Source organism: Streptomyces odontotermitis (assembly GCF_050510915.1).
In the GTDB taxonomy this organism is placed as follows: Bacteria; Actinomycetota; Actinomycetes; order Streptomycetales; family Streptomycetaceae; genus Streptomyces.
Window position 1 is genome coordinate 446929 of sequence record NZ_JBNJLS010000003.1, and the last position, 176021, is coordinate 622949.

Below are 176021 nucleotides of genomic sequence, written 5' to 3' on the forward strand. Positions count from 1 at the left end.
TCGAGGAGGGGCTCGCGAAGGCGGCCGCGGTCGGGGTGACCACGGTCGTCCAGGTCGGCTGCGACGTGAACGGCTCGCGCTGGGCGGCCGAGACGGCGGCCGCGCACGACAGCGTGCACGCGGCGGTGGCCCTGCATCCCAACGAGGCGCCGCGGATCGTCCTCGGCGATCCCGACGGCTGGTCCCGGCAAGGCGCCCGGGAACCCCTCGGCGAGGCGGGCCTGGACGAGGCGCTCGCCGAGATCGACCGGCTCGCCGCGCTGCCCGAGGTCAGGGGCGTCGGCGAGACCGGGCTCGACTACTTCCGTACGGGCCCCGAGGGCAAGGCCGCCCAGGAGCGGTCCTTCCGCGCCCACATCGAGATCGCCAAGCGGCACGGCAAGGCCCTCGTCATCCACGATCGCGAGGCGCACGAGGATGTGCTGCGGGTCCTGAAGGAGGAGGGCGCCCCCGAGCGCACCGTCTTCCACTGCTACTCGGGCGACGCGGCGATGGCCCAAGTCTGCGCGGAACACGGCTACTTCATGTCCTTCGCGGGCAACGTGACCTTCAAGAACGCACAGCCCCTGCGCGACGCCCTCGCCGTGGCCCCCCTCGAACTGGTCCTCGTGGAGACCGACGCGCCCTTCCTGACCCCCGCCCCGTACCGCGGACGGCCTAACGCCCCCTATCTCATTCCGGTCACGCTCCGGGCGATGGCCGCGGTGCGGGGCATCGGAGAGGACGCCATGGCCGCGGCGATTTCGGCGAATACCGCCCGAGCCTTTGATTACTGACGGATAACGCCACACATCACGCAGCCCAGGGCAACGCCGCGACACAGAGTAGTCGTGCTGCTTTGGAGAGTGACGCTCGCTCCGCTAGGTTCGCTCCGCCCGTCTTCAGCGGATTCCCTGGGAGCGTCGTCGTGAGCAGTTCGCGGTACGAGACGTACGAGCCGCCGTATCAGGCGTATCCGACGCCTGCGGTGCCTCCGGCGTCTCCGGCGTCGTACGAGCAGCCGCCGTACGGTGACACCTATCAACCCGCGTACGAGGCGCGGGAGTTCTCGGACGTGCAGGACTTCCCGCGGCAGTCGGCCGCGTCGGCCGCGTGGCACGCGGCGGGCCCGGATCCCGTGGCGGGCCCCGGTTCCGTCGCGGGCCCGGCACCCGTGGTCGGCCCGCCCTCAGGGGGCCGGGCCGAGGCGCGCAAGGCCGCCCGCCGCAAGAGGACCAGGACCGCCAAGGCGGCCCCCGAGCGGCCCGAGGCCCTGCGTCGGCTGCTGCCCCAGGCCCTCGTGGTGGCCTTCCTCGCGGGCGGCACCTCCGCGTTCGTCGCCACCGACAAGGCCGTCCAGCTCAGCGTCGACGGCAAGCCGCGCACCCTGCACACCTTCGCGGACGACGTGGGCGAGCTTCTCGCCGACGAGGGCGTCGACGTCGGCGCGCACGACATCGTGGCGCCCACCGCCGCCACCGATCTGACCAGCGGCGACGAGATCGCCGTCCGCTACGGGCGGCCCGTCGAGCTCACCCTGGACGGCCAGCGGCGCAAGGTGTGGACGACGGCGCACACGGTGGACGGCGCGCTCCGGCAGCTCGGGGTGCGCGCGGAGGGCGCGTATCTCTCGGCCTCGCGCTCCAAACGCATCGAGCGCGGGGGGCTCGACCTCGACGTCCGCACCGAACGCACCGTGACGATCATGGCGGACGGCCGCGAGCGGACCATCCGTACGAACGCGGCGACGGTGCGCGAGGCCGTCGAGGAGTCCGGGGTCACCCTGCACGGCCAGGACACCACGTCGGTGGCGCCCGCCAGCTTCCCGCGCGACGGCCAGACGGTCACCGTCATGCGCGTCACCGGCACCAAGGAGGTCCGCGAGGAGGCGATCCCCTACGACGTGCAGAAGACCCACGACGCCTCCCTGTTCACGGGCACACAGGTGGTGGAGCGCCAGGGCCACCAGGGCACGCGCCGGGTCACGTACGCGCTGCGCACCGTCAACGGCGTCAAGCAGAAGCCGAAGCGGATGCGGGCCGAGGTGGTGCGGGAGCCGCAGACCCAGGTCGTACGGATCGGCACGAAGCCCATGCCCACATCGGTCGCGGGGGCGGACGGGCTCAACTGGAGCGGGCTCGCCCACTGCGAGTCGGGCGGGCGCCCGAGCGCGACGGACGCCTCCGGCACGTACGGGGGGCTCTACCAGTTCGACACCCGCACCTGGCAGAGCCTCGGCGGCTCGGGGCGCCCCCAGGACGCCCCGGCGTCCGAACAGACCTTCCGCGCGAAGAAGCTGTATGTGTCGCGGGGGGCGAGCCCTTGGCCGCACTGCGGGAGGCGGCTGCACGGGTAGGGGGTCGCCGCTGCCCACAGCGGTACCGGCGCCCCCGTACCCTTACCAGGTGAGCACGACAGAGCCCGACCCCCTCCTGGGCCCCGCAGACATCAGGGAACTGGCCGCTGCCCTGGGCGTTCGCCCGACCAAGCAGCGCGGCCAGAACTTCGTCATCGACGCCAACACGGTCCGCCGCATCGTCCGCACCGCGCAGGTCCGCCCCGACGACGTCGTCGTCGAGGTCGGCCCCGGCCTCGGCTCGCTGACCCTCGCCCTCCTGGAGGCCGCGGACCGCGTCACCGCCGTGGAGATCGACGACGTGCTCGCCGCCGCGCTGCCCGCGACCGTCGAGGCCCGCATCCCTGCCAAGAAGGACCGCTTCGCGCTGGTCCACTCGGACGCGATGCTGGTGCGCGAGCTGCCGGGCCCCGCCCCGACCGCCCTGGTCGCGAACCTCCCGTACAACGTCGCGGTCCCGGTCCTGCTGCACATGCTCGACCAGTTCCCGACCATCGAGCGCACCCTCGTCATGGTCCAGGCGGAGGTCGCCGACCGGCTCGCGGCCGCGCCGGGCTCGAAGGTGTACGGGGTGCCCTCGGTGAAGGCCAACTGGTACGCGGAGGTGAAGCGCGCCGGATCGATCGGGCGCAACGTCTTCTGGCCCGCGCCGAACGTCGACTCCGGCCTCGTCTCGCTCGTGCGCCGCACCGAGCCGGTCAAGACCACGGCCTCCAAGCGCGAGGTCTTCGCGGTCGTCGACGCCGCCTTCGCCCAGCGCCGCAAGACGCTGCGCGCCGCCCTCTCCGGGTGGGCGGGCAGCGCGGCCGCCGCCGAGGCCGCCCTGGTCGCGGCGGGCGTCTCGCCGCAGGCGCGCGGGGAGGCCCTGACGGTGGAGGAGTTCGCGCGCATCGCGGAGCACAAGGAGGCGGGCGAGTGAGCGAGGTGGCGAGCGTCACCGTACGCGTCCCGGCCAAGGTCAACGTCCAGCTCGCCGTGGGCCCCGCCCGCCCCGACGGCTTCCACGACCTCGCCAACGTCTTCCTCGCCGTCGGCCTCTACGACGAGGTCACGGTGACGGAGGCGGCGGAGCTCACCGTCACCTGCGAGGGCCCGGGAGCGGGCGATCTTTCCGGCGTACCCCTGGACCGCACCAACTTGGCCGCCCGCGCGGCCGAGCTGCTCGCCGCCCGCCACGGCCGCGAGGCGAACGTCCACCTCCACATCGCCAAGGACATCCCCGTCGCGGGCGGCATGGCGGGCGGCAGCGCGGACGGCGCGGGCGCGCTCCTGGCCTGCGACGCCCTCTGGGGTACGGGTGCCTCGCGCGCCGAACTCCTCGACATCTGCGCCGAGCTGGGCAGCGACGTGCCGTTCAGCCTGGTCGGCGGCGCCGCCCTCGGCACCGGTCGCGGCGAGAAGCTGCGCGAGCTGGCGGTGGGCGGCGACTTCCACTGGGTCTTCGCCCCGGCCGACGGCGGGCTCTCCACGCCCGCGGTCTACCGCGAGTTCGACCGGCTCACCCCCGACGCGCCCGCCCCCGAGGCGTCCCCCGCGCTCCTGGACGCCCTGCGTACGGGCGACGCGAAGGCCCTCGCGGACACGATGACCAACGACCTGCAGCCCGCCGCGCTCTCCCTCTTCCCGTCCCTCACCGAGACGCTCGCCGCCGGGACGGACGCGGGCGCCCTGGCCGCGCTCGTCTCCGGCTCCGGCCCGACGACGGCGTTCCTCGCGCAGGACGCGGCGTCGGCGCGCCGGATCGCGGACGCGCTCCTGCGCTCGGGCACGTGCCGGACGGCGCGGGTGGCGACGGCACCGGCGCCGGGCGCGACCGTGCTGTAGAGGTACTCAGACGCGGATCTGAGTACGCGCGCGCTGACACCCCGTACGGTCCGCGCGCGACCGTACGGGCATGAGTGCAAGCGTTCGTGAACTGGCCGACAGGACACCCACCGGCCGGGACCGGTACATCGACTTCCTGCGGGTCGCCTCGCTCGGCACGGTCGTCGCCGGGCACTGGCTGATGGCGGCGGTGACCGTGGGTGACGACGGGAAGGCGGCGGTCGGCAACCTCCTGGCCGTCGTCCCGGCGCTCCAACTCCTCACCTGGGCCCTGCAGATCATGCCGGTGTTCTTCTTCGTCGGCGGCTTCGCGCACGCGCTCTCGTACCGCTCGCTGGAGAGGAAGTCGGAGGGCGGGTCCGGCTCTGTCTACTCGGCGTTCCTGCGCGCCCGCCTCCAACGGCTGCTGCGCCCCACGATGGTGTTCATCGGGGTGTGGGGCGCGGCCGCTCTCGGGCTTCAACTCCTCGGCGGGCACGGGGCGTTGCTGGACGTCTCGCTGCGTCTGGTCGCCCAGCCGCTCTGGTTCATCGGCATCTACCTGGCGATGGTGGCGTTCACACCGCCGCTGCTGAGGCTGCACGAGCGGTACGGCTGGGGCGCGTTCGCCGGACTCGTCGCGGCGGCGGGCGCGGTGGACGTGGCGCGCTTCGCGTTCGGCGTCCCGTTCGTGGAGTTCCTCAACTTCGCCTTCGTGTGGCTGGCGGTGCACCAGCTCGGATTCCTGGGCGCGGACGGCAAGTCGGGGGTGCGGTGGGTTCCGTGGGCGCTGGCGGGGGCGGGGCTCGCGGGTGCGGCGGCGCTGGTGGCCTTCGGCCCGTATCCCCTCTCCATGGTCGGCATGCCCGGCGAGAAGGTCTCCAACATGGCCCCGCCCACCTTCGCCCTGCTCTGCCACGGCCTGTGGCTGGTCGGCGCGGTGCAGTTGGCACGCGGGCCGGTGTCGCGGTGGCTGGCGCGCCCCCGGGTGTGGCGGGGTGTGGTGGCGGCGAACGGCGTCTCCATGACGGCGTTCCTGTGGCACCTCACGGCGATGCTCGGGGTGTACGGGGTGCTGCTCGCCCTCGACGTACCGCTGCCGGAGCCCGCGAGCGGGGCGTGGTGGGGGCAGGTGCCGCTGCGGTTCGTGGCGGCGGGTGCGCTGACGGCGGGGCTGGTGGCGGTGTTCCGTCGCTTCGAACGGCCGGGAGCGGTGCGGGAGTTGGCCGCGGTGGGCGCTCGTATGTCCGGCCCGGCGGCCGCGCTCGGCGTCACCCTCTGCCTCTTCGGGATCCTCGGCCTGTCGATGGTCGGCTTCGGCGGGCTGCTGGAGGGGCGCACGGCCTTGCTGGTCGCCGTGCATGTGACGGCACCGGTGGCGGTGGGGATGGCTGTGGTGGGGTGGGGGCTGGTGGAGGGGGCGGGGGTTACAGGGCGTCGATGGCGGTGAGGTCGATGTTGATGGGGTAGGGGACGTTGACCTTGATCTGGTCGCGGTGCGTGCCCACGTGGACGTAGGTGTTGGTGGCCGGGTCGAGCTCGTGGACGTGGACGACTGGCCGCCACTGCCCATCGTGCTCGACGAGCCAGAAGTGCGGGATGCCCGCAGCGGCGTATTTGGGTGGCTTGGTGTGCCGGTCACGCGACGCGGATTCCGGCCCGGTGACCTCTACGGCCAAGAGGACGTCCTCGCCGATGAAGGCCAGCTGGTCCAGGCTCGTGAGGGCGCTCGCCCTGATGACGGAGACGTCCGGCTCAGGGGCGTTGCGACGGTCAAGGATCACGGTCATCTGCCGGGTGACCTTCAGGTGCCGGGGCACGGTGGCATGCAGACCGCTCCGCAACAGGTCTACTGCCACGGAGTGGAAGTCGGTCTGTGGGCTCGCAAAGAACAGGTGCCCGTCGAGCAGGTCGACATGGCACGAAAGCTCGGGCAGCGTCAGCAGGTCGTCTACGGTGTACCGCCCCATCGGCGGACCCGGTGCGTCGTGTCCCATGGGCAGCACCCTGCTGCCCACCCGTATCCGTGATCGTCTGTTCCCGATCACGTCACTACAAAGAGTGACCAACCCCAAGCGCACCGCCCCCCACCCCGCACCGCCTACTCTTGAAGGCTGATCCATCCCTTCGTACAGGAGTGAAATGGCCGTCAACCTGGTCAATGTCGAGAACGTCAGCAAGGTGTACGGCACCCGTGCCCTGCTCGACGGCGTCTCTCTCGGCGTCTCCGAGGGGGACCGGATCGGCGTCGTCGGGCGCAACGGCGACGGGAAGACGACGCTCATCCGCATGCTCGCCAAGCTGGAGGAGGCCGACACCGGCCGCGTCACGCACAGCGGCGGCCTGCGGCTCGGCGTGCTCACCCAGCACGACTCGCTCGACCCGGCCGCCACCGTCCGGCACGAGGTCATCGGCGACCTCGCCGACCACGAGTGGGCGGGCAGCGCCCGGATCCGCGACGTGCTCACAGGGCTGTTCGGCGGCCTCGACATGCCGGGCTTCCCGCAGGGGCTCGACACTGTCATCGGCCCGCTCTCCGGCGGTGAGCGCCGCCGCATCGCGCTCGCCAAGCTGCTCATCGCCGACCCGGACCTGATCGTCCTGGACGAGCCCACCAACCACCTTGACGTGGAAGGCATTTCGTGGCTGGCCGGGCATCTGCGGGCCCGGCGCTCCGCGCTCGTCTGCGTCACCCACGACCGGTGGTTCCTCGACCAGGTCTGCACGCGCATGTGGGACGTGCAGAAGGGGGCCGTCTACGAGTACGAGGGCGGGTACTCCGACTACGTCTTCGCGCGGGCCGAGCGGGAGCGCATCGCCGCGACCGAGGAGGTCAAGCGGCAGAACCTGGTCCGCAAGGAGCTGGCCTGGCTGCGGCGCGGCGCCCCCGCCCGTACGTCCAAGCCGCGCTTCCGCGTCGAGGCCGCCAACGAGCTGATCAAGGACGTGCCGCCGCCCCGCGACACCAGCGAGCTGATGAAGTTCGCGACGACGCGGCTCGGCAAGACCGTCTTCGACCTGGAGGACGTGACCGTACAGGCGGGTCCGAAGCTGCTGCTCAAGCACCTGACGTGGCAGCTCGGGCCCGGCGACCGCATCGGCCTCGTCGGGGTGAACGGAGCGGGCAAGACCTCGCTCCTGCGGGCCATGGCCGAGGCGGCGCGCTCCGAGGGCGACGTCCAGCCCGCCGCCGGCAAGGTCGCGGTCGGCAAGACCGTGAAGCTCGCCTACCTCTCCCAGGAGGTCGCCGAACTCGCCCCGACGCTCCGGGTGCTGGAGGCCGTGCAGCAGGTCCGCGAGCGGGTCGACCTCGGCAAGGGCCGGGAGATGACCGCGGGCCAGCTCTGCGAGACGTTCGGCTTCAACAAGGAGAAGCAGTGGACGCCGGTGGGGGACCTGTCGGGTGGTGAGCGGCGCCGTCTGCAGCTGCTGCGCCTGCTCATGGACGAGCCCAACGTCCTCTTCCTCGACGAGCCGACCAACGACCTGGACATCGAGACCCTGACCCAGCTGGAGGACCTGCTCGACGGCTGGCCGGGCTCGATGATCGTGATCTCCCACGACCGGTTCTTCGTCGAGCGCACCACCGACCGCGTCTTCGCGCTGCTCGGGGACGCCACGATGCGGATGCTGCCGCGCGGCATCGACGAGTACCTGGAGCGGCGCCAGCGGATGGCGGAGGCAGCCGTTCCGAAGGCGCAGGGCCAGGGGCAGAGCCCGGCCGCAGCGCAGTCCCCTGCGGCCGACGCCGCCAGGACCGTCTCCGCCGCCGACGCCCGCGCCGCGAAGAAGGAGCTCCAGAAGATCGAGCGGCAGCTCGACAAGATTTCGGAGAAGGAATCCAAGCTCCACACCCAAATCGCTGATAACGCAACAGACTTCGAAAAGGTGGCCAAATTGGACGCCGAGTTGCGTGAACTGGTGGGGGAGCGCGAGGAGTTGGAAATGCGCTGGCTGGAGCTTGCGGAGGACGCGTAAAGCTCCAATAACAGACGCGTCACGGGCCGGTCCTCCCTTGGGTACAAGGCGAGGACCGGCCAGTTGTGGCAAGGGTTCAGGGTGATAGAAAGGGCGACCTGAGCACCACTTGGCGTGCCGAAAATCAGTGAAGGGGGAAGCGCTGATGACTCAGCCGCCCAACCAGCCGCCGCAGGGCGGTTTCGGAGCTCCGCAGGATCCACAGCAGCCGCAGGACGGGGCGCCGGGCCAGCCGCCGCAGACCCCGCCGCCGCCGGCGGGCCAGCCCGGCTACGGCTACCCGCAGACTCCGCCCGCCCCGCAGCCCGGGTACGGCTACCCGCAGAACGCCCCTGGTCAGCCGGGTCCCTACGGCACACCGCCGCCGACCCAGCCCGGCCAGGCGGGCCCGTACGGCACACCGCCGCCGACCCAGCCCGGCCAGGCGGGCCCGTACGGCACACCGCCGCCCACCCAGCCGGGCCAGCCCGGCCCGTACGGAGCGCAGCAGGGCCCGTACAACACCCAGCCCCAGTACGGCTATCAGCAGCCGACCGTCCCCGGCGGCCCGGGTGTCCCCGGCACCCCGCCTCCCGGTGGCGGCGGTGGCCGGAACTTCTTCAAGGGCAAACCGGCCATGATCATCGCGGCGGCCCTCGCCGCGGTCGTCGTCATCGGCGGCACCGTCTGGGCGGTCACCAGCGGCGGCGATGACGACGACAAGCCCGCCGCGAAGAAGAAGGACCCCAAGCCCACCGCCTCCGCCTCGGTCAACCCGGGCGACGGCAGCGGCGACGGCGGCGAGGAGCAGGAAGACCTCAACGCGGGCCGCCAGGCGGGCGAGTCGAAGGTGCTCTGGTACAAGGAGGCGCCCAAGGCGCCCACCAACGGAGCCGACGCCCCCGGCATGTGGGTCCAGGACGGCGTCGTCGTCAAGGCCGCCTACAAGCAGCTCTTCTCGTACGACCCGGAGACGGGCAAGGACAAGTGGGGCAAGACCGTCGACCTGCCCTACAAGATCTGCGGCGCCTCCCGGCAGCCCAGCAGCGACGGCAAGATCGTGGTCGCGTACATGAGCGGCACCAGCGACAAGGCCAAGTGCAACACCATCAAGGTGATCGACCTCGCGACCGGCAACTCGGACTGGACGAAGCCGGTTCCCAAAGAGGGCCTGTTCGACATCATGACGCAGCTGAACCTGTCGATCAGCGGCAACACCGTCACCGCGACGCGCATGGGCACATCCAGCGCCTTCAGCCTCACCGACGGCAAGAAGCTTTTTGCGAAGCTGGACGGCTCCTGCCAGCCCGACGCGTACGCGGGCGGCGCCAAGCTCATCGCGGTCGAGACCTGCGGCTCCGACCTGGAGAAGGAGCAGGTCCAGGAGATCGACCCGGCCAAGGGCAAGGCGAAGTGGACGCTGCCGGTCAACAAGGGCTGGAAGGTCAAGCGGGTCTACTCCACCAGCCCGGTCGTTCTCTACATGGAGAACGAGAAGAAGAAGCAGTGGAACATCAGCACCCTGACCGACAAGGGCAAGGTCCGCTCGCAGGTGAAGGTCAACGAGACCTTCGCGCCCGAGTGCGGCTGGGCCGTGTTCGACCGTGATCTGCAGGGCTGCACCGGCGCAGTGGTCGCCGACGACACCCTCTACCTGCCCACCGAGGCGAAGAGCGGCGCCAACGAGATCGTCGCGATCGGCCTCGCCAACGGCAAGGAGAAGTGGCGCAAGAAGTCGCCCTCGGACGTCTCGATGCTGCCGCTGAAGGTGGAGGACGGCGCCGTGGTCGCGTACGTCGCCGCGAAGTACGGCGAGGGCGGCCAGGTCGTCTCGATCTCCACGTCCGGCTCGCACGCCACGAAGACCCTCCTGAAGAACCCGCAGGGGACGGCGGAGATCGAGAGCAGCTTCTACTCGAAGGCGATCGACTACGCGGACGGCCGCTTCTACATCTCCAGCACCCGGATCGGGGGCTCCTCCGTGAAGGAGGGCAAGGAGAAGCTGATGATCGCCTACGGCAGCGGCAAGTAGCCTCCGCCCCCTCCACCCGCACCCCTTCCGTCCCCAAGGTCCCCAAGGGAAAGACGTCATGACGCAGCCGCCCCAGCCGCCCAACGAGCCCCAGCAGGGAGGGTTCGGCGCTCCGCAGAACCCTCCCCCCGGTGGTTTCGGCGCGCCGCAGGCGCCCCAGACCCCGCCGCCCGCGCAGCCCCCCACGCCTCCGGCGGGCCCGCCCCCGCAGGCGCCCCAGGCTCCGCAGACCCCGCCGCCCCCGCCGCCGGGCCAGCCCGCGACGCCGCCTCCGGCCCCGCAGGACGCCCAGCCCGGCTACGGCTACCCGCAGACCGCTCCCGGCCAGCCCCCGGGCTACGGCTACCCGCAGACGGCCCCCGGCCAGCCGGGCCCGTACCCGGGTCAGCCGGGTCCCTACCCGGGCCAGCCCGGGCAGCCCGCGCAGTACGGCGGGTACCCGCAGCCGGGGCAGCACGGCCAGGCGACCATGCCGATGACGCCGCAGGCCACGGCCCCGGCCACGGGTGGCAAGAAGGTCAACTCCCAGATGGCGATCATCATCGCGGCGGTCGTGGCCATCGCGCTGATCGTCGGCGGCGGCGTCTTCTACGCGTCCACGAAGGACGGCGACTCCAAGAAGGACACCGCTCAGGGCGAGGAGAGCAAGAGCGGCGGCAAGGACGGCAAGGACGGCGGCGGGGGCGACGACGCCCCGCCCGCCCAGGGCCCCGCCAAGGAGAAGGCCCCGTCGAACCCGGCGGCCCAGGTCTCCCTGCAGCTGCCCCAGCCGACGGTGCCGGACAAGGCGACGTGGAGCACCAAGGGCTCCTGGCTGACCGACGACATGTACGCCAAGTCGGGCGTCAACGAGATCATCGGCTACACCGCGGACGACGGCAAGGAGAAGTGGACCCTGCCGCTGACCGGCCAGACCTGCGCGGGCTCCCGTGAGGTCACCAAGGACGGGCTCGCCGCCGTGGTCCACGAGGAGGCCAAGCGGAAGAAGGACGGCGACTACCAGCCCTGCACCAAGGTCACGCTGTTCAACGTGAACACCGGCCAGAAGCTCTGGACCAAGAGCGCCGAGACCAGCGGCCGCGCGTCGACCTTCCAGGAGGTCACGATCTCCGGCACCACGGTCGCGGTCGGCGGGCTCCAGGGCGGCGCCGCCTGGAACACCGCGGGCAAGGAGCTGTGGGGCCCCTCCGTCGGCAAATGCGAGGACAAGGGCTACGCGGGCGGCGACCAGCTGGTGGCGCTGCGCAAGTGCGGGACCTACGGCGACGAGCAGCTGAAGGTCGAGCTGCTCGACCCGAAGACGGGCAAGGCCAAGTGGAGCTACCCGCTGACCCGCGGCATCAAGTGGGCCAGCATCATCTCGACCAACCCGGTCGTCTTCGGACAGGCGACGGGTGAGGACGCGACGGACGCCACCGACATCTTCGCCCTGGACAACAAGGGCGCGATGCGCGGCAAGGTCACGCTGGACGAGAAGAAGTACGACCACGACTGCGAGATCACGCGGGTGTACTCCTGCAAGGGCATCGCCGTCGGCAACGACAAGCTGTACGTCCCGACCCGCCAGCACGAGAGCGGCGGCGACTCGTACGGCATGACCAACGAGATCGTGTCCTTCTCGCTGGCCACCGGAAAGTCGACGGGTGACCGCATCGACGCGGGCAAGGACGGCGAGATCCGCCCGATCCGCATGGACGGCCCCAACCTCCTCGTGTACAAGGACTCCGGCTACCAGCAGGGCGCCCAGGTCACCTCGATCGACGGCAAGTCCCTGAAGGAGACCAAGCTCCTGGAGACCCCGTCGAGCGAGCAGGTCGTGGACACGATCAGCGGCATGACCCCGACCCAGGGCGAGCTGCTGTACACCAACGGCCACCTGTACCTGGGCAAGGAGCTCATCAGCAAGCCGTACTCGAAGGACGAGAAGGAGTACGTGGCGCTGGGCTTCCGGGCTCAGTAGCACCAACCGGCCTGTACGGAAGGCCAGTTGGCCTGTCCCATCGGGCAACTCGCGGTCACTGCGGCCCCGCTCCTCACCGGAGCGGGGCCGCTTCCGTACAGCCCTGCCCTCCCGTACCTCGCATCACCCCCCAATGGCCGGGATTTCGGCATTCCGGGCCGCATCTGGGCGGTAGGGGGCGCGCAACGTCGAACAAGCGTGTAGCTTCCGGGGGATGGAGGGCCGGGGGGCTCCCGATCCGTGGGGGATCAGTGGGGGAAAGTGGGGGGTTGCTCTATGGGTGTGCGGCTCATGGTGGTCGACGACCACCGACTGCTCGCCGAGGCACTCGCCTCGGCGCTGAAACTGCGCGGCCACCGCGTGCTCGCCGCGGCCGCGCCCGCGGCCGGCGCGGCCGACCTGGTCATCAGCAGGGCCCCCGAGGTCTGCCTGCTCGGCACGGCGACCCCCGCCGAGCCCGGCATGTTCGACCCGGTCGTGCGGATCAAGAGGGAGCGGCCGCAGGTCGCCGTGGTGGTGCTCGGCCCGGTGCCGAGCCCGCGCGGGATAGCCGCCGCGTTCGCCGCCGGGGCCTCCGGTTACGTACGTCATGACGAGCGCATCGAAGGCGTGGAGCGGGCCATCATGAAGGCGAGAGCCGGTGAGGCCGCGGTGGCGCCCCAGTTGCTCCAGGGGGCGTTCAGCGAGCTCCTCAACCCGGCGGTGCAGCCCGACGACGAGGGCCAGCGGCTGCTCCAGATGCTCACGCCGAGGGAGGTGGAGGTGCTCGTACGGGTCGCGGACGGGGAGGACACCCGGCTGATCGCGGCCGGCATGGGCATCGCCCCGAGCACGGCGCGCACGCATGTGCAGCGGGTGCTGATGAAGCTCGGCGTCGGCTCCCGCCTCGAAGCGGCCGCGCTCGCCGCCCGCACCGGCCTCCTCGACCGCGCCGAACGCCCCCCGGCGCCCGGCCGGTTCACGGACGGCACGCAGAACGGCAACCACGTGAACAACACCGACAACGGCGGCGGTACGCCGACGGGGCCGGAGCCACCTCAGCGGTGAACTCCGGCCCCGGGCCGTGCGGTTACCTGTGTACCTGTCGTGACGCTCGCCCGCCTACTGCTTACTCGGACGTCTCGTCCTGCGGCGCGGGCGGCGCGGGCGGCGCGATCGGGCGCAGCTTCAGCCAGACCAGGAAGAAGAGGCCGAGGGCCAGCATGGCCAGGCCCGTCCACAGGTTGATGTTGATGTCCTCGGCCTTCTTCAGGTCGGCGTCGGACGCGGTGATCCCGGCGATGGTCACGATCACGCCGTAGACCACGAACAGGCCGCCGATGATGCGCCGGATGTCGAAGAGCCGGGCCGCGGTCGCGGACTTGGCCTCCAGCTCGGAGACTTCTTGCTGCAGATCAGACATGGGGACTCTCGCCTCCGATCAGAAGGAGTAGGGGACGTAGCAGGCGGCGGCGAGCACGATCGCGCCCCAGCCGAGCAGCGCGGGCCTGCGGTACCAGGCGTTGTCGCCCTCGGCGGGCGGCTCCTCCATGCCCGGCGAGGCCGTCCCGTAGACCAGACCGGCCAGCTCCGCCTCCGGCTTGGGTGCCGTGAAGAGCGTGACGGCGACCATCACGACCGCACCGGCGACGAAGCCGACGATCGCGGAGACGAAGTTGGCGCCCTGGTCGGTGGGGATGTCGATGACGCCCTGCTTGTAGATCCAGAAGTAGTTGACCATCGCGGCCGTGGTGCCCGCGAGCAGGCCCCAGACGCCGGACTTCATGGAGGCCCGCTTCCAGAACATGCCGATGATGAAGACCACGAACATCGGGACGTTGAAGAAGGAGAACAGGGTCTGCAGGTAGCCCATGATGTTCGAGAACGACGAGGCGATGAACGCCGTGCCGATCGAGGCAAGGACGCCGATCGCGGTGATGAGGCGGCCGAACTTCAGGTAGTAGCCGTCGGGCTTGTCGGTCTTCACGTACTTGGCCCAGATGTCGTACGTGAACACGGTGTTGAAGGACGACACGTTGGCCGCCATGCCCGCCATGAAGGCGGCGAGCAGACCGGTGACCGCGATGCCGAGCACACCGTTCGGCAGCAACTCCTGCATCAGATAAGGAATCGCGTCGTTGTAGGTGAGCCCCGAGCCCGCCGTGCCGATCTTCGGGACGAGGACGGCGGCGACCAGGCCGGGGATCATCACCAGGAAGACGATGAAGATCTTCGGGAAGGCGGCGATCAGCGGCGTGCGCTGGGCGGCGCTCAGGTTCTTCGCGGACAGGGCCCGCTGCACCTCGGCGAAGTTGGTCGTCCAGTAGCCGAAGGAGAGCACGAAGCCCAGGCCGAGGATGATCGTGAGCCAGTTCGCGCCGAGCGGGTTGCCGTCCCCGATGCCCGTACCGCCCCATGCGGTGAGGAAGTTGTCGCCGTGCTGCTTCTCCAGGGAGCCGGTGAGGCCGTCCCAGCCGCCGACCTTCTTCATGCCGATGACGCAGATCGGGATGAGCGCGGCGAGGATCACGAAGAACTGCAGGACCTCGTTGTAGATCGCGGACGACAGACCACCGATGGTGATGTACGCGAGCACGAAGAGACCGGCGACGACGATCGCCACCCACTGCGGCCAGCCGAGCAGCGCCTCGACGACGATGGCCAGGGCGTAGAGGTTCACGCCCGCGATGAGCACGGCCGCGAAGGCGAAGAGTGCGGAGCTCAGCAGGTGCGCGGACTTGTCGAACCGCTGGAGCAGGAACTCGGGGACCGAGCGGACCTTGCTGCGGTAGTAGAAGGGCATCATCACGAGGCCCAGGAAGACCATCGCAGGGATGGCGCCGATCCAGTACCAGTGGACGACCGCGACGCCGTACTGGGCGCCGGTGGCCGCCATGCCCAGGATCTCCGTGGCGCCGAGGTTGGCGGCGACGAAGGCGAGGCCGGTGACCCAGGCGGGCAGGGAGCGGCCCGAGAGGAAGAAGTCGAGGCTCGTCTTCACGGAGCGCCTGGCGGCGAAGCCGATGCCGAGGACGACCACGAAGTAGATCGCGAGGATCGCGTAGTCGAGGCCGTTGGTGGGCAGCCGGAGCCCCTCGGCCAGGGTTTGAGTGGGGGACTGCATGCGTGAACTCGCTTCGTTGCGCGAACTGATCAGTCGGGAACCTACGCCGCACTTTTCAATAAGTGAACAGTTCGCGTGATGTTCTTTGTTTGATTGTGACCGGAACCTCGTCGCAGTCGCCCACAGTGAGCGCACAGTCTCTTGACTGACCTGGTGGGTCGTGGTTTGTTATGTGCGGTTCTGTTTAGTGGGTAGTGGGTGTTGGTGAGGAGCCCTGAACGTGAAGAAGACCTCGACCCGTCTCGCCGACGGTCGTGAGCTCATCTACTACGACGCGCGCGACGACTCGGTGCGCGCGGCGGTCGACCGGCGCCCCCTCGATCCCATCTCCACGGCATCCCAGATCCGCGAGGACGCCCTCCTCGGCGACGCGGTGGCCATCGCCTCGCACCGCCAGGGCCGCACCTACCACCCCCCGGCCGACGAGTGCCCCCTCTGCCCGTCGGCCGGGGGGCGCATGAGCGAGATCCCCGACTCCTCGTACGACGTCGTGGTCTTCGAGAACCGCTTCCCCTCGCTCGCGGGCGACAGCGGCCGCTGCGAGGTCGTCTGCTTCACCTCCGACCACGACGCGTCCTTCGCGGACCTCACCGAGGAACAGGCCCGCCTGGTCCTCGACGCCTGGACGGACCGCACCGCCGAGCTGTCCCATCTCCCGTCCGTGGAGCAGGTGTTCTGCTTCGAGAACCGCGGCGCCGAGATCGGCGTGACCCTCGGCCACCCGCACGGCCAGATCTACGGCTACCCCTTCACCACCCCGCGCACGGCCCTCATGCTGCGCTCGCTCGCCGCCCACAAGGAGAGGACCGGCGGCGCCAACCTCTTCGACGACGTCGTGGCCCGCGAGCGCGCGGGGGAGCGGGTCGTCCTGGAGGGCGAGCACTGGGTGGCCTTCGTGCCGTACGCGGCGCACTGGCCCTACGAGGTGCACCTCTACCCCAAGCGCCGGGTGCCGGACCTGCTCGCCCTCGACGAGGCGGCGCGCACGGAGTTCCCCCAGCTCTATCTGGAACTGTTGCGGCGCTTCGACCGGATCTTCGGAGAGGGGGAGCCCGCGGTGCCGTACATCGCCGCCTGGCACCAGGCGCCCTTCACCAGCGACCTCGGCGCGGGCGTCAACCGGGACGACTTCGCACTCCACCTCGAACTTTTCACGATCCGCCGCACTTCGGGCAAGCTGAAGTTCCTCGCGGGTTCCGAATCCGGCATGAGTGTGTTCATCAACGACGTGCCGCCGGAAGCCGCGGCCCAGCGACTGCGAGAGGTAGCGAGTTCATGAGCGGGAAGTACCTGGTCACGGGTGGTGCGGGCTATGTCGGCAGCGTGGTCGCCCAGCATCTCCTGGAGGCCACCGGGTGACCGTCCTCGACAACCTCTCGACCGGGTTCCGCGAGGGCGTCCCGGCGGGCGCGGAGTTCATCGAGGGCGACATCCGGGATGCCGCCAAGTGGCTGGACTCCTCATACGACGCGGTGCTGCACTTCGCCGCGTTCTCGCAGGTCGGCGAGTCCGTGATCAAGCCCGAGAAGTACTGGGACAACAACGTCGGCGGCACGATGGCGCTGCTCGCGGCGATGCGCGACGCGGAGGTCCGCACCCTCGTCTTCTCGTCCACGGCCGCGACCTACGGCGAGCCGGTGAACACCCCCATCACCGAGACCGACCCGACCGCCCCCACGTCCCCCTACGGCGCCTCGAAGCTCGCCGTCGACCACATGATCACCGGTGAGGCGGCCGCCCACGGCCTGGCCGCGGTCTCGCTGCGCTACTTCAACGTGGCGGGCGCGTACGGGGAGTGCGGCGAGCGCCACGACCCCGAGTCGCACCTGATCCCGCTGGTCCTCCAGGTCGCCCAGGGCAGGCGCGAGGCGATCTCGGTCTTCGGCGACGACTACCCGACGCCGGACGGCACCTGCATCCGCGACTACATCCACGTCGCGGACCTGGCCGAGGCCCACCTCCTCGCCGTCACGGCCGCCCGCTCCGGCGAACACCTGATCTGCAACCTCGGCAACGGCAACGGCTTCTCCGTACGGGAGGTCATCGAGACCGTCCGCACGGTCACCGGCCACCCGATCCCCGAGGTGACCGCGGGGCGCCGCGGCGGCGACCCGGCGGTCCTGGTCGCGTCCGCGGACACCGCGCGCACGCGGCTCGGCTGGAACCCGTCCCGCGCGGACCTCGCGGGCATCGTCGCGGACGCGTGGGCGTTCGCTCAGCGGACTCAGTGACTCAGTGACTCAGTGAAGGGGATGTGACCGGTGGACGTGGCCGTGGCTGGGGAGTTCAAGGACCTGTACGGGTACGCGCCCGAGGGCGTGTGGGCGGCACCCGGCCGCGTCAACCTCATCGGTGAGTACACCGACTTCAACGAGGGCTTCGTGATGCCCCTCGCCCTGCCCCACACGGCGGTGGCGGCGGTGGCCCGCCGTACGGACGGCGTGCTGCGCCTCCACTCGGCGGACATCGACGAGCCGGTGGCCGAGCTCGCGGTGGACTCCCTGACCCCGCTCGCGGGCGGCGGCTGGGCGGCGTACCCGGCGGGCGTGGTGTGGGCACTGCGGGACGCGGGCCACGCGGTGGACGGCGGCGCGGACGTCCACCTGTCCTCGACGGTCCCGACGGGCGCGGGCCTCTCGTCGTCGGCGGCGCTGGAGGTGGTGACGGCGCTCGCCCTCAACGACCTGTACGAACTCGGCCTCTCCCGCCCCGAGTTGGCCCTGCTCGCCCAGCGCGCCGAGAACGCTTTCGTGGGCGTCCCCTGCGGCGTGATGGACCAGACGGCTTCGGCCTGCTGCGAGGACGGCCACGTACTGCACCTGGACTGCCGCGACCTGTCGATACGTCAGGTCCCGTTCGACCTGGCGGCGCAGGGGCTGCGGCTCCTGGTGGTGGACACCCGGGTGAAGCACGCGCTGGGAGACGGGGCGTACGCGGAGCGGCGGGAGGGGTGCGAGACAGGGGCACGGCAGCTCGGGGTCTCCCATCTGCGGGACGTCGACTACGCCGAACTCTCCTCTGCGCTGGACCGGTTGAGCGACGAGCGGGTACGTCGCTACGTCCGCCACGTCGTCTCGGACGACCAGCGGGTGGCCCGGGTGATGGCGCTGCTCGACGCGGGTGACGTGCGCGGGATCGGGCCCGTCCTGACGGAGGGGCACGCCTCGCTCCGCGACGATCTGCGGATCTCCTGCCCGGAGTTGGACCTCGTCGTTTCGAGTGCGAAGGGCGCGGGGGCGCTGGGGGCTCGGATGACGGGGGGCGGGTTCGGGGGGTCCGCGGTGGTGCTGGTGGAGGAGGGGGATGCGGAGGCTGTCGCCAAGTCGGTGGTCGAGGCGTTCGCCGAGGCGGGGTTCACGGCGCCGCGCGTCTTCCCTGCGGTGGCGTCGCCGGGTGCGCGCCGTCTGCGGTGACGGTTCCTTTCCCCCACCCCGCCCCTTCCCGAATCCGCCGACTCCGTCGGCCCTGGGGCACCCTGTATCGCCTGAAGGGCTCGTCCTCGAACGCCGGACGGGCTGCGTGACGTGCCCGAGCGGGATCGGGGAAAGGGAAACCGCTACCCCAGCAAGCGCTTCGTCAGCGTGAACTCCTTCACGCCCTCCGGATAGTCAGGGATCACGCACACCAGCTCATACCCCTGCCCCCGATAGAAGCCGGGCGCCTGGAAGTCCCACGTCTCCACACGGGAGTTGAGGCACCCCCGCTCCACCCGCGCGACCCGCTCCGCCTCCCCGAGGAGGCGAGAGCCCAGCCCCGCCCCCCGCACCCGCTCGTCCACCCACAGAAAGTCCACGTGCAGCCACCGCGCCCACGTGTGCGCCGCAAGGCCACCGGCCAGCTCCCCCTCCTCCGTCAACGCCCAGAGACCCAGCGGGACTTCGTCGTCGTGCGGCGTCCCGCGCAGCGCACGGAGCGCAGCGGACGCCGCCACGTTCGTCTCGCGCAGCCGGGACCGAAGAAGGGCAAGCCGCTCTTTGTCGACTCCTGTCTCCATACGAAACATACGGCTCACCATAAACGCGCCGGGCAATCAGTTCTGCAAATCACCTTCCGCTCCTGGCGTCCGGCTCTACTCTGAAGGGCAGTGCCGGTGGGGGCCGGCATGGATCAGGGGGCGAGACAGTCGGGTACGACGCCCGGCGTGGGGGTGGCAAGCGGTGCACGGCGGCGGCCGTGTGGCTGTGGCGATCCTCGTTCCGGGCGCCGTACCTGCGCAGTTCGTACCCCGGCCATCGACGATGGGGTGTCCCCCCGCTCCGTTCAGGAGCTGGGGAAGGGGGTTTCCGTGGTTCGTATCCGAGTTCTGGTCGTCGACGACCATCGCATCTTCGCCGAGTCGCTGGCCGCCGCACTCGCGGCCGAGCCCGACGTCGACGTGTCCGCGGCGGGCAGCGGCCCCGCCGCGCTGCGCTGCCTGGAACGTGCCATCAGCGAGGGCCGCCGCTACGACGTGCTCCTGGTCGACGCCGACCTGGGCAGCACGGCCAGTGCGCTGCAGAGCGGCCGGGCCGCCGTCTCCGTCCAGGAGGGCAACGCGGACGGGCTCGTGGACGGCATCTCCCTTGTCGCGGGCGTGCGTTCGGGCCAGCCGAGCGTGCGTACCGTGGTGCTCGCCGAGAAGGACGATCCGCGCCGTGCCGCCCTCGCGCTGCAGGCCGGGGCCTCCGGCTGGGTCGCCAAGGACTGCTCCCTCTCGCGGCTCCTCACCGTGATCCGCGGTGTCCTGCGGGACGAGACGCATCTGCCGCCCGCCCTGCTCACGGGCGTGCTGCGGGAGTTGACCGCGGCCCGCAAGCACCGCACCGAGAGCGAGCGCCTCGTCGAGTCGCTCACCCCGCGCGAGCGGGAGGTGCTGCGGTGCATGGTGGCGGGGTTAGGGCGCAAGGCCGTCGCCGAGCGGCTCTTCCTGTCGCCCCACACCGTCCGCACACACATGCAGAACGTGCTGGGGAAGCTGGGCGTCCACTCCACGCTCGCCGCCGTGGCGCTCGCCCGGCGTGCCGGTGTCGGGCCCGTCGACCTAGCCGGGGATGTTGTCGAACGGGGCGGTCAACTGGCGTAGCAGCCCTGCCAGTTCACCCCGCTGGGCGCGGGACAGCTCCGCGAGGATCGCCCGCTCCTGGTCGAGCAGGCCCGCAAGCGCCTGGTCCGCGCGGTCCCGGCCCTCGTCCGTGAGGCGGACCAGGACGCCGCGGCGGTCGCTCGGGTCGGGCAGCCGCTCGACGAGGCCCTTCTTCGCGAGCCGGTCGATGCGGTTCGTCATCGTGCCGGACGTGACCAGGGTCTGGGTCAGGAGCTGGCCGGGGGAGAGCTGATAGGGGGCGCCCGCGCGCCGCAGCGACGTCAGGACGTCGAACTCCCAGGGCTCCAGCTGATGCTCGGAGAAGGCGAGCCGGCGGGCCCGGTCCAGATGGCGCGCCAGCCTGCTGACGCGGCTCAGCACCTCGAGTGGCTCCACGTCGAGGTCGGGGCGCTCGCGGCGCCATGCAGCGACCAGACGGTCGACCTCGTCCTCCATGGCGATCAGTGTAGGGGGTCTGTCGACCTCAAGTCTCTTGACGTCAAGATACTTGGGGTGTGAGGGTGGAGACATCCAGGAGACATCCACGAGATGTCCGGAGACATCTGGAGTCACGACACCCCGTCGCCGTGATGTTGAGGAGCCCCGCCATGCCCGCTGCCACCGCCCCCACCTGGGACCCCGGCCAGTACCTGCGCCACGCCGACCACCGCGCCCGCCCCTTCGGCGAGCTCCTGGCCCGCATCCCCGAACCCCCGGCCGCCGCCCCCCGCATCGCCGACCTCGGCTGCGGCCCCGGCAACGTCACCGCCCTGCTCGCCGAGCGCTGGCCCACCGCGCACATCACCGGCTACGACAACTCCCCGGAGATGCTCGCCCGCGCCGAGGCCCGCACCGGGCCAACCCCCGGCGGCGGCCGCCTCGACTTCGCGCACGCGGACGTGGGGCGCTGGGTGCCCGAGGAGACGTACGACGTGATCGTCTCGAACGCGACGCTGCAGTGGGTGCCCGGCCACGTGAACTCCTTCGCCGCCTGGGTGGACCGCCTCGCCCCCGGCGGCACCTTCGCCTTCCAGGTGCCCGGCAACTTCGACGCCCCCAGCCACGTACTGATGCGGGAGCTCAGCGAGTCCGCGCGGTGGCGGGAGCCGCTCGGCGGGGTGCTGCGGCACGCGGACGCGGTCCTCACCCCCGCCGACTACCTGGAGCGGCTCGCGGCCCTCGGCTGCACCGCCGACGTCTGGGAGACCACCTACCTGCACCTGCTCCAGGGCCCCGACCCGGACCCGGTCCTGGACTGGGTCAAGGGGACGGGCCTGCGGCCGGTCCTCACCGCACTGGAGGGCGACCCCGAGGCCCGTATGGAGTTCCTCGACGCGTACCGCGCGCTGCTGCGCGAGGCGTACCCGGCGACCGGGCACGGCACGGTGTTTCCTTTCCGCAGGGTCTTCGCGGTGGCCCGGAAGGAGAACTGACCAGATGCTCGTGACCGTCGACCACGTCCAGCTCGCCGCCCCGCCCGGCAGCGAACCCGCCCTGCGCACGTACTACGGAGAAGTGCTCGGCATGACCGAGCTGCCCAAGCCGCCGGTGCTCGCCGCCCGCGGGGGCTGCTGGTTCCGGGCCGGGCCCGACGGGGGAGTCCAGCTGCACCTGGGCATCGAGGAGGACTTCCGGCCCGCCCGGAAGGCCCACCCGGGGCTGCGGGTGCGGGACATCGAGGCGTACGCGCGGCGGCTCGTGGACAGGGGCGCGAGCGTCACCTGGGACGAGAACCTCCCCGGGCACCGCCGCTTCTACTCCCACGACCCCGTCGGCAACCGCATCGAGTTCCTGGAACACGTCGCCCCCGGGGTGTGAGACCCGGGGGCGAGGCCGAGATCGTGAGGCGGTGGCCTCAGCTCTTGCGGTGGCCTATCAGGCGGGGCTTCGGCTCCAGGCCGTCCAGGCCGTGCCACGCCAGGTTCACCAGGTGCGCGGCCACCTCCGCCTTCTTCGGCTTGCGGGCGTCCAGCCACCACTGGCCGGTCAGGGCGACCATGCCGACCAGGGCCTGCGCGTACAGCGGCGCGAGCTTCTGGTCGAAGCCGCGGGTCTTGAACTCCTGGCCGAGGATGTCCTCGACCTGCGTGGCGATGTCGGAGATCAGGGACGCGAAGGTGCCCGTGGACTGCGCCACCGGGCTGTCGCGGACCAGGATGCGGAAGCCGTCCGTGTACGACTCGATGTAGTCGAGGAGGGCGAAGGCCGCCTGCTCCAGGAGCTCACGCGGATGACCGGCCGTGAGCGCGCCCGTGACCATGTCCAGGAGCTGGCGCATCTCCCGGTCCACGACGACCGCGTACAGGCCCTCCTTGCCGCCGAAGTGCTCGTACACCACCGGCTTGGAGACCCCGGCCTTCGCCGCGATCTCCTCCACCGACGTGCCCTCGAAGCCCTTGGCGGCGAACAGGGTGCGGCCGATGTCCAGGAGCTGGGAGCGGCGCTCGGCGCCCGTCATCCGGGTACGGCGGGGGCGCCGCTTGCTGTCCTTGCCGGAGGTGCTGTTCGAAGAGCTCGTGCTGGAGTCGGTCGCCACACCCTCCATCATGCCGCGTCGGCGGTCTCGGCCTTGCGGCGGGAGTCGATCCGCGACTGCGACGGCCAGCGCACGTCATGGGCCCAGCCCAGCTGCTCGCACCAGCGGATGATCCGGGCCGACGAGTCGATCTGGCCGCGCATCACGCCGTGCCGCGCCGACGTCGGGTCCGCGTGGTGGAGGTTGTGCCAGGACTCGCCGCACGACAGGACGGCCAGCCACCACACATTGCCCGAGCGGTCCCGGGACTTGAAGGGGCGCTTGCCGACCGCGTGACAGATCGAGTTGATCGACCACGTGACGTGGTGGAGCAGCGCCACCCGGACGAGCGATCCCCAGAAGAAGGCCGTGAAGGCGCCCCACCAGGACATCGTCACCAGGCCGCCGACCAGCGGCGGGATCGCCAGGGACACCACGGTCCAGACGATGAACTGGCGGGAGATGGCGCGGATCGCCGGGTCCTTGATCAGGTCCGGTGCGTACTTCTCCTGCGGCGTCTGCTCCTCATCGAACATCCAGCCGATGTGCGCCCACCACAGGCCCTTCATCAGGGCAGGGACGGTCTCGCCGAACCGCCACGGGGAGTGCGGGTCGCCCTCCGCGTCCGAGAACTTGTGGTGCTTGCGGTGGTCGGCGACCCAGCGGACGAGGGGCCCCTCCACGGCCATCGAACCCGCGACCGCCAGCGCGATCCGCAGCGGGCGCTTCGCCTTGAACGAGCCGTGCGTGAAGTAGCGGTGGAAGCCGATCGTGATGCCGTGGCAGCCGAGGAAGTACATGAAGACGAGCAGGCCCAGGTCGAGCCAGCTCACCCCCCAGCCCCAGGCCAGCGGCACCGCCGCGACCAGGGCGAGGAATGGGACCGTGATGAACAGCAGCAGCGTGATCTGCTCCAGGGAGCGCTTCTGCTCGCCGCCGAGGGTGGCGGAGGGAAGCGAGGTCCCGGTCGTGTCCGGTGCCGGGGCGGCGGCGCCGTCCGCGATCACATCGGGGCTCATCGTCATGGGCATCCCCTACGGGGTCGAGGGTAGTGGCAGATGTAGGTGACCGGATGGGCCCGCCTACGGGTCCGTAACTTACGGCGTCGTAAGTATGTCAGTGCGTGGCCCGGCGGCAAGAGGCCGTGAATCCTGTGCTTCATCCGGACACCTATCCTTGGACTCGGTCGGACAGCGCGGTCCGCTCGGTATCTCCCCCGGACCCCGGATCCTCACCCGGGTCCCCTCCCAGTGCCTTACGAACACTGCAAGGAGCCGCACCTGTGAGCAGTGCAGACGACCAGGGCCGCCAGGCCAACGGAAACGCCAGCACCGAGCTGCGCGCCGACATCCGCCGCCTCGGCGATCTGCTCGGCGAGACCCTCGTACGCCAGGAGGGCCCCGAGCTCCTCGAACTGGTCGAGAAGGTCCGCCGGCTGACCCGCGAGGACGGCGAGGCCGCCGCCAAGCTGCTCGGCGGCACCGAACTGGAGACCGCCGCCAAGCTGGTGCGCGCCTTCTCCACCTACTTCCACCTCGCCAACGTCACCGAGCAGGTGCACCGCGGCCGCGAGCTGCGAGCCAAGCGCGCCGCCGAGGGCGGTCTGCTCGCCCGCACCGCGGACCGGCTCAAGGACGCCGACCCGGAGCACCTGCGCCAGACCGTCGAGCACCTCAACGTGCGCCCCGTCTTCACCGCGCACCCCACCGAGGCCGCCCGCCGCTCCGTCCTGAACAAGCTCCGCCGCGTCGCCGAGCTCCTGGAGACCCCGGTCATCGAGTCCGACCGGCGCCGCCACGACACCCGCCTCGCCGAGAACATCGACCTGGTGTGGCAGACCGACGAGCTCCGCGTGGTCCGCCCCGAGCCCGCCGACGAGGCCCGCAACGCCATCTACTACCTGGACGAGCTGCACGCCGGCGCCGTCGGCGACGTCCTGGAGGACCTCACCGCCGAGCTGGCGCGCGTCGGCGTCCAACTCCCGGACGACACCCGCCCGCTGACCTTCGGCACCTGGATCGGCGGCGACCGCGACGGCAACCCGAACGTGACCCCGCAGGTCACCTGGGACGTCCTGATCCTCCAGCACGAGCACGGCATCAACGACGCCCTCGAACTCGTCGACGACCTGCGCGGCTTCCTCTCCAACTCGATCCGCTACACCGGCGCGACCGAGGAGCTCCTCACCTCCCTGCAGAGCGACGTGGAGCGGCTGCCCGAGATCAGCCCCCGCTACAAGCGCCTCAACGCCGAGGAGCCCTACCGCCTCAAGGCCACCTGCATCCGGCAGAAGCTGGAGAACACCAAGGAGCGCCTCGCCAAGGGCACCACGCACGAGCCCGGCCGCGACTACCTCGGCACCGCCGAGCTGCTGCACGACCTCACGCTCATCCAGACGTCGCTGCGCGCGCACAAGGGCGCCCTCTTCGCCGACGGCCGGATGAACCGCACCATCCGCACCCTCGCCGCCTTCGGCCTCCAGCTCGCCACCATGGACGTCCGCGAGCACGCCGACGCCCACCACCACGCGCTCGGCCAGCTCTTCGACCGGCTCGGCGAGGAGTCCTGGCGGTACGCGGACATGCCCCGCGAGTACCGGCAGAAGCTGCTCGCCAAGGAGCTCCGCTCCCGCCGCCCGCTCGCCCCGTCCCCGGCCCCGCTGGACGCCGCGGGCGAGAAGACCCTCGGCGTCTTCGAGACCGTCAAGAAGGCCCTCACGGTCTTCGGCCCCGAGGTCGTCGAGTCGTACATCATCTCCATGTGCCAGGGCGCCGACGACGTCTTCGCGGCCGCCGTGCTCGCGCGCGAGGCGGGCCTCATCGACCTGCACGCCGGCTGGGCGAAGATCGGCATCGTGCCGCTCCTGGAGACCACGGACGAGCTGCGCGCCGCCGACGTGATCCTCGACGAGATGCTCGCCGACCCCTCGTACCGCCGGCTCGTCGCCCTGCGCGGGGACGTGCAGGAGGTCATGCTCGGGTACTCGGACTCCTCCAAGTTCGGCGGCATCACGACGTCGCAGTGGGAGATCCACCGGGCGCAGCGCAGGCTGCGTGACGTCGCGCACCGCTACGGCGTACGGCTGCGCCTCTTCCACGGCCGCGGCGGCACCGTCGGCCGCGGCGGCGGCCCCTCCCACGACGCGATCCTCGCCCAGCCCTGGGGCACCCTCGAGGGCGAGATCAAGGTGACCGAGCAGGGCGAGGTCATCTCCGACAAGTACCTCGTGCCGTCCCTGGCCCGCGAGAACCTCGAACTCACCGTCGCCGCCACACTCCAGGCATCCGCGCTGCACACGTCCCCGCGCCAGTCCGACGAGGCGCTCGCCCGCTGGGACGCCGCCATGGACGTCGTGTCGGACGCCGCGCACTCCGCGTACCGCAAGCTGGTCGAGGACCCGGACCTGCCGACGTACTTCCTCGCGTCCACGCCGGTCGACCAGCTCGCCGACCTGCACCTGGGCTCCCGGCCCTCCCGCCGCCCCGGCTCGGGCGTCTCGCTCGACGGACTGCGCGCCATCCCGTGGGTCTTCGGCTGGACCCAGTCGCGGCAGATCGTGCCCGGCTGGTTCGGTGTCGGCTCCGGCCTGAAGGCGCTGCGGGAGGCCGGCCTGGACACGGTGCTCGACGAGATGCACGAGCACTGGCACTTCTTCCGCAACTTCCTCTCGAACGTGGAGATGACGCTCGCCAAGACCGACCTGCGGATCGCGCGCCACTACGTGGAGACGCTGGTGCCGGACGAGCTGCGGCATGTCTTCGCGACGATCGAGGAGGAGCACGCGCTGACGGTGGCGGAGGTGCTGCGGATCACGGGCGGATCCGAACTGCTCGGTTCCAACCCGGTGTTGCAGCAGACCTTCGCGATCCGCGACGCCTACCTGGACCCGATCTCCTACCTTCAGGTCGCCCTGCTGAAGCGGCAGCGGGACGCGGTCGCGGCGGGCGAGGAGGCCGACCCGCTGCTGGCCCGGGCGCTGCTGCTCACCGTCAACGGAGTGGCCGCGGGCCTGCGCAACACCGGCTGACCCCCGCCACCCGGGCCCCGCACCCCGCTGGGGTGCGGGGCCCCGGCGTCTGCCGATCGGCGCCTGATCAGGTGAAACGCCCTTCATACTGACTTGTCGCGTACGGCTCCGGGCGTTCTGATCGCGCACAGTGAACCGACTCTGAAGACCTCCTCAGGCGTTCAGGAGCACTGTGTGACCCCCGTACCCGAACGGTCCCGCCGCACCCTCACCCCGGTGCTCGCCGTCCTGCTCGCGCTCCTCGCGGCGCTCGTCCTCGTGCCGTACGGGACCGCCCACGCGGACGCCCGGATGAGCGTCCGTCTGGACCCGGCGACCAGCCCCGTGCCCGCCGGCGACCACGTGACGTACAACGCGAGCATCCAGTGCTCGATCCCGGGCGACTGCCAGTCGGTGACCGTCACGTTCACACCGCCGCCCGGCGCCTCGGGCCCCGGCCACGTCTCACAGCCCTACCCGCCCGGAGTCACCGCCGTCACCCCCAACGCCGACGGCAGCGTCACCGTCACCTACGACAAGATCCCCAGCGGGCAGAGCTCGCAGCTCACCGTCAGCTGGCCCACCCAGGACTACTGGACGCCGCCCGGCGCACAGACCGCCACCATGTCCGCCACCGCAGCCAACGGCGACGGCACCCCCAGCACCGACGACGCCTCGGTCACGGTCACCGCCGAGCCCAACCCGGCCATCACCAAGGAAGGCCCCAAGGCGGCCCGGCCCGGCGACACCGTCGCCTACAAGGTCACCGCCACCAACGACCCCCGCGACTCCAACCGGCCGCGCGGCAGCCTCGCCCTGGAGAACACCGTCCTGACCGACGTGCTCCCCGACGGCGTGGACCTCGTCGACGCCACCCCCGCCGGCTACACCTACGACCCGGCGACCCGCACCATCAGCTGGCCCGTGGACACCGAACCCGGCCGCCCCGGCGACCAGTTGGCGCAGGTCAAGGAGTATCCGTACGGAGTCGTCCACGAGATCAGGGTGAAGGTCCGCGACGACGTCGCCGACGGGACCGTGCTCACCGACACCGCCTCCATCACCGGCGACCCCTACGGCCCCGACACCGGGAAGATCACCAAGGACGCCACCGCCGAGACGACCGTCGGCACCGGCAGCGGCGAAGTCTCCGGCACCCTCGACAAATCGGTCGACACCCCCCTCGCTGGCGGCGGCCAGCGCCTCTCCTACGTCCTGCGGTTCGGCAACACCGGCACCGTGGCCGCCGACGCCCGCCTCACCGATGCCCTGCCCGCGGGCTTCGACGGGCAGACCCTGCGCCTGTCCACCCCCTCCGGCGGCACCTACACGGGCAGCTGGTCGGTCGTGGTGACGCGCCGCGACGGCAGCACCGAGACACTCACGCCCACCGACCAGCAGGTCAGCCTCGGTACCGACCCCGTGTCCGTACGCGTCGACGTCCCCGGCCTCGCCGCCGGTGCCAACCTCGTCGTCCAGATCACCGGCCGCGCCGACGCCACCGAGGTCCCCGGCGGCAGCGGCGACGTGCGCAACTGCGCCCGCCTCGAACTCACCGGCAGCGCGGGCACCGCCGAGGAGGAGGACTGCGCCACCTTCCGCATCGAGCCCGAGGTCGCCCAGCCCGAACTCACCAAGAGCACCGACCCCGCGCCCGTCGGCCCCGGCGGTACCCACACCTGGCGGGTGACGATGCGCAACGACCGCTACCGCACCGGCTCCTCGCCGCTGCGCCCCCGCTTCGTCGACCTGATCCCCCGTCAACTCTCGTACGAGACCGGCTCCTGGACGCTCGCGGCCGGGCAGCCCGCCTCCTGCCCGGCCACCGACCGCTTCACCGAGACCGTCACGGCGGGCCCCGACGGCCGCACCCGCGTCGAGCTGACCGCCGAGCGCGGCGCCGAGATCCCGGCGAACGACTCGGCCTGCGTCTACGAGTTCCGCACCACCGTCAAACCCGGTGTGGCGAGCGGCACTTACGGCGGCACGCCCTCCGACGCCGACTACGCGGGCAACCGCGCCGGGCTCTACGACGCGCAGCGCCCCGTCAACACCCGGCAGACCGACACCCACGACATCGACGGCGACGGCGACACGGGAGAGAACGTCGCCGAGGCCACCGACGACTTCGCCATCGCCCAGTCCGCCTCGCTGTTCGTCACCAAGGAGGTCAAGGGCGACAAGGACGGCGACTTCCGCGGCTCGGCCGAGGTGCCGGGCAAGGAGGACGAGGTCGGGAAGTCGACCGCGGGCGGCACCGTCGAATACCGCACGGTCCTCGGCAACATGGGCAACACCGACCTCACCAACGTCGTCGCCTACGACCTGCTGCCCGAGCCCGGCACCCACGGCGTCACCAGCGGCCGCTACGGCGACCACGCGACCAGCCAGTGGCGCCCCGTCCTCACCGGCCCCATCGACGCGGGCACCGCACCGGTGACCATCACCTACTCGGAGAAGGCCGACCCGTGCCGCCCCGAGATGGACAACACCCCCGACGACAGCGCCCCGTTCCACTGCGACGGGAAGCCGGACCCCAGCTTCAAGCCCGCGTCGGCCGTGACCGACTGGAGCCGCATCCGCTCCGTGCGCTTCGACTTCGACGGCCATGTGTTCACCGCGGGCGAGCGCTACACGCTGCGCTGGCGGATGCGCGTGCCCGAGAAGGCCGCGGACGGGACGCCGTTCGGCGGCGGCGAACGCACCTGGAACAAGATCGCCATCGCCGGTGACCGGCGGGAGCCGGACGGCACGCTCAGGCCGTTGCTCGCCACGGAGGCGCCCTGGGTGGTCGCCGAGGTCGAGCCCGGCTCCACGGAGCCACCCACCCCCACACCCACCCCAGAGCCCACACCGGACCCGACCACCCCTGAGCCCACGCCGGACCCGACCACCCCTGAGCCCACACCCGAGCCGACCACCCCTGAGCCGACCACGCCCGAGCCCACACCCTCGCCCTCACGCAGCGAACGGCCGGTGCTCCCGGACACCGGGTCCTCCCTGTTCCCCCTCGGCACCGCGCTGGGCGCGCTGCTGCTCGCCGCGGGCGGCACGTTCCTGTCGGTGACCCGAGGCCGACGACGTGGTGGCCGCCACTCCTGATCAGAACGAGAGCGAGACGAAGGCCGCGCTCAGCAGCGCCCCGCCCGCCAGTGCCATGCCCCACGCCGTGCGCGTCGCGCGGAGGCCGCCCGCCACCACGATCGCGGCCAGCAACAGCGCGCCGCCCAAAGGGATCCACGCGCTCAGGAAGCCCGCGCCGTCCGCTCGTACGACGTCACGGGACGTGCCTGACGTGCGGGCCACCGGGATGCGGGCACCCTTCTTCTCCGTGATGGAGCGGTCGATCACGACCCTGACCGTGCGGCGGGAGGTGCCGGACGACGCCACGTACGAGCCCTCGCACGCGTCGGAGCCGCAGCGCGTCACCGTCATCGTGCCCCGGTCCGCGTCCTGCGCGCGCACCACGTGCCGGGCCGTGTCCCAGGACGCCCAGACACCCGCGACGATCAGCAGCGCCGCGAGGGCACCCATCGCGGCGCGGCGGCCGTGGGAGAGGAGCCGTCGGTCAGACATGGCCGCGATCCTTGGGGATGCGGCTGCGCTCCGTCAACAGCGGGCCTCAAACGGCCACGCCGCGTTACGAGTTGTATGTGCTCTGTGCGCGCTCCAGGCCCTCGGTCACGAGCGCCTCCACCGCGTCGGCGGCGCGGTCCACGAAGTAGTCGAGCTCCTTGCGCTCCGTCGAGGAGAAGTCCTTGAGGACGAAGTCCGCGACCTGCATCCGGCCCGGCGGGCGGCCGATCCCGAAGCGCACCCGGTGGTAGTCCGAGCCGAGCGACTTGGTGAGGGACTTCAGGCCGTTGTGGCCGTTGTCGCCGCCGCCGAGCTTGAGGCGGAGCACGCCGTAGTCGATGTCGAGCTCGTCGTGGACGGCCACGATGTGGTCCGTGGGCACCTTGTAGAAGTCGCACAGGGCCGTCACGGGGGCGCCGGAGACGTTCATGTACGACATCGGCTTGGCCAGGATCACCCGGCGGCTCGCGGGTCCGGGCGGACCGATGCGGCCCTCCACCACCTGGGCCTGGCCCTTCGTCGCCCGCTTGAACTTGGCACCCATCCGCCGCGCGAGCAGATCGGCCACCATGAAGCCGACGTTGTGCCGGTTCATCGCGTACTCGGGACCGGGATTGCCGAGCCCGGCGATCAGCCAGGGGGCGGTGTCGTCGGACATGCGCGTTCCTTCGGTCAGCAGCGGGTCGGCCAGCGAGACGGGGTGGTGGGCACAGCCCACCACCCCGTCCACAGGTTCAGACGCGAGAGGCTCAGGCCTCGGCGGCCTCGTCGCCCTCGCCCTCGGCGGCCTCGTCAGCGGACTCCTCGGCCTGCGCGGCCAGGACCTGCAGGACGACGGCGTCCTCCTCGACGGCGAGCGAGACGCCCGACGGCAGGGTGATGTCCTTGGCGAGGACCGACGCACCGGCGTCCAGGCCCGCGACCGAGACGGTGACCGACTCGGGGATGTGGGTGGCCTCGGCCTCGACCGGCAGGGCGTTCAGGACGTGCTCGAGGAGGTTGCCGCCCGGGGCCAGCTCACCGTCGGTGTGGATCGGGACCTCGACGTTGACCTTCTCGCCGCGCTTCACGAGGAGCAGGTCGACGTGCTCGAGGAAGCCCTTGATGGCGTCGCGCTGGACGGCCTTCGGGATCACGAGCTCGGGCTTGCCGTCGACGTCGATGGCGAGCAGCACGTTGGACTGGCGCAGGGCCAGGTTCAGCTCGTGGCCGGGAAGGGTGATGTGGGCCGGCTCGTTGCCGTGGCCGTAGACGACCGCGGGGACCTTGTTCTCGCGGCGGATGCGGCGGGCGGCGCCCTTGCCGAACTCGGTGCGGGTCTCGGCGGCGAGCTTGATCTCAGCCATGGTGCACTCCTCGTAGATAGGTAGGGATTGGTCACCCGGCCACGAACGGCCTGCTACGAAGAGCGCGTCGATTACGGACAGCCACTCATTCCCGTACGGAAATGAAAGCGGCCTCCCTCGCCGAGCAACTCAGTGAGTCTACCCGGCGGGGAGGCCGCTTCAGAAATCGATCTTCAGAAGTTACGGGCTCACGCCTGCTCGTCGAAGAGGCTCGTCACCGAACCGTCCTCGAAGACCTCGCGCACCGCGTTCGCGATCGTCGGCGCGATCGAGAGCACCGTGATCTTGTCGAGCTCCAGCTCGCCCGGCGTCGGCAGGGTGTCCGTGAAGACGAACTCGCTGACCTTCGAGTTCTTCAGGCGGTCCGCGGCGGGGCCGGAGAGCACGCCGTGCGTGGCCGTCACGATGACGTCCTCGGCGCCGTGCGCGAACAGGGCGTCGGCGGCGGCGCAGATCGTGCCACCGGTGTCGATCATGTCGTCGACCAGGACGCAGACGCGGCCCTTCACGTCACCGACGACCTCGTGCACGGTGACCTGGTTGGCGACGTCCTTGTCGCGGCGCTTGTGCACGATCGCGAGGGGGGCGCCCAGGCGGTCGCACCAGCGGTCGGCGACGCGCACGCGGCCGGCGTCCGGCGAGACCACGGTCAGCTTGTCGCGGTCGACCTTCGCGCCCACGTAGTCCGCGAGGATCGGCAGGGCGAAGAGGTGGTCGACCGGGCCGTCGAAGAAGCCCTGGATCTGGTCGGTGTGCAGGTCGACCGTGAGGATGCGGTCCGCGCCCGCGGTCTTCATCAGGTCGGCGATCAGGCGGGCCGAGATCGGCTCGCGGCCCTTGTGCTTCTTGTCCTGGCGGGCGTAGCCGTAGAACGGCACGATCACCGTGATGGAGCGGGCCGACGCGCGCTTCAGCGCGTCGATCATGATGAGCTGCTCCATGATCCACTTGTTGATCGGAGCGGTGTGGCTCTGGATCAGGAAGCAGTCGGCGCCGCGCGCGGACTCCTGGTAGCGGACGTAGATCTCACCGTTGGCGAAATCGAAAGCCTTCGTCGGCACGATGCCGACACCCAGCTTGTGTGCGACCTCCTCGGCCAACTCGGGGTGGGCGCGGCCGGAGAAGAGCATCAACTTCTTCTCGCCGGTCGTCTTGATCCCGGTCACAGCACTGTCTCCTCAGAGAGTTCGTCCCGCTGCCGTACTGACGCGTCCCGGTGCGTCGAGTCGGCCGATGTGTGCACCTATCACGGTACGCCGTCGCCGACGCACCTGTTTCCGGTCAGGCTTCGCCGGCCGGCTTCCGGGAGGCCGCCTCGGCCGCCTTCGCCGCCGCGCTCCCCGGACGCTTCCGGGCCACCCAACCGTCGATATTCCGCTGCTGGCCCCGGGCCACGGCCAGTGAGCCGGGCGGCACGTCCTTCGTGATCACGGAGCCCGCGGCGGTGTACGCGCCGTCCCCGACCGTGACAGGAGCCACAAACATGTTGTCTGATCCGGTCTTGCAGTGGGAACCCACCGTCGTGTGGTGTTTGGCCTCGCCGTCGTAGTTCACGAAGACGCTCGCCGCACCGATGTTGCTGTACTCGCCGATGGTCGCGTCCCCGACGTAGCTGAGGTGCGGCACCTTCGTGCCCTCGCCGATCGAGGCGTTCTTCATCTCCACGTACGTCCCGGCCTTGGCCTTCGTCCCGAGCCGGGTACCCGGCCGCAGATACGCGAACGGGCCGACGCTCGCCTGCTCCCCGACCTCGGCGCCGTCCGCGACGGTGTTGTCCACGCGGGCGCCCGCGTGCACGACGGTGTCCTTCAGTCGCGTGTTGGGCCCGACTTCAGCCCCCTCCCCGATGTGGGTGGCGCCCTGCAGCTGGGTGCCCGGCTGCACGATCGCGTCCTGCTCGAAGGTGACGGCCGCGTCGACCCAGGTGGTGGCCGGGTCGACGACGGTGACGCCCGCGAGCATGGCGCGCTCCAGCAGGCGGTCGTTCAACGTCCGCCGGGCCTCGGCCAGTTGGACACGGTTGTTGATGCCCGCGATCTCGCGGTGGTCGGCGGCGACGGAGGCCCCCACCCGGTGCCCCGCCTCGCGCAGGATCCCGAGCACGTCGGTGAGGTACTCCTCACCCTGGCTGTTGTCGGTGCGCACCTTGCCGAGCGCGTCCGTCAGCAACTGCCCGTCGAAGGCGAACACCCCGGAGTTGATCTCACGGATGGCGCGCTGCGACTCGCTGGCGTCCTTGTGCTCGACGATCGCGGTCACGGCACCGGAGACGCCGTCGCGCACGATGCGGCCGTAGCCCGTCGCGTCCGGGACCTCGGCGGTGAGCACGGTCACGGCGTTGCCGTCGGTGGTGTGGGTGTCGTTGAGGGCACGCAGGGTCTCGCCGGTGAGCAGCGGGGTGTCGCCGCAGACGACGATGACGGTGCCGCTGACCGGGCTCCCGGTCCCGCCCGCCAGCTCCTCCAGGCCCATGCGGACGGCGTGGCCCGTGCCGTTCTGGGTGGGCTGGAGCGCGGTGCGCACGTCGGGCGCGAACGTGGCGAGGTGGGCCTCGACTTCCTCGTGCTTGTGGCCGACGACGGCGACGATCTGCTCGGGGTCGAGCTCTCCACTGGCCGCGAGCACGTGTCCGACCAGCGAACGTCCGCAGATCTCGTGCAGGACCTTGGGCAGTGCCGACTTCATACGGGTGCCCTCACCCGCTGCGAGGACGACGACGGCGGTCGGGCTGTTGGCGCTCACGGGGGTGCCCTTCGGCTTCGGAGGGGTGGGGTTTCCTCATGGAGAGGACATCCGCAGGATACCGGGGCGTTTGGGGGCGGAAATGAGGAAGGGTCCTGACCTTGGGGTCAGGACCCGAACCTAGGGGCTGTGCGCTGTGGCTCCCCCGCAAGGATTCGAACCTTGTCCTGCTAGTACCAAAAACTAGTGTGCTGCCAGTTACACCACGGGGGACAGCGCCTCAGACCTTACCTGAGACGAGCCTCGGAGTCGGCGGCGATTCCGTTCCACCACCCTTCAATGCGGCAGTACAAATCGGCACCTTGTCGGACTCTGATGACAAGGCAGCCCCGGTAGTCATCGCCAGTGTTCTTCCGGACAGTCTTCGGGTTGTGCTTCTTGAGCGTTGTCCGTTGGAAGACGGAGGCATCGACGCGCACCAGGTCGGCCCAGTAGCGCTCGGCGGCGGTGACGTCGGCGGACTCATGGATCATCACCCTGTACTGCAGCCGTTCCGGCGCGACCCCGAGCAGGTCGAGCCAGGCGAGATAGACGGAGATCACCCTGGGGTCGCTGTTGACGAACAGGACTGATTCGCGGCGGGCGTACGGCTTGCTCTTCTGTCCTTCTGCCCAGTAGAGCGCGACTCCTGCGACGAACAGCTCACGATCGCTCAGCTCGCCGATCTCCCTGTGGGCTGCACGCTTCGTCTTCTTGCGTTCCTCGTCCTGGGCGCCGCGCAGCCTCGCGAGCCCTTCCTGCATCAGCGCGCGCTGTTCCTCAGGTGTGTACCGAGGCTCCGGTCTTGGCAGATCCCGCACCCACAGCGAGATTGAACTCTTGGAGCATCCCAGCTCCACCTGGATCTGGTCATAGGTCCGGCCCGCAAGGCGCAGCTGTCTCGCCCGGTCCCGCAGGTCGTCCTTCGCGTTCGGTCGCTTGGTCCACTCCGGCGGCGGCTCGCCCTGCACCAGCCGGTTCAGGATGTCGTTGTTGTAGACCTTCAACTCGTCGCGGATCTGCCGAAGGCTCAGCCCCTCGCGCCGCAGCGCCACCGCCCGCTCCCGCAGTCCCTCGAAGTCGGCGTACTTGCCTGTGATCTCCGTCATGGGGCGACCTTCGCCGGGTGTGCGGGGCACCGGCCAGGGATCCGGGTGGGGTCCAGCAGTTCGAGTGAGCGGCATCTCGTCGAGCCTGAAATTTCGCGGCTTCTGTCCCGAACAGTTCGAGCGCGGGGCCCGGCCCGTCAGACCTCGGCAGCCCCTCGCCGGGAGGCCGGCAGCACTGCCGAGACCCTGAATCCGCCCGCCTCCGTCGGCCCCGAGACGAAGACGCCGCCCAGGGCGCGGACACGTTCCTGCATGCCGAGGAGGCCGTTGCCGCCGCTGGGGAGGCGGGCCTCGGGGGAGCCGGGGACGGGCTCGGGAGGTGGTTCGTTCTCCACCTGCATCGCTATCTCGGAGAGGCGGTGGGCCAGGCGTACGTAGGTCTTCGCGCCCGCTGCGTGCTTGTGGACGTTGGTGAGGGCTTCCTGCACGACGCGGTAGGCGGTCTGCTCGACCTCCGGCGGGTAGCCGGGGCCCGTGGGCTCGCCCTCGATCGACAGGTCCACGGCCATGCCCGCCGCCCTGGACTGGCCGACCAGTTCGTCCAGTTCGGCCAGGCACGGGCCTTCGGACGACTCGTCGGCGCGGGCCGCCGCCGCTGCGGCTGCCGCGGCCACCGAGGCGAGGGGGACGGGGGCTGCGGCTGGGGCTGTGCTGTCGCGTGCACCGGGGGCCGTCACGGTGTTCTCGTTGGTGCGCAGGACGCCGAGCATCTCGCGCAGCTCGGTGAGGGCCTGGCGGCCCATGTCGCCGACCAGGGCGGCGTTCTTCACGGCCTTCTCGGGGTCTTTGCGGGCCACCGCCTGGAGCGCCGCCGCGTGCACGACCATGAGGCTCACCCGGTGCGCCACCACGTCGTGCATCTCGCGGGCGATGCGGGTCCGCTCCTCGTTGCGCGCCCACTCGGCGCGCTCCTCGGCGCGTTCGGCGAGCAGCTGGAGCTCGCGCTCCAGGCTGTCCGCGCGTTCCCGCAGGCTCTCCATGAGGCGGCGGCGCGCGCCCACGTACAGGCCGAGGAGGAGGGGCGGGGCCGTGACGCCGAGTGCGGTGGTGATCGCGGCGAACGGTACGAACCAGTCGCCGACCTGCAGTTCGCCGCGTGACATGTCCTGGTCGGCGCGGACGAAGGCGATGATGAGGGTGCCGAGCATCGACATGCCCGCGAGGGAGCCGATGATGCGGCGCGGCAGCTCGGCGGCGGCCAGCGAGTAGAGGCCGACGACGGTGAGGAGCACGCCCATGCGGGCGGGCGTCACCGCGATCGAGACGAGGACCACGGCGATCGGGAAGCGCCGGCGCAGCAGCAGTACGGAGCCGGCGAGTGCGCCGAAGACGACCCCGGCCGCCACCGGCACCCCGGCGTCCCGTGCGAAGGGGATCCCCTCGGCGCCGCACTCCAGGGCCGACAGGACCGCAAGGACGATGTCCAGGACCGCGCTGCGGCGTCGCTCCCACCACCACGGCCCGGTCATGGCCGTGGTGCGACTGTCCCCCGTCGTGGTCATGTCTTCCAGCGTACGGGCGTCGGGCCGCCCGTTCCCGGGAGTTTTCGGGCGGGGGCCGGGGGCGGCGTCAGGGGTGGTCGCGGGGGCGGCTTCGGCATGTCAGCCCACCCGCAGCCGGTCCGGGCGGGCGCCCGTGACGAGGGTCGCGAGGGCCTCGTCGATGTGGGCGCCCAGGTACCAGTCGCCGCTGTGGTCGAGGCTGTAGACCCGGCCCTCGGTGTCGACGGCGAGCAGCGCCTGGGTCTGGGTCTCCTCGCCTATGGGGCAGACCGCGCGGCCGAGCGCCCGGCCCAGGTCGCCGAGGGTGCGCGCGAGGTGGAGCCCGTACATCGGGTCGAGGTGCACGGCGGCCGGGGCGATCTCGCGGCCCGGGCCCTGGGGGGCGATGTGCAGCCCGCCGAACTCGGCCCAGGCTTCGACGGCGGCGGGGAAGACGGCGTGCTGGTGCCCGGCGGGCGAGGTGTGGCGGCGCAGGACGTCGGCCCAGATCTCGGCCTGCTTTATGTCCCAGCGGCCCGGCCGCCAGCCCGCGGCGCGCAGGGCGGCGTCGACGGGGACGGGGAAGCGGGTGGTGGAGGCTGCGTCGGCGTGCATGGGCCCTCGTGTTCCGTGGTCAGTTGTCGTTCGGCGGCTCGACGGAGGGTTCCACGACCCGCACGCCGAAGTGCGCCGTCAGCGCGGTGCAGGAGCGGCAGGGGCGGGCGAAGGAGCCGTGCAGCGGGTCCCCGTCCTCGCGGATGCGGCGGGTGGTGAGCTTGGCGTGCTTGAGGGCCTTGCGGGCCTCGCCGTTGGTCATCGGCTTGCGGGCGGCGCGCTTGGAGCGGTTCGCGTCGGCCGCCGTCAGGTGCCGGGAGACGAGGATGGCCTCGGCGCAGCGGCCGGTGAAGCGCTCGCGCTGGCCGCTGGTGAGGGTGTCGAGGAAGTCCTGGACGAGCGGGTGCAGCGGCGGCGGCTCCTCGCCCCGGGCCGCGGTGCAGGTGAGGGTCTCGCCGCGGACCGAGAGCGCGGCGGCGACGGTCGGCAATATGCCGTCGCGGCGGTGGGCGAGCACGGGTGTGTGCGCGGCGACGCTGCTCCAGCCGACGCGGGGGTCGCCCGCGCCCATGGTGCTGGTGCTGTCGTCGGCCATGCCGGTTGGTGCCGTCTGCATGGTGGTGCTTCCCCTCCCGTGCCGCGGCGGTGGCCGCTGGTGCGCCACCTCCCCGTAGCGCTTGCACAGATTGCCAAATGGGACGGGTGGTGCGGAAGCTGGGGCTCTGCGACACGCGGGGCTTTCGGCGCTCGGTGACCGGGCCGTGGCGGGTGGTCACGGAAGCGGAGGGGCCTTGACCGGTACGGAACCGGAGGCCCGGTGACCGGTGTCGTTCTTACGCATAGGCTGTTCGCTGATTCGCGTTCCAGCATCTTCATATCGCCGTTCTCATCTCCAGATCTCCATCTTCTTCAGTGCCGCAGGGGGCAACCGCCATGACGACAGGTCGGCTCGGGCAGCAAGCCGCGCCGCCGAACGCGGCCTACGCCGGGCAGGTCGTGCGCTTCCCGGACCCGGTCCGGGCCGCTCGCCACCCCAGAGGCGTGCGGATCGACGAACACGGCTACCCGGACTTCTCGCCGTACGCCCGCGCGGTCGCGGAGATCGCCGAGCCCCCCGAGGGCTTCGGCGTCGACGAGCTGCGCCTGACGGACTACGTCTCGGCGAACGCGGCGCTCGCGGCGGCGGGCCACGACCTCTGGGAGACCATCCCGGCGGTCGCGACCCCGCACGGCTGGACCTGGCACCACGTGCCGCACGGCCGCCGTCTGGAGCTCGTCCCCGTCGAGGTCAAGGCGCTCCTGCGGCACCACGGCGGGCTCGCCACCACGGCCGTGGACCAGAACAAGCGCGGCACGCGCCCGCTCCAGGAGACCCGCCCCGCCCACCTCGGCCTGCCGAAGTCGGGGGTCGCGGTGACCGAGGCCCAAGTGCTGGGCGTCGAGGAGGACTTGGGGTACCGGCTGCCGGGCGCCTACCGCTCCTTCCTGAAGGCGGCGGGCGGCTGCGCCCCGGTGGGCACGGCGCTCGACGCGGAGCTGGGCCTCCTCATCGACCAGCCGTTCTTCACGGTCCGGGACGAGGCCGCGGTCAACGACCTGGTGTACGTCAACAAGTGTCTGCGCGATCACCTCACCAAGGACTACCTGGGCGTCGGCTTCGTCCAGGGCGGTCTGCTCGCGGTGAAGGTGAAGGGTGACCGGATCGGCTCGGTGTGGTTCTGCGCGTACGACGACGCGCGGGACGTCTCGGAGGCGTCCGGCTGGGCCCCGGCGGAGCGAGTGGAACGCCTCCTCCTGCCCTGCGGCGACGACTTCGACGCGTTCCTTTCCCGGCTCGCGGGCAACCCGCCGGAGCTGGAGACCGTGGCGAACCTGATGGTGGACGGCGGCTTCGCGCACTCCGTCCCCGTGTCCTCGGGTGGGGAGTGAGTGTGCCGATGGTGACGTTCGCACAGGCGCAGGAGCGCGCCGAAGAGTGGATCAACGGAGACGTGCCGGGCTACCAGCACCGCGAGGTGCGGGTGCGGGAGTTCGAGCTCGGCTTCGTCGTCTGGGCCGAGGACCGCGAGACGGGCCCGGTCTCGGACGGCGGCCGCCAGCGGCTGGTCATCGCCCGCGACAGCGGCGAGGCCACGCTCTGGCCCGGCCTCCCCGTCGGTGAGGTCATTCGCCGGTACGAGGAGGAGTACGGGGTTCCGGACGCGGCCTCCGACCCGGAGCCGGCCCCGCCCGAGCGGGTCGACCTGAACCAGACGTCGTTCCTGTTGAGCCCGCCGGAGTGGCTCCAGGAGGCGGCGGACAAGCTGGGGATTCCGGATCGGCGGGGGGAGTCGGCGGGGTCGGGGTCGGGGACGGGCTCGGGTTCGAGTTCGGCCTCGGGTTCGGTGTCGGGGGCGGTGCCGTCGCAGGCTTCGCCGTCTTCGCCTTCGTCACCTTCTCCGGCCCCTGCCGCTTCGTCCGCTCCTGGTGAGGGTGCGCCGTGGCCGTCGGCCGGTGTTTCCGGTGTTTCCGGCGTTTCCGGTGTTTCCGGTGCGCAGAGCGGCGGGGGGCATGAGCCCGCCGCCGACGAGGGCGTGCGTGCGGCGTCGCCCGCCGCGCCCGCCGGTGCCACTCCGTGGGCCGGTACGGACAGCAACCCCGAGGCGGACGAGGACCGTTCGGTCCCGCTGCCCGCGACGGTCTTCGCGCCGCCGCTCTCGGGCCAGGACGACGACGGGGACACCCCGCCGCCCGCGGTGGCGCCCGAGGCCAAGACGGCCCTGATGTCGGGCGGCAGCCAGCTTCCGAAGACGACGGTCGCGCCTTCGCTCGGCGGGCCGGGTGGTCAGGGCGGACCCGCTGGACCCGCTGGACCCGGTGGTCCGGGTGCGCCTTCGGGGCCTGCTGCTCAGGGGACTCCGGGTGCGCCGGGCCCGGCCTCGTACGGATATCCGCAGGGTGGCCCCGGTGCTCCGGGCGCCCCGGCCGCCCCGGCCGCTCCGGGTGCTCCGGGTGCTCCTGGCTTCAACGCCCCGCCGCCGCCCGCCGGTTCGGCCGTCTCCGGGGTCAACGCGCCGCCCCCGCCCGCGGGTTCGGCCGTCAGTGGCCCGAACATGCCCCCGCCGCCCGCCGGTTCGGGTGCCCCTCTGCCTCCCGGTGCCGGGGACATCGCCGACGCCGCGACCAGCAAGGCGCAGTCGCCGCCGCGCGGTGCCCGGGGCTCCGGTGCCGGCGCCCCGCCGCCGCCCGCGCCGCCCGGCGCTCCGGGTGGGGCCCCCGGCAGCCCGCCGCCGCCGTCCGGTCCGGGTGCTCCCGGGACCCCGGCGGGCGGCTATGTGCCGACCCAGCTGGTCTCCTCGCTCGGCGGCAACGAAGGCATCCAGCTCCCGGACGCACCCGCCGCGCCCGCCGCTCCGGGTGCCCCGCAGCCCCCCGGCCCGCCCGGTTCCCCGGGTACACCGCCCGGTGGTGTGCACCACGCGGCGACGATGCTGGCCGACCCGAGCCAGGGCGGCCAGGGCATCCCCGCGCCCCCGTCGGCCCCGGGTGCGCCCGGTGCCCCTGGTGCTCCGCAGCCGCCCGGTGCTCCTGGCGCCCCGGGTGCTCCCGGCGCGCCTGGTGCCGGTGCTCCGGGTACGCCTCCCGGCGGTGTGCATCACGCCGCCACCATGCTGGCCGGTCCGAGTCAGGGTGGCCCCGGTGCGCCCGCGCCTCCGTCGGCTCCGGGTGCGCCCGGTGCCCCTGGTGCGTCCGGTGCGCCTGGTGCTCCGCAGCCGCCCGGTGGCGTCCACCACGCCGCCACCATGCTGGCCGGCCCCTCGGTCGGCGGCCCCGGCGCTCCCGGTGCTCCGCAGCCGCCCGGCGCCCCGGGTGCTCCGGGTGCTCCGGGTGCCCCCGGCATGGCGCCGCCCGGCCCGCCCGGTCAGCCGTACGGCTATCCGCAGCAGCCCACCGGTCAGCCGACCGTCGGCCCCGGCTACCAGGCCGTGCTGCGCTACCGCGCGCCCGACGGGAGCGAGCAGCAGGTGATCCGGCGTTCGGCGCCAGGCACCCCGCACCCGGAGTGGCAGATCTTCCACGAGCTGCGCGCCATGAACATCCCGCCGGACCAAGTACTCGAACTCCACACGGAGTTGGAGTCCTGCCAGCTGCCCGGCGCCTACTGCGCGCGCATGATCAAGGAGACCTGGCCGCAGGCCCGGATCGCCTCGATCGCCCCGTACGGCACGGACCACGCGTCCCGTCAGCAGGGCATGCAGCAACTCCTCGCGCACCAGGGCGAGTTGCACCAGGTCGCGGACGGTCCGGCGCGCCCCGCGCCGGTGCGCGCGCCGCTGCAGCAGGTGCAGCCCGCGCCGCCGGTGCCGCCGGAGGGCGTGGCGCAGGAGATCGCGGGCTCCTTCGGGCCCGGCGTCTTCCGCTTCGACCAGCGCGCGGTGTCGCGCCAGGGCGTGCCGGACATCGTCGCGCACACGCTCGTCGTGGCGGGTCTGCCGGCCGACTTCGGCCCGTTCTTCTGGGCCCAGGCCCAGCCGGGGCGCCCGGTGCCGACCCTCGCCGAACTGGCCCAGGAGCGTGGCGTGGTGCCCGCGTCGGACGCCGGTTCGTACCTGGTGATGGGCAGCGACTTCGGCCGCGCCATCTGCGTCCAGTACGGCACGGCGAACATCGTGGCCGTCCCGGTCGAGGCCGGTCCGGGCGGAGCCCCCGTACCGCCGCAGTTCGTGAACACGGGCCTGCCCGAGTTCGCCCGCAGCCTGGCCCTGCTCGGCCGGATGTGGCGGCTGCGGTACGGGCTCAACCAGGAGCAGGCGGGCCGCTGGACCGTCGACTTCCAGGGCCAGCTGGCCGCGCTCGACCCGGCGGCGCTGGCCTCGCCGGAGAGCTGGTGGTCGGTGCTGCTCGAGCAGATGTGGGACGGGCTGCTGTGAGGCTCGGTCTGTTGGCAGGCTGACTGCTGCGGGCCGGTCGGCGGGCCATCGGCATACGTACGAACGAGGCGCTCGACCTGCGCGACGGGTCGGGCGCCTCGATCATGCGGTCATGGCAGCCACGGGCGCGGGCGCTGTCCCGCGGAAGAAGCGCCGCTGGCCGAAGAGGGTCCTGCTGATCCTCCTCGCCCTCGTCGTGCTGGTCGCCGCCTACGGCACGGCCCTGTATTTCTGGGCCGATTCGCGGCTGCGGACGACGAAGGCGTTCGTCGCCCACGAAGGTGGGCCGGGCCCCAGCAAGGGCACCGACTGGCTGCTCATCGGCTCCGACAGCCGCTCCGCGCTCACCCCCGAACAGCGCAAGAAGCTGCATGTGGGCAATGACCAGGGGCTCAACACCGACACGATCATGATCCTGCACTACGGCGACAGCGGGCCCTATCTGGTCTCGGTCCCGCGCGACTCGTACGTCGCGATCCCCGGCCACGGCAAGGGGAAGATCAATTCGGCGTACGCGATCGGGGGCGCCCCGCTCCTGACGCGCACCGTCGAACAGGCCACCGGGCTCCGCCTCGACCACTACGCCGAGGTGAACTTCCTCGGCTTCGTGGACGTGGTGGACGCGTTGGGCGGGGTGCGGATCTGTGTGCCGTCCGGCGGGCTGCACGACGAGAAGTCGGGTGCGGACTTCGACGCCGGCTGCCGGCACATGGACGGCGTCCAGGCCCTGCAGTACGTGCGCGCCCGCTACAGCGATCCGCTGGGTGACCTGGGACGGGTCAAGCGCCAGCAGCAGCTGGTGAGCGCGGTCGCGGACAAGGCCGTGAGCTGGCGGGTGCTGCTGCCGCCGTGGCGGCTGGTCCCCTTCCTGAGCGCCTCGCTGGACGCGCTCACGGTCGACCGGGACACGGGGGTGGGTGCGCTGGCGCAGCTCGGTCTGGAGACGGAGGGCTTGTCGCACGGGTCGGGCGCCACGACGACGGTGCCGGTGGCTTCGGAGCCGGACATCGCCGGGGTGGGGGACGTCGTGGTGTGGGACGAGGAGAAGGCGGGGCGGCTCTTCGGGGCGCTGAAGGACGACCAGCCGCTTCCTTCGCCGTCGTAGTGGGTGTCCGGCGTCATCGTCGTAGTGGGTGCCCGGCGTGGTCGTGGAGCGCGTCCGGCGTCGTCGTGGAGAGTGCCCGACGTGTCGTAGAGAGTGCCCGACCTCCTCGATTCCGACTTCTGGCAGCAATTGGCGCATCCTTGACCGGATGGAGTGGGTGGAGTGTCGCGTTATGAGCACTTCCGCTTGATCCATCAAGATGTGCGCCAATCGCGTTGTACGTCGGAGAGGGGAATCAAGGATGAGCAGTGCATCGGTGTCGCCTCACGGCTTCGTGACCGTGCGGGGCCGCGGCTACCGTCCCGAGCAGGTGGAGGCGTACGCCGCGGGGGTGTCCCAGGAGCGCGACGACGCGTGGGAGCGTGCCGCCCGGCTCACCGTCCTCGCCAAGGACCTGGAGGCGGAGGCGGAACGGCTGCGCGTGACCGTCTCGCAGCTCGCCCCCCAGACGTACGAGACGCTCGGCGAGCGCGCCCGGTATCTGCTCGCCCTGACCGAGGAGGAGGCGGTGGCGGTGCGCGCCGCCGCGGAGTCCGAGGCCGCGGCGGCCGTGGAGGCCGCCGAGAGCGAGGGGCGGGAGTGGGCCGAGGCGGCGCGGGCGTACGCGGACTCGCTGCGCGGGGACGCGGAGGAGCGGGCCCGGCAGCGGTTGCTCGCCGACCGCGCCACGGCCGACGAGGCGCGGATCGCCGCGCGGCGTGACGTGAAGGAGTGGCGGGGGGAGGCGCTGGCCGCGCTCCGTGAGGCGCGTGAGCGTGCGGAGGGGCTCCTCGCCGAGCAGGAGAAGGAGCAGGCCGAGCGCTGGGAGGCGGCGGAGCGGGAGCTCGCGGAGCGCGAGGCGGCGGCGGACGCGGTGGCGGCGGAGCGGGTGGAGGCTGCGGAGGCGCGGCTGTCCGAGGCGAAGCGGGCGTTCGCGGAGGCGGAGGAGTCGGCGCGGCACGGGCAGGAGGACGCGGAGGCGCAGGGGGCTGAGCTGGTGGCGGAGGCGCGGCTGCGGGAGGAGCGGGTGGCTCGGGAGACGGAGAGGGTGCTGCGGGAGCACGGGGAGGAGTGGGACGAGGTGCGGGCGCACATGGATCATGTGCGGAGCAGCTTGGCTGCGTTGACGGGGCGGGCTGCGGCTGCGGAGTAGCGGGTGCGGGTGCTGGTGGGTGGTGGGGCGGGGTGGGGACGCGGCGGTATGTCCGTCCTCGAAACGCCTCGGGCGCCGGACGGGTACATGAGTACTGGCTTGGGTGGGGTGCTGTACTGCGGGCGGACATACCGCCGCGTCCCCACCCCTTGCGCCGTCGCCCGTCTGCGGGCCGTCTCCCTTCGGTCTCGGCGGGGGTATTTCAGCCCGTCCGGCGTTTGAGGACGAGGCGCGTTCAGCGCCGATGGGGGGGGCTGGGGGCGCAGCCCCCGGGTGGGTGCGCCGGGGGCGACGGAGTCGCCGTATCGGGAAGGGGTGGGGTTGGGGAAAGGTCAGGCTCGGGCGGGAGGGCCCTCCGCGGGGGCGGCCGCGGGCGGCGCCGGCTCCTCCGTGCGTACGGGAAAGCGGCGGGGAGCAAGGAAGAGCAGGACCAGGAGCGCCAGGCCCGCCGCGCACGCGGCGCCCAGGTACACCGACTCCACCGCCGCGTCGACGGCACGGCGGAGGCGCTCGGGGTCGGCCACCGACCCGGGGTTGGACAGTGACTCGGCGACCGAGTCCAGTGAACCGGAGCCGCCGAGGCGGGAGCTGAGGACGCCGTTGGCCACCGCCCCGAACAGCGCCGCCCCCACCGTCTGCCCGATCTGACGGCAGAAGAGGACCGACGCCGTCGTCGTGCCCCGCTCCGACCAGCCGACCGTGGACTGCACCCCGACGATCAGCGGGAGCTGGAAGAGGCCGAGCGCCGCGCCCAACAGGAGCATGATCAGGGCCGGTTGCCAGGCCGAGCCGGGGTACGGGAGGAGCTGGAAAGTGAGGAGGATCAGGGCTGCCAGCGCTATGCCCGTGATCGCCGTGTTGCGGAAACCTATGCGCCGGTACACGTGTTGGCTGAGCGCCGCCGACACCGGCCAGCTCAGGGTCATCACCGAAAGCACGAAGCCCGCCGCCATGGGAGCCAGGCCAAGCACCGACTGGGCGTAGGTGGGGAGGAAGACCGTCGGGGCCACCATCAGGAGGCCGAGGGCGCCGAGCGCCAGGTTCACCGCCGCGATCGTGCGGCGGCGCCAGACCCAGCCGGGGATGATCGGTTCCGCCGCCCGGCGTTCGATGACCACCACGATCGCCGCCAGGGCCAGGCCGCTGCCGAAGAGGGTGAGGGACGGGGACGACAGCCAGGGCCAGGCCACCCCGCCCTGGACCAGGGCTGTGAGGAGCACGCCGCCGCAGGCGAAGACCGCGAGCGCGCCCGCCCAGTCGATCTGCGGACGTTTCGGTGCGGTGCGCGCCGGTTCGTGGAGGTGGCGGGCGATCAGCCACAGCGCGGTGGCGCCTATGGGGAGGTTGATGAGGAAGATCCAGCGCCAGTCGGTGTAGGTGGCGATGAGGCCGCCCAGCGCGGGGCCCGCGACCGCCGAGACCGCCCACACCGTGGACAACTTGGCCTGGATCTTGGGGCGTTGGTCGAGCGGGTAGAGGTCGGCGGCGAGGGTCTGGACCGTGCCCTGGAGGGCGCCGCCGCCGAGGCCCTGGACGACGCGGAAGGCGATGAGGGCCGCCATGTTCCACGCGCTCGCGCAGAGGGCCGAGCCGAGGAGGAAGAGGATGCTGCCCGCGATCAGGACCGGTTTGCGGCCGAAGGTGTCGGAGAGCTTGCCGTACACGGGCAGCGTGACGGTGACCGCGAGCAGATAGCCGGAGAACAGCCAGGAGAAGACGGAGAAGCCGCCGAGGTCGCCGACGATCTGCGGGACGGCGGTCGAGACGATCGTCGAGTCCAGGGCGGCGAGCGCCATGGACAGCATGAGCGCGGCGACGACGGGACCGCGGCGGCCACGGGCCCCGGGGGCGGGTATGTCCTCTTGGCTTGTTCCCTGACTCACCCGCACACCTTCTCACCTGGTGCGGGGGCGCGGGGAGTGCGCAAGAAGGTGGAGACGACCCTGAGAGCGGCTCCACCGGCGGGTGGAGATCCCCTAGGGGAACCTCCGTACTGCGGACCGGGCCACCTTCGTCCCGGCGGAGGACGAGAAGGCCCGGGGCGGGTTCTTAAATGGTTTTTACGCAGGGCCCGGCGGGGGAGCGGAGGGCCCGGCGGGGGCCGGAGGGGGGCGGTCGAAGGCCGACCACCCTTCCGAAGGTGGGGTTTTCCCCAGGAAAAGACTCCGCTGCGCACCAGCGCGCGCGGGCACCCCGGCCACCGAGACTGACAAGCACCGACAAGCGCCGAGCACACCCGGCTCATCGCATCGCCGACATAGGAGACTTACCGTGACAACGGCTGTGACCACTCCCAGGCACGGGGGCACTGGAGGAGGACGTACGGCCGTGGCGGCGCGGGCTCGCCAGGTCGTGAAGGCGTACGGGAGCGGGGAGACCCAGGTCGTCGCGCTCGACCATGTCGATGTCGACGTCGCGCGGGGGCAGTTCACCGCGATCATGGGGCCCTCGGGCTCCGGCAAGTCGACGCTGATGCACTGCCTCGCCGGGCTCGACACCGTGACCAGCGGGCACATCTACCTGGACGAGACCGAGATCACCGGGCTCAAGGACAAGAAGCTCACCCAGCTGCGGCGGGACCGGATCGGCTTCATCTTCCAGGCGTTCAACCTGCTGCCGACCTTGAATGCCATCGAGAACATCACGTTGCCGATGGACATCGCCGGGCGGAAGCCCGACCGCGGGTGGCTCGATCAGGTCGTCGAGACCGTGGGGCTCGCCGGGCGGCTGCGGCACCGGCCCACCGAGCTCTCCGGCGGTCAGCAGCAGCGCGTCGCCGTCGCCCGTGCCCTCGCCTCGCGGCCCGAGATCATCTTCGGTGACGAGCCGACCGGAAACCTCGACTCCCGTGCGGGGGCTGAGGTGTTGGGCTTCCTGCGGAGGTCCGTGACCGAGCTCGGGCAGACCATCGTGATGGTCACGCACGACCCGGTCGCCGCCTCGTACGCGGACCGCGTGCTGTACCTCGCGGACGGCCGGATCGTGGACGAGATGTACAACCCGACCGCCGAGCAGGTGCTCGACCGCATGAAGCACTTCGACGCCCGGGGGCGTACGTCATGAGTTCCACCGTGATGAAGACCTCGATGCGCAACTTCTTCGCGCACAAGGGGCGCATGGCGCTGTCCGCCGTGGCCGTCCTGCTGTCGGTGGCGTTCGTGTGCGGCACGCTCGTCTTCTCCGACACCATGAACACGACCTTCGACAAGCTCTTCGCCGCGACCTCCGCCGACGTCACGGTCAGCCCGAAGGACGCCGGGGACGCCGACGAGCGGCCCAAGAGCGGCAAGCCGGAGTCGCTGCCCGCCTCGGCCCTCGCGCAGGTGAAGAAGGCGGACGGCGTGAAGTCCGCCGAGGGCGCCGTCAGCAGCGACAGCGTCACGGTGGTCGACGCGAAGAACAAGAATGTGGGGCCGACCAGCGGTGGGCCCACCCTCGCGGGCAACTGGACGCACAACGACCTGCGTTCGATGGAGATCACCTCCGGGCACGCCCCGCGCGGCCCCACCGACGTGATGGTCGACGCCGACACCGCCGACAAGCACGACATCAAGATCGGTGACGAGCTGCGCACGATCTCCGTCCTCGGCGACTTCAAGGCCAAGGTCAGCGGCATCGCCACCTTCAAGGTGACCAACCCGGGCGCGGGCGTCTTCTTCTACGACACCGCCACCGCCCAGCGTGAACTCCTCGGTGCCACCGGCCGGTTCACCCACCTCAACCTCGCCGCCCGGTCCGGTGTCAGCGACACGCAGCTGAAGCAGAACGTCACGAAGACGCTGGCCGCCGACGCGGGGGCCTTCACGGTGAAGACGGCCAAGGAGAGCGCCGACGACAACCGCAAGTCGGTCGGCGACTTCCTCGACATCATGAAGTACGCGATGCTCGGCTTCGCCGGGATCGCCTTCCTCGTCGGCATCTTCCTCATCATCAACACCTTCTCGATGCTGGTCGCCCAGCGCACGAGGGAGATCGGCCTGATGCGCGCCATCGGGTCAAGCCGCAAGCAGGTCAACCGCTCCGTCCTCGTCGAGGCGCTGCTGCTCGGCTTCTTCGGCTCCGTCCTCGGCGTCGGCGCGGGCATCGGGCTCGCCGTCGGGCTGATGAAGCTGATGTCCGGCATGGGCATGGAGCTGTCCACCGCCGACCTGACCGTGAAGTGGACGACCCCCGTCGTCGGCATGGTCCTCGGCGTCGTCGTCACGGTCCTCGCCGCCTACCTGCCGGCCCGCCGGGCGGGCAAGGTCTCGCCGATGGCCGCACTCCGCGACGCCGGTACGCCGGCCGACGGCAGGGCGGGCGCGCTGCGCGCCGTCATCGGACTGCTCCTGACCGGCGCGGGCGGCGCCCTGCTCTACCTGGCCGGGACCGCCGACAAGGCGAGCGAGGGCTCCCTGCCGCTCGGCGGCGGTGTGGTCCTGACGCTGATCGGCTTCGTCGTGATCGGCCCCGTGCTCGCCTCGGGCGTCGTCCGGGTGATCAGCGTGGTGCTGCTGCGCATGTTCGGCCCCGTCGGGCGGATGGCCGAGCGCAACGCGCTGCGCAACCCGCGCCGCACGGGCGCCACCGGCGCGGCCCTCATGATCGGCCTGGCCCTGGTCGCCTGCCTCTCCGTGGTCGGCTCCTCGATGGTCGCCTCCGCCACGGACGAGCTGGACAAGTCGGTGGGCGCGGACTTCATCGTGCAGGGCACGGGCAACAACCCGGCGCCGCTCACGCCCAAGGCCGAACAGGCCCTGAAGAAGAGCCCGTACATCGACCACGTCACCCGCTACAAGGACGTCCAGGCCGACGTCACCACGCCGGACGGCAAGACCGGCAAGAAGATGGGCTTCAGCGCCGCCGACCCGACGTACGCGCAGGACCTGCGCAAGGAGACGGTGGCGGGCGAGCTGTCGGCCGCCTACGGCACGAACGCCATGTCGGTGGGCGAGGACTTCGCCAAGAAGCACCACCTGAAGGTCGGCGACGAGCTGAAGGTCGCCTTCGACCACGGCCGGACGGCGCAGCTGCGGCTCGCGGCGATCACCTCGGACGACAGCTCCCTCGACCAGGGCGCGATGTACGTGAACATCGCGACGGTCGCGCGCTATCTGCCCGCCGACCGGATGCCGCCGAGCGACATCGTGTTCGCCAAGGCGGCCGAGGGCAAGCAGGACGAGGCGTACAAGGCGCTCAAGGCCAGCATGCACACGTACCCGCAGTACAAGGTCATGGACCAGACCGACTTCAAGCAGACCTTGAAGGACCAGGTGGGCCAGCTCCTGAACATGGTCTACGGCCTCCTCGCCCTCGCGATCATCGTGGCGGTCCTGGGCGTCGTGAACACGCTCGCCCTGTCGGTCGTCGAGCGCACCCGCGAGATCGGCCTGATGCGGGCGATCGGTCTGTCGCGGCGGCAGCTGCGCCGCATGATCCGCATGGAGTCGGTCGTGATCGCCCTGTTCGGCGCGCTGCTCGGCCTCGGGCTCGGCATGGGCTGGGGCGCGACGGCCCAGAAGCTCCTCGCCCTGGAGGGCCTGAAGGTCCTGGAGATCCCCTGGCCGACGATCCTGACGGTCTTCGTGGCCTCGGCCTTCGTGGGACTGTTCGCGGCGCTGGTGCCGGCGTTCCGGGCGGGGCGGATGAATGTGCTGAACGCGATCGCTACGGAGTAGCCACGTCGACGGGGGAACGGGGGAGGGCCCGGCCCCGGTGGGTTTCCACCGGGGCCGGGCCTTTTGGGGTTCGGGGCTGTGACGGCCGTGGGGACGTCGGCGGTAGCCTCGCTCCCATGCGTCTCGAACTCCCCGAGGCGAAGCGCCGCTTCACCTCTGCCCGGGTCCTGCGACTGGCTTCGACGGACGCCGCCGACCAGCCTCACCTGGTTCCCGCCACATTCGCGGTGCGGGGCGACACGGTGGTCATCGCCGTCGATCACAAGCCGAAGAACACCTTCGCCCTCAAGAGGCTCGGCAACATCGCGGCCAATCCCAGAGTCTCCGTCCTCGTCGACCAATACGACGACGAGTGGGAACAGTTGTGGTGGGTCCGCGCGGATGGCACGGGCCGCGTGCTGACAGCTGACGAGGACCGGCGTGAACCAGTCCTGTGGCTGTGCGACAAGTACCGTCAGTACAGGGAGCGCCCGCCGGAAGGACCGGTGATCTCCATCGATGTGCAGAGGTGGGTCGGCTGGGCGTTCGCCGAGCCCGAGCAGACAGGAATGTGACGTGCCCGGTCCGCAGCCCAACGTCGGCAACCCGCTCTTCCGGCAGATCGCTGACGCGCTCCGGGCCGACATTGGCGACGGTTCGCTCGGCCCCGGCGAACGACTGCCTTCTGAGTACGAACTCGTAGAGCGCTTCGGCACAACTCGGGCGACGATCCGTAAGGCCATCGCGCTTCTCCGCTCCGAAGGGCTGGTTGTCTCGCGTCAGGGCAAGGGGGCGTTCGTCCGCCAACGCCCGCCTGTGCGTCTGCTGGCGACGGGGGACAACTATCGGCGGCGCCGCGACAGCGGTACGGCGAACTTCGTGGCCGAGATGGCGGCTCAAGGGCGGAAAGGCCGCCAGCACATCCTGGAAGTCGCCGAGGTGCCGGCGCCGTCGGAGGTGGCCGAGCGGCTTGCCTTGCGGGTCGGATCCCCCGTTCTGGTGCGGCGACGACTGCTCACTGCTGATGACGAGCCCATGCAACTCACCGATGGCTACTACCCGTTGCCCGTGGTCGCCGATACTCCGGCCGCGGGAGAGGCGCCCGTTCCCGGCGGGATCCATGGCTGCCTTGAACGCGCGTCGGCAGGAAGATGGAAGGTCGCCCGTTTCGTCGAGGACCTGGATATCCGCATGCCGGTCCCGGCGGAGGCGGAGCGCTTGTCCATTCCGCCCGGTGTTCCGCTGGCGAGGGCGCTCCGGACCGCTTACACGGCGGATGAGGAGCCCTTCGAGGTCCTGGATTCCTTGATCCCCTGTGATCGGCACAGCTTCCGCTACGTCATCGAAGTGCCGTAATTCGCAGACCACTTGTATAGCCAAGTGACTCCCCGCTACCGTACTTGCATACCCAAGTTGCTCTGATGGGTCTGAGGGGAGTCGCCAGGCATGCCCGAATCACACTTGGCAGCACGGTTGCTGCCGTGGACGACGGCGGACGGAAGGCCCTGCTTCCTGTCCGGGGACGGCAGCGGATACCTGTCGCGGGTCACGGACAACGTGGAGAGCGTGCAGCTCGGCATAGGCGCGAGCCTTCTCGGTCATGCCGCCGACCTTCTCGACGACCCGAAGGCGTCTGCCGGTGAACTCCGTTACGTGACAGCTCGGTTGGCGGAGGCGCTTCGCGATGCGCTCCGTGTCGCGGAGAGCCGGGGTGCGCGCCTGCCTGTCCCCGGCGACGTCCTCGACGGCCTCGATGCCGTCGGAACGGATGACGAGGGGGGCGACGGTGGCGGCCCGCAGTTGCCCGCCGAGGCGTTCCGATGAGCGCGGGCGCGGAGAGCGGGATCGTGCGCGGCCGGTACCGCTTCGTGGACTGGACCTTGTCGGCCATGCCTGCCGTGGCGGTGCGTTACGTGGGCCGGTGCCTCTCCTGCGGCGAGCGTTGCGCCGGCATGGCCGTGGCGGACGACGCGCAGTTGTGGTGCCTCAAGCACGCGGGCGCCACCCGGCACACGGGGTACGAGGTCTCCGCCCGCCAGTACTTTGCCGCCGCTCCGACTTGTCCGTGACCGGCGGTGGGTGTCTCGCCTGGCTCAGGGGGGTGCGTCGCCCGGCGGCGGGGCGACGCGGCATCCGTCGGGGGCGGTGAGCCACCCGGTGGTGGGGGATGGCGGGTGGGCCAGGGCGGGCGCTGGTGGTGAGAGCGGGGCCACGGTGGTGGGCGGCGGGTCAGTCGATGGGGTGCGGTGCGGGGTGCCGGGGGCCAGTCGCGGCTGGGGCAGCCGACGGAGGCGGGGTGCCCAGTGGGGCGGTGCGCCACCGGTGGAGGGGGTGGCGGGTGGGCCAAGGCCAAGGGGGTGCCCAGGCGTGAGAGGCGTCACCCTGAGTAACCGGAAAGCCCCCGCCGGGCAACCGACGTACGCTGGAGGCCCCCGGCCCGTACCACGTGTCGGGCGTCTCGCGTTGCCCACCCTTGAACGGGAAGCCCACACCATGAGCCTGCACGGACTCCTCGACGCCGTAGTCAAGGACGCGGCCCTCGCCGAAGCGGTGGAGGCCGCGTCCGGCGGGAACCGGCACCACGTCGACCTGGTCGGCCCCCCGGCCGCCCGCCCCTTCGCCGTGGCCGCCCTGGCCCGCGAGACCGGGCGCACCGTGCTCGCGGTGACCGCGACCGGGCGGGAGGCCGAGGACCTCGCGGCCGCGCTGCGCTCGCTCCTTCCGCCCGACGGCGTCGTGGAGTACCCGTCGTGGGAGACGCTGCCGCACGAGCGGCTCAGCCCCCGGTCCGACACCGTGGGCCGGCGTCTCGCCGTCCTGCGGCGTCTGGCGCACCCGAGGAGTGACGACCCGGAGACCGGGCCGGTGTCCGTCGTCGTCGCGCCCGTGCGCTCCGTGCTGCAGCCGCAGGTCAAGGGGCTCGGGGACCTGGAGCCCGTCGCCCTGCGGACGGGGGAGAGCCGGGACCTGGGCGAGATCGTCGAGGCGCTCGCCGCCGCCGCGTACTCGCGGGTCGAACTCGTCGAGAAGCGCGGGGAGTTCGCCGTACGAGGGGGGATCCTCGATGTCTTCCCGCCGACCGAGGAACACCCTCTCCGCGTCGAATTCTGGGGGGACGACGTCGAGGAGATCCGGTACTTCAAGGTCGCCGATCAGCGGTCCCTCGAAGTCGCCGAGCACGGGCTCTGGGCGCCGCCCTGCCGCGAGCTGTTGCTGACCGAGGAGGTACGGGAGCGGGCCGCCGCTCTCGCCGAGCGGCACCCGGAGCTCGGTGAGCTGCTCGGCAAGATCGCCGAGGGCATCGCGGTCGAGGGCATGGAGTCCCTCGCGCCGGTCCTCGTCGACGACATGGAGCTGCTGCTCGACGTGCTGCCCGCGGGCAGCATGGCTCTCGTCTGCGACCCCGAGCGGGTGCGTACCCGGGCCGCCGACCTCGTCGCGACCTCCCAGGAGTTCTTGCAGGCCAGTTGGGCTGCGACGGCGGGTGGCGGGGAGGCGCCCATCGATGTCGGCGCCGCCTCGCTCTGGGGCATCGCCGACGTCCGTGACCGGGCCCGTGAGATCGGCATGATGTGGTGGTCGGTGAGCCCCTTCGCCGCCGACGAGGACCTCAGCGACGACACCCTCACGCTCGGCATGCACGCCCCCGAGACCTATCGCGGGGACACGGCCAAGGCCCTCGCCGACACCAAGGGCTGGCTCGCCGACGGCTGGCGGACCGTGTACGTCACGGAGGGCCACGGCCCGGCCTCCCGCACCGTCGAGGTGCTCGGCGGGGAGGGCATCGCGGCCCGGCTCGACAAGGAGCTGGCCGAGATCGACCCGGCCCTCGTCCACGTCGCCTGCGGTTCCATCGAACACGGCTTCGTGGACCCGCAGTTGAAGCTCGCGGTCCTCACCGAGACCGATCTGACCGGGCAGAAGGCGGCCGGCAAGGACGGCCAGCGGATGCCCGCGCGGCGCCGGAAGACGATCGATCCGCTCACCCTCGAGTCCGGTGACTACATCGTGCACGAGCAGCACGGTGTCGGGCGCTACATCGAGATGGTGCAGCGCACCGTGCAGGGCGCCACCCGCGAGTACCTCGTCGTGGAGTACGCGCCCGCCAAGCGGGGGCAGCCCGGTGACCGGCTCTACATCCCCACCGACCAGCTGGAGCAGATCACCAAGTACGTGGGCGGGGAGGCCCCGACGCTGCACCGGCTCGGGGGCGCCGACTGGACCAAGACCAAGGCGCGCGCCAAGAAGGCCGTCAAGGAGATCGCCGCCGACCTCATCAAGCTGTACAGCGCGCGCATGGCGGCGCCCGGACACTCGTTCGCGCCCGACACCCCGTGGCAGCGCGAGCTGGAGGACGCCTTCCCGTACGCGGAGACGCCCGACCAGCTCACCACCATCGCCGAGGTCAAGGAGGACATGGAGAAGACGGTCCCGATGGACCGGCTGATCTGCGGCGACGTCGGTTACGGAAAGACGGAGATCGCGGTGCGCGCCGCCTTCAAGGCCGTCCAGGACGGCAAGCAGGTCGCCGTCCTCGTGCCCACCACGCTGCTCGTGCAGCAGCACTTCGGCACGTTCACCGAGCGCTACGGTCAATTCCCCGTCGCCGTCCGGGCGTTGAGCCGCTTCCAGACCGACACCGAGTCGAAGGCGACCCTGGAAGGGCTGCGCGACGGATCGGTGGACATCGTCATCGGCACGCACCGCCTCTTCTCCTCCGAGACCAAGTTCAAGGACCTGGGCCTGGTCATCGTCGACGAGGAGCAGCGCTTCGGCGTCGAGCACAAGGAGCAGCTGAAGAAGCTCCGCGCGAACGTGGACGTGCTGACCATGTCGGCCACCCCCATCCCCCGTACGCTCGAAATGGCCGTCACCGGCATCCGCGAGATGTCGACGATCACCACGCCGCCGGAGGAGCGCCACCCGGTCCTGACCTTCGTCGGGCCGTACGAGGAGAAGCAGATCGGCGCCGCCATCCGGCGTGAACTCCTGCGCGAGGGCCAGGTCTTCTACATCCACAACCGGGTCGAGTCCATCGACCGGGCGGCGGCGCGGCTGCGCGACATCGTTCCCGAGGCGCGCATCGCGACGGCCCACGGCCAGATGTCGGAGCAGGCCCTGGAGCAGGTCGTCGTCGACTTCTGGGAGAAGAAGTTCGACGTGCTCGTCTCGACGACGATCGTCGAGTCCGGCATCGACATCTCCAACGCGAACACGCTGATCGTGGAGCGCGGCGACAACTTCGGTCTCTCCCAGCTCCACCAGCTGCGCGGGCGCGTGGGCCGTGGCCGCGAGCGCGGTTACGCCTACTTCCTCTACCCGCCGGAGAAGCCGCTCACCGAGACCGCGCACGAGCGGCTCGCCACCATCGCCCAGCACACGGAGATGGGCGCGGGCATGTACGTGGCGATGAAGGACCTGGAGATCCGAGGGGCCGGAAACCTGCTCGGCGGCGAGCAGTCGGGCCACATCGCGGGCGTCGGCTTCGACCTCTACGTACGGATGGTGGGCGAGGCCGTCGCCGACTACCGGGCGTCCCTGGAGGGCGGTGTCGAGGAGGAGCCGCCGCTGGAGGTCAAGATCGAGCTCCCCGTCGACGCGCACGTCCCGCACGACTACGCGCCCGGCGAGCGGCTCCGTCTCCAGGCGTACCGCGCCATCGCCTCCGCCAACACGGAGGAGGACATCAAGTCCGTACGCGAGGAACTCACCGACCGCTACGGCAAGTTGCCCGAGCCGGTGGAGAACCTCCTCCTCGTCGCGGGCCTGCGGATGCTGTCGCGGGCCTGCGGGGTCGGCGAGATCGTCCTCCAGGGCAACAACATCCGCTTCGCTCCGGTGGAGCTGCGGGAGTCGCAGGAGCTGAGGCTGAAGCGCCTCTACCCCGGGACGGTCATCAAGGCCGCCGCCCACCAGGTGCTCGTGCCGCGCCCGAAGACCGCGAAGGTGGGCGGCAAGCCACTGGTCGGGCGCGAACTGCTCGCGTGGGTGGGGGAGTTCCTGACGTCGATCCTGGGGTCGTGAGCCACCGGCCTCACGGCGTGCACGCCTCGGCGACGGACAGGCTGTTCTCGTAGAGGTGGTGGCGGGTGATCCGGCCGTCCTCGACGGTCAGACGCAGCGAGAAGGGGCCCGCGTAGGACTTGCCCGTCGCGCGGACGGTGCCGGAGAGGTGCCCGAAGAGCACCGCGTCGGTGCCGTCCACGAGGACGGTGTCGAGGCTCGCCTGCGCCGACTCGGGGATGACGTGGGCGAGCAACTCCTCGCCCTGCGCGGCGCATTCGGCACCCGTGCGGCGCGGGCGGATCCACGGGACGGCCGGGTTCTCGGCGAGCAGCCAGTCGACGTCGTCGGCGAACAGGGCGGTGAGGCGCTCGGTGTCGGCGGCCATGCGGGCGGCCAGGAACTCCTGGACGGTGGCGCGGGTGGCCTCGGTGGCCTCGGTGGGCTGGGTCGCCTGGGTGGCCTGGGTGGCGTCGGTGGTCGTCATGGCACTGATCGTGCCCCGGGCGCGCGGGATGCGCGATTACTCCCGGGGTAATGCTTCCGTGCGCCCCGGCCCCAACGCGCGGGCCGCCCACGGACGTTGGTCTCCGTGGGCGGCCCGCGGGTGTGCCGACAGGGGTGGCGGTGGGCCTAGCCGGGCTGCTCGGGCTTGTCGCGGTCCATGCCCAGCTTGCCCTCCACCTGCTCCTGTACCGAGTTGACCTTGTCCTCGTACTTGCCGCCGGTCTTCTCGTTGATCTCCTCCTCCGCGGCGTCGGAGACGTCCTTGGCCTTGTCCTTGGCCTGATCCTTGAACCTGTCGAAGATGCCCATAGGGGGCTCCTTCCGGGCGTTCGGGGGTGGTGCACAACGACGATACGTCCGTCATGCGCGTATTGCCCGCTGGGCGGCTCAGTGGTCTGGACCACCGGGCCGCTACGCTGCGCGCATGCTTCGTACCGCCGCCGCGTCCCGTGTCACCGCCCTGCCCCGCACCACCGCCGCCCTGCTCCTCGGCGCCCTGCTCACCACCACCGCCTGCACCGCCGAGGACGAGAAGCCGGGCGGCAGCTCCGGGCCCGACGCGAAGGCCGGATCGGCGCTCGCCGCCGTCGACGCGCTCACGGTCAAGGGCCGGGCGCCGAAGACCGGGTACGACCGGGCCCGCTTCGGCACCCCCTGGGCCGACACCGACGGCAACGGCTGCGGCACCCGCGACGACATCCTCAAGCGCGACCTGAAGGACGTCACGTTCCGCGGTGGCGACTGCACGGTCGCCTCGGGCACCCTCGCGCCCGACCCGTACACCGGCAAGGACGTGAGCTTCACGCGCGGCCGCAGCCGGGTCGACATCGACCACCTCGTGGCCCTCTCGGACGCCTGGCAGAAGGGCGCCTTCCAGTGGGAGCCGGGCAAGCGCATCGCCCTCGCCAACGACCCGCTCAACCTCCTCGCCGTCGACGCGGGCCCCAACCGGGGCAAGGGCGACGGCGACGCGGCGACCTGGCTGCCGAAGAACAAGGCGTACCGCTGCGCCTATGTCGCCCGGCAGGTCGCCGTGAAGAAGAAGTACGGGCTGTGGGTGACGGCCGGGGAGCGGGACGCGATGAAGCGGGTGCTCGGCGGCTGCCCGCAGGAGAAGCTGCCGAGCGGCGGCAGCCCGACCGTCGCGCCGCCCCGCTTCCACGCGCGCTGAGCCGCCCCGCTTCCACGCGCGCTGAGCCGCCCCGCTTCCCTGCGTGCCGGAGCTCAGGTCCCCAGCTTGCTCAGCGCGTCGAGGTCGAGGACCTTGCCCGCGGGCGGGTTGGCGCGGACCGGCTTGTCGTAGTCCGTGAAGGTCATCTCCAGCGGCTTGTTCTTCTTGTCCACGCCGTCGGCCTTCAGGAGGTACGGCTTGCCCTCGGTGGCGATGTAGAGGGTGCCGTGCCCGTCCTTGTCCTTCGAGTCGAGGGTGAACGCCGGGGTGCCGTCGAGCGTGGTCGCCTTCCCCCTGCGGATGACCGACTTGTCGCCGTCGTCGTCGCCGTCCGTGAGGTCGGAGAGCATGTTGTCCAGGTCGCAGAGCTCGTCGAACTCCTTGGCGTCCGGGCTCTTCGCGTTCATCTTCACCCAGCGCCCCGCGAGCATCTGCACCATCGCGTCCGTCTCGGCCTTCGACCCCGTCTTGCCCAGGGCGCGCACGAAGTCCTCGTCGTACTTCATGTAGAGGGTGGAACCGGTCCTGACCAGGTCGGCGGAGCCCTGGTCGGCCATGCCGATCGTGCCGGCGCACCGGCCCTGCCGGTCCAGGGCCAGGTCCATGGTGATCCGGCCGCCGTCGTCGTTCGGCCCCGAGCCCTTGATGCGGAGCGAGGAGGCGCTCTTCGTCGCCTCTTCGGCCTTGTCGCTGATCTGCTTGCCGCTGAGCCCGGCGAACGGCTCCTTCGCCGGACCCGGCTTCTTCGACCCCGGAGCCTGCGAGGTCTTGTCGGAGCCCGAGCCGCCCGAGTCGCCCGAGTCCGAGCCGCAGGCGGTGAGGCCGAACGCCGCGACGGCGGCCAGGCCGAGACCCGTGAACGTGGTAAGTGCGGTGCTGCGCATGGCAGTTGCCCCCCAAGGGCGCTAAGTGCAGTCCCCCCATGGACTGTTGAGGACACAATGAGAGCAGGAGCTGTGAACCGCGTCAACACGCAAAGCTGTGGAGGTAGGGTTAACGGGCGCGCGTGACCAGGCGCGTGGACGAGGGGAGCGGTCCGTGCCGGACAGTCTGCAAGGTGGTGCGCGGGGCGCCGCGCCCGTCGGCGCCGCCGAGGTGACCGCCGCCGGGATCGCGCGGCTCGCCGGGGTCGGCCGGGCCGCCGTCAGCAACTGGCGCCGCCGCCACCCGGACTTCCCCCGGCCCGTCGGCGGCACCGAGACCAGCCCCTCCTTCGCCCTCGCCGAGATCGAGGGCTGGCTCCGCGACCAGGGCAAGCTCGCCGAGGTCCCCCTGCGCGAACGGGTCTGGCAGCGGCTCGCGGGCCACCCGGCGGGCCCCGTCACCGCCCTCCTGCACACCGGCTGCGCCCTGCTCCTCGTGCACGACCGGCACCCCGAGTGGCTGCGGATCGGTGCCGTGTCGGACGAGCGCATGGCGCAGCTCCTGCCGGACGCCCTCGACGACGTGCTCACCCCGCGCTTCGGGGTGCGCAGGCGCCGGGCGGTGCAGGCACCCGAGCCCGCTCAACTGCTGCCGTCCGTCCCACTGTTGCGCGCGGCGGTGGAGCTCGCCGCCGGACTCGGCACCCGGCAGACGTACGAGTTCCTGCTCGGCCGCCACCTCGACGCGAACCCCCGCCAGTACCCGCTCACCCCGGCCGGGCCCGCCGAGCTCATGGCCGCGCTCGCCGGGCCCGCCCGCACCGTCACCGACCCGGCCTGCGGCACCGGCGCCCTGCTGCGCGCCGTCGAGCCGGTCCCCGGCCAGCACCTGTACGGGCAGGACAGCGCCCCCGGCCTGGCCGCGCTCGCCGCGCTGCGCCTGGCGCTCGGCTCCGGGAACCCTGGGAACTCCGGAAGCCACGGGAGCTCCGGCAGCCACGGGGATGCCGGCAGCCTCGGGGATTCCGGCAGCCACGGGAATTCCGGCAGCTCGCGGCGGTCCGGAAGCTTCGAGACGACCGTGCGCACGATGGCCGCCGACACTCTGCGCGCCGACGCCTACCCCGACCAGCGCGCCGACGCCGTGCTCTGCCACCCCCCGTTCAACGAACGCAACTGGGGCCACGACGAGCTCGCCTACGACAACCGCTGGGAGTACGGCTTCCCGGCCCGCACCGAGTCCGAACTGGCCTGGGCCCAGCACGCGTTGGCCCGCCTGCGGGAGGGCGGCACCGCGGTCCTGCTGATGCCGCCCGGCGCCGCCTCGCGCCGTTCGGGCCGCCGCATCCGGGCCGACCTGCTGCGCCGGGGCGCCCTGCGCGCGGTCATCGCCCTGCCCCCGGGCGCCGCACCCCCGTACCACCTGCCGCTCCACGTGTGGGTGCTGCGCAGGCCCGCCCCGCAGCCGCCCACCACACCGGAGTTGCTCCTCGTGGAGGCGGCGGGCCTGGCCCCCGCGGACGGCAGGCCCGCCTGGGGGCGGGTGCGGGACGCGGTGCTCGACGCGTGGCGCGGCTTCGACCGGCACATCGGCGACAGCACGTGGGCCGCGCCGCCCGGCTTCGCCCGGGCCGTGCCGGTGCTGGAACTCCTCGACGACGAGGTCGACCTGACCCCGGCCCGGCAGCTGCCGCCCCCGGACTCCGGCGCCGTGGGGCAGGACCTCGCCGCGGTCCGCGGCGACCTGGACGAGGCGCTGCGCCGGGCCGCCGCCCTCGCCCCCGCTCCCGCGCCGGAGCCCGGCGCGGACGAGGGCGCCGCCTCCTGGCCCCTCACCACCGTCGGTGAACTCGCGCGCGCGGGCGCCCTGTCCCTGCGTACCGGAACGGGCGCCTCCGTGGACGCCCCGCACCTCCCCGCGCCCACCGTCCTCGCCGTCCTCACCGACCACGACGTCCGCGCCGGCACCGCCCCCTCCGGCACCCCCGACGACGCCGCCCCGGCCGACACGGCCCCCGTCTTCACCGAAGTCGGCGACGTCGTCGTCCCCTTGCTCGGCGGCGCCGTCGCCGCCCGCGTCGTGGACGAGGCGACGGCGGGCGCCGCGCTCGGCCGCGGACTCACCCTGCTGCGCCCCGACCCGGCCGCGCTCGACCCCTGGTTCCTCGCCGGATTCCTGCGCTCCGCAGTGGGCCGCCGCCAGGCCAGCAGCTACGCCTCCACCTCCGCACGGCTCGACGTACGCCGACTGCGTCTGCCCCGCATCCCCCTGGAGCGCCAGCGCGCCTACGGCGTCCGCTTCCGGGCGCTCGCCGAGTTCGAGGACGCGCTGCGCCAGGCGGGGCGCGCCGGGGAGCAGTTGGTGCGCGGCCTGCACGACGGACTGACGACAACGGTTCGGTACAACCCTTAACCGCTCCCCGGAGTCGGCCTATACGCTCGAACCCGCATCCGTTCGTTTTCCGGCCGTACGTTCCTCGTCGGCCTCTCAGGCACCAGGAGAGCAGCCATGCACGGCCCGGGCTACGCGCAGCCGCACCCACCGGCGCCCTCCGGCGGCACGCACGTGACCTTGCGCGTGGTCTTCGTCGTCCTCGCCGTCATCACCTGCGGACTCGCCGCATGGGCGCCGCTGCTCCGGCTGGCCGTCGTGACGCGCAAGGCCCACGACTGGGTGCTGTTCGGGCTCGTGGCCGCCCTGGACGGCACGGCGCTCGTGCTCATCGCGGTCGACCCGGGCGACGACGAGTTCACCGGCTCCGGCAACGCGGGCATGGCCATCATGGTCTGCACGATGTTCGCCGCCGTCATCTACTACCTGGTCGCGGACATCCGCCACTTCGGCCGACTCGCCCTCCAGCAGGCCCAGTTCATGGGGTACGCGTCCGGGGCCCAGGCTCATCCCCAGGCCCAGCCGTCGTACGGCTACCCGCCCCAGCAGCCCGCCCCCGGCCCCGCCCCCGTCCACTTCCAGCAGACCCAGACCCACCCCCAGCAGCCGCCCCGGCCCGAGCCGCAGCAGGGCCCGCACACCCCGCCGCCGCCCGCGCGCCCCGCGCCCGCCCGCATCCACCAGGTCCGCGCCGAACTCGACGAGCTCAGTGACTACCTGCGCAAGCAGGAAGGCGGCAACTGACCGTGGCGGCAGGCCCGGGGACCCGCGTCGTCGCGGGGCGCTACGAGCTCTCCACCCTCATCGGCCAGGGCGGCATGGGCCAGGTCTGGACGGCGTACGACCAGCGCCTCGACCGCCGCGTCGCCGTCAAGCTGCTGCGCCCCGACCGGGTCGCGGGCGCCGAGGCCGAGGAGCTGCGCCGCCGCTTCGTGCGCGAGTGCCGCGTCACCGCGCAGGTCGACCACCCCGGTCTGGTCACCGTGCACGACGCGGGCAGCGAGCCCACCGAGGACGGGGACCTCTTCCTCGTCATGCAGTACGTGGACGGCGCCGACCTCGCCGACCACCTCGCCGAGAACCAGCCCTACCCCTGGCAGTGGGCCGTCGCGGTCGCCGCGCAGCTGTGCGCCGTGCTCTCCGCGGTGCACGCCGTGCCGATCGTGCACCGCGACCTCAAGCCGCGGAACGTGATGGTCAAGCAGGACGGCACGGTCACCATCCTCGACCTCGGCATCGCCTCCGCCATCGACACGGACACCACCCGCCTCACCCACACCGGCTCACCCATCGGCAGCCCCGCCTACATGGCCCCCGAGCAGGCGATGGGCGGCGCCGTGGGCCCGTACACCGACCTCTACGCCCTCGGCGTCCTGCTCCACGAACTCCTCAGCGGCGACGTCCCGTTCGCGGGCTCCACCGCCCTCGGCGTCCTCCACCGCCACCTCTACGAACCCCCGCTCCCGGTGCGCCGGCTGCGCCCCGAGGTCCCCGAGGCCCTGGAGAAGCTGGTCCTGCGCCTGCTCGCCAAGGACCCGCAGCACCGCCACGGCAGCGCCCAGGAGGTCTACGAGGACCTGCTCCCGCTGCTGCCCGCGCGCGGAGCCCCCACCGGCGGCCCCCTCGACCCGACCCGCCCCTTCCTGCGCCCGCACGCGCCCTGGCCGGACCGCGCCACGACCCCGGCGCCCACCCCCGGCACACCACCGCCCCGGCCGGCCGGACCGCCCTCCGGCCCGCCCCAACAGGACGTCGCCCGCGCCGTCGACGACGTCAAGCGCCTCCTCGGCGAGGGCCGCATCACGCAGGCCGTCGACATCCTCGGCGCGATCCTCCCGGCCGCCGCCGTCCAGCACGGCGAGCACTCACCCGTCGTCCGCACCCTGCGCAAGCAGTACGCCGCGACGCTCATGGACGACGGCCAGTACCGCCGCGCCCTGCCCGAGCTGCGCCGCCTCGCCGACGAGCGCGCCGCCGAGTCCGGCCAGGCCGACCCGCAGTCCCTCCAGTTCCGCTACGACGCGGCGATGTGCCTTGAACAACTGGGCGAACCGGCGGCGGCCCTGGCCGAGTACCGCGCCCTGCTGCCCCACTACGAGAACCACTACGCCTCCGACGACCGCGCCCGCCCCCTCGAAATCCGGCGCCGCATGGGCCACTTGCTGCTCGCGCTCGGTGACCGCCCGGCCGCGCACGACACCCTGGCGCGCCTGATCCTGGACGCGGAACGGCTGCACGGGTACGGCCATCCGTTCCCGGCGGAGATCCGCCGGACGCTGCAGTGGCTCGGACAGGTGCGCGGATAACCCCCGTACGGCGTCCATACGGCGCTCTTCGGAGTACCTCAACTCCCTGGAAATCGTTGGTCGAATAGCTGGCCGAGGAGACGGCCACTGCCTACCATCGATCACTGCCGGACTTTGTGCACCGACGCACAATCTCGCCGCAGGGAGGCCACCTTGCACCGCCGCTCCAGCCGTCGTCGCACCGCCCTCGCCCTCTCCGCCGCGGCCCTCGCCGCGGCGCCCCTCCTGACCGCCTGCGGCAGCGACGCGCACCCGGGCGCCGCGGCCGTCGTCGGCGGCGACCGCATCACGGTCAGCCAGCTGGAGAGCCGGGTGAACGAGGTGCGGGCCGCCCAGCGCAAGGCCATCCCCGACGGCCGGCAGTACGCCCAGGCCATCTCCAAGTCCGGCGGCCTCACCCGCGCGACGCTGCACTCGATGGTCCTCGACCGTGTGCTGCACCGCGCCGCGTCCGACGCGGGCGTGCACGTCAGCCGCCGCGAGGTGCAGGAGGCGCGGGCGGGCCTGGTCCAGCAGGCGGGCAGCGAGAAGGCCCTGCAGCAGGGCTACCTCCAGCAGTTCAACGTCGCCCCGGCCCGCATCGACGACAACCTCCGTACGGAGATCGAGGCCAACAAGCTCGCGAAGAAGCTGGGCCTCGACATGAACTCCCCGCAGGGCCAGGCCGAGTTCTGGAAGAACCTGACCGCGGCCTCCAAGAAGATGAAGGTCGACCTGAACCCGCGCTACGGCACGTGGGACGTGAACAAGAGCAGGCGCGTGGACGCGAAGACGCCGTGGCTGCGCGAGGTGACGGCGGGGCCGGCGACGGACGGGCAGAGCCAGGTGTAGCCGGTACGGGGGAGGGGCGCCTGCCGGTACCGGCCTTCGTCCTTCCCGGGTGGCTGTCAGTGGGGTGGGTTACGTTCGACGGGTGAACGCATCAACGCCCCCGGCCGCCACCGCTCCCCCCACCAGCGGTCGCGTCATCCTCCTCACCACCAGCCACCGCGTCGCCCCCGGCCTGCTCTCCTGGCCCGCCTGGCAGGCCCTGCACGCGGCGGACCAGGTCCTGTGCGCCGACGCCGCCCACCCCCAGCTGCCGTATCTGCGCGAGGCGGGCGTCGCGGTGGAGCAGGCGGCACCGTCCGCCCAGGAGCTCGTCGACGCCTGCGCGGGCGGCCGCACGGTCCTGGTGATCGCCACCGCCGAGGGCGACCGCCCCCTCACCGACGGGCTGGCCCGCCTGGCGGGCACGGGCCGCGTCCCGATGCCGGACCTGGAGCTGCTCCCCGCGTCGTACGACCTCCCGGGCGCCCGCCTCCTCGACCTGGTCCAGGTCATGGACCGCATCCGCCTCGAATGCCCCTGGTCGTCCCAGCAGACCCACAAGGGCCTGGCGAAGTACGCGATCGAGGAGGCGTACGAGCTGGTGGAGGCGATCGAGGACGGCGACCGGACGGAGCTGCGGGAGGAGCTCGGCGACGTCCTGCTCCAGGTCGTCTTCCACGCGCGCATCGCCGAGGAGGCTTCCGGGGAGTCCGACGAGGAGGAGCCGTTCTCCATCGACGACGTGGCGGGCGGCATCGTCGAGAAGCTCATCCACCGCCACCCGCACGTCTTCGGCGAGGAGGCCGCCGAGACCCCCGAGGAGGTCAAGGAGCACTGGCGGCGCACGAAGGCGGAGGAGAAGCAGCGCGAGTCGGTGACGGACGGGGTGCCGGTGGGCCAGCCAGGGCTGGCCCTGGCCGCGAAGCTCGCATCACGCGTGCGCACGGCGGGACTTGAGGTGCCGCTGCCCTCGGGGGAGGGCGTCGGCTACGAGCTGCTGCGGCTCGCGGTGGCGGCCGAGGCGGCGGGGGTGGACCCGGAGGCGGCGCTGCGGGGGGCCGCGCGGGCCTATCGGGACGCGGTGCGCGCTGTTGAGGGAGCGGGGGCGTAGCCGACAGGATTACGGTTGCTCCCTAGAGCCGGTTCGGGGAGCAGGGGGCCTGCGTGGAGCGGGAGTTGGAGCGTCTGGCGAAGGCGGGGGCGCGGGTCCTGGTGCGCGCGCTGAGCGAGGCGGGCCCCTCCCGGTGGGCGCGGGCCAAGTATGAGTTCATGGAGTTCTTCCGGCAGGCGGGCGTGGCGTCGGGGTACGAGGCCAGCCTGGACCTGAACCGGAGGGAGGCGCGGCTGGAACCGGCGGGCGGGGAGTCGCTGACCCCGCTCCGGATGCACTGGGAGCGGGAACTCACCGCCGGTCTGGCGCGCAACGCACGCAGCGCGGAGAAGCTGCGCTCGATCGTGGCCGAGTTCGGGCCGCGCCCGGAGTCCGGAATCAAGGTGGTCCCCTGTGCGGACTGCGGCGCCCTCAACTGGTCGGGCAGCCCCCGGTGCGAGGTGTGCGGGACGGGCCTCCCCCGAGAGGCGGCGGCCAAGCCCCGACGGCCCTCCGCCGTACACAACGCGATCAACGACACCACGATCGAGGGCCCGGTGATCCAGTCGGGCACCATCGGCGAGGTCACCGTCCAGCCGCCCCGGGTCCAGGGCGACCACATCGACTTCAGCAACGGCGACTTCAAGGGCGCCGGTCCCGTCATCGGCGTCCAGAACAACTACGGCACCCGGCCGGACCCCAACACCCCGGCGATGGCCGACAGTTGGCCCACCCGCACCCAGCTCCGCCGCCTCGCGCTCGGCGTCCACCCCGCCCGCAGGTCCGCCGACACCCCCGGACTCCCGCCCTACATCGCACGGGACTGCGACGGCGAACTGACCGACCTCGTCAGGGAGGCTACGGTCCACGGCGGCCTCGTCGTCGTCACGGGCGAGCCCATGTCCGGCAAGACGTCCACGGCCTGGGCCGCGCTGCGGGCGGGCGTGGCCGAGGACGCCCGCGTCTTCGTCGCCCAGCCCGGCACCGACCTGCACGACCTCCCCGCCCAACTCCGCGGCCGCGACCGCACGAAGACGCACGTGGTGTGGCTCGACGACCTCGCGGTCCACCTCGACGAAAAGGGCCGCACCGCCGGGCTCCTGGCCCAGCTCACCGGTGACCGGGTGCTCGTCCTCGCGACGATGCGCGACGAGGCGTACGACGCGCACCGCTTCACCTTCGACGGGCACCCGGCGGCCCGCGTCCTGCGGGTCGCCCGGACCGTGGAGGTTCCGGCCCGCTGGAGCGAGGCCGAGCTGGCACGCCTCGCCGAGGCGGACGACGCGCGCCTCGCGGACGCCGTCCGCTGGCGCGGCGACCGCAGCGTCCCCGAATTCCTGGCCCTCGGACCGGAGTTGTGGGACGAGTGGCGCCGCGCCCGCCGCGCGAGCGGCAACCCCCTCGGCCACCTCCTGGTCCGCGCCGCGATCGACCTGGCCCGCTGCGGGCTGCCCCGGGGCGTGGACCGGGAACTCCTGAAGGTCGTCTGCGAGGCGTACGAGGAACACGAGCAGTACCAGGCGCACGGCGGCGGCACGGACTTCGACGCCGCGCTCGCCTGGGCCACGGCGCCCCGGCACGGCGGGCCCGGACTCCTCGTGCCCGGCGAGTGGGACGACACCTGGCGGGCCTGCGGATCCCTGATCGCGGACGCGGCCCGCGCACCCGCCGAGACGGGCCCCGTGCCGGACGGTTTCTGGGTCCGCGTCCACGAGGAGCTCGACGTCCACGACCCGCGTGAGCTGGCCGACTTCGTGACCTCGTTCCAGCAGATGCTCGTGCCGCGCGCGGCGACGGGCGACGCCTTCGCCATGGCCTGGCTCGGCGCCCTGGCCGAGTACGCGGGCGACACGGAGACCGCCGAGGGCTGGTACGGCAAGGCCGCCCACCTCGGCCACACCAAGGCCGCCGCCTCCCTGGGGCGGCTCCTCGCCCGGCGCGGCGCCGAGGCGGAGGCGATCCCGCACCTGGAGGCGGCGGCCGAGGCGGGGGAGCCCGGCGTCCTGACCCTCCTCGGCCGCCTCCACCAGATGCGAGCCGTCCACTACTTCCGCCGAGCGGAGGCGGCGGGCGGCGACGCCGACGCGACGGCCCGCCTCAAAGGCCCCCTCGTGCCACTCCCGATGCCCCCTCGGCGGCGCCCTGACTCTTAGTACCTTTGGCCCAGGGCGAGTTGAGGCCGGGGACGGGGGAGCGATGGACGCGGAGTTGGCGGCGCTGGCGGCTGCGGGCGGCTCGGCGCTGGTGCGGGCGGCGGCGACGGACGGGTGGGCGACCGTACGGGACCGGGTGGCGGAGCTCTTCGGGCGGGACCAGGAATTGCGGGAAGCGGAAGCGCGGGTACTCGACGAGTCCCGGGAAGCGCTGCTCGCCCCGGACGGCACCCGCCCGCGCGGCGACGCCGAGGATGAGCTGACCGGCGAGCTGCGCCGTCTCCTCATCCAGAACCCGCGGGCCGCCGCCGAACTCCGGCGCATCATCGAGGAGTTCGCGTCGGCGGACACGAGACCGCAGTCCGTCGAGGTCGCCAACACCGTCTCCGGCGGTGTCTTCCACGGCGCCGTCGTCCAGGCGCACGCCATCGACGGGCTCACCATCCACCCGCCGGCCGAGGGCCACCACGTCGCCTTCAGCGGCAACGAGTTCAAGGGCTCCGGCCCCGTCATCGGCGTCCAGAACAACTACGGCCCCCAGCCGGACACCCACTCCGCCGACGGCTGGCCCCGCGTCGACGAACTGCGGCGCCTCTCCTTCGGCGTCCGCCCCACGAGCCGCTTCGCGGACGAGCCCGCCCTGCCGCCGTACGTCCCCCGGGACTGCGACGACACCCTCGGCGCCCTGGTGGCGCACGGTCTGCGCGAGGGCGGCCTCGTCGTGCTCATCGGCGAGCCGCTGTCCGGCAAGACGATGACGGCGGCCTGGGCGGCGCTCCACCCCGCGACCGGCCCCGGCACCCGCATCCACCGCCCCGACCCCGGCACGGACCTGCGCGACCTCCCCGCCCGACTGCGCGGCGGCACGGGCCACTACATCGTCTGGCTCGACGACCTGGAGGGCCACCTGGGCGAGCACGGGCTCACGGCGGGGCTGCTCGCCCAGCTCACCCAGGAGCGCGCGCTCGTCCTCGCGACGATGCGCGACGAGGCGTACGCGCGCCACCGCTTCGGCGGCGACAGCTCCCAGCGCGTCCTCGCCGGCGCCCGCACCCTCCACCTCGGCTGCGACTGGAGTCCGGCGGAGCTCGACCGGCTCGCGGACCACGCCGACGACCCGCGCCTGGCCGCGGCCGGGAAGCGGCGCGGCAGCACGGGAGTCACCGAATTCCTCGCCGTGGGACCGGAGTTGTGGGAGGAGTGGCGGCACGCGGGCCGCCGGGGCAGCGCGCACACGTGCGGCCACTTCCTGGTCCGGGCCGCGATCGACCTGGCGCGGTGCGGGGTCGAGGACGACATCCCGCTGGAGCTCCTGCTCGACATCCAGGGCCGGCACCCGGAGTACAAGGAGTACGCGGCCTCCGGCGCCGGGCAGGAGACGCCGGCGGACGCCCTCGCCTGGGCCACGGCGCCCCGGCACGGCGTGACCGGGCTCCTCGTGCCCGGGAGCGCGGACGACACGTACCGGGCGTACGGCTCCCTCGTCGCGGACGGCGCCCGCTCCGGGGAACTGCCGCCGCTCCTCGACGTGGTGTGGGTCCGCGCCGTCCTGGGCGCGAAGAAGTACGGGTTCGCCACTCTCCCGGCCGTGACCGCGGGGTACCGGGCCGCCTTCCTGCCGCGCGCGGAGGGCGGTGAGACCCAGGCGCAGTGCATGCTCGGGTTCTTCGCGGAGGACGCGGGCGACACGGAGGAGGCGGAGACCTGGCACCGCAGGGCGGCCGACCGCGGCCACGTCGACTCCTGTGTCCAGCTGGGGAACCTCCTCGCCGGACGCGGCGCCGGAGCGGAGGCGATCCCCTACCTGGAGACAGCCGCCGAGGCGGGGAAGCGGGAGGTGCTGCCCCTCCTCGGCCGCCTCCTCCAGGAGCGCGCCGTCCACTACCTCCGCCGCGCGGAGTCCCACGGCGACGCGGCGTCGGCGGCCCGCCTCGAAGGGCCCCTCGTGCCGCCGGACGACCCGTCGGTGGCGCCCTGACCCTTAGTACCGTTGCCCCTGGGCGAGTTGACGCTGGGGATGGGTGATCGATGGACGCGGAGTTGGCGGCGCTGGCGGCTGCGGGTGGCTCGGCGCTGGTGCGGGCGGCGGCGACGGATGCGTGGGTGACCCTACGGGACCGGGTGGCGGAGCTCTTCGGGCGCAACCAGGAACTCGAAGGGGTACTCGACCAGTCCCGGGAGGCCCTGCTCGCTCCGGAGGACAGCCACGCGCGGTACGCCGAGGGCGAGTTGACCGGCGAGCTGCGCCGCCTCCTCGCCGACAACCCGGCCGCCGCCGACGAACTCCGCGCCCTGGTCAAGGAGTTCGAGCCCTCGGCGGACCGCGACGGGGCGATGCCGGAGGCTGCCCCGGCCACCTCACCCACGCCGCAGGAGCGACCGGCGCCGCGCGTCTCCCGCGACCACGTCGACTTCAGCAAGGGCACCTTCCACGGCTCGGTCATCGGCGCCCAGCACATCTACGGCTCCCGGGGCGGCGGCGCGCACGCCCCCGACTGGCGCCCCGCCCAGGAGCTCGGCCCCGCCGAGATCGGCGTCCGCCCCACCCGCCGGGCCCCCGGCTTCCCGGACATCCCGCCCTACGCCGCCCGCGACATCGACCCCGAGCTCGCCGCCGCCCTCGACGGCGGCGGCTTCGTCCTGCTCCTCGGCAAGCCCTGCTCCGGCACCTCGTACACGGCCTGGAACGCCCTGCGTGCCCTGGACGGCCACCAGGTCTACGCCCCCGAGCGCGGCGCCGACCTGCGTGCGCTGCTCGGCCCGGTCAAGGAGAACCCGGGGCAGTACGTCCTGTGGCTCGACGACATCGAGGGGCATCTCGGTGAACGGGGCCTGGAACCAAGCCTGTTGGAGCGATTCAAGGTGCTCGGCGTGCGCGTCCTCGCCACGATGGACCCCGACACCTATTACGAGCGCAGGACCGGGTCGAGCCCCGGCGACCGGGCCATCGCGCATGCGCGGACCGTCGAACTGCCGGGGCGGTGGACCGAGGCGGAGTTCGCGCGGCTGGCCGAGCACATCGAGGACCCACGGTCGTACGAGGCATACCTCTGGTCCGAGAGCGGCAACCCACCGGCCCACCTGGCCCTCGGCCACCTCCTGCACGAGGAGTGGCAGCGCCTCAGCGCCCGGGAGGCCGCCCCGGCGGGCGTCGCGGGCATCGCGGTCGTACGGGCAGCCCTGGACGTGGCGCGCTGTGGGTACGCGGGGGCGGTGCCGCTGGAACTGCTCGTGGGCCTCGGGGCGCCGGGCGAGACGGAGTGGGCGGGGAAGGAGCGGTGCGGGTACGCCGGGTTTCTGGTGCCGGGGGAGAAGCCGGCGACGTGGCGGGCTCATGAGGCGCTGGTGGCGGGGGAGTTGAGGGCGGGGGAGCCGGTCGCGGACGAGCTGCGGTGGGACGTGTACAACGAGACCGCCAGCGGCTCCCCGGAGGAGCGTGCGGTGCTCGACGGGCTGATTGCGGTGCTGCGCGCTCGCGCGCGGGCCGGGGACAGGGATGCCGCGTACGACCTGACCCACGTGCTCCTTGACGGGGACGAGAACGAATCGTGGCTGCGTGCGGCCGCCGACCGGGGGCACGCGGACGCGATGGACGACTTCGCCGCGGTGCTCCAGAAGCAGGGGAAGGCGGACGAGGCCCTCACCTACTTGGAGCGCTCCACCGCGAACGGCAGCGCGTGGGCGGCCGCCAGGCTCGCCCGCCACTACCGCACCCGCGCCGAGGAGATCCTCACGCCGACCGCCGCGGAGCGACGTGGCAACGCGGTGGCCCTCGGTGACCTCATCGCCGGTACCCCGGGCCGCGAAGCCGAGGCTCTGCGGCACTACCTCACGGCATGGCGCAGCGGCGGCGGCGGAGTCGCCGCCCTGCGCATCGCCGACTTCCTCCGCGACCACGGCCGCCCCGACGAGGCCGAAGCCTGGTACCGCCACGCGGCCGAGGCGGGGGGCACCCTCGCTGCCCACAGCCTCGGCCTGCTCCTCGCCGCCACACGCGGCCTCGACCCCGAGGTCGAACAGCTCCTCACCCGGGCCGCCGACGCCGGTCATGCCCCTGCCGCCACCGCCCTCGGCGTCCTCAAGGCGGGGCAGGGAGACATCAAGGCCGCGCGCGCCCTCTACAAGAAGGGAGACGCAGGCGGCGATCCCGAAGCCGCCTATCGGATGGGCTGCCTCATGAAGAACCCCGCGATCCGCAAGGAGTGGCTCCAGCGAGCCGCCACCCGCGGCCACTACCAGGCAGGCAAGGACATCGGCGCGTTCGAGCCGCCCCCTGCTCCGGATACGGTCGAGGAGTGACCGACAGCTCTACCCCGACGCCCCGAACACCCGCGACGCCCGAGAACCCGGAGTCCCCCGGCACCCCGGAACTCTTCACCTGGGAATTCGCCACCAACCCCTACCCCGCCTACGCCTGGCTCCGCACCCACGCCCCCGTACACAAGGCGACCCTCCCCAGCGGCGTCGAGGCATGGCTGGTCACCCGGTACGCGGACGCGAAGCAGGCCCTCGCCGACCAGCGGCTCTCCAAGAACCCGGACCACCACGCCGAGCCCTCGCACGCCAAGGGCAAGACCGGCATCCCGGGGGAGCGCAAGGCCGAGCTGATGACGCACCTGCTCAACATCGACCCGCCGGACCACACCCGGCTGCGCCGCCTCGTCTCGAAGGCGTTCACCCCGCGCCGCGTGGCCGAATTCGCTCCGCGCGTGCAGGAGTTGACCGACCAGCTCATCGACCGGTTCGCGGCCGAGGGCGAGGCCGACCTCATCCACGACTTCGCGTTCCCGCTCCCCATCTACGCCATCTGCGACCTGCTCGGCGTCCCGCGCGAGGACCAGGACGACTTCCGGGACTGGGCGGGAATGATGATCCGGCACGGGGGCGGGCCGCGGGGCGGGGTCGCGCGGTCGGTCAAGAAGATGCGGGGCTATCTCGCCGAACTCATCCACCGCAAACGCGCCACGCTCCCCGCCGAGCCGACACCCGGCGAGGACCTGATCTCCGGTCTCATCCGGGCCTCCGACCACGGCGAGCACCTCACCGAGAACGAGGCCGCCGCGATGGCCTTCATCCTCCTGTTCGCCGGGTTCGAGACGACCGTGAATCTCATCGGCAACGGCACGTATGCCCTGCTCACCCACCCCGAGCAGCGCGCCCTCCTGCAGTCCTCCCTCGACCGGGGCGACACCGCGCTGCTCGAGACCGGCATCGAGGAACTCCTGCGCTACGACGGCCCGGTGGAGCTCGCCACCTGGCGGTTCGCCACCGAGCCCGTGACCATCGGCGGCCAGGGCATCGCCGTCGGCGACCCCGTCCTCGTCGTGCTCGCCGCCGCCGACCGGGACCCGGAGCGCTTCGAAGGGCCCGACACCCTCGACCTCGCGCGCACCGACAACCAGCACCTCGGGTACGGGCACGGCATCCACTACTGCCTCGGCGCGCCCCTCGCCCGGCTGGAGGGACAGCGGGCGCTCGCCACCCTGCTCACGCGCCTGCCCGACCTGCGGCTCGCGGCGGAACCTGCCGATTTGCGCTGGCGCGGCGGGCTCATCATGCGCGGACTGCGCACGCTGCCGGTGAAGTTCACGCCCCCGGAGAACTCGGCCGGAAGCGACGGAAGCTGACGTTCCGTCAGGGCTGTGACTTTCACGTGATCTCCGCTGCATCGACTTGTGACAAGCGTTCGAGTCCCGCTACGTTCACCAGTCATCGCGGCACCACCCGCGACCGTGGCGTCCCGCGTCACGGCAGCCACGGAAAGGCACGCGCATGCTCTCCGGGAACGGTCGTCACCGTCGCCCCCGTCAGGCCCCTGCTCTCGTCGTCGCGGCGGGGGTCGCCGGATCTGCCATCGCCATCCCGCTGCTCGGCGCCACCAGCGCGAGCGCCGCGGACGCCGCGACCTGGGACCGGCTCGCGGAGTGCGAGAGCGGTGCCTCCTGGAGCGCCAACGAGGGCAACGGCTATTACGGCGGGCTGCAGTTCTCGCAGGAGGTCTGGGAGAACTACGGCGGTCTCGACTACGCGCCGAGCGCCGACCAGGCCAGCCGCTCCCAGCAGATCGCCGTCGGCGAGAAGGTGCTGGAGGACCAGGGCCCCGACGCCTGGCCGAGCTGCTCCGCGGTGGCCGGACTCACCCAGGACGGCACCGCCCCGGACGTCGACCCGGGCGCTCCCACTCCGGAGCCCACCGACTCCTCCGGCCCGTCTGACGCCCCGTCCGACCCCTCTTCGGAGGCCCCCGGCGACGGCGGCAGCGGTAGCGACAGCGGCAGCGACGGTGGCGACACGCCCGGAACCGGCGGTCCCTCCCGAGACAAGAATCACGACGAGCCGGGCAACACGGACGAGACGTCCAAGCCGTCCGACGACGCCTCGAAGCCCTCCGAGGGCTCCGCCGAGCCGTCCGACGGTGCCTCCGAGCCCTCGGACGACGGTGCCGAGCCGTCCCCGTCCAAGCCCTCCGGCAGCGGCAGCGGCAGCGAGGACCCGGACAAGTCCGGCCAGGACGGGCCCACTTCCCCCGGCGGCGACCAGGCCACTCCCGCGCCCGACCCGTCCGACTCCGCACCCTCCAGTGGTGGCCGCCACCGCGGCGGCCACGCCGACGAGGGGGCCCACGACGGCGCCAAGGACCGCTCGGGGCGCCACGCCTCCCGCGGGCAGTCGCGTGACAAGGACGCGGCCGACGGCACCTACACGGTCCGCCCCGGGGACAGCCTCTCGGCGATCGCCGACGACCTTGACGTGCACGGCGGATGGCCCGCTCTCTACGACGGCAACAAGAAGGCCGTCGGAGCCGACCCGGACCTCATCCTTCCCGGTCAGCGCCTCGATCTGGGCGAAAAGTAAGGGAAGTTGACGGTAGGCACCCGGCCTCCTTATTCGTAAATGTCCGGTTTGGCGCGAGTGAGAGATGGGTCTCAGAAGCCCTGATCGTCTTTGAAATTCCGGGGATCGCGTGCCTACGGTCATCACCGCTCGCCACTGCGGGCCCCGCCGGTCGGTACGCCGAATCCTGCCAACCGCCGGACGGGAACAGTCGTCGCGTCAAGCGCCGTAGGCAGGAGCGGGGGACCCAAGGTTTGCGCCGGGCCCACCCGGACGGCGGCTCAACACAGGAGCCGCCGGACGGGGTTGGGAACGGCTAGGGGTTAAGTCGCGCTCAAGGAAGCGCGGCCGGGCACTCACTGGCCCGAACCCGACAGCTCACCTCGCAGGCGTCGGTGAGGGGATCTAACTCATGCTGCGTTCCAGCAAGGGCAAGCACCGTCGTCCGTCCAAGGCCACCCGCGTCGTCACGCTCGCCGGCGTCACCGGCGTCGCCGCCGCCGCCCCGCTGATGGCGGCCGGCTCCGCCTCCGCCGCCACCGGCGCCGAGTGGGACGCCGTCGCCCAGTGCGAGTCCGGCGGCAACTGGTCCATCAACACCGGCAACGGCTACCAGGGCGGCCTGCAGTTCTCGCCGTCGACCTGGGCCGCCTACGGTGGCACCAAGTACGCGCCCACCGCCGACAAGGCGTCCAAGGCCCAGCAGATAGAGATCGGCGAGAAGGTCCTCGCGGGTCAGGGCAAGGGTGCCTGGCCGAGCTGTGGCGTCGGCCTCTCCAACGCCTCGTACAGCGGTGGCGGCTCCGCCGAGCAGCAGCAGCCGCAGCAGCAGGCCCCGAAGCCGCAGCCGAAGCCGCAGGCCGAGCGCACCGAGCAGGCCCCGCAGCAGCAGAAGTCGCAGGCCCAGCCGCAGCAGACCGCCCCGAAGTCCGACTCGAAGAAGACCGTCGAGACCCCGACCGGCAAGACGGTCAAGAAGGGCGACGGCGAGTACAAGGTCAAGAAGGGCGACACGCTCTCCAAGATCGCCGAGTCGCACCACGTCAAGGGCGGCTGGCAGAAGGTCTACAAGCTCAACGGCGACATCATCGACGACGCCGACTTCATCTACCCGGGCCAGCAGCTGCACCTCAGCTGAGGCTGACTGCCCCACCCCGCCCTGACCTGCCGCAGGGCACACCCCGTCCCCACGGGCTCCCCGCCCCGGTGCGCGTATCCCCCGTACGCACCGGGGCGGGGGCGTGTCCGGACCCCTGCCCGGCCCCCATGCCGATCTCCATGCCGAACCCATGCCGATCCCCATGTCGGCCCCGTGTTCGCTACTAGCGAGTAGAGAAGATGGGCTTACGCCCTGATTCCAAGGTATTTGGGCCCCTGTTCGTCCCAGGAGGCGGGCGGTCGGCTGGCCGAAGCTCCGGAGCCCGTTAGGCTCAGGAGGCGCAGGGCCAAAGCGACCCCGCGTACCGCGCGTACTCGCGTCACATCCCAGAAGGAGATGCTCGTGCCGTCCATCGACGTCGTCGTAGCCCGGGAAATCCTGGACTCCCGAGGCAACCCCACGGTCGAGGTCGAGGTCGGCCTCGACGACGGCAGCACGGGTCGTGCTGCTGTCCCGTCCGGCGCCTCCACCGGTGCCTTCGAGGCCATCGAGCTCCGTGACGGTGACCCCAACCGCTACCAGGGCAAGGGTGTCGAGAAGGCCGTCCTCGCCGTCATCGAGCAGATCGGCCCGGAGCTCGTCGGCTACGACGCCACCGAGCAGCGCCTGATCGACCAGGCCATGTTCGACCTGGACGCCACCGACAACAAGGGCTCGCTCGGCGCCAACGCCATCCTCGGCGTCTCGCTCGCCGTCGCGCACGCCGCCTCCGAGGCGTCCGACCTGCCGCTGTTCCGCTACCTCGGTGGCCCGAACGCGCACCTGCTGCCCGTCCCGATGATGAACATCCTGAACGGCGGGTCGCACGCCGACTCGAACGTCGACATCCAGGAGTTCATGATCGCCCCGATCGGCGCGGAGTCCTTCTCCGAGGCCCTGCGCTGGGGCGCCGAGGTCTACCACACCCTCAAGAAGGTCCTGAAGGACAAGGGTCTGTCGACCGGCCTGGGCGACGAGGGCGGCTTCGCCCCGAACCTGGAGTCGAACCGCGCCGCGCTCGACCTCATCCTCGAGGCCATCAAGCAGGCCGGCTACGTCCCCGGCGAGCAGATCGCGCTCGCGCTCGACGTCGCTGCGTCCGAGTTCTACAAGGACGGCAAGTACGAGTTCGAGGGCAAGTCCCGCTCGGCCGCCGAGATGACCGAGTACTACGAGGAGCTCGTCTCCGCGTACCCGCTCGTCTCCATCGAGGACCCGCTGTTCGAGGACGACTGGGCCGGCTGGAACGTCATCACCGAGAAGCTGGGCGAGAAGGTCCAGCTGGTCGGCGACGACCTGTTCGTCACCAACCCGGAGCGCCTGGCCCGCGGCATCGAGGAGAACTCGGCCAACGCCCTGCTGGTCAAGGTCAACCAGATCGGCTCGCTGACCGAGACGCTGGACGCCGTCGAGATGGCCCAGCGCAACGGCTTCAAGTGCATGATGTCCCACCGCTCCGGCGAGACCGAGGACGTCACCATCGCCGACCTGGCCGTCGCCACCAACTGCGGCCAGATCAAGACCGGCGCCCCGGCCCGCTCCGAGCGCGTCGCCAAGTACAACCAGCTCCTGCGCATCGAGGAGATCCTCGACGACGCCGCGGTGTACGCGGGTCGCTCGGCCTTCCCGCGCTTCAAGGGCTGATCCCCCGGGGCTACGCGCTAGCCCGTCGTACGTACGTCCCCGTACTCGGTCCCGTACCGTGTGCGGGGACGTCCGCACGTACAGGGGAGGCGGAAGACATGGCCGTGAAGGACCGGGACCGGTTCTCCACCGCGGCGCGGCTGCGGGTGCTCGGCGAGCAGACCGCGGCCCGCGTCTACCGCTCCCAGACCAAGCGCCAGGCCCGCCGCTCGCGGCTCACCGGCCGCGCCGCGCTCCTGGTGCTGGTGGTCTGCTCCCTGGTCGTCGCCCTCGCCTACCCGATAAGGCAGTACGTCTCGCAGCGCGCCGACATCGCGGAGCAGCGCCGCGAGCAGGCCGAGCACCGCGCGGCCGTGGAGCGGCTCCGCGACGAGAAGGCCCGCTGGCAGGACGACGCGTACGCGGAGCAGCGCATCCGGGAGCGGCTGCACTACGTGCGTCCGGGGGAGACCGGCTTCATCGTGATCGACCCCGACGCGGCGAAGCCGTCGCGCGTCGAGCAGGGCTCGTCGGACCGCCCCTGGTACTCGAACGTGTGGGACGGCGTGGACAAGGCCGACCGCACCGACGACGAGTGACCGCTCCCGTCACTCACTCCCGCTCATCCCGCTCCCTCCGCTCACCCAAGAACAGCAGACAGGCGAAAGACAGGCATGGACACCCCGCCGCCCAGCACCCCGCGCACCGAGCCCACCGACGCCGACGTCGAGGCATTCAAGCAGCAGCTCGGCCGTCCGCCGCGCGGTCTGCGGGCCATCGCGCACCGCTGCCCCTGCGGTCAGCCGGACGTCGTGGAGACGGCGCCGCGCCTCCCGGACGGCACGCCGTTCCCGACGACGTACTACCTGACGTGCCCGCGCGCGGCCTCCGCGATCGGCACGCTCGAGGCCAACGGCGTCATGAAGGAGATGTCGGAGCGGCTCAAGACGGACCCCGAGCTGGCCGCCGCCTACCGCAAGGCGCACGAGGACTACATCGCGCGCCGCGACGCCATCGAGGTCCTCGAGGGCTTCCCCAGCGCGGGCGGCATGCCGGACCGGGTGAAGTGCCTGCACGTCCTGGTGGGCCACTCGCTGGCCGCGGGTCCGGGCGTGAACCCGCTGGGCGACGAGGCCATCGCGATGCTCCCGGAGTGGTGGCGCAAGGGCGCCTGCGTGACGCTGCCCGAGGCGGCCGAGGGGGAGTCCGAGTGACCCGGGTCGCCGCCATCGACTGCGGTACGAACTCGATCCGCCTCCTCGTGGCGGACGCGGACCCCGCGACCGGTGAACTGGTCGACCTGGACCGGCGGATGACGATCGTCCGCCTCGGCCAGGGCGTCGACAAGACCGGGCGTCTCGCCCCGGAGGCGCTGGAGCGCACCTTCGCGGCCTGCCGCGAGTACGCCGCGGTCATCAAGGAGCACGGCGCGGAGAAGGTCCGCTTCGTGGCGACCTCGGCCTCCCGCGACGCCGAGAACCGCGACGACTTCGTCCGCGGGGTCCTGGACATCCTCGGCGTGGAGCCGGAGGTGATCAGCGGCGACCAGGAGGCGGAGTTCTCCTTCACGGGCGCGACGAAGGAGCTGACGGGGCGGGCGGACCTGGCCAAGCCTTACCTGGTCGTGGACATCGGCGGCGGCTCGACCGAGTTCGTGGTGGGCGAGGACACCGTCCGGGCGGCCCGTTCCGTGGACGTCGGCTGTGTCCGCATGACCGAGCGCCACCTCGTGGTCGACGGCGCCGTCACGGACCCGCCGACCGCCGCGCAGCTGGACGCGGTCCGCGCCGACATCGAGGCGGCCCTCGACCTCGCCGAGCAGTCCGTGCCCCTGCGCGAGGCCCGCACCCTGGTCGGCCTCGCGGGCTCGGTCACGACGGTCGCGGGGATCGCGCTCGGGCTCCAGGAGTACGACTGGTCGGTGATCCACCACTCCCGGATCCCGTACGAGACGGTGCGCGAGATCGCGGACCGGCTGGCCCGCTCCACGCACGCCGAGCGGTCCGCGATCCCGGTGATGCATCCGGGCCGCGTGGACGTCATCGCGGCGGGCGCCCTGGTGCTGCTCGCGATCATGGAGCGGACCGGTGCGCGCGAGGTCGTGGTGTCGGAGCACGACATCCTCGACGGCATCGGCTGGTCGATCGCCTGAGCAGGTCAGGCGGCGTCTGAGCGCCTCCACGGGGGGTCGAAAGGCCCTCCGGAGGGGGTCCGACGACGGTCTGCCCGAAACCTTCGTGAAGTTCTTCACAAGGAATTCGGCCCCGTTGGACGAAGTTCAGGCCCTTCGGACCCCCGAATGTGGCCGCACGGCCCCCGGAGTCCGTATCCGCGCCCCGTTACGGGGGTGTTGCCGGAGTGTGGACCGGGCGGTGGTCCACTCCGTGGGAGAGCCAAGAGGGGCAGCTCACAAGGGGTGAACAACGACTCGCGTTACATCGTGGTTCCCTCGCGCCGCCATGACCTCCGTCACGTGGGCGGCGAAGTGTAGCAGAGCCCCCACCCATGCTTGTGAAGGGGCGCACGAGCGACCCCCTCGAAGGGGGTGGATACTCGATGGCATGAGCACCACGGAGCGTCCCAGGATCCTCGTAGTAGGCGGTGGGTACGTAGGCCTGTACGCAGCTCGACGCATTCTGAAGAAGATGCGCTACGGAGAGGCGACCGTCACGGTCGTCGACCCGCGCTCGTACATGACGTACCAGCCCTTCCTCCCCGAAGCTGCGGCCGGCAGCATCTCGCCTCGGCACGTCGTCGTCCCGCTGCGACGCGTGCTGCCCAAGGCGGAAGTCCTCACCGGCCGGGTCACCACCATCGACCAGGACCGAAAGGTCGCCACGATCGCGCCGCTCGTCGGCGAGGCGTACGAGCTGCCTTTCGACTACCTCGTCATCGCGATGGGCGCGGTCTCCCGCACCTTCCCGATCCCCGGTCTCGCCGAGCAGGGCATCGGCATGAAGGGCATCGAGGAGGCCATCGGCCTGCGCAACCACGTCCTCGAGCAGCTCGACAAGGCCGACTCCACGACCGACGAGGAGGTCCGCCGCAAGGCGCTGACCTTCGTCTTCGTCGGCGGTGGCTTCGCGGGTGCGGAGACCATCGGCGAGGTCGAGGACATGGCCCGCGACGCGGCGAAGTACTACACCAGCGTGAAGCGCGAGGACATGCGCTTCGTGCTCGTCGACGCCGCGGACAAGATCCTCCCCGAGGTCGGCCCCAAGCTCGGCCAGTACGGCAAGGAGCACCTGGAGAGCCGCGGGGTCGAGGTCTACCTCTCGACGTCGATGGACTCCTGCGTCGACGGCCACGTGGTCCTGAAGAACGGCCTCGAGGTCGACTCCAACACCATCGTGTGGACCGCGGGCGTCAAGCCCAACCCGGCGCTGCAGCGCTTCGGTCTGCCGCTCGGCCCGCGCGGCCACGTCGACACCCAGACGACCCTCCAGGTCCAGGGCACCGACTACATCTGGGCCGCGGGCGACAACGCCCAGGTGCCGGACATGGTCGGCCGCAAGGCGGGCAACGAGAACGCCTGGTGCCCGCCGAACGCCCAGCACGCGCTGCGCCAGGCCAAGGTCCTCGGCGACAACGTGATCTCCGGCATGCGGGGCTTCCCGCAGAAGGAGTACAGCCACGCCAACAAGGGTGCGGTCGCCGGTCTCGGCCTGCACAAGGGCGTCGCGATGATCGTCATGGGCAAGATGAAGATCAAGCTCAAGGGCCGTCTCGCCTGGTACATGCACCGCGCGTACCACGGCATGGCGATGCCGACGTTCAACCGCAAGATCCGCGTCTTCGCGGACTGGACCCTCGGCATGTTCCTCAAGCGCGAGGTCGTCTCCCTCGGTGCGATGGAGACGCCGCGCGAGGAGTTCTACGAGGCGGCCAAGCCCGCGCCGAAGCCGGTGGCGAAGGCCGAGCCGGCCGTGGCTCCCGTCGAGGAGAAGGCCAAGGCGTCCTAGCGGACGGCTGAAGCGAACCGAAGGGCCCCCTGCCATCCGTGGTGCAGGGGGCCCTTCGGCGTTCCCGGAGCCGGCAGAGACTCATGGCGCCTACATGTATTTTGCTCATCCGTAACGCGGCAACGGGACTGCGGTGGCGCCCTGTTGGTGTTTACGTGGTGTTGGACCGTTCCGTTCCGGGATCCGTTCACCACGGAGGTGTGCGCCATGCAGGACGCCGCACTGCGGCTGAAGAACCTCGCCGAGCAGCTGTTGGGAGGACCGCTTCCCCTGCGCATCCGCGCCTGGGACGGCTCCGAGGAGGGCCCGCCCGGAGCCCCCGTACTGGTGGTACGTCACCGTCGCGCCCTGCGCCGCCTGCTGTGGAAGCCGGGCGAACTGGGGCTCGCCCGGGCCTGGGTGGCCGGGGACATCGATGTCGACGGGGATCTGTACCGGGCGCTCGACGCGATGGCCGGGTTCATCTGGGAGCGGGGCGAGGAGGCGAAGAGCCTCGCGCAGTCGCTGCGCGACCCGGAGGTCCGGGCCGCGGCCCGCTCGCTGCTCGCCCTCTCCGCGCCGTTCCTGCCGCCCGCCCCGCCCCGCGAGGAGATGCGCCGGCGCGGCCGCCTCCACCTGCACACCAAGGGCAGCGACCGGCAGGCCATCAGCCACCACTACGACGTCGGCAACGACTTCTACGAGCTCGTGCTCGGCCCGTCGATGGTCTACTCGTGCGCCTACTGGGAGTCGCCGGACGCCACGCTTGAGGAGGCGCAGCGCGACAAGCTCGAACTCATCGCGCGCAAGCTCGACTTGAAGCCCGGCATGCGGCTCCTGGACGTCGGCTGCGGCTGGGGCTCCATGGCCATCCACGCGGCCCGCGAGCACGGCGTGAGCGTCGTCGGCGTGACCCTCTCCCAGGAGCAGGCCGCCTACGCCCGCAAGCGGGTCGCCGACGAGGGGCTCACCGACCGGGTGGAGATCCGCGTCCAGGACTACCGCGACGTGCGGGACGGCCCGTACGACGCGATCTCCTCCATCGGCATGGCCGAACACGTCGGCGCCGAGCGGTACTTGGAGTACGCGGAGGACCTGTACGCCCTCCTGAAGCCCGGCGGGCGGCTCCTGAACCACCAGATCGCGCGGCGCCCGCAGGCCGACGAATCGGCGTACTCGGTGGACGAGTTCATCGACGCGTACGTGTTCCCGGACGGTGAGCTCGCCCCGGTCGGCAGCACCGTGTCCCTGCTCGAACGCGCCGGGTTCGAGGTGCGCGACGTGGAGGCCATCCGCGAGCACTACGCCCTCACGCTGCGCCGCTGGGTCGCGAACCTGGAGGCCCGCTGGAAGGAGGGCCAGCGCCTCACCTCGCCGGGCCGGGCGCGCGTCTGGCGCCTCTACATGGCGGCTTCGGCCCTCGCCTTCGAGCGCAACCGGATCGGGGTCAACCAGGTCCTGGCGGTGAAGACGGAGGAGAGCGGGGCGGCCCGCATGCCGCTGCGGGCGCGCGACTGGCGATAGCCGCGCCGCCTTCCGTACGGACGAAGAAGGGCCCCGTGCGGGATCGCACGGGGCCCGACTCGCGCAGCGCTACTCGGACTTGATCGCCTGCAGCGGGTTCAGCCGCGCGGCGGACCGGGCGGGCCAGACGGCCGCCAGGACGCCCACGAGCGCCGCGATCCCCAGGAAGATCGCGATGCGGCCGACGGGGACCTCCATCGCGTACGTCTTCACGGTGTTGCCGATCGTGCCGCCCGCGACCCAGCCGAGGAAGAGGCCGAGGCCGATGCCGAGCACCGCGCCGAACAGGGAGATGACGACCGACTCCAGGCGCACCATCTGCTTGACCTTCGCGCGGTCGAGGCCGATGGCCCGCAGCATGCCGATCTCGTGCTTCCGCTCGAAGACCGACATCGCCAGGGTGTTGATGACGCCGAGCACCGCGATCAGGATCGCCATGGCGAGCAGCCCGTACAGCATGTTCAGGAGCATGTTGATGGCGCCGCCGATCTCGTTGCTGATCGCCTGCTTGTCCTGGATCTTGATGGCGGGGTTGTCGCCGAGGGCCTTGACGACGGCGTTCTCGGCCGTGTCGGAGGCGCCGTCCTTCATCTTCAGCAGGACCTGCTGGTCGGCGATCTTGTCGAGGTGCGGGTCGACGACGGAGGTCGGCGTGAACAGGCCGCCGATCATCTCGTTCTGCTCGTAGACGCCCGCGACCTTCAGGTTCACGGTCTTCTTGTCGTCGAACTTCACGGGGACGGTGTCGCCCGCCTTGAGGCCCTTCTCGTCGGCGGTCTCCTTGTCGACGAGCGCCGCGTTGCCCTTGAGGCCGGCGAGGGAGCCGCTGGTGAAGTCGAGGCTGACCAGCTTGCCGAAGTCCTTGGCGTCGACGCCGGAGATCTTGCTGTAGCTGCCGTCGGCCTCGCCGTAGGCGGTGCGCAGCGGGGAGCTCGCCTCGACGCCGGGCAGCGCGGCCAGCTTCTTGTGGACCTCGGGGGCCAGCGGCTGGTAGTTGGCCATGGAGACGGTGTAGTCGGCCTTCAGGGAGCCGGCGGCCATCTTGTTGATGGCGCTGCTCATGGAGGTCGCGACGACCGTCATCGCGGTGATGAGGGTCAGGCCGATCATCAGGGCCGAGGCCGTGGAGGCGGTACGGCGCGGGTTGCGCACCGAGTTGAGCCGGGACAGCTTGCCGGTGACGCCGAAGGGCTTCAGGAGCGGGGCCGACGCGGCGATGAAGGGCCGGGACAGCAGCGGGGTCAGGACGATGACGCCGACGAGGGCGACGGCGGCGCCGCCGGACTTCACGTAGTTGTCGTCCATGAAGAGCATGAGCACGCCGAGGGCGACGATCAGCGAGCCGATGGTGTTGCGGACCACCAGGCCGCGGACGGTCGGCGTCGCGTGCACGCTGTTCATCGCGGCGACCGGCGGGATCTTCGCGGCGCGGCGGCCCGGCAGCCAGGCGGCCAGCATGGTCACGACCACGCCGATGAGCAGCGCGACGAGGATCGTCGTCGGAGCGATGACGAGCGGCCCGTCGGGCAGCGAGGCGCCCGCGGAGTTCATCAGGGACTCCAGGCCCACGGCCACGCCGATGCCGAGCGCGAAGCCGGTGACGGCGGCGACCAGGCCGACGATGCCCGCCTCGATGAGCACGGAGCGCGTCACCTGGCGGCGCGAGGCACCGACGGCGCGCATCAGGGCGAGCTCCTTGGTGCGCTGGGCGACCAGCATGGTGAAGGTGTTGGCGATGATGAAGATGCCGACGAAGAGCGCGATCCCGGCGAAGATCAGCAGGACCTGGCTCATCGAGCTGGTCTGCTGCTCGATCATGGAGTCCTGGTCGGCGGAGAGCTGCGCGCCGGTCTTGGCCTCGGTGTCCTTCGGCAGGATCTTCTCGACGGAGCCCTTGAGCGCGCTCTCGCCCGTCCCGGCGGCTGCCTTGACGTCGATCTCGTCGTACTCGTTCTTGCCGAGGACCTTGCGGGCGGTGTCGTTGTCGAAGACGACGAGGGAGCCGCCCGCGAGGACGCTGCCGTCGTCGGTGTCGAAGATGCCGCTGACCTTGGCGGTCTTCACGGGCCCGTCGGTGGAGAAGCGGACGGTGTCGCCCACCTTGTAGCCGGTGCGCTCGGCGGTACGGGAGTCCAGGGCGATGCCCGCCGCGGACGTCGGGGCGGCGCCCTCGGTGAAGGTGTACCGGGGGTCCTTGCCGTCCTTGCCCGGGTAGTAGTTGGCGCCGGTGGTGCCCCACTCGCCGCCGACCAGCTTGCCGTCCTTGTCGGCGAGCGCGGTGAAGCCGGAGACGCCGCCGATCGCGGAGTCCGCGCCGGGCAGGGAGGCGGCCTTCTTCAGGAGGCCGTCGGTGAGCCGGGGCGTCGTCTTGGCGTCCTGGCCGTCGTTGTCCGGGGAGGCGCCGCCGTCCGGCTGGATGGCGACGGAGACGTGGTCGAAGCTCTTCGCCGACTTGTTCTTGTAGGCGTTGCCGAAGGTGTCGGTGAAGACCAGGGTGCCGGAGACGAAGGCGACGCCGAGCATGACGGCGAGCACGGTCATCAACAGCCTGGCCTTGTGCGCGAGCACATTGCGCAGGGCGGTACGGAACATGGGTGTGAAGTCCTGGTGAGGGGCGAGCCGGAGGGGGAGGGCGCTGAACGGGCTTAGCTGGTGCGGCCCTTGGCGTCGAAGTGCTTCATGCGGTCGAGCACGCCGTCCGCCGTAGGACCATGCATCTCGTCGACGACGCGGCCGTCCGCGAGGAAGATCACGCGGTCCGCGTACGCGGCGGCCACCGGGTCGTGGGTGACCATGACGACGGTCTGGCCCAGCTCCCGCACGGAGTTGCGCAGGAAGCCGAGGACCTCGGCGCCCGAGCGCGAGTCCAGGTTTCCGGTCGGCTCGTCACCGAAGATGATCTCGGGCTGCGAGGCGAGCGCGCGGGCCACGGCGACGCGCTGCTGCTGGCCGCCGGAGAGCTCGGTCGGCCGGTGGCTGAGCCGCCCGGAGAGGCCGACCATGGAGATCACCTGCTCCAGCCACTGCTTGTCGGGCCTGCGGCCCGCGATGTCCATGGGGAGCGTGATGTTCTCCAGGGCGGTCAGGGTCGGCAGCAGGTTGAACGCCTGGAAGATGAAGCCGATCTTGTCCCGGCGGAGCTTGGTGAGCTGCTTGTCCTTCAGGGACCCGAGCTCGGTCTCGCCGATGCGCACCGAGCCGCTGCTGAAGCTGTCGAGCCCGGCCACGCAGTGCATCAGCGTCGACTTGCCGGACCCCGAGGGGCCCATGATCGCGGTGAACTCGCCCTTGCCGAAGTCGACGGAGACCCGGTCCAGGGCGACCACCTGGGTCTCGCCCTGTCCGTAGACCTTGGACAGATCCGTGGCGCGCGCGGCCACGGCGGTGGCGCGGTGGGCGAGGGGTGTGGTGGTCACGGGCGGGTGCTCCTGTCGTGCGACTGCTGGGGACGCGCCCCGGCTGGGGACGTGTTCCCATCCTCGGCGCCGATTTCCCCGGAGTAGTCAGCCGCTGTTCCCGTTCCCGGGGCCCTCTGCGGTCGGACCCGGGGCGCCCGTGTCATACCTGGGGATGACGGCCTCCCCTGAGAAGAGGAACCGCTCCCGGAGTCGCTCACGGCGGCTAAATTCCGTCATTCCCGACTGGAGCCGCTGTCAGGGCCCGCGGCCGGGGAAGCGCCTCCGGCAAGTACCGATGGCTCATCACCTCGGCTGATGCACCCTCAGACGTCAATAAAATAAGACAACGTTGCGCTGTCGTTCCGCTGTTTGGGGGATAGGTCCCGATAGGGTCAAAGCCCTGATGCGGAGCCCCACGGCCTGCCCGGATGGTGGAATGCAGACACGGCGAGCTTAAACCTCGCTGCCCCTCGGGGGCGTGCCGGTTCGAGTCCGGCTCCGGGCACCTCCGTGACACTGGCCGTCTCCCCCTGTATGTGGCGGATATGCCTGAGGGAGCATCAGTTCACGCGTGGGGCAAGGGAGTTGAATCGGGCCGCCGTGTGCAGATCCGCCTCGATCGCCGCCGCCGTCTCGCGCAGGGCGGGCAGCAGGGCGTCGCGGGCGGCGTCCAGGGGTGTGACCCCGGGGTGCTGGGCGACGTTCAGGGCCGCGATCACCCGGCCGTCCGCGTCCCGCAGCGGCACCGCGACCGAGCGCAGCCCCTCCTCCAGCTCCTCGTCCGCCGTCGCGTACCCGTCCTCGGCCGCGCGGTCCAGCAGGGCGAGCAGGGCGGCGCCGTCCGTGACCGTGCGCCGGGTGAGGGGCCGGGGCGCGGCGGCGGCGAGGGCGCGCTCGCGGTCGGGGCGGGGGAGCCCGGACAGCAGGACGCGGCCCATGGCGGTGGCGTACGCCGGGAAGCGGGTGCCGAGCGTGATGTGGACGCTCATGATGCGCACCGTCGCCGCCCGCGCCACGTACAGGATGTCGGCGCCGTCGAGGACGGTCACCGACGCCGACTCGTGCACCCGGTCCGTGAGCCGGCGCAGATGCGGCTCGGCGAGCTCGGCGAGGCCCAGGCGGGAGAGGCGGGCATAGCCGAGTTCGAGGACGCGGGGGAGGGGGCGGTAGTGGCGGCCGTCGTGGGCCGCGTAGCCCTCGGCCCGGAGGGTGTGGAGCAGGCGGCGGGCGGTGGCGCGGGGCAGGCCGGCGGCGTCGGCGAGCGCCGTCAGGGGCAGTCCGTCGCCGCCGGCCCGGCCGAGGGCGCGCAGGACGGTGAGGCCGCGGGCCAGGGACTGGAGGTAGGCCGCGCCCAGTTCGCTCCTGGGGTCCGCCGCGCTCGGGTGATGGTCCGTCAGCAGCGGTGCGGGCGGCGGGGGTTGAGTGGGGAGCAGCGGGGTGAGGGCCTCGGCCTCCGCGCGCAGGCGGGGCAGGACCGCCGCCGCGAGGCCCGCCGCGGTGTGCCTGCTCGTGTGGCTCACCGCGGACAGGGCGCAGCGGGTGCGTCCCGCCCGGTCCTGGACCGGGACGGCCACGGCGATCAGGCCCGGCTCGATCAGCTGGTCGTCGAGGGCGTGGCCCGCGGCGCCCGCGGCGGCGACGCGGGCGGCGAGGTCCGGGGGGTCGGCGGTGGGGTGCGGCGGGAGCGCGGGGAAGGCGCGGCCGCCGGGGTCGGCGGCGCGGCGCTCGCGCCAGGCGGCCCAGCGGTCCTCGTCCCAGTCGGCGGCGAACAGGGCGCCGGGCGCGCACCGTTCGGGGGGCAGCAGGTCGCCGATGCGGAAGGCGACGGAGAGGGCGCGGCGGCGGGCGGCCTGGGCGGTGAAGCGGACGCCGTCGCCGTCCGGGACGGCCAGGGACACCGACTCGTCCAGCTCGTCGGCGAGCGCGGCGGTACGGGCGGCGATCGCGCCCTGCGGGTCGCCCGCCGCCAGGTAGGCGTTGCCGAGCTCCATGAGGCGGGGCGTGGGGTGCAGGTCCTGGCGGTGCTCGCGGACGTAGCCGAGGTGGACCAGGGTCGCCACGACGCGGTCGACCGTGGAGCGGGCCAGGCGCGTCGCCCGGACCAGGTCGCTCGCCCGCGCCTGCCCGGCGTCCGTGAGGGCGCGCAGGACGGCGAGGCCGCGCTCCAGGGGGCGCACGGACTCTTCGGGCTTGGCGGGCATGGGGCTCCTTTGTGCCGAACGGGAGGTGCGGAAGTTCCTCGGTGTTCCTTGGTGCACGACCGTTGACAGCGCCCCGCCACGGTCCGAGACTCCCGTGCGCACAGTATGAACGAAAGTTCACCAGGCGAACAGGCCGGGTGGCCACGCGGGAGGGGAACGGCACATGCGCACCACCGTCGGGATCATCGGAGCCGGGCCCGCCGGGCTCCTCCTCGCCCGCCTCCTGCACAACGCGGGCATCGACGCGGTCGTCCTGGAGAGCCGCGACCGCGCGTACGTGGAGCAGCGGCAGCGGGCCGGGATCCTGGAGCAGGGCACCGTCGACGTGCTGCGCGCGGCGGGGGCCGGGGCGCGCATGGACCGCGAGGGGCTGCCGCACGACGGGATCGAGCTCCGCTTCGACCGGCGCAGGCACCGCGTCGACTTCCCGGCCCTGACCGGCGGCAGGTCGGTGATGGTGTACGCGCAGACCGAGGTGTGCAAGGACCTCATCGCGCTCCAACTCGCCGACGGCGGGCCGCTGTTGTTCGAGGCGGAGGCGCTCGCGGTGGAAGGGCTGGAGGGCGCAGGGAGCGAGCGGCCGCGGATCCGCTACCGGCACGAGGGCCGCGAGGAGGTCCTCGACTGCGACTACATAGTCGGCTGCGACGGCTTCTGGGGGGTGTCCAGGAAGGCCGTACCGCAGGGCGTCTCGCGCACGTACGAGCGCACGTACCCCTTCGGCTGGCTCGGCATCCTCGCCGATGTGCCGCCCTCCCACGACGAGTTGGTCTACGCCCGCCACGACCGCGGCTTCGCCCTCCTCTCCATGAGGTCGCCCACCGTGACCCGCGCCTACCTCCAGGTCCCCGAGGGCACCGACGCGCACGACTGGAGCGACGCCGAGGTCTGGGACGAGCTGGACCGGCGCCTGGAGACCGACGACGCCTGGAAGCTGGAGCGCGGGCCCGTCACCGCCAAGTCCGTGACGCCGATGCGCAGTTACGTGCACGAGCCGATGCGGCACGGGCGGCTCTTCCTCGCCGGGGACGCCGCGCACATCGTGCCGCCGACCGGGGCCAAGGGCCTCAACCTCGCGGTCGGGGACGTCGTCACGTTCGCCCGCGCGCTGATCCACCAGCGCGGCAGCGGCGATCCGGCGCGCCTGGACGCGTACTCCGCGACCTGTCTGCGCCGCGTCTGGCAGGCCGAGCGCTTCTCGTACGCCATGACGACCCTCCTGCACCGCGGCCCCGACGCCACCCCCTTCGACGACCGCATCCAGCTGGCCCGCCTCGACCGCATCACCACGTCCCGCGCGGCAGAGACGGACCTCGCCTCCGCCTACACCGGTTTCCCCCTCGACTGAGAGACGGCCATGCAGCAGACCCCGCAGCACACCTCGCAGCACACCTTCAGATCCGTCGCCCCCGTCATCGCCCTGTGCTGGCTCGTCGTCTTCTTCGACGGGATGGACGTCAACATCTACGGGGCCGTCCTGCCCCACCTCATCGACGACCCGGACCTCGGCTTCAGCCCCGGCACCGCGGGCACCATCGGCAGCTGGACCACCTTCGGGATGCTGCTCGGCGCGCTCGCCGCCGGGACGCTCACCGACTGGGCCGGGCGCAAGCCGATGGTCACCGGGAGCGTGGTGCTGTTCTCGGCGGGCTCCGCGCTGTGCGCGCTGGCGCCGAGTGCCGAGGTGTTCGGGGGCGGGCGGTTCCTGGCCGGGCTCGGGCTCGGCGGGCTCATGCCGATCGGGCTTGCGATCGTCGCCGAGTTCGCGCCGCCGGGGCGGGCCGCCCTCGCCACCGGCCTGATGATGACCTCGTACCACGCGGGCGGCATGGCGGCCACGGGCATCGGCCTCGCCGTCGCGCCCGACCACGGCTGGCGGTGGGTGTTCTGGGCGGGCGTCGTCCCCGCCGTCGTCGCCGTGCCGCTCGTCCTGAAGTGGCTGCCCGAGTCGCCGGGCGTGCTGCTCGCCAAGGGGCACGCGGACCGGGCCGGGGCCGTCGCCGCCCGCTACGGGCTGCCCGCGCCGACGCCCGCCGAGGCCCCCGAGGCGGGTGCGCGGGGCCGGTTCGCCGCCGTCCTCTCCCTCTTCGCGCCGGGCTCGCGCCTGGCCACCCCGCTCCTGTGGATCGCCTCCTTCGCCGGGCTCCTCCTCGTGTACGGGGTCTCCACCTGGCTGCCCGAGCTGATGCGCGCCTCCGGGTACTCGCTCTCCTCCTCGGTCACCTTCCTGATGGTGATCAACGCGGGCGGCATCGTCGGCATGCTGCTCGCCGGGCGCGCGGCCGACCGCTTCGGGGCCGTGAAGGTCTCGGCGCTCTGGTTCCTGCTCACCGCCTGCGGGGCCTTCCTGCTCAAGGCGGAGCTGCCGCTGGGCGTCGCCTACGCGGTCGTCTTCGTGACGGGCGTCTGGCTCTTCTCGGCGCAGGTCATGGTGTACGCGACGGCCCCCTCCGTCTACACACCCGCACAGCGCGCCACCGGCCTCGGCTGGGTGACCGGGGTGGGGCGGACCGGGGCGGTCGTGGGGCCCTGGCTCGGCGGCGCCGTGATCGAGGACGGAAACGCCTCCCTGGGCTTCACCACGTTCGCGGTGGCCGCGATACTCGGGGCCGTGGCGATCTCGTTGGTGCCGCTGGTGCGGCGGAGGAGCCGTACGGACCGTACGGGCGGCCGGAACACCGGGGGCTCGGTGAGCGTTGCCCGTAGCAGATGGGGAAAGATCCTCCCTGAGCAGTAGGGCCAGATCTTTGCCAGCCCATTACCCTTGAGCCAAGGCCCACACACCGTTGGCCATGGAGGAGTGAAATGAGGAGCAGTAACCCGGTCTTCTCGCGACGGGGGTTCAGCCGCGACAACGGCTACGCCGGCTTCGGCGCGCAGCCGCAGGCCGGGGGACCCGCCGTAGGGACGCAGGGCAACCCGTACGCCCAGGGCAACCCGTATGCCCAGGGCACCCAGGGCAACCCGTACGCGAACAACCCGTACGCCCAGCAGGACCTCCAGCACGGCGCGCCGCAGGCGCCCGTCACCACCGCGGGCCGCATGACGATGGACGACGTCGTCATGCGCACGGCCACCACACTCGGCATCCTCGTCGTGACGGCGGCGCTCGCCTGGGCGCTCCTGCCGGTCGACGACGCCAACATCAGCAAGTCGTACGGCATCGCGATCGGCGCCGGCCTCGTCGCGATGGTGCTCGGCCTGGTCCAGGCGTTCAAGCGCAAGGCGTCCCCCGCGCTGATCGTTTCGTACGCGGCGCTCGAGGGCGTCTTCCTCGGCGTCGTCTCCAGCGTCGTCGACAACCGCATCGCGAGCGGCGCGGCCATGCAGGCCGTGCTCGGCACGATGGCGGTCTTCATCGCCGTCCTGGTGGCGTACAAGGCGGGCTGGATCCGCGTCAACCGCCGTTTCTACGGCTTCGTGATGGCGGCCGCGCTCGGCTTCCTGCTGCTCACGGCGGTGAACCTGCTGTTCATGGCCTTCGGCGGCGGTGACGGCCTCGGCTTCCGCAGCGGTGGCCTCGGCATCGTCTTCGGCATCGTCGGCGTGCTGCTCGGCGCCTGCTTCCTGGCGCTCGACTTCAAGCAGGTCGAGGACGGCATCGCGTACGGCGCCCCGAAGGAGGAAGCCTGGCTGGCGGCCTTCGGCCTGACGATGACGCTGGTCTGGATCTACATGGAGTTCCTGCGGCTCATCGCGATCCTGCAGGGCAACGACTGACGGCTCTGACGGCCCCGTTCGGGGCGTGAGACGCCCGAAGGGCCCGCGGACCACCCGGTCCGCGGGCCCTTCGTCGTAGGTGCGTATCAGTGAGGGGACTTCATGGGGGAGTCAGAGCAGTCGCCGCGATGCTCGCCGCAGGTCGTACTCGTGGATGATCGCTTTCGCGTGGCCGTACGCGAGGTTGTGCTCGGCGCGGAGCCAGCTGACCTTCTCCTCGAACCGGAAGAGAGCGGGGCCTTCGTCAACTGCGCGCAGCCAGTCGGAGACTTCACGGCCGGTGCAGTGGGGGATGCGGGCGAGCAGGTTGCGGTGGGTCTCCTCAGAGAAGACTTGGGACATCGGCGCCTCCGGACGCGTCGCGATGTGTTCCGTCCTTCACGCCACCGTGCCTGAGCGTTGGGGTGTTGGCAACAGTCCCGGCTTGGCGCATAGGGTCGCGGAGTGCTTGATACGACGCCTTTGACGACTGCCGTGGACCATTTCGCCGACCGGCTCAGGGCGGCGCCGCAGAGCCGCCTGCAGCGCGGGGCCGCGGCCGAGGCGCTGGCTCTGGCCAGGGAGTTGGCGGTGCGGGCGCAGCGCATCGAGTCGCCGGACGCGGAGCCGCGCGAGATGCCGGACGCCGGGATGTTCGCCGCCGCCGACCAAATCGTCGTCGCGGGGCGGGATTTGGCCGTCGTACTGGACGATCCGGCCGATCTCGCGGACGCGGTCACGCTGGTCGAGGAGGCGGTGCGCAGAGCGGGGGTCTGAGGGAGCCCCGCTCCGGCGTAGGCAGTCGTACGCGCCGCCCGGCCTCACACAGAGGCGATGACGCGGTCCGCCAGGATGTAGACGTTCTCGGAGCCGCACTCGAAGGTGAGGGCGTAGGCGCCGGAGACGCCGGAGCCGCCGAGCAGGAACGGGGTGCGGCCGTCGCGCAGGGCGGCCGCGAGCAGCTCCGCCGTCTCGCGGTGGCCCGGGGTCATGCAGAGCGTCGTGCCGTCGGCGAAGACGTACACGTCGAGGGTGCCGAGCGGGCCCGGGCGGACGTCGGCCAGCGCGGTGCGGGCGTCGGCGAGCTCCTCCAGGCAGGCCACGGTGCGCTCGTGGTCGCCGGGGCCGTCCGAGACGGGCGACTGGACCGGGACGAAGTCCGGGTGCGAGGGGTGGCGGCGGCGGGCCGCGGCCAACTCCGGGGACTCCCCGGCGAATTCGTCGGTCGTCGACTGCTCGGGGAAGGGCTCGACGACCGGCTCCAGGCTGTCCGACTCCAGGCCCGCGAGGTCCGACTGGCGGGGCAGGAACAGCTCGTCGGTGATGCCGGGCAGGCCGCTCAGCAGAGAGGGGGCGTCCGAGACGTCACGCGCCTCCTGGGCGGCCCAGAACGCCCGCGCCTCGGCCAGCTCGCGCTCCCGCTCCTCGGCGAGGGCCTCGGCGACGGCCGCGCGTATCTCGTCGGTGTCCGGAGTGGAGCGGGCGGCGGGCACCGAGGGGTGCTGCTGCCCGGTGCCGACGGCCGAGCGGTACTCGGCCAGCTCGGCACGGAGAACTGTGATCTCAGCGAGCTGCTTCCGCAGGCCGCGCACGGTGAGCAGGGCGGCAGCGCCCACGGCCGTGGCAGCGGCCGTGGAGAGCAGCAGGGCAAGAGGCATGGCGCTCACTGACGTACTCCCGGTTTCAAGTCGACCCCCGACTTCCTACATCAGCTTGAAGCCTGCACGATCCACCTGTCAGTGCATAACGTCACGAATTGGACAGGTCTTTCGGCCCGGGGTTTAGGTGCAGAACGCTCTGACCTGCACATATATGTCTCCCCCAGGAGATTGGTCACATCCTGGGGGAGATTGGATCACGAACAGGTGGAGGGCAACGGTCCGCTCACGGCCGCCTGCTCCCTGTTGCCGGCGCGGTCGTCAGCGGCGTCGGCGTCGTCAGCTGAGGCGCTCGATGACCATGGCCATGCCCTGGCCGCCGCCGACGCACATGGTCTCCAGGCCGAACTGCTTGTCGTGGAACTGGAGGGAGTTGATGAGCGTGCCGGTGATGCGGGCGCCCGTCATGCCGAAGGGGTGGCCGACGGCGATGGCTCCGCCGTTGACGTTGAGCTTGTCGATGTCGACGCCCAGGTCCCGGTAGGAGGGGATGACCTGGGCGGCGAACGCCTCGTTGATCTCGACCAGGTCGATGTCGTCGATGGTGAGGCCGGCGCGCTTGAGGGCCTGCTTGCTGGCCTCGACCGGGCCGAGGCCCATGATCTCGGGGGAGAGGCCGGTGACGCCGGTGGAGACGATGCGGGCGAGCGGGGTGAGGCCGAGCTCGCGGGCCTTGGTGTCGCTCATGATCACGAGGGCGGCGGCGCCGTCGTTCAGCGGGCAGCAGTTGCCGGCGGTGACCAGGCCGTCGGGGCGGAAGACGGGCTTGAGGCCCTGCACGCCCTCCAGGGTCACGCCCGCGCGCGGCCCGTCGTCCTTGCTGACGACCGTGCCGTCGGGGGTGGTGACCGGGGTGATCTCGCGCTCCCAGAAGCCGTTCTTGATGGCTTCCTCGGCGAGGTTCTGCGAGCGGACGCCGAACTCGTCCATGTCCTGGCGGGTGACGCCCTTGACGCGGGCCAGGTTCTCGGCGGTCTGGCCCATCGCGATGTACGCGTCGGGGATCAGGCCGTCCTCGCGGGGGTCGTGCCAGCCGGAGCCCGTGGACTCGGCGACGGCCTTGGTGCGGGCCTCGGCGTCGGCGAAGAGCGGGTTGTGGGTGTCCGGGAGGCCGTCGCTCGACCCCTTCGCGAACCGGGACACCGTCTCCACGCCCGCGGAGATGAAGACGTCGCCCTCGCCCGCCTTGATGGCGTGCAGGGCCATGCGGGAGGTCTGCAGGGAGCTGGAGCAGTAGCGGGTGACGGTGCAGCCCGGCAGGTGGTCCATGCCCATCTGTACGGCGACGATGCGGCCGAGGTTGTGCCCCTGCTCGCCGCCGGGCAGACCGCAGCCGAGCATCAGGTCGTCGATGTCGCGCGGGTCCAGCTCGGGCACCTTGGCGAGCGCGGCCTGGATGATCGTGGCGGTCAGGTCGTCGGGGCGCAGCTCCTTGAGGGACCCCTTCCCGGCGCGGCCGATCGGGGAGCGGGCGGCAGAAACGATCACGGCTTCGGGCATCACGGCTCCAGGAGGGGTTGCATGTTGCTTGCAGCAGGCAGGACCGTGAGGGAAGTTACCCGTACGTACCGCAAAGGTCACGGTCGTGGACGTGTGACCCCGGACGCATTTCTAAGCGGGCGCTCAGGCCGCTTGGCCCCGGTGGGACCGTGGGGGCCCCTTCGAGAGGGTGCCCCCGAAGGGGGTCACTCCGCTGCGAGGGGGACCGCTGCTTCCGGTGCCGTGATGCGACGGCGGCGGCGGCGCTTCAAGAGGGCCCACGGGCCGCGCGGTCCCGTCGGCATCGCGGCCGCGACCTCCGTGCCGCCCTCCGCCGCCGCCTGGGCCGCGGCCCGTGCCACCGGCAGGAAGCCCTCGTGGCGGGAGGCGTCGGGGCGCTCCTCCTCGGGCCAGAGGCCGAGGGCCGCGCAGAGGGTGGGCAGGACCGCCATCGCCGCCGTCGCATAGCCCTCCGCGGAGGGGTGGTAGTTGTCCGGTCCGAACAACTCCCGTGGGTTCGCGGCGAATTCGGGGCCCAGCAGGTCGCCGAGCGAGACCGTGCGGCCGCCCTGCTCCACCACGCCGATCGTCTGCGCGGCCGCGAGCTGCCGGGAGACGCGGCGGGCCAGCCAGCGCAGGGGCTGGTAGACGTTCTCCACCGTGCCGAGGTCGGGGCAGGTGCCGACGACCACCTCGGCGCCTGCGGTGCGCAGCCTCCGTACCGCCGCCGACAGATGACGCACCGACCGCGTCGGCGGCATCCGGTGCGTCACGTCGTTCGCGCCGATCATCACGACGCAGACGTCCGGCACCCACCCCCCGTCCGCGAGGATCAGCGTCACCTGCCGGTCCAGGTCGTCCGACTGGGCCCCCGGCAGCGCCACGTTGCGCAGCTCCACGGGCCGCTCGGCCACCGCCGCGAGCCCCGAGGCGAGCAGCGCCGCCGGGGTCTGCCGGGCCCGGTGCACGCCCTGGCCCGCGGCCGTCGAGTCGCCGAGCATGGCGAACCGTACGGGCTCGATGGGCTCCAGGACCGGGCCGTAGTGGTCCGTGCGCGCGAACGCGCCGCCGTAGCGGCCGTCGGCGCGGGGCGGATCGGTCCGCTCTCCGTTGCCCACGCTGCGCTTCGCCAGCTGCACCTCGGCGAGCACCACGCCGACCGCCGCCGCCCCGACCAGCCCGATGCCGCCACCGCCATACGCCGCACCCGCGGCGATCCGCCGTGCCACCCTCGCCCTCGACATGCCCCGCAGCCACCTCCGCGAAAATCGTGCGCAGCCGTTCACCCAACCATTGCCCAGTCGAGGCGGTCGGCCAATCGCAATCGAAGGTGAACTGAAAGCGGTCCCTTTAGGCTGACCGCACCAATCCGTCGCACTACATCGCAGCCCGGAGACAACGGTGCAATTCCACGACTCGATGATCAGCCTCGTCGGCAACACCCCGCTGGTGAAGCTCAACAACGTGACCGCGACAGCGGGCATCCAGGCGACCGTCCTCGCCAAGGTCGAGTACTTCAACCCCGGCGGCTCCGTGAAGGACCGCATCGCGCTGCGCATGATCGAGGCGGCCGAGCAGAGCGGTGACCTCAAGCCGGGCGGCACCATCGTCGAGCCGACCTCCGGCAACACCGGTGTCGGACTCGCCATCGTGGCCCAGCAGAAGGGCTACAAGTGCATCTTCGTCTGCCCCGACAAGGTGAGCACCGACAAGATCAACGTCCTGCGCGCATACGGCGCCGAGGTCGTCGTCTGCCCGACCGCCGTCGACCCCGACCACCCGGACTCGTACTACAACGTCTCCGACCGCCTCGTCCGCGAGACGCCGGACGCCTGGAAGCCGGACCAGTACTCCAACCCCAACAACCCCCTCTCCCACTACCACTCCACCGGCCCCGAGCTGTGGGAGCAGACGGAGGGGAAGATCACCCACTTCGTGGCGGGCATCGGGACGGGCGGCACCATCTCCGGGACCGGGCGCTACCTGAAGGAGGTCTCCGGCGGAGAGGTGACGATCGTCGGCGCCGACCCCGAAGGGTCCGTCTACAGCGGCGGCTCCGGGCGGCCGTACCTCGTCGAGGGCGTCGGTGAGGACTTCTGGCCGACCGCGTACGACCGGGGCGTGACCGACGAGATCGTCGCCGTCTCCGACAAGGACTCCTTCCAGATGACGCGGCGCCTCGCCAAGGAGGAGGGGCTGCTCGTCGGCGGCTCCTGCGGCATGGCCGTCGTCGCGGCGCTGCGGGTCGCGGAGCGGCTCGGGCCCGACGACGTCGTGGTCGTGCTGCTCCCGGACAGCGGGCGCGGCTACATGAGCAAGATCTTCAGCGACGAGTGGATGAACGACTACGGCTTCCTGGAGGAGCCCGGCGACCAGCCGCGCGTCGGCGATGTGATGGGCCGCAAGGAGGGCGGCGCGCTGCCCTCGCTGGTCCACATGCACCCGGAGGAGACCGTCGGCGAGGCCATCGACGTGCTCCGCGAGTACGGCGTCTCGCAGATGCCGATCGTGAAGCCGGGCGCCGGGCACCCGGACGTGATGGCGGCCGAGGTCATCGGCTCGGTCGTGGAACGGGAGCTGCTCGACGCGCTGTTCGCCCAGCGCGCCTCGCTCTCCGACCCGCTGGAGAAGCACATGTCGGCGCCGCTGCCGCAGGTCGGCTCGGGCGAGCCGGTGGCGGACCTGATGTCGGTGCTCGGCGCGGCGGACGCGGCCATCGTGCTGGTGGAGGGCAAGCCGACGGGGGTCGTCAGCCGCCAGGACCTGCTGACGTTCCTCGCGGCGCAGCAGGGCCAGAAGGGCCAGTAGAACCAGCGGGGCCACCGGTCAAACACCGGTGCCGGCAGGGAACTTCGCGGAAGTGGTACGCACGTGTCACGTCCGCGCAGCACCCGCTTAACACGGCACCGGCAGAGTTCTCGGTGTCGGCGTCAAGGACCTCCGGAGCGGCTCCCGGACCTCCACGGACGCCGGACGCGAGGCCCGGCCCTGACCCGGCCCGCGTCCCTCGCGGGGACCGCCGTCGTCCCGCCCCCTGGAAACCCCGGGGGTGCGGCGGTCCCCGCGCTCAGCTTGTGGCGCCCGGCCTTCGGCCCGGGTGGGTCAGTCGTCCCACTCCGACTTCTTCTCCCGCCGGCGGCCGCCGAACAGCGGCAGCGCGCCCGAGGCGTGCACCGCGTTCACCCCCACGATGCCGACCCAGGTCACCAGGAGGCCCGGCAGGTGGGCGTTGACCGCGGCGATCGCGGAGAGCGGGATGGCGAGGATCAGGGAGACCAGGCCGAAGCCGAAGCGCTCGCCCCAGCCGTCGGTCGGCTGCGGTGAGCGGGCGCCGCGCGCGACGACCATCTGCTGCTCGGCGAGCTGGCGCCGCACCCGCCGGTCGACGGTGGTGTCGATGCGCTGCTCGACCTTTTCCAGGAACGAGTCGACGAGCGCCGACTCGTACTCGTCGCCGAGCTCTCTGCGGGCGTGCAGAGCGGCGTCGAGTTCCTTCTTGAGCTCGGCGGAGTCAGCGGAGTCATGGGCAGCTTCCATGGTTCCCACGGTACGGAGCCGGGGCGCCGTCGGCAGTGGGGCTAACCCCCCTTTCGTGGCGGGGCCCACCCCCCGGGGCCACCCGGGAAGCGGGCTCTCACGGCAGCAGCCGGACCCGCCCGGAGTCGAGGTCGCAGCGGGCGGCGGCCACCGTGGCGGGGCGTAGCGCGGGGTCGCGGCGCAGGGTGTCCCGCACCCGGGTGGTGTGGGCCGTGAGGGTGTGCTCGGCCCAGTCGCCGGGCAGCCCGCGGCAGGAGCGGGCCGCCGGGGCGATCGCGTCGACGAGGTGGCGCAGATGGCCCGGCACCGCGGCGCCCGTGCGCAGCCATGCGAGGGTCGCGGCGACGGCGCCGCAGCGCTCGTGGCCGAGGACGAGCACCAGCGGGATGTCCAGCTCGGCGGTCCCGTACTGGATGGAGCCGAGCACCGCCTCGTCCAGGCACGCCCCCGCCGTCCGGACGCAGAGCAGATCGCCGGGCCCCTGGTCGAAGACCAGCTCCGGCGCCGCGCGCGAGTCGATGCAGCCGACGACGACGGCGAGGGGGTGCTGGCCGTCGGCGAGCGCGTGGCGCACGGCGCGGCCCTCGTGCGGATGGCGTGAACGCCCGGTCGCGTAGCGGCGGTTGCCCGCGAGCAGGACGTCGAGGGTGGCGGAGGCCGCGGAGGCGGAAGCCGTACGGGGGACGGCGGCGGAGGCCGTACGGGGGGTGGCGGCGGGAGTCGTACGGGGGACGATGGCGGGAGTCGTGTGCGGGGCGGCGGCAGAGGTCGTGGTCGGCCGGATGGCGAGTGCGGCGGTGGCCGCGGTCAGAAAGGCCCTGCGGTTCGGCACGCACTCACCGTACGGACGAGGCCGTCACTCCCGGTGGCTGTTGGGCGGCCCTTGGTTGATTCGTCGTCGGATCATCGCTCGCCCGAGACCGGTTCTTGATCGGCAGCCGGGGCGTGCGCCGTGTCCGCCGGTATGTGCGCCGTGTTCCGCCTGGCGAGCGCCCAGTACAGGAGCGCCGGGACCGCGAGGCCGACGATCCAGGAGATGTCCGCGCCGCCGAGCGGGTCCACCAGGGGGCCGGTGTAGAAGTGCGTGGCGAGGAAGGGGAGTTGGGCGAGGAGGCCGACCGCGTAGACGACGAGGGCGTCCCAGCGCCACGCTCCGTAGCGGCCGTGCGGGTCGGAGAGGGCCGGGATGTCGTAGCGCTCGCGGGAGATCAGGTAGTAGTCGACCAGGTTGATCGCGGACCACGGCGTGAAGAAGGTCAGCAGGAACAGCAGGAAGTCCTTGAACGAGCTCAGGAAGCTGTCCTTGCCGAGCAGCGCGACCGCCGTGCCCGCCACCATGATCACCGCGATGTACGCGGCCCGGCCGCGCGGCGAGAGCGCCCGCTGGCCCCGGAAGCCGCTGATGCTCGTCACCATCGACATGAAGCCGCCGTAGGTGTTGAGCACGTTGATGGTGAGCTTGCCGAGCGCGATCACGAAGTAGAGGAAGGCGGCGACCGCCCCGGTGCTGCTGCCGCTGAGCCCGACGACGTACCCGACCTGGTTGGCGAGGAAGGCGTCCCCGGCGCTCGCCGCGACCAGCACGCCGAAGGTCATCGCCCACTGCGAGCCGAGCGCCGAGCCCGACAGGGTCCACCAGAAGGTGGCCTTCGCCGAGGTGGAGCGCGGGAGGTAGCGCGAGTAGTCCGCCACGTACGGGCCGAAGGCGAGCTGCCAGGAGGCGGAGAGGGAGACGGCGAGCAGGAACACCGGCAGGTCGAAGTGGGCGTCGTGGAGAAGCGCCGAGAGGTCCACGCGGTCGATGAGGCGGATGCCGAGGTAGACGAAGGCGAGCGCGCAGATCACGCTCGCGACCCGGCCCAGCGCGTGGATGACGCGGTAGCCGACGGCCGCCATCACCGCCGTGACGACGGCGAAGATCACGATGCCGGTGGTGTGGTTCGTGTGCGTCAGCTCGGCGGTGGCCTGCCCGGCGAGCACGCTGCCGCTGGCGAAGAAGCCGACGTACATGAGGATGACGAGCAGCAGCGGCACGACGGCGCCGCGCACCCCGAACTGGGCCCGGGACTGGATCATCTGGGGCAGCCCCAGCTTCGGCCCCTGCGCCGAGTGCAGCGCCATCACGGCGCCGCCGAGGACGTTGCCGATGACCAGGCCGACGACCGACCACACCACGTCGCCGCCGAAGACGACGGCGAGGGCGCCCGTGACGACCGCGGTGATCTGGAGGTTGGCGCCGAGCCAGAGCGTGAACTGGCTGAACGCGCTGCCGTGCCGTTCGTCGTCCGGGACGACGTCGATGGAGCGGCGCTCCACCAGGTCTTCTGCCGCCATGCGCCCAGGCACCCCCTGCCGCTCGCGGGCTCGGAGGGGAGTCCCCTTGCCCGGCTGTATATCGTCATGCAGAGTTCTGGGTGGCTGAATAGATTGTCAATGGCCGCGCGTAAATCACCGGTAACAGATGCTCGGTGGGCAAGATCGAAGTCCGGTAGAGGAGGGAATGCCCCACATGATCGTTGTCCTGGACGGCCGCGGCCTCCCCGTCGCCGACGTCGTGCGCCTCGCCGACTCGGCCGCCCGCCCGGTCCCCGGCACCGACGCGATGAAGCGCGTCGAGACGTCCTGGAACGCCGCGCGCGAGATCGCCGCGTGGGGCCGCGTCTACGGCCGCTCCACCGGGGTCGGCGCCAACCGGACCGAGGACGTGCCCACCGAGGCCGCCGCCGACCACGGCCTGCGCCTGCTGCGCTCGCACGCCGGGGCGGTCGGCGCCGAGCTGCCCGCCCGCGAGGTCCGCGCGATGCTCGCGGTCCGCGCCAACCAGCTGCTCGCGGGCGGCGCGGGCCTGCGCCCCACCGTCGTCACGGCGCTCTGCGCGGCCCTGGAGACCGGCGCCCACCCGCGCATCAACGAATTCGGCTCCGTCGGTACGGGGGACATCGCCGCCCTCGCCCAGCTGGGCCTGGCCCTCGCCGGCGAACACCCCTGGCAGGGCGAAGGAGCACCCCCGGAGCCCCAACCCCTCGACAACAACGACGCGTTGGCGTTCATCAGCTCCAACGCCCTCACCCTCGGCCAGTCCGCGCTCGCCCTGCACGAGCTGCGCGGCCTGATCGCCGCGACGCAGGTCGTCGCCGCGCTCTCGCTGCTCGCCGTCGACGGCTCGTACGAGGCGTACGCGCTGCCCGTGCACGAGGCCCGGCGCCACCCCGGCTCCTACGCGGTCGCCGAGCGCATGCGCCGCCTCCTCGGCGCCCCCGACCGGCCGACCCCGCCGCTCGGCCGGATCCAGGACCCGTACGGCTTCCGCTGCGTCCCGCAGATCCACGGGCCCGCGCAGGACGCGGCGAGCGCCCTGGAGGACGTCCTCACGGTGGAGATCAACGCGGCCGCCGAGAACCCCCTGATCTCCCCGGACGACATGGCGGCCTACCACCACGGCGGCTTCTACCTCGCCCAACTCGCCCTGGCCCTGGACCACTTCCGGCTCGCGGTGACCCAGGTGGCCCGCCTGTCGACCTCCCGCCTCTCCACCCTGAACGAGCCCGCCTACACCCGCCTGCGCCCCTTCCTCGCGGACGGCGAACCGGCGTCGTCCGGCGTGATGATCCTGGAGTACGCGGCCGGGGCGGCCCTCGGCGACCTGCGCGCCTTCTCGGCGCCCGCGTCCCTCGGCCACGCGGTGCTCTCGCGCGGCGTCGAGGAGCAGGCCAGCTTCGCCTCGCTCGCGGCCCGCCAGACGCTGCGGGCGTGCCGCGCGTACCGCCTGGTCGTGGGGTGCGAACTCGTCGCCGCCGTACGGGCGTTGCGGATGCGGGAGCTGCGTCCGGAGGCGGGCCTGCCGGTGGCGCGGGCCCTGGACATCGCCGAGTCGGCCCTGGGCGCGGAGATCGCGGACCGGCCGCTGACGGATGATGTGACGGCCGCCGCGGAGCTCCTCGACCGGTTCACGGAGCTGTGGGACCCGGCGACGGACGGGAACGCCCCGGTGGCGGACGGCACCATGGACTTCGGCTCGGATTCGGCAGTAAGGGGAACGGCATGAGCGACAGCCCTGCCGCGCGACTGCAAGTGCTCTTCGAGGGGCACCGCCTCACACCCACGCAGCGGCGCATCGCCCACTGCATGGTGCGGCGCGCCGCCGACGTCCCCTTCCTCTCCAGCGTCGAGCTGGCCGAGCTCGCCGGGGTGAGCCAGCCGTCGGTGACCCGCTTCGCGGTGGCCCTCGGCTTCGACGGCTACCCCGCGCTCCGCCGCCACCTGCGGGACGTGGCGCCCGCCGGGCCCGCGGCGGCGGCCACGGCCAACGAGTACCAGCAGGCCGTCGAGGCGGAGATCGAGAACCTCCGCCACCTCGCCGAACTCCTCGCGGACACCGGCCCGGTGGAGCGCGCCGGGCAGCTGATCGCGGCGTCCCGGCCGCTCCCCGTCCTCGGCCTGCGCGCGGCGGCCTCCCAGGCGTACGGCTTCGCCTACTTCGCCGCCAAGGTCCACCCCGACGTGCGGCTCCTCAACGAGAGCGGCTCGATGCTGACCGACCGCATCGACGGCGCGGTGCGGGCGGGGGCCACGGCCCTGCTGTGCTTCGCGCTGCCGCGCCACCCGAAGGAGGTCGTGGACACGCTCGGGTACGCGCGGGAGGCGGGGCTCACGGTGGTGACCGTGGCGGACTCGGCGTTCGCCCCGGTGGCGAAGGTGTCGGACCTGCTGCTCCCCGCCGCCGTGGGGACCGGTCTCGCCTTCGACACGGCGTGCGCGCCGATGCTCCTTGGACGGGTGCTGCTGGAGGCGATGTGCGACGGACTGCCGGACGCGCAGGCGCGGTTGGAGGAGTTCGACGTGGGGGCGGCGGCGCGGGGGCTGTTCGTGGAGTAGTCGGCGGGAGGCAAGGGCCGCGTCAGTCCCGTACGCGCAGCACCAGGTTGTTGACCACCCACAGGACGACGCCTATCGCGATCAGCACCCCCGCCCGGATGTAGACCTCCGCCGGGCGGTCCGCCAGCGGGCTCGCCAGGATCAGGGCCGTGACCGCGCCGAGCACCGGAAGGGCCGTCGGGGCGCGGAAGTGCCGGTGCTCCACCGGGTCGCGGCGCAGCACCAGGACCGCGACGTTGACCACCGCGAACACGCACAGGAGCAGGAACGCCGTGGTGTCGCCGAGACCCTCGATCTCGCCCGTCGACACCAGGCCGATCGCGAGCAGCGAGACGAACACGATGCCGACGACCGGGGTGCGGCGCCCGGACAGGACGCGGCCCATCGCGCGCGGCAGGATGCGCTCGCCCGCCATGCCGTAGCAGAGCCGCGAGGCCATCATGATGTTGATCAGCGCCGAGTTGGTGACCGCGAACAGGGCGATCACGGCGAAGAGCTTGTGCGGGAAGTCGACGCCGCCCGCCCTCACGACCTCCAGGAGCGGGCCGCTCGAACCCTCCAGCGTCCTGGAGTCGACCAGCAGGGACGAGACCAGGGCCACCAGGACGTAGATCGTGCCGGTGACCGCGACCCCGATGAAGATCGCGCGCGGGAACGTGCGCACCGGGTCCTTGGTCTCCTCGGCCATGTTCACCGAGTCCTCGAAGCCGACGAAGGCGAAGAAGCCGAGCGCCGTCGCCCCCAACACCCCGGTCAGCAGGGCGTATCCGGTGCCGTCCGATTCGAACTCGGTCAGCCGCGACGGCTCGCCGTCGCCCGTCAGGACCGCGTACGCGCCGATCGAGAGGATGATCAGGAGGCCGGTCAGCTCCACGAGGGTGAGCACCACGTTCGTCTTCACGGACTCCGAGACGCCGCGCATGTTCAGCGCCGCGAGCAGCACGATGAAGGCGATCGCGACGAGGGTCGGCGGCAGCGCGTCGTCCGTCAGCTCACCGAGGTAGTCGCCGCTGAAGGCGCGGGCCGCCGCGCTCGCCGACGAGAGCCCCGAGCACATCACCATGAAGGCGATGATGAAGGTCAGGAAGGGCGTCTTGAACGCCTTCTGCGTGTAGAGCGCGGCCCCGGCGGCCTTCGGGTACTTGCCGACCAGTTCGACGTACGACGCGGCCGTCAGGATCGCCACGACGAACCCGATCGCGAAGGGCACCCACAGCGCGCCGCCGACCTTCCCCGCGACCTTGCCGGTGGTGGCGTAGATGCCGGTGCCGAGGATGTCGCCGACCACGAAGAGGATCAGCAGCTTGGGGCCGATGGCGCGGTGCAGTGCGGGTTCTTCCACGGGCGGTGGTGCGGTGGTGGGCGTGTCCGATGTCGTCACAGGAACCTCCCCCGAGAGCGGGCCCGTACGGGCCTGGAGGGGAAGGTCTGCCCGTGAGCCGCGTCGCCATGCGGGAGTTGAGGAACCTCAGAGCCGGCGCAGGGCGTTCTTGTCCGTGCCGCCGCCCGACTCCGCCACGATCTCGTCGAGCGTCTGCGCCGCCCGTACGACCGCGAACTTCGCCGCGCCCCCGGGCTCCGCCGTGAACCCGTAGATCCCGGGCCGGGCAAGGCTGTTGTACGCGTAGTGGTGCGCGAAGTAGTACGCGCCGGTGTCCAGCGCGGCGACGTAATCGCCCTGTTCGAGGACCGGCAGCGGGCGGTTCTCCGCCAGCAGGTCGCCCGCGAAGCACGCGGGCCCCGCCACGTCCTGCCCCACCGCCGCCCCGCTCTTGGGGCGCCCCGACGCGTCGTACGCGGCGACGCGCAGCGGCCACGCCTCGGGCGCGTACACGGTGCGCGCCGCCACCTGCACGCCCGCGTGCGTCACCGCGATGCGGCGGCCGCCTGCCTCCTTCGCGTACTCGACGCGCGCAAGGACCGTGCCGTGCTTGGCGAGGAGCGCGCGCCCGAACTCCGTGACCAGGCCGTACCGCCCGTCGAGCAGCCCCGGCACCCGGGACTTGAGGCGGCGCGCGTACTGCGCGAACGTCGGACTCTCCTCGTCCGAACCGAAGTTGACGGGCAGGCCGCCGCCGATGTCGAGGGTGTCGACCTGCCGCCGCCCGGCCCGTTCGTTGATCTCCTCGGCCAGTTCGTACGTGGCGGCGACGCCCCGGACCATCTTCTCCAGGGGCATGCCCTGCGACCCCGAGTGCGCGTGCAGCCGGGTCAGCCACGGCCGGTCCAGGTAGGCCCGCACGATCCACTCGCGCGCCCCCTCGTCCCGCAGCGGCACCCCGAACTTCGAGGTCTCGGTGGCGGTGGACAGGGCGCCGATCGAGCCGCCCCCGATCTGCGGGTTCACGCGCAGGCCGAGCGGGGAGCGGCTGGGCGCCGACTGGACCAGGGCGTCGATGCGGGCCAGCTCCTGCGGGTTGTCCGCGTTCACGGCGATGCCGAGGGCGAGGGCCTCGCGCAGCTCGGCGGGGGTCTTGGCGGGGGAGTCCAGGACGGTACGGGCCGGGGGCACGCCCGCCGCCCGCGCCAGGGCCAGCTCGCCGGGGCTCGCCACCTCGGCGCCGATCCCGGCGTCGCGCAGCAGCCGCAGGACGGGGACCAGCGGGGTCGCCTTCACGGCGAAGGCGTGCAGCACCGGTGTCCCGGGCGCGACGACCTCGTCGAAGGCGGCGCGCAGGGCGGCGGCGCCGGCCCGGATCCCGGTGACGTCGAGCAGTCCCACCAGGGGGACGGCGGGTCCGACGAGCCCCTGCTCCACGGCGGCGCGGACGGCCTGGTCGCGCCGGGCGGCGAGGGGTGCCGTGGTGGGCGGAACGGCATCCGTCCGGACAGGGGTGGCGGTGCCGAGCTGCTGTGTCACGTCGTCGAGGCCCATGTGGTCCAGACAACCATTCGAAGGCCGAGCCCGCCGTCCGTATCCATTGACTAGCCCTATTCACTCCACCAGGATGTGAATATCAAGGTGACAGTCGCAGCGAGGAGGCACCCCCATGTCAGTCCCACCCGTCTCCCACCACCGCCCTCAACCGAGGCCCTCCGGGCCGCCCCCTTCTTCTCGCCCCGTACGAGCCCCGCGCGGTACGGAACTGAGCGCCCTGGGATGGCAGCAGGAGGCCGCCCTCCGGATGCTCCAGAACAACCTCGACCCCGAGGTCGCCGAGCACCCCGACAAGCTCGTCGTCTACGGCGGCACGGGCAAGGCGGCCCGCGACTGGCGCTCCTTCGACGCGATGGTGCGCACGCTGAAGACCCTCAAGCAGGACGAGACGATGCTGGTCCAGTCGGGCCGCCCCGTCGGCGTCATGCAGACCCACGAGTGGGCCCCGCGCGTCCTCATCGCCAACTCCAACCTCGTGGGCGACTGGGCCAATTGGGAGGAGTTCCGCCGCCTGGAGCAGCTCGGCCTCACCATGTACGGCCAGATGACGGCGGGCTCCTGGATCTACATCGGCACGCAGGGCATCCTCCAGGGCACGTACGAGACGTTCGCGGCCGTGGCCGCGAAGAAGTTCAACGGCACGCTCGCGGGCACGATCACCCTGACCGCCGGGCTCGGCGGCATGGGCGGCGCCCAGCCGCTGGCCGTCACGATGAACGACGGCGTGGCGATCTGCATCGACTGCGACCCGCGCGCCATCGAGCGCCGCATCGAGCACAAGTACCTGGACGTGCAGGCCGATTCGCCGGAGCACGCGCTCCAGCTCGCGGTCGAGGCGCGCGACGCCCGCCGCCCGCTCTCCATCGGCCTGCTCGGCAACGCGGCGGACCTGCTCCCGCGCATGCTCGCCGAATCGGCCCCCATCGACATCGTCACGGACCAGACGTCGGCCCACGACCCGCTGGCGTACCTGCCCACCGGCGTGGCCTTCGAGGACATGGCGGACGCGGCGGCCAAGGACCCGGCGGGCTTCACGACCCGCGCGCGCGAGTCGATGGCCCGGCACGTCGAGGCGATGGTCGGCTTCATGGACGCGGGCGCCGAGGTCTTCGACTACGGCAACTCGATCCGCGGCGAGGCCCAACTGGCGGGCTATGAGCGCGCGTTCGCCTTCCCCGGCTTCGTCCCCGCCTACATCCGCCCGCTCTTCTGCGAGGGCAAGGGCCCGTTCCGCTGGGCGGCGCTGTCGGGCGAGGCGTCCGACATCCACAAGACGGACAAGGCGATCCTCGACCTCTTCCCGGAGAACGAGTCCCTGCACCGCTGGATCAAGATGGCGGGGGAGAGGGTCCACTTCCAGGGCCTTCCGGCGCGCATCTGCTGGCTCGGCTACGGCGAGCGGGACAAGGCGGGCGAGCGCTTCAACGACATGGTGGCGAGCGGGGAGCTGGCCGCTCCGCTGGCGATCGGCCGCGACCACTTGGACTGCGGCTCGGTGGCGTCCCCCTACCGCGAGACGGAGGCCATGCTGGACGGCTCCGACGCGATCGCCGACTGGCCCCTCCTGAACGCGATGGTGAACGTCGCATCGGGCGCCTCCTGGGTCTCCCTCCACCACGGCGGCGGCGTCGGCATGGGCCGCTCCATCCACGCGGGCCAGGTCTCGGTGGCGGACGGCACGAAGCTGGCGGGCGAGAAGATCCGCCGGGTGCTGACGAACGACCCCGGGATGGGCGTGATCCGGCACGTGGACGCGGGGTACGAGGGCGCGGAGCGGGTGGCGGACGAGAAGGGTGTGCGGGTGCCGATGCGGGAGGGCGACGACAAGTGAGCTCCCATGGAGCCCGTCCGGCGATTGAGGGCGAGGCCGCCCAGGCCGATGGGGGGCCAGGGGCGCCGCCCCGGGACGGGCGCCCCAGGGCGGCGGAGCCGCGGGATCCGGGTAGGGGCGGGCTTGGGGAAATGAACCCTCCCTCCTTCACCGAGATGTGGGCCGACCTGGCCCCCCTCGGCCGCAACCCCGAGTCCAAGGGCTACCGCCGCTACGCGTGGACGGCCGCCGACGCCGACTGCCGGGCCTGGTTCAAGGACCAGGCCGAGTCCCGCGGCCTCACCTGCGAGCTGGACCGCAACGGCAACCAGTGGGCCTGGCTCGGCGACCCCACCGCGGGGGACGCCGTGGTCACCGGCTCCCACCTCGACTCCGTCCCCGACGGCGGCGCCTTCGACGGCCCCCTCGGCGTCGTCTCCGCCTTCGCCGCCCTCGACGAACTCCGCGCCCGCGGAGCCGAGTTCACCCGCCCCCTCGCCCTCACCAACTTCGGCGACGAGGAGGGCGCCCGCTTCGGCCTCGCCTGCGTGGGCTCCCGCCTCACCGCGGGGCAGCTCACCCGCGAAGCGGCGTACAAGCTCACGGACGCCGACGGGACGACCCTCCCCGAGGCGATGGAGCGCGCCGGGTACGACCCGGCGGTCATCGGCCCCGACCCCGAACGCCTCGCCCGCGTCGGCGCGTTCATCGAGCTGCACGTGGAACAGGGCAGAGCCCTCGACCTCTCCGGTGACCCCGTCGGCATCGCCTCCGCCATCTGGCCGCACGGCCGCTGGCGGTACGACTTCAGGGGCGAGGCCAACCACGCGGGCACCACCCGCCTGGTCGACCGCCGCGACCCGATGCTGAGCTACGCGGAGACGGTCCTCGCCGCCCGCCGCGAGGCCGAACTCGCGGGCGCGGTGGCCACGTTCGGGAAGATCGCCGTCGAGCCGAACGGCGTCAACGCCATCCCGTCGCTGGTCCGCGGCTGGCTGGACGCGCGCGCCGCCGACCAGTCGGCGCTCGACACGGTGACGGCCGCGGTCGAGAAGGCCGCCCGCGAGTACGCGGACCGGCACGGCATCGACCTCGATGTCGTACGGGAGTCCTTCACGCCGGTCGTCGAGTTCGCGCACGCGCTCCGCGACGAACTGGGCGCGATCCTGGGTGCTGGACGACAGCGGCAGGTCCCCGTCCTCGGCACGGGCGCCGGACACGACGCGGGTATTTTGTCCGCGTCCATCCCCACGGCCATGCTGTTCGTACGGAACCCCACGGGCGTCTCGCACTCCCCGGCGGAGTTCGCCGCCGAGGACGACTGCGTGGCCGGGGTGACCGCACTCGCCGACGTACTGGAAGGGCTGGCCTGCAGGTGACGACGGAACAGACGGAGCGGGCAGACCAGACGTACTGGCTGGAGCACGCCTGGCTGGACACGAATGTCGAGCCGGGCGTGGCGGTCGAGGTGACGGGCGACCGCATCACGGCCGTCCGCACCGGGGCCGAGACACCCCCGCCCGGCGCCACGGTCCTGCGCGGCCTGACCCTCCCCGGCCTCGCCAACGCCCACAGCCACGCCTTCCACCGCGCGCTGCGCGGCACGGTCCAGGTGGGCTCGGGCACGTTCTGGACGTGGCGCGAGGTCATGTACTCGGTCGCGGACCGCCTCACCCCCGACACGTACCACGCGCTGGCCCGCGCGGTGTACGCGGAGATGGCCCTCGCCGGGATCACGACGGTCGGCGAATTCCACTACCTGCACCACCAGCCGGGCGGGACCCCTTACGGCGACCCCAACGCGATGGGCGAGGCGCTGATCCAGGCGGCGGCGGACGCGGGCATCCGCATCACGCTCCTGGACACGGCGTACGTGGCGTCGGGCCTGAAGACGGCGACGCGCGGCGAGGCCCCCAACCGCCACCAACTCCGCTTCTCGGACGGCACGACACAGGCGTGGGCCGAGCGCGTCGAGGGCCTGAAGGACCGCCCGCACGCCCGCATCGGCGCGGCCGTCCACTCCGTACGAGCGGTCCCCGCCGCCCAGTTGGGCACGGTGGTGGAGTGGGCGGAGGCCCGCCGTACCCCCCTGCACGTCCACCTCTCGGAGCAGACGGCGGAGAACGACGCGTGCCAGGCGGTCCACGGCCGCACCCCCACACAGCTCCTCGCCGACCACGGCGTACTGGGTGTGCGGACGACGGGCATCCACAACACCCACGTATCCGCCGAGGACATCACCCTCCTCGGCCGTTCCGAGACGGGCACGTGCATGTGCCCCACGACGGAACGCGACCTGGCGGACGGCATCGGCCCGGCGGTGGCCCTCCAGCGCGCGGGCAGCCCCCTCTCCCTGGGCAGCGACAGCCACGCGGTGATCGACATCCTGGAGGAGGCGCGCGCGATGGAGCTGAACGAACGCCTCCGCTCGCACACGCGCGGCCACTGGACGGCGGCGGCGCTGCTGCGGGCGGCCACGGCGGACGGGCACGCGGCGCTCGGCTGGCAGGACGCGGGCGTCATCGAGGCGGGCGCGCTCGCGGACCTGACGACGGTGGCGCTCGACTCCGTACGGACAGCGGGCCCCGTCCCGCGCCTCGCCGCCGAGACGGCGGTGTTCGCGGCGACGTCGGCGGACGTCCGGCACACGGTGGTGGGGGGACGGCACGTCGTACGGGACGGGGTGCACGAGCTGGTCCCGGACGTGCCCGGTGAACTGGCGCGCACGATCGCAGAGTTGAAGGAACAGGGGTAAGCAGGGATGGCAACGGCAACGGCTGGAGCTACGGCCACGACCGCGATCACCGACATCGGCTCGCTGGTGACGAACGACCCGTCGCTCGGCGAGGGCCCGCTGGGCCTGCTGCGGGACGCCGCGCTGGTCCTGGAGGGCGGGCGCGTGGCCTGGGTGGGCCCGACGGCGAAGGTCCCGGCGGCGGACGAGGTGCACGACGCGCAGGGCCGCGCCGCCATCCCCGGCTTCGTGGACTCCCACTCCCACCTGGTCTTCGCGGGCGACCGCACGCAGGAGTTCAACGCCCGCATGTCGGGCCGCAGTTACACGGCGGGCGGCATCCGTACGACGGTGGCGGCGACGCGCGCGGCGACGGATGCGGAACTGGAATCGAACCTCACCCGCTACCTGGCGGAGGCCCTGCGCCAGGGCACGACCACGTTCGAGACGAAGTCGGGCTACGGCCTCACGACGGAGGACGAGTCGCGTGCGCTGCGCATCGCGGCGGCGCACACGGACGAGGTGACGTTCCTCGGCGCACACATCGTCTCGCCCGACTACGCGGAGGACCCCGCCGCCTACGTGGAGTTGGTGACCGGCGAGATGCTGGACGCCTGCGCCCCGCACGCCCGCTGGATCGACGTCTTCTGCGAGAAGGGCGCGTTCGACGGCGACCAGGCCCGCGCGATCCTCACGGCGGGCAAGGCGAAGGGGCTGCACCCCCGCATCCACGCGAACCAGCTCTCGTACGGTCCCGGCGTCCAGCTGGCCGTGGAACTGGACGCGGCGTCGGCGGACCACTGCACGCACCTGACGGACGCGGACGTCGACGCCCTGTCCCAGGGCAACACGGTGGCGACGCTGCTCCCGGGCGCGGAGTTCTCCACGAAGGCTGACTGGCCCGACGCCCGCCGGCTCCTCGACGCGGGCGCGACGGTGGCCCTCTCCACCGACTGCAACCCGGGCTCTTCCTTCACGTCCTCGGTCCCCTTCTGCATCGCTCTCGCCGTACGGGACATGGGCATGACCCCCGACGAGGCACTCTGGTCCGCCACGGCGGGCGGCGCGGCGGCCCTGCGCCGCACGGACGTCGGCCACCTGGGGCTGGGCGCCCGCGCAGACCTGGCCCTCCTCGACGCCCCGAGCCATGTGCACTTGGCCTACCGGCCGGGGGTGCCGCTGGTGGGGGAGGTCTGGCGGCGGGGGCTCCGCCAGGGCTGACGATCCTGTCGGGGTAGCTCTGCGAAGCGGCTGGGGCAACGGCTGCCTGAGCTGCCGCCCGGATCGCAGGATGTTGGCCGGATGGTCGAGCCAGAGGTGATCACCCGCGTCGTCGTAGGTGAGCCCGAAGCGTCTGTGGTGCGCGGCTGCCCTGCAAGGCGCCACGCGCTGTACGCACCGACCAGCTCGCCCCAGAGGTTGCGCTTCCCGTAGACGGTTACGGCTCCGTCTCGCGCGAAGTCCTGAGCCCAGCCACGTTCCAGAACTTCCTCAGGGGCGATGGGCGAGGCTTCCTTCCGGCTGTCGGCCGGAGGGCTGAGCCGGCACTCGGGGCGATGGCTGCGCACCCACATGCGTGCGGCCCGCCGCCTCCCGCTTCCAGCGCAGCTCCTTGCCGTAGAAGGCGGGGGCGCTCGCCGAGCCGTCAATGTCCTTGCGCACCATCACAGAGCGCTCGGAAGGGCGTACCCATGCAAGACCCCTTCGACTTCGAGCTGGACCTCCTCGCCGTCCCCAAGGCCGTCCCCGAACTCCGTCGTGCTCTGAGCGGGCACCCCCCTACGGCCCCCACCCCGACGCCCAGCTCTGCGTCAGCGAACTGCTCAGCAACGTGATCCGGCACCTCGGCGAGGGCACCCCCGTGACGGTCCGCCTCACCGGCGTGCGCGGCGGCGGACCGATCCGCGTGGCGGTCACCGACCCCGACCCCTGCACCTGCCCCGTGCGACGCGAGGCCGCCGGGGGCGACGAGGGCGGTCGTGGTCTGGCCTTGCTGGAAGGCGTCGACTACGGGCCCGCCGTCATTCATGGCGTGGCTCTGCGCGGCTGAGGGCCTCTCTCAAGAACCCAGAGTGTGCGGCATGCTGGCCCCATGAAGACCATCGGCCTCATCGGCGGCATGAGCTGGGAGTCCAGCGCCGAGTACTACCGGCTCCTCAACGAACTCGTACGCGAGCGGCTCGGCGGGCTGCACTCCGCCCGCATCGTGCTGCACTCCGTCGACTTCGCCGAGATCGAGCGGCTGCAGGTCGCGGGGGAGTGGGACGAGGCCGGGCGCGTACTGGGCGCCGCCGCCAAGGGACTTGAGGCCGCCGGGGCCGACTTCCTGCTCATCTGCACGAACACCATGCACAAGGTCGCCGACCAGGTGAGCGCGGCCGTGTCCGTACCGCTGCTGCACCTCGGGGACGCCACCGCCGAGGCCGTACGCGCGGCCGACGTGCGCCAAGTCGGGCTGCTCGGGACCGCGTTCACGATGGAGCAGGACTTCTACCGGGACCGGCTCGCCGCGCACGGGCTTGAGGTGGTGCTGCCCGACGCGGCGGGGCGCGCCACCGTGCACCGCGTCATCTACGAGGAGCTGTGCCTGGGCGTCGTACGCGAGGAGTCGCGGGCGGCGTATCAAGAGGTCATCGCGGACCTCGTGCGGAGGGGCGCGCAGGGCGTGATCCTCGGCTGCACCGAGATCGAGCTGCTGATCCAGGCCGAGCACAGCCCCGTTCCCGTGTTCCCCACCACCCGGCTGCACGTCGAAGCGGCCGTCGAGGCTGCCCTCTGACAGACACACGTGTGGGGCCCGCCGACCGTAACGGGCGGGCCCCACAAGGACGTTCAGTGAGCAGCCGGTCAAAGGCGCAGCGCGGCACGCCGCTACTCCTCGACCGTCAGCCCCTTCCGCAGCCGCGTCAGCGTCCGCGACAGGAGACGGGACACGTGCATCTGTGAGATGCCCAGCTCATCGCCTATCTCCGACTGCGTCATATTGGCGACGAAGCGCAGCGCGAGGATCTTGCGGTCGCGCGGGGGCAGATCGGCGATCAGCGGCTTGAGCGACTCGACGTACTCGATGCCCTCCAGGCCGTGGTCCTCGTAGCCGATGCGGTCGGCGAGGGCGCCTTCGGAGTCGTCCTCCTCGGGCTGCGCGTCCAGGGAGCTGGCGGTGTAGGCGTTGGACGCCGCCATGCCCTCGACGACCTCTTCGTTGGAGATGCCCAGGCGCTCGGCGAGCTCGCCCACCGTGGGGGCGCGATCGAATTGCTGGGCGAGTTCGTCGCCCGCCTTGGCGAGGTCCAGACGGAGTTCCTGCAGGCGGCGCGGGACGCGCACCGACCAGCTGGTGTCGCGGAAGAAGCGCTTGATCTCGCCGACGATCGTCGGCATCGCGAAGGTCGGGAACTCGACGCCTCGGCTCAGCTCGAAGCGGTCGATCGCCTTGATCAGGCCGATGGTGCCGACCTGGATGATGTCCTCCATCGGCTCGCTGCGGGAGCGGAAGCGGGAGGCGGCGAACTTGACCAGCGCGAGGTTGAGTTCGACGAGGGTGTTGCGGACGTACGCGTATTCGTGCGTGCCTTCCTCCAGCGACTCCATGCGCTCGAAGAGGGTCTTGGACAGGGCCCGCGCGTCCAGCGGTGCCACTTCGTCGTAAGGGGGGATCTCCGGGAGGTCCGTGAGGTCCGCCATGTCGGCGGGTCCGGTGAGCCTCTCGCCGTTCAGGGGCAGGGCTTCGGGGGCAGGAGCCGGGATCTCGGTCGCGAAGCGGTTCGGCGGGGGTGTCGACGTCGCTTGGTCAGTATGCGATTCGTCGAGCCGGGGTGACATGGTGTCCTCCATCGTTCTCGGCATATGGCTGCCGATGCCAATACGTGCACTGCGGTGTGCGGCGCCTCCAAAGCCGTCCGTGTCGAGTGGTGTCTCTTCTACCCCTACCCGGTTCTGCGCCTCAGTCGCAAGTGCGTTCTGCGGCGAAATGTCCGAATTCGGGGGGATGTTCGGGTACCCCGGGGCGTAGGGAGGGCGTAATGTTCAGGGGCGTCATCAACAGCCACGACGGTCGGAAGAGAGTGACGGCATGGACCGCGGGACGGTCGGCAGCGCACACAGGGGCCGGCTTCTGGTCGAGGTGCGGCAAGAGGGCCGCAGTGCGGTCGTGACACCGGTGGGTGAGCTCGATCACCACACCGCCGATCTGCTGCGCGAGCCACTGGAGAGCTGCATCGCCCAAGGGCTCGTGCGGCTCGTCGTGGACTGCTCTCGCCTGGAATTCTGCGACTCCACCGGCCTGAACGTGCTGCTCGGTGCCCGGCTCAAGGCCGAGGCCGAGGGAGGCCGCGTCCATCTCGCCGGGATGCAGCCGGTGGTGGCGCGGGTCTTCGAGATCACCGGCGCGGAGGCCGTCTTCGCCGTGCACGACACGCTGGCGGCCGCCCTGTCGGACAGGCCCGACTAGAGGCCGCGGACCGGACGGGGGAGAGGGTGCGGACGGGGCGCACAGAAGCGTACGGGCGGGGTTGGGCGGCGCCGGGCGCAGAAGTTACGTGTCAGTTGTCACTGCGTGATCAGGGCGTTACCAGCGTCACATGCCGCGTACCGAATCAGTGGGTGTTCTCACGGTCCCTTCGGGCAGGAGAGTCCCTGGATCCGTCCTTGATGGTCCTCAAGTCAACAGTCAGAGCGGCGAGCAGCCAGCGGTCGACCAGCCAGCAGTCGATCAGTCGGCAGTTGATCAGCCAGCAGTTCAGAACGCGGTGAGGTGAAGCGCTGATGAGCACCACCCGGCCTTACTCGCCGGGCGACCGTGGCCCGGAGCCCGAGGCTGCCGTCGCGGACGCTCCCACGAGCGGCCAGGACGCTCGCGCGGGCGGCCAGGGGCGCCCGGTCCGCAGGCTGAACCTGAACGGCGCCAGCGGGATCGTTCCGCTCGCGCGCGACTTCACGCGGGACGCGCTGCACGCCTGGGGCTGGCTGCCCGCCGCGAGCGCCGACCAGCGGGCCGCCGCGGAGGACGTCCTCCTTGTCGTCTCCGAACTCGTCACCAACGCCTGTCTGCACGCGGAGGGGCCCGACGAGCTCTGGCTCTCCTGCGACAAGAAGGTGCTGCGCATAGAGGTCTCCGACCGGGGCGCGGGCCAGCCGGCGCCGCGCACCCCGCACCGCGCGGGGCGCCCGGGCGGGCACGGGATGTTCATCGTGCAGCGGCTCTGCCTGGACTGGGGCGTGGTCAGGACCCCCGGCGCCGGCGGCAAGACGGTCTGGGCCGAGCTGGGCGCGCCCGCCTAGGGTCCCCGCCGGGGCTCCTCGCTCGCGGCCCGCCCGGCCCCACCCGGGGCCCCTCGCTCGCGGCCCGCCCGGCCCCGCCCAGGGCCCTCACTCGCGACCCGCCCGGCCCCCGCCCAGTCCCCCCTTGTGTTACCCCCGGTTTACGCCGGGCTTCACACCATGCGTCACACGCGCGCCGGATCGGCACAGATCCGGCGCGTCTTTTGTCTTCCCTCGGCAAGGCCCCGGGCGTACCTTGAGCGCCCAATCTGATGTGCCGTCAGTAACCTCCGCACCCGTCGGCACGCCACGACCGGCATGAGGGGAACACGAGGTGTCGTACACAAAACGCTCGGCCGCGCTCGCGCTTGCCACCGCCCTGGCCGGCGGCTCAGCGGTGCTCCTGGCCGCCCCTGCCGCGCAGGCCACCGTCCAGGATGTCAACTACCAGTGCAAGACACCCATCGGGAACAAGGGCGCTGTCTCGCCGATCGACATCAAGAGCGTCAAGAGCGGCAGCGGCTACAAGCTCACCATGTCCTTCCAGAAGGGCGTCTCCTCCAGCCCGGTGGAGCTCGGCAAGGGCGCGATGAAGCCCAGCGCCCTGATCAAGCTGGGCGGTGCCGAGAGCGGCACGGTCCCGGTGTCCGGCGCCCCCAACGCGGAGGCGATTCCGGCCAACACCCCCATCAAGATCAGTGACTTGTCGGGTACCTACACCCCGAAGAAGAGCGGCAAGGTCACCTTCACCGCGGGCGTCCTCACCATCAAGGCGCTCGGCACCACCACGACCTGCACTCCGAAGGGCAGCCCCAAGCCCTCCCTCGAACTGGACGTCAAGGGCTCGGGCGGCTCGGGCGGCTCGGGCGGCTCTGGTGGCTCGGGCGGTTCCGACAACTCCGGCTCCGGCGGCGCCACGGGCGGCGGCGGTTCGGCCTCGGGCGGCTCGCAGAGCTCCCCGTCCGGCGGCGAGCTGCCGCAGACCGGACCGGCCGACTCGGCGATCGCTCTCGGCACCCTCGGCGGCACGGTGCTGCTCGCGGGCGCGGCGGGCGCGCTCTGGCTGACCCGCAGGCACCAGGCGGCCCGCACCCGGTAGGCGCGGGGGATCCGGTGGGCGCCGCGGCCGCGCAGTGACGGGGCGGGGCGAACACCGGCCTGCGCACGCCGGGTCGAGGTCCACCGGGCCGGGCGTCGGACCGATCGCCGAACCGGTCGTCGGGCCGGGTGCTGATCCGCCCGCCGGACCGGTTGCCGATCCGGTCACCGATCCGGCTACGGATCCGTCCGCCGACCCGTCCGCTGATCCGTCCGCCGATCCGTTCGTCCTTTCCTCCGTCCGCCGACTCCGCCCCCGTACGAAGATCAGGAGCCGCCGATGCACTCCGTGCTGTCCGCCGTGCGTGCCGTGCGTGGAGCGCGCGCGGCCGCCTCCGCATGCCTGGCCGCCGCCGTGGTGCTGCTCGCCGGGCCCGCCCCCGCGGCCCGCGCGGACACCGCCGACTGGTCCCTGACCCCCTCGGCGGGGGGCGGGACCCGGCCCGCCGAGGACGGGCGGCCCTACTTCTACGCGGAGGGCTCACCCGGCGCCGTCCTGGAGGACAAGGTCGCGGTCACCAACCCCTCGGCGAAGCCCCGCACGATCCGGCTGCGGGGCGCCGACCCCGACGACACCGGGACGGGCGCGCGCCCGGCCAAGGGCAGGTCCACGGACACCGGCTCCTGGATCACCTTCGCCAAGAGGGAGGTGAAGGTGCCGCCGCGCACCCGGGCCGAGGTGCCGTTCACGGTGACCGTCCCGGCGGGCGCGGTTCCGGGCGACCACCCCGGCGTGATCGTCGGGAGCGACGGCGGCCGGGACGCGGCCGTCCGCCTGCACCTGCGGGTGAGCGGGCCGACGCTGTCCGCCGTGACCGTCGAGCGCGTCGAGGTCGGCGGGAAGCGGATCTCGTACGACCTGGTGAACCGCGGCAACACGGTGCTGCGCCCCCGGCTCGCGGTGCACGCCGAGGGCCTCTTCGGCACCGTCCTGGACCGCGCCCCCCGGACGCTCCCGGTCGAACTCGTCCCCGGCCGCCGGGTCACCCTGACCGAACCATGGCGGGACGCCCCCGCCCTCGACTCGGTCGACGTGAAGCTCTCGGTCACCGCGGCGGGCGGCGCCCGCGACACGGCGACGGCGTCGGCGCGGTTCGTGCCGTGGGGCGCGGTGGCGGGCGGCGGCGTGCTCCTGCTCGGCGCGGCGGGCGGCGCGGCCCACGTCGTGCGCAGACGCAGGCGCGGACGGCCACCGGTGGAGCAAGAACCCGAAGAGACACGTGAGTTGGCGGCAGTGGGTACGGCCACGGGGACGGGAGAGCAACTGTGAACGGCGAAGGTACCTCGAGGTCGATCCGGCTCGCGATGGTGGCCGCGGTCCTGGCGGTCATAGGGTTCACCGCCCTCCCGCAGGGCACCGCCGCAGCCGCGGACGAGCCCACGGTCACACTCTCCAAGTCCCAGGCGGGCAAGGGTGGTTCCATCACCGTCACCGGTGCGGGGTGGCGCAAGAAGGCGCTGCTCATGATGCTGATCTGCGGGCAGTCCGCCCCCGGCAAGGGCGTCCTCGGCGGCACCAACTCCTGTGCCAACTCCGACGGCCTGGCCGTCACCACCGACGGCAAGGGCGCCTTCCGCAAGAAGCTCGCCGTCGCCGAGCCGCCCGTGCCCTGCCCCTGCGTCGTGCACGTCGCGACGGTGACCGGTGAAAAGGCCATGGCGGACGCCGAGTTCAAGGTCGCGGGCCACCCCGTGAAGCCGCTTCCCGCGCAGCAGACCGGCGGCAAGCTCTCCGTCCTGACCGACACCCGCCTCGACGGCTCCGGCTCCCTCCTGACCTGGTTCGGCGCCCCGCCGTCCCGCAAGTTCGTCTTCACCGTGGGCAACGTGGGCTCGGCCCCCGTCAAGGACCCGGTCTTCCAAGTCGGCACCTCCCACGGGGTGTTCGCCCCGCAGTGGGAGGAGCAGCAGTGGAAGGGGACGATCGCGCCGGGCAAGAAGGCGCAGATCGAGCTCCCGGTGGAGCTCGCCGCGGGCGCGCACGGCGACTACCTCGTCTCGCTGAAGTTCGGGGACAAGGTCCTCGCCGAGAAGCCGTGGGGCGTGGGCCGCCCCTGGGGCGTCACGCTCTTCTGGATCCTGCTCTGCGTCGTCGTGCCGGCGGCCGTGTTCCGCATCGGCATGGCGGTCGTGGACCGCTTCCGCCCGGCACGCCGCTCCGGTTCCGGCGCCGCGGGCCGCCACCGCGGCGGCCGCCTGTCCGAAGTCACCGCCCGGCTGCCGAAGTTGCGGCTGCCGCAGGGCGCGCTCGCCGCCGACGGCGCGGCCCGCACCCCGTCCCGTACGCCCTCCCGTACGAAACCCAAGCCGTCCGCGCGCTCGGGGGCGGACGCGAGCACCACCTCGACCGCGGCACTGCCGTGGTTCACCCCCGACACCGACCCCGGCGCACCCCCGGCCGGACAGCTCTCCGCACCGTCCGAGAACAGCACTCCCAGGACCAACACGCCCAATGAGAAGGGGACCACGTGATCAGGAAACGGAGAGCCGGTGCGGCGGGAGTCGCGCTCATGCTCGGCGGGGCGGGCCTCGTGCTGACCAGCACGGTGCCCGCGCAGGCGGCCGCCGCCGAGGTCGCGTACAAGACGAAGTGTGTGCCGCCGCCCATCTCGGGTCTGCCGGACATCCACGGCACCACCAAGGTGGAGATCACCGCGCCCGCCGACGCGAAGGTCGGCGACGAGGTCGAGGTGGTGTGGAAGACCGTCGAGGGCGCCTCCAAGAACCCCGACATCCTCGACCTGGACAAGGACACGGTCCTGCCGACCGGCACCCTCAAGGTGGGCGGCGCGCAGACCGGGGACCTGAAGATGGAGGGCACCCGCACCAACCCGCCCATCCCCAAGGGCGCCCCGATGGTCCTGTCCGACATGAAGGCCAAGCTGAAGCTGACGAAGGCCGGGGAGGTCACGCTCACCCCGGACGCGTACAACATCAACGTCAACAAGCCGGTCAACACGGACACCAAGTGCACGCCCGAGGAGCAGGTGAAGCCGGGCGCGACCATCAAGGTCGCGGACGGCGGCGGGAGTTCGGGCGGTACGTCCGCCGGTACGACGGGCGGCACCACCGGTGGCTCGACCGGCGGGTCCACCGGAGGGGCCACCGGAGGGTCCACGGGCGGCTCGGCCGGCGGCAGCTCCTCCGGTGGCAGCACCGGCGGTGACGACGGCGGCAAGACCGACTTCCCGGGCAAGGAAGTCCAGACCCCCTACAAGTGCAAGACCCCGATCGGCGACAAGGAAGCGACCTCGCCGGTCCAGATCAACGCCAAGAAGAACGGCGGGAGTTACGCCCTCACGGTCCAGTTCAAGAAGTCCGTGATGGACAGCCCGGCCGACATCCCGGCGAACTCCGTGAAGCCGTCGATGGAGGTCAAGCTGGGCGGCGCCGACAAGGGCACGGTGCCGGTCGAGGGCCCGACCAACAAGGAGCCCATCAAGTCCGGCGCCCCCATCAGCATCCCTGACCTGACAGGGACCTATAAGCCGGGCGCCGACGGCAAGGCGACTCTCTCGCCCGGCGTCCTCACGGTGAAGGCGCTCGGCACGACGACGACGTGCACGCCCGCGAAGAGCGAGGTCTCCCTCGAACTCGACACGTCCGCCCAGCCGGGCGGTGCGTCGGGCGGCTCCGGCTCCGCGGGCGGGTCCGGCTCGGCCGGCGGCTCGGGCTCCGGTGGCGCGGCAGCGAGCGGTGGCGGCGCGTCGGCGTCCGGCGGCGGCCTCGCCGAGACCGGCGCCGAGAACAACGGTGCGCTGCGGGCTCTCGGGCTCGTCGCGGGCACGGTCATCCTTCTTGGCGGTGCCGTGTTCACGTTCCTGCCGAAGCGGAGGCGGCTGCGCTGACGCGTCACGGGTGATCCAGGCCGAGCTCGCGGTGCGGCGGACGTGCTGCGGGCGCGTGGGGAGCTGCGGACCGGCTGTGGCCGGTCGCGCAGTTCCCCGCGCCCCTGTCGGGGCGCCTGCAGCCGGTTGCGCCCGCGCGGCGGAGCCGCAGACGTCACAGCCCCGCGCCCCTGCAGGGCGCCCTATGCGTGTGCCTGTAGCCATTTCAGCGCCGTCCTCGCCACTCCCGGCTCCCGCAACAACCCCACCCCGTGCGCCGAAGACCCCCGCACCGTCCGTACGGTGATGTCGTCCAGCCCCAACCTCCGCTCTGCACCGGCGAGTTCGGTGGAGTGCCGCACCGGCACGAAGTCGCCGTCCGTGTGGGCGAGGAACATCGGTGCGTCGTCCGCCCCCGAGGCGTGGGACACGGCCGCCAGGTCGTCCCAGCGCTCCCGGCAGCGGTGCCCGTCCCGGTCCGGCGCGCACCCGGCGAGGCGCACCGCCGCCCGGCGCAGGGCCCGCCGCTCGGCCGAGGCGCCCGGCCGCGCCCCGTCCACCCACGCCCGGTGGGGCGAGGCCACGGGGGAGAGGGCGACCACCCCGCGCACCCGGCTCCGGCCCGCCCCGTACGTCGCCGCGCTCACCGCCAGGTGGCCGCCCGCCGACGAGCCGAGCACCAGCGGCCGCGCCCCGCCGTGGCGGTGCCGCACCCAGCGCAGGGCGGCCAGGACGTCGTCGCGCTGTGCGGGCCACACGGCGTCGGACGTGAGCCGGTAGTCGGTGTCGTACACGGTGAACCCGCGGGCCGCGAACCAGCGCGCCCAGCGGCTCCAGTCGGTGTCCCGGGACCAGTACCCGCCGTGCAGGATCACCAAGGAAGGGCCCCGGTCGCCGTACACCGTGAGGGTCTGGCGGGCGTGGGACCCGTACGAGAAGGTCCGGCCGGGGCCGGGGCCGGGGGCCGCGTGGGCGGCCGTACCGGACGACAGGAGCGCCCCGCACAGGGCGAGGACGGGCAGCGCACGGCGGAGCAGGAACGCGCGGCGGAGCGGGAACGCACGACGCGGCAGGGCTTGGCGCATGCGCCGATGCTGCCCCGGCCCGCGCCCGCGCCCCCGCAGAAACGCCAAGGGCCGCCGCACCGGATGGTGCGACGGCCCTCGGTCGGAGCGAAGGGGGAGGCGTCAGTTGACGCTGCCCATCAGCTGCTTGACCTTCTTGCGGTTCAGGAAGATCCCGAAGCCCGCGACGACCGCGAGGATCGCCTCCACCATGACCGCCCCTGAGGTGTTCAGGTTGACGTTCAGCTGCGGCGAGGTCAGCAGGCCCGCGACCGAGTCGCCCGCGGTGACCGCGAGGAACCAGACACCCATCATCTGGGAGCTGTACTTGGCCGGAGCCATCTTCGTGGTGACCGACAGGCCGACCGGGGAGAGGCAGAGCTCACCGACGGTCTGGATGAAGTAGATCGACACCAGCCACATCGGGGAGACCTTGCCGCCGTTGTTGGCGGTGTCGATCATCGGGATGAGGAAGACGGCGAACGAGATGCCGATCAGCGCGAGGCTGGAGGAGAACTTGACCGCGGTGCTCGGCTCCTTGCCCCGCTTGTTCAGCCACAGCCAGAGCGAGGCGACCACGGGGGCCATCGCCATGACGAAGATCGGGTTCAGCGACTGGTACCAGGACGTCGGGAAGTCGAACCCGAGCAGGTTGTTGGTCGTCGACTCCTTGCCGAAGACCGACAGCGTCGAGCCGTTCTGGTCGTAGATCATCCAGAAGATCGCGGCGACCACGAAGAACCAGACGTAGCCGGAGAGCTTCGTCTGCTCGAGCTGGGTCAGCTCCTTGTCGCGCTTCATGCGGGCCAGGACGGCGATCGGGATGATCAGGCCGGCGATGATGATCGGCATCAGCGCCCAGTCGGCGAAGTTCCCGGTCACGGCGAGCAGCGTGTAGAAGACGCCCGCGACGATCAGCCAGATCAGGCCGTTGCGGATGGCGCGCTGCTTCTGCTCCGGCGTGGCCGGCTGCGAGACGACGCTGCTCTCCGGGCTCAGGTGGCGGGTGCCGAGCATGAACTGGGCCAGACCCAGGGCCATGCCGACCGCGGCCAGCGTGAAGCCGAGGTGCCAGTTGACGTTCTCGCCGACGGTGCCGATGCTCAGCGGCGCGAAGAAGGCACCGAGGTTGATGCCGATGTAGAAGAGCGTGAAGCCACCGTCGCGGCGCGGGTCCTCGGGACCGTTGTAGAGGTGGCCGACCATCGTGGAGATGTTGGCCTTCAGCAGGCCGGAGCCGAGCGCCACGAGCACGAGGCCCGCGAAGAACGTCGCCGCGGTGGGAAGCGCGAGCGTGATGTGTCCGAGGATGACGACACCGGCGCCGATGGCGACCGTCTTGCGCGGCCCCCAGAAGCGGTCGGCCATCCAGCCGCCGGGCATGGCGAGCAGATAGACCATCGCCATGTAGACGGAGTAGATCGCCGTCGCCGTGGTGGCATTCATGTTCATGCCGCCGGGCGCGATCAGATACAGCGGGAGAAGCGCCTTCATGCCGTAGAAGCTGTAGCGCTCCCACATCTCGGTCATGAAGAGCGTGGCCAGTCCGCGGGGGTGGCCGAAGAAGGTCTTCTCGGAGCCAGGGGTGCTGGGCGAGTCCTTCGTCAGGCTGGACGCCATGGGTCGATCCTCGTGGTTCGGGACGCGCTGGCAGGAGCGTGTGCGCGCCCGGTGGGGGGCGGTCGGCACCGGGGTCGTCCGTCCCGCCCCCACGCCCGAGGGGGATGTGCCCTCCGTCGAAGAGGAGGGCGTTGGGCGGCGACTCCGAGATCCACACCCCGGGCGCATCCTCGCGCGCGGGGCCCGACCACAGGTCATTCCTTTCAAGGCTGGTGGTGGCCAGCCCGCACATAAAAGAGACCTAAGGCGCGCACAGCGGGCCAAAGGTCCTTGGTAGTGCATCAGGCGTTGGGTCACCATACGACACGTCAACGCGGCATATGGAAGGACTTGAGAGATGGATCACAGGTCCTGCTGGAACCAACGGCCCTGATTCGAAGGTGTTTCCCAGGATCGCATCCCACGGGCGCAGGCGGCACCACCCGCCTCAGCAACCCCGCAGATCACGCCACACCCTTGTTCCGTCGCGGACTACCATCACTCCATGACCCGTGTACTGCTCGCCGAGGACGACGCGTCCATCTCGGAGCCGCTGGCCCGCGCCCTGCGCAGGGAGGGTTACGAGGTCGAAGTGCGTGAGGACGGCCCGACCGCCCTCGACGCGGGCCTTCAGGGGAGTATCGATCTCGTCGTACTCGACCTGGGGCTGCCCGGCATGGACGGCCTGGAGGTGGCCCGGCGGATGCGCGCCGAGGGCCACACGGTGCCGATCCTGATTCTGACCGCGCGCGCCGACGAGGTGGACACCGTCGTCGGGCTCGACGCCGGCGCCGACGACTACGTGACCAAGCCGTTCCGCCTCGCCGAGCTCCTCGCCCGCGTCCGGGCCCTGCTGCGCCGCGGCGCCGCCGAGCCCAAGGAGGCGCCCGCGACACACGGCGTGCGGATCGACGTGGAGTCGCACCGGGCGTGGATGGGCGACGAGGAACTCCAGCTCACCGCCAAGGAGTTCGACCTGCTCCGGGTCCTGGTGCGGGACGCGGGCCGGGTCGTCACCCGCGACCAGCTGATGCGCGAGGTCTGGGACACCACGTGGTGGTCGTCGACCAAGACCCTCGACATGCACATCTCCTGGCTCCGCAAGAAGCTCGGCGACGACGCGGCGAACCCGCGGTACATCGCGACGGTACGGGGTGTGGGGTTCCGCTTCGAGAAGAGTTGAGGCACTGGCGGGGCACCCCGTCCGAGACGTTGAACCCCTGCGGGGGCGCCCGTCCGGGACACTGGGTGAATGCGCCGCCGCCTCATCAACTCCACCCTCGCCGTCGTCCTCGTGGTGATCGCCGTCTTCGGGGTGTCACTCGTGATCGTCGAGACCCGGACGATCAGCAACAGCGCCCAGGAGCGCGTGGACTCCGAGGTCGTCCGCCTGGTCAGCATCGTGGACTCCCGGCTGATCAGTGACGAGCGGATCAGCGCGGACATCCTGCACGACCAGGTCGCCGGCGACCGGTACGCCCGCATCGAGATCCCGGGCCGCCGCCCGATCGAGATCGGCACCCGCCCCACCGGCGACGTGATCAGCGGGACCCGCTACGGCGACAAGGGCGAGAAGGTCACCGTCGAGGAGCCGCGGACCGCGGTGACCCGCGAGGTCGGCCGCACCCTGCTGATCATCGGCGCCGTGGCGCTGCTCGCCGTCATCGCCGCCGTCCTGCTCGCGGTGCGCCAGGCCAACCGGCTCGCCTCCCCGCTCACCGACCTCGCGGAGACCGCCGAGCGCCTCGGCTCCGGCGACCCGAGGCCCCGCCACAAGCGGTACGGGGTCCCGGAGCTGGACCGCGTCGCGGACGTCCTGGACGCCTCGGCCGAGCGCATCGCGCGCATGCTCACCGCCGAGCGGCGCCTGGCCGCCGACGCCTCGCACCAGCTGCGCACCCCTCTCACGGCGCTCTCGATGCGCCTGGAGGAGATCACCATGACCGAGGACCTGGCGGAGGTGAAGGAGGAGGCGACGATCGCCCTCGCCCAGGTCGAGCGGCTCACCGACGTGGTGGAGCGGCTGCTCACCAACTCCCGCGACCCGCGCACCGGCTCGGCCGTCGCCTTCGACCTGGACGAGGTGATCAAGCAGCAGCTGGAGGAGTGGCGCCCGGCCTACCGCAGCGCGGGCCGCGCCATCGTCAGCTCCGGCAAGCGCCACCTCCAGGCCGTGGGCACCCCCGGAGCGGTCGCCCAGGTCCTGGCCGCGCTGATCGAGAACTCCCTGATGCACGGCGGCGGCACCGTCGCCCTGCGCACCCGCGTCACCGGCAACCAGGCGGTCGTGGAGGTCACGGACGGCGGGCCTGGCGTGCCCCCGGAGCTGGGCTCGCGGATCTTCGAGCGCACCATCAGCGGGCGGAACTCGACGGGCATCGGCCTCGCGGTCGCCCGCGACCTGGCGGAGGCGGACGGCGGCCGCCTGGAGATGCTGCAGACGAAGCCGCCGGTCTTCGCCCTCTTCCTGTCGCGGACGCCGCTGCAGCGGCCGGTGGCGGGGGCGGGCGAGAAGACGGTCAGGTAGGTACCTGGCGTACGTGCCCGGCGTACGGGTCAGCGGGCGCGCTGGGCGGCGGTCCGCTCCCCGGCCGCCGCGCCGTCCGCGCTCTCTTCGAGGAACGATTCCGCATGGGCGACGGCCTCGCGCGCGGGCAGTGTCTTGAACACCCAGGTCCGGTACGACCAGAAGCGGAACAGCATCGCGATGCCCATGCCGACGAACTTGAAGACGTTCGACTGGATGCGGCTGTCCCAGCCGAACCAGTACGTCGCCGCGTACAGCACGCCGTTCTCGATCACCAGGCCGACGGCGCTGAACAGCAGGAAGAGCGTGAGCTCCTTGGTGCGGCCGCTCTTGTCGCGGTCCCGGTACGTGAAGTAGCGGTAGCCCACGTAGTTGAAGACGATCGCGACGACCGTGGCGATCACGCTGGCCCGCACCACGTGCAGGTCCGTGAGGTGCCGCACGAGGTTGAAGACCGCGAAGTTCACGAGTGTGCCGAGCGCGCCCACCGCGCCGAACTTGGCCACTTCGCGCGCGAGCCGGTCCAGTCGCACCCGCAGTGCGCCATGTTCCGTCATGGTGGTCGCCCCAGCCCCCGTCGCATCGGTCGTCTTGGTCACGCGTTCGTCACGCGTTGGTCATCGCGTCAACCCAGCCATGCTAACCAGCGCCTCCCGACAGCGCGCGGGGACGGCTGTCTCTGTGGCACCGCTGTGACAGGTGACGCATTCAGGGGGCCCGCAGGTTGAGTGGATTCCGCCGCGTTCCCGCCCGTTCCCGCTCGACCCCGCCCCGTTCCCGGCGGTTCTCGGCCGTCCTCGGATGGCCGATACCCTGTGGGTGTGACGTTCCCGGTAGTCGGCATGGTCGGCGGCGGTCAGCTCGCCCGCATGACCCACGAGGCGGGCATCCCCCTCGGCCTCAGATTCAAGCTCCTCAGTGACACCCCGCAGGATTCCGCGGCGCAGGTCGTCGGCGATGTCGTCATCGGCGACTATCGCGACCTCGACACGCTGCGTGACTTCGCGCGGGGCTGCGACGTGATCACTTTCGATCACGAACACGTACCCACCGAGCACCTACGGGCCCTGGAAGCGGACGGCATCCCCGTCCGGCCGGGGCCCGACGCGCTGGTGCACGCCCAGGACAAGGGTGTGATGCGCGCGAAGCTCACGGAGATCGGCGCTCCCTGTCCGCGCCACCGCATCGTGAAGGACCCGGCCGACGTGGCCGCCTTCGCCGCGGAGGGCGCGACGGACGGCGGGGACGGCTTTCCGGTCATCCTGAAGACGGTGCGTGGCGGCTACGACGGCAAGGGGGTGTGGTTCGTCCGCTGCGTCGAGGACGCCGAGGATCCCTTCCGCGCCGGGGTGCCGGTGCTCGCCGAGGAGAAGGTCGACTTCGCCCGCGAGCTCGCCGCCAACGTGGTGCGCTCGCCGCACGGCCAGGCCGTCGCCTACCCCGTCGTGGAGTCCCAGCAGGTCGACGGCGTCTGCGACACGGTGATCGCCCCCGCCCCCGACCTCGACCCCGAACTCGCCGTGGCCGCCTCGGAGTTGGCGCTGCGCATCGCGAAGGAGCTCGACGTCGTCGGCCACCTCGCGGTGGAGCTCTTCGAGACCCGGGACGGCCGCATCCTCGTCAACGAGCTGGCGATGCGCCCGCACAACTCCGGCCACTGGACGCAGGACGGCGCGATCACGTCCCAGTTCGCCAACCACGTCCGCGCGGTTCTCGACCTCCCGCTCGGCGACCCGCGCCCGCGCGCCCCGTGGACGGTCATGGCGAACGTCCTGGGCGGCGACTACCCCGACATGTACGCCGCGTATCTGCACTGCATGGCCCGGGACCCCCAGCTCAAGATCCACATGTACGGAAAGGACGTGAAGCCCGGCCGCAAGGTCGGCCACGTCAACACCTACGGCGACGACCTCGACGACGTGCTGGAGCGCGCCCGTCACGCAGCCGGCTACCTCAGAGGAACGATCACCGAATGAGTCCCGCGCACCCCCTCGTCGGCATCGTCATGGGCTCCGACTCGGACTGGCCCGTCATGGAGGCCGCCGCCAAGGCCCTCGACGAGTTCGAGATCCCGTACGAGGTCGATGTCGTCTCCGCGCACCGCATGCCGCACGAGATGATCGCGTACGGCGAGCACGCGGCCGACCGCGGCCTGAAGGCGATCATCGCGGGCGCCGGGGGAGCGGCCCACCTCCCGGGCATGCTCGCCTCCGTCACCCCGCTGCCGGTGATCGGCGTGCCCGTCCCCCTGAAGTACCTGGACGGCATGGACTCCCTCCTGTCCATCGTGCAGATGCCCGCGGGCGTCCCGGTGGCGACGGTCTCGGTGGGCGGCGCCCGCAACGCGGGCCTGCTCGCGGCCCGGATGCTCGCCACGCACGACCCCGAACTGCTCGGCCGCATGCGGGAGTTCCAGCAGGAGCTGAACGACCAGGCGACCGAGAAGGGCAAGCGACTTCGTGCCAAGGTCGACGGGGCGGGTTCCGGCTTCGGCTTCGGCTCGGGAAAGTGATCGCATGACGGATCCCCTGAGCACGCTCGACGAAGCCCGCGCCCTGCTCGCCGACTTCCCGGTGGTGGACGGCCACAACGACCTCCCCTGGGCCCTGCGCGAGAAGGCCGGCTACGACATCGACCGCCTCGACATCGCGGCGGACCAGACGGGCAGCCTGCACACCGACATCGCCCGCCTGCGCGCGGGCGGCGTCGGCGCGCAGTTCTGGTCGGTCTACGTCCGTACGGACATGACGGGCGACGAGGCGGTGAGCGCCACCCTCGAACAGATCGACTGCGTCCGGCAGTTGCTGACCCGCTACCCGGCGGACCTGGCCCGCGCCCTGACCGCCGCGGACATGGAGAAGGCCCGCTCCGAGGGCCGCATCGCGTCGCTCATGGGCGCCGAGGGCGGCCACTCCATCAACAACTCCCTCGCGACGCTGCGGGCGCTGCACACGCTCGGCGTCCGCTACATGACCCTCACCCACAACGACAACATCGCGTGGGCGGACTCGGCGACGGACGAGCCGGGCGTGGGCGGCCTCTCCCCGTTCGGCCACGAGGTCGTCCGGGAGATGAACCGCACCGGCATGCTGGTGGACCTCTCGCACGTGGCGGCGACGACGATGCGGGCGGCCCTGGACACCTCCGTGGCCCCGGTGATCTTCTCCCACTCGTCCGCGCGCGCGGTTTGCGACCACCCGCGCAACATCCCGGACGACGTCCTGGAGCGCCTGCCCGGCAACGGCGGCGTCGCGATGGCCACCTTCGTGCCCAAGTTCGTGCTCCAGGCGGCCGTCGACTGGACCCTCGCCGCCGACGAGAACATGCGCGCGCACGGCTTCCACCACCTGGACACCACCCCCGAGGCCATGAAGATCCACGCGGCCTTCGAGGAGTCGACCCCGCGTCCGGTCGCCACGGCCGCGACGGTCGCCGACCACCTGGACCACATGCGCGAGGTGGCGGGCATCGACCACATCGGCATCGGCGGCGACTACGACGGCACGGCGTTCACGCCCTCGGGTCTGGACGACGTGGCGGGTTATCCGAACCTGATCGCGGAGCTCCTGGACCGCGGCTGGTCGAAGCCGGACCTCGCCAAGCTGACGTGGCAGAACGCGGTGCGGGTGCTCGGCGCGGCGGAGGACGTGGCCCGCGATCTGCAGGCGCAGCGGGGCCCGTCGATCGCGACGCTGGCGCGGCTGGACGGCTGAGGTTCCCGTACCTCTCTTCGGGGGGGCACACCGTCGCGTTTGCGGAACGCGACGGTGTGCCCCTCTTTCGTTGCCCTGGCGCCCCGCTTCCGGGCGCCGCGCGCTTGAGCATGGTGATGGCCACGGGGCTCCCGTGCGAGTTGGGGACATGTCACTACAACTCGCCTATTACGCACGCGCGCCAAGACGCGGCTCGCGACCTGCCGGGCGAACAACGGCTGACACCCGCGCTGATACGCCGATGGGGCGCCGCTCACGAAGAGCGGCGCCCCATCGGCGTATCAGAAGGGATGAACTCCCTTTCCGCGGCGGCAGGTTACGGCAGGTTGCGCGCCATCACGATCCGCTGCACCTGGTTCGTGCCTTCATAAATCTGCGTGATCTTCGCGTCGCGCATCATCCGCTCGACCGGGTAGTCACGGGTGTAGCCGTAGCCGCCGAGCAGCTGGACGGCGTCCGTGGTGACCTCCATGGCGACGTCCGAGGCGAAGCACTTGGCGGCGGCGCCCTGGAAGGTGAGGTCCTTGTCGCCGCGCTCCGACTTGGCGGCGGCCGCGTAGGTGAGCTGACGGGCGGCCTCGATCTTCATCGCCATGTCGGCGAGCATGAACTGGATGCCCTGGAAGTCGGCGATGGCCTTGCCGAACTGCTTGCGCTCCTGGACGTAGCCCTTGGCGTAGTCGAGGGCGCCCTGCGCGACACCGAGCGCCTGCGCGGCGATGGTGATGCGGGTGTGGTCGAGGGTCTTCATCGCGGTCGCGAAACCGGTGCCCTCCTCGCCGATCATGCGGTCGGCGGGGATGCGGACGTTGTCGAGGTAGACCTCGCGGGTCGGCGAGCCCTTGATGCCGAGCTTCTTCTCCGGCGCACCGAAGGAGACGCCCTCGTCGCTCTTCTCGACGACGAAGGCGCTGATGCCCTTCGACCGCTTCTCGGGGTCGGTGACGGCCATGACGGTGTAGTACTCGGAGACACCGGCGTTCGTGATCCAGCGCTTCACGCCGTTCAGGACCCAGTAGTCGCCGTCGCGCACGGCCTTCGTCTTCATGCCGGCCGCGTCCGAGCCCGCGTCCGGCTCGCTCAGGCAGTACGAGAACATCGCGTCGCCCTTGGCCAGCGGGCCCAGGTACTTCTTCTTCAGCTCCTCGGAGCCGGAGAGGATGACGGGCAGCGAGCCGAGCTTGTTCACGGCGGGGATCAGCGACGAGGACACGCACGCCCGCGCGACCTCCTCGATCACGATGACCGTGGCGAGCGCGTCGGCGCCGGCGCCGCCGTACGACTCCGGGACGTGCACGGCGTGCAGGTCGGACGCGACGAGGGCGTCGAGGGCCTCCTGCGGGAAGCGGGCCTCCTCGTCGACCGCGGCGGCGAACGGGGCGATCTTCGCCTCCGCCAGCGAGCGGATCGTGTCCCGGAGCATGTCGTGCTCCTCGGACGGGCGGTACAGGTCGAAATCAGCCGATCCGGCCAAGGTCTCTCACGCTCCAAGGACGCTAATTACCGTTAAGTAACCGAAATTTTAGTGGCGCGGCCCACGCGAGGGATACGTGAGCTTGCTGACAGCGGGAAATCCGCCCGGTGAGGGGCCCGGCAGTGCCCGACTATGCTCGCTCGGGCACCAACCGCACCACCGCACCTGACGACGTATGGAGCACCCATGGCCCCGAAGATCACTGTGATCGGCACCGGCTACCTCGGCGCCACCCATGCCGCGGCCATGGCCGAGCTCGGCTTCGAGGTCCTCGGCCTCGACGTGGTGCCCGAGAAGATCGAGATGCTCCAGCGCGGCGAGGTGCCGATGTACGAGCCGGGGCTCGAGGAGCTCCTGCGCAAGCACGTCGCCGGGATCGAGGGCGCCAGCGGCCGGCTCCGCTTCACGATGGACTGGGCGGAGGTCGGGGCGTTCGGCGACGTCCACTTCGTCTGTGTGAACACCCCGCAGAAGCACGGCGAGTACGCCTGCGACATGAGCTACGTCGACAGCGCCTTCGCCTCGCTCGCCCCGCACCTGGCGGCGGACGCCCTGGTCGTGGGCAAGTCCACGGTGCCGGTCGGCTCGGCGGGGCGGCTCGCGGAGCTGCTGCCCGAGGGCGCGGAGCTCGCCTGGAACCCGGAGTTCCTGCGCGAGGGCCTCGCCGTCCAGGACACGCTGCACCCCGACCGCATCGTGGTGGGTGTCACCAGTGAGCGCGCCGAGAAGCTGCTGCGCGAGGTGTACGCGACGCCGATCGCCGAGGGCTCGCCCTTCATCTCCACGGACTTCCCGACCGCCGAGCTGGTGAAGACCTCCGCGAACTCCTTCCTCGCCACGAAGATCTCCTTCATCAACGCGATGGCCGAGGTCTGCGAGGCCGCCGGCGGCGACGTCGTGAAGCTCGCCGAGGCGCTCGGCCACGACGACCGCATCGGGAAGAAGTTCCTGCGCGCCGGGATCGGCTTCGGCGGCGGCTGCCTGCCCAAGGACATCCGCGCGTTCATGGCGCGGGCCGGCGAGCTGGGCGCCGACCAGGCCCTGACGTTCCTCCGCGAGATCGACTCCATCAACATGCGCCGCCGCGGCCAGATGGTCGAGATGGCCCGCGAGGCCCTCGGCGGCGGCTCCTTCCTCGGCAAGCGCGTCGCGGTCCTCGGCGCCACGTTCAAGCCGGACTCGGACGACGTGCGCGACTCGCCCGCCCTGAACGTCGCGGGCCAGATCCACCTCCAGGGCGGCCAGGTCACGGTCTACGACCCCAAGGGCATGGCCAACGCCCGCCGCCTCTTCCCGACCCTCGGCTACGCGGACTCGGCCCTGGACGCGGTCCGCGGCGCCGACGTGGTCCTGCACCTCACGGAGTGGCACGAATTCCGCGAGCTCGACCCCGCGGGCCTGGCGACGGTGGTGGGCCGCCCCCTCATCCTGGACGGCCGCAACGCGCTGGACCCGACGGTGTGGCGCGAGGCGGGCTGGACGTACCGGGCGATGGGGCGCCCGGCGGCGTAAGCGGGAGAACACCCAGCCGCGGAAGAACACCCAGCCCGTCCGGCGTTTGAGGACGAGGCCGTTCAGGCCGACAGCGGGGGCTCGGGGGCGGCAGCCCCCGAAGCGGCGCGGGGTCCCAGGGGGCGCAGCCCCCCGGAGGCCCACCCACCCACAAGGGCAAGCAGGACCGAGAGGCTCACTTACCCTTCCGCGCCCGATACGCCCGCATCTTCGCCCGCGCCCCGCACACCCCCATGTCGCACCACCGGCTCCGCCCCGCCGGACTGCGGTCGTAGTACGCCCAGTGGCAGTCCGCCGCCTCGCACGCCTTGAGCCGCTGCCAGGTGCCCGCGGCGACTCCCTCGGCGATGGCCGAGGCGACCCGGGCGACCAGGGACGACGGCTCGGCGGCCGTCAGCGCGGCGGAGCCGTCCTCGGGGCTTACGGTCACCAACAGCGGTGCCTCCGCGAGGAGTTGGCTCAGCGGCGGGACCCCCGAGCGGTGCGGCCCGTGCCCCGCATGGGCCAGGCACGCCACCCGCAGCGCCTCCCGCAGCTCCCGTGCCGCCACCGCGTCCCCCGCGGCGATCCCGAACCGCTCGCGCCCCTCCGCCGCGTCGAGCGCGTCGGCGCCCGACTCCAGGTCCAGCGTGTTCACCAGGGCCTGGACCAGGCCGAGTCCGCCGGGTGCGGGCGCTCTGTCATTCATGGTTGCGACGTTACCTTTCGTACGGGACTATGGGGTAACGGTTACCGGTTGAGCAGACTTCCCGGTAACCCTGACGGCGCATCCTCGATCCCACGACCACACGACCCCTGGACCCACGTCCCCACGGACCTCGGAGGAGAGACATGGCTCTCGCGAAGCTCGGCGTCATCGTCCTGGACTGTCCCGACCCGCACGCCCTCGCGGACTTCTACGCCGCGGTCATCGGCGGCACCCCGAAGGACGGCGACGAGGGCTGGGTCGACCTGGAAGGCCACGGCGGCACCGCCCTCGCCTTCCAGGAGGCCCCCGGCCACACGCCGCCCGTCTGGCCCGACGCCGCCCACTCGCAGCAGTTCCACCTGGACCTGACAGTGGAGAGGGAGGCCCTCGACGAGGTGGAGGCCAAGGTCCTCGCCCTCGGCGCCACCGCGCTCGACGCGGCCGACCGCACCCGTAACTGGAGGGTTTACGCGGACCCGGCAGGACACCCGTTCTGCCTCTGCGCCTGCTGAGGACCTCTGCGCCCGCTGAGGAAAGGAAGCGAAGAAGTGGCTCCCATCGCGCGTCTCCGCAACATCGTTCTCGACTGCCCCGACCCCCGCCAACTTGCCGAGTTCTACGCCGAGATCATCGGCGGCACCATCGAAGACGACGGCGACTGGGTCGACCTCGTCGCCCCCGGCCGCGTCAAGGTGTCCTTCCAGCGGGTGAGCGACCTGCGCCCGCCCGAATGGCCGCACTCCGACAGCAACGCCCAGCAGCTCCACCTGGACCTGGACGCCGGCCGCACCGACGAGGAGGTCGACGCCGCCCAGGAGAAGGTGCTCGCCCTCGGCGCCCGGCCCCTGGACCTGGACGACGACGGCGGCAAGAGGGACTTCCGGGTGTACGCGGACCCGGCGGGCCACCCCTTCTGCCTCTGCAAGATCCCCTGACCGAAGCGACCGAAGCGACCGAAGCAACCGAAGCAACCGAAGGTACCGAGCACTACCTCCGGTCCAGCCGGTCGATCGTCGCCGTCGACGCCTCCCTCCGCTCCCGCGCCGCCCGCCCCGTGAAGTCCGCGCCGCGCAGCGCCCGTTGGGTGTTGCCCCAGGTGAGCAGGGCGAGGTCGGCGGTGGGCCAGCCGCGCTCGATGAGTTCGGCGACGAGGCGGGGGAAGCGGGACGCGTCGGCGAGCTCGTCGGCGTGCGCGGCGCCCGTGTCGTAGGCGCCGGAGAGCCCCACGGACTCCGGGCCCGCGACCCGGCGTACGTGATCGAGGTGGTCCGCGACTTCCGTGAGCGACGTCCCCGTCTGCTCGGCCGCGAGCGGCACCAGACACAGGCCCTTCGCGGCGCCGAGCGCGGCGAGCAGCTCGTCGGAGGCGTTGTCCGGGTGGTCCCGCAGCGCGCGGGCGCCCGAACGGGCCAGCAGCGAGGGCGCCTTGGAGACCGCGAGGACCCGGTGCGCCGTCGCGTCGGAGGCGCCGGAGAGGTCGGCGAGCACGCCGAGCCGGTTCATCTCGCGCACCACTTCCTCGCCGAAGGCGCTGAGCCCGTCGGGCCCCGCCCAGGACGTGCCCGCGAGCGTGACGGAGCTCAGGCCGAGGGCGTGCAGCGCGCGCAGCGTGGCGAGCGAGTCGCCGAGCGCGGCGGCGCCCGCGGGACCGGTCAGGACGGCGATGCGGCCACAGGCCCGGGCGTCGGCGGTCTCGGACGCGTTGCGCGCGAGGCGCAGCCCCTCCGGGATCCCGGCGACGACGTGCTTGACCAGGTCGAGCTGCTCCAGGGTCGCGCTCACCGCCCGGTCCCCGGCCAGCTCGGCCGGCACGTGCACGGACCAGAACTGCGCCCCGACGCCGCCCGCGCGCAGCCGCGGCACATCGGTGTCCACGCCGTTGTCGCCCAGCTCCAGGTCGTAATAGGGCAGCTCGCGCAGCCGCCGCGGCAGCCCGCTGTACCCGTCGGCGACGGGGTGCGCGAGCAGCAGCGCACGGGCACGCTGCAACGGCGAGGCACCCGGCTCGGGTTCGGGTTCGGGTTCGGGTTCGGGCTCCGGCTCGGCCGCGTCCGTGGCGTCGGGCTCGGGAATCGGATCGGGGCGGAGCTCGGGCTCCACCCCGGTGGGTCGTTCGTCGGCGCCTGGCCGGTCGAGTTCTCCGGCCTCGGCGGTGCTGTTCAGTTCGTCCTGCAGGTCTGCCATGGCAGGCTCCGGGCGTCGGCGGTGGCGGCAGTTCGCACCACGGTGACACGTCCATGCCGGGGCTTCGCGGCGGGCGGAGCGTTCGGGGGTACGGGCCGTCGTACGGGGCCTTTCACGGTCGTACGTGAGCGGTCATCGGTGACGGTCGTACGTGAGCGGCCATCCGTGACGGTCGTACGTGAGTGGGGCCCCGCCGATCGCCCGGCGGGGCCCCACTCACGTACGACCGTGACGGCTCACTTGCCCGAGACGGTCACCTTCTCGTCGTTGTTCAGCTCGTTCACCAGCGTCTTGACCTTGGCCTTGTCCCACACGACGTTGCCGTTCGCGAAGCCGGACATCGGCATGTTCATGGACGTGCCGTCACCGCCCGAGACGCCCTTCATCGCCCAGAACATCGAGGTGACGTCCCACAGGCTCATGTCCTTGTCGACGATCAGCGAGTCCAGGCCCGCGCCCATCGTCGGGTAGAGCTTGAAGGGGTTCAGGACGGTCCCCGGGGTCGCCACCTGGTGGGCGAGGGCGGAGAGGAACTTCTGCTGGTTCTTGGTGCGGTCCAGGTCGCTGCCGGGCAGGGCGTAGCGGGTGCGGACGAAGGCGAGGGCCTGCTCTCCGTTGAGGGTCTGCTTGCCCTCGTCGAAGTCGGCTCCCGACTTCTTGTCCTTCATGCCGCCCTTGGGGATGTCCATCTCGACGCCGCCGACCGCGTCCACGATCTTGGCGAAGCCGCCGAAGCCGATCTCCGCGTAGTGGTCGATGCGCAGGCCCGTGTTGGCCTCGACGGTGCGGACCAGCAGCTCGGGGCCGTCCTCGGCGTACGTGGCGTTGAGCTTGGTCTGGCGGCCCTGGGCGGGGTAGAGCTTGCCGGACTCGGCGCCCTTGAAGGACGGCACCGTGACGTTCGAGTCGCGGGGCAGCGAGATCATCGTGTTCCCGCCGTCGTCCGCGACGTGCAGGATCATCATCGAGTCCGTGCGCTTGCCCTCGGCGGAGCCCGTGTGGAGCTTCTTCTTGTCCTCGGCGGTCATGCCCTCGCGGCTGTCGGAGCCCACGATCAGGTAGTTCGTGCCGGCCCCGCCCTCGGGCCGCTCGATGACCTTGGAGAGGTCGACCTCGCGCTTCAGCTTGGAGTCGGCCCAGAAGTACGTGGAGACGGAGACCACGACGAGCAGCACCACGAAGGTGATGAGGCCCCACTTGATCCGCTTGCGCCAGTTCGGTGCGGGCTTCGCGGGCCGCGGCGCGGTGTAACCGTCACCCGGACCGCCGGGGCCGCCCGGCCCGCGCCCGCCGTGCTGGGGCGTGCCGTAGACCTGGCCGTTGCTGTAGCCGCTGTCGTAGCCGGGCTCCGCGCTGGCGCGGGGCTCGAAGACGTCGTCGCGGGCGTCGCCGTAGCGCTCGCCGCCGTGGCCGTCGTCGTACGTGGGCTGGGAGGGGACACCGCCCGGCGCCTGCTGCGGCGGCGCGGACCGCTGCACGTGCCGCATCACGCGGGCGCCGTCGGGCTGCGCGCTGTTGCTGCCGCGCCCGTATCCGCGCCCGCGTCGGTCGCCCTCGCCGTACGCCTCTGGCCAATCGCTCATGTGGACCAGTGTGCAGTGCCGGGACGGGAGCCCCACAAGACCGGTTGGGATTTCGGGCCACGGCTGTTGCAGAGCTGATGCAAAGCCGCCGGGCGGGGGGCGGGACATTCGGCGGACTTAGGGTGGGGGCATGACAGACCTGGCCCCGGCCACGGAATCGGAGATTCCCGGCAAGCCGACCTCGGCATCCCGCACGACACTCAGCCACATCATGACCCACAACGACACCAACCTCCTCGGAACGGTGCACGGCGGAGTGATCATGAAATTGGTGGATGACGCGGCGGGCGCCGTCGCCGGACGCCACTCGGGCGGCCCGGCCGTCACCGCGTCCATGGACGAGATGGCCTTCCTGGAGCCGGTCAGGGTCGGCGACCTCGTGCATGTGAAGGCCCAGGTCAACTGGACCGGGCGGACCTCCATGGAGGTCGGCGTCCGCGTCCTCGCCGAGCGCTGGAACGAGTCGACGCCCGCCCAGCAGGTCGGCTCCGCGTACCTGGTGTTCGCGGCGGTCGACGCGGACGGCAAGCCGCGCTCCGTGCCCCCGGTGCTGCCGGAGACGGAGCGCGACCGGCGCCGCTACCAGGAGGCGCAGATCCGCCGCACGCACCGCCTCGCGCGCCGCCGCGCGATCAAGGAGCTCCGCATGAACCGGGCGGCCGAGGGCCTCGACGACTGAGGCCCCGCCGCCACCGCCTCACGGGCAGACGACCTGGTCCCCGGTGACGGCGCCGAACTCGCCCTGGTAGGCGTCCTCCGCCCGTACCGGCCGCACCTTCTTGAAGTCGGTGCCCGCGATCACCTTCAGGGTCGCGCCCTGGCCCTTGACCTTCCGCATCTCGCACCCGGGCAGCGCCGTCGCCAGGGACTTCGCCGAGCGGTCCCAGCGCGGGTCGTACGCCACCACGGTGCGCCGCAGCGGCTTCTCCTTGGCGCCCGCCACGCTCCCGGGCGCCCGCGTCGTCCTGAAGCCCGTGGTGCGCAGCGCCCGGTCGACGCGCTTGCCGAGGCCGGGGCTGCCCGCGCCGTTGTCCACCTGCACCCGGATCTGCTGCGGCGACACCGGCACGAGCGCGGCCTTGTGCCTGGCGCGGTGCACGGCGAGCGGACGGTCCTCGCGCAGCGCCTTGAAGAGCTTCTCGGACCGCTCGGGGGCCCACTTCAGGGTCGAGCCGATGCCCGGCAGCGTCTCGCCCTTCCGCGCGAGCGGCACCGTCGTGAACTCCGACGACGAGGGCGAGAAGCTCCGCATCGCCCGGCCGAGCGCGATGATCTCGCTGGAGCCGAAGCCCTCGTCCGCGCGGACCGAGCTGAGCAGCGTGCGCGCCACATCACGGAACTTGACCGGATTCAACAGCACCCCGCCGCTGGTCGCCTTGGCGATGAGCGCCGCGAGGAACCGCTGCTGGCGCTGCATGCGCCCGATGTCGGAGGCCCCGTCGACGTAGCGCGAGCGGACGTACTGGAGGGCCTCGCCGCCGTTCAGCTCGTGCGTGCCCACCGACAGGTCGAGCCCGGTGTGCGAGTCCTTCAGGGGCCGCGCGGTGCAGACCTCCACGCCGCCGAGCTCGTCCACCGTCTTCATGAAGCTGGTGAAGTCGACCTCCAGATAGTGGTCGATCTTGACCTTGGTCATGTGCTCGACGGTGCGCACGGTGAGGCTGGGGCCGCCCTCCGCGTAGGCCGCGTTGATCTTGTTCGGGTGCTCGTGGTGCTTCTCGCCGGTGGTCTGGTCGGTGTGCGGCGGCAGGTCCGCGTACGAGTCCCGGGGCAGGCTCACGACGCTGGCGCGGTCCCGGTCCTCGGAGATGTGCACGATCATCAGGGTGTCCGTGCAGTGGCAGGGGGCACCGCCCAGGCGGTACTTCGCCTTCTCCTCGTCAGTGATCTTGTCGCGGCCGTCGGTGCCGACGAGCAGCACGTTCATGCCGTTGCCGTCCTCGTCCTTGGGCCGGTTCTTCATGTCCTTGAAGGCGTCGACCCGCTTGATCCCGGTGTCGAGGCTGGTGACGACCCCGTGCCCGATGCCCGCGGCCGCGAGCACCGCCACGGAGAACGTGGTCGCCACCCGCATGGCCCACCGGGGCCGCTTCCCCCGCCGGGCGGAGCGCCGGGGCGTGCGGTTCGCGCCGCGGGCGGGCTGCGGCCGTCGCGGCGGGTGGGCGGGGGAGCGGGGCGGTGTGGGCACGTTCGGGGACACCTCCGCGAGGAGCGGGCCTGGGGAACGCGAGAACCGTAGGCCCATACGAAATGCGGCCCGGGGTAGCGACCCGGGCGGCGCGCGCCCGTGTCCCCCGTTCGCGGTAACGTGACCGACGATGAACGCCAAGTCTGAGGTGCAGCCTCCCGCCGTCTCTGTGATCATGCCCGTCCTCAACGAGGAGCGGCACCTGCGCGAGGCCGTGCACGCGATCCTGCAGCAGGAGTACGCGGGCGAGATGGAGGTCGTGGTCGCGCTCGGCCCCTCCACCGACCGCACCGACGAGATCGCCGCCGAGCTGGTGGCGGAAGACCCGCGGGTGCACACGGTCCCCAATCCCACGGGGCGTACGCCCGCGGCGCTGAACGCCGCCATCAAGGCATCGCGTCACCCGATCGTGGTGCGTGTGGACGGCCACGCCGCGCTCTCGCCGGGCTACATCACGACCGCGGTCCGCCTCCTGGAGGAGACCGGCGCGATGAACGTCGGCGGCATCATGCACGCCCAGGGCACCAACCCCTGGGAGCAGGCCGTCGCCGCCGCCATGACCTCGAAGATCGGCGTGGGCAATGCCGCCTTCCACACGGGCGGCGAGGCCCAGCAGGCCGAGACCGTGTACCTGGGCGTCTTCCGGCGCGAGGCCCTGGAGCAGCAGGGCGGCTACAACGAGGAGTTCATCCGCGCCCAGGACTGGGAGCTGAACTTCCGCATCCGCGAGGCGGGCGGTCTCATCTGGTTCTCGCCCGAGCTGAAGGTCTCCTACCGGCCGCGGCCGAGCGTGAAGGCCCTCGCCAAGCAGTACAAGGACTACGGCCGCTGGCGGCACGTCGTCGCCCGCTACCACGAGGGCTCCATCAACCTCCGCTACCTCGCCCCGCCGACCGCCGTGTGCGCCATCGCCGCCGGAGTCGTGGTGGGCGCGGCCCTCACCCCGTGGGGCCTCGTGATCCCGGGCGGCTACCTCGCGGCCATCGCCGCCGGGTCTGTGCCCGCGGGCAAGGGGCTGCCGCTGAAGGCCCGCCTCCAGATCCCCGTGGCGCTCGCGACGATGCACATGTCGTGGGGCTGGGGCTTCCTCACCAGCCCGCGCTCGCTCACGAAGAAGGTCATCGCCTCGCGCCGCCCGGCCGTCCTCAGCGAAGCCTGAGTCCGGCCGGGCGTGCCCGGCACCACGAGACGGCCCGGACTACCAGGTGTAGTTCGGGTCGACGTGCATGCACTGCTTCTTGTCCGAGCCGTTCATCGCCTCCGCCGACGACGGGGTCTTGTCGTCCTTCTTGGCCGCCTTGGGCGGGGTGTCGCCCTCCCGCCAGTCGGCGCCCACGGTCAGCGTGACCCCGGAGACGTCCGTCGACTTCTTCACCGAACTCAGCGGCAGACCAAGGGACTTGGCGACCCGCTGGGCGTCGCCCTCCAGCTCCTTGCTGGGGTAGCTGATGACCGTCTTCCCCTGCGCCGGGGGCTCGGTCGGGTCCGACGTCGAACGGGTGAAGCCCTTGCCGACGAGGAGCTGGGTCACCTCGCCCGCGCGGCCGGGGGCCGGGGCCTCGGAGTCCGTACGGGTCCCGTTCCTGACCTGCACCGCGATCTGGGCGTCCGGGGCCGCCGGGTCGTCGGAGAGCTTCTCCTCGGCGGACTTCTTCGGCTTCTTCTTGTCCTTGCCGTCCAGCGCGATGTCCTCGCGCACCAGGCGGAAGAGCTGCTCCGCGTCGCCGGGCTTCGGCTCGACGCGGTCGTGGTCCGAAACCGCGTACTGCCAGGGCATGGTCGTCATCGTGGTGCGCTTCGGCGGCACCTTCTTCAGCTCGTTGCCGAGGTCGTAGAGCTTCTTGATGCTGTCCAGGCCGTTGTCGACCTTGAGGGCGTCGATGGCCGTCTCGGCGAGGTTACGGAGCTTGTTCGGGCTGGACAGGCCGGTGTTCTCGCGCAGCTTGCGCACCAGCGCGTTCATGTACATGTGCTGGGCCTTGGCGCGGGAGATGTCGGTGCCGCCGTCGAAGCCGTAGCGGGTGCGCAGCCACTGCAGGGCCTGCTTGCCCTTGATGTCGTGGGTGCCCTTCGTCAGCTTCAGGCCGGAACCCTTGCCCTTGCTGGTGTGGGAGTAGATGTTGGCGTCGACGCAGACGGGGACGCCGCCGACCGCGTCGGCCATGTCCACCACGCCGGAGAAGTCGACCATGAGGAAGTGGTCGATGCGGATGTTGGTGAGCTTCTCCCACGTCGCCACCGTGCAGCCCGGACCGCCGCGTTCGAGGGTCTCGTTGGTCATGGTCAGTTTGGTGCTCGCCGGGTAGACCTTGCCGTCGTCCCGGTCGGTGCACTTCGGGATGTCCAGGAGCGTGTCGCGCGGCATGCTGATCACCGACATGTTGCTGCGGTCCGCCGAGAGGTGGAGCAGCATCTGGACGTCGGCCAGGGGTGGTGCGCCGACGGATTCCTTGGAGCCGCCGAGCTTCAGGTTCTCCTTGGTGTTACGGGAGTCCGAGCCGATCAGCAGGATGTTGAGCGGAGTCTGGCCCGCGGCGTTGGGCGTGGCCTCGGGGGCCCGGTGGTCGCCGAGGTTCAGGTCGTCCGTCTGGATCTTGCCGTTGAGGTACTGGTAGTAGAGATATCCGGCGCCGGCCGTGCCAAGTATCAGTACGGCTATGACCGTTGCCGTCCAGCGCAGCACGCGGCGTTTTCGGCGCGGAGGCCGCGCACCCGCGCCGCCCTTGCCGCTGCCGCCTTTGCCTCCGCCACCGCGCCGGTGCCGATGGCGCCCGGCGGCCTGCGGCGGCTCCCCGCCCTCCGGAGCGGCGCCCTCAGGAGCGGCGCCGTCCGACGGAGATCCGGACGGGGGAGACCCGGCGGGTGCATCGGCCCCGCTCCCGTCCCTGCCCGCGCCTCCGTACAGGCTGTCGTCCCAGCCGTGTTCGCCCGCGCCGCGGGCCGTGCCGTCGTGCGACCCGCCCGGCGGCGAGTCCTCCCCACGCACACTGCCTTGCCTCATCCCTGCCCCTCCCCGCCCCCACGGTGTCAACTGCGGTTGTTGTGCACCTTGTTAGATGCACAACAACCGCCTTAGGTCACTTGGCGCACACCGACTTGTCCGCCTCGACCTTCTGGATCCCCTCCGGCGCCTTCGACTTGGCGGAGCTGATGGGCACCCCCGCGCCCTTGAAGTCACCGCCCAGCGTCAGCTTCATCGCGGGCAGCCCCTGTGCGGACTTCTCGCTCTTGCCCGGCTTCATCGCGGACCCGGGCAGCCCCATGATGTCGGCGAGCCGCCGTGCCTGGTCCGCCTGGTCCGGAGCGTATTCGAGCGTCGTCTTCGCCAGGTCCTTGGGCGCGTTGCCCAACTGGCTGGACTTCATGACGCCTTCATTGTTCTGCAGCCAGGTGAGAGTTGTCTGAGCTGCGCCCGTCTTGCCGCTGCCGTTGTAGATGTTGACGCGGACGTCGCCGGCGGCGGACTTGGAGCCCTTGAGCCGGGCGGCGATCGCGGCCTTCTCCTTCTTCTGCTTCTTCTTCACGTCGGTCAGCGAGACGTCGTCGCGCATCATCCCGAACAGCTGGTCCGCCTTGGCCTGGTTGAGCACGACCGTGGTGTGGACCTTCTCGGCCGGGTTGTCGATGACCGGCGTGGTGGCGAAGCTCAGGTTCTTCATGTCGAACTTGCCGAGCTCCATGCCGAGGTCGCGGAGCTTCTTTATGTCCGCGATCTTGGAGTCGACGGTGAGCGCCTTCGTGCCCGATTCGGCCAGCTTTATCATCTTCGTCGGGCTGGTCAGTGTGTCGTTCGACTTCAGCTTGCGCATCAGCGAGCTGAGGAACTGCTGCTGCAGCTCGATGCGGCTCAAGTCGCCGCCGGTGCCCACGGAGTGGCGCGTCCGCACGAAGGCGAGCGCCTCCTCGCCCTCCACCTCGTGCTTGCCCGCGGGCAGCTTGAGGTGCGAGTCCGGGTCGTCGATGTCCTTGGCGAGACAGATCGGCACGCCGCCGACCGCGCTGGACATCGTCTTGACCGCGTTGAAGTCGGCCACCATGAAGTGGTCGAGCTTTATCCCGGTGATCTCGGTGACCGTGCGCATCGTGCAGCTCGGCGTGCGGTTGCTCTGCCCGAGGCTCTCGTTGAAGCGGGTCTTCGGGGTGCCCTTGATGACCTTCGTGCTGCCGTCTTCCTGCTTCGTCGGGCAGTCCGGGATGTCGACGATCATGTCGCGCGGGATGCTCAGCGCGGTCGCGTTCGAGCGGTCCTTGGAGACGTGCAGCAGGATCGTCGTGTCCGCGTGGCCGACGCTGCCCGCGTCGCCGTAGCCCTCGTTGCCCTTGCCGCTGCGCTTGTCCGTGCCGACCAGCAGGATGTTGATGGCCCGGTCCTTGCTGAAGCCGCCGGTGCCCGCGCCGTCGTCGTCGACCGCGGTGATGTTGTCGTTGAGGTGCTGGTAGTAGAGGTAGGCGCCCCCGACGGCCGCGACGAGGATGAAGGCGATCGAGCCGCCCGTCCACGCGAGCACCTTCTTCGCCTTCGACTTCTTCGGCCTCTGCTTGCGCCGCCCGCCGGCCATCTCCGGCTGCGGGGCCCGCCGCCTGCGCTGCCCCGGCACCTCACGCCGGCCGTCGCGCGGCTCGCGCGGACCGCCGCCGTACTCCCGGCTGCCGCCCTCGGGTCCCGGGCGGCGGCCGCGGCTGCTGCCCTGGCGCGGGGAGGATCTACGGGGGCCGGGGACTCCCGACTGCCCTGCGGAGGGGCTCAGTCGCAGTTCGTAGTCACCGGTGTTCGGGTTGAGCACCCACTGGTCTGCGGGGTCGATGTTGTCCGCCCGCCCACGGCCTTGCGCGTCCACGGTTGTTTGCGTCCTCCGTCGGGGCCACGCGGCGCCTTTCCCCCCTCAAAGAAGGCGCTCGGTCTGGTACATCAAGGGCGCTCGGCCACGTCGGCCGGGCGCACCGGATCGCTCACACTATCCGCCCAGTTCAGCGCCGAACGACGTCGGTGACAAATTCCACTCCCCTACAACTGGGCAATCCGCCCTATTTCTTTGGCGAACGGTGCCGAGCGTTGGGGATCGCTTTACCCACGGGCCATTACTCGCACCCCGACCCGGCGGCCGTATTGCCCCGGAATGTGGGCGCGGGGCTCGGCGTGTGCGAGGGGTCGTCGGGCTTCTCGTCGCTCCAGGATCCGTCGTCGTATCCCTCGTCCTCATACGGCTCTTCGTACGACTCCTCGTGGCTTTCCCCGGAGCCCTCCTCGGACGTTTCGCGCCCGGAGTCCGCCTGGTCGGAGCGCCCGGTTCCGTCTTCGGGTGCGGCCCGGGAGACCTCGACCGGGGAGTCGGTGCGCAGGCGGGTGAAGAGCTGTTCGGCCTCGGGCTCGACGAGTTCATCGCGATTGGCGTCGTAGGTGTACGACTGCCGGGGAACGGTGAGGAACTGCACCTCTTCTGTAGGGATATTGCGCATGCCGCGCACCAGTTCGTACAGCCCGCGAAGGCTGGCGAGCCCCGGGTCGGTGGTCAGCGAGGAAGTCGCCGCGTCGAGGACCGGATAGAGCTTGGCGGGATTGAGCAGGACGTCATTGCTGCGCACCTTGTTGACGAGGGCGCCGAGGAACTCCTGCTGGCGGTCCATGCGGTCGGTGTCGCTGCCGTTCCCGATGCTTTTCCGGGCGCGTACGTAACCGAGTGCCTGTTCCCCGTCGAGGGTCTGCCGGCCCGCGGCGATCTTCACATGGGCGTCCGGGTCGTCGACGGGGTCCTTCAGGCAGACCTGCACCCCGTCCACCGCGTCCACCATGTCCTTGAAGCCCGCGAAGTCCACGACCATGTGGTGGTCGACGCGGATCCGGGTGAGCTTCTCCACCGTACGGATCGTGCAGGCGGTGCCGCCGAACTCGAACGCCCAGTTGAACTGGGCGAATTGGGCCTTGGTCCGGGACCCGTCGGGCTGTCGGCAGCTCGGAATGTCCACCATCAGGTCGCGCGGGATGGAGACCGCGGTCGCGCTCTGCCGGTCGGCCGCGAGGTGCAGCAGGATCGTGGTGTCCGACCGCTGGGTGCCCGCGTCCTGCCCGTACTTCCGATTCCCCTGTCCCGCCCGGGTGTCGGAACCGATGAGCAGGATGTTCTGCGCGTCGTGCACCAGCGGGGTGGGCCGCTCCTTCTCGTAGCGCGCCAACTCGGCGGCCGCGTCCATGTCCTTGGTGATGTTGCCGTTGAGCTTCTCGTACACCGCCCAGCCGGTGCCCCCGGCCGCGAGCACGAGCACCGAGAGCCCCACCGCCCCCCACCGCAGCCACCGCCGCTTGCGCCGCCGGGCCACCCCGACGCCGGAGGGACTGGCCCCGACGCCGGGCCCCAGGGTCGGCCCGGCGCCCTCCGGCCCGGGTACGCCCTCCGGCTCAGGTGTCTCGGTCACGCGTGCGTCCACCCCTCATCGCGACGTCGGTGCATGGTGCGCTCTTACGACCATGGACCGAGGAGGCGCGGGGGGCCTGCGGGCCGGGGGAGAGGGTGGGCCGAACGGGGGAGAGGCTCCGTGAGAGGCGGAGCTTTCAGGGGCGCGGGGAACTGCGCGACCAGCCACATCAGACCCGCAGCCGAAGAACCGACCCGATAAGGGGCGCGGGTAACCGCGCGACCAGCCCACGGCGAACCCGCAGGCGAAGAACCGACCTCTAAAAGGGGCGCGGGGAACTGCGCAAAAACCGGCCCCCTAGCGAAGCGTGACCGTGACCTTCTCCTCGGCGACCCGCTTCGCCAGCCCCTCCTCGGACAGCTCCCCGAGATTCCGGCACAGCACGACCGAGGAGCCCGCGGCCAGAGGTGCGTACAGCCCGCCGCTGAGCCCCTCCCAGTTCCCGTACGAGAGTCCGGACAGCACCCGGGACCCCGGCCCGGCGACCTCGATCGCCTCCGCGTCCGAGCGGGCGCGCTGGACCAGTCCGGCCCCGGTGAGCTCCAGGCCGGCGACGGCCAACGCGGGCTCATCGGGGTCCACCGGCGCGTACGCCACGAACCGGTCGCCCTGCCCCGGCACCTCCACCGCGTAGTCCACGAACCCCTCCGGCGGCTGCGGGAAGCGGCCCCCGAGCGGGCGCAGCGCCAGCGCCACCCGCTCCCCGGAGCACGCGCGCGCGGCGTCGAGCGAGTCGGGCCCGCTGACCACGAGGTCCGCCCCGGCCGGATCGCCGCCCACCTCGGCGACCACGCCCACCGACGAACAGGCGAGCAGCCACACCGCCGTCTGCCAGTGCGCGGGCAGCAGCAGCGCGAGCCGGTCGCCGGGCTCGGCGGCGAGGTCGCCCTGGAGCAGATTGGCCGTCTTGGCCACCCAATTGGCGAAGGTGGCCACCGACAATTCGACGCGCTCGCCCGTGGCGTCGTCGTAGAAGGTGACGAGGGGACGCCCCGGGTCCGCGGCGAGCGCGGATCGCAGCAGGTCGGCAGGGGTGCGGTCGTTGGCGTTCACGCGGGCAAGGGTACGCGGGGGCGGCGCGGCGCCCGGGCGGGGCGGGGGAGTTGGCGCCACCGGATCGGCGGAAGCCACCCGACGATCCGTCAAATCCCCAATGGACAGATATGTACCGGTATGCCGACGATCAGATGCATGCGTGGATTCCTTGCTTCCTCGATCGGTGTCACCTGCGCGGCCGCGGCCCTGGCCCTGCCCCTCGCCCTGCCGGCGACGCCGGCGGCGGCGCGCGCCACGGCGCCCGCGTCCCCTGCCGCCGAGTCGGTCCCCGGCTCCACCCAGTCCCTCCCGCTCGCCCCGCTCGGCTCCGACCGCTCCCTCGTCCAGGGCGGCGAACAGGGCCTGCCCCGGCGCGACGTCCAGCCCTTCTCCCTGGTGGGCGTCGTATGGGACAACCCGGACGCCGAACTGCGCGGCCGCGTCCAGGTCCGCACCCGCGCGACCGGCACGACGACCTGGTCCGCCTGGCAGGACGTCGAGACGCACAACCACGAGCACGCCGCCGACCTCGACACGGCCGAGCGCGCCACCGGCAAGGTGCGCGGCTCCACGGCCCCGCTGTGGGTCGGGGACTCGGACGGCGTGGAGATCCGCGTACGGGCGGAGGAGGGGAGCGCGGCGGCGAACCAGGCCGACAACGTACGGGCGGGGCAGCCGGACGCCCAGCCTCCGCTCCCCAAGGGCCTCCGCCTCGAACTCGTCGACCCCGGCGACGAGCCCCCGCCGCAGGGCGCCCTCGCCGACGGCCCGCGTGCCGCCCTCACCGCGCAGGCCGCCGCGTCCGCCGCCGTCAACGCCGACCTCGCCCCGCTGGACGCCACCGTCATCCCGGCGCTGAGCAAGCAGGAGACCGAGGGCGACCTGATCGCGGCCCGTGGCGGCGCCGAGGTGGTCGGCAAGGCCAGGCCCTACGTAGGCCCGCGCCCGCGCATCATCACGCGCCGCGGCTGGGGCGCCGACGAGAAGCTGCGGGAGAAGGACTTCGCGTACACGAAGAGCGTGAAGGCGGCCTTCGTGCACCACAGCGCGTCCGGAAACGGCTACAGCTGTGCCCAGTCGCCCTCCGTCCTGCGCAGTATTTACCGCTATCACGTCAAGAGCAGCGGCTGGCGGGACTTCGGCTACAACTTCGCCGTCGACCGGTGCGGGAACATCTACGAAGGGCGTGCCGGAGGTGTGGCCAAGCCGGTCCTCGGCGCCCACACTCTCGGTTTCAACGCCAACAGCATGGGCATCGCCGTCCTCGGCACCTACAACAACGCCAATCCCCCCAAGGCGGCGGTGAACGCCGTGGCCCGCCTGGCCGCCTGGAAGCTCGGCCTGTACGGCGCGAATCCGCGCGGCACGACCTACCTGACGTCGGGCGGCGGCAACCTCTACAAGAAGGGCACGAACGTCCGGCTCCATGTGATTTCAGGCCATCGGGACGGGTTCGCCACTGAATGTCCGGGCGGCCGCCTGTACAACAAGCTCGGCAAGGCCCGGTCCACCTCGGCCCGCTTCCAGGGCCGCTAGGACCAGGTCGCACCGCACGATCTGCACTCCCATCTGCATACACTGGCCGGCCGAAACGCAAATTCGGCCGGCCCCAGCAGGAAGCAGAGACGACAGGTGACTGAAGCGATCCTCCTGGTCGGCGGCAAGGGCACCAGGCTCCGTCCGCTCACGGTGCACACCCCCAAGCCCATGGTGCCCGCGGCGGGCGTCCCGTTCCTCACCCACCAGCTGGCCCGGGCGAAGGCGGCGGGCGTGGACCACATCGTCCTCGCCACGTCCTACCTGGCCGAGGTCTTCGAGCCGTACTTCGGCGACGGCTCCGCCCTGGGCCTCCACCTCGAGTACGTCACGGAGACCGAGCCCCTCGGCACCGGCGGCGCGATCCGGAACGTGGCCTCCCGCCTCCACTCGGGCCCCGACGACCCGGTCCTGATCTTCAACGGCGACATCCTCACGGGCCTCGACATCCGCGCCCTGGTGGCCACGCACCAGTCCACGGGCGCCGACGTCTCGCTGCACCTCACGAAGGTCGACGACCCGCGCGCGTACGGTCTTGTCCCCACGGACGGGACGGGCAGGGTGACGGCCTTCCTGGAGAAGCCCCAGACGCCCGAGGAGATCGTCACCGACCAGATCAACGCGGGCGCGTACGTTTTCCGCCGCTCGGTCATCGACACGATCCCCGAGGGCCGCCCCGTCTCGGTCGAACGGGAGACGTTCCCCTCCCTCCTCGCCTCCGGCGCCCACCTCCAGGGCATGGTGGACTCCACGTACTGGCTGGACCTGGGCACCCCGCAGGCATTCGTCCGCGGTTCGGCGGACCTGGTCCTCGGCCGCGCCCCGTCCCCCGCGGTCCCCGGCCGCTGCGGCGACCAGCTGGTGCTCCCCTCGGCGCAGGTCGCCACGGACGCCAAGCTCACCGGCGGCACGGTGGTCGGCGCGGGCGCGGTGGTGGGCGAGGGCGCCCGCGTGGACGGCAGCACGGTCCTGGCGGACGCGGTGATCGAGCCGGGCGCGGTGGTGACGGACTCACTGGTGGGCACGGGCGCGCGGATCGGCGCCCGCTCGGTCCTGACGGGCGCGGTGATCGGCGACCGGGCCACGATCGGCGAGGACAACGAACTCCGCGACGGCGTCAGAGTCTGGTGCGACGCAAGCCTCCCGTCGGGCGCGGTGCGCTTCTCGTCGGACCAGTGAATTCCAGCCCGTCAAGGGGGTCCCCCTGCTCCTTGAGAGCTTGGGGGAGTTCGAGGACGAGGCGCGTTCAGCGCCGATACGGGGCAAGGGGCGAAGCCCCATGAGGAGGCCGCCCCAGGGCCGCGGAGCGGCGGGTTTCGGGAAGGGGCGGGATCGGGGAAAAGAACCCCCGTACCCTCAACCCCATGTCCTCCCGCTTCGCCCCCCACCCCACCCGCACCACGGTGCGAGGCGGCGAAACAGCGGTCCCGCACGGCGTGCCACACCAGCCCACAACAGGCCGCACCCGCGAGTGGAAACCCCCTTACCCCCTGGACCTGGGCCTCACCCTCGGCCCCCTCCGCCGCGGCCCCGCCGACCCCACCTTCCGCACCGCCCAGGACGGCTCGGTCTGGCGGGCGACCCGCACCCCCGAGGGCCCGGGCACCCTCCGCGTGGCCGTCCACCGGAGCACCGCCACCGCCCGGGCCGAGGCATGGGGCGAGGGAGCGGACTGGCTCCTCTCCCAACTCCCCGCCCTCCTCGGCGCGTCGGACGACCCGGCGGCCTTCACCCCCCGCCACCGCCTCGTGGCCGTCACCGAACACCACCGCCCCGGCCTCCGCCTCACCCGCACCGGCTTGGTCCTGGAATCCCTGATCCCGTCGATCCTGGAGCAGAAGGTCACGACGGACGAGGCGTACCGCGCCTGGCGCCTCTTGGTCCGCACGTACGGCGAACCGGCCCCCGGCCCGAAGACGTGGCCCTTCAAGGCTCCGATGCACGTGATGCCGGAGCCCCGCACCTGGTCCCTGATCCCGTCCTGGGAGTGGCACCGCGCGGGCGTCGACAACAAGCGCGCGTCGACGATCCTGCGCGCGGTCAAGGTGGCCCGCCGCATGGAGGAGGCGGCGGCCATGACGCCCGCCGACGCCCAGGCCCGCCTCGAACTGATCCCCGGCATCGGCCCCTGGACCTCCGCCGAGACCGTCCAGCGCAGCAACGGAGCCCCCGATGCGGTGACGGTCGGCGACCTCCACCTCCCGGGCATCATCGGCTACGCCCTCGCGAACGACCGCACGGCGGACGACGCGGCGATGCTGGAGCTGCTCTCCCCGTACGAGGGCCAGCGGCACCGCGCGGCCCGCCTGATCCTCCTCAGCGGCCGCACCCCACCGCGCCGCGAGCCACGCATGCCGAGAGGCGACATCGCACGCCTCTGAGGAAGACCGCCCCGGAACGACGGACCGCCCCGGGCAAGGGGACGGACTCGCCGCTCCCCCCCGGGGGGGGCTACCGAACCTCGATGAAGTCCTCAGCCGCGCGCGCGGCCCGCTCCTTCGGCGCCACCGCCGCATGCCCCACGGCCACCGCCCCCATCGGGTCCCAGTCCGCGGGCAGCCCGAGGACCTCCCGTACGACGTCCGCGCAGAACATCGTCGACGACACCCACGCGGAGCCGAGCCGCTCCCCGGCGAGCCCCACCAGGAAGTTCTGCACCCCGGCGCCCGCCGCGACCACGAACATCTCCCGCTCGGCGCCGTCCCGCCGCGCGTCCCCGTACGTGTGCGCGCCGTCCGCCACCAGACAGGGCACCACCAGGTAGGGCGCGTTGCGCAGCACGTCCCCGCGCCGCACCCGCTTCGCGATGGACTCCTCGCTCTTGCCGTCGCGCCGCAGGTCGGCGATCCAGGCGTCCCGCATGGCGTCGAGCAGCCGCGTCCGCGACTCCTCGGACTCGAGGAGCACGAAGCGCCACGGAGTGGTGTGGTGCGGCGCGGGCGCCGTCACCGCGAGCGCGACGGCCCGGCGCACCGCTCCCGGGTCCACCGGCTCGTCGGTGAACTCCCGCACCGTGCGCCGCTGGGTGACCGCCTCCCGGACGGCCTCCGACGTGCCGAGCCGGAACATGTCGTCGCGCGCGTCCCGCACCATGGCCCGCGCCCCCTCGTCCTCGAGCTCTTCCTCGAAGCCGCCGTCCACGACGTGGGCGAGCCCCCGCACCACCGCCACCGGCAGCCCCGCGGCCTTGCCCTTGACCAGGTCACCCGCCGCGGCCAGCTCGTCGGCGGTGGCGACGACGGTGGCGCTCAGCGGATTCCCGTACGCGTCGAAGCCGCCCCGCAGGTCGTCGAGGACCCGGACGCCCGCCGCCCCGATGGCGACGTCGGTGAGGCCGTTGCGCCAGGGCCGCCCGAAGGTGTCGGTGATGAGGACACCGACGTCGACACCCAGGGCATCGCGCAGCCCGGCCCGCACCGCGCGCGCGGAGGCGTCCGCGTCCTCCGGAAGCAACAGCACCGTCCCCGCAGGGGTGTTGGAGGCGTCGACTCCGGCCGCGGCCATCACGAGCCCCTGCCGGTTCTCGACGATACGGAGGGGCCCGCGGCGCGCCACGACCCGCACGGTCTCGGCGTCGATGGCCGCCTCCCGGTCGCTCGCCTCGACGACGCGACCCTCGGCCTTGCTGACGATCTTCGAGGTGACGAGGACGACGTCCCCGTCCGCGAGGGACGGCTCGGCGGCCGCGATCAGCTTGGCGAGGTCGTCGCCCTGCCGGACCTCGGGGAGCCCCGGCACGGCCCAGACGCGGTACGACTCCGAGGGGGCGGCTCTCACGCGCGGACCTCCGCCGCGAGCGCGAGGGCCTCGCGGGCCATGGCCGCCGCGGCGGTGCCTTCCTCGGGGTCCGTCATCATCAGCGGGATGGCGCGGCACCGGATGCCCGCCGACTCGATCCGCTCCACGGAACCGGCGTCCACGGTGTCGACGAGCCAGCCGTCCAGGAGCCCGCTCCCGTAGTGCTCGGCGACCGCGGCGGCCGTCGCCTCGACCCCGACGGCCTCCAGGACCTTGTCGGCCATGCCGCGCACGGGCGCGTCCCCGACGATGGGGGAGAGCCCGACGACGGGCACCCCGGCCTCCGCGATGGCCTCCCTTATGCCGGGCACCGCGAGGATGGTGCCCACGCTCACCACGGGGTTGGACGGCGGGAAGAGGATGACGTCGGCCTCGGCGATGGCCTCCAGGACGCCCGGCGCGGGCTTCGCCTGGTCCGCGCCCACCGGCACCACGGCGTGGGCCGGGACGGAGGCGCGCATCCGCACCCAGTACTCCTGGAAGTGCACGGCCTTCTGCTCGCCGTCCACGTCGACCGCCACATGCGTCTCGACCCGGTCGTCCGACATCGGGATGAGCCGCACCCCGGGCTGCCAGCGCTCGCACAGCGCCTCCGTGACGGCGCTGAGCGGATATCCGGCGCTCAGCATCTGCGTCCGCACGATGTGGGTGGCGAAGTCCCGGTCGCCGAGCCCGAACCACTCGGGCCCCACTCCGTAGGCCGCGAGCTCTTCCTTGACCTTGAACGTCTCGTCCGTACGCCCCCAGCCCTGCTCCTCGTTGATGCCGCCGCCGAGGGTGTACATCACGGTGTCGAGATCGGGACAGACCTTCAGGCCGAACAGGTGGATGTCGTCACCGGTGTTGCCGATGACCGTGATCGCCGCGTCGGGGGCGGCCTTCTTGAGTCCCCGCAGGAAACGGGCGCCGCCGATGCCGCCGGCCAGAACCACAATGCGCATGCGCCCAAGCATTGCAGGCGGGTACGACAGTGCGTCAGGCGGTCACGGGATCCGCCGCTGCGGGCGCCTCGCAGCGCGCCGTGTGCATCGGCATCTCGGTCAGGCCCGGGTAGTAGATGTGCAGGCTGACGGCTGGTTCGAGGGAGTCGTTGACGACGTCGTGGACATAGCCGGGTGCGAAGACGCGCTGCGCTCCGGCGCGCAGCGTCCGCGCCGCGCGCTCCGTGCGTTCCGTCAACTCACCCTCCAGGAGCGTCAGCACACCGGAGGACGGCCCGTGGTCGTGTGGCCCGCTGCCCTGCCCGGGCACCCAGGAGAGCAGCCACACCTCGTAGCCGGGCCCGGTGCGCAGGCGGTGGTACCAGCGGCTCGTCGCGTCGTACTCGACGAGGTGGGCCCACTGGGAGCGGTCGGCGGCGATGGAGCGGGCGAGCCCGGCGAACTCGGCCACGGTGGCGGGGTGTTCGCGCGCGGGCTGCAGGAGGTGCGGGACTTCGAGGATGTCGCCGGCGATCTGGAGGTCGCTGTCGCTGTTCATGGTGCGGTGGTTCCTCAACGTGTGAGAGCTGGGGTGTCGCAAAGGGAAGGTGGAGCGAGGGAAACGCGGGAGACGCTGGAAAAGCGGAGCCTCGGCGGGCTCGGGGGTTCAACAGCTGGAGACGGGTCGCTCAACAGCTGGAACAGGAACAGCGACAGCGCGCGTGGGCAGCACCGACGGCACCGCTGGTGCGGTTCGTCGAGAGAGCCAAGTTCGCGAGCATGCCCACCAGGACAGCGGCTCACACCTTTGGTGTCAACCCAATGTCCGCTATGTGAGATATGTTTCACCTCATCCGGTTGTTCTGTGAGGCGAAAGGTTTGTGCAGTCAACGCACGGGACACATGGCGCTTCAACCGGCGCGTAAACGCCGATGCGATCCCGTGACCCGAATGTGATCCGGTTCGCTTCGGCGGGCATCCCGCAACGAGATCGAAGTGCGCGGCGTCTCTCCATGTGAGCGGCGTGCGTCGGGCTGGGCCACTGGCAAGTGTCACGGTTTATGCCGATTTGAACACTTTCCGCAAAGCCTTGGTTCCGCAGAGTGAATAAGGGGCCCAATAGCAGATCTCGGCTTGACTGGCCCGGATCGGCACACTTGTAATTTCACTCGTGTCGTTCAGCCGAAATCGGTAACGGCAGCATCACGGGGACGCACGGACAGACGAGGGGCGCACATGACCGAGCTGGTTCAGGAACTGCTGGTCGAGGACGCGGACGAGGAACTCGGCTGGCAGGAGCGCGCACTGTGCGCCCAGACCGACCCCGAGTCCTTCTTCCCTGAGAAGGGCGGCTCCACCCGCGAGGCCAAGAAGGTCTGCCTCGCCTGCGAGGTCCGCTCGGAATGCCTCGAGTACGCGCTGGCGAACGACGAGAGGTTCGGCATCTGGGGCGGTCTCTCGGAGCGAGAACGCCGCCGCCTGAAGAAGGCCGCTGTCTGACCCCCCGCACCACCGCACCGAAGCGCGCGCCCGCGCGCGTGCGTACGTACCGTTGTGCGCATCCACGCGTCCCATTTCGAGTGCCGCCCGACCAAACGGCACACACCCCTACGTATGGAACGGCCCGTCGCCCAAGGGTTATCCACAGGCGGCGGGCCGCGTTGTTGCCAGCCGTTAGTGTGGGGCCCCGTCCGAGACGCCCCACCGCCTCCAGCGGTCGCGGGAGTCCACCGCAGTCCACCGAACCGGGGCCCGTACCTCGATGTCCGTGCAGAGCCATTCGGCAGCCCACCACGACGCTGCCGCCCCTGAGTTTCCGCGGCATGTCGTGACCGCCGTGCTCGTCTCCCACGACGGTGCCCGCTGGCTGCCCGACGCCCTCGCCGGACTGCTCGGCCAGGAGCGCCCCGTGCAGAGCGCCGTCGCCGCCGACACCGGCAGCGCGGACGACTCCGCCCGGCTGGTCACCGAGGCCCTCGGCGCCGACCGCGTCCTGCACCTCGCGCGCCGCTCCGGCTTCGGCACCGCCGTGGACGAGGCGGCCCGCACCGCCGCCGTCCTGACGCCGGAAGAGCTGCCGTACCTGAAGCGCCCCAGCGGCTGGGACCCCGTCAGCCGCTCCTGGCGCGACGACGCGTACGACATGCCGGAGCTGCCCCACGGCGAGCCCGAGCAGTGGCTCTGGCTGCTGCACGACGACTGCGCGCCCGAGCCCACCGCCCTCGCCGAGCTGCTGCGCGCCGTCGAGACCGAGCGGGAGCTCGGCCGGGACGTCGCGATCGTCGGCCCCAAGCTCCGCGGCTGGTACGACCGCAGGCAGCTCCTCGAAGTCGGCGTCTCCATCGCCAACAGCGGCCGCCGCTGGACCGGCCTGGACCGCCGCGAGCAGGACCAGGGCCAGCACGACCACGTGCGGCCCGTGCTCTCCGTGTCCACCGCCGGGATGCTGATCCGGCGCGAAGTCTTCGAGCGGCTCGGCGGGTTCGACCGCCGCCTGCCCCTGATGCGGGACGACGTGGACCTGTGCTGGCGCGCCCAGGCCGCCGGACACCGCGTCCTGGTCGCCCCCGACGCCGTCGTCCGGCACGCCGAGGCGGCCTCCCGCGAGCGCCGCGCGGTGGACTGCGTGGGCCGCACCTCGGCGTCCCCGCACAAGGTCGACAAGGCCGGCGCCGCCTACACCCTGCTGGTCAACGCGCGCGCGGCCACGCTCCCTTGGGTGCTGTTCCGGCTCGTCGTCGGCACGCTCCTGCGCACCCTCGCCTACCTCGTCGGCAAGGCGCCGGGACAGGCCGTCGACGAGGTCACCGGACTCCTGGCCACCCTGCTGCGGCCGGGGCGGATCGTCGCCGCCCGCAGCAAGCGCGGCAAGTCCGTGCTGGAGAAGGGCGAGTTGAGGCCGCTCTTCCCGCCCCCCGGCGCCACCGTGCGCGCCACCGTCGAGCAGGTCGCCGGCAATCTTGTGGGCCGCTCCGACCCGGAGGTCTCCTCGGCGGGCCGCCACGGAGCGGTCGAGTCGGGGCCCGGTGGGGACGACGCGGACTTCCTGGAGGTCGAGCAGTTCGCCCGCCTGAAGCGCATGGCCCGCAAGCCCGGACCGATGCTCTTCGTAGTGCTGCTGTTCGCCGCGCTCATCGCCTGCCGTGAACTGCTCGGCAGCGGCGCCCTCGCGGGCGGCTCCCTGCTGCCCGCCCCCGCCGACGCGAGCTCCTTGTGGGGGCGTTACGCGGACGGGTGGCACCCCGTGGGAACCGGCGGCACCCAGTCGGCGCCGCCGTACCTGGCGCTCGTCGCGGGCCTGTCCACGCTGATGTTCGGCTCCACCGGACTCGCGGTCACGGTCCTCCTTGTCGGCTCCGTGCCGCTGGCCGGGTTCGCCGCGTACTTCGCCTCGCGGCCGCTGGTGGAGTCGCGGCTCCTGCGGGCCTGGGCGTCCGTCGCGTACGCCTTCCTGCCCGCCGCCACCGGCGCGCTCGCGGGCGGGCGCATCGGCACCGCCGTCCTCGCCGTCCTGCTGCCGCTCATGGCGCGCGCGGGCACCGCGGCCGCCGGGCTCGGCGCCGCCGAGGGCACGCGCGGCAGCTGGCGCGCCACGTGGGCGTACGCCCTGCTCCTGACGCTCGCGACGGCCTTCACGCCGATCGTGTGGCCCATCGCCCTGGTTCTCGGCCTCGCCCTCCTCGCGCTGCGCCGGAGCGACATCCGCGCTTACGGGCCGCGCTTCCTGGCCGCGCTCGGCACCCCGCTGCTGATCCTCGCCCCGTGGTCGCTGACACTGCTGCCCTTCGGGTTCTTCCGCGAGGCCGGGCTCACGTACGAGGCGGGGGCGGCGTCCGCCCTCGACCTGCTCGGCGGCAGCCCCGGTGGCTCCGGGACCGTGCACGGCCTGCTGCTCATCGGGATCGTGCTCGCCGCCCTCGCCGCACTGCTGCGCAGCGAGCGGCAGCTGGCGATCCGCACGGCGTGGACGGTCGCGCTCGTCTCGCTGTTCTTCGCCGCGCTGTCGAACGACTCGGTGTGGGCCGGACCCGCGACCCTCGGCTACGGCATCGCGCTGCTCGCGGCCGCCGCCCTGGGGGCCGACGGCGCCCGCGCGCGGGTGGCCGAGCAGAGCTTCGGATGGCGGCAGCCGGTGGCCGCGCTCATCGCGTTCGCGGCGGCCGCGGGCCCGCTGCTCGTCGCAGCCGGGTGGATGATCCGCGGCGGTGACGGCCCGCTGGAGCGCCGGGACCCGGTCCAGGTCCCCGCGTTCGTCGCGGAGGAGAGCAGCACCCAGGACCAGGCCCGCACCCTCGTGCTCGACAGCGACCGGGCCGCCAAGGTCTCGTACACCCTCGTGCGCGGCTCCGGCGCCCGCCTCGGCGACGCCGAACTGGCCGCGGCCGCCGGCTCCAACAAGCGCCTGGACAGGGCCGTCGCGCGCCTCGTCGCCGGTTCCGGCGCCGACCAGGCGGACCAGCTGGGCGGCTTCGCGGTGCGCTACGTCCTCGTACGGGACGGGGCGCCCCGGCAGATGAGCCGCGTCCTGGACGCGACGCCGGGCCTCTCGCGGCTCAGCCAGGAGGACGGCAGCGCGCTGTGGCGCGTGGACCGGCAGGTCGCGCGCGCGGCGATCGTCCCCAAGAGCGGCGACCCCGCCCCGGTCGCGGCAGGCCCCGTCGAGCTGCACACGAAGATCCCGTCCGGCACCGAGGGCCGCGTCCTGCGCCTCGCCGACGCCGCGGACGAGGGCTGGACGGCCACGCTCGACGGCCGCGCGCTCACCAGGACCACCCTGGACGGCTGGGCGCAGGGCTTCGAACTGCCCGCTTCGGGCGGCCGGTTGGACGTCACGTACGAGGCCCCGGCCTCCCACACCGGATGGCTGTGGGCCCAGGGCGCGCTCGCCGTGGTCCTGGTCGTGCTCGCGCTGCCCGGACGCCGCCGCGACGTCGACGACGACCTCCCCGAAGAGCCCGTCGTGCCCGCCCAGGCGGTCGCGGGCGAGGGCCGCAGGGCGCGCAGGCTGCGGGCCCAGAGCGAACAGCAGGCCCAGGCGTCCGCCGCGGCGGACGGCACGACGACGGCACCGTCCCAGGAGGAAGCCCTCGCGGGCCTGCCGCAGCAGCAGTCGTACGGCGAGTGGGAGGCGCCCGCCCACGCGGGCGCCGAGTACGGCACCTACGGCGGCGAGCAGCAGTACCAGGGCGCGCAGTACCCGGCAGGACAGCAGCCGGGCAGCTACGACCAGCAGTCGTACCAGGCCGATCCCTACCAGGGCGGCCAGTACGACCCGTACGCCTCGTACGGCGGCGCGGACGCGGCCTACGGAGACGCGCAGCAGTACGGCCAGGGCTACGACTCCGCGTACGCCCCCCAGCAGCCCGCGCAGCCCCCGCAGGACCCTCCGATGCCGCCCCTGCCCCCGCAGCCCCCGCACGGCAGCGACAGTGAGCGTCCCGACGGGAGCCAGCAGTGAACCGCACCACCCAGTCCCTGATCGCCGGCGTGGCCGCACTCGTCGCCGTCACCGGATTCGCCGCGTTCAACACCCCGGACGGCACGGGTGACGACGGCGCCAAGGAGGCCGCGCGGCTGCCCGTGGAGCGCACCAGCCTGCTCTGCCCCGCGCCCAGCACCTCGGACCTCGCCGAGACCTCGTACACCGGCTTCACGCCCGTCTCCAAGGGCTCCGGCGGCTCCGGAAAGGCCGAACTGCTGCCCTCCGTGAAGCAGTTGACGGACGCTCCGGACAAGGACAAGGAGAAGGGCGCCAAGCCCTTCCTGTCCTCGAAGACACCGGGCAAGCCCGTCGCGGGCGAGGAGTCGGGCGCCGAGTCGCCCGCGCTCATCGGCACCGCGGACGGAAAGCTCGCCCCCGGGTGGACCGTTCAGCAGACCAGCAAGATCACGGCGGGCAGCGGCCGCGGCGCCCACGGCCTCACCTGCTCCGCCCCCGACACGGACTTCTGGTTCCCGGCCGCCAGCACCGCCAAGGAGCGCGACGACTACGTCCACCTGACCAACCCGGACGACTCCGCGGCCGTCGTCGACATCGAGCTCTACGGCCCCGACGGCCCCATCAAGTCCGAGGTGGGGGAGGCGATCCAGGTCAAGGCCCACTCCAGCGTCCCGGTGCTGCTCTCCACGCTCACCGACAAGCCGCAGACCAACCTCACGGTCCACGTCACCGCGCGCAGCGGCCGGGTGGCGGCCGCCATCCAGTCCTCGGACGACAAGCTGGGCGGCGACTGGCTGCCCGCCGCGGCCGACCCCGCGGACAGCCTGGTCCTGCCGGGCATCCCCGAGGACGCCACGTCGGCGCGCCTGGTCGCCTTCGCCCCCGGCTCCGACGACGCCGACCTGAAGGTCCAACTGGCCTCTCCGAACGGCCTGATCAGCCCCGCGGGCCACGCCTCCCTGCACGTGAAGTCCGGCATGACGGCCGCCGTCGACCTCGGGAACGTCACCCGGGGAGAGGCGGGTTCGCTGGTCCTGACGCCCTCGGAGGACTCGGTTCCGGTGGTGGCCGCGCTGCGGGTCACCCGGGGCAAGGGCGACAAGCAGGAGACGGCCTTCATCCCGGCGGTGAACGCGGTGGGCGCGCGCGCGACGGTCGCCGACAACCGCGCCAAGGGCTCGACGCTCTCCCTGACCGCGCCGGGCAAGTCCGCGCAGGTGAAGGTCACGGCGTCGGCGGGCACCGAAGGCGGCACGCCCGCCACGAAGACGTACAAGATCAAGGGCGGTACGACGCTGGCGGTCGAGCCCCCGGTGCCGGCCGGGCTCAAGGGGGCGTACGCCCTCACGGTCGAGCCGGTGTCGGGCGGCCCCGTCTACGGCTCGCGGATGCTGCGGCTCGGGGGCGACGACACCCACGGGGTGCCGATGTTCACCGTGCAGACGCTCCCGGACGACCGGGGGACGGTCGCGGTGCCGGAGGCGGAGCAGGACCTCACGGTGCTGGAGAAGTAGGCGGGCACACGCGCGTGGCGGCTCGCCTGTGTGTGGCGGCCCGCCTGCGGGTGCCGGGAGGTCAGTCCTCGCCGTAGCGCGGGTCCACCGACTCCGGTGAGAGGCCGAGGAGTTCGGCGACCTGCTCGACGACCACCTCGTGGACCAGGGCCGCCCGCTCGTCCCGCCCCTTGGTGCGGATCTCGACCGGGCGCCGGTAGATCACCACGCGCGCGGGCCGCCCTTCGGAGGCGGTGATGGTGCCGCCCAGCGGGATGACCTCGTCCCCCAGGCTCCCGGCCGCGTCGTCGGCCGACTGCAGGGGCGGGACCTCGAGCACCAGGAAGTCGATCTCGGCGAGCTGCGGCCAGCGCCGCTCGAGCCGCTCCACGGAGTCCTGCACCAGGTCCGTGAAGGCATCGGCGCGGCTCGCCGAGAGGGGCACCTGGGGCGGGGCCACGGGGCCGCGCATGCCCCGGCCGTGCCGGTCGCGGCGGCGGGGCCTCGGCTCTGCGGATCGGGGCGGTACGGGGTCGTCCATCACTGATGCAGCGTAGTCCCCGAGATCCGCGTTTCCGTACGCCTTCCGTACGGCGCACGGCATGTCGCCGGATGACCGTTCCGCCGACTCTTGAGGCCGTTTCGCGGTCTTCCGAAGACCGTCGATCACGCTGCGAATGACGGGAAATGCACCGAGTGGTGACCGGATTCAACACCACCTGTCCCGGTGGTCACTTGAGACACCGCAGGTCAGCGAGGTGCGCGGAGCGTGCACCGTGTGCGAGATCACACCACGACACGGGGGAGTGACCTGGTGGAGAGTCGTCGCGGCCCGCTCAAGAGTGCGGTACCGTCCAACGTCGTGAGCCCTGTACGTCGCTGTTCGCGCACCGCTTGCGGCCGTCCCGCCGTCGCGACGCTGACGTACGTCTACGCCGACTCGACCGCGGTCCTCGGCCCCCTCGCCACCTACGCCGAACCCCACTGCTACGACCTGTGCGCCGAGCACTCCGAGCGCCTCACCGCCCCGCGCGGCTGGGAGGTCGTCCGGCTCACCGACGGCTCGGCCCCGGCCCGCCCCAGCGGTGACGACCTCGAAGCGCTCGCCAACGCGGTGCGCGAGGCGGCCCGCCCCCAGGAGCGCGCGGCCGAGGCGGGCGGCAGCGGAGGCCGCTCGGCGGACCCCATGGAGGTCGCACGCCGCGGCCACCTGCGGGTGCTGCGCTCTCCGGAGTCCTGAACCGACCTCTTCGTAGAGCCCTGTTGCTGTTGCCGCACCCCCTCTTCGTAGGCCCCTGTCGCAACACCCTCTCCGTAGAGCCCTGTTGTTCACTCCCGAACATTTTGTTCACTCCTGTACGGCCCATTGACGTGCCGTCGTTGCGGAGCCGACGATTCCCCCGCCCGTGAGAGATCACTTTCCGCATCACGGAAACCGGGGAGGCCCCTGTGTTTGTGCAGCAACTGGAGCCCGTGGCCGACTCGCTCGGCCTGTCCGCCCTCGTCGCCACCCTGCCCCTCGTCACCGTCCTCGTCCTGCTCGGCGCCGTCCGGCTGCAGGCGCACAAGGCGGGGCTCATCGGCCTCGCGGTCGCGGCCCTGGTCGCCTGGCTCGCGTACGGCATGCCGCTCGGCCAGACCGCCTCCAGTGCCGCGCAAGGGGCCCTCTTCGGCCTCTTCCCCATCCTGTGGATCGTCGTCAACGCCCTGTGGGTGTACCGGATGACGGTCCGCACCCGGCACTTCGACATCCTGCGCCGCTCCTTCGGGCGGCTCTCCGACGACCCGCGCGTGCAGGCCCTCGTCGTCGCGTTCTGCTTCGGGGCGCTCCTCGAGGCACTCGCCGGATTCGGGGCGCCCGTGGCGATCTGCTCGGTGATGCTGGTCGCGCTCGGCTTCGACCCGGTGCGGGCCGCGGTCGTCGCCCTCGTCGCCAACACCGCACCGGTCGCCTTCGGCGCCATGGGCACCCCCGTCGTCACGCTCGCCCAGGTCACCGGGCTGCCCCTCGACTCCGTCGCCTCCGTGGTGGGCCGCCAGACCCCGCTGCTCGCCCTCGTCGTGCCGCTGCTCCTGGTGGGCCTGGTGGACGGGCGGCGGGGCCTGCGGGACACCTGGGCGCCCGCGCTCGCCTGCGGAATCGCCTTCGCCGCCGTGCAGTTCGCGGCCTCCAACTACGTCTCGGTGCAGCTCGCCGACATCGGGGCGGCGCTCGCGGGCGCGGGCGCGCTCATGGCGGTGCCGCAGGCGCGCAAGCCCGCGACCGAACCCGTCCGCGCGGCGGTCCTCACCGGCGTACGAAGTGAAGACCTCGACCAGGAGGACACCCGCCCCGAGGTGCTGCGCGCCTACGCCCCGTACGCGCTCATCGTCGCGATCTTCTCCCTCGCTCAAATCCCGGCGGTCAAGGACCTGTTGGCGAAGGCGACGCGGACCTTCGACTGGCCCTTCCTGAACGTCGCGGACCCGGACGGGAAGCCGGTGGGCGGCAACGTCTTCGCGCTGCCGCTCGTCGCCACCGGCGGGACCCTGGTGCTGCTCGCCGGAGTGGGCACGGCATTCGTGATCGGCGTGCACGCGCGCGTGGCGGTGCGCGAGTGGCTCGCCACCGTGCACGAACTGCGGTTCGCCATCCTCACGGTGACCTCCGTGCTCGCCCTCGCGTACGTCATGAACCTCTCCGGACAGGCCGCCACCATCGGGCACTTCGTGGCCGCCGCGGGTGCGGGGCTCGCCTTCTTGTCGCCGGTCCTCGGCTGGTTCGGGGTCGCGGTGTCGGGCTCGGACACCTCGGCCAACGCGCTGTTCGGCTCGCTCCAGGTGACCGCGGCACGGCAGTCGGGGCTCTCCCCGGAACTGCTCGCGGCCGCCAACAGCTCCGGCGGCGTCCTCGGCAAGATGATCTCCCCGCAGAACCTGACCATCGCGTGCGCGGCCGTCGGACTCGCGGGCAAGGAAGGCGATCTGCTGCGCAAGGTGCTGCCGTGGAGCCTCGGTCTGCTCCTGGTGATGTGCCTGATCGTGGTGGCGCAGAGCTCGGCCGTCCTGGGCTGGATGCTGCCGTGACGGAACGCGGGCGGGCATCAGGGGCGGATGGGGGCCGTACCAGGGTCGGACCAGGGACGGCACGCACCTGACTGCCAGGCGTTGCGGGTAGTTTGGGGTGACCGACGAGATTCTTTCGCTGAGCTCGCAGAACCTGCAGAGAGGGTTGGCCGTGACTGCTGATCTGTCACAGATCGTCAAGGCGTACGACGTGCGCGGGGTGGTCCCGGACCAATGGGACGAGCCGCTGGCCGAGTTGTTCGGCGCCGCCTTCGCACAGGTGACGGACGCCACCGCGATCGTCGTCGGCCACGACATGCGCCCCTCGTCGCCGGGCCTCTCCCGCGCCTTCGCGCGCGGGGCCGCCGCCCGCGGCGTGGACGTCACCGAGATCGGCCTGTGCTCGACGGACCAGCTGTACTACGCCTCGGGGGCGCTGAATCTCCCGGGCGCGATGTTCACGGCGTCGCACAACCCCGCGCAGTACAACGGCATCAAGATGTGCCGTGCGGGCGCCGCCCCGGTCGGCCAGGACACCGGCCTCGCCGAGATCCGCACCCTCGTGGAGGGCTGGTCGCAGACGGGCGCCCCCGAGCCCGCCGCCACCGCCGGCACCCTCACCCGGCGCGACACCCTCAAGGACTACGCGGCACACCTGCGCTCCCTCGTCGACCTCACCTCGATCCGCCCCCTGAAGGTCGTCGTGGACGCGGGCAACGGCATGGGAGGGCACACGGTGCCCACGGTCTTCGAGGGGCTGCCCCTGGACGTCGTGCCGATGTACTTCGAGCTGGACGGCACATTCCCCCACCACGAGGCCAACCCCCTGGACCCGAAGAACATCGTCGACCTCCAGGAGCGCGTCCGCACCGAGGGCGCCGACCTCGGCATCGCCTTCGACGGGGACGCGGACCGCTGCTTCGTGGTCGATGAGAGCGGGGACCCGGTCTCCCCGTCGGCGATCACCGCTTTGGTCGCCTCCCGCGAGCTGGCCAAGCACGGCGGCAAGGGAACGGTCATCCACAACCTGATCACGTCGTGGTCGGTCCCCGAGGTCGTCAAGGAGAACGGCGGCAGCCCGGTCCGCACGCGCGTGGGTCACTCCTTCATCAAGGAGGAGATGGCCAAGACGGGCGCGATCTTCGGCGGCGAGCACTCCGCGCACTACTACTTCCGCGACTTCTGGAACGCGGACACGGGCATGCTGGCCGCCCTGCACGTCCTGGCGGCCCTCGGCGGCCAGGACGGCCCGCTCTCCCAGCTGGTCGCGCAGTACGACCGCTACGCGGGCTCCGGAGAGATCAACTCCACCGTCGACGACCAGACGGCCCGCCTGGCCGCGATCAAGTCCACCTACGAGGGCCAGGACGGCGTGACCCTCGACGAGCTGGACGGCCTCACCGTCACCGCCGCCGACTGGTGGTTCAACGTCCGCGCCTCCAACACCGAGCCGCTGCTGCGCCTGAACGTGGAGGCGCGCGACGAGGCCACCATGGCCACGGTCCGCGACGAAGCCCTGGCGATCATCAGGGCGTGAGCCCACGGGTGCCCCAGGGCACCCACGCGCGTGGGCGGCGGCGACCTCGGAACCCGCACCCACGCGCGCGTAGGGCGGGCGTTCTCGTGGGCCCCGGCCCCGGACCGCCCGCCCCCGCACCAAGCCCCTCACGGCGGTAGGCTGACCAGGCCGCACCCCCACCCCACCAGCTCGAAGGGACCCACCCCATGCCGCTCGAAGCCGGCCTCCTGGAGATCCTCGCCTGCCCGGCCTGCCACGCCCCCCTCAAGGAGACGGACACCGAGCTGATCTGCACCGCGGACGCCAAGGAGTGCGGCCTCGCCTACCCGGTCCGCGACGGCATCCCCGTCCTCCTCGTCGACGAGGCCCGCCGCCCCGCGTAACGCGGCACCTCGGACCCCGAGCACAGACCCACCCGCGCACGGCGATCGGAGGCTGACGCCCCATGCTCGACGAATCGCTGCTGGACGCCCCCGAGGCGCTCGCCCAGGCCGACCGCCACGGACTGCTGCGCGGCGCCGCCGAGGCCGGCGCCCGGGTACGGACCGCCGTCCGGCACTCCGCAGAGGCGGGGCTCACGGACCTCAAGCCCGACGGCCGCCCCCGCTCCCTCCTCATCGCGGGCCCCGGCGCCGCCGCGAGCTGCGTCGCCGACCTCCTCGGCACCCTCGCGGGCGCCGTCTGCCCCGTCGTCCGCCTCGCACCGACCGGCGTCGCCCCCGCGGCGGGCGCCCTGCGCTGGGCGCTGCCCGGCTGGGCGGGCCCCGTGGACCTGCTCCTCATCGCCACCCCGGACGGCACGGAACCCGGCCTCACCCTCCTCGCCGAGCAGGCGTACCGCCGCGGCTGCACCGTCGTCGCGGTGGCCCCCGCCCGCTCGCCCCTGGCCGGGGAAGTGAACGGCTCGCACGGCCTCACGATCCCCATGGCGCTGTCCCCGCACGGCCCGCTGGGAGCGGACGGAACCCCGGCATCCGCAGGCGGCGGCGCCCCCTCCGAAGACACCGTCTCCGCCGCCGCGGCGCCCGCCACCCTCTGGGCCCTCGCCACCCCTCTCCTTGTGCTCCTCGACCGCACGGGCCTGATCAGCGCCCCCGTGGACACCCTCCAGAAGGTCGCCGACCGCCTCGACCACGTCGCCGAGCGCTGCGGCCCCGTCATCGCGACGTACAGCAACCCCGCGAAGACCCTCGCCGCCGAACTCGCAGACACCCTCCCGCTGATCTGGACGGAAGGGCCGACCGCCGGCCCCGTGGGCCGCCGCTTCGCCGCCACCCTCGCCGAGCTGGCGGGCCGCCCCGCGCTCGCCGCCGAGCTCCCCGAGGCCCTGCCCGCGCACGCCGCGCTCCTGGCGGGCGAACTCGCCGGGGACACCAGCGAGGACGACTTCTTCCGCGACCGCGTCGAGGAGCCGCAGTCCCTGCGCGCCCGCGTCGTGCTGCTGCGCGACACACCGGTCGACGCCGGCGGCCTCACCGCCGCCCCGGCCGCCCGCGAGCTGGCCCACGGCCACGACGTCCCGCTCAGCGAGCTCGAGCCGGAGGACGGCGGCGAGCTGGAGATGCTCGCCGAGCTGATCGCCATCACGGATTTCGCGGCCGTTTACCTGACGCTCGCCCCGGGGGACCGATCATGACTCACGCAGCACCGCACCCGCGTACGCAGTAAGGGAGCCCCCTCCGTGGACCGCCTCACCAACACCATCCGCCCCTACGCCTGGGGCTCCACCACCGCCATCCCCCAGCTCCTCGGCGTCGAGCCCACCGGCGAACCGCAGGCCGAGATGTGGATGGGCGCCCACCCCGGCGCACCCTCCCGCACCGACCGGGGCGCGCTGAACGAGGCCATCGACGCGGCCCCCGAGCGCGAGCTCGGCCCCGCCGCCGTCGCCAAGTTCGGCCCCCGCCTGCCCTTCCTGCTCAAGCTCCTCGCCGCCGGAGCCCCCCTCTCCCTCCAGGTGCACCCCAACCTCGCCCAGGCGAAGGAGGGTTACGAGGACGAGGAGCGCCGCGGCGTCCCCCTCGACGCCCCGAACCGCAACTACAAGGACGCCAACCACAAGCCCGAACTCATCTGCGCCCTCACCCCCTTCGAGGGCCTCTGCGGCTTCCGCGCCCCCGACGCCGCCGCCGAACTCCTCGAAGGACTCGGCGTCGACTCCCTCAAGCCCTACGCCGACCTGCTGCGCGCCCGCCCCGAAGAGGCCGCCCTGCGCGAGGTGTTGACGGCCGTGCTCACCGCCGATCCCGAGCAGATGGCCGCCACGGTCAGCGATGTCGTCGCGGCCGCCGAGCGCCTCGGCGGCGACTACACGGCGTACGCCGGAATCGCCCACCACTACCCGGGCGACCCGGGCGTCATCGCCGCGATGCTGCTCAACTACGTGACGCTGCAGCCCGGCGAGGCCCTCTTCCTCGGCGCCGGCGTCCCGCACGCCTACCTGAACGGCCTCGGCGTCGAGATCATGGCGAACTCGGACAACGTCCTGCGCTGCGGCCTCACCCCGAAACACGTCGACGTGCCGGAACTGCTGCGCATCGTCCGCTTCGAGGCCACCGACCCGGGCGTCCTGCGCCCCGAGGCGTCCCCCTCCGGCGAGGAGGTCTACGAGACCCCCATCGACGAGTTCCGCCTCTCCCGCTTCGTCCTGCCCGAGGCCGCGAGCGCCCCGCAGGACCTGACCGCGGCGACCCCGCAGATCCTGCTCTGCACCGCGGGCTCCGTCCGCGCGGGCGACCTCACCCTCGAACCCGGCCAGTCGGCCTTCGTCCCGGCCGGCGAAAGGGCCGAAGTGTCCGGGGTCGGCACGGTATTCCGGGCCACTGTGGTGGCCTGAAGCGCCCCACGAGCCTCGTACTGCAACAATGGCCCACCGCAAAGCCCGGGCAAAGCCCGGGCGCTGACGGACGAACGTACGCAGGCAGGCGAAGGGACCCCGACACTCATGAGCGCGTCAGGCGGAACAAAGGCGATCGTGGCGGCACTGGCCGCCAACCTCGCGATCGCGGTGTCGAAGTTCGTGGCGTTCCTCTTCAGCGGCTCGTCATCGATGCTCGCCGAGAGCGTGCACTCGCTCGCCGACTCCGGCAACCAGGGCCTGCTCCTGCTCGGCGGCAAGAAGGCCCAGCGCGAGGCGACGCCCCAACACCCCTTCGGGTACGGGCGCGAGCGCTACATCTACGCCTTCCTCGTCTCGATCGTGCTCTTCTCGGTCGGCGGCATGTTCGCGATCTACGAGGGCTACGAGAAGATCAAGCACCCGCACTCACTGGAGCACTGGTACTGGCCGGTGGGCGTCCTGGTGTTCGCGATCATCGCGGAGAGCTTCTCGTTCCGTACGGCCATCAAGGAGTCCAACGAGACGCGCGGCAAGCTCACCTGGACGCAGTTCGTCCGCCGCGCCAAGGCGCCCGAGCTGCCCGTCGTCCTCCTGGAGGACCTCGGCGCCCTCGTCGGCCTGGTCCTCGCCCTCGGCGGCGTCGGCCTGGCCCTCGCCACCGACAACGGCGTCTGGGACGGCATCGGCACCCTCTGCATCGGCATCCTGCTCATCCTGATCGCGATCGTCCTCGCCGCCGAGACCAAGTCCCTGCTGCTCGGCGAGGCCGCGGGCGCCGACGAGGTCGCGAAGATCGAGAAGGCCGTGGTCGACGGCGACACCGTGACCAGCGTCATCCACATGCGCACCCTCCACCTCGGCCCCGAGGAGCTCCTCGTCGCCGCCAAGATCGCCGTCCAGCACGACGACACGGCCGCCGAGGTCGCCGCCGCGATCAACGCCGCGGAGGAGCGCATCCGCGCCGCGGTCCCGATCGCCCGCGTGATCTACCTGGAGCCGGACATCTACAGCGAGTCCGCGGCCGCCGCGGGCACCAACCCGGCCAAGGCCCCGGGCGGCGACGGCCACTGAGCAACTCCCTTCCGCCGTACGCCGATGGGCCCCGCACCAGCGAAGGTGCGGGGCCCATCGGCGTACTGACGGAGAACGGGCCGTCGTTACCGGACCTCGCGCAGGACGTCGAGGATCGCGGCCTCGTCGGGCGCCGCCTCCAGGCGCTCCCGGAAGCCGGTGTCCATCAGCTTCCGCGACAGGAGCGCGAGGATCCGCAGGTGCTCATCGCCCGCGGCGGCCTCCGGCACCGAGATCATGAAGATCAGCTTGGCCTTCGTGCCGTCCAGGGAACCCCACTCGATGCCCTCCGCGGACCGCGCGAAGCCGACCACCGGAGAGGTCACCGCATCGGTCTTGGCGTGCGGGATGGCGATCTCCTCGCCGAGCCCCGTGGTGCCCTGTGCCTCGCGGCGCAGCGCCGTCTGTACGAGCTCCTCGACGTCGTTCACCTTGCCCGTGGAGGCGAGCAGCCCGGCCAGCTCGCGGATGGCCGCCTCCTTGTCCTGGGCGTCGAGGCCGACCTCGACGGTCTGCTCGGTGAGATAGCCGGAGAGGACCTCGTCCTCGGGGGCGGGGGCCGCGTCCGCGGGGGCCTGCTGCGGGGCGGGGGAGGGGGCAGGAGCGGTCGCCGTGGCGGCTCCGGCACCCGTGGCGGCTCCGGCTCCCACACCGGCGAGGACGGGCTCCGGGGCGGGCGTCGCCGCGGGGGCGGTTTCGCCCTTGCGGCGCTGCTGGAACTCGATGAGCGCGTTGGTCGTGAAGGCCGTGACCACGACACCGGCCGCGATGGCGACGAAGAACATCGCGACGCCGCTGATCGCGCCGAACAGCGAGACGATCGGACCGCCGTGCGGCACCGAGTCCTCGACCCCGGCCACACCCGCGATCGCACCGGCGACCGCGCCGCCCAGCATGTTCGCCGGGATCACCTGGGCCGGCCGTGCGGCCGCGAACGGGATCGCACCTTCCGAGATGCCGAAGAAGCCCATGAACAGGGCGGCGAGACCGGTCTCCTGCTCCTGCTTGCTGTAGAGCTTCTTGCGCAGCAGCGTCGCCAGGCCCTGGCCGAGCGGCATGACCGGGATGGCGGCGGCGGCCATGCCCATGACGTCGTTGTTGGTGCCGATCAGACCGGCACTGACGAGGAAGGCCGTCTTGTTGACCGGGCCGCCCATGTCGAAGGAGATCATCAGGCCGATGATGATGCCGAGCACGATGGCGCTCGAACCGGTCATCCCGTTCAGCCAGTTGGTGAGGTGGGTGAACACCCAGGAGATCGGCTGCCCGATCACATAGATGTAGAAGAGCCCCAGCACCAGCGTGGAGACGATCGGCAGGACAATGATCGGCATGATCGGCTGGACGAACTTGGGGACCTTGACCTTCTTCAGCCCCAGGACCAGGTAACCGGCCAGGAAGCCGGTGACGATCGCGCCGAGGAAGCCCGCGTTGGCGTCGGCCTTGTAGATGCCCACGGCGTCCGAGGCGAGGAAGCCGCCGATCATGCCGGGCACCAGCGCCGGCCGGTCGGCCAGGGCGTACGCGATGTAGCCGGAGAAGATCGGCAGCATCAGCTTGAAGCCGGTGACGCCCAGCTGGTTGACGTACCACCAGAAGGACTCTTCGGGGATGACCAGGCCGCCCTTGGCGTCGGCATGACCGCCGAGCGAGAGCGAGACGGCGAGCAGCAGACCGCCGACCACGACGAACGGGATCATGTACGAGACGCCGTTCATCAGCGCCTTGTACGCCTGGCTGCGCTCCTTGCCGCCCCCGCCGCCCGCGGACGGGGAGGTACCGGCGGCGAGCACCGGCGAGCTCTGCACCCGCTCGATGAGCTGCTCGGGGTGGTGAATGCCCTCGGCGACACCGACCCGCAGCACCCGCTTCCCGCCGAAGCGGTCGAGGTCGACTTCCTTGTCCGCCGCGATGATGACGCCGTCGGCGTCTTTGACATCGTTGTCAGCCAAGACATTCTCGGCCCCGATGGAGCCCTGGGTCTCCACCTTCATGCCGACGCCGAGGCCGTCGGCCGCCTGCTGGAGCTTCTCCGCGGCCATGTACGTGTGGGCGATGCCGGTGGGGCAGGCGGTCACCGCGACCAGCTTCAGCGGCTTCTGCCCGCTGCTGGCCCCGCCTATCGGGGGATCGACCGGACTGGTCACGTGGGTCTCCTAACGCCTTCGCCAACAAGATCGCGCAAATGTTCCCGATCTCAAGGCATCCTGCAACACATAAGGACAGGATCAAAAGCGCAAAGGTCCCGGTTTGTACGGGTCTGAAGACCTATCCGGCAATGTTCTGTTGGCCTGACACGCGGTGTGGTCTGCTGGGCCAATCGGTGTAGATTCGTGACAGTGCCAGACGTCGCTGCTGATGGCGGTCGGGCGGTCCGTTCCGGACCGGCCGAGGGAGAGAGGGCCTCCGACGGACTGCGCTGCGGGCACCGTCGCATCCATGCGACCGGCGCCGCAGATCAGCCATGCCCACCCTCGACCCATCCACGAGGAGCAGCTCTACATGTCGTCTGTCGCCAATCAGGACTTCAAGGTCGCCGACCTCTCCCTGGCCGAGTTCGGCCGCAAGGAGATCACTCTCGCCGAGCACGAGATGCCCGGCCTGATGGCCATCCGCAAGGAGTTCGCCGCGGCCCAGCCGCTGGCCGGGGCCCGCATCATGGGCTCGCTGCACATGACTGTGCAGACCGCCGTGCTCATCGAGACCCTGGTCGCCCTGGGCGCCGAGGTCCGCTGGGTCTCCTGCAACATCTTCTCGACCCAGGACCACGCGGCCGCGGCCATCGCGGTCGGTCCGAACGGGACGCCGGACAACCCCCAGGGCATCCCGGTCTTCGCCTGGAAGGGCGAGACGCTGGAGGAGTACTGGTGGTGCACGGAGCAGGCGCTGACCTGGCCGAACACGCCCACCGGCGGCCCGAACATGATTCTTGACGACGGTGGCGACGCCACTCTCCTCGTCCACAAGGGCGTCGAGTACGAGAAGGCCGGCAAGGTCCCCTCGGTCGACACCGCGGAGAACGACGAGCACCGCGTCATCCTGCAGGTCCTCAACCGCACCATCAGCGAGGGCTCGCAGAAGTGGACCCAGCTCGCCTCGGAGATCCGCGGCGTGACGGAGGAGACCACGACCGGTGTCCACCGCCTGTACGAGATGCACCGCGACGGCACGCTGCTGTTCCCGGCGATCAACGTCAATGACGCGGTGACGAAGTCGAAGTTCGACAACAAGTACGGCTGCCGGCACTCGCTGGTCGATGGCATCAACCGCGCCACGGACGTCCTCATCGGCGGCAAGACGGCCGTCGTCCTCGGTTATGGGGATGTGGGCAAGGGGTGCGCGGAGTCGCTGCGCGGCCAGGGTGCCCGTGTGATCGTCACGGAGGTCGACCCGATCTGCGCGCTGCAGGCGGCGATGGACGGCTACCAGGTCACCACGCTCGACGAGGTCGTCGACAAGGCCGACATCTTCGTCACCACGACGGGTAACAAGGACATCATCATGGCCTCGGACATGGCCAAGATGAAGCACCAGGCCATCGTGGGCAACATCGGTCACTTCGACAACGAGATCGACATGGCCGGGCTCGCGAAGATCCCGGGCATCGTCAAGGACGAGGTCAAGCCGCAGGTCCACACGTGGACGTTCCCCGACGGCAAGGTCCTGATCGTGCTGTCCGAGGGCCGTCTGCTGAACCTGGGCAACGCCACCGGCCACCCCTCGTTCGTGATGTCCAACTCGTTCGCGGACCAGACGCTGGCCCAGATCGAGCTGTTCACCAAGCAGGACGAGTACCCGACGGGCGTGTACGTGCTGCCCAAGCACCTGGACGAGAAGGTGGCGCGCCTCCACCTGGACGCGCTCGGCGTCAAGCTCACCACGCTCCGTCCCGAGCAGGCCGCCTACATCGGCGTCGAGGTCGAGGGCCCGTACAAGCCCGACCACTACCGCTACTGACGGACAACTCACCGGCCGTCAGCCGCACTTGAGCAGGCCCTCGCCCCCGCGGCGGGGGCCTGCCCCCGTCAGGGCGGCCCCAGCACCAGACCGAGGACCTTGATCCCCATGCCCCGCGGCCGATATTCGCTTCACGATCCGCACGATCACACCCCCCTCGGCGAAGAGCACTTCCACTGCGCGCCCGGCCCCTCCGGCTGGCGCTACGTCGCCCAGCGGACCACCCCCTCCGGCAACCCCACCGGCTCCGTCGACCTGGCCCTCGACGACCGCGGCCGCCCCATCCGCCTCGAACTCCACGCCGCCGACTGGCAGGTCCGCGGCGCCGCCCTCGACGGCGTCACCTGGGTGCGCACCGACCCCACGGGAGAGCACGCCACCGAAGGTAATGTGCGCGCCCACGCCTTCACTGGCACCTCCCCGGCGTTCCTCGTCGCGACAGCCCGGCTCCTGCGCCTCACCCCCCACACCTCCGATTCCCCCGCGGCCCACCAGCCGCCCGCACCGTCCCCCACGACCCGCGTACGCCTGGTCGCCTTCACGGATCCGGTCCTGGCCCCCCGCACCCTCGACCAGTCCTGGAGCCTGCTGAAGAGAGAAGCACACGCCACTGACAACGGCCCGCTGACCGTGGACGAATACCAGGTCAGCGACCTGGAAACGGGCGAGCAGCACACGATCCACATCAGCGGCGACGTGGTCCTCGCCGCCCCCGGCATCGAGCTCGAGAACCTCGAATCCCCGCCCAGCGCCTTCACCTGACGGCCGGCCCGGCCACCCAACTCCCGCACCTGCTCCGGGCGTTCTAACCAGGCGGCGCGAACCCCGTCGAAGGCCGCCCGGCCCTCTCCGCACCCCCACCGCTCCCAGGCGCGCGCCCGCCCCCGGCCGCTCCCTCCCCGGCCACGGACGGCTGCACGGGAGCCTGCTCCACCGGCTGCTGCGCCCACCCCGCCGGAGGCAGCACCCCCGGCACGCCCGCAGACGGCACCGGCGGCCCGACAGGAGCACCACCACCGGCCGTACCCGCCGCTGGCGCGGCACCAACTACCGCCCCACCAAAGGCCCTTCGCGCGTCGCGCGTCTGACGCTCCTGCACCACAGCCGCCAGATACGCGGCGGGAGGCACCCCGGGAGGCGCCGGAGTTCCCGTCCGGGCCGCCAGGTCGGCCGCGAGCCGCTCTGCCATCCCCCAACCCACCTGCGGATCCAACTGCCCCATCCGCGTCAGATATTGGCGGATCGCCAGCCACAGACCCTCCGGCACCCCGGACAGATCGAGCCCCGAGAACCGCCCGGCGAGCCAGGGCGGGGGAGGCGGGACGAAGGCGGCCCGCCCGGCGGGCACCCGCTCCCGTACGACCAGCGTCCCCGCGAACACATCACCGAGCCGCCGCCCGCGCGCCGAGACCAGCGACGCGATGCACGCGACGACCCCGAAAGTCAGCAGGATCTCGACCACACCGACGGCGCCCCGCACCAGCGCATGCCGAAAACGGATAGGCCCGCCGTCGTCCCGCACCACCCGCAGCCCGCACGCCAGCTTTCCCAGCGACCGGCCATGACTCAGCGTCTCCACCGCGATCGGCCCACCGACCAGCACCAACAGGAAGGTGGCCACGGCGACCGCAGCGGCCGCGGCGTCGTCCAGGGAAGCCGTCGAAGCCACGATCCCCACAGTCACCGCGAGATAGACCGCGAAGGCCGCTGCCAAATCGATGACCACGGAGAGCATCCGGCTCGGCAGCTTCGCGGGCCGCAGCTCCAGCGCCACCGCCTCACCTGTAACCAGCCCGCTCACGCCCGCCACCCTTCCCTGCCCTGCTCTTGGAACAGCCAGTCTGCCAAGCTGAGAACGCATCGCGCCGCAGTACGAGGAGCAGCCAGCTGATGGACCTCGATGTCTTCGTGTCCGCCCACCGAGCCGAGTGGGACCGACTGGACGCCCTGCTGCGCCGCCAGCGCCGCCTCACCGGTGCCGAAGCGGACGAACTCGTCGCTCTCTACCAACGTGCAGCCACCCACCTCTCGCTGATCCAGTCCACGACCCCGGACCCTCAGCTGACGGGCCGCCTCACCAACCTCGTGGCCCGCGCGCGTAGCGCCGTGACAGGAACCCGCCGTGCCTCCTGGCGCGACGTCACCCGCTTCCTCACGCACAGCTTCCCCGCTGCGGTCTACCGCTCACGTCATTGGTGGGTACCCACCGCACTGCTCTCCACGGCCCTCGCGGCCCTGCTCGGCTGGTGGATCGGCACCCACCCCGAGGTGCAGTCGTCGATCGGAGCCCCCTCCGAACTACGCGACCTCACCCGCCCCGGTGGTGAGTACGAGACGTACTACTCGAGCCACCCCGCGGCGTCCTTCGCCGCTCAGGTGTGGACGAACAACGCCCAGGCAGCCGCGATGTGCCTCGTCCTGGGCGGCTTCTTGTGCTTCCCCGTCATCTGGATCCTCTTCCAGAACATGCTCAACCTGGGCGTCGGCATCGGCCTGATGTCTTCGGCCGGCCGCCTCGATACCTTCCTCGGCCTCGTCCTCCCGCACGGCCTCCTCGAGCTGACCGCGGTCTTCGTAGCCGCGGGTACGGGCCTGCGGCTCGGCTGGACCGTCATTGATCCAGGCCCGCGCACGCGTCGCACAGCCCTGGCGGAAGAAGGCCGCGCAGCCCTGGGCATGGCCATCGGCCTGGCCCTCGTCCTCTTCGTCTCCGGCGCCATCGAAGGCTTCGTCACCCCCTCCGGCCTCCCCACCTGGGCCCGCATCGGCATCGGCATCGCCGCCGAGCTCGCCTTCCTCACGTACGTCTACGTCCTGGGCGGCCGAGCGGCACGCACCGGTGAAACCGGCGACCTCGAGAGCAAGGAACGCAGCGCTGTGCTCCCGACCGCAGCGTGATGTGCGTCGGAACCCTCTGACCTGCTACTGTCCTCCTCGCCCCAAGAAAGCCGTTGACACGGACCAACTGGGGAGGTAGATTCGAACAGTTGCCTAGAACTGGACAAGTTCAGCGGCAAGGGTTTAACATCTGCCTGCTTCTTGAATTTCATCGATCGAGAAGCCACTCCCGATAAATCGGAAATTCCAAGCCGGTCAGTCCGGCCGAAAACTTCTGATAAAGTCGGATCAGCCGAAAGGCAAAGGCCCTCCAACGGCCACCGGAAATGAAACTCCGAACCGGAAACGGAACGGAAAACGGATCTGGTAAGGTTGGAAACACGAAATACCGAAGGGAAGCGCCCGGAGGAAAGCCCGAGAGGGTGAGTACAAAGG

142 protein-coding genes, 2 tRNA genes, 1 pseudogene and 1 riboswitch (1 of these 146 running past the window's edge) are annotated in these 176021 nt (G+C 71.8%); of the genes and pseudogenes, 92 read left to right on the top strand and 53 right to left on the bottom strand.

The features are described from left to right. The 5 genes from ACQB60_RS12775 to ACQB60_RS12795 form a co-directional block, all read left to right on the top strand. On the top strand, positions 1-776 hold the 3' portion of the coding sequence (locus ACQB60_RS12775; protein WP_496926031.1) for a TatD family hydrolase. It extends 103 nt beyond the left edge of the window; the window shows 776 of its 879 coding nt (coding positions 104-879); the start codon falls outside the window, past its left edge; its stop codon occupies positions 774-776. 131 nt (positions 777-907) lie between these two features. Continuing rightward, positions 908-2335: a resuscitation-promoting factor gene (locus ACQB60_RS12780; RefSeq protein ID WP_496926032.1), complete on the top strand. Its 1428-nt coding sequence runs from the start codon at positions 908-910 to the stop codon at positions 2333-2335. A 49-nt stretch (positions 2336-2384) separates the two neighbouring features. Further along, positions 2385-3254: a 16S rRNA (adenine(1518)-N(6)/adenine(1519)-N(6))-dimethyltransferase RsmA gene (rsmA, locus tag ACQB60_RS12785; protein ID WP_496926033.1), complete on the top strand. Its 870-nt coding sequence runs from the start codon at positions 2385-2387 to the stop codon at positions 3252-3254. Next, on the top strand, positions 3251-4159 hold the full coding sequence (locus ACQB60_RS12790; protein WP_496926034.1) for a 4-(cytidine 5'-diphospho)-2-C-methyl-D-erythritol kinase: 909 nt from the start codon (positions 3251-3253) through the stop codon (positions 4157-4159). The genes rsmA and ACQB60_RS12790 overlap by 4 nt, the downstream gene beginning before the upstream one ends. 70 nt (positions 4160-4229) lie before the next feature. After that, entirely contained in the window at positions 4230-5588 is a 1359-nt protein-coding gene (locus tag ACQB60_RS12795) for an acyltransferase family protein (protein WP_496926035.1), read from the top strand. Here ACQB60_RS12795 and ACQB60_RS12800 read toward each other — a convergent pair. After that, positions 5566-6135 carry a Uma2 family endonuclease gene (locus tag ACQB60_RS12800; protein WP_496926036.1) on the bottom strand — a complete coding sequence of 190 codons (570 nt, stop codon included), beginning with the start codon at positions 6133-6135 and terminating at the stop codon, positions 5566-5568. The two genes, ACQB60_RS12795 and ACQB60_RS12800, sit on opposite strands and share 23 nt — an antisense overlap. A 145-nt stretch (positions 6136-6280) precedes the next feature. On the opposite strand from ACQB60_RS12800, the gene ACQB60_RS12805 reads away from it, so the two are divergent. The 4 genes from ACQB60_RS12805 (at position 6281) to ACQB60_RS12820 (ending at position 13134) form a co-directional block, all read left to right on the top strand. Then, positions 6281-8116, top strand: coding sequence for an ABC-F family ATP-binding cassette domain-containing protein (locus tag ACQB60_RS12805; protein WP_496926037.1), 1836 nt, complete (start codon positions 6281-6283; stop codon positions 8114-8116). A gap of 145 nt (positions 8117-8261) precedes the next feature. Next, on the top strand, positions 8262-10127 hold the full coding sequence (locus ACQB60_RS12810; protein ID WP_496926038.1) for an outer membrane protein assembly factor BamB family protein: 1866 nt from the start codon (positions 8262-8264) through the stop codon (positions 10125-10127). Between the two features lie 58 nt (positions 10128-10185). After that, a complete protein-coding gene (locus ACQB60_RS12815; protein WP_496926039.1) occupies positions 10186-12087 on the top strand; it encodes an outer membrane protein assembly factor BamB family protein in 1902 nt (633 codons plus the stop codon). 276 nt (positions 12088-12363) lie between these two features. Then, entirely contained in the window at positions 12364-13134 is a 771-nt protein-coding gene (locus tag ACQB60_RS12820; protein ID WP_496926040.1) for a helix-turn-helix transcriptional regulator, read from the top strand. Positions 13135-13195: 61 nt separating this feature from the next. Here the strand turns inward: ACQB60_RS12820 and ACQB60_RS12825 are convergent, their stop codons facing one another. Both ACQB60_RS12825 and ACQB60_RS12830 read right to left on the bottom strand, forming a co-directional pair. Continuing rightward, positions 13196-13489, bottom strand: a complete 294-nt coding sequence (locus ACQB60_RS12825) for a hypothetical protein (protein WP_496926041.1) — start codon at positions 13487-13489, stop codon at positions 13196-13198. Positions 13490-13507: 18 nt separating this feature from the next. Continuing rightward, on the bottom strand, positions 13508-15190 hold the full coding sequence (locus ACQB60_RS12830) for a sodium:solute symporter family protein (protein WP_384850842.1): 1683 nt from the start codon (positions 15188-15190) through the stop codon (positions 13508-13510). A 220-nt stretch (positions 15191-15410) separates the two neighbouring features. Between ACQB60_RS12830 and galT the strand changes: the two genes are divergently transcribed. The 3 genes and pseudogenes from galT (at position 15411) to galK (ending at position 18603) form a co-directional block, all read left to right on the top strand. Further along, positions 15411-16469, top strand: a complete 1059-nt coding sequence (gene galT, locus ACQB60_RS12835) for a galactose-1-phosphate uridylyltransferase (protein WP_496926042.1) — start codon at positions 15411-15413, stop codon at positions 16467-16469. After that, a pseudogene (galE, locus tag ACQB60_RS12840) lies at positions 16466-17421 on the top strand (UDP-glucose 4-epimerase GalE). Before galT ends, galE begins: the two are co-directional and overlap by 4 nt. Before the next feature lie 36 nt (positions 17422-17457). After that, on the top strand, positions 17458-18603 hold the full coding sequence (gene galK, locus ACQB60_RS12845) for a galactokinase (RefSeq protein ID WP_496926177.1): 1146 nt from the start codon (positions 17458-17460) through the stop codon (positions 18601-18603). 143 nt (positions 18604-18746) lie between these two features. Here galK and ACQB60_RS12850 read toward each other — a convergent pair whose 3' ends face one another. Then, a complete protein-coding gene (locus ACQB60_RS12850) occupies positions 18747-19205 on the bottom strand; it encodes a GNAT family N-acetyltransferase (protein ID WP_496926043.1) in 459 nt (152 codons plus the stop codon). 270 nt (positions 19206-19475) lie between these two features. On the opposite strand from ACQB60_RS12850, the gene ACQB60_RS12855 reads away from it, so the two are divergent. Beyond that, a complete protein-coding gene (locus ACQB60_RS12855) occupies positions 19476-20252 on the top strand; it encodes a LuxR C-terminal-related transcriptional regulator (RefSeq protein WP_384840046.1) in 777 nt (258 codons plus the stop codon). Here ACQB60_RS12855 and tamR read toward each other — a convergent pair. Further along, positions 20211-20708, bottom strand: a complete 498-nt coding sequence (tamR, locus tag ACQB60_RS12860; RefSeq protein ID WP_496926044.1) for a MarR family transcriptional regulator TamR — start codon at positions 20706-20708, stop codon at positions 20211-20213. The genes ACQB60_RS12855 and tamR overlap by 42 nt on opposite strands. Positions 20709-20860: 152 nt before the next feature. On the opposite strand from tamR, the gene ACQB60_RS12865 reads away from it, so the two are divergent. Next, positions 20861-21685, top strand: a complete 825-nt coding sequence (locus ACQB60_RS12865) for a trans-aconitate 2-methyltransferase (RefSeq protein ID WP_496926045.1) — start codon at positions 20861-20863, stop codon at positions 21683-21685. Between the two features lie 4 nt (positions 21686-21689). After that, a complete protein-coding gene (locus ACQB60_RS12870) occupies positions 21690-22070 on the top strand; it encodes a VOC family protein (RefSeq protein ID WP_496926046.1) in 381 nt (126 codons plus the stop codon). 37 nt (positions 22071-22107) lie between these two features. Here the strand turns inward: ACQB60_RS12870 and ACQB60_RS12875 are convergent, their stop codons facing one another. Both ACQB60_RS12875 and ACQB60_RS12880 read right to left on the bottom strand, forming a co-directional pair. Continuing rightward, positions 22108-22800 carry a TetR/AcrR family transcriptional regulator gene (locus ACQB60_RS12875; protein WP_384840056.1) on the bottom strand — a complete coding sequence of 231 codons (693 nt, stop codon included), beginning with the start codon at positions 22798-22800 and terminating at the stop codon, positions 22108-22110. Further along, positions 22797-23792: an acyl-CoA desaturase gene (locus ACQB60_RS12880; protein WP_496926047.1), complete on the bottom strand. Its 996-nt coding sequence runs from the start codon at positions 23790-23792 to the stop codon at positions 22797-22799. The genes ACQB60_RS12875 and ACQB60_RS12880 overlap by 4 nt, the downstream gene beginning before the upstream one ends. Positions 23793-24049: 257 nt before the next feature. Between ACQB60_RS12880 and ppc the strand changes: the two genes are divergently transcribed. Both ppc and ACQB60_RS12890 read left to right on the top strand, forming a co-directional pair. Then, entirely contained in the window at positions 24050-26794 is a 2745-nt protein-coding gene (gene ppc, locus ACQB60_RS12885; RefSeq protein WP_496926048.1) for a phosphoenolpyruvate carboxylase, read from the top strand. A gap of 174 nt (positions 26795-26968) precedes the next feature. Beyond that, complete coding sequence (locus tag ACQB60_RS12890; RefSeq protein ID WP_496926049.1) at positions 26969-29875, top strand: hypothetical protein; 2907 nt, start codon at positions 26969-26971, stop codon at positions 29873-29875. On the opposite strand, the gene ACQB60_RS12895 is transcribed toward ACQB60_RS12890, so the two are convergent. The 10 genes from ACQB60_RS12895 to ACQB60_RS12940 form a co-directional block, all read right to left on the bottom strand. Beyond that, positions 29876-30349 (bottom strand): hypothetical protein, encoded by a 474-nt coding sequence (locus ACQB60_RS12895; RefSeq protein WP_496926050.1) that lies wholly within the window; start codon positions 30347-30349, stop codon positions 29876-29878. Positions 30350-30413: 64 nt separating this feature from the next. Then, the gene (pth, locus tag ACQB60_RS12900; RefSeq protein WP_496926051.1) at positions 30414-31007 is read right to left on the bottom strand and encodes an aminoacyl-tRNA hydrolase; all 594 of its coding nucleotides are present in this window, start codon (positions 31005-31007) and stop codon (positions 30414-30416) included. Positions 31008-31098: 91 nt separating this feature from the next. Next, entirely contained in the window at positions 31099-31695 is a 597-nt protein-coding gene (locus ACQB60_RS12905; RefSeq protein ID WP_496926052.1) for a 50S ribosomal protein L25/general stress protein Ctc, read from the bottom strand. A 188-nt stretch (positions 31696-31883) separates the two neighbouring features. After that, positions 31884-32861: a ribose-phosphate diphosphokinase gene (locus ACQB60_RS12910; protein ID WP_384840074.1), complete on the bottom strand. Its 978-nt coding sequence runs from the start codon at positions 32859-32861 to the stop codon at positions 31884-31886. Positions 32862-32976: 115 nt separating this feature from the next. After that, the gene (glmU, locus tag ACQB60_RS12915; protein ID WP_496926053.1) at positions 32977-34437 is read right to left on the bottom strand and encodes a bifunctional UDP-N-acetylglucosamine diphosphorylase/glucosamine-1-phosphate N-acetyltransferase GlmU; all 1461 of its coding nucleotides are present in this window, start codon (positions 34435-34437) and stop codon (positions 32977-32979) included. A 137-nt stretch (positions 34438-34574) separates the two neighbouring features. Beyond that, a tRNA-Gln gene (locus ACQB60_RS12920) sits at positions 34575-34650 on the bottom strand. 14 nt (positions 34651-34664) lie between these two features. Next, positions 34665-35525, bottom strand: coding sequence for a hypothetical protein (locus tag ACQB60_RS12925; RefSeq protein ID WP_496926054.1), 861 nt, complete (start codon positions 35523-35525; stop codon positions 34665-34667). A gap of 137 nt (positions 35526-35662) precedes the next feature. After that, positions 35663-37027 (bottom strand): sensor histidine kinase, encoded by a 1365-nt coding sequence (locus tag ACQB60_RS12930; RefSeq protein WP_496926055.1) that lies wholly within the window; start codon positions 37025-37027, stop codon positions 35663-35665. Between the two features lie 99 nt (positions 37028-37126). Next, positions 37127-37621: an SUKH-3 domain-containing protein gene (locus tag ACQB60_RS12935; RefSeq protein ID WP_496926056.1), complete on the bottom strand. Its 495-nt coding sequence runs from the start codon at positions 37619-37621 to the stop codon at positions 37127-37129. Positions 37622-37640: 19 nt separating this feature from the next. Then, on the bottom strand, positions 37641-38177 hold the full coding sequence (locus tag ACQB60_RS12940) for a YwqJ-related putative deaminase (RefSeq protein ID WP_496926057.1): 537 nt from the start codon (positions 38175-38177) through the stop codon (positions 37641-37643). A gap of 317 nt (positions 38178-38494) precedes the next feature. On the opposite strand from ACQB60_RS12940, the gene ACQB60_RS12945 reads away from it, so the two are divergent. From ACQB60_RS12945 to ACQB60_RS12960, 4 genes are all read left to right on the top strand, one after another. Next, entirely contained in the window at positions 38495-39490 is a 996-nt protein-coding gene (locus ACQB60_RS12945) for an SMI1/KNR4 family protein (protein WP_496926058.1), read from the top strand. 8 nt (positions 39491-39498) lie between these two features. Continuing rightward, on the top strand, positions 39499-42471 hold the full coding sequence (locus tag ACQB60_RS12950; RefSeq protein WP_496926059.1) for an SUKH-4 family immunity protein: 2973 nt from the start codon (positions 39499-39501) through the stop codon (positions 42469-42471). A 112-nt stretch (positions 42472-42583) separates the two neighbouring features. After that, positions 42584-43576, top strand: a complete 993-nt coding sequence (locus ACQB60_RS12955) for an LCP family protein (RefSeq protein WP_496926060.1) — start codon at positions 42584-42586, stop codon at positions 43574-43576. A gap of 241 nt (positions 43577-43817) precedes the next feature. Then, the gene (locus ACQB60_RS12960; RefSeq protein ID WP_496926061.1) at positions 43818-44708 is read left to right on the top strand and encodes a cellulose-binding protein; all 891 of its coding nucleotides are present in this window, start codon (positions 43818-43820) and stop codon (positions 44706-44708) included. Positions 44709-45040: 332 nt separating this feature from the next. On the opposite strand, the gene ACQB60_RS12965 is transcribed toward ACQB60_RS12960, so the two are convergent. Further along, on the bottom strand, positions 45041-46591 hold the full coding sequence (locus ACQB60_RS12965) for an MFS transporter (protein WP_496926062.1): 1551 nt from the start codon (positions 46589-46591) through the stop codon (positions 45041-45043). A gap of 388 nt (positions 46592-46979) precedes the next feature. On the opposite strand from ACQB60_RS12965, the gene ACQB60_RS12970 reads away from it, so the two are divergent. The 7 genes from ACQB60_RS12970 (at position 46980) to mfd (ending at position 56368) form a co-directional block, all read left to right on the top strand. After that, entirely contained in the window at positions 46980-47771 is a 792-nt protein-coding gene (locus ACQB60_RS12970) for an ABC transporter ATP-binding protein (protein ID WP_496926063.1), read from the top strand. Beyond that, positions 47768-50365: an ABC transporter permease gene (locus tag ACQB60_RS12975; RefSeq protein WP_496926064.1), complete on the top strand. Its 2598-nt coding sequence runs from the start codon at positions 47768-47770 to the stop codon at positions 50363-50365. Before ACQB60_RS12970 ends, ACQB60_RS12975 begins: the two co-directional genes overlap by 4 nt. Positions 50366-50481: 116 nt before the next feature. After that, a complete protein-coding gene (locus ACQB60_RS12980; protein ID WP_496926065.1) occupies positions 50482-50919 on the top strand; it encodes a TIGR03668 family PPOX class F420-dependent oxidoreductase in 438 nt (145 codons plus the stop codon). Between the two features lies 1 nt (position 50920). After that, complete coding sequence (locus ACQB60_RS12985) at positions 50921-51700, top strand: GntR family transcriptional regulator (RefSeq protein WP_496926066.1); 780 nt, start codon at positions 50921-50923, stop codon at positions 51698-51700. A 90-nt stretch (positions 51701-51790) separates the two neighbouring features. Then, a complete protein-coding gene (locus tag ACQB60_RS12990; protein ID WP_496926067.1) occupies positions 51791-52168 on the top strand; it encodes a hypothetical protein in 378 nt (125 codons plus the stop codon). Continuing rightward, complete coding sequence (locus ACQB60_RS12995) at positions 52165-52413, top strand: DUF7848 domain-containing protein (RefSeq protein WP_496926068.1); 249 nt, start codon at positions 52165-52167, stop codon at positions 52411-52413. Before ACQB60_RS12990 ends, ACQB60_RS12995 begins: the two co-directional genes overlap by 4 nt. 424 nt (positions 52414-52837) lie before the next feature. After that, entirely contained in the window at positions 52838-56368 is a 3531-nt protein-coding gene (mfd, locus tag ACQB60_RS13000; RefSeq protein WP_496926069.1) for a transcription-repair coupling factor, read from the top strand. 10 nt (positions 56369-56378) lie between these two features. Here the strand turns inward: mfd and ACQB60_RS13005 are convergent, their stop codons facing one another. Further along, complete coding sequence (locus ACQB60_RS13005; RefSeq protein ID WP_496926070.1) at positions 56379-56834, bottom strand: nuclear transport factor 2 family protein; 456 nt, start codon at positions 56832-56834, stop codon at positions 56379-56381. Between the two features lie 146 nt (positions 56835-56980). Further along, on the bottom strand, positions 56981-57163 hold the full coding sequence (locus tag ACQB60_RS13010; RefSeq protein ID WP_496926071.1) for an antitoxin: 183 nt from the start codon (positions 57161-57163) through the stop codon (positions 56981-56983). Positions 57164-57278: 115 nt separating this feature from the next. On the opposite strand from ACQB60_RS13010, the gene ACQB60_RS13015 reads away from it, so the two are divergent. Beyond that, complete coding sequence (locus ACQB60_RS13015; protein ID WP_496926072.1) at positions 57279-58025, top strand: HNH endonuclease family protein; 747 nt, start codon at positions 57279-57281, stop codon at positions 58023-58025. A 53-nt stretch (positions 58026-58078) separates the two neighbouring features. Here ACQB60_RS13015 and ACQB60_RS13020 read toward each other — a convergent pair whose 3' ends face one another. Further along, positions 58079-58909: a hypothetical protein gene (locus tag ACQB60_RS13020; RefSeq protein WP_496926073.1), complete on the bottom strand. Its 831-nt coding sequence runs from the start codon at positions 58907-58909 to the stop codon at positions 58079-58081. A gap of 154 nt (positions 58910-59063) precedes the next feature. On the opposite strand from ACQB60_RS13020, the gene ACQB60_RS13025 reads away from it, so the two are divergent. The 17 genes from ACQB60_RS13025 (at position 59064) to ACQB60_RS13105 (ending at position 82699) form a co-directional block, all read left to right on the top strand. After that, the gene (locus tag ACQB60_RS13025) at positions 59064-61301 is read left to right on the top strand and encodes an HsdM family class I SAM-dependent methyltransferase (protein ID WP_496926074.1); all 2238 of its coding nucleotides are present in this window, start codon (positions 59064-59066) and stop codon (positions 61299-61301) included. Positions 61302-61397: 96 nt separating this feature from the next. Then, positions 61398-62024 carry a hypothetical protein gene (locus ACQB60_RS13030; protein WP_496926075.1) on the top strand — a complete coding sequence of 209 codons (627 nt, stop codon included), beginning with the start codon at positions 61398-61400 and terminating at the stop codon, positions 62022-62024. Beyond that, positions 62021-63586, top strand: coding sequence for a protein kinase domain-containing protein (locus ACQB60_RS13035; RefSeq protein ID WP_496926178.1), 1566 nt, complete (start codon positions 62021-62023; stop codon positions 63584-63586). The genes ACQB60_RS13030 and ACQB60_RS13035 overlap by 4 nt, the downstream gene beginning before the upstream one ends. Before the next feature lie 153 nt (positions 63587-63739). Then, entirely contained in the window at positions 63740-64417 is a 678-nt protein-coding gene (locus tag ACQB60_RS13040) for a SurA N-terminal domain-containing protein (protein WP_496926076.1), read from the top strand. Between the two features lie 82 nt (positions 64418-64499). After that, on the top strand, positions 64500-65507 hold the full coding sequence (locus ACQB60_RS13045; RefSeq protein WP_496926077.1) for a nucleoside triphosphate pyrophosphohydrolase: 1008 nt from the start codon (positions 64500-64502) through the stop codon (positions 65505-65507). A gap of 53 nt (positions 65508-65560) precedes the next feature. Continuing rightward, positions 65561-67639 (top strand): tetratricopeptide repeat protein, encoded by a 2079-nt coding sequence (locus ACQB60_RS13050; RefSeq protein ID WP_496926078.1) that lies wholly within the window; start codon positions 65561-65563, stop codon positions 67637-67639. 43 nt (positions 67640-67682) lie between these two features. Then, positions 67683-69617, top strand: coding sequence for a tetratricopeptide repeat protein (locus ACQB60_RS13055; protein WP_496926079.1), 1935 nt, complete (start codon positions 67683-67685; stop codon positions 69615-69617). Between the two features lie 50 nt (positions 69618-69667). After that, positions 69668-71938 carry a tetratricopeptide repeat protein gene (locus tag ACQB60_RS13060; RefSeq protein WP_496926080.1) on the top strand — a complete coding sequence of 757 codons (2271 nt, stop codon included), beginning with the start codon at positions 69668-69670 and terminating at the stop codon, positions 71936-71938. Further along, positions 71935-73266, top strand: a complete 1332-nt coding sequence (locus tag ACQB60_RS13065; protein ID WP_496926081.1) for a cytochrome P450 family protein — start codon at positions 71935-71937, stop codon at positions 73264-73266. The genes ACQB60_RS13060 and ACQB60_RS13065 overlap by 4 nt, the downstream gene beginning before the upstream one ends. A 145-nt stretch (positions 73267-73411) precedes the next feature. Beyond that, positions 73412-74494: a transglycosylase family protein gene (locus tag ACQB60_RS13070; protein ID WP_496926082.1), complete on the top strand. Its 1083-nt coding sequence runs from the start codon at positions 73412-73414 to the stop codon at positions 74492-74494. A 193-nt stretch (positions 74495-74687) separates the two neighbouring features. Further along, a riboswitch (cyclic di-AMP (ydaO/yuaA leader) is annotated at positions 74688-74880 on the top strand. Positions 74881-74885: 5 nt separating this feature from the next. Continuing rightward, the gene (locus ACQB60_RS13075) at positions 74886-75611 is read left to right on the top strand and encodes a transglycosylase family protein (RefSeq protein WP_496926083.1); all 726 of its coding nucleotides are present in this window, start codon (positions 74886-74888) and stop codon (positions 75609-75611) included. Between the two features lie 363 nt (positions 75612-75974). Further along, on the top strand, positions 75975-77255 hold the full coding sequence (gene eno, locus ACQB60_RS13080; RefSeq protein ID WP_496926084.1) for a phosphopyruvate hydratase: 1281 nt from the start codon (positions 75975-75977) through the stop codon (positions 77253-77255). Between the two features lie 98 nt (positions 77256-77353). Further along, positions 77354-77833 carry an FtsB family cell division protein gene (locus tag ACQB60_RS13085; RefSeq protein WP_496926085.1) on the top strand — a complete coding sequence of 160 codons (480 nt, stop codon included), beginning with the start codon at positions 77354-77356 and terminating at the stop codon, positions 77831-77833. Between the two features lie 75 nt (positions 77834-77908). Next, positions 77909-78448 carry a DUF501 domain-containing protein gene (locus ACQB60_RS13090; protein WP_496926086.1) on the top strand — a complete coding sequence of 180 codons (540 nt, stop codon included), beginning with the start codon at positions 77909-77911 and terminating at the stop codon, positions 78446-78448. After that, positions 78445-79386, top strand: a complete 942-nt coding sequence (locus ACQB60_RS13095; RefSeq protein WP_496926087.1) for a Ppx/GppA phosphatase family protein — start codon at positions 78445-78447, stop codon at positions 79384-79386. Before ACQB60_RS13090 ends, ACQB60_RS13095 begins: the two co-directional genes overlap by 4 nt. 409 nt (positions 79387-79795) lie before the next feature. Further along, on the top strand, positions 79796-81196 hold the full coding sequence (locus tag ACQB60_RS13100) for an NAD(P)/FAD-dependent oxidoreductase (protein WP_496926088.1): 1401 nt from the start codon (positions 79796-79798) through the stop codon (positions 81194-81196). 207 nt (positions 81197-81403) lie between these two features. Beyond that, positions 81404-82699 (top strand): class I SAM-dependent methyltransferase, encoded by a 1296-nt coding sequence (locus ACQB60_RS13105; RefSeq protein ID WP_496926089.1) that lies wholly within the window; start codon positions 81404-81406, stop codon positions 82697-82699. Between the two features lie 69 nt (positions 82700-82768). On the opposite strand, the gene ACQB60_RS13110 is transcribed toward ACQB60_RS13105, so the two are convergent. Together ACQB60_RS13110 and ACQB60_RS13115 are read right to left on the bottom strand one after the other, a co-directional pair. Beyond that, complete coding sequence (locus ACQB60_RS13110) at positions 82769-85291, bottom strand: ABC transporter permease (RefSeq protein ID WP_496926090.1); 2523 nt, start codon at positions 85289-85291, stop codon at positions 82769-82771. 53 nt (positions 85292-85344) lie between these two features. Next, positions 85345-86115 (bottom strand): ABC transporter ATP-binding protein, encoded by a 771-nt coding sequence (locus ACQB60_RS13115; RefSeq protein ID WP_496926091.1) that lies wholly within the window; start codon positions 86113-86115, stop codon positions 85345-85347. Between the two features lie 404 nt (positions 86116-86519). Here ACQB60_RS13115 and ACQB60_RS13120 point away from each other — a divergent pair. Further along, a tRNA-Leu gene (locus tag ACQB60_RS13120) sits at positions 86520-86602 on the top strand. A 55-nt stretch (positions 86603-86657) separates the two neighbouring features. On the opposite strand, the gene ACQB60_RS13125 is transcribed toward ACQB60_RS13120, so the two are convergent. Beyond that, positions 86658-88298, bottom strand: a complete 1641-nt coding sequence (locus tag ACQB60_RS13125; protein ID WP_496926092.1) for an IclR family transcriptional regulator domain-containing protein — start codon at positions 88296-88298, stop codon at positions 86658-86660. Between the two features lie 163 nt (positions 88299-88461). Between ACQB60_RS13125 and ACQB60_RS13130 the strand changes: the two genes are divergently transcribed. The 3 genes from ACQB60_RS13130 (at position 88462) to ACQB60_RS13140 (ending at position 92018) form a co-directional block, all read left to right on the top strand. After that, positions 88462-89646, top strand: coding sequence for a 4-hydroxybenzoate 3-monooxygenase (locus tag ACQB60_RS13130; protein ID WP_496926093.1), 1185 nt, complete (start codon positions 88462-88464; stop codon positions 89644-89646). 9 nt (positions 89647-89655) lie between these two features. After that, positions 89656-91035, top strand: coding sequence for an MFS transporter (locus ACQB60_RS13135; RefSeq protein ID WP_496926094.1), 1380 nt, complete (start codon positions 89656-89658; stop codon positions 91033-91035). Between the two features lie 68 nt (positions 91036-91103). After that, positions 91104-92018, top strand: a complete 915-nt coding sequence (locus tag ACQB60_RS13140; protein WP_496926095.1) for a Bax inhibitor-1/YccA family protein — start codon at positions 91104-91106, stop codon at positions 92016-92018. Between the two features lie 111 nt (positions 92019-92129). On the opposite strand, the gene ACQB60_RS13145 is transcribed toward ACQB60_RS13140, so the two are convergent. Further along, positions 92130-92360: a DUF4287 domain-containing protein gene (locus ACQB60_RS13145; RefSeq protein ID WP_384840187.1), complete on the bottom strand. Its 231-nt coding sequence runs from the start codon at positions 92358-92360 to the stop codon at positions 92130-92132. 102 nt (positions 92361-92462) lie between these two features. Here ACQB60_RS13145 and ACQB60_RS13150 point away from each other — a divergent pair, with 102 nt between their 5' ends. Beyond that, a complete protein-coding gene (locus ACQB60_RS13150) occupies positions 92463-92774 on the top strand; it encodes a hypothetical protein (protein WP_496926096.1) in 312 nt (103 codons plus the stop codon). Positions 92775-92818: 44 nt separating this feature from the next. Here ACQB60_RS13150 and ACQB60_RS13155 read toward each other — a convergent pair whose 3' ends face one another. From ACQB60_RS13155 to ACQB60_RS13165, 3 genes are all read right to left on the bottom strand, one after another. Beyond that, positions 92819-93655 carry a hypothetical protein gene (locus ACQB60_RS13155; RefSeq protein ID WP_496926179.1) on the bottom strand — a complete coding sequence of 279 codons (837 nt, stop codon included), beginning with the start codon at positions 93653-93655 and terminating at the stop codon, positions 92819-92821. 279 nt (positions 93656-93934) lie between these two features. Further along, a complete protein-coding gene (locus tag ACQB60_RS13160) occupies positions 93935-95155 on the bottom strand; it encodes an acetyl-CoA C-acetyltransferase (protein WP_496926097.1) in 1221 nt (406 codons plus the stop codon). 185 nt (positions 95156-95340) lie between these two features. Further along, positions 95341-96378 carry an SGNH/GDSL hydrolase family protein gene (locus ACQB60_RS13165; RefSeq protein ID WP_496926098.1) on the bottom strand — a complete coding sequence of 346 codons (1038 nt, stop codon included), beginning with the start codon at positions 96376-96378 and terminating at the stop codon, positions 95341-95343. A 157-nt stretch (positions 96379-96535) separates the two neighbouring features. Between ACQB60_RS13165 and ACQB60_RS13170 the strand changes: the two genes are divergently transcribed. Further along, positions 96536-97942, top strand: a complete 1407-nt coding sequence (locus ACQB60_RS13170; protein WP_496926099.1) for a cystathionine beta-synthase — start codon at positions 96536-96538, stop codon at positions 97940-97942. Positions 97943-98236: 294 nt separating this feature from the next. Here the strand turns inward: ACQB60_RS13170 and ACQB60_RS13175 are convergent, their stop codons facing one another. The 3 genes from ACQB60_RS13175 to ACQB60_RS13185 all read right to left on the bottom strand — a co-directional run bounded on the left by ACQB60_RS13175 (position 98237) and on the right by ACQB60_RS13185 (position 101005). Beyond that, complete coding sequence (locus ACQB60_RS13175; protein ID WP_384840201.1) at positions 98237-98671, bottom strand: hypothetical protein; 435 nt, start codon at positions 98669-98671, stop codon at positions 98237-98239. Positions 98672-98768: 97 nt separating this feature from the next. Further along, positions 98769-99503, bottom strand: coding sequence for a carbonic anhydrase (locus ACQB60_RS13180; RefSeq protein ID WP_496926100.1), 735 nt, complete (start codon positions 99501-99503; stop codon positions 98769-98771). Between the two features lie 71 nt (positions 99504-99574). Further along, a complete protein-coding gene (locus tag ACQB60_RS13185; protein ID WP_496926101.1) occupies positions 99575-101005 on the bottom strand; it encodes a purine-cytosine permease family protein in 1431 nt (476 codons plus the stop codon). A 175-nt stretch (positions 101006-101180) separates the two neighbouring features. Here ACQB60_RS13185 and ACQB60_RS13190 point away from each other — a divergent pair, with 175 nt between their 5' ends. Together ACQB60_RS13190 and ACQB60_RS13195 are read left to right on the top strand one after the other, a co-directional pair. Then, the gene (locus ACQB60_RS13190) at positions 101181-102716 is read left to right on the top strand and encodes an aromatic amino acid ammonia-lyase (protein WP_496926102.1); all 1536 of its coding nucleotides are present in this window, start codon (positions 101181-101183) and stop codon (positions 102714-102716) included. Beyond that, positions 102713-103546, top strand: a complete 834-nt coding sequence (locus ACQB60_RS13195) for a MurR/RpiR family transcriptional regulator (RefSeq protein ID WP_496926103.1) — start codon at positions 102713-102715, stop codon at positions 103544-103546. The genes ACQB60_RS13190 and ACQB60_RS13195 overlap by 4 nt, the downstream gene beginning before the upstream one ends. Positions 103547-103568: 22 nt before the next feature. Here ACQB60_RS13195 and ACQB60_RS13200 read toward each other — a convergent pair whose 3' ends face one another. Both ACQB60_RS13200 and ACQB60_RS13205 read right to left on the bottom strand, forming a co-directional pair. Beyond that, positions 103569-104927, bottom strand: coding sequence for an APC family permease (locus tag ACQB60_RS13200; RefSeq protein WP_496926104.1), 1359 nt, complete (start codon positions 104925-104927; stop codon positions 103569-103571). 87 nt (positions 104928-105014) lie between these two features. Next, entirely contained in the window at positions 105015-106421 is a 1407-nt protein-coding gene (locus tag ACQB60_RS13205) for a type III PLP-dependent enzyme domain-containing protein (RefSeq protein ID WP_496926105.1), read from the bottom strand. A 115-nt stretch (positions 106422-106536) separates the two neighbouring features. Between ACQB60_RS13205 and hutU the strand changes: the two genes are divergently transcribed. The 6 genes from hutU (at position 106537) to ACQB60_RS13235 (ending at position 113747) form a co-directional block, all read left to right on the top strand. Further along, positions 106537-108255, top strand: a complete 1719-nt coding sequence (gene hutU, locus ACQB60_RS13210; protein WP_496926106.1) for a urocanate hydratase — start codon at positions 106537-106539, stop codon at positions 108253-108255. Between the two features lie 131 nt (positions 108256-108386). Then, the gene (locus tag ACQB60_RS13215; protein ID WP_496926107.1) at positions 108387-109613 is read left to right on the top strand and encodes an allantoate amidohydrolase; all 1227 of its coding nucleotides are present in this window, start codon (positions 108387-108389) and stop codon (positions 109611-109613) included. Beyond that, entirely contained in the window at positions 109610-110989 is a 1380-nt protein-coding gene (locus ACQB60_RS13220; protein WP_496926108.1) for a formimidoylglutamate deiminase, read from the top strand. The genes ACQB60_RS13215 and ACQB60_RS13220 overlap by 4 nt, the downstream gene beginning before the upstream one ends. A 6-nt stretch (positions 110990-110995) precedes the next feature. Then, complete coding sequence (gene hutI, locus ACQB60_RS13225; protein ID WP_496926109.1) at positions 110996-112189, top strand: imidazolonepropionase; 1194 nt, start codon at positions 110996-110998, stop codon at positions 112187-112189. 610 nt (positions 112190-112799) lie between these two features. Next, entirely contained in the window at positions 112800-113018 is a 219-nt protein-coding gene (locus ACQB60_RS13230; RefSeq protein WP_496926110.1) for a hypothetical protein, read from the top strand. Positions 113019-113060: 42 nt separating this feature from the next. After that, positions 113061-113747, top strand: a complete 687-nt coding sequence (locus tag ACQB60_RS13235; RefSeq protein WP_496926111.1) for an aspartate/glutamate racemase family protein — start codon at positions 113061-113063, stop codon at positions 113745-113747. A 92-nt stretch (positions 113748-113839) separates the two neighbouring features. On the opposite strand, the gene ACQB60_RS13240 is transcribed toward ACQB60_RS13235, so the two are convergent. Beyond that, entirely contained in the window at positions 113840-114790 is a 951-nt protein-coding gene (locus ACQB60_RS13240; RefSeq protein WP_496926112.1) for an RNA polymerase sigma factor SigF, read from the bottom strand. Positions 114791-115040: 250 nt separating this feature from the next. Here ACQB60_RS13240 and ACQB60_RS13245 point away from each other — a divergent pair, with 250 nt between their 5' ends. From ACQB60_RS13245 to ACQB60_RS13270, 6 genes are all read left to right on the top strand, one after another. After that, positions 115041-115418 carry an STAS domain-containing protein gene (locus ACQB60_RS13245; RefSeq protein WP_496926113.1) on the top strand — a complete coding sequence of 126 codons (378 nt, stop codon included), beginning with the start codon at positions 115041-115043 and terminating at the stop codon, positions 115416-115418. Between the two features lie 314 nt (positions 115419-115732). Beyond that, positions 115733-116248 (top strand): ATP-binding protein, encoded by a 516-nt coding sequence (locus ACQB60_RS13250; protein ID WP_496926114.1) that lies wholly within the window; start codon positions 115733-115735, stop codon positions 116246-116248. A gap of 313 nt (positions 116249-116561) precedes the next feature. After that, the gene (locus ACQB60_RS13255; protein ID WP_496926115.1) at positions 116562-117326 is read left to right on the top strand and encodes an LPXTG cell wall anchor domain-containing protein; all 765 of its coding nucleotides are present in this window, start codon (positions 116562-116564) and stop codon (positions 117324-117326) included. A 279-nt stretch (positions 117327-117605) separates the two neighbouring features. Beyond that, complete coding sequence (locus ACQB60_RS13260; protein WP_496926116.1) at positions 117606-118595, top strand: COG1470 family protein; 990 nt, start codon at positions 117606-117608, stop codon at positions 118593-118595. 35 nt (positions 118596-118630) lie between these two features. Next, positions 118631-119797, top strand: a complete 1167-nt coding sequence (locus ACQB60_RS13265; RefSeq protein ID WP_496926180.1) for a hypothetical protein — start codon at positions 118631-118633, stop codon at positions 119795-119797. 38 nt (positions 119798-119835) lie between these two features. Beyond that, positions 119836-121173 carry a hypothetical protein gene (locus ACQB60_RS13270; protein ID WP_496926181.1) on the top strand — a complete coding sequence of 446 codons (1338 nt, stop codon included), beginning with the start codon at positions 119836-119838 and terminating at the stop codon, positions 121171-121173. A 182-nt stretch (positions 121174-121355) separates the two neighbouring features. On the opposite strand, the gene ACQB60_RS13275 is transcribed toward ACQB60_RS13270, so the two are convergent. Next, the gene (locus tag ACQB60_RS13275; protein WP_496926117.1) at positions 121356-122237 is read right to left on the bottom strand and encodes an alpha/beta hydrolase; all 882 of its coding nucleotides are present in this window, start codon (positions 122235-122237) and stop codon (positions 121356-121358) included. A 102-nt stretch (positions 122238-122339) separates the two neighbouring features. Continuing rightward, positions 122340-123836, bottom strand: a complete 1497-nt coding sequence (locus ACQB60_RS13280) for a peptide MFS transporter (RefSeq protein ID WP_496926118.1) — start codon at positions 123834-123836, stop codon at positions 122340-122342. Between the two features lie 484 nt (positions 123837-124320). Here ACQB60_RS13280 and ACQB60_RS13285 point away from each other — a divergent pair, with 484 nt between their 5' ends. Continuing rightward, positions 124321-124998, top strand: a complete 678-nt coding sequence (locus tag ACQB60_RS13285; RefSeq protein WP_384840253.1) for a response regulator transcription factor — start codon at positions 124321-124323, stop codon at positions 124996-124998. A gap of 69 nt (positions 124999-125067) precedes the next feature. Beyond that, positions 125068-126342, top strand: coding sequence for a sensor histidine kinase (locus tag ACQB60_RS13290; protein ID WP_496926119.1), 1275 nt, complete (start codon positions 125068-125070; stop codon positions 126340-126342). Positions 126343-126371: 29 nt separating this feature from the next. Here ACQB60_RS13290 and ACQB60_RS13295 read toward each other — a convergent pair whose 3' ends face one another. Next, positions 126372-126899, bottom strand: a complete 528-nt coding sequence (locus ACQB60_RS13295; protein ID WP_496926120.1) for a GtrA family protein — start codon at positions 126897-126899, stop codon at positions 126372-126374. Positions 126900-127163: 264 nt separating this feature from the next. Here ACQB60_RS13295 and ACQB60_RS13300 point away from each other — a divergent pair, with 264 nt between their 5' ends. The 3 genes from ACQB60_RS13300 to ACQB60_RS13310 are packed head-to-tail and all read left to right on the top strand — an operon-like array spanning position 127164 to position 130055. Continuing rightward, positions 127164-128318 carry a 5-(carboxyamino)imidazole ribonucleotide synthase gene (locus ACQB60_RS13300; RefSeq protein WP_496926121.1) on the top strand — a complete coding sequence of 385 codons (1155 nt, stop codon included), beginning with the start codon at positions 127164-127166 and terminating at the stop codon, positions 128316-128318. Beyond that, on the top strand, positions 128315-128854 hold the full coding sequence (gene purE, locus ACQB60_RS13305; RefSeq protein WP_496926122.1) for a 5-(carboxyamino)imidazole ribonucleotide mutase: 540 nt from the start codon (positions 128315-128317) through the stop codon (positions 128852-128854). Before ACQB60_RS13300 ends, purE begins: the two co-directional genes overlap by 4 nt. A 4-nt stretch (positions 128855-128858) precedes the next feature. After that, complete coding sequence (locus ACQB60_RS13310) at positions 128859-130055, top strand: dipeptidase (RefSeq protein WP_496926123.1); 1197 nt, start codon at positions 128859-128861, stop codon at positions 130053-130055. 316 nt (positions 130056-130371) lie between these two features. Here the strand turns inward: ACQB60_RS13310 and ACQB60_RS13315 are convergent, their stop codons facing one another. Continuing rightward, complete coding sequence (locus ACQB60_RS13315) at positions 130372-131529, bottom strand: acyl-CoA dehydrogenase (protein ID WP_496926124.1); 1158 nt, start codon at positions 131527-131529, stop codon at positions 130372-130374. A 186-nt stretch (positions 131530-131715) separates the two neighbouring features. Between ACQB60_RS13315 and ACQB60_RS13320 the strand changes: the two genes are divergently transcribed. Then, positions 131716-133041, top strand: a complete 1326-nt coding sequence (locus tag ACQB60_RS13320; RefSeq protein ID WP_496926125.1) for a UDP-glucose dehydrogenase family protein — start codon at positions 131716-131718, stop codon at positions 133039-133041. A 175-nt stretch (positions 133042-133216) separates the two neighbouring features. Here ACQB60_RS13320 and ACQB60_RS13325 read toward each other — a convergent pair whose 3' ends face one another. After that, entirely contained in the window at positions 133217-133729 is a 513-nt protein-coding gene (locus tag ACQB60_RS13325) for a CGNR zinc finger domain-containing protein (protein ID WP_496926126.1), read from the bottom strand. Positions 133730-133872: 143 nt separating this feature from the next. Between ACQB60_RS13325 and ACQB60_RS13330 the strand changes: the two genes are divergently transcribed. Continuing rightward, positions 133873-134241, top strand: coding sequence for a VOC family protein (locus tag ACQB60_RS13330; protein WP_496926127.1), 369 nt, complete (start codon positions 133873-133875; stop codon positions 134239-134241). A gap of 36 nt (positions 134242-134277) precedes the next feature. Beyond that, a complete protein-coding gene (locus ACQB60_RS13335) occupies positions 134278-134664 on the top strand; it encodes a VOC family protein (RefSeq protein ID WP_496926128.1) in 387 nt (128 codons plus the stop codon). A 52-nt stretch (positions 134665-134716) separates the two neighbouring features. Here ACQB60_RS13335 and ACQB60_RS13340 read toward each other — a convergent pair whose 3' ends face one another. Both ACQB60_RS13340 and ACQB60_RS13345 read right to left on the bottom strand, forming a co-directional pair. After that, the gene (locus ACQB60_RS13340) at positions 134717-135913 is read right to left on the bottom strand and encodes a dipeptidase (RefSeq protein ID WP_496926129.1); all 1197 of its coding nucleotides are present in this window, start codon (positions 135911-135913) and stop codon (positions 134717-134719) included. Between the two features lie 236 nt (positions 135914-136149). Then, positions 136150-137496 carry an LCP family protein gene (locus ACQB60_RS13345; RefSeq protein WP_496926130.1) on the bottom strand — a complete coding sequence of 449 codons (1347 nt, stop codon included), beginning with the start codon at positions 137494-137496 and terminating at the stop codon, positions 136150-136152. 130 nt (positions 137497-137626) lie between these two features. On the opposite strand from ACQB60_RS13345, the gene ACQB60_RS13350 reads away from it, so the two are divergent. Continuing rightward, a complete protein-coding gene (locus ACQB60_RS13350) occupies positions 137627-138175 on the top strand; it encodes an acyl-CoA thioesterase (RefSeq protein WP_384840287.1) in 549 nt (182 codons plus the stop codon). 18 nt (positions 138176-138193) lie between these two features. Here the strand turns inward: ACQB60_RS13350 and ACQB60_RS13355 are convergent, their stop codons facing one another. Next, a complete protein-coding gene (locus ACQB60_RS13355) occupies positions 138194-139684 on the bottom strand; it encodes an LCP family protein (protein ID WP_496926131.1) in 1491 nt (496 codons plus the stop codon). Between the two features lie 130 nt (positions 139685-139814). On the opposite strand from ACQB60_RS13355, the gene ACQB60_RS13360 reads away from it, so the two are divergent. Next, entirely contained in the window at positions 139815-140843 is a 1029-nt protein-coding gene (locus ACQB60_RS13360; RefSeq protein WP_496926132.1) for a glycosyltransferase family 2 protein, read from the top strand. A 39-nt stretch (positions 140844-140882) separates the two neighbouring features. On the opposite strand, the gene ACQB60_RS13365 is transcribed toward ACQB60_RS13360, so the two are convergent. The 4 genes from ACQB60_RS13365 to ACQB60_RS13380 form a co-directional block, all read right to left on the bottom strand. Then, positions 140883-142685 carry an LCP family protein gene (locus ACQB60_RS13365; RefSeq protein WP_496926133.1) on the bottom strand — a complete coding sequence of 601 codons (1803 nt, stop codon included), beginning with the start codon at positions 142683-142685 and terminating at the stop codon, positions 140883-140885. Between the two features lie 76 nt (positions 142686-142761). Beyond that, the gene (locus ACQB60_RS13370) at positions 142762-144522 is read right to left on the bottom strand and encodes an LCP family protein (RefSeq protein ID WP_496926134.1); all 1761 of its coding nucleotides are present in this window, start codon (positions 144520-144522) and stop codon (positions 142762-142764) included. A gap of 241 nt (positions 144523-144763) precedes the next feature. Then, positions 144764-146095, bottom strand: a complete 1332-nt coding sequence (locus ACQB60_RS13375; protein ID WP_496926135.1) for an LCP family protein — start codon at positions 146093-146095, stop codon at positions 144764-144766. A 297-nt stretch (positions 146096-146392) separates the two neighbouring features. Continuing rightward, a complete protein-coding gene (locus ACQB60_RS13380) occupies positions 146393-147148 on the bottom strand; it encodes a TIGR03089 family protein (protein ID WP_496926136.1) in 756 nt (251 codons plus the stop codon). 138 nt (positions 147149-147286) lie between these two features. Here ACQB60_RS13380 and ACQB60_RS13385 point away from each other — a divergent pair, with 138 nt between their 5' ends. The 3 genes from ACQB60_RS13385 to ACQB60_RS13395 all read left to right on the top strand — a co-directional run bounded on the left by ACQB60_RS13385 (position 147287) and on the right by ACQB60_RS13395 (position 151047). Further along, positions 147287-148666 (top strand): peptidoglycan recognition protein family protein, encoded by a 1380-nt coding sequence (locus tag ACQB60_RS13385; protein WP_496926137.1) that lies wholly within the window; start codon positions 147287-147289, stop codon positions 148664-148666. A gap of 96 nt (positions 148667-148762) precedes the next feature. Further along, complete coding sequence (gene manB, locus ACQB60_RS13390; protein WP_496926138.1) at positions 148763-149845, top strand: mannose-1-phosphate guanylyltransferase; 1083 nt, start codon at positions 148763-148765, stop codon at positions 149843-149845. A 185-nt stretch (positions 149846-150030) separates the two neighbouring features. After that, entirely contained in the window at positions 150031-151047 is a 1017-nt protein-coding gene (locus ACQB60_RS13395; RefSeq protein ID WP_496926139.1) for a DNA-3-methyladenine glycosylase family protein, read from the top strand. 70 nt (positions 151048-151117) lie between these two features. On the opposite strand, the gene ACQB60_RS13400 is transcribed toward ACQB60_RS13395, so the two are convergent. From ACQB60_RS13400 to ACQB60_RS13410, 3 genes are read right to left on the bottom strand one after another with little or no spacing between them, the layout of a single operon-like run. After that, positions 151118-152443, bottom strand: a complete 1326-nt coding sequence (locus tag ACQB60_RS13400; RefSeq protein WP_496926140.1) for a coenzyme F420-0:L-glutamate ligase — start codon at positions 152441-152443, stop codon at positions 151118-151120. Continuing rightward, positions 152440-153405: a 2-phospho-L-lactate transferase gene (gene cofD / locus ACQB60_RS13405; RefSeq protein WP_496926141.1), complete on the bottom strand. Its 966-nt coding sequence runs from the start codon at positions 153403-153405 to the stop codon at positions 152440-152442. Before cofD ends, ACQB60_RS13400 begins: the two co-directional genes overlap by 4 nt. A gap of 34 nt (positions 153406-153439) precedes the next feature. Continuing rightward, the gene (locus ACQB60_RS13410; RefSeq protein ID WP_496926142.1) at positions 153440-153943 is read right to left on the bottom strand and encodes a cysteine dioxygenase; all 504 of its coding nucleotides are present in this window, start codon (positions 153941-153943) and stop codon (positions 153440-153442) included. Positions 153944-154620: 677 nt separating this feature from the next. On the opposite strand from ACQB60_RS13410, the gene ACQB60_RS13415 reads away from it, so the two are divergent. From ACQB60_RS13415 to ACQB60_RS13425, 3 genes are all read left to right on the top strand, one after another. Then, entirely contained in the window at positions 154621-154884 is a 264-nt protein-coding gene (locus ACQB60_RS13415) for a WhiB family transcriptional regulator (protein WP_016642094.1), read from the top strand. 262 nt (positions 154885-155146) lie between these two features. Further along, complete coding sequence (locus ACQB60_RS13420) at positions 155147-158842, top strand: glycosyltransferase family 2 protein (RefSeq protein ID WP_496926143.1); 3696 nt, start codon at positions 155147-155149, stop codon at positions 158840-158842. Then, positions 158839-160338 carry a DUF5719 family protein gene (locus ACQB60_RS13425; RefSeq protein ID WP_496926144.1) on the top strand — a complete coding sequence of 500 codons (1500 nt, stop codon included), beginning with the start codon at positions 158839-158841 and terminating at the stop codon, positions 160336-160338. The genes ACQB60_RS13420 and ACQB60_RS13425 overlap by 4 nt, the downstream gene beginning before the upstream one ends. A gap of 61 nt (positions 160339-160399) precedes the next feature. On the opposite strand, the gene ACQB60_RS13430 is transcribed toward ACQB60_RS13425, so the two are convergent. Further along, a complete protein-coding gene (locus ACQB60_RS13430; RefSeq protein WP_496926145.1) occupies positions 160400-160858 on the bottom strand; it encodes a metallopeptidase family protein in 459 nt (152 codons plus the stop codon). Between the two features lie 273 nt (positions 160859-161131). Here ACQB60_RS13430 and ACQB60_RS13435 point away from each other — a divergent pair, with 273 nt between their 5' ends. The 7 genes from ACQB60_RS13435 to ACQB60_RS13465 all read left to right on the top strand — a co-directional run bounded on the left by ACQB60_RS13435 (position 161132) and on the right by ACQB60_RS13465 (position 168791). Next, positions 161132-161557 (top strand): DUF3499 domain-containing protein, encoded by a 426-nt coding sequence (locus ACQB60_RS13435; protein ID WP_496926146.1) that lies wholly within the window; start codon positions 161132-161134, stop codon positions 161555-161557. Positions 161558-161766: 209 nt separating this feature from the next. Then, positions 161767-163383: an L-lactate permease gene (locus ACQB60_RS13440; protein ID WP_496926147.1), complete on the top strand. Its 1617-nt coding sequence runs from the start codon at positions 161767-161769 to the stop codon at positions 163381-163383. A gap of 151 nt (positions 163384-163534) precedes the next feature. Further along, on the top strand, positions 163535-164899 hold the full coding sequence (locus tag ACQB60_RS13445; protein WP_496926148.1) for a phosphomannomutase/phosphoglucomutase: 1365 nt from the start codon (positions 163535-163537) through the stop codon (positions 164897-164899). Between the two features lie 188 nt (positions 164900-165087). Then, entirely contained in the window at positions 165088-165264 is a 177-nt protein-coding gene (locus tag ACQB60_RS13450) for a Trm112 family protein (RefSeq protein WP_098242904.1), read from the top strand. Positions 165265-165326: 62 nt separating this feature from the next. After that, positions 165327-166517 (top strand): SIS domain-containing protein, encoded by a 1191-nt coding sequence (locus ACQB60_RS13455; RefSeq protein WP_496926149.1) that lies wholly within the window; start codon positions 165327-165329, stop codon positions 166515-166517. 45 nt (positions 166518-166562) lie between these two features. Continuing rightward, a complete protein-coding gene (manA, locus tag ACQB60_RS13460) occupies positions 166563-167717 on the top strand; it encodes a mannose-6-phosphate isomerase, class I (protein WP_496926150.1) in 1155 nt (384 codons plus the stop codon). Between the two features lie 108 nt (positions 167718-167825). Continuing rightward, on the top strand, positions 167826-168791 hold the full coding sequence (locus ACQB60_RS13465) for a cation diffusion facilitator family transporter (protein ID WP_496926151.1): 966 nt from the start codon (positions 167826-167828) through the stop codon (positions 168789-168791). Between the two features lie 86 nt (positions 168792-168877). Here the strand turns inward: ACQB60_RS13465 and ACQB60_RS13470 are convergent, their stop codons facing one another. Then, the gene (locus ACQB60_RS13470; RefSeq protein WP_496926152.1) at positions 168878-170938 is read right to left on the bottom strand and encodes a fructose-specific PTS transporter subunit EIIC; all 2061 of its coding nucleotides are present in this window, start codon (positions 170936-170938) and stop codon (positions 168878-168880) included. Between the two features lie 355 nt (positions 170939-171293). Here ACQB60_RS13470 and ahcY point away from each other — a divergent pair, with 355 nt between their 5' ends. Both ahcY and ACQB60_RS13480 read left to right on the top strand, forming a co-directional pair. After that, entirely contained in the window at positions 171294-172748 is a 1455-nt protein-coding gene (gene ahcY / locus ACQB60_RS13475) for an adenosylhomocysteinase (protein WP_496926182.1), read from the top strand. 108 nt (positions 172749-172856) lie between these two features. Further along, positions 172857-173510, top strand: coding sequence for a hypothetical protein (locus ACQB60_RS13480; protein ID WP_496926153.1), 654 nt, complete (start codon positions 172857-172859; stop codon positions 173508-173510). Between the two features lie 43 nt (positions 173511-173553). Here ACQB60_RS13480 and ACQB60_RS13485 read toward each other — a convergent pair whose 3' ends face one another. Further along, positions 173554-174549 (bottom strand): RDD family protein, encoded by a 996-nt coding sequence (locus ACQB60_RS13485; RefSeq protein ID WP_496926154.1) that lies wholly within the window; start codon positions 174547-174549, stop codon positions 173554-173556. 89 nt (positions 174550-174638) lie between these two features. Here ACQB60_RS13485 and ACQB60_RS13490 point away from each other — a divergent pair, with 89 nt between their 5' ends. Next, complete coding sequence (locus tag ACQB60_RS13490) at positions 174639-175646, top strand: stage II sporulation protein M (protein ID WP_496926155.1); 1008 nt, start codon at positions 174639-174641, stop codon at positions 175644-175646. A 148-nt stretch (positions 175647-175794) separates the two neighbouring features. Here ACQB60_RS13490 and ACQB60_RS13495 read toward each other — a convergent pair. After that, positions 175795-176021 (bottom strand): hypothetical protein (locus ACQB60_RS13495; RefSeq protein WP_496926156.1); only part of this gene is annotated, 227 nt, incomplete at its 5' end.

Coding starts and splice junctions, on each gene's coding strand:
- ACQB60_RS12800 (WP_496926036.1), bottom strand. CDS start 6,135: ATGGGACACGACGCACCGGGTCCGCCGATGGGGCGGTACACCGTAGAC.
- ACQB60_RS12815 (WP_496926039.1), top strand. CDS start 10,186: ATGACGCAGCCGCCCCAGCCGCCCAACGAGCCCCAGCAGGGAGGGTTC.
- ACQB60_RS13330 (WP_496926127.1), top strand. CDS start 133,873: ATGGCTCTCGCGAAGCTCGGCGTCATCGTCCTGGACTGTCCCGACCCG.
- ACQB60_RS13345 (WP_496926130.1), bottom strand. CDS start 137,496: ATGAGCGATTGGCCAGAGGCGTACGGCGAGGGCGACCGACGCGGGCGC.
- ACQB60_RS12850 (WP_496926043.1), bottom strand. CDS start 19,205: ATGGTGAGCCGTATGTTTCGTATGGAGACAGGAGTCGACAAAGAGCGG.
- ACQB60_RS13075 (WP_496926083.1), top strand. CDS start 74,886: ATGCTGCGTTCCAGCAAGGGCAAGCACCGTCGTCCGTCCAAGGCCACC.
- ACQB60_RS13310 (WP_496926123.1), top strand. CDS start 128,859: ATGACGGATCCCCTGAGCACGCTCGACGAAGCCCGCGCCCTGCTCGCC.
- ACQB60_RS13285 (WP_384840253.1), top strand. CDS start 124,321: ATGACCCGTGTACTGCTCGCCGAGGACGACGCGTCCATCTCGGAGCCG.
- ACQB60_RS13160 (WP_496926097.1), bottom strand. CDS start 95,155: ATGCCCGAAGCCGTGATCGTTTCTGCCGCCCGCTCCCCGATCGGCCGC.
- ACQB60_RS13270 (WP_496926181.1), top strand. CDS start 119,836: ATGCTCGGCGGGGCGGGCCTCGTGCTGACCAGCACGGTGCCCGCGCAG.
- ACQB60_RS13455 (WP_496926149.1), top strand. CDS start 165,327: ATGCTCGACGAATCGCTGCTGGACGCCCCCGAGGCGCTCGCCCAGGCC.
- ACQB60_RS13410 (WP_496926142.1), bottom strand. CDS start 153,943: ATGAACAGCGACAGCGACCTCCAGATCGCCGGCGACATCCTCGAAGTC.
- ACQB60_RS13145 (WP_384840187.1), bottom strand. CDS start 92,360: ATGTCCCAAGTCTTCTCTGAGGAGACCCACCGCAACCTGCTCGCCCGC.
- ACQB60_RS12895 (WP_496926050.1), bottom strand. CDS start 30,349: ATGTCTGACCGACGGCTCCTCTCCCACGGCCGCCGCGCCGCGATGGGT.
- purE (WP_496926122.1), top strand. CDS start 128,315: ATGAGTCCCGCGCACCCCCTCGTCGGCATCGTCATGGGCTCCGACTCG.
- ACQB60_RS13295 (WP_496926120.1), bottom strand. CDS start 126,899: ATGACGGAACATGGCGCACTGCGGGTGCGACTGGACCGGCTCGCGCGC.
- ACQB60_RS13195 (WP_496926103.1), top strand. CDS start 102,713: ATGAGCGACAGCCCTGCCGCGCGACTGCAAGTGCTCTTCGAGGGGCAC.
- ACQB60_RS13490 (WP_496926155.1), top strand. CDS start 174,639: ATGGACCTCGATGTCTTCGTGTCCGCCCACCGAGCCGAGTGGGACCGA.
- ACQB60_RS13030 (WP_496926075.1), top strand. CDS start 61,398: ATGCACGGCCCGGGCTACGCGCAGCCGCACCCACCGGCGCCCTCCGGC.
- ACQB60_RS13420 (WP_496926143.1), top strand. CDS start 155,147: ATGTCCGTGCAGAGCCATTCGGCAGCCCACCACGACGCTGCCGCCCCT.
- ACQB60_RS13240 (WP_496926112.1), bottom strand. CDS start 114,790: ATGTCACCCCGGCTCGACGAATCGCATACTGACCAAGCGACGTCGACA.
- ACQB60_RS13190 (WP_496926102.1), top strand. CDS start 101,181: ATGATCGTTGTCCTGGACGGCCGCGGCCTCCCCGTCGCCGACGTCGTG.
- ACQB60_RS12820 (WP_496926040.1), top strand. CDS start 12,364: ATGGGTGTGCGGCTCATGGTGGTCGACGACCACCGACTGCTCGCCGAG.
- ACQB60_RS13320 (WP_496926125.1), top strand. CDS start 131,716: ATGGCCCCGAAGATCACTGTGATCGGCACCGGCTACCTCGGCGCCACC.
- ACQB60_RS13100 (WP_496926088.1), top strand. CDS start 79,796: ATGAGCACCACGGAGCGTCCCAGGATCCTCGTAGTAGGCGGTGGGTAC.
- mfd (WP_496926069.1), top strand. CDS start 52,838: ATGAGCCTGCACGGACTCCTCGACGCCGTAGTCAAGGACGCGGCCCTC.
- ACQB60_RS13090 (WP_496926086.1), top strand. CDS start 77,909: ATGGACACCCCGCCGCCCAGCACCCCGCGCACCGAGCCCACCGACGCC.
- ACQB60_RS13155 (WP_496926179.1), bottom strand. CDS start 93,655: ATGCCTCTTGCCCTGCTGCTCTCCACGGCCGCTGCCACGGCCGTGGGC.
- ACQB60_RS12945 (WP_496926058.1), top strand. CDS start 38,495: ATGACGACAGGTCGGCTCGGGCAGCAAGCCGCGCCGCCGAACGCGGCC.
- ACQB60_RS12975 (WP_496926064.1), top strand. CDS start 47,768: ATGAGTTCCACCGTGATGAAGACCTCGATGCGCAACTTCTTCGCGCAC.
- ACQB60_RS13245 (WP_496926113.1), top strand. CDS start 115,041: ATGGACCGCGGGACGGTCGGCAGCGCACACAGGGGCCGGCTTCTGGTC.
- ACQB60_RS13140 (WP_496926095.1), top strand. CDS start 91,104: ATGAGGAGCAGTAACCCGGTCTTCTCGCGACGGGGGTTCAGCCGCGAC.
- ACQB60_RS13480 (WP_496926153.1), top strand. CDS start 172,857: ATGCCCCGCGGCCGATATTCGCTTCACGATCCGCACGATCACACCCCC.
- ACQB60_RS13185 (WP_496926101.1), bottom strand. CDS start 101,005: ATGGCGGCAGAAGACCTGGTGGAGCGCCGCTCCATCGACGTCGTCCCG.
- ACQB60_RS12940 (WP_496926057.1), bottom strand. CDS start 38,177: ATGCAGACGGCACCAACCGGCATGGCCGACGACAGCACCAGCACCATG.
- ACQB60_RS12875 (WP_384840056.1), bottom strand. CDS start 22,800: ATGATGGAGGGTGTGGCGACCGACTCCAGCACGAGCTCTTCGAACAGC.
- ACQB60_RS13235 (WP_496926111.1), top strand. CDS start 113,061: ATGAAGACCATCGGCCTCATCGGCGGCATGAGCTGGGAGTCCAGCGCC.
- ACQB60_RS13130 (WP_496926093.1), top strand. CDS start 88,462: ATGCGCACCACCGTCGGGATCATCGGAGCCGGGCCCGCCGGGCTCCTC.
- ahcY (WP_496926182.1), top strand. CDS start 171,294: ATGTCGTCTGTCGCCAATCAGGACTTCAAGGTCGCCGACCTCTCCCTG.
- ACQB60_RS13350 (WP_384840287.1), top strand. CDS start 137,627: ATGACAGACCTGGCCCCGGCCACGGAATCGGAGATTCCCGGCAAGCCG.
- ACQB60_RS12950 (WP_496926059.1), top strand. CDS start 39,499: ATGGTGACGTTCGCACAGGCGCAGGAGCGCGCCGAAGAGTGGATCAAC.
- ACQB60_RS13260 (WP_496926116.1), top strand. CDS start 117,606: ATGCACTCCGTGCTGTCCGCCGTGCGTGCCGTGCGTGGAGCGCGCGCG.
- pth (WP_496926051.1), bottom strand. CDS start 31,007: ATGTCCGACGACACCGCCCCCTGGCTGATCGCCGGGCTCGGCAATCCC.
- tamR (WP_496926044.1), bottom strand. CDS start 20,708: ATGGAGGACGAGGTCGACCGTCTGGTCGCTGCATGGCGCCGCGAGCGC.
- ACQB60_RS13395 (WP_496926139.1), top strand. CDS start 150,031: ATGTCCTCCCGCTTCGCCCCCCACCCCACCCGCACCACGGTGCGAGGC.
- ACQB60_RS12865 (WP_496926045.1), top strand. CDS start 20,861: ATGCCCGCTGCCACCGCCCCCACCTGGGACCCCGGCCAGTACCTGCGC.
- ACQB60_RS13265 (WP_496926180.1), top strand. CDS start 118,631: ATGGTGGCCGCGGTCCTGGCGGTCATAGGGTTCACCGCCCTCCCGCAG.
- ACQB60_RS13215 (WP_496926107.1), top strand. CDS start 108,387: ATGAACCCTCCCTCCTTCACCGAGATGTGGGCCGACCTGGCCCCCCTC.
- ACQB60_RS12795 (WP_496926035.1), top strand. CDS start 4,230: ATGAGTGCAAGCGTTCGTGAACTGGCCGACAGGACACCCACCGGCCGG.
- ACQB60_RS13085 (WP_496926085.1), top strand. CDS start 77,354: ATGGCCGTGAAGGACCGGGACCGGTTCTCCACCGCGGCGCGGCTGCGG.
- ACQB60_RS13280 (WP_496926118.1), bottom strand. CDS start 123,836: ATGGCGTCCAGCCTGACGAAGGACTCGCCCAGCACCCCTGGCTCCGAG.
- ACQB60_RS12810 (WP_496926038.1), top strand. CDS start 8,262: ATGACTCAGCCGCCCAACCAGCCGCCGCAGGGCGGTTTCGGAGCTCCG.
- ACQB60_RS13415 (WP_016642094.1), top strand. CDS start 154,621: ATGACCGAGCTGGTTCAGGAACTGCTGGTCGAGGACGCGGACGAGGAA.
- ACQB60_RS12930 (WP_496926055.1), bottom strand. CDS start 37,027: ATGACCACGACGGGGGACAGTCGCACCACGGCCATGACCGGGCCGTGG.
- ACQB60_RS13165 (WP_496926098.1), bottom strand. CDS start 96,378: ATGTCGAGGGCGAGGGTGGCACGGCGGATCGCCGCGGGTGCGGCGTAT.
- ACQB60_RS13060 (WP_496926080.1), top strand. CDS start 69,668: ATGGACGCGGAGTTGGCGGCGCTGGCGGCTGCGGGTGGCTCGGCGCTG.
- ACQB60_RS12960 (WP_496926061.1), top strand. CDS start 43,818: ATGAGCAGTGCATCGGTGTCGCCTCACGGCTTCGTGACCGTGCGGGGC.
- ACQB60_RS13020 (WP_496926073.1), bottom strand. CDS start 58,909: ATGCGCAGCACCGCACTTACCACGTTCACGGGTCTCGGCCTGGCCGCC.
- ACQB60_RS13450 (WP_098242904.1), top strand. CDS start 165,088: ATGCCGCTCGAAGCCGGCCTCCTGGAGATCCTCGCCTGCCCGGCCTGC.
- ACQB60_RS12830 (WP_384850842.1), bottom strand. CDS start 15,190: ATGCAGTCCCCCACTCAAACCCTGGCCGAGGGGCTCCGGCTGCCCACC.
- ACQB60_RS13015 (WP_496926072.1), top strand. CDS start 57,279: ATGCTTCGTACCGCCGCCGCGTCCCGTGTCACCGCCCTGCCCCGCACC.
- ACQB60_RS13290 (WP_496926119.1), top strand. CDS start 125,068: ATGCGCCGCCGCCTCATCAACTCCACCCTCGCCGTCGTCCTCGTGGTG.
- ACQB60_RS13360 (WP_496926132.1), top strand. CDS start 139,815: ATGAACGCCAAGTCTGAGGTGCAGCCTCCCGCCGTCTCTGTGATCATG.
- ACQB60_RS12905 (WP_496926052.1), bottom strand. CDS start 31,695: ATGGCTGAGATCAAGCTCGCCGCCGAGACCCGCACCGAGTTCGGCAAG.
- hutI (WP_496926109.1), top strand. CDS start 110,996: ATGGCAACGGCAACGGCTGGAGCTACGGCCACGACCGCGATCACCGAC.
- ACQB60_RS13250 (WP_496926114.1), top strand. CDS start 115,733: ATGAGCACCACCCGGCCTTACTCGCCGGGCGACCGTGGCCCGGAGCCC.
- ACQB60_RS12870 (WP_496926046.1), top strand. CDS start 21,690: ATGCTCGTGACCGTCGACCACGTCCAGCTCGCCGCCCCGCCCGGCAGC.
- ACQB60_RS13010 (WP_496926071.1), bottom strand. CDS start 57,163: ATGGGCATCTTCGACAGGTTCAAGGATCAGGCCAAGGACAAGGCCAAG.
- ACQB60_RS13175 (WP_384840201.1), bottom strand. CDS start 98,671: ATGGAAGCTGCCCATGACTCCGCTGACTCCGCCGAGCTCAAGAAGGAA.
- ACQB60_RS12990 (WP_496926067.1), top strand. CDS start 51,791: ATGCCCGAATCACACTTGGCAGCACGGTTGCTGCCGTGGACGACGGCG.
- ACQB60_RS13105 (WP_496926089.1), top strand. CDS start 81,404: ATGCAGGACGCCGCACTGCGGCTGAAGAACCTCGCCGAGCAGCTGTTG.
- ACQB60_RS13340 (WP_496926129.1), bottom strand. CDS start 135,913: ATGGCAGACCTGCAGGACGAACTGAACAGCACCGCCGAGGCCGGAGAA.
- ACQB60_RS13365 (WP_496926133.1), bottom strand. CDS start 142,685: ATGAGGCAAGGCAGTGTGCGTGGGGAGGACTCGCCGCCGGGCGGGTCG.
- ACQB60_RS13325 (WP_496926126.1), bottom strand. CDS start 133,729: ATGAATGACAGAGCGCCCGCACCCGGCGGACTCGGCCTGGTCCAGGCC.
- ACQB60_RS13070 (WP_496926082.1), top strand. CDS start 73,412: ATGCTCTCCGGGAACGGTCGTCACCGTCGCCCCCGTCAGGCCCCTGCT.
- ACQB60_RS13135 (WP_496926094.1), top strand. CDS start 89,656: ATGCAGCAGACCCCGCAGCACACCTCGCAGCACACCTTCAGATCCGTC.
- cofD (WP_496926141.1), bottom strand. CDS start 153,405: ATGCGCATTGTGGTTCTGGCCGGCGGCATCGGCGGCGCCCGTTTCCTG.
- ACQB60_RS12955 (WP_496926060.1), top strand. CDS start 42,584: ATGGCAGCCACGGGCGCGGGCGCTGTCCCGCGGAAGAAGCGCCGCTGG.
- ACQB60_RS13385 (WP_496926137.1), top strand. CDS start 147,287: ATGCGTGGATTCCTTGCTTCCTCGATCGGTGTCACCTGCGCGGCCGCG.
- ACQB60_RS13430 (WP_496926145.1), bottom strand. CDS start 160,858: ATGGACGACCCCGTACCGCCCCGATCCGCAGAGCCGAGGCCCCGCCGC.
- ACQB60_RS12980 (WP_496926065.1), top strand. CDS start 50,482: ATGCGTCTCGAACTCCCCGAGGCGAAGCGCCGCTTCACCTCTGCCCGG.
- ACQB60_RS13465 (WP_496926151.1), top strand. CDS start 167,826: ATGAGCGCGTCAGGCGGAACAAAGGCGATCGTGGCGGCACTGGCCGCC.
- ACQB60_RS13205 (WP_496926105.1), bottom strand. CDS start 106,421: ATGGGCCTCGACGACGTGACACAGCAGCTCGGCACCGCCACCCCTGTC.
- ACQB60_RS12825 (WP_496926041.1), bottom strand. CDS start 13,489: ATGTCTGATCTGCAGCAAGAAGTCTCCGAGCTGGAGGCCAAGTCCGCG.
- ACQB60_RS12935 (WP_496926056.1), bottom strand. CDS start 37,621: ATGCACGCCGACGCAGCCTCCACCACCCGCTTCCCCGTCCCCGTCGAC.
- ACQB60_RS13125 (WP_496926092.1), bottom strand. CDS start 88,298: ATGCCCGCCAAGCCCGAAGAGTCCGTGCGCCCCCTGGAGCGCGGCCTC.
- ACQB60_RS13005 (WP_496926070.1), bottom strand. CDS start 56,834: ATGACGACCACCGACGCCACCCAGGCCACCCAGGCGACCCAGCCCACC.
- ACQB60_RS13110 (WP_496926090.1), bottom strand. CDS start 85,291: ATGTTCCGTACCGCCCTGCGCAATGTGCTCGCGCACAAGGCCAGGCTG.
- ACQB60_RS12925 (WP_496926054.1), bottom strand. CDS start 35,525: ATGACGGAGATCACAGGCAAGTACGCCGACTTCGAGGGACTGCGGGAG.
- ACQB60_RS12995 (WP_496926068.1), top strand. CDS start 52,165: ATGAGCGCGGGCGCGGAGAGCGGGATCGTGCGCGGCCGGTACCGCTTC.
- ACQB60_RS13055 (WP_496926079.1), top strand. CDS start 67,683: ATGGACGCGGAGTTGGCGGCGCTGGCGGCTGCGGGCGGCTCGGCGCTG.
- ACQB60_RS13275 (WP_496926117.1), bottom strand. CDS start 122,237: ATGCGCCAAGCCCTGCCGCGTCGTGCGTTCCCGCTCCGCCGCGCGTTC.
- ACQB60_RS12805 (WP_496926037.1), top strand. CDS start 6,281: ATGGCCGTCAACCTGGTCAATGTCGAGAACGTCAGCAAGGTGTACGGC.
- hutU (WP_496926106.1), top strand. CDS start 106,537: ATGTCAGTCCCACCCGTCTCCCACCACCGCCCTCAACCGAGGCCCTCC.
- ACQB60_RS12880 (WP_496926047.1), bottom strand. CDS start 23,792: ATGACGATGAGCCCCGATGTGATCGCGGACGGCGCCGCCGCCCCGGCA.